167 protein-coding genes, 16 tRNA genes, 1 rRNA gene, 1 pseudogene, 2 riboswitches and 1 other annotated feature are annotated in these 175,280 nt (G+C 48.8%); of the genes and pseudogenes, 133 read left to right on the top strand and 52 right to left on the bottom strand.

What is annotated here, in order from left to right; translation table 11 throughout:
• From ICC18_RS26110 to ICC18_RS26005, 22 genes are all read left to right on the top strand, one after another.
• Positions 1-212 (top strand): 23S ribosomal RNA (locus ICC18_RS26110); the annotation flags it as partial.
• A gap of 121 nt (positions 213-333) precedes the next feature.
• Positions 334-409, top strand: a tRNA-Asn gene (locus ICC18_RS26105).
• A 3-nt stretch (positions 410-412) separates the two neighbouring features.
• Positions 413-504 (top strand) — tRNA-Ser (locus ICC18_RS26100).
• Positions 505-533: 29 nt separating this feature from the next.
• Positions 534-608 (top strand) — tRNA-Glu (locus ICC18_RS26095).
• Between the two features lie 19 nt (positions 609-627).
• Positions 628-703 (top strand) — tRNA-Val (locus tag ICC18_RS26090).
• An 80-nt stretch (positions 704-783) separates the two neighbouring features.
• Positions 784-860, top strand: a tRNA-Met gene (locus ICC18_RS26085).
• Between the two features lie 49 nt (positions 861-909).
• Positions 910-986: transfer RNA gene (locus ICC18_RS26080), tRNA-Asp, on the top strand.
• A gap of 16 nt (positions 987-1,002) precedes the next feature.
• Positions 1,003-1,078, top strand: a tRNA-Phe gene (locus tag ICC18_RS26075).
• A 15-nt stretch (positions 1,079-1,093) separates the two neighbouring features.
• Positions 1,094-1,166 (top strand) — tRNA-Thr (locus ICC18_RS26070).
• Positions 1,167-1,175: 9 nt separating this feature from the next.
• Positions 1,176-1,257, top strand: a tRNA-Tyr gene (locus ICC18_RS26065).
• 10 nt (positions 1,258-1,267) lie between these two features.
• Positions 1,268-1,341: transfer RNA gene (locus ICC18_RS26060), tRNA-Trp, on the top strand.
• Positions 1,342-1,355: 14 nt separating this feature from the next.
• A tRNA-His gene (locus tag ICC18_RS26055) sits at positions 1,356-1,431 on the top strand.
• Between the two features lie 19 nt (positions 1,432-1,450).
• A tRNA-Gln gene (locus tag ICC18_RS26050) sits at positions 1,451-1,522 on the top strand.
• A 14-nt stretch (positions 1,523-1,536) separates the two neighbouring features.
• A tRNA-Gly gene (locus ICC18_RS26045) sits at positions 1,537-1,611 on the top strand.
• 11 nt (positions 1,612-1,622) lie between these two features.
• A tRNA-Cys gene (locus ICC18_RS26040) sits at positions 1,623-1,696 on the top strand.
• A 7-nt stretch (positions 1,697-1,703) separates the two neighbouring features.
• Positions 1,704-1,792, top strand: a tRNA-Leu gene (locus ICC18_RS26035).
• A gap of 18 nt (positions 1,793-1,810) precedes the next feature.
• Positions 1,811-1,889 (top strand) — tRNA-Leu (locus tag ICC18_RS26030).
• A 233-nt stretch (positions 1,890-2,122) separates the two neighbouring features.
• Positions 2,123-3,877, top strand: coding sequence for a sensor histidine kinase (locus ICC18_RS26025; RefSeq protein WP_188177368.1), 1,755 nt, complete (start codon positions 2,123-2,125; stop codon positions 3,875-3,877).
• Complete coding sequence (locus ICC18_RS26020; RefSeq protein ID WP_188177367.1) at positions 3,867-5,165, top strand: response regulator transcription factor; 1,299 nt, start codon at positions 3,867-3,869, stop codon at positions 5,163-5,165. The genes ICC18_RS26025 and ICC18_RS26020 overlap by 11 nt, the downstream gene beginning before the upstream one ends.
• A 167-nt stretch (positions 5,166-5,332) precedes the next feature.
• Entirely contained in the window at positions 5,333-6,310 is a 978-nt protein-coding gene (locus ICC18_RS26015) for an ABC transporter permease (RefSeq protein ID WP_188177366.1), read from the top strand.
• A gap of 30 nt (positions 6,311-6,340) precedes the next feature.
• On the top strand, positions 6,341-7,231 hold the full coding sequence (locus ICC18_RS26010; protein ID WP_188177365.1) for a carbohydrate ABC transporter permease: 891 nt from the start codon (positions 6,341-6,343) through the stop codon (positions 7,229-7,231).
• A gap of 52 nt (positions 7,232-7,283) precedes the next feature.
• Positions 7,284-8,816, top strand: a complete 1,533-nt coding sequence (locus ICC18_RS26005; RefSeq protein ID WP_188177364.1) for an ABC transporter substrate-binding protein — start codon at positions 7,284-7,286, stop codon at positions 8,814-8,816.
• An 80-nt stretch (positions 8,817-8,896) separates the two neighbouring features.
• On the opposite strand, the gene ICC18_RS26000 is transcribed toward ICC18_RS26005, so the two are convergent.
• A complete protein-coding gene (locus ICC18_RS26000) occupies positions 8,897-9,007 on the bottom strand; it encodes a sporulation protein YjcZ (RefSeq protein ID WP_188177363.1) in 111 nt (36 codons plus the stop codon).
• Between the two features lie 174 nt (positions 9,008-9,181).
• Here ICC18_RS26000 and ICC18_RS25995 point away from each other — a divergent pair, with 174 nt between their 5' ends.
• Together ICC18_RS25995 and ICC18_RS25990 are read left to right on the top strand one after the other, a co-directional pair.
• Positions 9,182-9,949: a class I SAM-dependent methyltransferase gene (locus ICC18_RS25995; RefSeq protein WP_223192865.1), complete on the top strand. Its 768-nt coding sequence runs from the start codon at positions 9,182-9,184 to the stop codon at positions 9,947-9,949.
• A 76-nt stretch (positions 9,950-10,025) separates the two neighbouring features.
• Positions 10,026-11,240, top strand: coding sequence for an ROK family protein (locus ICC18_RS25990; RefSeq protein WP_188177362.1), 1,215 nt, complete (start codon positions 10,026-10,028; stop codon positions 11,238-11,240).
• On the opposite strand, the gene ICC18_RS25985 is transcribed toward ICC18_RS25990, so the two are convergent.
• Entirely contained in the window at positions 11,230-12,024 is a 795-nt protein-coding gene (locus ICC18_RS25985; RefSeq protein ID WP_312029610.1) for an alpha/beta fold hydrolase, read from the bottom strand. The two genes, ICC18_RS25990 and ICC18_RS25985, sit on opposite strands and share 11 nt — an antisense overlap.
• 262 nt (positions 12,025-12,286) lie before the next feature.
• On the opposite strand from ICC18_RS25985, the gene ICC18_RS25980 reads away from it, so the two are divergent.
• From ICC18_RS25980 to ICC18_RS25920, 13 genes are all read left to right on the top strand, one after another.
• Positions 12,287-12,667, top strand: a complete 381-nt coding sequence (locus tag ICC18_RS25980) for a hypothetical protein (protein WP_223192864.1) — start codon at positions 12,287-12,289, stop codon at positions 12,665-12,667.
• Between the two features lie 111 nt (positions 12,668-12,778).
• Positions 12,779-14,020: an MDR family MFS transporter gene (locus ICC18_RS25975; protein ID WP_188177361.1), complete on the top strand. Its 1,242-nt coding sequence runs from the start codon at positions 12,779-12,781 to the stop codon at positions 14,018-14,020.
• A gap of 115 nt (positions 14,021-14,135) precedes the next feature.
• The gene (locus tag ICC18_RS25970) at positions 14,136-14,858 is read left to right on the top strand and encodes a response regulator transcription factor (RefSeq protein ID WP_188177360.1); all 723 of its coding nucleotides are present in this window, start codon (positions 14,136-14,138) and stop codon (positions 14,856-14,858) included.
• The gene (locus ICC18_RS25965) at positions 14,855-15,913 is read left to right on the top strand and encodes a HAMP domain-containing sensor histidine kinase (protein ID WP_188177359.1); all 1,059 of its coding nucleotides are present in this window, start codon (positions 14,855-14,857) and stop codon (positions 15,911-15,913) included. The genes ICC18_RS25970 and ICC18_RS25965 overlap by 4 nt, the downstream gene beginning before the upstream one ends.
• 125 nt (positions 15,914-16,038) lie before the next feature.
• Positions 16,039-16,500 (top strand): DUF2269 family protein, encoded by a 462-nt coding sequence (locus tag ICC18_RS25960; RefSeq protein WP_188177358.1) that lies wholly within the window; start codon positions 16,039-16,041, stop codon positions 16,498-16,500.
• Positions 16,501-16,624: 124 nt separating this feature from the next.
• Positions 16,625-17,089 carry a stalk domain-containing protein gene (locus tag ICC18_RS25955; RefSeq protein ID WP_188177357.1) on the top strand — a complete coding sequence of 155 codons (465 nt, stop codon included), beginning with the start codon at positions 16,625-16,627 and terminating at the stop codon, positions 17,087-17,089.
• Positions 17,090-17,202: 113 nt separating this feature from the next.
• Positions 17,203-17,490, top strand: coding sequence for a YkgJ family cysteine cluster protein (locus ICC18_RS25950; protein ID WP_188177356.1), 288 nt, complete (start codon positions 17,203-17,205; stop codon positions 17,488-17,490).
• A gap of 75 nt (positions 17,491-17,565) precedes the next feature.
• Entirely contained in the window at positions 17,566-18,339 is a 774-nt protein-coding gene (locus ICC18_RS25945; protein WP_188177355.1) for a sporulation protein, read from the top strand.
• Between the two features lie 309 nt (positions 18,340-18,648).
• Positions 18,649-20,004 carry a molybdopterin-dependent oxidoreductase gene (locus tag ICC18_RS25940; RefSeq protein WP_188177354.1) on the top strand — a complete coding sequence of 452 codons (1,356 nt, stop codon included), beginning with the start codon at positions 18,649-18,651 and terminating at the stop codon, positions 20,002-20,004.
• Between the two features lie 109 nt (positions 20,005-20,113).
• The gene (locus ICC18_RS25935; protein WP_188177353.1) at positions 20,114-20,755 is read left to right on the top strand and encodes an MOSC domain-containing protein; all 642 of its coding nucleotides are present in this window, start codon (positions 20,114-20,116) and stop codon (positions 20,753-20,755) included.
• Positions 20,752-21,360, top strand: coding sequence for a molybdenum cofactor guanylyltransferase (mobA, locus tag ICC18_RS25930; RefSeq protein WP_188177352.1), 609 nt, complete (start codon positions 20,752-20,754; stop codon positions 21,358-21,360). Before ICC18_RS25935 ends, mobA begins: the two co-directional genes overlap by 4 nt.
• A 40-nt stretch (positions 21,361-21,400) precedes the next feature.
• Positions 21,401-22,405, top strand: a complete 1,005-nt coding sequence (gene moaA / locus ICC18_RS25925; protein ID WP_188177351.1) for a GTP 3',8-cyclase MoaA — start codon at positions 21,401-21,403, stop codon at positions 22,403-22,405.
• A gap of 29 nt (positions 22,406-22,434) precedes the next feature.
• A complete protein-coding gene (locus ICC18_RS25920; RefSeq protein WP_188177388.1) occupies positions 22,435-23,697 on the top strand; it encodes a molybdopterin molybdotransferase MoeA in 1,263 nt (420 codons plus the stop codon).
• 151 nt (positions 23,698-23,848) lie between these two features.
• On the opposite strand, the gene ICC18_RS25915 is transcribed toward ICC18_RS25920, so the two are convergent.
• A complete protein-coding gene (locus ICC18_RS25915; protein WP_188177350.1) occupies positions 23,849-23,968 on the bottom strand; it encodes a sporulation protein YjcZ in 120 nt (39 codons plus the stop codon).
• A gap of 309 nt (positions 23,969-24,277) precedes the next feature.
• Between ICC18_RS25915 and ICC18_RS25910 the strand changes: the two genes are divergently transcribed.
• Positions 24,278-25,468, top strand: coding sequence for a GNAT family N-acetyltransferase (locus ICC18_RS25910; RefSeq protein ID WP_188177349.1), 1,191 nt, complete (start codon positions 24,278-24,280; stop codon positions 25,466-25,468).
• Between the two features lie 143 nt (positions 25,469-25,611).
• Here the strand turns inward: ICC18_RS25910 and ICC18_RS25905 are convergent, their stop codons facing one another.
• Positions 25,612-26,316, bottom strand: a complete 705-nt coding sequence (locus ICC18_RS25905) for a polysaccharide deacetylase family protein (protein WP_188177348.1) — start codon at positions 26,314-26,316, stop codon at positions 25,612-25,614.
• A 186-nt stretch (positions 26,317-26,502) separates the two neighbouring features.
• Positions 26,503-27,300 (bottom strand): stalk domain-containing protein, encoded by a 798-nt coding sequence (locus tag ICC18_RS34000; protein ID WP_223192863.1) that lies wholly within the window; start codon positions 27,298-27,300, stop codon positions 26,503-26,505.
• A gap of 4 nt (positions 27,301-27,304) precedes the next feature.
• A riboswitch (cyclic di-AMP (ydaO/yuaA leader) is annotated at positions 27,305-27,456 on the bottom strand.
• Positions 27,457-27,679: 223 nt separating this feature from the next.
• Between ICC18_RS34000 and ICC18_RS25895 the strand changes: the two genes are divergently transcribed.
• From ICC18_RS25895 to ICC18_RS25870, 6 genes and pseudogenes are all read left to right on the top strand, one after another.
• Positions 27,680-28,366: a PspA/IM30 family protein gene (locus tag ICC18_RS25895; RefSeq protein WP_188177347.1), complete on the top strand. Its 687-nt coding sequence runs from the start codon at positions 27,680-27,682 to the stop codon at positions 28,364-28,366.
• A gap of 261 nt (positions 28,367-28,627) precedes the next feature.
• The gene (liaF, locus tag ICC18_RS25890; protein ID WP_188177346.1) at positions 28,628-29,290 is read left to right on the top strand and encodes a cell wall-active antibiotics response protein LiaF; all 663 of its coding nucleotides are present in this window, start codon (positions 28,628-28,630) and stop codon (positions 29,288-29,290) included.
• Between the two features lie 49 nt (positions 29,291-29,339).
• Positions 29,340-30,419, top strand: a complete 1,080-nt coding sequence (locus ICC18_RS25885; RefSeq protein ID WP_188177345.1) for a sensor histidine kinase — start codon at positions 29,340-29,342, stop codon at positions 30,417-30,419.
• Positions 30,420-30,473: 54 nt separating this feature from the next.
• Positions 30,474-31,118 (top strand): response regulator, encoded by a 645-nt coding sequence (locus tag ICC18_RS25880; RefSeq protein WP_188177344.1) that lies wholly within the window; start codon positions 30,474-30,476, stop codon positions 31,116-31,118.
• 26 nt (positions 31,119-31,144) lie between these two features.
• Positions 31,145-31,693 (top strand): signal peptidase I, encoded by a 549-nt coding sequence (gene lepB, locus ICC18_RS25875; protein ID WP_188177343.1) that lies wholly within the window; start codon positions 31,145-31,147, stop codon positions 31,691-31,693.
• A gap of 425 nt (positions 31,694-32,118) precedes the next feature.
• A pseudogene (locus tag ICC18_RS25870) lies at positions 32,119-32,328 on the top strand (cysteine synthase A); the annotation flags it as partial.
• Here ICC18_RS25870 and ICC18_RS25865 read toward each other — a convergent pair.
• Positions 32,316-32,927 carry a hypothetical protein gene (locus ICC18_RS25865; RefSeq protein ID WP_188177342.1) on the bottom strand — a complete coding sequence of 204 codons (612 nt, stop codon included), beginning with the start codon at positions 32,925-32,927 and terminating at the stop codon, positions 32,316-32,318. The pseudogene ICC18_RS25870 and the gene ICC18_RS25865 sit on opposite strands and share 13 nt — an antisense overlap.
• Positions 32,928-33,097: 170 nt before the next feature.
• Between ICC18_RS25865 and ICC18_RS25860 the strand changes: the two genes are divergently transcribed.
• On the top strand, positions 33,098-33,541 hold the full coding sequence (locus ICC18_RS25860; RefSeq protein WP_188177341.1) for a GNAT family N-acetyltransferase: 444 nt from the start codon (positions 33,098-33,100) through the stop codon (positions 33,539-33,541).
• A 45-nt stretch (positions 33,542-33,586) separates the two neighbouring features.
• Here ICC18_RS25860 and ICC18_RS25855 read toward each other — a convergent pair whose 3' ends face one another.
• Entirely contained in the window at positions 33,587-33,952 is a 366-nt protein-coding gene (locus ICC18_RS25855) for a hypothetical protein (RefSeq protein WP_188177340.1), read from the bottom strand.
• A gap of 192 nt (positions 33,953-34,144) precedes the next feature.
• Between ICC18_RS25855 and zwf the strand changes: the two genes are divergently transcribed.
• The 5 genes from zwf to ICC18_RS25830 all read left to right on the top strand — a co-directional run bounded on the left by zwf (position 34,145) and on the right by ICC18_RS25830 (position 40,638).
• Entirely contained in the window at positions 34,145-35,686 is a 1,542-nt protein-coding gene (gene zwf / locus ICC18_RS25850; protein WP_188177339.1) for a glucose-6-phosphate dehydrogenase, read from the top strand.
• 134 nt (positions 35,687-35,820) lie between these two features.
• Positions 35,821-36,885 carry a metallophosphoesterase family protein gene (locus ICC18_RS25845; RefSeq protein ID WP_188177338.1) on the top strand — a complete coding sequence of 355 codons (1,065 nt, stop codon included), beginning with the start codon at positions 35,821-35,823 and terminating at the stop codon, positions 36,883-36,885.
• 55 nt (positions 36,886-36,940) lie between these two features.
• On the top strand, positions 36,941-38,524 hold the full coding sequence (locus ICC18_RS25840; protein ID WP_188177337.1) for a peptide chain release factor 3: 1,584 nt from the start codon (positions 36,941-36,943) through the stop codon (positions 38,522-38,524).
• Between the two features lie 183 nt (positions 38,525-38,707).
• Entirely contained in the window at positions 38,708-39,838 is a 1,131-nt protein-coding gene (locus tag ICC18_RS25835; RefSeq protein ID WP_188177336.1) for a glycosyltransferase family 4 protein, read from the top strand.
• Complete coding sequence (locus tag ICC18_RS25830) at positions 39,835-40,638, top strand: YheC/YheD family protein (protein ID WP_223192862.1); 804 nt, start codon at positions 39,835-39,837, stop codon at positions 40,636-40,638. Before ICC18_RS25835 ends, ICC18_RS25830 begins: the two co-directional genes overlap by 4 nt.
• Positions 40,639-40,802: 164 nt before the next feature.
• Here ICC18_RS25830 and ICC18_RS25825 read toward each other — a convergent pair whose 3' ends face one another.
• Positions 40,803-42,152, bottom strand: a complete 1,350-nt coding sequence (locus ICC18_RS25825; RefSeq protein WP_188177335.1) for a putative bifunctional diguanylate cyclase/phosphodiesterase — start codon at positions 42,150-42,152, stop codon at positions 40,803-40,805.
• A 262-nt stretch (positions 42,153-42,414) separates the two neighbouring features.
• Here ICC18_RS25825 and ICC18_RS25820 point away from each other — a divergent pair, with 262 nt between their 5' ends.
• From ICC18_RS25820 to ICC18_RS25800, 5 genes are all read left to right on the top strand, one after another.
• On the top strand, positions 42,415-43,443 hold the full coding sequence (locus ICC18_RS25820; protein WP_223192861.1) for a LacI family DNA-binding transcriptional regulator: 1,029 nt from the start codon (positions 42,415-42,417) through the stop codon (positions 43,441-43,443).
• Between the two features lie 17 nt (positions 43,444-43,460).
• Positions 43,461-44,621: a Gfo/Idh/MocA family protein gene (locus ICC18_RS25815; RefSeq protein ID WP_188177333.1), complete on the top strand. Its 1,161-nt coding sequence runs from the start codon at positions 43,461-43,463 to the stop codon at positions 44,619-44,621.
• Between the two features lie 33 nt (positions 44,622-44,654).
• Positions 44,655-45,284, top strand: coding sequence for a ThuA domain-containing protein (locus ICC18_RS25810; RefSeq protein ID WP_188177332.1), 630 nt, complete (start codon positions 44,655-44,657; stop codon positions 45,282-45,284).
• Positions 45,285-45,302: 18 nt separating this feature from the next.
• A complete protein-coding gene (locus ICC18_RS25805; protein ID WP_188177331.1) occupies positions 45,303-46,397 on the top strand; it encodes a Gfo/Idh/MocA family protein in 1,095 nt (364 codons plus the stop codon).
• Positions 46,398-46,466: 69 nt separating this feature from the next.
• The gene (locus ICC18_RS25800) at positions 46,467-47,192 is read left to right on the top strand and encodes an MtnX-like HAD-IB family phosphatase (protein ID WP_188177330.1); all 726 of its coding nucleotides are present in this window, start codon (positions 46,467-46,469) and stop codon (positions 47,190-47,192) included.
• A 64-nt stretch (positions 47,193-47,256) separates the two neighbouring features.
• On the opposite strand, the gene sspI is transcribed toward ICC18_RS25800, so the two are convergent.
• Positions 47,257-47,457, bottom strand: coding sequence for a small acid-soluble spore protein SspI (sspI, locus tag ICC18_RS25795; protein ID WP_188177329.1), 201 nt, complete (start codon positions 47,455-47,457; stop codon positions 47,257-47,259).
• Between the two features lie 167 nt (positions 47,458-47,624).
• Here sspI and ICC18_RS25790 point away from each other — a divergent pair, with 167 nt between their 5' ends.
• From ICC18_RS25790 to ICC18_RS25755, 8 genes are all read left to right on the top strand, one after another.
• A complete protein-coding gene (locus ICC18_RS25790) occupies positions 47,625-48,284 on the top strand; it encodes a potassium channel family protein (RefSeq protein ID WP_188177328.1) in 660 nt (219 codons plus the stop codon).
• A 12-nt stretch (positions 48,285-48,296) separates the two neighbouring features.
• Positions 48,297-49,085 carry a TrmH family RNA methyltransferase gene (locus ICC18_RS25785; protein WP_188177385.1) on the top strand — a complete coding sequence of 263 codons (789 nt, stop codon included), beginning with the start codon at positions 48,297-48,299 and terminating at the stop codon, positions 49,083-49,085.
• A 120-nt stretch (positions 49,086-49,205) separates the two neighbouring features.
• Positions 49,206-49,910 carry an SDR family oxidoreductase gene (locus ICC18_RS25780; RefSeq protein WP_188177384.1) on the top strand — a complete coding sequence of 235 codons (705 nt, stop codon included), beginning with the start codon at positions 49,206-49,208 and terminating at the stop codon, positions 49,908-49,910.
• Positions 49,911-50,383: 473 nt separating this feature from the next.
• Positions 50,384-52,753, top strand: coding sequence for a glycoside hydrolase family 95 protein (locus ICC18_RS25775; RefSeq protein ID WP_188177327.1), 2,370 nt, complete (start codon positions 50,384-50,386; stop codon positions 52,751-52,753).
• Between the two features lie 240 nt (positions 52,754-52,993).
• On the top strand, positions 52,994-54,016 hold the full coding sequence (locus ICC18_RS25770; RefSeq protein ID WP_188177326.1) for an aldo/keto reductase: 1,023 nt from the start codon (positions 52,994-52,996) through the stop codon (positions 54,014-54,016).
• Positions 54,017-54,247: 231 nt separating this feature from the next.
• Complete coding sequence (locus ICC18_RS25765; protein WP_188177325.1) at positions 54,248-55,414, top strand: Fe-Mn family superoxide dismutase; 1,167 nt, start codon at positions 54,248-54,250, stop codon at positions 55,412-55,414.
• A 162-nt stretch (positions 55,415-55,576) separates the two neighbouring features.
• A complete protein-coding gene (locus ICC18_RS25760) occupies positions 55,577-56,116 on the top strand; it encodes a DM13 domain-containing protein (RefSeq protein WP_188177324.1) in 540 nt (179 codons plus the stop codon).
• A gap of 97 nt (positions 56,117-56,213) precedes the next feature.
• On the top strand, positions 56,214-57,989 hold the full coding sequence (locus ICC18_RS25755; RefSeq protein ID WP_188177323.1) for a LytS/YhcK type 5TM receptor domain-containing protein: 1,776 nt from the start codon (positions 56,214-56,216) through the stop codon (positions 57,987-57,989).
• A gap of 110 nt (positions 57,990-58,099) precedes the next feature.
• Here ICC18_RS25755 and ICC18_RS25750 read toward each other — a convergent pair whose 3' ends face one another.
• Positions 58,100-59,086 carry a FecCD family ABC transporter permease gene (locus ICC18_RS25750; protein ID WP_188177322.1) on the bottom strand — a complete coding sequence of 329 codons (987 nt, stop codon included), beginning with the start codon at positions 59,084-59,086 and terminating at the stop codon, positions 58,100-58,102.
• Positions 59,086-60,075, bottom strand: a complete 990-nt coding sequence (locus ICC18_RS25745; protein ID WP_188177321.1) for a FecCD family ABC transporter permease — start codon at positions 60,073-60,075, stop codon at positions 59,086-59,088. The genes ICC18_RS25750 and ICC18_RS25745 overlap by 1 nt, the downstream gene beginning before the upstream one ends.
• 139 nt (positions 60,076-60,214) lie before the next feature.
• Between ICC18_RS25745 and ICC18_RS25740 the strand changes: the two genes are divergently transcribed.
• From ICC18_RS25740 to ICC18_RS25690, 11 genes are all read left to right on the top strand, one after another.
• The gene (locus ICC18_RS25740; RefSeq protein ID WP_188177320.1) at positions 60,215-61,216 is read left to right on the top strand and encodes an ABC transporter substrate-binding protein; all 1,002 of its coding nucleotides are present in this window, start codon (positions 60,215-60,217) and stop codon (positions 61,214-61,216) included.
• A 69-nt stretch (positions 61,217-61,285) separates the two neighbouring features.
• Complete coding sequence (locus ICC18_RS25735; protein WP_188177319.1) at positions 61,286-61,708, top strand: response regulator transcription factor; 423 nt, start codon at positions 61,286-61,288, stop codon at positions 61,706-61,708.
• A 135-nt stretch (positions 61,709-61,843) separates the two neighbouring features.
• Positions 61,844-62,875 (top strand): 2,3-diaminopropionate biosynthesis protein SbnA, encoded by a 1,032-nt coding sequence (sbnA, locus tag ICC18_RS25730; RefSeq protein ID WP_188177318.1) that lies wholly within the window; start codon positions 61,844-61,846, stop codon positions 62,873-62,875.
• Positions 62,872-63,918 carry a 2,3-diaminopropionate biosynthesis protein SbnB gene (gene sbnB, locus ICC18_RS25725; RefSeq protein ID WP_188177317.1) on the top strand — a complete coding sequence of 349 codons (1,047 nt, stop codon included), beginning with the start codon at positions 62,872-62,874 and terminating at the stop codon, positions 63,916-63,918. The genes sbnA and sbnB overlap by 4 nt, the downstream gene beginning before the upstream one ends.
• Positions 63,911-65,185: an MFS transporter gene (locus tag ICC18_RS25720; protein WP_188177316.1), complete on the top strand. Its 1,275-nt coding sequence runs from the start codon at positions 63,911-63,913 to the stop codon at positions 65,183-65,185. The genes sbnB and ICC18_RS25720 overlap by 8 nt, the downstream gene beginning before the upstream one ends.
• Positions 65,172-66,896: an IucA/IucC family protein gene (locus tag ICC18_RS25715; protein ID WP_188177315.1), complete on the top strand. Its 1,725-nt coding sequence runs from the start codon at positions 65,172-65,174 to the stop codon at positions 66,894-66,896. The genes ICC18_RS25720 and ICC18_RS25715 overlap by 14 nt, the downstream gene beginning before the upstream one ends.
• A gap of 9 nt (positions 66,897-66,905) precedes the next feature.
• Positions 66,906-68,786, top strand: a complete 1,881-nt coding sequence (locus tag ICC18_RS25710; RefSeq protein ID WP_188177314.1) for an IucA/IucC family protein — start codon at positions 66,906-66,908, stop codon at positions 68,784-68,786.
• Positions 68,770-69,993 (top strand): type III PLP-dependent enzyme, encoded by a 1,224-nt coding sequence (locus tag ICC18_RS25705; protein ID WP_188177313.1) that lies wholly within the window; start codon positions 68,770-68,772, stop codon positions 69,991-69,993. Before ICC18_RS25710 ends, ICC18_RS25705 begins: the two co-directional genes overlap by 17 nt.
• A gap of 473 nt (positions 69,994-70,466) precedes the next feature.
• Positions 70,467-71,249 (top strand): LytR/AlgR family response regulator transcription factor, encoded by a 783-nt coding sequence (locus ICC18_RS25700; RefSeq protein WP_188177312.1) that lies wholly within the window; start codon positions 70,467-70,469, stop codon positions 71,247-71,249.
• Positions 71,250-71,413: 164 nt separating this feature from the next.
• Positions 71,414-71,746: a DUF485 domain-containing protein gene (locus ICC18_RS25695; RefSeq protein WP_188177311.1), complete on the top strand. Its 333-nt coding sequence runs from the start codon at positions 71,414-71,416 to the stop codon at positions 71,744-71,746.
• A 3-nt stretch (positions 71,747-71,749) separates the two neighbouring features.
• Positions 71,750-73,282, top strand: coding sequence for a solute symporter family protein (locus tag ICC18_RS25690; RefSeq protein ID WP_188177310.1), 1,533 nt, complete (start codon positions 71,750-71,752; stop codon positions 73,280-73,282).
• 63 nt (positions 73,283-73,345) lie between these two features.
• Here the strand turns inward: ICC18_RS25690 and ICC18_RS25685 are convergent, their stop codons facing one another.
• Together ICC18_RS25685 and ICC18_RS25680 are read right to left on the bottom strand one after the other, a co-directional pair.
• A complete protein-coding gene (locus ICC18_RS25685; protein ID WP_188177309.1) occupies positions 73,346-74,962 on the bottom strand; it encodes an extracellular solute-binding protein in 1,617 nt (538 codons plus the stop codon).
• Positions 74,963-74,997: 35 nt separating this feature from the next.
• Complete coding sequence (locus ICC18_RS25680; protein WP_188177308.1) at positions 74,998-77,313, bottom strand: helix-turn-helix domain-containing protein; 2,316 nt, start codon at positions 77,311-77,313, stop codon at positions 74,998-75,000.
• 252 nt (positions 77,314-77,565) lie between these two features.
• Between ICC18_RS25680 and ICC18_RS25675 the strand changes: the two genes are divergently transcribed.
• From ICC18_RS25675 to ICC18_RS25660, 4 genes are all read left to right on the top strand, one after another.
• Positions 77,566-80,676: an S-layer homology domain-containing protein gene (locus ICC18_RS25675; RefSeq protein ID WP_223192860.1), complete on the top strand. Its 3,111-nt coding sequence runs from the start codon at positions 77,566-77,568 to the stop codon at positions 80,674-80,676.
• Positions 80,677-80,856: 180 nt separating this feature from the next.
• Entirely contained in the window at positions 80,857-82,449 is a 1,593-nt protein-coding gene (locus ICC18_RS25670; protein ID WP_188177306.1) for a spore germination protein, read from the top strand.
• Positions 82,450-82,472: 23 nt separating this feature from the next.
• The gene (locus tag ICC18_RS25665; protein WP_188177305.1) at positions 82,473-83,690 is read left to right on the top strand and encodes a Ger(x)C family spore germination protein; all 1,218 of its coding nucleotides are present in this window, start codon (positions 82,473-82,475) and stop codon (positions 83,688-83,690) included.
• A gap of 16 nt (positions 83,691-83,706) precedes the next feature.
• Positions 83,707-84,801: a GerAB/ArcD/ProY family transporter gene (locus tag ICC18_RS25660; RefSeq protein ID WP_188177304.1), complete on the top strand. Its 1,095-nt coding sequence runs from the start codon at positions 83,707-83,709 to the stop codon at positions 84,799-84,801.
• Between the two features lie 6 nt (positions 84,802-84,807).
• Here the strand turns inward: ICC18_RS25660 and ICC18_RS25655 are convergent, their stop codons facing one another.
• On the bottom strand, positions 84,808-85,653 hold the full coding sequence (locus tag ICC18_RS25655) for an AraC family transcriptional regulator (RefSeq protein WP_188177303.1): 846 nt from the start codon (positions 85,651-85,653) through the stop codon (positions 84,808-84,810).
• Between the two features lie 132 nt (positions 85,654-85,785).
• Here ICC18_RS25655 and lacZ point away from each other — a divergent pair, with 132 nt between their 5' ends.
• Entirely contained in the window at positions 85,786-88,938 is a 3,153-nt protein-coding gene (lacZ, locus tag ICC18_RS25650; RefSeq protein ID WP_223192859.1) for a beta-galactosidase, LacZ type, read from the top strand.
• A gap of 102 nt (positions 88,939-89,040) precedes the next feature.
• On the opposite strand, the gene ICC18_RS25645 is transcribed toward lacZ, so the two are convergent.
• From ICC18_RS25645 to ICC18_RS34855, 3 genes are all read right to left on the bottom strand, one after another.
• Positions 89,041-89,907, bottom strand: a complete 867-nt coding sequence (locus ICC18_RS25645; RefSeq protein ID WP_188177302.1) for a VOC family protein — start codon at positions 89,905-89,907, stop codon at positions 89,041-89,043.
• 124 nt (positions 89,908-90,031) lie between these two features.
• Complete coding sequence (locus tag ICC18_RS25640) at positions 90,032-90,523, bottom strand: hypothetical protein (RefSeq protein ID WP_312029609.1); 492 nt, start codon at positions 90,521-90,523, stop codon at positions 90,032-90,034.
• Positions 90,477-90,977, bottom strand: coding sequence for a CBO0543 family protein (locus tag ICC18_RS34855; RefSeq protein WP_376745668.1), 501 nt, complete (start codon positions 90,975-90,977; stop codon positions 90,477-90,479). The genes ICC18_RS25640 and ICC18_RS34855 overlap by 47 nt, the downstream gene beginning before the upstream one ends.
• Before the next feature lie 160 nt (positions 90,978-91,137).
• On the opposite strand from ICC18_RS34855, the gene trxB reads away from it, so the two are divergent.
• From trxB to yunB, 6 genes are all read left to right on the top strand, one after another.
• A complete protein-coding gene (gene trxB, locus ICC18_RS25635) occupies positions 91,138-92,058 on the top strand; it encodes a thioredoxin-disulfide reductase (protein WP_188177301.1) in 921 nt (306 codons plus the stop codon).
• A gap of 245 nt (positions 92,059-92,303) precedes the next feature.
• On the top strand, positions 92,304-93,014 hold the full coding sequence (locus ICC18_RS25630) for a DsbA family oxidoreductase (protein WP_188177300.1): 711 nt from the start codon (positions 92,304-92,306) through the stop codon (positions 93,012-93,014).
• Positions 93,015-93,303: 289 nt separating this feature from the next.
• Positions 93,304-94,776: a DHA2 family efflux MFS transporter permease subunit gene (locus ICC18_RS25625; protein WP_188177299.1), complete on the top strand. Its 1,473-nt coding sequence runs from the start codon at positions 93,304-93,306 to the stop codon at positions 94,774-94,776.
• Positions 94,777-94,955: 179 nt separating this feature from the next.
• Positions 94,956-95,639: an L-serine ammonia-lyase, iron-sulfur-dependent subunit beta gene (gene sdaAB / locus ICC18_RS25620; RefSeq protein WP_188177298.1), complete on the top strand. Its 684-nt coding sequence runs from the start codon at positions 94,956-94,958 to the stop codon at positions 95,637-95,639.
• 13 nt (positions 95,640-95,652) lie between these two features.
• Positions 95,653-96,528 (top strand): L-serine ammonia-lyase, iron-sulfur-dependent, subunit alpha, encoded by an 876-nt coding sequence (gene sdaAA, locus ICC18_RS25615; RefSeq protein ID WP_188177297.1) that lies wholly within the window; start codon positions 95,653-95,655, stop codon positions 96,526-96,528.
• 421 nt (positions 96,529-96,949) lie between these two features.
• Positions 96,950-97,744 (top strand): sporulation protein YunB, encoded by a 795-nt coding sequence (gene yunB / locus ICC18_RS25610; protein WP_223192858.1) that lies wholly within the window; start codon positions 96,950-96,952, stop codon positions 97,742-97,744.
• A gap of 9 nt (positions 97,745-97,753) precedes the next feature.
• Here yunB and ICC18_RS25605 read toward each other — a convergent pair whose 3' ends face one another.
• Positions 97,754-98,806 carry a M23 family metallopeptidase gene (locus tag ICC18_RS25605; protein WP_188177296.1) on the bottom strand — a complete coding sequence of 351 codons (1,053 nt, stop codon included), beginning with the start codon at positions 98,804-98,806 and terminating at the stop codon, positions 97,754-97,756.
• 115 nt (positions 98,807-98,921) lie between these two features.
• Here ICC18_RS25605 and larC2 point away from each other — a divergent pair, with 115 nt between their 5' ends.
• Entirely contained in the window at positions 98,922-99,407 is a 486-nt protein-coding gene (larC2, locus tag ICC18_RS25600; RefSeq protein WP_188177295.1) for a nickel pincer cofactor biosynthesis protein LarC2, read from the top strand.
• A gap of 21 nt (positions 99,408-99,428) precedes the next feature.
• Here the strand turns inward: larC2 and larC are convergent, their stop codons facing one another.
• From larC to larE, 3 genes are read right to left on the bottom strand one after another with little or no spacing between them, the layout of a single operon-like run.
• Positions 99,429-100,388, bottom strand: a complete 960-nt coding sequence (gene larC, locus ICC18_RS25595) for a nickel pincer cofactor biosynthesis protein LarC (RefSeq protein ID WP_188177294.1) — start codon at positions 100,386-100,388, stop codon at positions 99,429-99,431.
• A 10-nt stretch (positions 100,389-100,398) separates the two neighbouring features.
• Positions 100,399-101,181 (bottom strand): nickel pincer cofactor biosynthesis protein LarB, encoded by a 783-nt coding sequence (gene larB, locus ICC18_RS25590; protein WP_188177293.1) that lies wholly within the window; start codon positions 101,179-101,181, stop codon positions 100,399-100,401.
• Positions 101,178-102,026, bottom strand: a complete 849-nt coding sequence (larE, locus tag ICC18_RS25585) for an ATP-dependent sacrificial sulfur transferase LarE (RefSeq protein WP_188177292.1) — start codon at positions 102,024-102,026, stop codon at positions 101,178-101,180. The genes larB and larE overlap by 4 nt, the downstream gene beginning before the upstream one ends.
• A gap of 205 nt (positions 102,027-102,231) precedes the next feature.
• Between larE and lipA the strand changes: the two genes are divergently transcribed.
• Positions 102,232-103,113, top strand: coding sequence for a lipoyl synthase (gene lipA, locus ICC18_RS25580; RefSeq protein ID WP_188177291.1), 882 nt, complete (start codon positions 102,232-102,234; stop codon positions 103,111-103,113).
• Between the two features lie 48 nt (positions 103,114-103,161).
• Entirely contained in the window at positions 103,162-103,476 is a 315-nt protein-coding gene (locus tag ICC18_RS25575; RefSeq protein WP_188177290.1) for a YutD family protein, read from the top strand.
• A 61-nt stretch (positions 103,477-103,537) separates the two neighbouring features.
• On the opposite strand, the gene ICC18_RS25570 is transcribed toward ICC18_RS25575, so the two are convergent.
• From ICC18_RS25570 to spoVV, 4 genes are all read right to left on the bottom strand, one after another.
• Positions 103,538-104,350 carry an NAD kinase gene (locus ICC18_RS25570; protein ID WP_188177289.1) on the bottom strand — a complete coding sequence of 271 codons (813 nt, stop codon included), beginning with the start codon at positions 104,348-104,350 and terminating at the stop codon, positions 103,538-103,540.
• Positions 104,347-105,033: a PilZ domain-containing protein gene (locus ICC18_RS25565; protein ID WP_188177288.1), complete on the bottom strand. Its 687-nt coding sequence runs from the start codon at positions 105,031-105,033 to the stop codon at positions 104,347-104,349. The genes ICC18_RS25570 and ICC18_RS25565 overlap by 4 nt, the downstream gene beginning before the upstream one ends.
• Before the next feature lie 143 nt (positions 105,034-105,176).
• Positions 105,177-107,732 carry an alpha-glucan family phosphorylase gene (gene glgP / locus ICC18_RS25560; protein WP_188177287.1) on the bottom strand — a complete coding sequence of 852 codons (2,556 nt, stop codon included), beginning with the start codon at positions 107,730-107,732 and terminating at the stop codon, positions 105,177-105,179.
• Between the two features lie 46 nt (positions 107,733-107,778).
• Complete coding sequence (gene spoVV / locus ICC18_RS25555; RefSeq protein WP_188177286.1) at positions 107,779-109,017, bottom strand: dipicolinic acid transporter SpoVV; 1,239 nt, start codon at positions 109,015-109,017, stop codon at positions 107,779-107,781.
• Positions 109,018-109,302: 285 nt separating this feature from the next.
• Between spoVV and ICC18_RS25550 the strand changes: the two genes are divergently transcribed.
• Positions 109,303-109,695 (top strand): globin domain-containing protein, encoded by a 393-nt coding sequence (locus ICC18_RS25550; RefSeq protein ID WP_188177285.1) that lies wholly within the window; start codon positions 109,303-109,305, stop codon positions 109,693-109,695.
• Between the two features lie 45 nt (positions 109,696-109,740).
• Entirely contained in the window at positions 109,741-110,442 is a 702-nt protein-coding gene (locus ICC18_RS25545; protein ID WP_188177284.1) for a DUF2225 domain-containing protein, read from the top strand.
• A 45-nt stretch (positions 110,443-110,487) separates the two neighbouring features.
• On the opposite strand, the gene ICC18_RS25540 is transcribed toward ICC18_RS25545, so the two are convergent.
• Genes ICC18_RS25540 through ICC18_RS25530 form a run of 3 tightly spaced genes read right to left on the bottom strand, consistent with a single transcriptional unit; the run spans position 110,488 to position 112,037 of the window.
• Positions 110,488-111,597 (bottom strand): GGDEF domain-containing protein, encoded by a 1,110-nt coding sequence (locus tag ICC18_RS25540; protein WP_188177283.1) that lies wholly within the window; start codon positions 111,595-111,597, stop codon positions 110,488-110,490.
• Between the two features lie 38 nt (positions 111,598-111,635).
• Positions 111,636-111,869: a hypothetical protein gene (locus ICC18_RS25535; protein ID WP_188177282.1), complete on the bottom strand. Its 234-nt coding sequence runs from the start codon at positions 111,867-111,869 to the stop codon at positions 111,636-111,638.
• A 3-nt stretch (positions 111,870-111,872) separates the two neighbouring features.
• Positions 111,873-112,037 (bottom strand): YycC family protein, encoded by a 165-nt coding sequence (locus tag ICC18_RS25530; protein ID WP_188177281.1) that lies wholly within the window; start codon positions 112,035-112,037, stop codon positions 111,873-111,875.
• A 158-nt stretch (positions 112,038-112,195) separates the two neighbouring features.
• Between ICC18_RS25530 and ICC18_RS25525 the strand changes: the two genes are divergently transcribed.
• On the top strand, positions 112,196-114,001 hold the full coding sequence (locus ICC18_RS25525) for a M3 family oligoendopeptidase (protein WP_188177380.1): 1,806 nt from the start codon (positions 112,196-112,198) through the stop codon (positions 113,999-114,001).
• A 64-nt stretch (positions 114,002-114,065) separates the two neighbouring features.
• Here the strand turns inward: ICC18_RS25525 and ICC18_RS25520 are convergent, their stop codons facing one another.
• Positions 114,066-115,316, bottom strand: a complete 1,251-nt coding sequence (locus ICC18_RS25520) for a methyl-accepting chemotaxis protein (protein ID WP_188177280.1) — start codon at positions 115,314-115,316, stop codon at positions 114,066-114,068.
• Positions 115,317-115,601: 285 nt separating this feature from the next.
• Here ICC18_RS25520 and ICC18_RS25515 point away from each other — a divergent pair, with 285 nt between their 5' ends.
• On the top strand, positions 115,602-115,970 hold the full coding sequence (locus ICC18_RS25515) for an O-methyltransferase (protein ID WP_188177379.1): 369 nt from the start codon (positions 115,602-115,604) through the stop codon (positions 115,968-115,970).
• Positions 115,971-116,048: 78 nt separating this feature from the next.
• Here the strand turns inward: ICC18_RS25515 and ICC18_RS25510 are convergent, their stop codons facing one another.
• Genes ICC18_RS25510 through ICC18_RS25500 form a run of 3 tightly spaced genes read right to left on the bottom strand, consistent with a single transcriptional unit; the run spans position 116,049 to position 118,944 of the window.
• Positions 116,049-116,858 (bottom strand): ABC transporter ATP-binding protein, encoded by an 810-nt coding sequence (locus tag ICC18_RS25510; protein ID WP_188177279.1) that lies wholly within the window; start codon positions 116,856-116,858, stop codon positions 116,049-116,051.
• 20 nt (positions 116,859-116,878) lie between these two features.
• Positions 116,879-117,928 carry a FecCD family ABC transporter permease gene (locus ICC18_RS25505; protein WP_188177278.1) on the bottom strand — a complete coding sequence of 350 codons (1,050 nt, stop codon included), beginning with the start codon at positions 117,926-117,928 and terminating at the stop codon, positions 116,879-116,881.
• Entirely contained in the window at positions 117,925-118,944 is a 1,020-nt protein-coding gene (locus tag ICC18_RS25500; protein ID WP_188177277.1) for a FecCD family ABC transporter permease, read from the bottom strand. Before ICC18_RS25500 ends, ICC18_RS25505 begins: the two co-directional genes overlap by 4 nt.
• Before the next feature lie 206 nt (positions 118,945-119,150).
• On the opposite strand from ICC18_RS25500, the gene ICC18_RS25495 reads away from it, so the two are divergent.
• Positions 119,151-120,143, top strand: a complete 993-nt coding sequence (locus ICC18_RS25495; protein WP_188177276.1) for an ABC transporter substrate-binding protein — start codon at positions 119,151-119,153, stop codon at positions 120,141-120,143.
• 129 nt (positions 120,144-120,272) lie between these two features.
• Here the strand turns inward: ICC18_RS25495 and ICC18_RS25490 are convergent, their stop codons facing one another.
• On the bottom strand, positions 120,273-120,500 hold the full coding sequence (locus ICC18_RS25490; RefSeq protein WP_188177275.1) for an alpha/beta-type small acid-soluble spore protein: 228 nt from the start codon (positions 120,498-120,500) through the stop codon (positions 120,273-120,275).
• Positions 120,501-120,658: 158 nt separating this feature from the next.
• On the opposite strand from ICC18_RS25490, the gene ICC18_RS25485 reads away from it, so the two are divergent.
• The 7 genes from ICC18_RS25485 to ICC18_RS25455 all read left to right on the top strand — a co-directional run bounded on the left by ICC18_RS25485 (position 120,659) and on the right by ICC18_RS25455 (position 128,441).
• Positions 120,659-121,156, top strand: coding sequence for a hypothetical protein (locus tag ICC18_RS25485; protein WP_188177274.1), 498 nt, complete (start codon positions 120,659-120,661; stop codon positions 121,154-121,156).
• Position 121,157: 1 nt separating this feature from the next.
• Entirely contained in the window at positions 121,158-121,805 is a 648-nt protein-coding gene (gene rnhA / locus ICC18_RS25480) for a ribonuclease H (protein WP_188177273.1), read from the top strand.
• A gap of 147 nt (positions 121,806-121,952) precedes the next feature.
• Positions 121,953-123,065 (top strand): sugar ABC transporter substrate-binding protein, encoded by a 1,113-nt coding sequence (locus ICC18_RS25475; protein WP_188177272.1) that lies wholly within the window; start codon positions 121,953-121,955, stop codon positions 123,063-123,065.
• 66 nt (positions 123,066-123,131) lie between these two features.
• Complete coding sequence (locus ICC18_RS25470; protein ID WP_223192857.1) at positions 123,132-124,640, top strand: sugar ABC transporter ATP-binding protein; 1,509 nt, start codon at positions 123,132-123,134, stop codon at positions 124,638-124,640.
• A 1-nt stretch (position 124,641) separates the two neighbouring features.
• Complete coding sequence (locus tag ICC18_RS25465) at positions 124,642-125,628, top strand: ABC transporter permease (protein ID WP_188177271.1); 987 nt, start codon at positions 124,642-124,644, stop codon at positions 125,626-125,628.
• A gap of 221 nt (positions 125,629-125,849) precedes the next feature.
• A complete protein-coding gene (ilvD, locus tag ICC18_RS25460; protein WP_188177270.1) occupies positions 125,850-127,535 on the top strand; it encodes a dihydroxy-acid dehydratase in 1,686 nt (561 codons plus the stop codon).
• A gap of 597 nt (positions 127,536-128,132) precedes the next feature.
• Positions 128,133-128,441 (top strand): hypothetical protein, encoded by a 309-nt coding sequence (locus tag ICC18_RS25455; RefSeq protein WP_188177269.1) that lies wholly within the window; start codon positions 128,133-128,135, stop codon positions 128,439-128,441.
• A gap of 66 nt (positions 128,442-128,507) precedes the next feature.
• Here the strand turns inward: ICC18_RS25455 and ICC18_RS25450 are convergent, their stop codons facing one another.
• Positions 128,508-129,602: a permease gene (locus ICC18_RS25450; protein WP_223192856.1), complete on the bottom strand. Its 1,095-nt coding sequence runs from the start codon at positions 129,600-129,602 to the stop codon at positions 128,508-128,510.
• Positions 129,603-129,720: 118 nt separating this feature from the next.
• Positions 129,721-129,992, top strand: a binding site (T-box leader).
• A 53-nt stretch (positions 129,993-130,045) separates the two neighbouring features.
• On the opposite strand from ICC18_RS25450, the gene trpS reads away from it, so the two are divergent.
• On the top strand, positions 130,046-131,026 hold the full coding sequence (trpS, locus tag ICC18_RS25445) for a tryptophan--tRNA ligase (protein WP_188177268.1): 981 nt from the start codon (positions 130,046-130,048) through the stop codon (positions 131,024-131,026).
• Between the two features lie 71 nt (positions 131,027-131,097).
• Here trpS and bshA read toward each other — a convergent pair whose 3' ends face one another.
• On the bottom strand, positions 131,098-132,255 hold the full coding sequence (gene bshA, locus ICC18_RS25440) for an N-acetyl-alpha-D-glucosaminyl L-malate synthase BshA (RefSeq protein WP_188177267.1): 1,158 nt from the start codon (positions 132,253-132,255) through the stop codon (positions 131,098-131,100).
• Positions 132,256-132,416: 161 nt separating this feature from the next.
• Complete coding sequence (locus tag ICC18_RS25435) at positions 132,417-132,602, bottom strand: DUF5325 family protein (protein ID WP_188177266.1); 186 nt, start codon at positions 132,600-132,602, stop codon at positions 132,417-132,419.
• 151 nt (positions 132,603-132,753) lie between these two features.
• On the opposite strand from ICC18_RS25435, the gene ICC18_RS25430 reads away from it, so the two are divergent.
• Positions 132,754-132,984: an alpha/beta-type small acid-soluble spore protein gene (locus tag ICC18_RS25430; RefSeq protein ID WP_188177265.1), complete on the top strand. Its 231-nt coding sequence runs from the start codon at positions 132,754-132,756 to the stop codon at positions 132,982-132,984.
• Between the two features lie 121 nt (positions 132,985-133,105).
• Here ICC18_RS25430 and ICC18_RS25425 read toward each other — a convergent pair whose 3' ends face one another.
• A complete protein-coding gene (locus ICC18_RS25425; RefSeq protein ID WP_188177264.1) occupies positions 133,106-134,089 on the bottom strand; it encodes a metal-dependent hydrolase in 984 nt (327 codons plus the stop codon).
• A gap of 105 nt (positions 134,090-134,194) precedes the next feature.
• Between ICC18_RS25425 and ICC18_RS25420 the strand changes: the two genes are divergently transcribed.
• Positions 134,195-134,488, top strand: coding sequence for a hypothetical protein (locus ICC18_RS25420; RefSeq protein ID WP_188177263.1), 294 nt, complete (start codon positions 134,195-134,197; stop codon positions 134,486-134,488).
• A 58-nt stretch (positions 134,489-134,546) separates the two neighbouring features.
• Here ICC18_RS25420 and gerQ read toward each other — a convergent pair whose 3' ends face one another.
• From gerQ to urtA, 7 genes are all read right to left on the bottom strand, one after another.
• The gene (gerQ, locus tag ICC18_RS25415) at positions 134,547-135,002 is read right to left on the bottom strand and encodes a spore coat protein GerQ (protein ID WP_188177262.1); all 456 of its coding nucleotides are present in this window, start codon (positions 135,000-135,002) and stop codon (positions 134,547-134,549) included.
• Positions 135,003-135,184: 182 nt separating this feature from the next.
• A complete protein-coding gene (locus tag ICC18_RS25410; protein WP_188177261.1) occupies positions 135,185-135,877 on the bottom strand; it encodes a response regulator transcription factor in 693 nt (230 codons plus the stop codon).
• Between the two features lie 376 nt (positions 135,878-136,253).
• Entirely contained in the window at positions 136,254-136,949 is a 696-nt protein-coding gene (gene urtE, locus ICC18_RS25405) for an urea ABC transporter ATP-binding subunit UrtE (RefSeq protein ID WP_188177260.1), read from the bottom strand.
• Positions 136,942-137,733 (bottom strand): urea ABC transporter ATP-binding protein UrtD, encoded by a 792-nt coding sequence (gene urtD, locus ICC18_RS25400; RefSeq protein ID WP_188177259.1) that lies wholly within the window; start codon positions 137,731-137,733, stop codon positions 136,942-136,944. Before urtD ends, urtE begins: the two co-directional genes overlap by 8 nt.
• A 48-nt stretch (positions 137,734-137,781) precedes the next feature.
• Positions 137,782-138,855 (bottom strand): urea ABC transporter permease subunit UrtC, encoded by a 1,074-nt coding sequence (urtC, locus tag ICC18_RS25395; protein WP_188177258.1) that lies wholly within the window; start codon positions 138,853-138,855, stop codon positions 137,782-137,784.
• 21 nt (positions 138,856-138,876) lie between these two features.
• Positions 138,877-139,782: an urea ABC transporter permease subunit UrtB gene (gene urtB, locus ICC18_RS25390; RefSeq protein WP_188177257.1), complete on the bottom strand. Its 906-nt coding sequence runs from the start codon at positions 139,780-139,782 to the stop codon at positions 138,877-138,879.
• Positions 139,783-139,860: 78 nt separating this feature from the next.
• Positions 139,861-141,135 carry an urea ABC transporter substrate-binding protein gene (gene urtA / locus ICC18_RS25385; protein ID WP_188177256.1) on the bottom strand — a complete coding sequence of 425 codons (1,275 nt, stop codon included), beginning with the start codon at positions 141,133-141,135 and terminating at the stop codon, positions 139,861-139,863.
• Between the two features lie 278 nt (positions 141,136-141,413).
• On the opposite strand from urtA, the gene ICC18_RS25380 reads away from it, so the two are divergent.
• From ICC18_RS25380 to ICC18_RS25345, 8 genes are all read left to right on the top strand, one after another.
• A complete protein-coding gene (locus ICC18_RS25380) occupies positions 141,414-141,716 on the top strand; it encodes an urease subunit gamma (RefSeq protein WP_188177255.1) in 303 nt (100 codons plus the stop codon).
• 65 nt (positions 141,717-141,781) lie between these two features.
• On the top strand, positions 141,782-142,165 hold the full coding sequence (locus ICC18_RS25375) for an urease subunit beta (RefSeq protein ID WP_188177376.1): 384 nt from the start codon (positions 141,782-141,784) through the stop codon (positions 142,163-142,165).
• Complete coding sequence (gene ureC, locus ICC18_RS25370; protein ID WP_188177254.1) at positions 142,146-143,861, top strand: urease subunit alpha; 1,716 nt, start codon at positions 142,146-142,148, stop codon at positions 143,859-143,861. Before ICC18_RS25375 ends, ureC begins: the two co-directional genes overlap by 20 nt.
• A gap of 400 nt (positions 143,862-144,261) precedes the next feature.
• Positions 144,262-144,960, top strand: a complete 699-nt coding sequence (locus ICC18_RS25365) for an urease accessory protein UreF (protein WP_188177253.1) — start codon at positions 144,262-144,264, stop codon at positions 144,958-144,960.
• Positions 144,961-144,992: 32 nt separating this feature from the next.
• Positions 144,993-145,652, top strand: coding sequence for an urease accessory protein UreG (gene ureG, locus ICC18_RS25360; RefSeq protein WP_188177252.1), 660 nt, complete (start codon positions 144,993-144,995; stop codon positions 145,650-145,652).
• On the top strand, positions 145,645-146,505 hold the full coding sequence (locus ICC18_RS25355; protein WP_188177251.1) for an urease accessory protein UreD: 861 nt from the start codon (positions 145,645-145,647) through the stop codon (positions 146,503-146,505). Before ureG ends, ICC18_RS25355 begins: the two co-directional genes overlap by 8 nt.
• 263 nt (positions 146,506-146,768) lie before the next feature.
• Entirely contained in the window at positions 146,769-147,701 is a 933-nt protein-coding gene (cyoE, locus tag ICC18_RS25350) for a heme o synthase (protein WP_188177375.1), read from the top strand.
• Positions 147,702-147,781: 80 nt separating this feature from the next.
• Positions 147,782-148,414 carry an SCO family protein gene (locus tag ICC18_RS25345; protein ID WP_223192853.1) on the top strand — a complete coding sequence of 211 codons (633 nt, stop codon included), beginning with the start codon at positions 147,782-147,784 and terminating at the stop codon, positions 148,412-148,414.
• 11 nt (positions 148,415-148,425) lie between these two features.
• On the opposite strand, the gene ICC18_RS25340 is transcribed toward ICC18_RS25345, so the two are convergent.
• Entirely contained in the window at positions 148,426-148,779 is a 354-nt protein-coding gene (locus ICC18_RS25340; RefSeq protein WP_188177250.1) for a toprim domain-containing protein, read from the bottom strand.
• Between the two features lie 238 nt (positions 148,780-149,017).
• On the bottom strand, positions 149,018-150,184 hold the full coding sequence (locus tag ICC18_RS25335) for an MFS transporter (RefSeq protein ID WP_188177249.1): 1,167 nt from the start codon (positions 150,182-150,184) through the stop codon (positions 149,018-149,020).
• A gap of 121 nt (positions 150,185-150,305) precedes the next feature.
• On the opposite strand from ICC18_RS25335, the gene ICC18_RS25330 reads away from it, so the two are divergent.
• From ICC18_RS25330 to ICC18_RS25285, 10 genes are all read left to right on the top strand, one after another.
• A complete protein-coding gene (locus tag ICC18_RS25330; protein ID WP_188177248.1) occupies positions 150,306-150,461 on the top strand; it encodes a hypothetical protein in 156 nt (51 codons plus the stop codon).
• A gap of 235 nt (positions 150,462-150,696) precedes the next feature.
• Entirely contained in the window at positions 150,697-151,131 is a 435-nt protein-coding gene (locus ICC18_RS25325; protein WP_188177247.1) for a hypothetical protein, read from the top strand.
• A gap of 22 nt (positions 151,132-151,153) precedes the next feature.
• Positions 151,154-152,302 (top strand): transglutaminase domain-containing protein, encoded by a 1,149-nt coding sequence (locus ICC18_RS25320; protein WP_188177246.1) that lies wholly within the window; start codon positions 151,154-151,156, stop codon positions 152,300-152,302.
• A 125-nt stretch (positions 152,303-152,427) separates the two neighbouring features.
• Entirely contained in the window at positions 152,428-153,150 is a 723-nt protein-coding gene (locus ICC18_RS25315; protein WP_188177245.1) for an HAD-IA family hydrolase, read from the top strand.
• Between the two features lie 18 nt (positions 153,151-153,168).
• A complete protein-coding gene (locus ICC18_RS25310) occupies positions 153,169-155,232 on the top strand; it encodes a peptidoglycan D,D-transpeptidase FtsI family protein (RefSeq protein WP_188177244.1) in 2,064 nt (687 codons plus the stop codon).
• 345 nt (positions 155,233-155,577) lie between these two features.
• Positions 155,578-157,452 carry an asparagine synthase (glutamine-hydrolyzing) gene (gene asnB / locus ICC18_RS25305; protein ID WP_188177243.1) on the top strand — a complete coding sequence of 625 codons (1,875 nt, stop codon included), beginning with the start codon at positions 155,578-155,580 and terminating at the stop codon, positions 157,450-157,452.
• 49 nt (positions 157,453-157,501) lie between these two features.
• Positions 157,502-158,254 carry a Cof-type HAD-IIB family hydrolase gene (locus ICC18_RS25300; protein ID WP_312029607.1) on the top strand — a complete coding sequence of 251 codons (753 nt, stop codon included), beginning with the start codon at positions 157,502-157,504 and terminating at the stop codon, positions 158,252-158,254.
• A gap of 36 nt (positions 158,255-158,290) precedes the next feature.
• Entirely contained in the window at positions 158,291-158,770 is a 480-nt protein-coding gene (locus tag ICC18_RS25295) for a DUF456 domain-containing protein (protein ID WP_188177241.1), read from the top strand.
• Positions 158,771-158,799: 29 nt separating this feature from the next.
• Complete coding sequence (locus ICC18_RS25290; protein ID WP_188177240.1) at positions 158,800-159,522, top strand: ThuA domain-containing protein; 723 nt, start codon at positions 158,800-158,802, stop codon at positions 159,520-159,522.
• A 19-nt stretch (positions 159,523-159,541) separates the two neighbouring features.
• The gene (locus tag ICC18_RS25285; RefSeq protein WP_188177239.1) at positions 159,542-161,230 is read left to right on the top strand and encodes a putative polysaccharide biosynthesis protein; all 1,689 of its coding nucleotides are present in this window, start codon (positions 159,542-159,544) and stop codon (positions 161,228-161,230) included.
• On the opposite strand, the gene ICC18_RS25280 is transcribed toward ICC18_RS25285, so the two are convergent.
• On the bottom strand, positions 161,227-162,513 hold the full coding sequence (locus ICC18_RS25280) for a DUF2515 domain-containing protein (protein WP_188177238.1): 1,287 nt from the start codon (positions 162,511-162,513) through the stop codon (positions 161,227-161,229). The genes ICC18_RS25285 and ICC18_RS25280 overlap by 4 nt on opposite strands.
• Before the next feature lie 216 nt (positions 162,514-162,729).
• On the opposite strand from ICC18_RS25280, the gene ICC18_RS25275 reads away from it, so the two are divergent.
• On the top strand, positions 162,730-163,059 hold the full coding sequence (locus ICC18_RS25275; RefSeq protein ID WP_188177237.1) for a DUF4183 domain-containing protein: 330 nt from the start codon (positions 162,730-162,732) through the stop codon (positions 163,057-163,059).
• Positions 163,060-163,081: 22 nt separating this feature from the next.
• Complete coding sequence (locus tag ICC18_RS25270; RefSeq protein WP_188177236.1) at positions 163,082-163,498, top strand: DUF4183 domain-containing protein; 417 nt, start codon at positions 163,082-163,084, stop codon at positions 163,496-163,498.
• 68 nt (positions 163,499-163,566) lie between these two features.
• On the opposite strand, the gene ICC18_RS25265 is transcribed toward ICC18_RS25270, so the two are convergent.
• Entirely contained in the window at positions 163,567-163,770 is a 204-nt protein-coding gene (locus ICC18_RS25265) for a type II toxin-antitoxin system antitoxin (RefSeq protein ID WP_188177235.1), read from the bottom strand.
• Positions 163,771-163,783: 13 nt separating this feature from the next.
• Positions 163,784-164,623 (bottom strand): SPFH domain-containing protein, encoded by an 840-nt coding sequence (locus ICC18_RS25260; protein ID WP_188177234.1) that lies wholly within the window; start codon positions 164,621-164,623, stop codon positions 163,784-163,786.
• Positions 164,624-164,799: 176 nt separating this feature from the next.
• Between ICC18_RS25260 and ICC18_RS25255 the strand changes: the two genes are divergently transcribed.
• The 7 genes from ICC18_RS25255 to ICC18_RS25225 all read left to right on the top strand — a co-directional run bounded on the left by ICC18_RS25255 (position 164,800) and on the right by ICC18_RS25225 (position 171,447).
• Positions 164,800-165,147 carry a thioredoxin family protein gene (locus ICC18_RS25255; RefSeq protein ID WP_188177233.1) on the top strand — a complete coding sequence of 116 codons (348 nt, stop codon included), beginning with the start codon at positions 164,800-164,802 and terminating at the stop codon, positions 165,145-165,147.
• A gap of 180 nt (positions 165,148-165,327) precedes the next feature.
• The gene (locus tag ICC18_RS25250) at positions 165,328-166,242 is read left to right on the top strand and encodes a COX15/CtaA family protein (protein WP_188177232.1); all 915 of its coding nucleotides are present in this window, start codon (positions 165,328-165,330) and stop codon (positions 166,240-166,242) included.
• A 163-nt stretch (positions 166,243-166,405) separates the two neighbouring features.
• Positions 166,406-168,169, top strand: coding sequence for a UbiD family decarboxylase (locus ICC18_RS25245; protein ID WP_188177231.1), 1,764 nt, complete (start codon positions 166,406-166,408; stop codon positions 168,167-168,169).
• The gene (locus tag ICC18_RS25240) at positions 168,166-169,122 is read left to right on the top strand and encodes a DMT family transporter (RefSeq protein ID WP_188177230.1); all 957 of its coding nucleotides are present in this window, start codon (positions 168,166-168,168) and stop codon (positions 169,120-169,122) included. Before ICC18_RS25245 ends, ICC18_RS25240 begins: the two co-directional genes overlap by 4 nt.
• Before the next feature lie 30 nt (positions 169,123-169,152).
• Entirely contained in the window at positions 169,153-169,863 is a 711-nt protein-coding gene (locus tag ICC18_RS25235; RefSeq protein ID WP_188177229.1) for a Cthe_2314 family HEPN domain-containing protein, read from the top strand.
• Positions 169,864-169,876: 13 nt separating this feature from the next.
• The gene (locus ICC18_RS25230; protein ID WP_188177373.1) at positions 169,877-170,662 is read left to right on the top strand and encodes an SDR family oxidoreductase; all 786 of its coding nucleotides are present in this window, start codon (positions 169,877-169,879) and stop codon (positions 170,660-170,662) included.
• 51 nt (positions 170,663-170,713) lie between these two features.
• Positions 170,714-170,796: riboswitch (ZMP/ZTP riboswitch) on the top strand.
• A gap of 57 nt (positions 170,797-170,853) precedes the next feature.
• On the top strand, positions 170,854-171,447 hold the full coding sequence (locus ICC18_RS25225; protein ID WP_188177228.1) for a DJ-1/PfpI family protein: 594 nt from the start codon (positions 170,854-170,856) through the stop codon (positions 171,445-171,447).
• A 49-nt stretch (positions 171,448-171,496) separates the two neighbouring features.
• Here ICC18_RS25225 and ICC18_RS25220 read toward each other — a convergent pair whose 3' ends face one another.
• Positions 171,497-171,742, bottom strand: coding sequence for a NifU family protein (locus ICC18_RS25220; RefSeq protein WP_188177227.1), 246 nt, complete (start codon positions 171,740-171,742; stop codon positions 171,497-171,499).
• Positions 171,743-171,831: 89 nt separating this feature from the next.
• Here ICC18_RS25220 and ICC18_RS25215 point away from each other — a divergent pair, with 89 nt between their 5' ends.
• Positions 171,832-172,086 (top strand): YuzB family protein, encoded by a 255-nt coding sequence (locus tag ICC18_RS25215; protein ID WP_188177226.1) that lies wholly within the window; start codon positions 171,832-171,834, stop codon positions 172,084-172,086.
• A 5-nt stretch (positions 172,087-172,091) separates the two neighbouring features.
• Here ICC18_RS25215 and ICC18_RS25210 read toward each other — a convergent pair whose 3' ends face one another.
• Positions 172,092-173,156 (bottom strand): NAD(P)/FAD-dependent oxidoreductase, encoded by a 1,065-nt coding sequence (locus ICC18_RS25210; RefSeq protein WP_188177225.1) that lies wholly within the window; start codon positions 173,154-173,156, stop codon positions 172,092-172,094.
• 49 nt (positions 173,157-173,205) lie between these two features.
• Entirely contained in the window at positions 173,206-174,306 is a 1,101-nt protein-coding gene (gene mqnE, locus ICC18_RS25205) for an aminofutalosine synthase MqnE (protein ID WP_188177224.1), read from the bottom strand.
• A gap of 321 nt (positions 174,307-174,627) precedes the next feature.
• Between mqnE and ICC18_RS25200 the strand changes: the two genes are divergently transcribed.
• Positions 174,628-174,804 (top strand): aspartyl-phosphate phosphatase Spo0E family protein, encoded by a 177-nt coding sequence (locus ICC18_RS25200; protein ID WP_312029605.1) that lies wholly within the window; start codon positions 174,628-174,630, stop codon positions 174,802-174,804.
• A gap of 101 nt (positions 174,805-174,905) precedes the next feature.
• On the top strand, positions 174,906-175,265 hold the full coding sequence (locus ICC18_RS25195; RefSeq protein ID WP_188177223.1) for a HesB/IscA family protein: 360 nt from the start codon (positions 174,906-174,908) through the stop codon (positions 175,263-175,265).
• Positions 175,266-175,280: the final 15 nt, after the last annotated feature.

Below are 175,280 nucleotides of genomic sequence, written 5' to 3'. Positions count from 1 at the left end.
CCGCTGGTGTACCAGTTGTCTCGCCAGAGGCATCGCTGGGTAGCTATGTACGGAGGGGATAAGCGCTGAAAGCATCTAAGCGTGAAGCCCCCCTCAAGATGAGATTTCCCAGTATGTAAGACCCCTTGTAGACGACGAGGTTGATAGGTTCGAGGTGGAAGTGCAGCAATGCATGCAGCTGACGAATACTAATCGGTCGAGGGCTTAACCAATACACCTCAATTAGAGGTAAGCATCTACGTATACATACGTAGCACTGCAATACTCACGCTTTACGCAAGTTTCGTATCTAGTTTTCAGGGCGCAAGCCTTGAATGAACTATTGTTTATTGTTCCCTGATAGCTCAGTTGGTAGAGCACTCGACTGTTAATCGAGTTGTCACAGGTTCGAGTCCTGTTCGGGGAGCCATATGGAGAGGTGTCCGAGCTGGCCGAAGGAGCACGATTGGAAATCGTGTAGGCGTCACAAGCGTCTCGAGGGTTCGAATCCCTCTCTCTCCGCCACTACTTCACACCCCATAACATAATAACAAGGCCCGTTGGTCAAGGGGTTAAGACACCTCCCTTTCACGGAGGTAACAGGGGTTCGAATCCCCTACGGGTCACCATTTAGTTTTTGTATCCCATGGAGGCTTAGCTCAGCTGGGAGAGCATCTGCCTTACAAGCAGAGGGTCGGCGGTTCGATCCCGTCAGCCTCCACCATAGATCCCAAAAAAGTGAAGCAAAGCTTTGTAGCAACGCCGATTTCTTTTTCGGGGGCCTATAGAACAATTTTTCAATGACGCGGGGTGGAGCAGCCCGGTAGCTCGTCGGGCTCATAACCCGAAGGCCGCAGGTTCAAATCCTGCCCCCGCAACCAACCTCCCAATTACTATGAAACTGTGGTATACTAAGAGGATAACTAGTGTGGAGCCGTGGTGTAGAGGCCTAACATGCCTGCCTGTCACGCAGGAGACCGCGGGTTCGAATCCCGTCGGCTCCGCCATTTTTAACAAATGTAAGGCTCGGTAGCTCAGTCGGTAGAGCAGAGGACTGAAAATCCTCGTGTCGGCGGTTCGATTCCGTCCCGAGCCACCATTGAAAGTTTCATATGCCGTTGTAGCTCAACTGGTAGAGCAACTGACTTGTAATCAGTAGGTTGGGGGTTCAAGTCCTCTCGACGGCACTGCAATATGGAGGCTTAGTGAAGTGGCTAAACACGGCAGACTGTAAATCTGCTCTCTCCGAGTTCGGTGGTTCGAATCCATCAGCCTCCATTTCATCCATAGGGGCATAGTTTAAAGGTAGAACAAAGGTCTCCAAAACCTTTGGTGTGGGTTCGATTCCTGCTGCCCCTGCCATTTATTAAACTGTGGCGGTCGTGGCGAAGGGGTTAACGCACTGGTCTGTGGCTCCAGCATTCGTGGGTTCAAGTCCCATCGATCGCCCCACTTTTCAAATCCTACATAGTGGGGATTAGCCAAGCGGTAAGGCAACGGACTTTGACTCCGTCATGCCAAGGTTCGAATCCTTGATCCCCAGTATAATTTTAATATGCGGAAGTGGCTCAGGGGTAGAGCATCGCCTTGCCAAGGCGAGGGTCGCGGGTTCGAATCCCGTCTTCCGCTCCATTTATGAATAAGGCGCCATAGCCAAGTGGTAAGGCAGAGCTCTGCAAAAGCTTTACCCCCAGTTCGAGTCTGGGTGGCGCCTCCACTAATAAGCCGGAGTGGCGGAATCGGCAGACGCACAGGACTTAAAATCCTGCGGTAGGTGACTACCGTACCAGTTCAAGTCTGGTCTTCGGCACCATATTTTTTAATTTAATATGCCGGCGTGGCGGAATGGCAGACGCGCTCGACTCAAAATCGAGTGGGAAACCGTGGAGGTTCGAGTCCTCTCGCCGGTATGACTAAATAACATAAGCTCTTAAGATTCGAATAAACGGATCTTAAGAGCTTATGTTGTTTTAGTTGGGCGGGACGAGCTTATACAATTGCCAATTTACAGTCTCTTTGCCTGATTTATTGCGTACTATTATCGGTTTAGATGTTTTTTTTACATTTATAAAGGAAAATGTAAAAACAAAGCGAAATATTTTAAGCTTCGTTTTTTCTGATGGCTCATGGAAGGGGGAAGGATATGAGAAAATCTTTACGTTTTAAATTCGTAGCTGGCTTTATGATGATCATTATACCGTTAATTGTTTTCTTGTTATTTAACAATTTATATGCCACGAATGTCGTGAGAGAGCAAGTCTCCAAAACAAACAGCAATTTACTAGCGCAGCATGTAAAGCAAATAGATCAAATATTTCTTGAAACGAATACTTATCTTTATGATTTATGGAACAATGAAGTTGACATTAATCAACTTAATGATCTTATATACGGTACGGATGATTATTTGCTTACTAAAAGACGGGTCGTTAATCGTTTCCAAACAGACCTAAATAAATTTTTTCTGATGGATACTATATTTCTTTTTAATGTGCAAACACAAGACGCGACTTTTGTAACCAAGCGAGATTATTATCAGCAAGAGCGTCTGATCACAGAAACTGTTCCAAATGAGATTGCAAGCGGGAAAGTTATCGACACACCTATATGGCAGGTTATTCATTTTGAAGATCGTACTTTCTTGATGAAAACCATGCGACTTACAAATAATCTGATTTCTGGAGCGGTTGTTAATACAGATAGCTTGGTTGAATCTTTACGATTTTTGGATATGGGGGCAACCGGTGGTGCAGTCATCATTTCCAAGAATGGGACAATTGCATCAAGTACGAAACTTGAAGAATCAAAGCTGAGCGCAGCCGTTGCTGCAGTGCCCAAGCTTAAAAATACTTACCAAATCGTTTCCGTTCCTAAAGAGGACACTAAATACCTGCTAATCGGAGTTTCTGCTGAAGTTGCTGACATAAAGTATACAGTAATGATTCCCGAAGGGAATATGCTGAAGCATCTCCCATTCTTTCAGTTAGCCGTATATATCATCCCGTTGGGTGGAATATTGATTCTGCTTTTTTACGTATATTTTCTGCGAAGTGTCTTATTGAAGCCAATGAATACTTTGATGCGCGGGATGAAGCGTATTATGCAAGGGGATTTAAACATTCGATTGAATGAAAATCATTCCAGTGAATTTTCCTTTTTGATAAGTACGTTTAACAATATGGTCACTGAAATTTCCCGTTTGAAAATAGACGTGTATGAGGAGAAGATTCGTACGCAGGAGGCTGAATTCGGTTTGCTGCAGGTGCAAATCCGACCGCATTTTTATTTAAATTCACTAAATATTATTTATAGTCTGGCAGCTATAAAAGAATATGCCTTGATCCAAAAAATGACACAGCATTTAGCTGAATATTTCCGTTTTATTATGCAGACTAAGCAAGGCACCGTCACACTTGAAGCTGAAATCAAGCATACTCAAAATTATTTGGAGATCCAGAAACTGCGATTTCCTAATCAACTCGTTTATGAGATTGAACTGCCGGATCGATATCGGAATTATATTGTTTTACCTTTAACGATACAAACTTTTGTTGAGAATAGCATCATTCACGGATTTACTGACCGCAGAGAAATGTTTACGGTTCGAATTATTGTAACTGCGGATGAGCAAGCTCCGGATGAGTTTTTATGGATCGAAGTCAGTGACAGCGGCGTTGGATTTCCCGAGACTTTGTTAAAAAAGCTGAAAGAAGGCACTTATGAGAATGAGTTGCTAATAGAAGACCATTTAGGCATCCAAAATGTAATGAAAAGGCAGCGTATCAGATATAAAGGAAGAGCGAAATTGTTGTTTAACAACAGAATAGAAAAAGGCGCTGAAATTAAATTAGGTATTCCCTTAAGCTATTCGGTAAATGAGGAGAATTATGATGTATAACTTGTTGGTCGTGGATGATGAATTATACGCTGTAAAAGGTATCACTCAAGGCATTGATTGGTCACAGGAAAACATTTCAGAAGTGTTTGAGGCGTTTAATGCAGAGGAAGCCAAAGAACGGTTTTCTTTATCCAAAGTAGATATCGTAATTTGTGACATAGAAATGCCTGCAAGCAATGGCCTAGAACTATTAGAATGGATAAAAGTAAATTATCCCCAGACGGAAACGATTTTTGTAACAGGTCATGCTGACTTTAGTTATGCAAGGACAGCCCTTCACCTAGGCAGTTTTGATTATTTGTTGAAGCCTGTTGATTTTGAAGAATTGAAGGCTGTTGTTAGTCGTGTTTTGCAAAAGCTTATTGTTGATCGGACATCCAAAAAATATTCTTCATTATTTGAATCACATAAACCACTCATGGAGGAAAGATTTTGGCAGGAATTTTTTTCAAATCGGATGTCTCTCTCGGAAATACAATTAGAACAGCTTATTACCAAATATCAATTAAACTTATCGCCTGACACTTCAATACTGCCTATTTTAGTAAGTGTTGAAATGTGGCAAAAGGAGTTAACAGTACGTGAGGGGGAGATTATGGAGTATGCGCTGCGAAACGCGGCTTCTGAGTTAATTGTAAAAGGAGATCGCGGATGTGTCATTCAAGACCGGAGAGGACATAATCTTGTGTTACTTTATAAAAGACAAGATGAATATATGGATGTAGAGGATGTTACAAATCGTTGTGAAAGCTACTTGACCGCTTGCAACCATTACTTTTACTGTCATTTGTCCTGTTACGTGGGGACAGTCGAAACGTTCCCTAATCTGCTAAAAACGTATGTATCACTTCTAGAAATGGAACGCAGCAATGTCACCCAATCCAACAAAGTGCTAGCGCAATTTAATTTGTGGTCACAGCGCATTGTTTCTCTAGGGACGGACATGATGCAAGTAGAAGATAAAGAGCAAGCATCTGTCATCCAAAAAATATACGATTACATTGACGAGCATTTGCATGAAGAGATCAGTAGAGAACAGATTGCGGAGCATGTACATTTCAATTCGGCCTATTTATCACGATTGTTTCGCAAAGAAACAAACTGTTCGTTATCGGAATACATTCTTAAGAAAAGAATGGATAAAGCGAAGCTGCTGTTAACTTCCACTAATATTAAAATAAGTGATATTTCCTCTTTGGTTGGTTATGGTGATATCCCTCATTTTAACAAAATGTTTAAACGGCATGTTGGGCTGACTCCGCAAGAATTTCGCAAAAGCAATCCATAAGTAACACTAAAAAACTCTTGGTTTTTTTAACCAAAGAGTTTTTTTATGTCACAATAACACAAGTCAAGAAGTCATCTTTGCCATTAGAACATATAAGCAAAGCGATTTATAATAGAAACATAAGAAGAAAGATGTTAAGACGTGCCGAATAATAGGGGGTTTTTTAGATGAACCAGGAGGCTGGTATAACAGTGCCTGCTAAAGCTGTAAATCGAAGCGTTCGTAAAAAGAATGATGGATTTCGTCATATTTTTCAATATAAAGCGCTTTATCTGATGTTTTTGCCAGGGGTCATATTTCTGCTCTTTAACAATTACTTACCGATGCTTGGCGTTATTATTGCATTTAAAAACGTAAATTATACCGATGGAATTTTGAATAGCCCATGGGTCGGATGGACAAATTTCAAGTTTTTATTCAGCACTTCGGATGCTTGGATTATTACCCGAAATACATTGCTTTATAACGCATTGTTTATTATTTTAAATCTCATGTTCGGAGTGGGTCTTGCTATTTTATTTAATGAAATTAAAAGCCGCTTGGCAGGGAAACTTTATCAGTCGATTATTTTCTTGCCTTACTTCTTATCGATGGTAATTGTCAGTTACATCGTACTTGCATTCTTAGGTGTGGAAAATGGATTTATCAATAAATCGATATTGGGCCCATTAGGCATTGAGCCGATTGATTGGTACTCGGAAAACAAGTACTGGCCGTATATACTCCCTCTGGTGAATACATGGAAGAGTGTGGGTTACTTTTCACTCATTTATCTCGCTGCGATTATCGGTTTTGACAGCGACTACTATGAAGCTGCAACAATCGACGGCGCTTCCCGATGGGATCAAATACGCTTTATAACAATTCCATTGCTTTATCCATTGATGATTATTACTACACTGCTTGCTATCGGCAGAATTTTCTATTCGGATTTCGGTCTTTTCTTCCAAGTCCCTTTAAATTCAGGGTCGATTTTCCCAACAACTAACGTTATTGATACCTACGTATATCGAACCTTCCAAACCAACGGAGATATCGGAATGTCTTCTGCCGCGGGGCTTTATCAAGCGATTGTCGGGATGATCCTTGTATTTACTACCAACGTAGTCGTGAGAAAATTCAGTAAGGAGAACGCGCTTTTTTAGAAGAATATGCGGGAACCTTTAGGAGGACAAATGGCAAAATATAAATTATCTCAATTATTGCTGCACCTGTTTTTTATCTGTGTATCATTAGCTTGTCTGCTTCCGGTGATTTTAGTCGTTAGCATATCATTTTCGGATGAGAACACGGTGGTTGCGAACGGTTTTAAGTTTTTTCCGGAGAAGTTCAGCTTGGATGCATACAGCTTTCTTTATAATCAGTTGTCTCAAATTATTACGGCATATGGAGTCACGATATTTGTAACTGTCGTAGGTACTATACTAAGCGTGTTATTAATCGCTCTCTATGCTTATCCGTTGTCTAGAAAAGAGCTGAGGCATAGGAACAAATTTGCGCTCTTCATTTTTATAACGATGATTTTTAACGGCGGTTTGGTCCCTTGGTATTTGGTCTATGTGAATTTATTGCATCTGAAAGACTCGGTCTGGTCACTTATTATTCCTTTGTTTCTTCAGCCATTTTTTGTGATCATTATGCGAACTTTTTTTCAAACGACAATTCCTGAATCTATTATTGAATCCGCAACCATAGACGGTGCTAGTGAATTGAAGATATTTTATAAAATCATCCTGCCGTTATCTCTACCGGTGCTCGCAACAATCGGGTTATTTAATACTTTGAACTACTGGAATGACTGGTTTCTCAGTTTGATCTTTATAACGAAAAGCAACGGAATCAGCTTGCAATATTTGATGTACAAAACGCTGCTTAACATTCAATATTTAACTACGAACGAAAACGCTGCCAGTCAATTATCGAAAATGGGCGCGGTCGTTAGTCTACCTTCGCAAACGCTGCGGATGGCGATGGCTGTGGTAGGTATGGGACCTATTATATTTGCTTATCCGTTCTTTCAAAAATATTTTGTCAAAGGACTTACGATCGGTGCTGTTAAAGGCTAATTCCGGATAAATTCCGGTTTAGTATATACAATAAAATTGGGAGGGTTTACTAGTGAAAAAGAAAATAAGTTCTATAGGTTTAATCTCGTTCGTAGCACTAGGATTGGTAGCCGCAGGTTGCGGAAAGACAAGTACGGATTCTACTCCAGCACCGGCAGCATCTACTGCAGCAACAGCAGAAGCACCAAAAGCCAAAGAACCAACGGCTGAAATCCAGCTTATGTTTCCTGGAACGCCACAAAAGGATGTTGCATTAGTTGAAGCCGAGGCAAACAAATATTTGAAAGATAAACTGAATGTCACCCTCAAAATTAACGCTGTTGACTGGGGACAATGGGATAACAAGCTGAACTTGATGATCGCTTCCGGCGAACCGTCTGACATTGTCTTCACAGCAGCATGGCAAAGATATGCGATTAACGTAGCGAAAGGCGCCTTTTTGGATCTTGGGCCGCTGATTGATAAAAATGCTCCTGAACTTAGAAAAGAACTTGACCCTGCTTTCTTTGAAGGCTCCAAAATTAATGGTAAAAACTACGGAGTGCCGACGAATAAGGAATTGGCTGCAACACGCGGCGTCGTTTACCGTCAAGATTTGGTCGATAAGTATCAGTTAGACGTATCGAAAGTAAAAACGTGGGCTGATTTGGAGCCGTTGTTAAAAGTGATTAAAGAAAAAGAGCCTGCAATTACTCCATTCTTTATGACTTCTACGAGTAATGGTGTTTTTGACGGCTTGGATTGGGATTATCTGGGTGATGGAGCCATTCCAGGTGTGATTAGTAAGACGGATAAATCCACAAAAGTATTAAATCAACTGGAAACGCCTCAATATCTAGAAATTATGAAGCTGACTCGTTCGTGGTTCAAGGCGGGTTATATCAATAAAGATGCGGCTACAAGCACGGTAACCGTTGCCGACCAGGCAAAAGCGGGTAAAGTATTTATGTGGGCTGAGGGTCTAAAGCCGGGTAAAGCTGCGGAAATGGAAGGATATGTCGGTTATAAGCTTGGACAAATCGATCTGACCGTACCTACGATTACAACCGGCGATGCTTCCGGGGCGATGCTGGCCATATCGAAGTCATCCAAAAATCCGGATAAAGCGATGAAAGTCATCGGTCTGCTTCACAGCGATAAGTATTTGAACAACTTAATCAACTTCGGTATTGAAGGCAAGCACTATGTTAAAAAATCGGATAATATGATTGATGTGGCGCCTGGAATCGATCCTAAAAACCACCCATACAACCCGGGTGCGCAATGGGAGCTTGGCAACCAATTCTTGAACTATTTGATGTCCAATGAAAATCCGAAGAAATGGGATTTGTTTAAAGAATTCAATTCCAAAGGTGTTAAATCTCCAGGTCTCGGATTCTCCTTTGATGCGGAACCGGTTAAAACCGAAATTGCCGCTGTAACTAACGTCAGCAAGCAATACGAAGCAGCAATAAGAACGGGTTCTGTGGATCCGGAAGAAAAAATTGCCGAGTATTTGGCGAAACAAAAAGCAGCCGGTGTCGATAAGATTATTGCGGAAAAACAAAAACAATTCGATGCGTTCTTGGCAGCAAACAAAAAATAATTTTGTTATAAGAGAAGGAGCTAGGTTCATAATGAAACCTAGCTCCTTTTTTTGGCGTTAAGCCCTCATATGAGACGCAATTACCAAGCGTACATTGTGCTCACGATCACAAGCAGAATGAACAGGACGAGAACAGCCGCAGCAGAAGTTCCAAAACCAACACCTACACCAGCACCAGCAGCAACACCCATTTATGTCACCCCCCATCTCAAGAAATGCTCTCTGCTCAAACAGATGAGAGACGATATTATCCTATGGGGGGGATGAGCATTTTGATTGGGTTTTTTGCCCGAAAAATATGAAGGGGAGCCTGCTATTTTCGGAATATCCGCATGTGCCCTGAACAAGAGATAGCAGCCCTCCATATGGTAGAAAATGAGGTTGATTTGCCAAATGGAGGTGCAAAGGCTATCGAGTACTTAGATATGTTGGCGAAGCTTGGGGTGGGAAATGCGCATCCCGGAGGATTTGGGGAAACAATGGAACAGCTGCGCAAGTACCCAATCAATCAGGGGCAGCGTGTACTAGAGGTTGGCTGCGGTACAGGGAGGACGGCATGCTTCTTAGCCGAGCAAGGAATTGAAGTAACTGCTATCGATATACGTCCGGATATGATAGCAAAAGCAAAGATAAGAGCAGAAAAAAGTAATGTGCAGGTACAATTCTTAGAAGGCGATGCATGTCAGCTGCCATTTGACGATAATAGTTTTGATGTTGTTATGGTTGAGTCTGTCACTAATTTTGCCGAAGCGCGAAAGGCAATGTCCGAATATTACCGGGTGCTGAAGCCGGGTGGGAAGCTATATGATCGAGAAGTTATAAAAACCAAGGAGATGAAGCCGGAAATTCACGGCGCGCTTAGTGGCTTCTATGGCGTCACGAAGCTCTATAGTATGGAGGAATGGAGGGAGCTGATGGAAAGCAGTCAGTTCACCCGAGTGGAATTCTCAGGCGCTCATCCTTTCCCCCGCACGATGTTTGAAGACAAGGTGCAGCATCCAGACCCAGTCCATCTATCGGATAGACAATCGTTCCTGGATCCGCAAATCTGGCAGATTACAGCACAGTATGATGAACTTGTGGATAAGTATCATCGCTACTTGGGCTACACATTGATGATTGGTTCGAAGTAGTGAGGCAAGTCAAGGCAGGAGTTTGCTCCTCATATGGCGAATTTTTTGTGAACATTATTTTTGGGGGCTGCTTCTCTTGGACTTAGCTGCTATAACAGAACGCATTCCGAACCGGAAGGCAAAGGAAATTTATGAACGGATATGTAGGCAAACGACGATCTCAAAGACGGAGCTGCTTGATCAGAGCGGCATGACAGTCAGTACGATGACCCGTTTATTAGATGAACTGACGAGCCAAGGACTAATATTGGAGTCTGGATTTGGCGCTTCTACAGGCGGTCGCAGACCCATTTTGTATGAGAAGAACCCGCGATATGCGTATGTGTTCGGATTGGAGATATCAAGAACATTATCGAAGCTCGTTCTCGTTGATCTCGGCATGAATAAGCTGGACTCCACCATATGGAACATGACGGCTGAGATGACGCCCGATGTTCTTATCCGTCTCATCGCAGATGAGGTTGAGCGCATGCTCAAAGCGCATAAGCTGGAGAAGAACCAGATTCTTGGGTTAGGGATTGGAGCGGTCGGACCGGTAGACCGCTTATCCGGAACGATATTGGAGCCGTCCTATTTCCTTGCAAGCGGATGGCAGAATGTTGAAATTTGCCGATTTCTCACAGAACGGCTGGGCATTCCTGCGATGCTCGATAATGGAGCCAACACAGCCATTTTAGCAGAGTCCTGGGTGCAGCGCGCACAGAGCTTCAAACATCTGCTCTATATTCATGCGGGGGTCGGTCTGCGCTCCTCTATGGTCTCGGAAGGGAAACTTCTCTATGGTGCCGTCGATATGGAAGGTTCCGTCGGGCAGATGATCATTCAGACCGATGGCGTGGTCCATCGCGATCCTTCCGGCAATTACGGAGCGCTGGAGTCGTATGCGTCCCTATATGCCATCGAGAAAGCCGCTCGCTCCGCGCTTAAGAAAGGCAGAGCGACCAACCTGGCTCATTTCGTGGAGGATCCGGAACAATTGACCTATGCGCACGTCTTGGAGGCGTTAAATAGAAATGATCCCCTAGTCGTGGAGATCATGACGGAAGCTGCGACGTATTTTGGCATCGGACTTGCCAATTTGTTAAATATTTTGCACCCCGAGAAGGTCATCCTCGGGGGTCCGCTCATTGCGGGGGGAGATCTGTTTTTTCAAACGGCTACACAAGTGGCGATTAGAAAAACGTACTATTACCCCGCGTATCAGGTCGTATTCAGCAAGGGGCAGCTGGGTGAAGAGGCACTTGCCATTGGGGCAGCCGTGATGGTCATGGACCAACTGGTCAGGCTGTAATGCTTTTAAGGAAATCCAGAAGCAGCCTATTGAAGACTTCCGGCTTCTCCAGCGGCGTCAAATGGGAGGCAGCCGGTATCACGTGATAGCTGGCGCCTTTGATTTGATCAGCCATCTTCTTCATGACGTCCGGCGGCGTAATCGGATCCTGCTCGCCGGCGATGACGAGTGTGGGCACAGCGATGGATGGGAGCAGGTCGACGGAGTCGCCGCGGAATGCCATCGCCAGGCTCGCATGAACAAGTCCCTCCGGCGGCATGGCCCCCATGACTTCGCCAAGCTCACCAGCAAGCTGCGGCTGAGCTTCTTTCGTTTGCTCCGTAATCAGCTTGGGGAGCATCGCATCTCTTGCCGCGGCAGCGCCCTTGTCGTAGATAGAGGCGGCCATATTCATCCGATTTTTGCGGCCTTCCTGGCCATCAGCTTCGGGGCGCGTATTCGCCAGCACCAAGCCGAGGAAACGTTCCGGAGCTTTGCGAAGCAGCGCAAATGCGATATAACCACCCATGGAGAAGCCGCCGAGTGCGGCTTTTTGTATGTTCAATTTATCCATGAGAGCTAGAATATCTTCGGCATACTGATCGAGCGATATATTCGACACCGGTACATCCGACTGACCCATGCCTCTCAGGTCTGGAGTAATGATTCGATAGGAGGCAGATAAGGCCTCAACCTGCAAGCGCCACATCCGATGATCTAACGGAAAACCGTGCAATAGGATGAGAGGCGTCCCCTGACCTTTGTCCACCACAAATAAATTCGTTTCATTTATGTTTACTTTCACCCAAGCCACGCTCCTTATTCATATATGGATATACTTTCATATATCCTACACCAATCAATACCTCGTTTCCATGCTACCGTCAGTATTTCATTTCCAGAGTTGAAATATTTGTAGAACATTATCGAAAAAGTTATGTCATAACAATTTCATTATGGTTAACACATACTTCCCTAACAATTGTCTGGTATTCTCAAATCATCTCGAATATTCCTTATCATTTACGGCAGTTACGTCACATACAGATATTAGAAATGGGGTTGTCATGTTGACAAAAAAACCGTGGTCTACACAAGAACTGGATAAGTTAATTCGCCTTTCAGCCGAGTGCCCGCCTGTCGTAATTGCCAGAGAGTTATCTCGCCCAGTTACATCAGTGCGCAAAAAGATGCGTGAAATCGGCGTGAGTTATGTAACCGGGGAACAGTGGAAAAAACGACAAATCCAATATTTGATCTCTGATGAAGGCGTGTCTTACAAAAATAACTTAAAGCAATCGTCACAAAAAACGGAATTTGATTCTCCGGTTCTGGATGAGTTCTGGACAACATTAGTTAAGATGGCAAGGGTAGCGAAAAAAAGAGGGAAGCGTGTCGATGTGCTCTCTTTTATCGATACTTACCGCAAGATTCGAATCGGCGGTTAATATCATAGTTCCATTTCATAAAAGGTGAAATCCATTATAATGAGATTTTACCTTTTTCTTTTAGCCGGGAGCCCCTAAAATGGAAAGATCATCAAAGCTAGGGGAGGCCATATGAGCAAAATACCATTTGTATCATTAATTCGTAAGTATGACACGGCGATTTGGGTGAGGGTGATCGGTACGATTTTAACCTCGCTAGCCGGATTCATGATGAGGCCTTACTTGGTTTATTATTTGTACGATAAACTGGATGGTTCCATTTTCTTATCTATGCTGGTAGTCGGGTTGCAGCCGCTGGTCGGTATTTTCGTTAATTTGTATGCGGGGGGGTTAAGCGACCGTTATGGGCGGAAGCCGATGATGCTCGCCGCGCTGATCATTCAGGCGTTTGCAATTGGCGGCTATATGTTCGCCAGCAATGTTTGGGAGTTCGCGGTCATCTCGATCATCAATGGCGTCGGACATGCAATGTTCATGCCGGCGGCCAATGCACAAATCTCCGACGTCGTTCCTCAGGAAAAACGGGCAGAAGTGTTCGCGCTGCTGCACACTGCTTTAAATATGGGCTCGGCGTTCGGACCGTTGATCGGGCTGTTACTTTTTACATGGAACCCAACCGTCATTTTCTTGCTTTGTTCGCTTGCTCTTTTCGGCTATGCAGGATTGGTCGTCTGGAAAGTTCCTGAAACGATTCCGATGAAGGTGAGCAAAGAACTAGCGGTTTCAAAGGAGAAGCAGAAAATCAGGTGGCTGGATCACAAGCCTTTGCTCTGGATCACATTGCTTGGTATGCCGGTTACACTCCTGTATGCACAAGTGGAATCCACGTTCCCTCTGCATTTACAAAATCATTTTGAAAATTATAAATCCGTGTTTGCCATGCTGATAACCTTTAACGGCTGTATGGTTATCGCGCTGCAACTGTGGATCGCCAAACGAACGGAGCATGTTTCAGCCTTCCTGGTCATAGCAGGGTCATATCTGCTGTTTGCCATTGTCGCAATTGGTTATGGATTTGTCCCTATTATTGCAATTCTGTTTATTGTTGAGTTTTTATTTACCATTGGTGAAATGCTGTACGGGCCTCATATGCAGAAGGTCATCTCGGTCATCGCGCCAGAAGATCAACGAGGCTGGTATTTCTCCGTGTATGGCATGAATTGGCAAGTATCACGAGCAGTTGGACCGGTTCTGGGAGGGCTGATATTCAGCCATTTCGGCGGGGAGTTTATGTTCACGGCGCTCAGTGTGGTCATTGTGATTTCAGGCATTGCGCAAACGGTGTATATCCGTAATTTGCACCAGAAACAAGATAAGCCTGCCGCTGAGGTGGCGTTGCAGGCACAAGCATAAAGGTTAAAAGCTCCTCCATGAGTTGGAGGGGCTTTTATGTTTTTGTAAGATATCTGTAAGCTTCATCCTCACATTGTGCGGTATAATAGGTCCAAAGCGCGAGGAGGTCTAGCTTATGGGTTCACTCATACTCGTCGTTGACGATGAAACGAATATTATTGATGTGTGCACCGTTTATTTGGAACGGGAAGGCTATCAGGTGCTGGCCGCCTCAAATGGCGATGAAGCCATTCGATTGTGGCGGCTGCATAGCCCGCAACTAATCGTACTGGACCTCATGATGCCGGGCAAAAACGGCTGGCAAGTATGCGAAGAAATTCGCAACGAGCAGGACGTGCCCATCATCATGCTGACGGCGAGAGGCGATGAAATGGATCGGCTTATGGGTTTAACGATAGGTGCAGACGACTACTTGACGAAGCCGTTTAGTCCCCGCGAGCTGGTGCTGCGAGCGAATGCGATATTGCGCAGACTGCAGCGAAGCCATGTAGATCCGGCCACTGTGTCGGCGGGTGCGAAGCCGGCGCATATCATGAAATTTCCGGGACTGGAGATCAATGTCCTGCAACGCAGTGTTTGGGTGGACGGGAAGACAGTTGAGCTGACCGTGAAGGAATTTGAACTGCTGCATTTGTTCGCCGGGCATCCCGAGCAGGTTTTTTCCCGGAATCAGCTATTGAACAAGATTTGGGATATCGATTACTACGGAGATACGACGACCGTAACCGTGCATATCCGCAGATTAAGGGAGAAGATCGAACCAAACCCGTCACAGCCGCGATACATCAAGACGGTATGGGGCATCGGATATAAATTTGAGGGTAGGGAGCCATCATGAAGCTTCGGGTTTATTTGCTTATCGCAAGCGGTGTGAGCACGGGAATGATTTTGCTTTCGCTGTTCATTTGTTACCAATACATGCTGCTGAAGTGGAATGACGTTGTACTGCTTACTACGGTGACATTAGTCGCCGCAGGCGTGTCGATGCTGCTTCACTTTATGATGACTCGCCCTCTGGAAAAAGCGATTCATGCGATCACTCAAGAGACGACGCATATTGCAGAGGGGCATTTTCAAGGGCAAGTTCCTATGATTGGACCGGCAGAATTTCAAAAGCTCGCCACACAGTTCAATACGATGTCGAGCAAGCTGAATGAAAGCTTTCAAAGATTAAAAACGGCAGAGGCTTCCCGCAAGGAGCTCGTAGCGAATGTTTCCCACGATTTACGGACACCGATGGCGTCCATTCAAGCATTCGTTGAAGCTTTGCAGGATGACGTCATTCAAGATAGAGACACCTTTAACCGTTATTTACAAACCATTCGTATTGAAACTGGACGTCTTGACGGGCTAATCCAAGAGTTGTTTAAGCTTTCACAATTGGATGCGGGTGGAACAGAGTTCGCTCCAGAGCTTTATCACGTGGATCATTTACTGCTGGATGGGCTTCAGAGTCTGGCTTTTCATCTGGAGGAAAAGAAGCTGCAGATCGAGGTTGATGTACCTGATCGCTTACCGCCTGTTGCCGTTATGCCGCAAGAGATGAAGCGGGTGCTGTCTAACATTCTCCATAACGCCATTCGATACTCGCCGGCCGGGGGGACGATCGGCATTAAAGCGGAACAGATCTCGGATCTCTTCATACGGCTTCAAATTGAGGATCAAGGAGAAGGTATTGAAGAACAGGACATGAATCGGATCTTCGATCGTTTTTATCGCGCAGATCCTTCCCGCAACCGCTCAAGCGGTGGAGCAGGCCTTGGGCTCGCCATCGCCAAATCCATTGTGCAGCTGCACGGAGGGAAGATTGGCGTGGAAAGTAAACCGGGTCAAGGGAGCCGATTTTGGTTTACGTTGCCGATTTACAAGGAACAGCGGCAAGAGGAATTATAGGTTTTCTTTGATACCGTTATGGTTGTGACTTTGGTCATCACCTATGCATGACCTTGCTCACCTTACACGTCTTCTCACTCAAGTTATAATAAAAGCAAGAAAAAGGATAAAGGAGTTGGGCGAGGATGCTGTTATTTTTGCATGTCTTAGGTGCGGTTTTATTTTTGGGAAATATTATTACCGCTGCATTTTGGAAAGTACGTGCCCATTATGGAAAACAAGACTTGCACAACATCCATCTCACAGTAAAAAACATTATGCTGGCCGACTATATATTTACAGTGCCGGGCATTCTGCTGCTGCTAATTCCGGGACATATCATGGCATTTCAGTTAGGCTATTCGCTGCTCACATGGAACTGGGTTTCTGTTTCTTTAATCTTGTTCTCGATCTCGGGCATCATGTGGCTGTTCATTTTACTGCCTCTTCAAAGGAAAATGATTCGATTCAGCGAGGACTCGCTCCGACTAGGTGAACAAACTGCAGCATATCGTATGGTTTCAAAAAAATGGGACATCTACGGAACGGTTGCAACGATTGTACCCCTTATTACGCTTGTATTGATGGTATGGAAGCCTGGCACGTAATGTGCCGGGCTTTTTCGTTCAAAGGATTGTAAGGGATTTGTAATCTATTCGTTAGTTTTTCTTAAGCTTCCCGAGTTAACTTAGTTAATGAGAAGAAGATCCTATACCTTGGGAGGAAATGAAGATGAGAACATGGAAAAAAATGATCGCAGTTACGATGGTGGCATGTACGCTGGCTCTTCCCGGATTGGCAAACGCAGAAGAAATGATGATGCCGAAGTTCAATTACAGCGGCATCGAGACGATGACCAAGGATGGCGTAGAACTGGTTCCTTTGCGCCAAGTGGCGGAAACGCTAGGCTTTAAGGTGACTTGGAACGGTGAGAAACGTTCTGTCACGTTGATGAAGATGAAGATGATGATGGATGATAAGAAGATGGAAGACAAAAAGATGGGCGACATGACTATGAAAGACGATTCGATGTCTATGATGGACGGCATCGCGATACATATCGACAGTAAGACGATTATGGCGGGCAATATGGAAGCCATGTTGATGTATGCTCCGACGATTATTAATGATAAAACGTATGTGTCGAAAGACTTCGTTGACATGTATCTGAATAAGGATATGATGCCGATGCAGTAAGGAATAAAATACCCGTTTGCGCAAACAGGCTGCCGTATCGGCAGCTTGTTCTTGTTGTTATGCTATGGGTTACTTCATCAACATGCTATAATTAGACTTATAGGGGGGAAATTATGGATTGCAGGGTAGGCTGCGCGGCGTGCTGCATTGTTATTTCAATTTCATCTCCGATTCCTGGAATGCCGGGTGGAAAGCCGGCAGGAATTCCTTGCGTACACCTTACGACTGATTTCAGATGCGGCTTGTTCGGTAAACGGGAACGCCCTGTCGTATGCAGCAGTTTGCGACCTTCGGAAGATATGTGCGGACATTCTAATGAGGAAGCCTTTGCCATTCTTCAAGCTCTCGAACAAGCAACGAAACCTTCTGATCCTCCCTCAAAAGTAATAGATATGGATTAACATTTCCGAGAAACCAATCGAATGTGTGCTTCGTATAAGATGATAGTTCGTTAAAATCTGAGGAGGAATTCATTTATGTCAATATTTAAAAAAATGCTCGCCACTGTCGGCATCGGTGCTGCCCAAGTCGATATGCTGATTGATGATTCATCCATTGCCGCCGGCGATCTGCTGGAGGGTGTGGTCCGGATCCAGGGTGGACGAGTTGACCAGCAGGTGGATGATGTCTACGCATACGTCATGACAACATATACGAAGGAGCAGAACGATACGAAGGTCGAGCAAGAGGCGGCGATCGCCAAGTTTCTGCTGGCCGGTAAATTTACGGTGGAAGCAGAGCAGACGTATGAGTTCCCGTTCAGCTTCAAGCTTCCGGAGACGACTCCCGTGACGATGGGCCGGACGCCGGTATGGATTCAGACGGGTCTCGATATCAAAGAAGCGTTCGATCCGAAGGATCAGGACCGTGTGAAGGTATCTCCGCATCCTCATGCGCAAATTGTAATGGACGCTGTCGAGCAGATGGGATTCCGTCTGCGGGAAGTATCGTGCCAATATGCCCCTCGCCATGGCAGAGGACTACCATTCGTGCAGGAGTTCGAGTTTGTCCCGACATCGGAATTCCGCGGCCGGCTAGATGAATTGGAGATCATATTCTATCCGGAAGAAGACGGGATTGAGCTGCTCCTCCAGATCGACCGCCGGGCGCGCGGCCTTGCCGGTTTCATCGCCGAGGCTATGGATACAGACGAGAGCTTCGTACAATGTCGCTTCAACAAGTCAGAACTTGCGCGCGGCAGGCACTCGATTGCCGGAGAGCTTTCAGACCTCATTCGTCGCTACGTATAGAGTAGTTTAGAATTAACGCTGATGTGTGCTGTGCACCGAAGATAAATTAATATATACAACAAGTACCGATGGGTCGCTCTGAACTTATAGTTGAGATGATCCATCGGTTTTTTACGCTTCGAGCACTCTCCCCATAGCTCAGGAGCAGAGAGTATGGAAGAAGAGCTGATCTAAACAATTCTGGTTTGTGGGATAGCGACTACAGGGGGGCTCATAGCATCTGGAAAGTTTAGCTGATTTGTAAGTCTTTTTTAACATTTATACGTTATGCTTAGAGAATAAAACGCGATTGAAAAAGGATGTGCCGGTATGCATTCAAAAAGAGGCTGGTTGAAGCAATCTTTGGGTAAACGATTGAATGCCATCCATAGCATTAATGCGTGGATTCTTCTATTGCTGACAATCACAGGTATTGTGCTAAGTATTGGTGCAATAAGGGGAGATTTGGGCGGCTTTCGAGTGACGCTTAAGCAGCTTCACATCTATTTGGGCGTCGTCTCGATCCTGCTCATCGTTCTATACGCACCGATGCTGCGTAAACACTGGCACCAAATTCGCGACAAGCGCAGCAGGCGCGCAAATTTGGTGTTCGTGCTCGCGCTTCTGTTCGGCTGGAGCGCGTCGGGGGTCATCTTGTGGCAGTTCCGCTATCTGCCGCCGGCATGGAACAACACGGCACTCCTCATCCATGACCTGCTCACCTGGGTCGGAGTGCCGTATGCCCTGTACCACGCCATCTCGCGCAGCCGATGGCTGAAGCGGCAGCAGCGGCTGGACCAGGCCGCTGCCGCTGCTAGGCCGCCCGCTCAGCAGGCGGCCGCAACACCCGCCGCCAGCGTCCCGGCGGCGGCGCAGCCAGAACCCGCGGCGGCTACGGACGCCGCGGCCGCGCGCTCAGCAGCGCAGGCGGTTATCGCCGCGCTGAAGGCGTCGCCGATCACACGCGCATCGTTCCTGCGGCTTGCCGCAGGGCTGCTGCTCGTGATCGCGGTCGGACCCGCCTTTTACCGCTGGGTAAAAGGCGCCTTCGATACCGGCGGCAATACAGCCGCCGAGATTGCCGCGCTGGACGGCAACCGGATGCTCCCGCCGCCGGCGCCGCTGCCCGATTCCGCCGCTGTCATCGGCGGCGGAGCGCAGGGGAATTTCCGTATCTATACCGTTACGGAAATTCCCGCATTCGCTTCGGATACGTGGCAGTTCGCCGTATCCGGGCTGGTGGATCATCCCAGCGTATGGAGCTGGGAGCAGTTCTTGAACCTGAAGCGAACCGTTCAGGTGAGCGATTTCCATTGTGTGACCGGGTGGTCGGTCTACAAATGCACATGGGAAGGCATCCCGTTGAAGGAGTTGCTGGCTGCAGCAGGTGTCCAGCCGTCTGCGAAATACGTGAAATTTTACTCAGGGGATAAGGTATATACAGATGCACTATCCCTGGATCAAGCAGAGATGGACGATGTCATGGTCGCCGTACTGCTGGACGGAAAGCCGATTCCGCAAAAGCTTGGAGGTCCTGTCCGACTTATCGTACCGAAGATGTACGCATATAAATCCGTTAAATGGCTTCAAGGCATCGAGCTGATCGATAAGGAACACATCGGATACTGGGAAGCAAGAGGCTATAGGAATGATGCTTGGGTATGGGTAGAGCAAGAGCCGGTATAATTGCTGCAATGACTGCAATGACTGCAATGACTGGAATGAAACTGACTTTCACCGCGGTTTTTGGTATAGTAAATGCTAACAATGCTGCTGGGGAAAGAGGGATTCACATATGGAAATCATATCTGTAAACGTCGGTATACCGCAAACGATTATATACAAAGGGAAGGAGCTGGATACGGGGATCTATAAATCTCCGGTCAGCTCTCCTTTGCATGTTTCGAAAGTGCAGCTGGATGGAGACGGTCAAGCGGATCTGGTCAATCATGGCGGTGCCGATAAAGCGCTGTGTGTGTATTGTGAAGAACATTACGCTTGGGATCATAAATTGGATCGGAATCTGACATGGGGAGCATTCGGTGAAAATTTAACGGTTCGCGGCCTTCTTGAGGAAGAAGTGTGTATCGGAGATACTTACCAAATCGGTGAGGCCATTGTGCAGGTTTCACAACCTCGGCAGCCTTGTCATAAGCTGGCCAAACGTCATGATGTCGCGGATTTGGCCGTTCAAGTGCAGGATACCGGCTTTACCGGCTATTATTTCAGAGTACTCCAAGAAGGCATCATCCCTGTTCAGCCGGAGGTTGCGCTTGTTGCCAAACACGAAGCGGGCGTTACGGTCGCTTTTGCCAATCAAATCATGTATCACGATCAATCGAACCTTGAGGGTATAGAGCGAATTCTGGCGGTTGAAGCTTTGTCCGCAAGCTGGAGGGAGTCATTCGCCAAACGATTGGTTAAGTTGCAAGCATGATGACGGGCGTCATCTTGGCAGGCGGGTTGAATCGCCGAATGGGAGGGCGGCTGAAGGCGCTCCTCCCGATTAGCGGAAAGCCGCTGATTCTCAGGCAGCTGGAGGAAATGGCCTCATGCTGTAAAGAGATACTCGTTGTCACTAACAACCCCGAAGTGCTATCTCCTATACTTGACACTTTTTCCGATGTAAAGGTGCGCACAATCCGCGACCGGTTTGTTCAAACTGGGCCGCTTGGAGGAATTCACGCGGCATGTCTGGAGGCTTCGGAGCCCTTACTTTGGGTCGTCGGCTGTGATATGCCCTGCCTATCTGCTGCAGCTGCTGAGGCGATGAGCATGCAATGTATGGATAAGGGCAGCGATGCTGTCGTCCCTGTCATCGACGGACGTGTACATCCGCTCCATGGTATTTATACGCGGCAAGTCGGTGCTGAGGCCGAGGCTTTGCTGGCACATGAGCAGTATCGTTTGATGGGCTTGCTGCAGCGGATTGATTGCCAGGAGGCAGAGCAAGATTTTTTCATGGAAAAAGGGATTTCCACTCGGTTCGTCTTGAACGTGAACACGCCTGAAGATTATGAGGTTGTGCTAGGTTTTTGTTAGGAAATATGCCATAATGGACGTAGAGAGAGGGTGAACTCCTATGCCAAAATTATTAGTTGATCGATTTGGACGTAAGCACGATTACTTGCGGATCTCTGTAACGGATCGCTGTAACTTGCGCTGCGTATATTGTATGCCTGAAGAGGGAATGGAATTCGAGCCTGAAGAAAGGCTGTTATCTTTTGAGGAAATTACCGAGGTTGTCCGTGTACTGGCAGGACTTGGCGTGCGTAAGCTTAGATTGACCGGCGGGGAGCCTCTGGTACGCAAAAATCTGGAGCAGCTGATTGGCATGCTCTCGCAAATCCCTGGTATTGAAGATATTGCATTAACAACCAACGGTATTTATTTTGCTTCCCGGGCTGAGAAGCTCCGCGCTGCAGGGTTAACCCGTGTGAATATAAGTCTGGATTCTTTAAAAGCGGATCGTTTCTCTCTGATTACAAGGGGCGGCGACATTCGCCGGGTGCTTGAAAGCATCGAAGCAGCCTATCGCGTAGGCATCGGCCCGATCAAGCTGAACGTGGTCCTGATGAAGGGGTTGAACGATGATGAAATCGAAGACTTCCTGCAAATGACCGTGGATCGTCCCATTCAGGTACGATTTATTGAATATATGCCGATCGGTCATCAAGACGACACCTGGAAAGGTCGTTATTTGCCGCTAACTACGGTGTTGGATCGGTGTGCAGCAAAAGGATGGAATGCTGTTCCGTCCGAATCCGTCTATGGTAATGGCCCATCGCAGAATTATCGGATTGAAGGAGCGCTAGGCTCTTTCGGTCTTATTCATCCGATCAGCGATCACTTCTGCGAAACTTGCAATCGGCTGCGCCTTACGGCGGACGGCAACGTGAAGCCTTGTTTATATTGGTCCGATGAATTCAACGTTCGAAAATATATTGGTGACGATGCGGCAGTCGAAGACCTGTTCTTCCGTGCCCTGGATATCAAACCGCAGAATCACGAGATGGCGCAAGCATTGATGAATCAAGAGCAGTCGCACACGCCGACACTGCGCCGGATGTCGCAAATTGGCGGCTAAGCAATAGGAGGAACAGAAGGCTTGTGAGCATGGATACAAATCTTAAATTCGGGCGTAAAGTGATATCCGTTGAGGAAGCGCGCGCTGCCCTTCGTGAATACGTAACATCGATGGCAATCGAAACTATACCGTTAGATTCCTCATTTGGCAGAAGGCTGGCTGCAGATGTATATGCAGACCATAATGTACCGCATTTTCGTAGATCGGGTGTGGACGGTTATGCGGTTCGCTCAATAGATATTAGCGAGGCTTCACCCGAATCCCCCATCCAGCTCAAGGTTATCGAGCGTATCCCGAGCGGCACCATACCGCAGTTCACTATTAGTACCGGCACGGCATCACGCATTATGACCGGAGCGCCTGTGCCGGATGGCGCAGATTGCGTTGTCATGCTGGAAATGACCGATTCCTTAAGGGATGAGGGAGAAGCGGCATGGGTACAAGTGAAAAAAAATGTGCAGGCAGGCAGCAATATTACCCCCATTGCCGGTGAAATTGGCCTGGGTGACTTATTGCTGCAGCACGGCAGCTTGATTGGACCGGGGGAAGCGGCAATACTTGCGACTTTTGGATACAGCGAGGTTCCAGTATATCGTAAGCCAAGAGTGGCCATCTTCTCTACGGGCTCAGAGCTGCTGAACGTACATGCTCCTCTGGAACCTGGGCGTATTCGCAACAGCAACAGCTACATGCTGGCCGCTCAAGTGGAAGCGGCGGGCGGTCTACCGATGATTATGCCGGCGCTGTCCGACGATGCGCCTCAGGTGCAGGCTGCGGTGGAACATGCGATGACGCATGTGGATCTTGTCGTCACCTCCGGCGGTGTTTCGGTAGGCGATTACGATGTGCTCGTTGATGTATTTGGACGTTGGGACGGTAAACTGCTGTTTAACAAAGTGGCCATGCGGCCCGGCACTCCGACGAGTGCAGCTATTTGGAACGGAAAGCTTTTGCTTGCGTTATCGGGGAATCCGGGCGCCTCTTATGTCGGGTTTGAACTATTTGTCAAACCGCTCATTAAAGCGATGCAGGGCTGCGCGAACCCCTACATGGAAGCGTTCACTGCCAATCTTGATGTCGATTACGGCAAAGCTTCCGCTTATCCGCGGTACGTAAGAGGGACGACACGCATAGATAACGGTTGTCTATGGGTAAGGCCCGCCGGGGTTGATAAATCCAGTATTATGGTGTCCGTCAAAGATGCGGATTGCTTGATTTGGCTGCCGGCAGGCGGACAAGGATTCCGAATAGGTGACCGGGTTGTTGTATATCCAACGAGTACAGGGAAGTAAAAGATGATGTAGATACCGAATGATTTCTATATAGAAGTCATTCTTTTTTTTGTTTTTACAAACTGACGAATAAGAAAAAAACCTGCCTTTCGCCGCTTTAAAAGAAGCGTACAAAGACAGGCCATGTTATTAAAGGATGGGAAATGTTACATTAAAAGAACGTGCGAAGTATGATAACGAGCAGGACGTAAAGAACAAGTATCGTTCCTACAGAAGTCCAAAGTCCGCCGCCTACAGGAGCTTCATGACTATAATCAGCTGCATATGACAAAAGTATTCCCTCCCTTTAATCCCTCTTTTAAGTGGTTTTACCCATTAATAAGGGAAAATACCGCGTGTGATGATGACTAACAAAATAAACAAAACAAGAATGGCACCCGCAGATGTGCCGTAACCAGCTACTCCACTCATGTGTCATCCCCCTTTCCAAACGTTCTGATATAACATATGTCCGATGGCTATTCGTTGATTGGACGAATGCCCTTGTGATGACCAAAAAGTATATAATAGGGAGGAAAGCCTGTTCTAGCCGCTATGTTGTGGCGAAAAGCTGATCTTAATAAGATGAGGTGAGGGAAGAATGAACGAAATTCGCACGTTACGACAAGAGGAGCTCCCGGAGAGTTTCTCACTGTCCGAGTTTGCTTTTCAATTTGAGCTGACCCCCGAGGAAAAGACAGAACGGATTGGCTGGACAGATCCGAATCAGGTATGGGGATATTTTGTCGATGGCGCTTTGGCAGCCAAATTAACGATTCTTCCTTTCCAAACATGGCTGGGCGGCAAAAGCTTTACGATGGGTGGCATTGCCGGTGTGGCTACATGGCCAGAGTATCGCCGCAACGGGATGGTCGGCCAGCTCCTGGTTCAATCATTGAAAACAATGAAGGAAGCGGGGCAGACGCTGTCGTTCCTGGCACCTTTTAAGTTTGAGTTTTACCGCAAGTATGGGTGGGAAATATATGTAGATTATTTGAAGTACGAGATTCCTTTGGATAAACTCCCTAAGTTCCAAGCGGCGGAGGGCAGTAAAATAGTACGCATTGCTAAAAACTGGGAACTCCTCAATCCTATTTACGAAGCGCATGCAGTCCGTTATAACGGCATGTTAATACGGGATGAGTTCTGGTGGAATCAACGATATTTCAAGTTCAAAAAGGGGACGGCAGCCATCTACTGCAATCCGCAAGGCGAACATAAAGGATACATATTCTATCAGGTTAAAGACAAAGTGGCGACGATTCATGAAATGGTGTTTTTGGATGAGGAAGCGAGACGCGGCTTATGGAAATTCATCGCAGATCATGATTCTATGATCGAAAAAGTACAATTGAACGCGCCTATCGACGATGCGCTGCCTTTCCTAACGCACGATCCGAAGTTCAAGCAGGAGAAAATCACTTATTTCTCAGCAAGAATTGTGGATGTGGAAGGATTTCTGTCTCAGTATCCTTTTGACGCACGGGAAGAAGCAGAACCTGTGTATCTACGCGTATCCGACTCCCGTGCGGATTGGAACAACGGTGTATATCTTCTGGAATTTTACGAAAATGGTACGGCAGCACATGTTACGAAGCTGGCTGAAGGTGAATTACCCTCTGACTCGGAGGCTCTTAGCTGCTCCATACAGACATTAACAGCGCTACTGATCGGTTATCAGAATGCAAGCTTTTTAGCTCAAACCGATCGGCTGCAAGGGTCTTCCGAGCTTGTTCGCAGGTTGGAAGCGGCTATTCCTGAACGGACTACATACTTGTCGGACTTTTTTTAAAATACATGAGTAAGTGATGAGATACACGTCCTGTATGGGTTCTAAAACCCATGACTGGGAAACCGATAGAGGCGGCTTTAGTGGGATATGGACCACGTGGCCGTCTTTTGGCGGTTCATTTTTGATTTGAGCGTCATCATCACTTACTTGTTCATCCTTGAAATCAAATCCGTTACAGTCAGAAATTGATAGCCCTGTTTCTTAAGCTCAGGAAGTACAATTTTCAAAGCTTCTACGGTCTGGGTACAGTCACCCTCTAAATCATGGAACAAAATAATGTCGCCATTGTGGATGTTGGAAAGGACGGATTGAACGATATTATGGACGCCTGGTTTCTTCCAATCCTTGGTGTCTTGATACCACGACCACATGACCACTGTGAAACGATCCTGTTTGGCTAACTCCAATAGCGATTGATTATAGAAGCCGCCCGGCGGGCGGAATACATGGGGCGTTTGCTCGGTAATGTCAAAAATGATCTCCTGCGTTTGTTCAATTTCTTCCTTCAATTTTTGGGGGCTAACGTTTTTGAGAAAATGATGGTCATACGTATGGTTGGCGATTTCGTGCCCTTCGTTCACTTCGCGAATCGCAATTTGAGGGTACATTTGCACGCGCTTACCCAGTACGAAAAACGTGGCTTTCGCATCAAATTGCTTAAGTACGTCAAGTACTTGCGGGGTATAGACGGGATTGGGACCGTCATCAAAGGTGAGAGCGACAAGCTTCTGGTCGGTGTCCACATTCCACACAACTTTGCTTTGAGGGACTGGCATGCCCGCGGTTGTAAAAAGGATAAGAATGGCGAATTGAAACAACGACAGAAACATAGATGCAGGTCTACGCATAGGTTCCATACCTCCTGAATCGTGCAGTTACAGGCTAGTTTCTGGATTGCCAATGGAACCTATACGATGAAGAAGGATGTTAATAATAGGAAGGAACAAATTACATCAGGGGAGATAGGCAAAATGAAAAAAGCTGTCGCTTAGAGAGTTAATCTCCAAAGCGCAGCTTTTTCTGCATACAACATTTTAGTTAGGAACCCGGTAGACCTTAATCGTTTGGATCCCAAATTTTCTCACAGATTGCTTGGAACCGGGAATGAAAATATCCATACGTTTCCCTTTAACTGCACCGCCCGTATCTGTGGCGTATGCATACATACCGCCGGTCGGCAGACCATTAAAGTTATAGCCTTCAATATAAAGCTTGGAGCCAAGCGGGATCACGGAAGGATCAACAGCAACGGTACCTAGTTTCAGAGGATTACCCATGTAGTCCATTGCTCCGTAGCCGCCGTTCTCCGAAGGATCGGCCGAATAAGCGGTTGCCTGGAACTGTTCATAGTCTGGAGCGTGGTGATTACCATCTTTGTTTAAAATAGCAATGTTGCTGCCGGCCTCCCATTGAACAGGAATATTGGAAGCTTCAGAGATAAAGCGCAGCGGCACATACACTCTGCCGTCTTGATATTCAGCGTGTGTCTCCATCTCCACAAAAGCATCGTCTATTTGCACTTCTTTTTGTCCTGAAGTCAACGTGATCGTGTGTTTCTCATTATTTAAAGTGACCTTGATCCGGTCTCCTTCTTTTTTCCATTCAAGCGCGTATCCGAGCTTCTCCGTTACAAAGCGGATTGGAACCTGCGCAGAATGATTCGTGTCCAGAAAAGGTTGTGCATCCGGAAAATGGATAAGATCATCGTTAACTTGAACTTTCACGTCCATGTCCATGTCAGACGCATGTGCTGAAAATGGGGAAATAAAGCCTCCTACCAAGACTGTGGTAAACACAGCAAGGCTTGTTAGCCCTTTAGCTACTTTATTCAATTGGTATTCCTCCTTCATGAGCCTCCGAGGTTAGTTGACGGGTTCGGGAAGAAGGTTCTCCCTAGTCTGCTTCAAGAAACAGCAAATATTCACCCCAAGTAAATCGTCCCCCGTACCGGCACTTTGTCTGTGTACCGGACTCGGCTTCAGCTATTTTAGCACTATCAACCTTGATGAAACAACGTCCAAATTGTGGAAAGAAGGAGTTGATACTGGACTTAGGTCTAGGTTGAAAAACAGTCGCGGGTCCGTTTTGAGCACTTTGGCTTTGGTGTACGATAGTAGCATGAAGACAACGAAGGACGGCAGCAAGGGTTGAACAAGGAGCAATTCCATTCGCAAGTTCGAATTGTTAATAAATGGAATATGGGGTGCGAGGATGAAAATGTTGAATCGGATCGGGAAAATGGCAGAGGCTGCTTGGAGTGAAGCGGCAGAGCGCTTGGATATGCAGGAACGCAGCGGCGGAGCTGGGGGGACTGTCTCGCCGAAGGTGGAAGCTCTGGAGCAGCGCTACCAGAACGCGCTGCAGCGAGCATTCGACCTGCGCCTGCAAAGCGTGAGCACGGGCGAGATGGCGCAGCTGCGCAGCGAGCAGGCCGAGCTGGCGATGCGCGCCGGCGACGAAGCGCTCGCGCGGCACGCGCTGCAAGAGAAGCTGCGCGAGGAAGCGGCGTGCGAGCACTACCGCGCGCAGTACGCGAGCTGCCAGGACGAAGTCCTCGCGCTCGCGGAGGAGCTGCGCCTGCTGCGCGCTTCGCTCGCAGCAGGGGAGGCGCGCGGCGGCTACGCTTCGCCGCGCGATGGCGGCATGCAGCCGCAAGGCGGGCTGCACGAGCATGGCGCTCGCGACTCGCTGCGCGAGCTGGAAGTCGCCGGCCGCGAGCTAAGCCGCGAAGCGCTGCAGGGGCTCCGCGAAGCGGGCCGCCTGTCGCGGGAAACGCTGAAGGAGGCCGGCGGCAACCTTCAGCATGAATGGCACGCGCTGCGCGGCAAGCTGCAGCACGAATGGCAGCATCGCCGCGCTAGCGACGGCGATGACGTGAACACGCGCGGCAGGAAGTAGCCGCGCACGATCCAGCGGCCGCGCAGTGCTGCAAGCTTCGCGGCCGCTCTGTCCGGTTGTCCATCAAATGTCAACCTGCAAATCATATTTTTATGCCTGCATATACATGTATAAGCCTTACGGCACAAGCATTTGCTTCTTGGAGGCTGTCCATTCTTATGGTATGCTAGGAAAGATGCAAAATGGGCTCATTTTGTTTGAACGAATGAATGGTTTCTTAGAAATCATGAAAGATAAACGGCAGCCAGAGGAGGTGCAACGATGGGAGAAGAAACCAAAAATAACCGCAACCGGAATACAGCGCTAGTGCTGATTGGAGCCGGTCTTTTTTTACTTCTGGATCATACGATTGGCTTTTTTCCCATTCTTGCGGTTGTCCTCATTCTGCTTGGCATTCATCGACTCCGCTCGCGCAAGGAACGCAAGGGCTACGTGCTGATCGGCATTGGAGCCGTTATCTTATTTGGCGATCATATTACGATTGTTTTATCCGTTGTCCTGATTTCGCTTGGTCTGTTCTTTATTCGCTCCAAGCAGGTGCATAGGGATGATACGTATATCCAAAAGCAGAAGCTGGTCGACAGCGTCCGACTTGGCAGAGAGCCTTGGATATTGCGTAACAGCAGTACTTGGTACATTATTGGTGAAACTTATATTGACTTGTCGCTGGCCATCTTGGAACAAAAGGAAACGACTGTTATCCTGCAAGGGGTCGTAGGCGACGTGGACATCAAAGTGCCGGATGATATTGGCATTTCGGTGACTTCCTCTGTAACCCTTGGTCAAATACAAATAGCCAGCGAGCGGGAAAGCGGCGTGTTGAACAAACTGATGTGGCAATCCGCTAATTATGACAATTGCGATCACCGGGTGAAACTTGTTCTTTCCTACATCGTAGGAGATATCAACGTCAAAGTGTTGTAAAAGGGAAATTTCGATTTTTTAAGGGACACTTGAGGAGGGTCATCGCGCATTGGACGGCTATAAACGGAAATTAACGAATATGATATGGCGCAGCATGGGCGAATCGATCCTTTTCAGCTTAATTGTTTTTGGCGTCATTATTTATTTTCTCAATTCACGCGGCATGATAGAGCCTTTTCGGAATTGGCAGGAGGGCGTGAAGTTCTCGCTCATGGTCATTGGCATTGTTATCGGCATTGGAGCAATCCACGGCTTCTGGAGCAGCAATCGCATCACACGCAGGCTAGAGCCACTGATGGAGACGATGATTCTGCTTGAAAAGGGTACGTTCACCCGCAGCGGCTTTCAGAACGGCGAAGACGAGATTGGACGTCTCGGGGAACAGCTTGGCCGCATCATGAAAAGGTGGGAGGAGCAGGTTACCTCCCTTCAACGATTGTCTAACGACAATGCCGAACTCGCGGAGAAAGCGAAGTTCTCGGCTGTTATTGAGGAACGCCAGCGTCTGGCGCGCGAGCTCCACGATGCGGTTAGTCAGCAGCTGTTTGCGATATCGATGACGGCGACGGCGGTCGGGCGTACGCTCGACAAAGATTTTGAGAAAGCGCAGAGGCAAATCCACCTCATTGAGGAGATGGCTTCTGTCGCGCAATCCGAGATGAGAGCGCTGCTGCTGCATTTGCGTCCGGTGCATCTGGAAGGCAAGCGGCTCTCCGAAGGCCTTGTTGAGCTTCTGAAGGAGCTGGCCGCGAAGGTGCCGATGGCGATTTCCTGGGACATGGATGATGAAATTCGTCTGCCTAAGGGAATTGAAGACCATTTGTTCCGTATTGTTCAAGAGGCGTTATCCAATGCGCTGCGTCATTCCAAAGCGAATAAGCTGGAAGTGAAGCTGCTGCATCGCCCTGATGGCATCCGCCTGGCCATTCGCGATGACGGTGTCGGCTTTGAACTTGATGCGAAAAAGCATACATCTTACGGAATTGTATCCATGAAAGAGCGCGTGAGTGAAATCGGCGGTTCTTTACATATCATTACTGCCCCGGATCGGGGTACACGCATTGAGATCCGCGTGCCTATTCTTGGCAATGATTATGCTTACGATGCAAGCTTTCCTACGGAAAGCTGAGCGCATGCTTACGATGCAAGCTTTCCTACGGAAAGCTCTTAGGAGGAGAAGCAAATGGAGTCGAATATTAAGGTGCTGCTCGTCGACGACCACGAGATGGTGCGAATTGGACTAGCGGCGGTTCTGGGGACGGAAGACGGCATCGAAGTGGTTGGCGAAGCGAGCAATGGACAAGACGGGATCCGTCTGGCCCAGGAGTATCGGCCTGATGTTGTACTCATGGATCTTGTCATGGAAGGAATGGATGGCATCGAGACGACTCGCAAGCTGCTGCAGCTTTACCCGGAATGCAAGGTCATCGTCCTCACAAGCTTTTTGGATGATGAAAAAATGTACCCCGTAATCGAAGCGGGCGCTTTCAGTTATTTGCTCAAAACATCACGCGCCTCTGAAATTGCCCAGGCAATAAGAGCTGCAGCGAAAGGCCAGTCAATTCTTGAATCGCAGGTCGCATCGAAAATCATGAATCGATTCCGTCAGCCGAAGGCAGCGGCGGCACCTCATGAAGAGCTGACGGAACGCGAGATGGAAGTCCTTCGCCTAATCGCGAAAGGCAAATCCAATCAAGAGCTCGCTGATGAGTTGTTCATCGGGGTGAAAACCGTCAAGTTTCATGTGACGAATGTACTCGCAAAACTGGGTGTGGAAGATCGCACACAAGCGGCAATTTATGCGTTCAAGCATGGTTTGGCCGAATAACATGGGACATAAAGGAGCGAGAAACGATGAATCTGCTAAAGCAAATTTGGAGCTGGATCGGGTCCATTGCCATTTCGTTTGTATTGGTTGTATTTCTAGGTGTTTTTGTATTCCAATCCACGAAGGTGATGGGACATTCTATGGATCCAACACTGCACGATCAGCAGCGAGTGTATGTATCTAAGCTGTCGCATACGTTTAAGTACGAACCCGACTACGGCGATATCGTCATCATCGACAGTCGGGTTGATCTTAAACGGACATTCAAAAACGATCTGTTGGATAGTCCGCTGCTCAGCTTGTTTACCAGAGGCGATGATAAGCATGTATGGATCAAACGGGTGATCGGCAAAGCGGGAGATGAACTGGAGCTTAAGGATCATAAAATGTATCGCAATGGCGTAGCTATCGATGAACCGTATCTCAATGAACAGATGCGAGAGTCGGCGGATGCGAAGTGGAAAGTTCCTGATGGTCACGTTTTCGTCATGGGAGATAACCGCAACAACAGCATGGACAGCAGAGTGATCGGGTACATTCCGCTCGATCATGTGCTGGGGAAAAAGCTGTTTTAATAAGCTCTGAAGATCCAAGTGTCGTGATTTTGCTTTATGAAATCCAACGAGAGAACCGTTTAATCTTGAACGGTTCTTTTGTATTGCAAATTTTTGGATAAATCGGAAGTCAGATGATCATCGCCGAGAAATATGGAACTGCGACTACTGTTCGGTTATAAAGACGTTCGCACAAATACTGAACAGCGCCCAGCGTTCGCAAATAATGACCATTGAGTCGCTAAATAGAGCCCTTCGTTCGTTGTCCGGACTGGGTTCATGTATGTGATCGAAGGGCGTAATTCGACTAGTCCTGGCATGAGATTATCATCCGAAAAGGAACAAACAGGGCGGAAATAGTCGCAGGCGACTAAGTCTTCCACTTTGGGGAGGTTACCGTTCGTTATTCAAATTATTAGTGCTGGGGAGGGGCTTCCAATGGGTTTGAGAAAGCATTCGAGGCGACACGTCAATTGGCGCGAATGGAAGGATTGCTGGTCGGGGTCTCCTCGGGGGCTGCTGTTCATGCTGCCACACAAATCGCGAGAAGACCCGAGAACAAAAGGAAGCTGATCGTTACACTGCTTCCGGATACGGGAGAAAGATATTTGTCTGCTTCACTGTTTCAAGTTGGGGAGCAGGGTTATATGCGCTGATCGAGCAGCAGGCCGTTCATGGGAACGGGCAGATAGGCTTGAAGCTGAGAACGGTATTGACCGTAAGGCTTAAGCGGTGAACGATGCATTTGAAATAAGGTTTCGGTGGGCAGCTGCTCTAATCGTCCTAATTGGCTGGACAAAGATTCAGCAAAACCGATGATGTTTCCTAGGCTTTTATTCGTAAGTCCATCACGACTCTCCATCTGTTCCTTGAGTTCATCAACCTGAACCTCAAGTGAGCTATCGTCAAGCTCGGCAATTAAGTACTCAGGGGATTCACGCAATTGATCTTGAAATGTATGATAAGCATGGATGAATGCTCGAATAGGTTCGGTAATGCTCTCGTTCAACTGTCGAGATTCTATCAACGTTTGTGCGGACTGTTTGACGCTCTGTGCGGATTGCACGATTCCTGCCAGTCCTTGAGCTGATCTTTGAGCCAGTTGTTTGTACATTAATCGATCATAAGGCAGATCAAGGGGCTGACGTGAAGTACTCGACTTGCCGCCTGTTACGCTGCGCACGCTGCTGACTCGGTAGTAGTCCTTATGTGTTTGGTAGCTGTTAATTACCGTGACCGGATAGGCGTTAATCATAGGAAACACCACCTCTTTGTTCGCTTATATATACTATACCATTCGCAGTGATTGGGGTAAATTGGTACTTGCATAGGAAGATTTCACTGGTTTTTTTGGGAACAAATGGAGTCAAGCGCGGAAACACCTACATAAGATAGCATTATTGCTTCAAGTGGAGGCGATGCCGTGTGATACGCAAACGATTAGCTTCCGTTGACGATCGGGTCATTCACCGATTAATCGTGGAACAATTAGTTCCTTTTTCAAGAAAGTTTGACGTAAGCTCGTCAGCGACTTTTACTGAAATACGCAAGCGGTTGAACCGGAATGTGACGTACGTCGCAGCTAAGGGAGTAAGACGTCCATTCGGTTTTATTACAGTCCTCCGCAAATCTCGAGTCTTATATGTGGATATGCTCGCGATTGACCCTCGGGAGCAGAGCAGAGGCTGGGGGCAGCAGCTGATGAACGTCGCGGAGGCCTACGGGAACGCTGAGCGTTGCCGGACCGTGGAGCTGCTGGTTGACGACAGTAATGAGAAGGCATTCCGGTTTTATGTAGGCAGAGGGTATTCAGTGAAGGATTATATACCGGAGATCGCCTGTTATAGGATGACGAAATCGCTTCGATGAAAAAAACGCAGGGCCGTGGAGTAAATATCCACAGCCCTGCTTTGCTTAAATAAGGAAAGCGAATAATACGGCGATCGCAGCTAATTCGATAGCTAGAGCGGCGCCATAGCCGAAGCCTCCGAAGGGAGGGAAGCCATATGGGCCGTATCCATATCCGTAAGGAACACCGAATGGCCCCCAAGCTTGGGTCGTTGCCTGATTTTGATTGGGTTTAGCCTTAGCTGCTTTGCCTTTTGGCTTTTTCTTGGACGAGCTGGACACCGCTGCCACGGTGTCGTTCAAAATAAGGCGGCCGCTTTCCACGCGACTTAACGTCCCATAGATTTCCGAACCGTCGTATAAGTAAATCAGAACCTGCTTACCGCAATGAGCTATACAGGTTTGTTCTGTTACCGGGAATATGCGCTGCATGTTTTTCCTTGCACCTCCGTGTTATAGACTACTGTCAGCCTATTCCGCTCCGGACTTTTCGGTATAGACGAATGTCTACTTTCGCATAAGAAAAAGTTATCAGACAAATTGGCCTGGAAAAGTTGAATACCTAGCTCATTTTAGGTATGCTAAGCATATTACCTAATCCAATAGAGAAAGAATGATGCATAGATGAGTGGAGCTGTGTTTTATATTTTCGGAGCAACAGGGGATCTGGCGAAAAGGAAGTTATTTCCGGCTTTTTATGCTTTATACCGGGAAGGCAAATTGGGCGAAAACTTTGCCGTGGTCGGTCTGGCTCGAAGACCACGCACGAATGAGCAGTTCCGTGAGGACGTGAAGCAGTCCATCAATGATTTTGCACGATACAAAATTACGAATGAGCCGGAATTTGCGAATTTCGCGCAGCATTTTGAATATATGTCACTGGATATCAATAACGTGGCTGGCTTCCACGAGCTGAATGCGCTGACGGCCAGACTGGACGAACAGTTTCAAACGGGCGGCAACCGGTTGTTTTACCTGGCACTGGCTCCGGAGTTGTTCGGCAATGTTTCTTACAACTTGCGGGAAGGCGGCTTGCTCGAGACGCAAGGTTGGCATCGCCTCGTGATCGAGAAGCCTTTCGGCTATGATCTGCCTTCGGCGGAGCGCTTGAACGGACAACTGCGCCAAGTATTCGAGGAAAAAGATATTTACCGCATCGACCACTACTTGGGTAAAGAAATGGTGCAGAACATCGAGTTCGTGCGGTTCGCAAACGCATTTTTCGAGCCGCTTTGGAACAACAAATACATAGCAAATATTCAAATAACGCTTAGTGAAACGGTTGGCGTTGAAGAACGCGGCGGCTATTATGACCATTCCGGCGCACTTCGCGATATGGGCCAAAACCATATGCTGCAAATGCTGATGATGATGGCGATGGAACCGCCAAGCCGCTTGCATCCGGAAGATATTCGCGATGAGAAAGTGAAGGTGCTTCGTTCCCTTCGTCTGTTCGAGAACAGCGATGATGTGAGGGCGAACGTCGTTCGCGGCCAATACACCAATGGCACATCGAAGGGCAAAGCGCTTCCGGCCTACCGCGAAGAAGAGTCCGTGAATCCGGAATCGACGACGGAGACGTATTTTGCGGCTCGCGTACACGTGGATAATTTCCGCTGGGCGGGTGTCCCTTTCTATATCCGTACTGGAAAAAGGCTTCCGCTTAAAACAACGGAGGTTGTCGTGGAGTTCAAAAATATCCCGAATAACGTATATTTGGCCAAAAAACACGATCTGCAGCCGAATCTGCTCGTGTTCCGCGTGAATCCGATGGAAGGCATCTATTTGAAAATGAATGCCAAGCAGCCGGGCTCGGAAGGAGTGATCGTTCCGGTCGCCATGGATTTCTGCCAAAGCTGCCAAATCGGCATCAATACGCCGGAAGCCTACGAGCGATTGATCTATGATGCGACGCGCGGCGATTCCACGTACTTCACCCGATGGGACGAAGTGGCGCTGGCTTGGTCCTATGTGGATCGCATCGCTGCGGCGTGGGCTGAAAGCTCCGCAGATTTGAAGTCCTATCCGGCCGGATCATGGGGACCTGAGGAAGCGACGCAGATGCTGACGCAAGACGGCTTCAAATGGTGGCCGATAAACGGTCAAAACGAAGGCGAAGTGGATTGGGAAACGGAGTCCCCGAAAGCTTCGGTGCTGACCAAATAGGTTTTACAAGAGATGCCAACGGGCTGACATGCCCGTTGGTTTTATTGTCATTATTGGGGTCTTTCTTCAATTTTGCGGGATCTGTTATAATAGTGTTTATGAGTAACGGTCATTATTGATAATTGAGGTGCAGTATGTCGCGAAGAGCTTTTATTAGATGGTTGATGTTCATCGGTGCAGCCCTGGTCGGATTAAGCGCGGTTTTTAGCCAGCTGGTCAAGAAAAAATTTCTGTCCGGGGAAGAGGCAGTTATGTCTCCTTTGAAACCGGAACCTGTTTTAGCGACGGCGGAACCAACGGCTGAACCGTTGTCAACGGAACCGCTTATGTCGTATTTTATATTAAGCGATCTCCATGTTAGCAGCGGAGACCCGACGACCGGTAAAAAGCTAAGGCAAGCATTGGATGATATTACGCATTTTAATGCACCGGTCGATGCGATCATGTTGACCGGCGATTTAACCGACACAGGCACGGAAAGCGATTATAAGGCCCTGCGTACCATAGTAAGCGAATATAAACTGCCGCCTGTTCACGCGAATATGGGCAATCACGACTACTACACGATCTGGATAAACAAAGCGAACAACTGGGATCAGGGCGCCGTTCCGAATGGGAAGACGGACGCCATGTCGAGGGAGCAGTTTAAAAAGTTTTTCGGGTATGAGAAGCTTTACAACGAATTTACAACGAAGGAGCATTCCATCCTTCTGCTGTCTCAAGAGGCCTATGTACAGGAAAAGCCGGAGGTAGGAGAAGGAGCCTGGTACTCGGATGAGCAAATGGCGTGGTTCAAAGAACGGCTCAAAGCGCTCTATAAACCGGGAAGACCGTTATTCGTCATGACCCATCAGCCGTTGCCGGCCAACGGCACGGATGGCCGCACTCATCAATTGATCCGGGCTGTTCAGTTCCGTGAAGCACTCAAGCCTTACAAGAATGTGTTCGTTTTTTGCGGACACCGCCATCAGGATTTCCAGAATGGTTCTCCGCATTATGTGAAGGAAACCTTCCATTACTTTCATAACTCCTCTGTAGGCAGGACGCTGAATCGCGCCTACCAGCAGGAAGCGAAGAATAAAGCGCAAGGACTTTATGTGCAGGTGTACGCGAATAAAGTTGTAATCCGAGGGCGAGAATTCAGCAACCGCTCCTTTATCGCGGAAGCGGAATGGAGCATTGATCTGCAAAAAGCCTAGATGGAAGAAATAAATTTAAACAACCTATTGCAAGAAGAAGGGACTAAATAAACGGATGACTACGCAATTAAACAAACAACTAGAGACGGAAGTCGCTAAACGACGAACGTTCGCGATTATTTCCCACCCGGATGCGGGTAAAACAACTTTAACCGAAAAGCTGCTCCTATTCGGGGGGGCAATTCGGTTGGCGGGTACGGTCAAAGGCCGCAAAGCCAGCAAGCATGCCACCTCCGACTGGATGGAGATTGAGAAGCAGCGTGGAATCTCGGTTACGTCCTCGGTGATGCAGTTCGATTATGAAGGGCATCGCATTAATATTTTGGATACGCCAGGTCACCAGGATTTTAGTGAAGATACGTACCGGACGCTCACAGCTGCGGATAGCGCGGTGATGCTAATCGACGTTGCCAAAGGGGTCGAGGCGCAGACGAAGAAGCTGTTCCAAGTTTGCCGCATGCGCGGTATCCCGATTTTCACCTTTATTAATAAATTGGACCGCGAAGGCCGCGATCCGTTCGAACTGCTTGAAGAACTGGAAGAGGTGCTAGGCATTCGTTCTTACCCGATGAACTGGCCGATCGGCTCCGGCAAGCAGTTCTGCGGCGTATATGATCGTGAAAAGACGCAGCTGGAGCTGTTCCAAGGCGACGATCACAAGCAAATCGAAGTGCGTAAAGTAAGCGGCGTCGATGACCCGCTCGTGAAAGAAATCGCCGGTGAGTTTCTGCATAAGCAATTAAGTCAGGATATTGAGCTGCTGGATGTAGCTGGAGATCCTTTTGATATGGAAAAAGTGCTGCAGGGCGAATTGACTCCGGTATTCTTCGGCAGCGCCGTCAACAACTTTGGGGTGCAGACATTCCTCGAGAACTTCCTGCAATTAGCGCCGAAACCGGAGCCTCGCAACAGCTCGGCGGGTCTGATCGAGCCTACGAAGGAGAAATTTTCAGGCTATGTTTTCAAAATTCAAGCGAACATGAATCCTGCCCATCGAGATCGTATTGCCTTCCTACGCATTGTTTCCGGTAAATTCGAGCGAGGTATGTCCGTTAAGCATAACCGTGCAGGCAAAGAAATTAAATTAGCACAACCGCAGCAATTCCTTGCACAGGATCGTGATATCGTGGAAGAGGCGTTCCCAGGCGATATTATCGGGCTGTTTGACCCGGGCATCTTCCGGATCGGCGATTCGTTAAGCCAAGGCGAAGAAGTTATTTTCGATGAGCTGCCAACGTTCTCGCCGGAGCTGTTCAGCAAGGTATCGATCAAGAATGCCTTGAAGCAAAAGCAATTTTTGAAAGGCATCGATCAATTGACCGAAGAAGGCATGATACAAGTATTCACAACGATCGGTTTCGAGGATATGATTCTCGGCGTCGTTGGACAGCTTCAATTCGAGGTTCTCGAGCATCGAATGAAGTCCGAATATGGGGTAGATATCCAGTTGCAGCGGCAGAATTACCAGTTTGCGCGTTGGATTGTCGATGATAAGATCGATCCGGGCAAGTTCCGCATCAACTCCCAGCTTGTTAAAGACAAAAAAGGCAACTATGTCGGTTTATTCGAAAGTGAGTACGCACTGCGTTCAGCGATAGAAAAAAATCCGACGGCGCAATTTTTAACGAGTGCACCATAAGCAAAAAAGAGGCTGTTTCCAGATGATCGAATCTGAGAAACGGCCTTTTTTTTAACGGATAAGAATTATTATCCCATTTATGCAGAGTCACTTTTGGGGGATTTGTTAGTCGCCAACATGCACGTTGCTTCATACAATAGGTACGGATTCATTATACGACTCGTAAGGAAGTGAACTCCCAGCGTGCACATCTTGATTGTCGCTCCTGAACAGATTCCGGTTCCGCCTGTACTTGGCGGTTCGGTCGAAATATGTATTTATTCCATAGCCCGCAAGTTAGCTAAGCACCATCAGGTGACGGTGATCAGCAGGCGTCATCCTGCTTACAGCCATGCTACCCGGCGAGGATCCTTAACGATCATGAGAGTCCCTGCTGGAAGTAAAAGCACGTACTTAAAAGCCGTACTCAGCGTGATCAATGGGAAATCGTTCGACTGGATTCAGGTGGATAACCGGCCGCAGTATGCATCGGGTATAAAGAAACATTTTCCAAATACACCCGTTTCATTGTTTTTACATTCGTTAACATTTGTGAAACCGCCGTATGCTTCCAGAGCGACGACTTCCCGGCACTTGTTAAATGTGGATTGGGTCATTGCCAACAGCAGTTCGCTTACGCGAGAGCTTTCGGCCCTATTTCCAAAACAACGGCATAAGATTCATACCATACATCTCGGTACGGATGTATCTCGATTTCGACCGGTTTCCGCCAAAACGAAAGAGCGCTTGAGAAAACAATATCGCTTAAGCAAGGGCTTTCATGTGCTGTACGCAGGGCGTTTGATCAAGCGTAAAGGCATTCCGCTGTTGATCAAAGCGGTTCATTTAGCTAGAAAAGAAGTGCCTGAAGTAAAATTACTTATTGCTGGAGGCGAACAACATAAGGGATTTACGTCCAATCTGAGGAAATACGCCGCCAGGCTTGGGGTGCCTGCAAGGTTCTTAGGCAATATTCCACATCGCAGCATCCATAAGGTATATGGGCTCGCAGATTGTTTTGTTTGCCCATCGCAGGGGCATGAGGCTTTCGGATTAGTTAATGTGGAGGCCATGGCCTCAGGACTTCCTGTAATTGCTTCAGCCAACGGCGGCATCAATGAAGTGATCCGGGACGGCCGCAATGGCGTTCTGATCCAGGCATATCGAAGCCCCCGTCCATTCGCTGAAAGCATCGTGGCTGTCGCCAGACGTAAAGACTGGGCAAGCAGTTTGGCCAAACAGGCCCGTATCGATGCCGAGAATCAGTTCAGCTGGCAGGCGACAGCACGATCTTTGGCCGACTTTTATAAATTTAAGTTGGGGGCAAGAAAATGAAAAAGATCCTGATGCAAAGGACCTCGAAGGGGAAGATAAATATCGGCAAAGCCCGATATGTCCAAAGCAAGTGGGGGAAAACCAAAGCGGTGGAAAGCACTCAAGCACTGCGCCAATATGTCCCCGATACAAAACGAATGACCCGCGAGACCCTCCTGCAGATGCTGCGGGAATACAGAATGGTTTACATTAAACCGAACGTCGGCATGTTTGGCAACGGGGTGATCAGGGTTGAATGGACGGAGAATGCTAAAAAGTCACCCTATTCCTATCAATACGGGGTTCGATTGAGGCATTTCGACACCTTCGAGGAGATATATGCTTCCATTCGCAAGGTGACCAACAAACGTTATTATTTGGTACAAAAAGGTATTGACTTATTAAAGTACAAAGGAAACCGATTCGATTTGAGGGTTATGGTGCAGCAAACGCCGCAACGCAGATGGGAGACGACCGGAATCATAGGAAGAGTAGCGCATCCAGATAAAATTGTGACCAATTTCCATAGCGGCGGGACCTTAAAGCCTATTGAAACACTACTGGCGAAGTACATTTCCGCTAATGAGCGGAAGAGTTATATAAACAAGCTGAGAGTAATTGGATTACAAGTAGCCAAGTCGATGGATAACCGGTACAAAGGCGTTAAGGAGATTGGCGTAGATGTCGCCCTGGATAAAGATTTGCATCCATGGATTCTTGAGGTGAATACGAGTCCAGATCCTTTTATTTTCCTGAGATTGAAGGATAAACGGGTATTCACCAAAATTAAACGATATGCCAAAGCGTACGGCCGGTTATGACCGCATAACCGGTTTTTTATCACCACAAAAGCTCGATAGAGGTTTATCTCACTACATAAGAAAGTATAAGTTTTCGGTTCCCGAAAACCGCTTTCTTATTGGCGATAAAAACTTCCACAAAACGCGGTCGCACATCTTTGAATGTACGTCGATAGACGTTTTTCTCATATATGGAAGTTCAGCAAGTTGCCGTTATTTTCCAAATCGTAAACTGAAACGGGAGGGCTTAACAGATAACCCTGAATGGTCGTGCAAGTCGTTCCTTTCAAAATTTCCAGCTGACTCATTTCTTCAACGCCCTCTGCAACTACCTGCAGATTAAGTGAATGACCGAGTTGAATGATGGCGTGTGTAATGGCCAAATCATTTTGATTGCTGTGAATGTTTTTAACGAAGGAGCGGTCGATTTTGAGACAATGGATCGGAAAATGCCTTAGATGACTTAAGGAGGAATACCCGATACCAAAATCATCGATGGAGATCGAAATCCCTATGCCGCAAAGTTTCTCTAGTATGGAAACGGTCTTATCCATGTCGTGCATAATGGAACTTTCTGTTATTTCGAACTCCAGAAAGGAAGGATCGATACCCGTTTGTTCGATAATGTGAATGACCTTTTCGGCAAAAGCCTCTTCCTGAAACTGACGGGGCGAGATATTGACCGCCACCTGATAGGCGACGATACCTGCTTCGAGCCATTTCATCTTTTGCAGACAAGCTTGACGCAGCACCCATTCGCCAAGCGGAACAATAAGGCCGCTCTCTTCGGCAAGTGGAATGAAGTTATTTGGAGTGATAATCCCATGGATCGGATGATTCCACCTGACAAGAGCTTCCAGACAAATGATGTTGCCGGTTGATAATTCGAGACGCGGCTGATAATAAAGCATCAGTTGATCCGCATTTATGGCTTGGCGCAGCTCGGTTTCCATCTGCATATGACCCGAGTAACGCTGTTCGAAAGCGGAATCGTAGGCTAGCGTTTTGTTTTTGCCGGTATGCTTGGCGGCATAAAGCGCAAGATCAGCTTGAATCAGCGCTTGCCGGGTAGTGTCAGGTTGCAGGTCTATTGTGCTAAATCCGATGCTGGCATTGATATAATACGCCTGATCATTTATATAGAACGGCTTCATAAATATGTGCTGCACTTGGTTGATACAGTCTGCAAGCTGAGCTTTGGAGCCTGCATGTAAAAGAAGGAGGAATTCATCATCACCCGATTGCACGACGAGTTTGCAATGCTCGCAGGCCGTCAATCTGGCTGCGGCTTCTTGCATAAGAAGATCTCCGGATTCATAGCCGAGCGAGAAATTGACTTGGCGAAATCGATCGATATCAAGGAAGAGAAGAGTGCTGTAAGACGCCGATTTCTTTTGATGCAAGCTTCGCATAGAAGCTATGATTAATGTTTGAAGTTCTTGACGGTGCCTGCTTCGAATGACTTTTTTACGGTTCCATAAAGCTCCTGAGGCTTTCGATGCAGCGGAGCGAAGAAAGTGCCAGACTGGTTTCAATTGCGATCACTCTTCCCACATCATAATTAGGCATACGTAGTTAATCATAAAACGGATGGCAAATTATATACAAGATTATAAATAGGCTCTTTTTACATATATTGATAGGTTTCTATGAATTTCTAGATTAAAAATCGATGAATATGCCGAAGAGAGGCGAACTTACTTTTTTCTCAATTCATATTGACAGAAACTAGAATGAAATGAGAAAATGTACGCGTGTACATTGTTGTGACTGATAGATTTTATGGAGGCTTTTAACATGGTAACAAGAAAAGAGGTTGCTGATCTGGCTGGTGTTTCTGAAGCGACGGTATCCCGCGTATTCAACGGGCTCGGGCCGATGAAACCGGCAACAAAGGAGCGCGTGCTGCAAGCGGCTAAGCAGCTGGATTATCATCCTAATGCGATTGCGCAAAGCTTCGCTCGCAGACGCAGCGGGAATCTGGGTGTGGTTCTGCCTTATATGCCGAAGGTGCATCTCTTTTCCACGTATTACTTCTCAGAGATATTAAGCGGTATCGGCGAACAAGTGCGGGAGCAGGGCTATGATATGCTGCTTACGCTGCTCACGCCGGATGAAAGTCAGGATTACAGCCGTCTTTACCGCTCGCAAAAGGTGGACGCTTGCGTCATTCTTGGCTCCAGAGATACTCCGGAGCAACGTTCTTCGCTGCAGCAGCTGCAGGAACAGCGGCTCCCATTTTGCCTCGTGAATCAGCATTTTGAAGGCATGACGCTCAGCGAAGTGGATGCGGATCATGTACAGGGCAGTTGTATGGCTGTTCGCCATCTGCAGGAAGCGGGCTGCCGCAAGATCGCGTTCCTGAACGGCTCGCCGCAGTATTCAAACAGCCGGGATCGGTTGGTCGGTTACACCGATGCGATGCGAGATGCGGGTCTGGATATGCCGTCACAGCTGCTGCTGGAAGGCAACTACAGCCGCAAAAGCGGCTATGAGGCAGCGGCGAAGCTCTGGGAGCGGCGCGATGAGGTAGAGGCTGTATTCGCCGCCAACGATCGCATGGCGATCGGGCTGATGCAGGGGCTGCGCGAACGAGGCTGGACTGCCGGGCGCGATTTCGCCGTCGTCGGCTGCGACGATTCGGATGCAGCGAAGTTGAGCGATCCTCCGCTGAGCAGCGTGAGCGTGCCCTTTTATGAGATGGGGAAGGAAGCGGCGCGAAGGGTGCTTGCCCAAGTGTTGGGCGAATCAAGCGGAGAACCTTTTCACATCAAGCTGCCTACAAGGCTAGTCGTGCGCGAGTCGTCTATAAGAAAGGAAAATTGATCAAGGAGGCAATCATTATGAAATCTTATAATGTCGGTATGATCGGCTATAAATTTATGGGTAAGGCGCATAGCCATGCTTATAGGGATTTGCATATGTTTTTCCCGCAGACAACGGTGCCAAAGATGAAACTTATCTGCGGACGCGATGAAAGCGGTGTCGCTACAGCTGCCGAACAGTTCGGCTGGGCTGCGCATGTCACCGACTGGCGCGAGCTGGTCACGCATCCGGATATCGACATCGTCGATATCAATGCGCCCAGCGATGCGCACAAGGAAATCGCGATTGCTGCGGCCAAGGCCGGCAAGCATCTATTCTGCGAGAAGCCGCTGGCGCTGACCCTTGCGGATGCAAGGGAAATGCTGGAGGCGGCTGAGGCGGCCGGGGTGAAGCACATGGTCGGCTTCAACTACAGGTTCGCTCCTGCGGTGCAGCTCGCGAAGAAGCTCGTGGCCGAGGGGCGTCTCGGCCAGATCTATCACTTCCGCGCCTGGTTCCTGCAGGATTGGATCGTTGATCCAACCTTCCCGCTCGTCTGGCGCTTGCAAAAAGAGATCGCCGGCTCCGGCTCGCACGGCGACCTGGGTGCGCATCTGATCGATCTCGCGCACTTCCTGATCGGCGAAATGACGGAAGTCATCGGCATGAGCGAGACGTTCGTGAAGGAGCGGCCGCTGCCGACTTCGATGACTGGTCTTAGCGCCAAAGGCAGCGCCGATGCGCCGCGCGGTGCGGTTACGGTCGACGACGCAACGCTGTTCATGGCACGCTTCGCGAACGGTGCGCTAGGCAGTTTCGAGGCGACTCGCTTTGCGCCGGGCCACCGCTGCACGAATTCTTTTGAAATCAATGGCAGCAAGGGCAGCGTGAAGTTTGATTTTGAACGGATGAATGAGCTTCAAGTGTATTTCACCGATGACGCCGAGGATGTGCAGGGCTTCCGCCGCGTACTGGCGACCGATCCATCTCACGCGTATATGGACGCTTGGTGGCCGCCAGGTCATACAATCGGCTATGAGCATACGTTCCTTCATGAAGTCGTGGAGCTGATGAATGCGGTTTCGGAAGATCGCCAGCCGGTTCCGAATTTCGTAGACGGCGTCAAATGCCAAGAAGTGCTGGAAGCCGTCGATCAATCGATCGCGCAGCGTCGTTGGGTGAGTATAAGCGAAGTGTAATAGAGCGAAGGGCTGGAGAGGGGAAAACTGACAATGAGTAAACAAGCATTAATCGTATGGGGCGGATGGGACGGCCATCAGCCTGAGGAAGTTGCGGGCATTTTTGCCGGTGTGCTGCGTGAAGAGAATTTTCAAGTAGAAGTATCGGATACGCTGGACAGCTTCCGCGATGCGGAGCGGCTTGCGGGCATAGATCTGATCGTACCTGTCTGGACGATGGGCAAGATTGAGAAGGAGCAGTTGGAACCGCTTTTAGCTGCGGTGAAGGAAGGCGGAACGGGCATCGCGGGGTGCCACGGCGGCATGGCGGATTCTTTCCGCAATGAAGTCGAATATCAGTATATGGTGGGCGGTCAATGGGTCGCTCATCCCGGCAATGACGGCGTCACGTACACGGTACGCATCAAGGATAATCAGGAACCGCTTACGCAAGGCATAGAAGATTTCATCGTAGTTTCTGAAAAATATTACATGCACGTCGATCCGGCGATCAAAGTCCATGCGGTGACGGATTTCGGCGATGTCGAGATGCCGGTTGTTTGGACGAAAACCTACGGTACCGGCAAAGTATATTACAACTCGCTAGGGCATCAGGCGAATATTGTTCGGATGCCGCAAACACTAGAATTGATGCGCCGCGGCATGCTATGGGCTGCCAGATAAGGACAGGGGAGTGTAGAGATGAGTACAAAGAAAATCGGTATTATCGGTTGCGGGAACATAAGCGCGATTTATATGAAAAATATCCCGAAATTTGCCCATCTGGAGCTGGTTGCTTGCGCTGACCTGGACCTGACTCGGGCTCAAGCAAGAGCGGAGGAATTCGGCATCGCGAAAGCGTATACGGTTGACCAGCTTTTGGCTGATCCGGACATTGATATTGTTATCAATCTGACGATTCCTGCTGCGCATGCCGAGGTCTGCTTACAGGTACTTGAGGCCGGTAAGCACGTCTATGTGGAAAAACCGCTTGCGGTAACCCGCGAGGAAGGCTTGCGTATCTTGGAGGTTGCTCGTCGCAATGGATTGCTGGTAGGCAGTGCACCGGATACGTTTCTTGGCGGAGGTATCCAAACGTGTTTGAAGCTGATTAACGACGGGTGGATCGGCACACCAGTTGCCGCAACGGCGTTCATGATGAGCCGAGGGCATGAGAATTGGCATCCGGATCCTGAGTTTTATTATCAAAAGGGTGGGGGACCCATGTTCGATATGGGGCCGTATTATTTAACCGCTCTTGTTGCTTTGCTTGGCCCGATCCGCAGAGTGACAGGCTCCGCAGGCATTAGCTATCCGGAACGTACGATTACGAGTGAGAAAAAGCACGGACAAAAGATTGCCGTTGAAACACCTACGCATATCGCCGGGGTATTGGATTTTCACAGTGGGGCGATTGCAACGCTGGTTACGAGCTTCGATATTAAGGGCGGGACGCAATTACCTAATATTGAAATCTACGGAAGCCACGGCTCTCTGCGCGTTCCCGATCCGAATACGTTCGGCGGTCCGATCTATATTCGCAAAACGGGTACCGAGTGGGAGCCCATTCCATTGACCCATGGGTACACGGATAACTCTCGTGGTCTCGGTGTCGCCGCTATGGCACATGCATCATTGACAGGGCAAAACGATGCACATCGTGCGAGCGGTGAGCTAGCTTATCACGTGCTTGAAGCGATGCATGGTTTCCATGACGCCTCAGATTCAGGAACGCATTACTTGATGCAAAGCAGCTGTGAGAAACCGGCGCCTCTGCCAGTTCATTTCGTGTTATAATAGGTGTTGATGAATCCTCCTCTTTAAATAAGAGGGGGATTTCATTTTAGGGGGAGGATGGATGGAGAGATGCAGAAAATAGCGATTGTGACAGATTTCGATGGGACATTGATGGAGCAGGATGTCGGCAATATACTGATGAGCGAATTGGGTGTCGATGCCGAACCAGAGGTGGTTGAGGTATCCGGGCTATATCGGGAGAAGAAGATCGGTTCTTTGGCTTGGATTGAAACCGCCTATCCGATGTTAGCGTACAAAAAGCGTGAGGTGGATGAGATTTTAGCTCGAGTTCAATTAAGAGACGGAGCGCGGGATTTCATTGCATTTTGCAAAGAACAGAGTGTGCCTGTCACAATTCTAAGCGATGGAATGCTCTATTACATACAACAAATACTAACTCAGCAGCATATAGAAGTGGAGCGTATCATTGGCAATCCCATCACATATTTGGAGGATGGTCAATTTCAATTTGGCGTTCAAAATGAAAATACCGCATGCAAATGGTGCGGGTGCTGCAAAGCAAGCGTCGTGAAGCAGCTGAAGGAAGAAGGCTGGAAAATTATCTATATTGGCGATGGCAGCAGCGATTACTATGGTTCGGGGTTTGCGGATTGGGTTTTTGCAAGATCCAGCTTGGCACGTTATTTAAGCGAGGAAGGCACGGCATTTTATCCGTTTCAAACGTTTCGTGATGTGATGGATGTTCTGGTCGCAAACTGGAATGAATTTGTAAATGGTTCGGCATCTCGACGATTAACGGGGAGAGTTCCTGCCGCATGTAAGTTTCCGGTATAAATATTGTCAGCTAAGGGCTTACGATAATCGCAGACCCCTAGCTGATCGAAATGCATGCATTATGCTAAATGTGGCCTTTGAGTGTTTCAACGAGCTCGTTTTGAATATTAGCTTCACTATGCTGCCAAATAATTTCGAACAGCACGCCAAGACCCGGGAGCACCCGTTCTTCCCCGCCGATGGAATCCTCAATGATTTCTTGGATTTCGTCATTCGATTTATTTTGGACGCGCTGGATGATAGCCTGTCTCAGGTTGATGTTCATGTGGGTTCCTCGCTTCCATTTCGTTATCCTTCCTAATATGCGCAAGATGCTTTAGCTTCATGCTGACACACTTATCCACCCGTTTGAAAAGAAATCCTTGAAAAGTGAGAAGCTAAAGTAACTGTGGTATAATTGAAGGAATTTGAAGGAACCGGAGGAGGGAACGAATGAGAAAACAATTCGCAATTATCGGCATGGGGCGATTTGGCTCCAGCGTTGCTAAAACCTTGTCGCAGTTCGACTTTGAAGTACTCGCCATCGATCAATCGGAAGAAACGGTTCAAGAGATTTCATCGATCGTGACCCATGCGGTTCAAGCGGATTCAACGGACGAAGAAGCGCTTCGTGCTTTAGGCATTCGTAATTTTGACGTCGTTGTTGTGGCGATTGGCGAAGACATTCAGGCGAGTATTCTCACCACCTTAATTCTTAAAGAAATGGGTGTTGCCACAATTGTAGTCAAAGCCGTCAACGATCTCCACGGTAAAGTACTGAAGAAGATCGGCGCCGACAAAGTCATTTTTCCCGAAAGAGATATGGGGCAACGTGTGGCCCATCATTTGATTTCATCCAATATTCTGGATCATATCGAGCTTTCTGCCGATTACAGTATCGTGGAAGTTAAAGCCTCAAGGCACATGATCGGGAAAAGCTTAAGACAACTCGATATTCGAGCCAAACACGGCTGCAATGTGATCGCCATTAAACAAGATGAGAAGCTGATTATTCCGCCAAGTGCGGAAGAACCGCTTAGTTCAGATGACATTTTGGTCATTGTCGGAAAAAATATCGATCTTCAAAATTTTGAAGTGACATTCGCGGAGTAGATAAACGTGCATATAGAAATTATGTCTGTGCAAAATAGTAGGGTCAAAGAATGGGCGCAGCTGCTGGAGCGCCGCGGAAGAGATAAGCAAGGAAAGTATATGATCGAAGGTTATCATCTCGTGGAGGAAGCGCTGCGTGCAGGTGCTTCGGTTGAAGCCATCGTATATAGCTTAGACAAAGGGATGCCGGACGGGTTGGTTGTGTTAGCGCCCGAAGAAGTGGAGTGGATCGGCGTCAGCCAAGCCGTGCTGGAGAAATGCTCCGATACGCAGACGCCGCAGGGCATCTTCGCGATCGGAGCGAAGATGAATCTTGGCACGGATGAGCTGCTGTCCGGCGCGTATGATCTGGCCGTAGTATTGGATGGGGTCCAAGACCCCGGCAATCTCGGTACGATCATCCGCAGCGCCGATGCCGTTGGCGCCAGTGCCGTGGTGCTCGGCCGCGGAACGGTCGATCTATACAATCCCAAGACGATCCGCTCGACGATGGGATCCATGTATCATCTGCCGATCGTGGAGGCAGATTTGCAGGAGCTGCTGCCGCGCGCCCGTGAGCGCGGCGTAAGGCTTGTGACCACGAGCCTGCAGGCGCAGCGCTCGTGCTACGACACGGACCTGCGGCAGCCGACGTGGCTAATCCTCGGTAACGAAGCCAAGGGCGTCTCGCCCGAGGTTGCCGCGCAGTCGGATGTGCAGGTGATCATTCCGATGCAGGGCAAAGCGGAATCGCTGAACGTTGCGATGGCTGCGACGGTGCTGCTGTTTGAGGCGTCGAGGCAGCGGTTGATGAATTTGTGATAAAGTCTGTTGTCTGTGAGTTGTAATTCAGATTGTCACCGTTTGTAATATTGTTTGTCATAGATTTGGAACGTAGTTTTGACACAAGATTATCACTCCCGATGTGGCTCTAAGCCTTGAATACATCGGGATTTTTTCGAGCGTCAGATAATCCCAGTAGGATCATTAGGCGTCAACACCATTACTGGTGAAGGGCTGACTGAAGCGCTTAGTGGCGCTCAGGTAGTCGTCGACGTGACGAACTCGCCTTCTTTTGAGGACAAGGCTGTTTTGGAATTCTTCGAGACGTCGACTCTTAATCTCCTTGCTGCTGAAGAAGCCTCTGGAGTAGGACATCATGTTGCGTTGTCGGTCGTTGGTACTGAAGGCCTTCTCCAGAGCGGTTATTTCCGTGCGAAGATGGCCCAAGAAAACCTGATCAAAGCTTCCAAAATTCCTTATACAATCATTCGCGCGACACAATTCTTCGAGTTCGTCGGCAGCATCGCCTATACGTCCACAGAAGGGCAAGACGTTCGTTTATCGTCCGCATTTGTACAGCCTATCGCTTCTGAAGACGTTGCGGCCGCTATGATTGACTTCACACTCGGTGCGCCAGTGAATGGCACTGTCGATGTGGCAGGACCAGAACGGATACGTCTCGACGAATTCGTCCGTCAATTCTTGAGAGCAACTCAGGACACTCGTCAGGCGGTCATAGACGTCAATGCCCTTTACTTTGGCGCTGAACTGAACGAGCTATCTCTCGTTCCGAAAGACAGCAATGCACGCATCACCTCGACACGCTTCGAGGATTGGCTCAGCCGCTCCGCGGTTCAAGCGTAATTCTATAAGGATTAATGATTATATTGATGAAGTAAATGGAAGCATCCTAAGTTTGGCTTACGATTTGTGAATGAAAGGAGAACCGGTTGTTTACGGGTCTCCTTTTATTTATTTCAGTGTTTTTTGAAGAAAATGCGTTAGCCAGATATATCGTGTATCAGAATCTATTTAATAATTTCTAAGAAGTCTGAAATTACGTTGTGGCGTTAGCCCAATCGTGGCACCCAAACTCAACGGAGATGACATCATTTTGCTTATAGGAGTACTTGTTGGACTATCGCTCGGTACCGCATCAATCGTATTCGCAATTAAAGTTCACGGAGAAAGCTGGCTCTATTCTGTCATTCGGTTACAATATCAAAAAACAGTATAACAATGCTGGATTACGATATATGATGAGTTCAAAAAAACGTTACAATGAAGATTGTATGGCGGAGTTAGCGGTAACATTTTTGTGAAGAGGGGCGAAGCATTTGAAGCTGAATTATACGAAACCTGCATCCAAATGGACAGAGGCGCTTCCGTTGGGAAACGGCCGTATCGGAGCGATGGTATTCGGGGGGATCGAGACCGAACGCCTGCAGCTGAATGAGGATACGCTATGGTCGGGGGAACCAAAGGACGGGACGAACCCGAACGCCATGAAGGCGCTGCCGGAAATTCGCCGTCTAATTAACGAAGGGAATTATGTGGAAGCGGACGCGCTTTGCAAAAAAGCGATGGGTCCTTATACGCAATCATATATGCCTTTGGGGGATTTGACCGTACACTTTTATCACGGCGATAATGCCACACAGTACGAACGTTTGCTGGATCTGGAGACGGCGGCCGCATCGGTTCGGTATAGGATCGGCGAAGTCACATACAAACGAACCTGCTTCATTTCTTTCCCGGATCAAACTCTAGTTATGCGGATCGAGGCGGACCGTCCCGGCATGCTGTGCTTTACGGCCAAGCTATGGAGTCCGCTCCGGCATCAAACCGGTCCCGAGGGCGAACGCATCGTGATGAGAGGCAGGGCTCCGATCCATGTCGACCCGAATTACTATCGGACCAGCAATCCGATTCGCTTTGGCGAATCCGGCACACGCTTCGATGGAAGGCTCGCTATTCGGACCGAAGATGGCCGCTCCTATGCCGATCATGACGGACTGCATGTCGAATCTGCTACAACCGCGACCATCATTTTCAGCGCAGCAACGAGCTTTCATGGTTTTGACCGCAATCCGGCAACGGAGGGTGTCGACCCTTCCCCAATCGCAGAGAGGCACTTGAACTGGGCGCTTAATAAGACCTATTCGGAGCTTTATGCCTCTCACATTGCCGATTATCGCATTTTATACGATCGCGTTACCCTTGATTTGAGGCCATCCGACATTCCTGGCGACGTACCGATAGACTTACGCGTTGCCGAATACGGAGTGAAGGACAAGAAGCTGGTGGAGATCTTGTTTCAATTCGGCAGATACCTGCTGATCGCGAGTTCCCGGCCCGGCACGCAGGCGGCGAATTTACAGGGAATATGGAATAAGGAAACACGCCCGCCCTGGAGCAGCAATTATACGTTAAATATAAACGCGGAAATGAATTATTGGCTCGCGGAGACTTGCAACCTGGCCGAATGCCATAGGCCGCTGCTCGATTTTATCGGCAATTTGGCCAAGGCGGGAGCGGAAACCGCGCGCATTAATTATGGCGCCCGCGGCTGGGTCGCGCATCACAACAGCGACATCTGGTGCCATTCCGCGCCGGTCGGCGACTATGGCAACGGGGATCCCGTTTGGGCGAGCTGGTTCATGGCCGCTCCTTGGCTCAGCCAGCATCTGTGGGAGCATTACGCATTCGGAGGAGATACTTCGTTCCTTCGCGACGAAGCGTATCCGATCATGAAGGAAGCGGCTCTCTTCTGCCTGGATTGGCTGCAAAAGGAACCGGACGGGCGGCTGGCCACATCGCCCTCCACCTCCCCCGAGCATAAGTTCGTATTGCCGGACGGCCGGATGGCTGCCGTCAGCAAAGGGGCGACGATGGATCATGCGCTGATCTGGGACTTGTTCACGAACTGCATCATGGCGGCGGAGATACTTGGAATGGACGATAGCTTCCGGGAGGAGCTGGCGGGGGCAAGGTCCAGATTGCTTCCGTATCAGATCGGCAAATACGGTCAGCTTCAGGAGTGGTTTCTTGATTTCGAGGATCAGGATGTGCAGCATCGTCACGTCTCTCATTTATTCGGCGTTTATCCCGGCTGTCAGTTGACCGCGGAGGGTACGCCGGAGCTGTTCGAAGCGGCGCAGCGCTCACTCGAACGGCGCAGCGATATCGGCACTGGCTGGAGCCTCGCATGGAAAATCAACCTGTGGGCACGATTCGGCAACGGCAACCGCACCTTGCAGCTGATCGGGAACGTGCTGGATCTCGTTCACACCGATATGGGCAGCGTCACAGGCGGCGGCGTCTATCCGAACTTGTTCGGTGCGCATCCGCCGTTTCAGATCGACGGGAATTTCGGCTTCACGGCCGGCGTAGCCGAAATGCTGATGCAGTCCCATACCGGCGTCATCCGCCTGCTGCCAGCGCTTCCCGATGCATGGGAAACCGGTTCTATCAAAGGAATTCGAGCCAGAGGGGGCTTTGAGATCGGTCTTGCCTGGGAGAATAATGTGCTCGAAAGTGCAGAGATTCGTTCGCTTCTCGGCGGACCTTGCCGTGTTGCCGCATCAGTTCCGCTGAAGGTGGAAGCGGAAGATGTACCCGTTGCGTTCGAGAGCAACGCTGACGGTTCGATCGGTTTCGACACGGAGCCAGGGATTATTTATACGGTTAAGCCTTTAAATATATAACGGAGGGAAAGTTGCCCCCGTCTGACGCGAACTTGTTGATGCAGGTTTCTCGTCATGCGGGGGCATTTCCATCAAACATAGATAAGGCGCTTCGGATACATAACTACAAGCTCATTGATATTAAAAATCGTAACGCTGACAGTGTCTTTCGACCTTCCGACTTGAGTCTCATACTATCAGTTTTCATTATTGATATACTGGATGCGTGTACCAATTTAGGGAGATCGAGGAGGAGAGAGGATGAAATACGCAATATTGGGTCAATCAGGATTGCTTGTTTCCAGACTGGCATTCGGGGCGATGACTTTCGGATCGGGGAACAATCCCAGCGTCTACAAGGTGGACCAAAGCGGAGCGCAACAGCTTATTAACCGCGCTTTAGACGCGGGCATCAATTTTTTTGATACCGCAGACGGTTATGCGGACGGGCAAAGTGAAGAGATTCTTGGACGATTGCTCGGTTCCCGGCGCAAGGAAATGGTCATCGCTACGAAGGGCGGCTTTCGCGTCGGTCCGGGGCTCATCCAAGCAGGCTTATCCCGCAAGCATCTGTTCGAAGCTTGCGAAGCTAGTCTGCGTCGCCTAAACACTGATTACATAGATCTCTACATCGTACATAAAACCGACCCATACACACCGCTAGAGGAAACCTTAGAAGCACTGAACGATCTGGTACGACAGGGGAAAGTCCGCTATATCGGGTACTCGAATTGGCCGGCCTGGCAGGCGGCGCAAGCCGTATCGATCCAGCGTGAGCGTCGGTGGGCGTCCTTTATTAACGGTCAGTTGTACTATTCCTTGGTTGGCCGTGACATTGAACATGAGACGGTTCCATTCGCGGTCCAAAATAGAATCGGATTAACCGTTTGGAGTCCGCTCGCCGGCGGCTTCTTGAGTGGAAAATATACCAAGGAGAACTGGAATGACGATCAAAACCGCTTAAGCGGGTTTGATTTTCTGCCGCATGACAAAGAATGGGGCTTCAATATTTTGGACACTGTTCGCGAAATAGCTGGAGTATATGGTGCGACACCGGCACAAGTCTCACTGGCTTGGCTTCTAGCCCAGCCCCACATCAGCAGCGTATTGGTCGGCTCCAGTAAATTAGCCCAATTGGAAGATAATCTAAGCGCGGTGGAGCTCCAGTTGAGCGCCGGAGATATTGCGAGACTGGATGAAATAACGAGGCCCGTTTCCTTATATCCGAATTGGTTTACGGCCAAGACGACTGATACGCAAATCGCGAAAGCTTTGGAGTTATAATGGGGTTGATCGGAATTGCGCTAAAAACGATAATGGAGCTGCTAAATGCGGTTTTAATATGCGGTTTTAATCCAGTCCCGATGGGCGAAAGCCTGAGTACATCGGGATTTTTTTATGGGATTTATTCAGAAAACAAAATCTGTGCGCTCCAGCCAGCAACTAAACAGACATTGGCCAACAACACATCCGAATATAATGATAAGGATGTTTATGTCAAAGGAGGTTGGCCTGATGTTATACGTATACGGCTCGCTGATGCCGCTTAGGTTGCTGGAAGAAATCCGCTTCTGGAAAATGCAGGAGAAGGAGCATACGATCGTTATCCGTGAACTCGTCCCGAATCTGGAGTCGCCGTATGTGGCGCTGCTGCAGCAATGGGAAAACGTCTTCGCGCAAACGGAGGCGGCAGCCAATCGATGGATCGAAGCTGTCATCCGCTCGAACGAAAAAGTCAGCCACGAGCTGTGGCGGAACGTGGAAGCTTTGTTGCAGACGTCAACCGCGCAATCCCGCGAATTCGTCAAACAACTGTTTTCTATGCTGGAGCAAAGCGTTGCAGTCCGCAGCGTTCCGACAGCTCCAACAGTCGTGCAGCACATCATTCGTGAATCAGAGTATTTTCTGGGCATATTACAAGCGATTCTCACCGTACAGGACGCACCTACATTCGCAACCGCTCCCGTCTCGGGCTACCGAAATGACAATACGACTGAACGAACGAGCTCATTGTTGCCGGAAGGGGTATGGAGTGATCCGTCCTCGGGCGCGAAACCCGTGCCGATCGGCGGGCATACGCTTCCGCCGCTGCCCTATGCTTACGACGCTCTGGAGCCGTATATCGATGAAGCGACGATGCGGCTTCACCATGACAAGCACCACCAAAGCTATGTTGACGGCTTGAACAAAGCAGAGAAGATGATGGAGCAGGCACGCAAATCCGGCGATTTTGATCTGATCAAGCACTGGGAGCGTGAAGCGGCTTTCAACGGTGCCGGGCATTACCTGCACACGATCTTCTGGAACGTTATGGCCCCTAAAATGGGCGGTAAGCCTACCGGACCGATCGCGGCACAAATTGATCGGGATTTTGGCGGGTTCGACGCTTTCAAGAAGCATTTCTCCGCTGCCGCCGATAAGGTCGAGGGCGGAGGCTGGGCGATTCTAGTCTGGAGCCCGCGCAGCCACAGGCTTGAAATATTGCAGGCAGAGAAGCATCAGAATTTGTCGCAGTGGGACGTTATTCCTCTCCTTGTTCTCGATGTATGGGAACATGCTTACTATCTGAAATATAAGAACGAACGCCCTAAATACATAGATGCCTGGTGGAACGTCGTCAACTGGCCGCACGTTAACGAACGCTTTATGGCCGCGCAGAAGCTGAAATGGCAGCCTTATTGAATTGAGCATAAAAATAAGTAAGGATAGACGAGCTGCTGACTAAGCGGCTAAGCTATCTTATTTTTTTTGCCATTTGTTGCACTAAAAAATGCTTTTGTAAGCCTTTCTTAAGAATTGCATTTTATAATAGGGTAAAATCAAACAAGAAAGGTGAGGATGAGGATGACGCAAAAGCAAAAAAGAAGCACGTTCAAGACAGTATTATTTAGTTTGGTTGGAATCGCTGTACTGGGTACAGTTTGGTATTTAGGATCGCCGCTTCTGCTGAATCGAACAGTGGAGGAAGCGCTGCCGGGCAGCACGCAGTCTGAGATGCAGAAGACGGACATGCCGAAGACAGAAATGTCGACGCCTGAGAAGAAAGCGGAAGCAAAACCGACGACTTTGTATACTGGAACTTTCGTAGATGGCGATAATTTTCATAAAGTTAAAGGAATAGCGAAAACGGTTGAAACCGACGGCCAACTATTTTTGCGATTAGAGGATTTGGATTCAACCAACGGGCCGGATCTATATTTATATTTGACTAAAGAGGGAATGAAAACAAGTGAAGGCATAAATCTGGGTGCGTTGAAGGGCAATAAGGGGAATCAAAACTATGAGCTTCCGAAGGACGCCGATTTGGACCAATATAATCAAGTCGTTATTTATTGTAAACAATTTAGTGTGGATTTTGGGAAAGCGGCGCTCAAAGCCATCTAGCTAATTTTTGCAACCGTCCTATTCCTCCTTTTCCTCCTGACTTCAAGTAAACTTTCCGGTTATAATGGTGATAACTGAAAGGGAACAAAGGGGAGGGATGAGGGTGGAGCAGTTAACGCTCTTGCTTATAGAGCGGATGGGCATTTTATTATTACTGACGTTCATCCTGACGAGAATCCCTCTTTTCCGGTATTTGCTTGACCGGCGGCTTGACTTACGAACGGGAGTGACGTTCTCCTTGTTCTTCGGTTTGATCAGCATCGCCGGTACTTATGCAGGTGTGGTGATTACAGAGAGCGGGCTCGACTCGACCTTTTTTGCAGCTTCACTTGGGGCTCATGAAGCGATGGCGGATTCTGCGTTGATCGGCGTCATGGTGGCGGGGCTTCTTGGAGGCGTTTTCGTAGGTACGGGGGCAGGCTTCATTTCGGGTATTCACGCTTATTGGCTGGGCGGAATTACAGGTGCCGCAGATGCGTGGTCTACCCCTATCATCGGTCTTCTTGCCGGGTTGGTAGCCCGATTTTTTGCGGAAGAACGAGTGATTGCTCCGGTGAAGGCCTTGTTTATCAGTGTGTTTGCCCCGATTCTGCAGATGGGGATGATTCTGATTATGCATGAGTCATCGCCTTCCGCGATACGCACGGTGGACTTGATCGGGGTTCCGATGGTCGTTGCCAACAGCATCGGCGTCGGCATATTTGTCGCGATGATTCTGGCGGCGATGAAAGAGGAAGAAAGGGCGGCGGCTTCAGAGACGCAGCGGGCGCTTCACATTGCGGAGATGGCGCTTCCTTATTTGAAGCAAGGTCTGACCTTTGAGACGGCCGAAGCAACGGCCAACATACTCCGCCGGGAGCTCCACGCGAATGCAGTGGCGGTCACGGATACGGAAAAAATATTGGCTCACGCGGGGCTTGGAACGATGCGGCATGTGCAGGGCGAGCTTATTGTCACGGAGCTGTCACGGCGGGCTATCCAAACCGGCGACATTCAAGTAGCGGCCAGGAAGGAACAAATTCAACCGCATCATCCTGCCATTGGCGCAGCCATCATCGTTCCGTTCCGAAGCGGGGGGCAGGTGGCGGGATTAATTAAATTGTACTATCAAAGCATACGTCAGATCCGCCCGGTTGAGGAGGCTTTTGCCAAAGGGCTAAGCAAACTGATCTCCATTCAGCTTGATATTGCGATGGCCGAGCAGTTACGGAACCTGATGAAGGATGCGGAGCTAAAAGCGCTGCAGGCACAAATTAATCCGCACTTTTTATTTAACACACTGAATGCCATCGTTACGTTGATTCGCGTGAAGCCGGAAGAAGCAAGACGAGTCACCGTACAGCTGGGAACCTACATGCGGATGAATCTGACGATGACCCAAACCCCGCTGATCCCGCTTTATAAGGAATTAGAGCATCTACAAACTTATTTGGGTATCGTCAACATTCGCTTTGAAGATCAGCTTTACGTGGATTGTAAATGCGAATCCGGATTAGAAGCTGTTGTCATACCGCCGTCTACGCTTCAACCTCTTGTGGAAAACAGCATTCATCATGGCTTTAAGGGAAGAACGGACAAGGGCAAGATTCACGTCGATCTGCGGCGCAAAGGAAATGGTGTTCAAATAACGGTTAGAGATAACGGAAACGGGTTTTCGAGTGATGTGTTGAGCGTACTAGGTCAGTCGCCGATTGTTGGCGGCGATAGTACAGGCTTAGGGGTGTTTAATGTGAATCGCCGGCTAATTACCCTGTTTGGTCCAGAAACAGCGCTGAAATTCGCCAACCCGCCGGGCGGAGGCGCACGCATCGATTTCACGATCCCATACCCGGATGGTGAAGCCCGGAATGAAAGTGATGACCGCAGAGGATGATTTTCCATGTTCCACGCTGTCCAAAAATTCATTCAGATAAAAAAGATCGCCCTCCATTTGGCCGTATAGGCCGAGTAGAGGGCGATTGCTGTTTCAGGGGTCAATCCATGCTAGCCTGACCGATCCTTCAGCAGCAAGTAGAGCAGATAGGGACCGCCGAGCAGCGCAGTAATGAGTCCGCACGGGATTTCCACAGGTGCAAGAATCGTCCGGCCGATAAAATCGGCCGCAAGCACGAGCAGTCCCCCAATCACTGCAGCTGTGGGAATGAGCAGCGCATGCTTGATACCGACTAGACGCCTGGCCAGGTGGGGCGCCATCAAGCCGACGAAGCCGATCGTGCCGGCTGTGGCGACCGAAGCGCCGGCGAGCGCAACGGCCATGCCGAGCAGCCAGGTGCGTCCGGCATTAACCCGATAGCCAAGGCCGGTAGCGGAGGGATCTCCCAGGGCGAGCAGATCGAGCTGCCTGGAGCAAGCCCAGGCGAGCGGCAGAAAGAGGACGACCCAAGGCAAGTAGGGCCAGAAATGCTCCCAGCCGCGGCTGTACAAGCTGCCGGTCATCCAAATCGCCGCCTGCTGCACTAACCGGATATTGCCGGATAAAGTAGCGATGGTGATGGCCCCTTGGCATATGGCGGCGATCCCGACGCCGACCAGCACCATTCTCGTCGGCGATATCCCCTCGCGCCACGCCAGGGCGTAGCTCAGCGCCGCCACAAGCAGCGCGCCCGCGAACGCGACCGGGGGCAGCCAAGCTAGCGGCATGTCGAGCCAGACGATGGCGGCGACGGCAGCCAGACCTGCTCCGGCGTTCAGTCCTACCACGCCCGGAGAGGCAAGCGGATTAAGCGTGATGCCCTGCAGCAGAGTACCGGCAACGGCCAAAGAAGCGCCTACGCATAAGCCGATCAGCGTGCGGGGAAGACGCAGCGTATGCACGATAAAATCATGCTCCGGCAGCCCGAAACCGAGCAGGGAGGCAAACGTGTGCCACGGTGAAATAGGATACTCTCCCGTACCGATCTGCAGGAGCAGCAGAAATCCAAGCAGCAACAGGAGAGGAAGATTGACAAGCAGCGGATGCTTCCGGAGCATTAGAGCTTCCACTCCTTTCGTCTGGCCAGTTGGATGAAGAATGGGGCCCCCAGGATGACCGTCATGACGCCGACAGGCACTTCGCCCGGATGAATGATGAGCTTTGCGGCCGAATCGGCAAGCATCATCAAGGCGGCGCCGAACAGCATCGAATGAACGATAATCCAGCGGTAATCAGGCCCGGATAGCCCACGGACGATATGCGGCACGGCAAAGCCTACAAAGGCGATAGGTCCGGCGATCGTTACACAGCTGGCGGAAAGCAAAACTACGCATAAGAATAACAGCCGTTTGGTCGTCTGCGTTTTTACTCCGATTCCGGCGGCTGATTCATCCCCAAGCTGCAAAATATTCATCCTGTTGCCTAAAAGCATAGCCCCCATTAAGCCAGCGGCAATAAACGGCAAGCCTTGCAGCAAATGAATAATAGTCCTTCCCGATACCGAGCCGGCGAGCCAAAACCGCATCTCATCGAGCGAGCGTTCATTCAGAAGCAGCACCCCTTGGGTTGCCGATCCGAGCAGTAAGGAGACGGCGGTGCCGGCTACGATGATCTTGAGCGGCGTCAGCCGCTTGGAGCCCGTTGAGCTCAAGGCGAAAATAAATGCGGCGGCCAACGCGGCCCCTGTGAAAGCAAAGGCATTGTACACCCAAAATGGCGACCCGGGTACGGCGGACAGCGCGATGACCACGGCCAAGGCGGCACCGTTGTTAATGCCAAGAAGCTCGGGCGAGGCAAGCGGGTTGCGGGTCAGCGCTTGCATGCAAGTGCCGGCCACCGCCATCCCGGTTCCCACGACAAGCGCGATGCAAGCCCTGGGAATGCGGACGGAGGCTACGATGAGATGATGATCCGAAGCGCGCTCCCCCCAAAGGGAAGCCCATACGACATCTAAGGGAATAAGAAGGGAACCCGTCGATAAGTCCGTGAAAAAAAGAATAATCACTGCTGCTATGCCGCACCCAAGCAGGGCTATTTGCCGATTCATACTTCCTCCATAGATAAGTAAAAAAAAGGATTGACAATACAGTTATGGTATATTTATACTTCTATTCAGCGACAGATAATGAGAATCATTATCACTCTGGTTGCTGGGAATATTTTACCAAAAGGGGAGTGCGGTGTCAATGAAAGGAATCATGAAAACAAGCAAGGCGGGGACGGTAATGCTGGCCTTAACTTTGTCGCTGAGCGGGCTCTTGTCGGCATGTACGACAACCGGGAAGAACGTGCAGCAAGGGGCGGAAAGCAAGCCGGCGAACGCGACTGCTACTCAAACTGCGAGTGTGCCGAAGGAGATTAGCTTGAAGCACGCGATGGGCGAAGCGAAGCTGACGGGCATACCTCAGCGGGTCGTCGTGCTCGATAACGGCGCGCTGGATAATTTGCTTGCGCTTGGCGTGAAGCCGATCGGTGCGCCGACGGTTCAACTGGATCAGCCGTATCCGAAATATTTGAAGAATCAGACCGAAGGCATCGTAAATATCGGTACAGTTGACGAGCCCAATCTTGAGAGCATCGCGAAGCAAAAGCCGGATTTGATTCTCGGGAGCAAAGATACGCATGAGAAAATATACGAAAAGCTGAAGCAGCTTGCACCTACCGTTTATGTCGAAACCCTCGGATTTACCTGGAAGGAAAATCTGAAGCTCCAAGCGCAAGCCGTCGGCAAAGAGGCTGAAGCGGCCAAGCTTTTGAAATCGTATGATGACCGGATGAAAGATTTCCGGACTCAAATGGGCGACCGCCTCTCCAACACGAATGTGTCCATCCTTCGTCCGCGCGCCGATCATGTCCGGATTTATTTGAAAAGCTCCTTTAGCGGCATTATCGTTGACGATGCAGGCCTCAAGCGTCCTGCGACTCAACAGGGAGCGGGATTGTCGGTGAATGCAACCGAAGAGCAGGTAGCGAATATGGCGGGAGACGCCATTATCTGGTTCAGCCGGGATAAGGAGCATTTGCTGAAAACGAAGCTGGTGAACAATCCGCTATGGCAAAAGCTCGATGCGGTGAAAGCGAACCGGGTATACGAAGCAGACCCGGAAACTTGGCTTAGCGGGCTCGGCTATCAGGCGGCCAATCTGGTCGTGGATGATTTGTTCAAATTTATCGTTCCTGCGAAATAACGAAAGCGGGCTGACAGCGTAAGGGCTGCCGGCCCGTTTTTGCATCATTATCCAAAAGAGGTGCGTCGAATGGACTATCGGCAGAGAATCACGATTGTATGTCAGACAAGCACGGAGCGGGAAGAACGGGTTATGGCGGAGCTGCGGCAGCTCATCATGGACAAACTTCAGAATGGCGCTGATGATGCGGCGATCCGATGTTATTGGGAACAGCAATTGGATGAAACTGCGGAAAGGTATGGTCAAAAAACGGAGGAAGACCGCATAGGCGTGGATATAACAGGGCAGAAGCTTCCGTTAAGCGAAAGACAGAGAGAAATTGTTGAGCTGCTCTGTGCGCATCATTCGGTGAAGAAGATCGCGGGACTTCTGCATATTTCGGAAAATACGGTCAAGAAGCATGTGCAAAATATTAAGCGGGAACTCGCTATTAAGGAAAGCGGTCTCGATTTTGTTTATGAGCTTCTGTCCAAGTTGAAGGGAGGGAATTGAGGCAGGAAGTACTTTGTTCGGAGTACGGAAATCATCTGATCGGATAATTTACAGCTTTTGCCTCCTCAAGGTACCATAAAAGGGGAATATAATTGATAATGATTCTCATTATTATTGATAGAGGAGGAAGGAAGGATGGGAGTAACGGAAGCGACAATAACGGCCTCACTGGCCGAAGCGTTAGCGGGGGAGGATGACAAACTGTCCGGGTACCGGGAGTCCTTGAAGGATTGCATCGGCCATACTCCGCTCGTCAGGCTCCGGAGAATGTTTCCGGATGAACGTTTCCAGGTGTTCGGCAAGCTGGAATTTATGAATCCCGGCGGCAGTATGAAGGACCGTCCGGCCCGTTACATCGTGGAGAAAGCGTTGAAGCAAGGCATTCTTCATGCGAGAAGCCATATCATTGAAAGCACCTCCGGCAACCTGGGCATCGCCCTTGCGATGATGGGCTGCATTTACGGTTTGCAAGTAACCTGCGTCGTCGATCCGAACATTAGCCGAATGAATCTGAACATTATAAAGCGGATGGGCGCCAACATTGAAATGGTGGAAGAGAAGGACGAGCACGGCGGATACTTGAATACGCGGATTGCCAAAGTCAAGGCGCTGCTGCAAAAAATTCCTCATGCCTATTGGATTAACCAATATGCGAACGAGTGGAACTGGATGGCCCATTACGAGGGGGCGGGAGACGAGATTGCGCGTCAGCTCGACCGGCTGGACATCCTCGTCGCGGGCGTAAGCACTTCGGGAAGCATTATGGGCACAAGCCGCAGGCTGCGGGAAAAATTTCCGAGGCTGCAGGTAGTCGGCGTCGATGCGGTCGGTTCGGTCATCTTCGACGGGCCGAAGGGATCGCGGAAGCTGCCCGGCATCGGGGCAAGCAGAGTGCCGGAGCTGCTGAACAAGGACGAAATTGACCGCGTAATCCACGTAGATGATTGTGAATCGGCATTGGCTTGCCGTGAATTGGTTTTAAAAGAAGGTATTTTTGCGGGAGGCTCCTCCGGTTCGGTAGTCGCTGCGATACAGAGGCTGCTCCCCGATTTGGCCGGACCCGCCCATATTGTGACGTTGCTGCCGGACCGCGGGGACCGGTATATGGACTTGGTATATGATGACGAATGGCTCGATGCGGCCAAAGAAAGGGTGAACGTCAGATGACGGTAACAGCATTACAACCATCGACCGGAACTTTGCTCTACTTGAGCAGGCAGCACATTGCAGAGGCGGGAGGCGAATCGCCGGCGCTCTACGCGGAGGTGATCGAGGAGGCGCTGAAGCTTCATGCGCAGGGACAGTACGTTCAGCCGCTTAAGCCTTACTTGCGGGTGCCGGGGGAAGGCGGCGAGCCCGGCCATATCGCGGACCGGATTATTGCGATGCCTTCTTACGTCGGAGGCGACATGAAGGTGTCCGGCCTCAAATGGATCGGGAGCAAGCACGATAATCCAGGGACGCGCGGCTTGGAAAGAGCGAGCGGCATCATTGTGCTGAACGATCCGGCCAGCAATTATCCGATCGCTTTGATGGAGGCGGCTCTGATCAGCAGCATGCGGACGGCTGCGGTGACGGCGGTCGGCGTCAAATATTTGGCGAAGCGGACGTTCGCCTCGGTTACGGTGATCGGCTGCGGCCTGATTGCCGAGAGGCAGCTGCAAGCCGTCTGTGAGCTGTTCCCGCAGGTTACGGTGGTGCACCTGTACGATACACGTCCTCAAGCGGCGTCCCGTCTGGCAGAGAGGATCGCTGCGGCCTATCAGCAGGTGTCATGCCGTGTGGAGGATTCGGCGGAACAGGCTGTCCGCTGCGGCGATGTGGTAATCCCCTGCACGGTCGCAGATCAGCCTTATATATCGTATTCATGGCTTCGCCCCGGCGCTTTCGTCAGCAATATCTCGATTATGGATTTGCACAAGGATGTATTTTTGCAGGCGGATAAAGTGGTTGTCGACGATTGGGAGCAGTCGAACCGGGAAAAGAAAATCATTCATCAGCTCGTACAGGAAGGGCTGTTCTCCAAGGACGCGCTTCATGCCGAGCTGGGAGAGATCGCGGCCGGTTTGAAGCCGGGACGGGAGCGGGACGACGAGATCATCGTCCTGAATCCGATGGGCATGGCGCTTGAGGATATCGCTTGCGCTTACCGGATTTATGAACGTGCGGTCGGACAAGGGATCGGGATACCGCTGCCTTTATATGAATAAGCGGAGGTGGCCCCTCTGGAAGCGCAATTTGGCGCTGCTCTGGGCCGGACAGTTCGCAGTTACGCTTGGTTTGACAGGGATGACGCCATTTATGGTGTTTCACATCAGAGCGATGATCGGAGAAATGGAGGGAGAAGCCCTCGCTGGGTGGACGGCGCTTGCACTGGGCGGACCGTCGGCGGCCTATATGCTGGCGACGCCGTTCTGGGGCAGACTCGGCGACCGGATCAGCCGCAAATGGATGGTGGTCAGGGCGCTCGGCGGGCTTGCCATATGCATGGCGGGAATGGCTTACGCCCCGACCGCTGCCGTGTTCGTGCTCTTCCGTTTGCTTCAGGGCGCGCTGGGCGGCATCTACGATGCGGCGACCGCGATGATCGCCGTAACGGCACCGCCTGAGCGCAAGGGAGAAGCGATCGGGCGGTATCAACAGGCCGTAACCGCAGGCATGCTGGCGGGTCCGCTGATCGGCGGCTGGTTCGTCGGCCGGATCGGAACCGATGCTTTCTTGCTGGGAGCAGCTGCGTTGACAGGGCTTTGCTGTGCGGCTGCGGCTCTGCTGCTGCGCGAGGGGGAGGCGGCCAATCGGTCTTCCCAAGATCAGCAAGCCTTTAGCGAGCTCCCTGTCAAGGGGGGCGTCTGGGCATGCTTGCAGTCGTTTTGGCGGGACCGGGAAATCAGAGCTTATATTACGGCGGCTATGCTCGCACGGTGTATGGCTTCGGCGGGTGTGACGCTGCTGCCGTTGTACCTGTTGGCCGCATATCCCGAAGAAGGGATAGGGCTGGCGAACCGCATCGGTTGGTTGGAGGCGATTGCCTCGCTCGGCGCCTTGTACGGAGCCGTATATTTTGCCAAAGCCAGCGATCGCGGAAGGTCGGACCGGCTGCTCATCATGGCGCTGCTGCTCTGCACGCTATGCGTCGGACTTCAAGCGGCGCTGCCGATGCTTGCGGCATTGCTGCTGCTCAAGCTAGGGCAAGGGTTTGCTTACAGCGCGGTACAACCGCTCGTCATGCGCGCGATTGTCCATAACTCGGGCAATGGCCGTCAAGGCGTAAGCATCGGCACCGCTAACAGCCTGCTTGTGGCCGGGCAATTGGCCGGGGCGGCGCTTCCGGCTGCGATCGCGGGTTGGACCGGCGCTTCCGGCGGACTAGCGTTAACCGCGCTGCTGCCGCTTGCAGGCGCCTTAATTATTTATCAATCGAGCTTCACGAAGAAGCTGTTCGAAAGGGGAGAGCACGCGAATCATGCGGGATCGTAGTATTTATGCGCTGCAGGCCGAACAAGCGGCTATGACCAGATTGTTGAATGCGTATATCCGGGAGGCGGCCGGGTCTAAGCTGCCGGTAGAGGATGGCATGCTGCTTAAGCTGTCACAAACGCACCGGACTTTAAAGCTATCGTTCCGGTACGTATCCGCGAGCGGACATCACCGCTATGTTTTTCCAATCATGGGGGAGGAAAGGGAATCCGCTGGGCAGCAGGCGCTGAGCTTTCAGGAAGTAACGGAATGGCTGCTGGCCGAAGTCGCTGCGGCGGATGCGGAATCGCTGGAAGCCGGGGAGCGCAAGCTTTCGCTTCAAAAGCAGATCGCGAACAGCGTAGCGAAGACCATTCGCTATTTGCAGGCTAAAGACGACATAGCGCCTCAACCGACTTCCGGCGCTGATTGTCCGTATTTGCGTTCCGAGCAGAGCCTGTTATTCGGTCATCCATTCCATCCGACGCCCAAGAGCTCGGAAGGGTTAACGGAGCAGGATTTAGTTCGATTTGCCCCGGAGCTTCACGCTTCCTATCGGCTTGATTACTGGCTCGTTCACCCTGAGCTATTCGATGAGGAATGGATTGGCGAATCACCCATGCAGTCCTATTGGTCCGAGAGGGAGCGGGAATGGCTGAAAAGAGCCGGTGTCGGACCCCGGTATGCGGGTTATCGTCTGCTGCCCTCCCATCCTTGGCAATCGGCGCATTTAAAAAGCCTTCCCGCCGTACAGCATCGGGAGCGGTCAGGGCAGCTTCTGTGGCTGGGAAGCCTCGGAGATACGGTTTATCCGACTGCATCCGTCAGAACCGTTTGGTCTCCTGAACACGGCTTATTTTTAAAGCTTCCGCTACATGTGCGAATTACGAATTTCATTCGTACGAACACGGCGGAGCAGCGTCGCCGTTCTCTGGATGCAGCCAGGATTTGGGAGGATATCGGGCGCCGGTTTCACTGGGCAGGATTCGGTGTGCTTCAGGAGCCCGGAAGCTTGTCGGTTAGCGACTCGCAGCTTGCGGAAGCCTTTACGGTATTGCTTCGCGAGGGAGATCCTGGCCTGGTTTCGCAAGATGAAGAGTGGCATGCAGCCGCCTCGATGTTTGAGGATGAGGGGAACGAGCCCTGGTGGCTGCCCGGCACGGAATTGCAAGCGCTGGAATGGACTCAGCGCTATGTATCCATCTATTTGCTACCCGTCCTGAAGCTGTTCGCCGAAGAAGGCTTTGGGCTGGAGGCACATGTGCAGAATACCCTGATCAGGCTGCAGGACCGTTCGCCTGTCCGCTGTCTCGTTCGCGATTTGGAGGGCGTCAGCGTCTGCCGGGAGACAGCGCGAGAGAAAGGATGGATCGGGACGGCCGTACCGGAAACGAGTCCCGTTCTTTACGATAGGGAGGAAGCCTGGATGCGCCTGCTCTATTACAATGTGACCAATCATTTGAGCCATATGCTCGCTGCCGTTTCGCGTTCTTCCGGAGCGGCGGAGTCATTGCTCTGGAGAAGCGCGGGAGAAGCCGCTGCCGACCAAGCGAGAATAGGATCGGTCCGATTATGGGAATGGACGGAGCGCCTGCTAATGGCCCCCACGCTTCCGGCGAAGGCCAATTTGATCAGCCGCTTTCGGCAGCGCGCCGAGCAGCCGGAATATGTACAAATTCCGAATCCGTTATACCAGCCGAGCGCGGTTTACAGTTTCGGCACGCTTCGGTAGGAGGGGACGATGGAGACAATGAGAAGTGCATGGCTAACCGCAAGACGCCGGGTAATCCGGCAACTGCTGGAATCGATGATCCATGAAGGGGTCATCGATAAGGCGGGAATAGAGACCGTGGGCAGTCTCGCGGTCGGACAAACGAGTGAGTGGCGAATCCCGGGAGCGAAACGAGACGGGCAGCCTGTCACTTACCGGTTCCAGGCAAGAACCGCTTCCGGCTTCGGGCGCATCCGCATCACGTCGCCGATAACGAGAACGGAGAAGGAGGCGAATGGGCTGCTGTCCGGGCAGTCCGGACAGCAGGAGGCGTTATCCGTAGCCGAGCTGTTATCGGAGCTTCTGTCTGATGAACAAGGAAGCGGAACGGCGGAACGGCTCGCTCTGTTTCTGAAGGAGCTGGAGCATACGACGGAGAACGATTCGTTTCATCCGAAACGTTCGGCGGCGGAATCCGTCCTTCGGGACGGACAGACGCTGTCGGATGGAGAGGCGTTAACGAGCACGGGGCATCCGTATCACCCGAGCTATAAGTCAAGGATTGGATTTACGCTCGAGGATCACGTGGATTATGCTCCGGAGTTTGCCCCCGCGTTCCCGATCTTTTGGACCGCCGTGCACCGTGCGTTTGCAGAGGCGCACACGATCAGCGAGCTCCATTATGACGCTTTAGTGGAAAATATCGTATCAAGCGAACGGAAGCAGGAATGGGAAGCTGCGATTCAGACAAGCGGCTTATCACCAGCGGACTATGTATTCATCCCCGTGCATCCTTGGCAGTGGTCAAACAAAATCCGCGTCGAGGCGGCGTCACTGATTGTCCGGAACATCGTCGTGCCTCTCGGGCCGGGAACGGATTTCTTCCAGCCGCTTCAGTCCATTCGCACGCTCGCTAACGTTACCTGCCCCAGAAAGCCGAATGTGAAACTGTCGCTTCAGATCATGAATACGTCCGCGTTGCGAATTATTGGTTCGCACCATATCCGGAATGCGGCTGTTATATCGGAGTGGCTGCATGAGATTTGGAGGAGCGATGACTTTTTGCGCGAGCAGTGCCGGGTTATCATTTTAAGGGAAATCGCCGGCGCCGCCTTAAATTATGAACAGCTGCCGCATCCTCTGAATACCTTGCTCGGCGGTTCGATGAGCGCCGTATTTCGGGAAAGCCTGGAGCCGCTGATTGATCCCGGAGATCAAGCTGTCCCTTATACATATGTAACGCATCTTACCGGGAGCGGCCTGCCTGCCATTGACAGCTGGTTGAAGGAATACGGCGCCGAAGCATGGGCTCGAAGGCTGCTGGAAGTCACTTTACAGCCGCTGCTGCATCTTCTCTATGCCTACGGTATCGGCCTCGAATCCCACGGGCAAAATATGGTGCTCATTCTCCGGAACGGCTGGCCCGTTCGGATTGCATTGCGGGATTTGCCGGGCGGCGTTCGCTGTCTGGACGATTCCGACCGTTTTCGTTTTGCCGGCAGACCTATGTTGCCGGAGCTTGCGGTCAAGCCCGGAGACGACCGGCATCCGATATTGACGGGAAATGCGCATGACGTCAGAGACTTTTGGATGGATGCGCTGATGCATATTCAACTGCATGAGGTCAGCCTGTTTATTGAGCAGTTCGGGGTTAGGGAAGAACAGTTCTGGTCCTTCGCAGCGCAGGAAGTACATGCATATCAGAAGCTTTTTCCTCTGCAGCGGGAATCGTTTGAGCTATTTGATTTGGGAGCTCCCTCGATTATGGTCGGTCAATTGACGGCGAGGAAAATTTGGGGCGACGGGCCGGAGCGGGAGCATGAAGTGCCGAATCCGCTCAGCCGCAGGCTCAAAGAGCTTGAGACAACAGCGAACAAGGAGGCGTGCAGCACGCATGGAGCATTGGGTTAGAGCGGCAAAAGAATGGATACGGAGCCGAAGCTTGCCGGATGCCCGGACAGGACAACCGGTTTGCGCCTTCGTCTATGATTTGGCGGGGCTTCGGCGTCATGCGGCGCAAACGGTGGAAGCTCTGCCTTCCTTTTGCCATATGTATTATGCCATGAAGGCGAACAGCGATAAAGAGCTGCTGCGTGTCATTCGGCCGCACGTTCGCGGCTTCGAAGCCGCCTCGATCGGCGAGGTTCGGAAGGCTTTAGCCGTAGACAGCCAAGTGCCGGTCATTTTCGGAGGGCCTGGAAAAACGGATGAGGAGCTGCGCGAGGCGCTTCAACTTGGCGTAGAACGCATCCATGTTGAAAGCCTGCATGAGCTGCGCCGTTTGAGTTACTGGTCTAAAGAATTGGGGCGGGAAATCACGGTGCTGCTTCGGGTGAACCTGAAGGTGGAGCTTCCGCAGGCTACGCTGCAGATGGGGGGGCGCGCAACGCAATTCGGCATGGAGGAAGCGGACTTGGACCAGGCAGCTGCCTTGTTGTCGGATAGTCCGCACCTGCGCATGGCCGGGTTCCATTTGCATTCGATTTCCAATCAACTGGATGCGGAAGCGCATCTTCTGCTGCTGGAGTGTTATATCGAGCGGGCGAAAGCGTGGAACAAGCTGTTCCGAATGGAGCAAATCACGATCAACGCAGGCGGAGGGATTGGGGTCAATTACAGCGATCTGGAGCGTCAATTCGATTGGCGGCTTTTCACCAACGGTCTTCGGAGGCTGGAGAAGATACATAGTCTCCCGGACGGGCCGGAGCTGCGCATTGATTTCGAATGCGGCCGCTACTTGACGGCCTTCTGCGGCGTTTATGCAACGGAGGTCATTGACGTCAAGAGCAATCACGGGAAAACCTTTGCCGTCGTTCGGGGGGGAACCCAGCATTTTCGCCTCCCGGTTTCTTGGCGTCATAACCACCCGTTCGATGTATTGCCTGTAGAATCTTGGCCATATCCGTACGAACGGCCGGAAGCGGCTAACTATTCGATCACAGTTGTCGGGCAGTTATGCACGCCGAAAGACGTCTTTGCCGAGGAAGTCTCGGTATCGCGGATCAGGAGCGGAGATATCGTGTTGTTTGCCTTGGCGGGCGCCTATGGCTGGGCGATATCGCATCATGAATTTCTAAGCCACCCTCACCCCGAAATGGTATATTGGAAGGAGTCCTGATCAATTCGAAACTATCGTTTCCCAATATATGTACTCGAAAAATCATACAGGTTTATCCTTTAAACGATAATTTCCATAGTTTTACACGAAAAATCATACACAAAAGCTCTAATTGAAGCGAAGAACCCGATTTTATATGAAATTTCACAGAATCGTTGTTTCTGTGATTAATGAACCTTCGCAGTTCCGCTCTTTTTTAAGGCCCGTTGCTTAAATAAAGAAAATCAACAACAAAGTTTAACAGAGCCATGATGAAAAACATGTTTGTAATCATGATCCGTTTAAAGCCGTGATGTTTGTTTCACGGTTTTTTTTGTTGCAACAAAAATTTGCAAGATGCCGGGTTGCAGGACTCTTATGAGCCAATCGTTTTTCATTTTGATATAATAATGAGAACTGCTTTAGTAATCCGCCTCACGGAGGCCGCATAGATTTTACGATCCCTTACCCGGATGAAAGGATTGAAGCCCAGAATGAAGGTTATGATCGCTGAAGATGAAAGGCTGGCGCGCGAAGAGCTCATCTACTTGTTGTCGCAAGAGCAGGATATCGAGCTTATGCCGTCTGCAACGAACGGCGCCATGCTGCTTGAGCTTGCGGCTGTGCATAAGCCGGAGGTTGTATTTCTTGATATCCATATGCCGGGGCTTGACGGGGTGCAGACGGCGCAGAGCTTGATGAGCTTTGATCCAAAGCCTTTCATCGTTTTTGCGACGGCATACGAACAATACGCAGTTGAAGCGTTCAGGCTGGAGGCGGCCGATTATCTGCTAAAGCCTTATGACGAAGAACGCCTTCGTCAAACCTTACATAGAATCCGCAAAATCCAGGGTTCATCCGGAGCTTCCGCGAAGCCGCCAGTCGTCCCGGCATCACGGCAGGTAGCGGAGATCATCAAAAATTCCTCGTCGACAATCAAACCGAAATTGCTGGTTGATGACGGCAGCCGGATGGTCGTTATCGAGCCGGTAAAGATCAGTTTTGCTGTCAAGGAGGAGAAGCTGACGCAGATTCATCTATCGGACGGGCAGATGCATACGACGAGACAGACGCTTCAGGAGCTGGAAGAAAAGCTTATCGGGTATTCTTTTTTTCGAACCCATCGCAGCTATTTGGTCAATGTGGATTTCATCGATGAAATCGAACCGTGGTTTAATGGCGCTTATAACGTCATCTTGAAGGATGCGGGGCGTAACCGGGTTCCATTGTCGAGAGTGGCGGCCAAGGAATTGATCAAACGGCTGGAAGGCGGGTAGACAACCATGAGCATGAACGGTTCAGGGTTGTTTTTTGAATTTTGAGGAACGATTATTGACATTTCGCGCCGGAAACCCCATGCGAAGAGATCACTCGTGATAAAATGATAAAGCGCTTACAAGATTGCGATAACGTTAAGATTCCACCATTCAGGAGGGACTATATGAAAGAGCAGCCTAAATCAAATCCTTACAGTGAAATTGTAAGATCCGAATTGTTTCAGAGGCTTATGGCAAAGAAAAAGCGATTCATTTTACCGATGTCGATTTTCTTCTTGGTATTTTATTTCATCCTTCCGGTTATGACCTCTTATACGAAAGTGCTGAATGAGAATGCGATTGGCTCGATTACTTGGGCATGGGTGTTTGCTTTTGCACAGTTTATCATGACTTGGGTATTATGCTCCCTATATACCCGCAAGGCCGCTGAGTTCGATGCATTGTCCGATCAAATTAAAGCGGAATCGGAAAAAGCAAACCTGAGAAAGGCGGGATAATCGATGAACACGGCATTTTTATTGTTTTTGGCCATCGTAGCGGGAACGCTTGTCATTACGTATTATGCGGCTAAAAAGACGAAAACCGCCAGCGAATTTTATACGGCCGGAGGCGGTTTAACCGGTTGGCAGAACGGGCTTGCGATTGCCGGCGATTATATGTCAGCCGCATCGTTCTTGGGGATCGCAGGCATGGTGGCGCTCTTTGGCTTCGACGGCTTCTTCTACAGCATCGGCTTTCTCGTCGCTTATCTCGTCGTGTTGTATTTGATCGCCGAGCCGCTGCGCAATTTGGGCAAATATACGATGGCCGATATGATTGCGGCACGCTTCGACGATAAGAAAGTGCGGGGAGTCGCCGCGCTGAATTCGATTACGATCTCGATCTTTTATATGATCGCCCAGTTGGTCGGAGCGGGAGCGCTGATTAAACTGCTTCTCGGACTGGACTATACGACCTCGGTCCTGATCGTAGGTTTGCTTATGACGGTCTATGTGGTATTCGGCGGCATGACGGCAACGAGCTGGGTGCAGATTATTAAATGTGTGCTATTGGTAGCCGGAACCTTCATCATTTCACTCATCGTCTTCGCCAAATTCGATTTCAGCATTTTGCAAATGTTTGAACAAATGCGTACGGCGACGCCGCTCAAGGAAGCATTCCTGAATCCAGGCAACAAGTTCACGAACGGTCTCGACACGATATCGCTCAATCTCGCGCTCGTTCTCGGCACGGCGGGTCTGCCGCATATCCTTATTCGCTTCTTTACCGTGAAAGACGCACAAACCGCCAGGAAATCGGTCGTCGTAGCGACTTGGATTATCGGTTTGTTTTATGTGATGACGGTGTTCCTTGGTTTTGGCGCAGCTGCGTTCGTAGGTAAAGATGTCATCGTGCAGGCCAATGCGGCCGGCAATATGGCTGCGCCGCTGCTGGCGAAATCGCTTGGCGGGGACTTCCTGTTCGCTTTCATCTCGGCTGTGGCATTTGCAACGATACTTGCCGTAGTAGCAGGACTTGTATTATCCGCTGCATCGGCGTTTGCTCATGATTTTTACAGCCATATCGTCCGCAAGGGGAAGGCGACCGAGAAGGAGCAGGTCCTTTCCGCGAAGCTGGCATCCGTAGGCGTGGCGTTGATATCTATTGTTCTTGCCTTGTTCGCTCAAAAAATGAACGTAGCCTTCCTGGTAGCGCTAGCCTTTGCCGTTGCTGCAAGCGCCAATCTGCCTGTGCTCGTTTTTACCGTGTTCTGGCGGAGATTCAATACGGCAGGTGCCGTAACAGGAATGCTGGTTGGCTTGATTAGTTCATTGGTGTTAGTCATGGTGAGTCCGAATGTATGGGATCCGGTAGCCGGTAAAGCGATTCTAGTAGGTACTCCGCTTATTTCACTAACTAATCCGGGTATTATCTCCATACCGTTAGGCTTTATAGGAGCGGTTGTAGGCACCTTGCTCTCATCAAAACGCGCTGACGCGAAATATGATGAAATCTTAGTGAAAGCGAATACGGGTTTGCAGGAAGTTCATTGATTCTACGTAATAACGGCTGCTTCGGTAGCCGTTATTTCTTTTGCCGCTTGTATCTCCCATCTCTCAATTCTTCATATGATTATGGTACCAGTCATTAGCCTCTTTTAATACCTGCTCTCCGCCTGCCTCCATAAACTCCTTTACGAAAGTATCGAAGTCATCTACAGATCTGTCCCCTGTTATGATGGATATATAAGCCTTGTTTTTCATTTTTATAAGTTCTGAACTGTTCTTTATTAAAGAAGGCGTTGATACCTCCATCATGTTATATAAGCCATTTTTGTCCAGGTCCAGGGTCGAAGCCCATTGCTCTCTACGTCCTAAAGTCTTGCTGGGGACGGTCATCCCAATATTAGCGCCGATCTGATTCGTATAATTAACCATTTTATCAAATGGAGGAAGTATTACTATATCGTCATTGGACTTCCCAACCCACTTCCAATGTTTCCCTTTCACTCCGTATAGCATTGACAAATGTTCATCCTGGTTTGGATTTGCGCTGATATAGTCTAGAATTTGTAGAATCTTTTCCATCTTCCCCGGCTCTTTTGCCGCATCGGTACCGATAGCTGTAAAATTCATCAGCATCGCATAAGCTTTAGATCCGCTTTTTCCCTGGGGGCCGGTGACAGGTTGTCCAAAGCCAATCTTTGCATGTTGGTTTTTTAATGAAAGCTCTAATGCATTGAACGTGGCTTCTACAGGAACTTCTTCACCGTGTTCATTGATTACCTTGTAATCACCGGCTTGTATCCAGTGATAATAGTTGCCCATGGAGGTCATTCCGATTTTACCGTTGATAAAGGAATGGGACAGGTGCTTGTAGCCTCCTTTATTTTCTCCGGTTATGAATTCAGGGTCAATAATACCGTCCTTATACCATTTATGGAGGTACTTGAGGGCTTCCTTCATCTCAGGTTCTAAAGCACCGATGACCAGACGCTTATCCTTAACTCCGAAGTAAAGCTGCTCGGCAAAGACAATCTGTCCGAACGCTCCGAAAACAACATTCATTCCTTCACTTGAAAGTCCGTAAGTATCTTTCTTTCCGTTTCCGTCAGGATCCTTATTGGAAAAATCATACATAGCTTTCTCGAAATCAGATAAATTCTCCGGGATCTTAAGACCAAGATGATCCAGCCAATCTTGTCTGTACACCACAGGTATTCTATAAATGTTTGTTGGACTTACCACAGGGATTCCATAATACTTCCCGCCGATTTTCCCATAATCCATATACCCGGGAGCATTCATTTTAATCGCATGGATAATGTTCGGTGCGTGCTTGATCAACATTTCCTCCGGAATCTCGGCAAGCACGCCCTGTGCCTGATATTTCAAGAGATCTTGCGGCTTTCTTATCCGAAAGAGGTCAGGGGGCTCACCTTGAGCAAGCCTGAGATCCAAGAGCCCTTCATATTTATTATTTTCGAGATTCCATATCTCCAGATCCACATTGAATTTATCCTCTATGTATCTAATCATTTCCGCATGCTCAGGAACAGGCTCGTTCTGATGCATGGTCCAGGAAATTTTATACTTTTTATCATCAGCAAATGCCGCTGCAGCATTCGATATTTGTTCATGTTTACTTTTTTCCTGTTGAGTCCCACATGCACTGGTTAGTATGACGATCCATACTAAAACCAGGGAGATTGATCGTAAATTATTTATTTTCATCACACGAACCTTCCACTGATAGTTAATATCGTTATCTATGCCTGCTTCATTAAGCTTCTCACATAGGTTTTAGGTGTACAGCCATTTATTTCCTTGAATTTTTTGATAAAATATGCTGCTGTGCCATATCCAACGGTATTGGCTATCTGTTCTATGGTCATGCTGCTTTGTGCCATAAGTTCCAAAGCTCTTTCCATCCTTTTTTTCGTTACATAATCGGTATAGTTGATTCCTGTTTCCTCTTTAAAAATCTTGCTGAGGTATTTGGGGCTTATAAAGACCTTACCGGCCACAGTGTCCAGGGAAAGCTCCTCCGAAAGGTGGCTGCTAATATAGCTCTTAACTGCCTCAATGGTTTCCATATTCCTATCTTCACTACGCTTGTCCATATGGCTAAGAAATTCTGTAATGGAATGAACGAACCACTCCCTAAAGCCGTTGATGCTATAAATGGACGTATATTGCTTGAATAAATCCATTCCGTCGCTTGTATATCGCACGCTTTTCAAATAATCCGAGTAAACGGATACCGTGTTCAATAAAATATAATGGCAATAATCCGCCGCATACACGCCTTCCTTCATATGTTCAATCAAATGGTCTATGGCTTCGACGACACCAACTAAACTCCGGGCCTGAAGCTTTTCTTTAAACTTGAGGAGAACAGATTGTGGAATTTCATGATTACTGGTTTCCCTGTTCAGCAGGTTTACATCCTTTATCATTGAAATTTCAGGCATGAAGTAACTGTATTTAATAAGGATCAGAGCTTCAGCATAACTTTTGTGCACATCTATACATTCATGTACCCAATGACCCAAAGATATTTTAAAATCCAGTCCAAAACTGTTTTTGGCTTTTGAAAGGATAAAGCCGGAAAGCGTCTCTATGAGCCAATCTTCCGGATTGTTCGTGCATACGATGACAACTATTTTTTTATCCGGAAGCTCTTCGGCTATGATATGGCTTTCATGAAAAGACGAAGCTTCCAATTGATTGATCAAGCGGTATAGGACATACTGGATGCTTTTGGAATTCAGTTCTTTAAATCCTTTGCTTGCAGGGTCTATCACCATACAGCAGAAATGAGAATACTTCATTGATACATGTAGGGATTGAAGCTGTTCTACCAGTTCTTCGGGACTATAACTGTTATTTAGCATGTTAAGCACAACGTTGTGCTTGATAACCGGATGGTTGGTCTGAAGGGTTTCTTCAAGACTGCTTACCTTGTTTGTCAGCTTATGGATGGCAGTATCGATTAACGTGTATTCATTCAATCCGTTTTCGGCTGTATGGTCGAACACACCTTTGATTTTGCCCATTAAGCGTTTTAAAGGGTTATAACTTGCGATCGTGAAAATGCCGGACAGGACAATGCCCACAATGATGGCCAACAAACAGATTAGCAGTACTATCTTTTGTAAAAATATGGATTTCTGATAGTAGTTATTTGATGGCGTGATATTGTAGATTTTCCATTCATTCGTCAAAAATTTGTGATGGGATACCACATAAGGGATATGCTCGATGGTGTCGTTGAAGCTTTCAGCAGCCGCATTGGAAGAAAGAATTGTATTGATGTATGAGTGGTTAATGGTTCTTCTTCCAAGTATTCCTTTATCCGCCGCAGAAATGATTTTTCCGTCTTTACCGATAATAAAAGTGTTTTTATAGTCGGAAGGCATAATATCCTGGATGATATGACTGACGGCAGCTTCCTTGATATCAATGGCAATCATCAGTTCACTATTTTCACCGGTGGAGTTAAAAGGATAACTATGGGCATATGTGATCAAGGGATTCATGCTGTTATTGCCGGACATACTGGTATATATATCCTGGGGCACTCTGCGTGTTTCCATCCATAAAAAGCTCTTTTCATTACTGCGCATCCTGTCTATCCAGTCCATAGCCAAGAATGCGTCTTTACTTCTATCATCATAGTAATTCAGCCCATAAACAGAAGAAATCATAACGTTTTGTTTGGTATAAAACAAATGGACAGCATAAACTAGATCCGAGTTATTCGCGACTTCATTCTTTAGTAAGTCCTGAATATCAATGATTCTGCTGTAATTTCCCTGAAGCGTATTCTTCGTATATAAATCAATGTTGGCAGATTTCCCTAGAGAAAGATCGAGGTATATTTTTTCTACTCTTTGGAAAACGGCCGTTTCAATATAATTTGCGGCATTCTCCAGAACCATTTGATTCTTAGTTCTTATTTCTTCATTGTAGTCTCTAGGAACATACATATAAAAGATAGAGCAAAGAAGAAGGACAATGACAAGAACGATCGTTACATAGGAGATAGCCAGGTTGGTAAACACTGAATTCCGTTTTTGCATTATCTTCTCACCCCCACGAAATTATACTACAGATAGTTAACAGACTTTGCGGCTTAACTAAATCTTAACACGGGGCTTCTTCTTTCATTATGAAAACGCATTCATATTGTTTTCTCACAACAAAGTACCATTTTTATATAATGTGGAATTTGTTTTATTGAAGGGCAGATACCCCAATGCTACATTCATATCGAACGAAAAATCTTATTCACGAGAGGAAGATTTTAGAGCATGGATAGGAGAGGATATGAATTGAAAAAGAGATTAAGAAGGAAGCATTTATCAGCTGCTTTAGGCCTATCATTGATTCTAAGTTCCCTGGGTGGAAGTTTTGCGAGTGCGGCAATATTACCATCAACAGTAACTCCACCAGTGGCATCTTGGGGGTACTTTGTAGATGAACAATTGAAAGGTAATGATCCGAAAATCGGGGTGCTTTCCGGATTTGGACAGCTTTGGGCTCCTGGCACTAGCTGGAATAACGGTATAAGTCTAAACGAAAGCGTGCTGAATGCCAACATTCAAAAAGTGGTTGACTTTGCAGCTAGCCGAACTTCCAGTGAGGCAGATGCGGCATATTTCGATGATCGTAGAAAACAGAGCTACAGCGTCATCGAAGGTCTGGGTTCGCTTACCGATTTCTATCGAACGAACGCAGGAGCAACGACAACGATCAACGATATCCCGGCCGATGCCACATCTAAAAAATATGATGATGGAGGAACCGATTCAGGCAGCACGAGTTCTAGTCTAGGCAACATAGTGAGGTTGGTCCAAACCATCCGCAACTACAACGCTTCAACGACCCAGGCGAAAAACTATTATAATTATCCTCGCCCGTATCGTTGGAAGAAGGAGGGCTCTTCGTTCGTTCTTCCTACCACTCCTGAAAACAACACTTCAATCATTGTTCCTACGCTGGTACCTGCAATCAGTACGACTCCGGCTACTGATGGAGGGTTTCCTAGCGGTCATACCAATGCCGGATATCTCAGCGCGATAGCGATGGCGTATGCGGTACCAGAGCGTTTTCAGGAACTGCTTACGCGAGCTTCGGAACTCGGACACAACCGTATTTTAGCCGGTCATCATTCGCCGCTTGATGTAATGGGAGGCCGCGTCCATGCAACTGCGATTACGGCAGCTGCCTTGTATGATCCAAACAATAACTTGATCAAGCAGGCTGCTTATGATGATGCTCACAGTAAATTATTAACGCAAATGGGTACAGCGCCAGATCGGTTCAGCGATTATGCGAAGAACAAAAAAGAATATACGGAACGTTTAACCTATGGATTCACGCCAATCGCTTCCACGACGGAAGCCATGGTCGTTCCTAAGGGAGCAGAAGTCCTGCTGGAAACACGCCTGCCTTACCTGGACAGCACGCAGCGTCGCTGGGTTTTGGCCACGAACGGTCTTCCATCAGGCTATCCTGTGCTGGATGATCCTGAGGGATGGGGACGGCTTAATCTTTTTGCCGCAGCGGATGGTTATGGCGCTTTTGCCACTGACGTTACAGTGACAATGGATACTTATAAAGGCGGTTTCCATGCAATGGATCGCTGGCGGAACGATATCTCCGGCACAGGAAAGCTGACCAAACAGGGAACAGGTACTTTAAAGCTGCAGGGTAACAATACTTATTCCGGAGGCACACAGATCAACGAAGGCATCCTTGAGGGTAATTCGGAGACGGCTTTCGGAAGCGGCGGCATGGTGAACAACGGGGGAACCGTCATTGAAAATGTTTATGGAAAGATGACGATCGGCGGAACTTACACACAATCTGCCAATGGTACACTTGAACTTAACCTTAACGGTAAAGATGATCTGCTCGAGATAAAGGGTGCGTTACATGCTAATGGGAAATTACGTCTGAATTTTACGGGCAATTATGTGCCTAACGGCGTCGTCACGATCATAAACCATGGTAAGGACCAACGGAATGGACAATTCTCTTCGATTGAGACTATGGGATTGCCAAGCGAGTATAAAGTTAATGTTATCTATTATTCCGATAGTATCCAGTTATTGGTAGGCACGAATGACTCAACAACTCCAAACACGGACACTCCTCAAACTCCAGGTGGAACGACAGTCAACAAGGATGCAGGGGCCAATCCTGAAACGAAACACGAAAAGTCCCCATCCGGACAAACAGTGGATCATGTTGTGGTTGACGGCGGCTGGTTAAGCAAAGCTATAAGCGCACTGAATGGAAAAGATGCCGGCAAGCAAAGCATTAAGATAGGGGTTACCGGCAACGGCGATGTCGCTAAAGTCGACTTGCCAATGAGTGTTCTTGCCGATTCGAAACAATCCATGCCTCAATCGGTCATCTCCATTCAAACTGACGACGGCACAGCGTACAATTTACCTACATCGGTCATCGATACGGCGAAGGTGGCACAAACGCTAGGGACTGACGCTAAAAACGTGCAAATTAGCGTGAACATTCAGAAGGTGACAGGAACCGTTGCCGATCAAATCATACAAAAAGCGAAACAAAATGGCGTTACCCTCCTTGGCGGCACTAATGCGCGAGTTATCGAATTTAGTATAACGGCGAACGCAGGCGGTAAGACAGTAGAAATCAACAATTTTGGAAAAACGTACGTAACTCGCAATCTTATCATTAAGCAGTCGTCAGACCCGAGCACTGCGACAGCCGTCTTATATGATCCGGCAACCGGGGAAATGACCTTTGTCCCTGCAGTCTTCCAAAACGTAGGAGGCAACACGCAAGTCACGATAAAGAACCGCAGCAACAGCATCTATACGGTTGTTCAGTCGAGCAAATCCTTTGACGATCTGAATAACCATTGGTCCAAAGCGGATGTGGGTCTGATGGCCTCCAAGCTCTTGGTAAAAGGGCGTACGGATTTTCAATTTGCTCCTGACGAAACGATCACACGCGCCGAATTCACATCGCTCCTGGTTCGTGCTTTGGGGCTGAACGATAAGGCAGCAGCTACTTTTACGGACGTGAACAGCAAGGATTGGTTCGCGGGTGCTGTAGGTGATGCGGCCAAAGCCGGTTTAATCGGCGGATTTGAGGACGGCTCCTTCCATCCGAACGATAACATCAGCCGCGAGCAAATGGCTGTGATGCTATCCAAGGCGATGGACTTGGTAGGAAAAAGCTACAACGTAAATGGAAAACAAACTGAACTGCTCGGTAAATTCACCGACAGAAGCAGCATCAGCAGCTGGGCCCAAACAGCGGTCGCACAAGCGGCGGGAGCCGGTCTAGTTGCCGGTAAAACGGACAACACGTTCGTTGCCGGCGCCAATGCAACTCGTGCAGAAGCCGTAGTGATGCTGAAGAGATTTTTGCAGGTTGCCGAATTTATTAACTAATCCAACGTTCTAAGCGGAGGGTGTCCTAAAAGCCATGAAGATGGCTGAAGGACACCCTCTTTTGTATAACAAATAAACCATTCTTGGTAAATGGAAGTGCGTGCCGTTCTAGCCATGTATAACTCTTGAAATGGCAGGTGAGAATGGAAGATATTACATGCTTCTAGGTGGATGTTATTGATGAGCAAATTCCTAAAGATATTTGTCCGAAAGTTAAAGGAGAAACTGCAACATGACGCTCAAGCAAATACTCAACAAGCAGAAGCGCTTTCAGGCAACCTTGGGCAAGATATTAACAATATCATTGCGTTAACCGGAAATAGCTCGGATATTACCAATCGAATATTTCAAGGAGCCAATGGTTTGCCTATGGCTATTGTTTATGTAAATGGTCTAACCGATACCGTTGTTATAAACGATAACATCATGAAACCGATCATGTCCGATGCAGAAGTAAACACAGCTGGGCAAAGAAAATCTTCGGACTATTTTACGGACATTAAAGATAAAATTCTTACTGTTAGCGCCACAAGTACTGTAAGTAAAATGGATGAATTGATATCCGCATTGTTCAACGGAGATACGGTTATTATTGCGGAGGGTTGGGAACAAGGCATTTCCGCAAGTTCTGCCAAATGGATGCAAAGAGGCGTAGAGGAGCCTTCGTCTCAATCCGTTATTCGAGGTCCTAAAGATGGGTTCACCGAGGATATAAGCACCAATGTTGCGTTGCTCCGGCGCAGAATCAAAAGTCCGAATCTATGGAAAATCGACCGCAAAATCGGACTCGTAACCCAAACAGACGTTAGTGTTATGTATCTAAAGGGGACCGCCAATGATTTAGTGGTGAACGAAGTTCTTCAAAGGCTCGATCGCATTGAAATAGACGGCATTCTTGAAAGCGGCTATCTGGAAGAATTTATTCAGGACCAAACCTTTACCCCGTTTCCTACAATCATTAACACGGAGCGTCCCGATAGTGTTGCGGGCTCTATCTTGGATGGACAGGTTGCGGTCTTGGTAGATGGAACACCTTTTGTTCTTGTACTGCCTATCACCTTCTTCAAGTTCTTCGTAGCCAGTGAAGACTATTATCAAAGGTTCGATATCTCTACCTTTTTGCGTATTTTGCGCTTCTTTGCATTTACCGTTTCTATGCTTCTGCCTTCCCTCTATATTGCAATCACGACTTTTCATCAAGAAATGATTCCCACGACCCTCCTGGTTAGTCTTGCGGCCCAAAGGGAAGGGATTCCCTTTCCGGCATTCTTTGAAGCTTTAATGATGGAAATCACATTCGAGATATTAAGGGAAGCAGGGGTTCGAATGCCTAGGGCTATCGGTTCTGCTATTTCCATCGTTGGAGCTCTTGTTTTGGGACAGGCAGCTGTTGAAGCTGGTCTCGTATCGGCGGCCATGGTGATCGTAGTAGCCTTTACGGCGATCTCCAACTTCGTCGTTCCGGCATTTAATATCTCGATTGCAGCACGTTTGCTTCGCTTTATATTAATGGTTCTTGCCGCAGCCTTAGGATTGTTCGGGATTATGTCGGGGCTCTTCTTTCTGTTGATTCATATGTTATCTCTTCGCTCTTTTGGCATTCCTTACTTGACCCCCCTAGCGCCTTTTGTACCAAACAACTTGAAGGATACCGTTGTCAGGGTACCTTGGTGGATGATGGTTACCAGACCGCGACTTTTCGCTAAGAACAATTATGTTCGTCAAAATGTAAATCGGCGCCCTAACCCTTCCGACAAGGACAAGATGAAGTAATGATGTAAAAAGGGGATAAGGAAATGAAGCGAAGGCTGATCTTGCTGCTGATCGCCATCATGTTGTTACTTGAAAGCGGTTGTTCGAACAAAATCGAACTTAATAGACTGGGGATCATCAGCGCAATAGCCTTTGATATGGACGAAAGCAATCAATGGGTGTTGACCTTTCAAATCATCATTCCGAAGTCATCCCAGAGTAAAGCCGGAGGAGGAGGCTCCCAATCTCCGGTTACTGTCTTTTCATCGAAAGGAAAGACCATCCTGGAGGCCATTCAAAAGAGTGAATTAGAAGCCCCGCGCCATCTCTTTTTTTCTCATACGCGCGTCATTATTATCAGCCAGCGTGTTGCTAAATACGGAGTCAACCCCATATTGGACGCTTTCTTGAGAAGTTACGAATCAAGGGAGAATACGAATGTTCTTATTTCGGAAGTAGACGCCAAGAGAGTGTTGGAAGTTCTTACGCCACTAGAGAACATTCCCGGAAATGCGCTTTCCAATTTGCTAAGCGGACAGGGAAACAGACAAACCAATTTAGTTCAATCCAAGTTACATGAATTCATATCCACAATGACAAATCCATCCGCAAGCGCCACATTGCCGGAAATCAAAATAATGGGTGAGCAGCAGGGTCAAGTCTCTTTAGATGCACTCAATGAAACTCGCAGTTCCGCCGTATTGAAATTGGATCGAGTTGCGGTATTTAAGCAAGACAAGTTTGCCGGTTGGTTAAATCGAAAGGAAAGCCTAGGCATCCCGTGGATAACGAATCGCTTAAAACAAACGACGATCGTCTTTTCCTGTGAAGGGGAGAGCAGCCGTGAACAGCTGTCCTCCTTTTTGATTGAGAAATCCCGCACCAAATTAAAACCGAGCATTTCTAACGGTAATTTGTTTATGTCTGTAGATATTAATGCGCAAGGAAACTTGATTGAAACGGCTTGCAATTTAAATCTGAAACACAAGTCTGAAGCCTTAACCAAACTTGAGAAATATATTCAAGAGCAAATTAGGAACGACGTAGAGAATTCATTTCAAGCTGTGAAAAAGATGAAAGCAGATACGCTGGGCTTTGGGGACGCATTCCATAAGTCTTTTCCGCGAGAATGGAAAACGCTGAGTCAGAACTGGGAAAACGAGTTCACGAAGATAAGAATGGACATTAATGTCAAGGTAACAATCCGACGAACCGGAATGATCGATGACTCCTTTTCCAGAATCTCCGGTAAAAAAGAATGAGAAAAGAGGCTTCTTCATGGAGCGGATCAGTAAATACCAGTTGGGTGCGATGATCATCTTATTTCAAATAGGGAGTACGCCTTTATTCGAATTAGGCATTAGAGCTAATCAAGACGCCTGGTTGGTCGTCTTTACTAGCTTTCTGCTAGGGTTACTGCTGCTTTTTCTTTTTTTGGCGATCCAACACAGGGAACCGGAAAAAAACTGGAGTCAGCTATTGATTCAATATTTCGGTTCATTCGCAGGGAAGTTCGTCTTATTGCTCTATGCTTTGTTCTTTGCTTATGAATCCATGCGAAATTTGCGGGACTTTGGGGATCTTACTCTTATGACCATTCTTCCCCGTGGTCCCATTTCCCTCATTATGCTAATTATGTTAACGATATCGATCTATGCGATTTACAAGGGAATAGAAGTCTTCTTTCGGTTAGCCGAATTTATAGTGGTTGGCGTACTGTCTTTTTATTTAATTTTGCTTATTATGCAATTTATTTCAGGAGCTGTGCATTGGAATCGTCTTTTTCCGGTCTTAGAAAATGGATTACAACCTGTATTACGGGAAAGTGTAGCACATACCGTTTGGTTTCCATTCGGCCAAATGGTGATTTTTCTGATGTTCTGGAGCTATTTAAACGAGAAAAAAGAGATGTTCAAAACGTCGATTCGCTCTTTTTTTATATCTGGCATCGTTATTCTTATCGCGAATATCATGAACCTTGTCGTTCTGGGGCCGGAATTAACTGGCATTAGTACTGTACCTCTACTGCAATCCGTTCAGTTGATTCAGATCGCTGAAATATTCGAACGTTTTGATGCACTTGTCATTTTACTTTTCTATGCGGGGATATTTATCAAGGCGACATTATGGTATTTGGCCGCTATACTTGGGCTATCTCAGTTGTTTCATACCGATTATCGAAGGTTCGCCCTTCCGGTTGGAGCCGTTATTTATATCACTTCCCTTCTTCCGCGAAGCTGGCAGTCGCATTTAGAGATCGGTGATATCATAGCGGATCAATTCCATGTCAATAAAATTTTCATTGGAATTATTCCGGCTGTTCTTTTTTTCGTTATGTTGATTAGAGGACGTTTAAAGAGACGACCGAAGTGAATGACTTCAGTAGTCTCTTTCTTTATACCGGTTTCTAAAGAAATCCGGCGTCATGCCCACCGATTTGCGAAAGGTAGAGATGAAATGCGAAGCGTCCAGGAAGCCGGTTGCTTCGGCGATCTGCTTGACCGTACTATGCGGTTCAGCGATTAGTATTTCTTTGGACTTTTGGAGCCGCAGGTGTAGTAAGTATTGGTAAGGAGAGATGCCGAACGCTTTACGGAACAGATTGTTAACGTGCTGCGGACTGACGCAGAGCAGGTCTGACATCCAGCTGAGCCCTACATCGGACTGTGCATAGCATTCTTCGAGCCGGATCAAAAGCGGCAGCAGCCGTTGGTGGCTCTGCGAGAAGGAGGCGGCGCGGTTGACGTAGCCATGCTTTTTGAGAAGCGTTAAAAACTGATACACCTCCAGCGATCCGTTCATCCCGGTAAAATCATAGCTATAGCGGTACTTTTCATAAAAATCCTCATGGATGGAGGCCAGCGGTGTATCGGGTCCCCAACTGAGCAGTGTCATCAGCGGGAGCTCCAAAGCGTGGACGATGGAGGACGCTAATACGCCGTCAAAGGTCAAATACCAGGTGGACCATACCGAACCGGAAGCCCGGTATTCGTGCCGTATGCTTGCAGGCATAAGAATGCCTTGATTCTCGTTAAGTTTAACCGTGATATTGCCCATCTGGATGTCGCCGCTGCCTTGCGTCGTCTGCAGCCAGTGAAAGCAGGGGAAGCCTTCTTCCCTCAGGGTGGGCTGCTGCTCGTTTTCAAAGCCAACCGTATCCATAATCAGCGGCAGTTTCCTGTCCGTTTCGGTAATGAGGAAAAATTTTCTGTAGTCCACAGCCATGATGAGAAACACATCTCTTTCATTTTTTAATATATGATGCGTCGTATCTTATATTTTAAAAGAAAAAGTTGTCCTGTACAATGAAGGGTGAGTTGATAAATATGATACGCATTGTAAAGTGAGGGATTGCTCTTGGCTAACAAATTTGTATATACACCGCCGCAAAACGGCTATCCGGAGTGGAATAACAACCCGGATATTTTCCAGCTGAACCGAATGGAAGCGCACGCAACACTTATGCCTTATCGAACTGTAGAGGAAGCGATAGCCGGACAAAAAACGGCATCCGATTTTTATCAATCGCTGAATGGAACATGGAAGTTCCATTTTGCCGAAAATGCGGAAGCGCGTCCAAGCGAGTTTTATCGAACGGATTACGATTGCAGGAATTGGGCGGACATGGCGGTTCCTTCCCATTGGCAGCTTCAAGGGTATGATTATCCGCAGTATACGAATATCGTATATCCTTGGGTGGGCCATGAAGACTTGCAGCCTCCTTTTGCCCCGGTGAAGTATAATCCTGTAGGCTCCTATGTTCGCAGCTTCTCAGTTCCGAAAGCTTGGGAGGGGCAGCCGGTTTATTTGAGCTTTCAAGGTGTGGAGTCGGCATTCTATGTATGGGTGAACGGGGACTTGGTCGGGTATAGCGAGGATACGTTTACCCCCGCGGAATTCGATATTACGCCATACTTAACGGAAGGCGAGAATAAGCTTGCGGTAGAGGTGTACCGCTGGTGCGATGCGAGCTGGCTGGAGGATCAGGACTTTTGGCGTTTGAGCGGTATTTTCCGCGATGTGTACTTGTATTCGACGCCTCAGACGCATATTTATGATTTCTCCATTCGGACTGAGCTGGATGACGAATATGCGAATGCTGAACTGCGCATTCAGGCGCGAGTGACGAATTATGACGCTCGCCAATATGGCGCGTATACGGTTGAAGCGATGCTTTACGATCGTGAATTACGTCCGCAGTGGGGTGAACCGCAACGCGCTAGCGCTGATGCGGGCGGTACCGCCTATGTGGAGCTGTCGGCACAAATCGAACACCCGCATAAGTGGAGCGCAGAGAAGCCATATCTCTACACGCTTGTCCTCAGCTTGAAGGATCAGGACGGGCAGCTGCTGGAAACAGAAAGTTGCAAAGTCGGCTTCCGCAAATTCGAAATCAAAGACGGTCTGATGCGCATCAATGGCGAGCGTATTGTGTTTAAAGGCGTGAACCGCCACGAATTCGACTGCGATCGGGGCCGTTCCGTCGATGAGGCCAGTATGCTTGCCGACATCTTGCTGATGAAAAAGTATAACATCAATGCCGTACGTACCTCACATTATCCGAACCACCCTATCTGGTATGAGTTGTGCGACGAATACGGGCTGTATGTGATTGACGAGACGAATTTGGAGACTCACGGCGCTTGGAACTATGGGCAGCTGGAGGAAGGGATAACGGTTCCAGGCAGCAAGCCGGAGTGGACGGGTGCGGTGCTGGACCGCTGCAATTCCATGCTGCAAAGGGATAAGAACCATCCGTCCATCGTCATCTGGTCGCTGGGGAATGAGTCGTTCGGCGGCGATAATTTTGTGAAGATGCACGACTTCCTGCGGGAGGCTGACCCGACTAGAGCGGTGCATTATGAGGGGATATTCCACTTCCGGGCATCGGATCGCGCTTCAGACATAGAAAGCCAAATGTACACGAAAATTGACAAGGTCGAGGAGTATGCGAGAAGCAACCCCCAAAAGCCGTTTATCTTATGCGAATACAGCCATGCGATGGGTAACTCGTGCGGGAATTTGTTTAAATACTGGGAGCTGTTCGAGCGGTATCCTGTGCTCCAAGGCGGATTTATTTGGGATTGGATCGATCAGTCGATTCGTACGACCGCGCCGGACGGCACTGAATATTTAGCCTATGGCGGCGATTTCGGGGATACGCCGAACGATGGGAACTTCTGTGGGAACGGGCTGATTTTTGCCGACCGGACGGTTTCTCCGAAAATTCATGAAGTGAAGAAATGCTACCAGAATGTGAAAATCGAGGCCGTTGATCTGGCACAGGGGCAAGTACGCGTGACGAACCAATATTTGTTCACCGATCTAAGCGAGTTTGACTGGACATGGACGATTGAGCGGAATGGTGTGACCCTGGTCGAGACCATGGGCGGAAGTTTCAACGTGAAGCCTGGTGAAACTGAAGTTATCACATTGCCTTATGACAGCGCAGCGGCTAAGCATTTGCTCACTGACGAGCTTGTGCTGACCATCAGTCTTTCTCTGAAAGAAGCAGCAATTTGGGCGGAAAAAGGGCATGAAGTCGCGTGGGAGCAGTTCTTGCTTCCTGAGGGCATCGCAGGGGGAGCAGCCGCATCGCTGATCACGATGGCAGAATCGGCTGCTGCCGTATCGGTGGCGGATGATGAGACTGTACATGTCGAACGAAATACCGAAGCCATCATTTTGAGCGGACGCGAATTCTCATTAAGGTTTGATATGGCGACAGGAGATATCTCATCCTACGTATATCAAGGCGTAGAGTTGTTCAAGACAGGTCCAGCTCCAAACTTCTGGCGGGCCTACACGGACAATGACCGAGGCAACCAGCATCATATTCGCTGCGCGGTCTGGCGTGAGGCTGCCAGCGGCAGGACGCTGCTCGGGCTTAGCGTGCAGCCGGCAGGCGCCGGACGTGCCGAAGTGCGCGTCCGTTACGAGTTGCCGACGGCACCTGCGTCCCGCGTGCAGATGGTGTACACGGCAGCGCCTGACGGAGCTGTCGAGGTACGAATGGAGCTCATACCGGGAGCGGGCGGATTGCCGGAAATTCCGGAAATCGGCGTGCTGTTCCAAATGGAAGCCGACTTCCGGAATCTCCAGTGGTATGGCCGCGGACCTCACGAGAACTATTGGGACCGTGCCACCGGAGCCAAGCTGGGCGTATACAGCGGTACGGTGGAAGAGCAGTTCGTGCCGTATCTGCGTCCGCAGGAGTGCGGCAACAAGACAGACGTGCGCTGGGCGACGCTCACCGACGCGAATGGCCGCGGGCTGCGGATCTCCGGACTGCCGGCCGTTGAGTTGAACGTGCTGCCGTACCTGCCTGCGGAGCTTGAGGCGCACGATCATCCTTACAAGCTTCCGCCAAGCGACAAAGTCGCGGTGCGGGTCAATTACAAGCAGATGGGCGTCGGCGGCGACGACAGTTGGGGCGCCAGAACGCATCCGGAATTCACGCTGTTCGCCAACCGCAGCTATACGTATTCATTTGCATTTAAAGGAATTTGATTATGCCGTACCGGCTACAGAAATAAAAACAAGCTTGGTCCCTGCCATTTATATAATGGTTAGAACCAAGCTTGTTTTATTTCATTTGGCTGCTGAATTTCCTTACGCCCCGCTCGCCATTTTCAAACGAATACCCGAAGGATCGATTACGACAAATGCTTCATCCTGTTCTACGGGAGAAAACCCTGCGCCCTGCAAACGCTCAATCGCCTTGCGTCTTTCATCCGCATTTGGGAAAACGATCGTGTAATAGTCAAGTCCCGTTGCGTTCGGAGCAGTTACCGGCGCGTTCTGGCCTGCCCAAAGGTTCATGCCGATATGGTGATGGTAGCCTCCGGCTGAAATAAACAAAGCTCTCATAGTCGCAGATGCATCAGCGGCGATATCGAAGCCCAGGATGTCACAATAGAAATGTTTGGACACCTGCAAATCTCTAACATGGAAGTGGATATGTCCCATTGTCGTACCCGCAGGTAAACCGCTCCACGGCATATCCGCTGCTTCGCTCAGCAATCCTTCCCAATCGATAGGATCGGAAGCCATAATATAGTTGCCTTCAGCATCGCGGCGCCAAGTATCACGCGGACGATCGCAATATATTTCAATGCCGTTGTTGTCCGGATCGGTAATATACAAAGCCTCACTAACCAAATGGTCGGCTTGACCGATGTGAATACCCGATTCAATCAGGTTCCGCAAAGAAGCGCCCAAATCTTTGCGAGTAGGTAGCAAAATAGCGAAATGATAGAGTCCGGCGGCGGATCTGCGAGCTGTAATCTGGGCATTCGGAATCTCTTCGAGCTCGAGAAAAGGATGTCGCCCGTCAACGGTTAGTTCTGCTAACGTGGAGCCGGCTTGAAGAACTTGTAAGCCAACTACTTCTTGGTAAAAACGTATAGAACGTTCCAGATTGGACACTTTCAGCTTCACTAAACCAAGCTTGATATCAGAGTGCAGAGCTACGGACATCGGAAGTTCACTCCTATATGGTTACTTATTGTAATTAAGTTTATAATAGTTATTAAGTTACGTAAAGTCATAACCAAAAAGAAGGGATTTCCCGAAAGTCTGAAGCAGACGGGAACATCCCTTTTTAGGTTATCCGTAATTTACGTAATACCAAAAACAGTGTAATGCCGATCGCATTTCCAACAAATGAAAAAATCATAGGCAGCCACACAGGACCGAAGAGAATATTGAAAGGCCTCAGCACATCGGAATAAATGATGCCAACCGTACCAAGGAAGGCTCCCAGCACAAAAGGAATATACGCAAACTCAGCGGTATCTCCCCCATCTTTATATGCATCCCATATCCCAAACATGTATAGACAAGGATAAAACATCAACCAGTTATAATCCGTATGCTGGACGGCAGCTTGAATGTTGCCCTTAAAGCTGTCAATAATGATGTCATTGAGATTTGAATTAATATTGACGATAATTTCCAGAATGATAAGCGTTAGCCCTTTCACATATTTTCTATTCAATAACTGACCAAACCCAGGTAGTGCAATACTCCATAATAATTTCTCTATTTTATCGGATTTGTTCATAGTGATGGTGTGGAGACTTGATGGCAGCAATGCTTCCTATGAGCCCAGGTGAAAAAAGATCGATATTTATTTTTGATTCAAACAGGTTCCATTCTTCTTCAACAGATGTCTGGGTGATTCTTTTCAATAAACTTACAAGTCCTCGAATCGTAAATAACGTAAAGTTAATCGATGCAAAAGTATGCAGGATTGTCCAGGATTTCCATTGGAACAAAGCTGTTTTCTTTTCTAAAAACCATTGAAGTGCTGACATGGGCACACTGAAATACAAACTTCTGGTTAACAATTCCAGCGGCTTACTCTTATAGGTATATCTTATCCAAACCACACTTAATAGAGGATAGAACAATAAATCGTACAAAATATTGGTGTCAAATATTTTTGCAAAAGGCCGAACGGGGTACGAAATCTTCCCTTTTTTAATAAAATATGAATCTAGCGAACTGGATAAGACGCACTTTGCAAAGAAAACAGTCAGATACATAAGCAGGTTTCTACGTCTCATAATGAATCCTTGATAACCCCTTTCGGTTTGCTGCATACCTTCATAGTGTGTTTAAAATAACGTCACTTATTCACGACAGAATAGTGTACGCCGCAAAGAGCAATAATAATGAAAATATTGACAGCGTCGGGAGGCTAGTATGGAATACAAAAGCATCATCATCGGGGCTGGGCTTGCAGGATTTACCGCCGCCGTTTATATGGCAAGAGCGGGTCTGAAGCCGCTCGTTATTAAAGGCCAAAGGCCAAGCTATCATTTAACGACGACGATGGAAATCGAGTATTTCCCGGGCTTTCTTCATGGGATAAGCGGGCCGGATCTGCTCGACAATATGTTCAGGCAAGCTGAGCAGTTCGGGGCGCAGGTCAAAATCGGCGATGTATATGAAGTAGACTTGTCGAAGCGCCCTTTTAAGGTTTGGCTGGAAGGCTGGGGAGAGATAAAAACCGAAACCCTGATCATCGCTACAGGTACAACGGCTAAACTTCTTGGTATACCGGGAGAAAAAGATTATCTGGGGCTTGGGGTAAGTACATGCGCCCCTTGCAGCGCATTCTTATTTCGGGACAAAAAAGTACTCGTCATTGGCGGAGGAGATTCGGCGATGGAGGAAGCGATTTATTTATCCCACTACGCATCGGAGATTACTGTTGTTAATCGAAGCGATAAATTGCGGGCCTCTTTAGCTTTGCAGGAGAGGGCGCGTGAAATAAGGAAAATCAGGTGGCTGATGAACCGGACCCCGCTCGAAGTCATTACTGGAGAGAAAGGTGTGACAGGCCTCAGAGTTACCAGTCATGAATCTGGACAAGAGGAAAGTCTGGAAGCGGATGGAGTGTTCATAGCCATCGGCAGTAAGCCCAATACGGAATTTCTCGCCAAACAGCTGCCCTTAGATGAACAAGGATACATATTGGTTAAGCCGGGAACAACAGAAACTGATATTCCCGGTGTATTTGCCTGTGGAGACGTGCAGGACCGGCGATACCGGCAAATACTGAATGCTATAGGTTCCGGGTGCATGGCCGCGTTGGATTGTCAGCGATATTATACGAGATGAGAGCTGTCCCGCGGGCAGCTCTTTTGACCACATAAGAAAGTATAAGTTTTCGGTTCCCGAAAACAGCTTTCTTATTGGCGATAAAACCTACCTCTAAACGCGGTCGCTCATCATTGAAAGGCCTCGATAGAGGTTTTCTCATTTAAGTTATTGGCAATCTTGCCTGGATGTCAATTATGGCTTATAATTTGTGAGTAACTATAATTTTTTTCATTATTATGAATAATGGGATGGGAGGAATTCACATGCAAGTTGAAATTTGGTCGGATATTGCATGTCCGTTTTGTTATATTGGTAAAAGTCGGATAGAGTCCGGGCTTGCTCAGTTTGCCCATAAGGATCAAGTGGAGATCGTATACAAGAGCTTTCAACTCGATGAGCATGCACCGTTAGATGTGGCTCATGATGTTCATGATATGCTCTCCGCCAAGTACGGGATGAGCCGTGAAGAGGCTAAGGCGATGAACGCTCAGCTAGGTAAACAGGCTGAAGCCGAGGGATTGGACTTTCATTTCGATACGCTGGTCCTGACGAATACGCTGGACGCACACCGACTCCTTCATTTCGCTGCCCAGCATGGCAAAAGTAAAGAAGTTGCGGATCTGTTATTCAAGGCTTACTTTACGGAATCCAAGCATGTAGGCCGGCATGAAACTTTGACTGCCATCGCTGCCGAAGCCGGGCTGGATCCAAATGCCGTTAGCTCGATGTTAGCAAGCGATCAGTTTGCCGATGAGGTTCGGGCTGATCAGCTTGAGGGCTCCCGCTTGGGAGTGCGCGGAGTTCCGTTCTATGTCATTAACCGAAAATACGCGATATCTGGTGCACAATCGGCTTCCGTATTTCTTGATGCGCTTGAGAAAGCTTGGGGTGAGAAGAAGCCCCTCACTGTTTTAAACGATACAACAGGCGGCTCGGGCGCTGTGTGTACAGATGGCGTCTGCAGTAATGAATAGTAATAAAAAAATGAAACAAGCCTATTTTCCGAAAAAGGGAGATAGGCTTGTTTGTTCATGCAAGGAGCAGCAGATTGCAGTACATGTCACGATGGATGAAACCACCCGGTTTAACTATCATACAGTTGTCAGTTGATACGTGGTATAGTTTCCCAGTATATAAGAAAAAATAATTTTAATAAATATTATTATAAAAACATGTGTTTGCATTTGGTTGTAAAACAATTACAATTAACATCGTGAGAAAGAATACATATAGAAACAGATCATTGGAGAGGAAGATACTATAATGAGTAAAAAGCAAGTAAAAGGTGATGGCGAAGCTTCCATTACAGCCTTACTCGGGCCGCTAATGGCCGTTATCATTGGAATGATAATGGTTATTTTGGACAGCACTGTAGTGAATGTTGCCCTTCCGGGTTTGGTCGAAGATTTTAATTCCGACCTCTCAACGCTGCAATGGACGGTGACAGGTTATACGTTAGCGCTTTCTGCCGTTATTCCGCTTGCAGGTTGGATGACGGATCGATTCGGTGCCAAACGGATTTTTTTGATTACGATTGCCCTATTTACCATTGGTTCGGCGCTTTGCTCTTTTGCGCAAACGCCGGAACAATTAATTATCTACCGTATCATTCAAGGATTAGGCGGAGGCATGGTGGCTCCCATCGGGATGGCGATGATATTCCGATTAGCCCCTCCTGATAAAATGGGCGCAGTAATGGGAATGCTCGGCGTACCGATGCTGCTAGCGCCGGCTCTAGGCCCGGTTTTATCCGGTTGGTTAGTAGAATATTCAACATGGCATTGGATTTTCCTTATTAACGTACCGATTGGGATTATAGCCATTTTGGTTGGTATACGCTACTTACCGAACATCGAGCGCAAAGCTGTTCCTTCGTTGGATATATTAGGCATTATTCTTGCGCCAATCGCATTCTCCACGCTCGCATACGCAGTGAACGAAGGCGGTGTAAGCTGGACGTCAACACAGACGGTTATAAGCCTAATTGTTGGTTTCGTTGCTCTCATCCTTTTCATTATAGTTGAGCTTCGTCAAAAACAACCGCTGCTTGAGTTACGTGTGTTCGGTTCTTCCGATTTTACCAGAGGGATCATCATTACTTGGATATCGCAAATTGCGTTATTTGGTTCCTTTGTACTGATCCCAGTGTTTTTGCAACAGGTTAAGCAATTCAGCCCGCTGACCACAGGTCTTATCCTGCTTCCTCAAGCATTGGCTTCTGCAGTATTCATGCCGCTTGGCGGCAGGTTGTTCGATAAAATAGGAGCTCGTCCGTTAGCCATTACTGGTTTAGGTATCATTACAGTGGCTTTGTTCATGCTCTCAAACGTAGCCATCGATACAAGCCTTGTATATATCATGTGCGCGCTTGCTATGATGGGTGCGGGAATGGGGCTTTCCATGATGTCCATCAATACGCACGTGCTCCAAGCGGCTCCGCGTAAACTGGTGAATCGTGTAACCCCGCTCACGACTGCCGCTCAGCAAGTCATGGTTTCCTTTGCTGTAGCAGGCTTAACAGGCTTCTTGACGAGCAAAATTACAGATCATGCTGCTGAAGTGAAAGATCCTCTTCAAGCGTCTGTATTAGCTTTTGGTGATACTTTCTTACTCACAGCATGCCTTGCGTTTGTAGGCGCATTGCTTGGATTTATTCTGCGGAGACCAAAGCCGCAGCCGGCTGAGGAGGATCCATCCGGTGAGAATCCGAATGCTGCGATGATGGTGGGGCACTAATTTCTTAATCACAAAAACGAGTTGATTCAACGGAGTCGGCTCGTTTTTGCTTAGACAAGACGAAAAAATTTACTCGCTACCGTAGATGAGCCACGACGTTTTGTCTAAAGAGGAGCAGAGACAGCCTGTAGCGAAATAGGATGGAGTAAGATTTTTTTACAGGTATGGAGGCTTCCTCTATGAGATTTAAAGATGTTTTTTCAATTATTGGTCCGGCTATGGTCGGACCTTCCAGTTCTCATACGGCAGGTGCAGTTCGGATTGGTAAAGCGGCTCGACAATTGTTCGGCGAACAGCTGGATCGGGCGCATGTACTGTTTTATGGTTCCTTTGCTGCAACGTATAAAGGCCACGGAACAGACTTGGCCATAGTCGGCGGGCTGCTGGATTGGCCAACAGACGACCCCAGAATTACACAATCGTTAGATATTGCAAAACAATGTGGTATAGAGGTCACCTTTGATCAAGGAAAGGGTTTGTTCACACATCCGAATACAGCTAAAATCGTTCTTTCCTCCGTCTCTTCCTCCAAACAATTATCGATCGTGGGAACGTCAATCGGCGGCGGAAATATTGAAATTATTGAGATCAACGGATTTAGCGTGAAGCTAACCGGTTCTTATCCGACACTCGTTATTAAACATAATGACTGGCTAGGCGTTGTTGCGGATGCCACTCAGTTACTTAAGCAGAGACAAGCGAACATTGGGCATATGTCGGTTGATCGTAAAAGCCGGAGTGGTGATGCGCTGACAGTTATGGAACTGGACGTACCTGTTTCGTCTGAGCTAATCTCTGAACTGTTGAACTTTCCAGCGATTCAATCCGTGGATGTCATTGACTTGAACAGAGATAAACGCTAGAGGAGAAATCGGAATGAATTTTACAACATTACAAGAGCTCAGACTCCTTAGTGAGCAGCGAAATATGAGTATTGGACATGTAATGCTCGAAGAGCAGTGTGCGGAATCAGGCCAGTCATCCGAGCAGGTGTTTGCCCAGATGGCCGAATACTACCAGATCATGAAAACGGCAGTCGACAAGGGGTTGCACGAAAATACAACCTCCCGCAGCGGACTGACGGGATTGGACGCTCAGCGAGTCATGACATACAGAGAGCAAGCCGAGCCGAATCTCGGTGGAGCGGCTAGTGAGGCGATGGCCTACGCACTTGCCGTCTCGGAAGTCAATGCTTCTATGGGGCGGGTAATTGCGACACCAACCGCTGGCTCATGCGGTATTATTCCTGGTGTTTTCATCAGCTGTCAGCAGCGCTTTGGTTGGTCTGACGAGCACATGGTTTATGGCTTATTCGCTGCCGGTGCGATCGGCTACGTCATCGCCAATAACTCCTTTATCTCAGGCGCGGAGGGCGGCTGTCAGGCGGAAGTCGGCTCAGCCATCGGCATGGCTGCCGGTGCTCTGGTTGAGCTTAGGGGAGGCACCCCCGAGCAAGCGATCCATGCAGTCGGTCTTGCCCTCAAAAACTCGCTCGGCCTGATCTGCGATCCCGTAGGCGGTCTCGTTGAAATACCTTGCATCGTCCGCAACGGCTTCGGAGCGGTAACAGCTCTTGCCGCCGCTGACATGGCCCTGGCCGGTGTGCGCAGCGTCATCCCTTCCGACGAAGTCGTTCAAGTGATGCTTGAAGTCGGCTCCTCGATGCCAGAGAAACATCGAGAAACCGCTGGCGGCGGCCTCGCGCAGACACCAACCGGACGCAAAATAATGAATGATTTGCGGAAAAAATAGATCGAACCAAAACGAACTAAGCCACCTTTCTAAGTGAAGGTGGCTTAGTTCGTTTTGGAGGATTGGCCGGAGATCAGAAACAGTTACTCAACTTGCCCCCCCTACCCTCATAGTAACTGTTAATACTACTCTATGGGCATTATCCCATTGACTCAGACTCAACATCAAACAATCTGAGGCTACGGGATAGTGCCCATAAGAAAGTTTCAAATGATATAAGTCAGCAAAGGGAGCATGCTCACCGGTCAGTGAGGAACATGCTCAATTGTTAGCGACTTTGGGGTGAGGAAATTAAACTATGGGCAAGTAAAAAAGCGAACTAAGCACTGGCACGCTATCTGGTTCTTATCAGTGTTGTCTTCTTTTTTGTCCTATGTATGCATAAGGTGATAGTAATGACAAGCCGGCGGGGGGGAAGGGAATGCTGCATAGACGACGGTGGAGAAGCCGGCCTGCGGGAAATGCAAGCCGCAAACGGGTATTGCTTATTGGGCTTCTCATCTTTGTCTTGTTTGCCGTTCAGTCATTCATGTTCGTAGAGCGCAATTTGCGTCCGCCGCTCATGAATTTGGCTAAAGTCCGTATCAAGCAGATCGCTACCCAAGCGATAAATAGCGCGATTGCCGATCACGTTGCAAGGAATGCCGACGCCGAGCAGCTTATCGATTGGAAAACCGATAAAAACGGCAAGATTACCGGGTTCATGCTCAATTATGCGGAGCACATGCGGATCACCTCAGATACGATCAGAACCGTACAAGGCGAACTGAACAATTTGCAAAAAATTTCCGATCATATCCCTGTGGGGCAGGCGATGAATAGCGCCATTTTGGCCTCTTTTGGACCGGATATTCCTATTAAGTTGCTGCCGGTTGGGAATGTAAAGGTTGATTTGAATACGCGTTCCCAGAATGCGGGCATTAACATGGTGCTATTCGAGGTATATGTGCGCATCATTGCTGAAGTATCTGTTATTATTCCATTTGATTCAGATACGGAAATTGTAGAGACGGAAATCCCCATCTCATACTCTTTGGTCGTCGGTGATGTGCCTACTTATTATTTTGATAATAAAGGAAATCCGGTTGGCAGCAATAAAGATGCTGTCCCGCCAAACCTGTCTATTCCAAGCTTACCGAATGTCAACACGACAGCGCCAAAAGGAGAGAGCGCAGTACCCCAGGAAAACAAGGAACAGGAAGAGCCGCCACGATAAGTGGACGGCTTATTTGTTCTTTCGCTTGTTACGGTCTTCACGCTCCCATTTCCGAAGGGATGGGTAGGGGTCAAAGCTCCATTCGGCAAGTCCGTTGTCACGATAAAGGCCAAAATGCAAATGAGGGGGAAACTTACCGGATGTCCCTTTTTTGCCATAACCTGAACTGCCTACCCAGCCGATGGTTTGGCCCGGTTCCACGATGTCACCTTCCTTAATGCCTTTTTGGTACCCCGAAAGATGTGCGTAATAGTGGTATAGGTTGTTTACATCACGGATACCAATTCGCCAGCCGCCATAAGGATTCCAGCCCTTAATTTCAATAATGCCGTAGCAAGTGCTGCGGACCGGCACTCCGTGTCGGGCAAAAAGATCCGTACCTTCATGGATACGATGCCCACCCCAACCGCGGCTGTCTCCCCATGTGCTGCGATAAGAGTAATCGGATCCGATAGGCAATGGAAACGCATGCCCATTCAAATCCAGCGTACCGAATGCCCTATAAATAGCTGCGAATTGTTTAATTCGCTCAACGCTGCGTGAATTTTGATAATAATTCCATAGGCTTATTTGCATTTGTTCATCTCGCGTCCCCAGTTTGCTCATCAAAGCAGTCATTGAAGCAAGCACATCCAAATCATTGTTACGATCTGCCACGCCATCCCCAGAACCGTCCCTTCCATAACCTTGGAACAGGGCTATGGTTTGTGGATTCGTATCCTGTTGGTCCGGATTCATCAGACCTGTCCAATCCGATTCGGCAAAATATATGCTTGTAAGTCCTTGGTGAGCAGGTCTTTTTCTAGCGATATTTATGGTTCGCTCATATTGGTCAACTGCGGCGAGGTAGGTCCATGGTATCCCGGTCAGCGTGCTTGTTTTTTCAAAAAGCTCTTTGCGTTCAGCATATAGGGCGCTTGTATTTTTAGAGGGAGCAGGTGCAGGTCCTTGCACATAAGTTACGTCATTAGATGCGGCACTGACGGATTGGATTTCCGATTCGGTTGCAGCTAGGAGTAGGCTAAGAACAAGAACCCGTTGCCAAATAGGTCTGCTTATCATCTCTATCATCCTTCCTGAAATGTTAGTTCTTAGGATGCGCTGTTCTCAGAATGTTTATCCCGTCTCTTTAGTTCGCAGCCAATTTTTGCTATGATGCCTGTAAGAGGTGGGGGCCATGAGTTTTAATCACAGAGAAGAACATGTGGATGATCAAATGCTATTAATTCAAGCCAATCTGGATGACATGAATCCCGAGTGGGTTTCTTATATTATGGACAAGCTTTTTGATCTTGGCGCCAACGATGTATTTGTGGTGCCGATTATTATGAAAAGAGCGAGACCTGGCATCATGCTGAACGTTCTATTGGCAGCCGATCTGCTCATGGAGGTTGAGGAGGTTATTTTTAGCGAAACGACGACGCTGGGTATCCGGTATATGCATGCGTCCTGTCACCGCTTGGCTAGAGAATTCGAGAAAGTACAGACACAGTGGGGGCCTCTAACCGTTAAAGTGGGCTATCACCAAGGAAAATTGGTGCAATATGCACCGGAATTCAAAGAGTGCGAACAAGTCGCTAAACAGTATCAAGTGCCGCTTAAACGGGTCTATGACGAAGTGCGAAAACAGTTTATGGAGAGACAACAAAACGCCCCTTCCTGACGAGCAGGAAGAGGCGTTTTTTCACTGGGCAACCGGGTCGGTTCCAGCGTGGTGAATGTGAGCATGCGTACCTTCATGACTGTGGTTGTGAGTATGTTTATGCTCGTGATGATCATGATGATCGTGATGATGCTCATGCGAATGTCCGTGGTGTTCGTCATGTGAATGGTGATGATGGTCATCGTGCGAATGCGTATGACCGTGTTCATGGACAAGATGCTCATGAGTTATTTGCCATTTGCCGATGAAAGGATCGACTTTACCGACAACGACTCGAAGTACATTCGGTTGGTTAGGCAAATCTCTTGTTCCAGCCCCATAGCCGATCGTGTCAACGATCATCGGCGGGAAGCTTCGAGAGAATTCGTCTACAATACCGGAAATAATGCCTGCGCCGGTTGGCGTAGTTAACTCTAAGCTGTAGTTGGTGGAAGCGATCGGCAATCCGCGCATCATTTCCAATGTTGCGGGAGCGGGTACCGGATAGATGCCGTGATCGATATGTATCGTTCCTGAGCCAAGCGGTACAGGTGAGGCATATATACGCTCGATCTGCAGCGAGTCTATGGCCAAAGCGACACCGACAATATCAACGATGGAGTCGATAGCGCCTACTTCATGGAAATGCACTTTTTCCACGGGAATGCCGTGGATTTTGGCTTCAGCGATGCCGATTTTTTCGAAAATGGCTAAGCTTAGTGCGGTAACCCGCTCATTGAATCCTGCCGATTGAATGATGCGAACAATTTCTGAGTAATGCCTGTGATGCTTCGGCGGATGGTGTGGATCCAAAAGCACATCAAGCTTGAGAGCTGAGATGCCGCGTTTGACAACACGCTTCCATTCGAGCATGTAAGGCTCAAGCTTTATTTTGGTAAGCTCTTCTTCTATGTAAGCACGATCTGCCCCGGCATCGACCAAAGCGCCGAGCGTCATGTCGCCGCTGATACCGGAGAAGCAATCCAAATACAAAATACGCATAATGAGAGTCTCACGCTCGTTTCGACATATTTTTGTTGATGAGTCCGGCGTAGTAACCGGCTCCGAAGCCGTTGTCGATGTTGACGACGGAGATGCCTGGCGAGCAGGCGTTCAGCATCGACAACAGCGGCGCGATCCCTGCAAGGTTCGCGCCGTACCCGATACTCGTCGGCACAGCGACGATAGGCTTGGCCACTAACCCGCCGACGACGCTGGCGAGCGCGCCCTCCATGCCGGCAACGACGACAATCGCGTTCGCTCCGCGAATGAGGTCGAGCCGGCGGAACAGCCGGTGAATGCCGGCTACGCCTACGTCGTATATACGTTCGACATGGCTGCCCAGGCATTCCGCTGTAAGGGCAGCCTCCTCCGCAACGGGGAGGTCGGAGGTGCCTGCGCACACGACGGCAATGTAGCCGTCGTGGACTTTGAGCATCGGGCGCTTGAACCAGGTGAGCGCCCGAGCGGTTTCGTGGTAGGTGACGCCTTCGACGGCACCTACCACGTGGGCGGCTTTGGCCGCATCTACCCGCGTGGCGAGCACGCGGTCGGTGTGCTCCATGAGCCGCCGGAAAATCGCCTCGAGCTGCTCGGCGGTCTTGCCTTCCCCGAAGATGACTTCGGGGAAGCCAGTCCGCTTCTCGCGCTCGATGTCCAGCTGGGCAAATCCAAGGTCAAGGGTGGTATTGCCGCTCGCGCCGGCAGTGCCATCCTTGATGATTTGCCGTTTCGCTTCTTCTACGTCCAGGTCGCCGGTCTGGACGAGCTTTAATATCTTTTCCAAATCCATCATAAGGATGCTTCTTTCACCTTTTCTTTGGTTTCCTCGGACAGCACTTCATTCATGCTGCCGGTTCGGTAGCCCTGCAAATCAAGCGTCACGTAGGTAAATCCAAGCTTGCTGAATTTCTCATAGATGGCGTCTCGATGCTCGACGACCTTATGAATTTCATCCGGCATCACTTCGATCCGGGCAATTTTGTCGTGGTGACGTACGCGCACTTGATATAACCCAAGCTGGGACAAGAAGTACTCGCCTTCGTCCAGCTGATCGATTTTCCATTTCTCAATCTTCGTCCCATATGGAATACGGGAAGATAAGCACGCGAAGGAAGGTTTATCCCAAGTTTTCAGTCCGAGCTCTTTGGAAAGCTGTCTGATTTCATTCTTGGTAAGGCCCGCCTCCTGAAGCGTACTTCGAACGCCTTGCTCGTTTTTGGCTTGGAGGCCCGGACGGTAGTCGCCGAGATCGTCGACATTGGATCCGTCTAGAATATAAGGGTAGCCTAATTCTTTGGCTAGCTGCTGCAAATGTGAATAAAGTCCCGTTTTACAATGGTAACAGCGGTCCGGATTGTTGGCGACGAAATTTGCATTCTCCAGCTCTTTGACCTCTGTTTTGTACAGCGGGACGCCAATTTGTTCGGCAAGTTCGACGGCTGCGTCAAACTCGCGTGACGGAAACGTTTCCGAAGCTGCGGTGACGGCTAATACTTGATCCCCAAGCTCCTGCTGTGCGCGTTTCAAGACAAATGTGCTGTCCACGCCTCCGGAGAAGGCGACTAACACACGGCCCATGCCTCTAAGGATCTCGCCTAATCGTCTGTCTTTGTCACGCGTTGTTTCTTGAATGCTCATGATTCTTCCCTCCCATACAGCTTATATGTATGCGCAGCTGCTTTGGTCTCTGGTCTATCTAGATGCGATTACCTCTTATTGTACTGATGAGAGAATCGTCATCTAACTTAGTGTATCACAACTGCCCGGCAAAGTGGATTGTTTTGTCAAGCATTCATGTTATAATAACAACATCGAGAAACCAATAAAAAGGCGGGATTTAGCGATGCCTACAAAACCTCTGGAGAGAAAACCGGAGTGGCTCAAAATTAAGCTCACCACAGGTGAGAATTTTAAAGAATTAAAATCCATGATGCGTTCTAAGACGCTGCATACCGTTTGCGAAGAAGCCAAATGCCCGAATATTCACGAATGCTGGGCGAATCGCACCGCGACATTTATGATATTAGGAGATATTTGCACAAGAGCATGCCGTTTCTGTGCTGTGAAAACTGGGCTTCCGACCGAGCTCGACCTACAAGAGCCTGAACGTGTAGCCGATGCCGCTCTGCAAATGGGGCTCCGTCATTGCGTCGTGACTTCCGTTGCCCGTGATGATTTGGAAGATGGAGGCGCGCTGATTTTCGCTGAGACGATCAAAGCGATTCGCCGCAAAATGCCGCTCTGTACCGTAGAAGTGCTCATTCCAGACTTCTTGGGACGCGAAGCGTCACTGGTTACTGTGCTGGAGGCGAAGCCGGACATTTTGAATCATAACATTGAGACTGTCGAGCGGATGTCGGACCGGGTAAGGTCCAAAGCGAAGTATCGCCGTTCGCTTGAACTGCTGGAACGCTCCAAACGGATCGCGCCGAACATTCCGACCAAATCCAGCATCATGATTGGGGTTGGCGAGGAGTGGGACGAACTGCTCCAAACGATGGATGATCTGCGCGCGATCGACTGCGATATTATGACCATTGGACAATATTTGCAGCCATCCCCTACACATTTGGATGTGAAGAAGTATTATACGCCGGAGCAGTTTGCTGTCCTGAAAGAAGAGGGCATGAAGCGAGGCTTCAAGCACGTGGAATCCGGACCGATGGTAAGAAGCTCTTATCATGCGCATGAGCAAGTTCAATCGGCAACCGCAACGAACGTTTAGCATTTCTACTTTTACACGGATCTTTAGAAAGGAGAGCTTCCTAACATCATGATCCATATCGCAAATAAAACATACGAACTAGTGACCGATCACAAAAACGGCTGGAATTTCGAAGTGTTCCGAGACCGCTTTAGTGAAGTGCTGGAGCGTTACGATTATATCGTAGGGGACTGGGGTTACAACCAACTGAGGCTGCGGGGGTTCTTCAAAGAGAATCATCCGAAAGTAACCAAAGAAAGCTCGATTGCCGCGCTTCAGGATTATTTGAATGAGTACTGCAACTTCGGCTGTGCCTACTTTATTATTGAGAAAGTAAACGCCAAGCAGAGCGCATCGGCAGAAACCAGCGTGCCCGTTTCCTGACAAACTTTACAACTAAAAGACGCCCTCAAACGCTTCATTACAGCGAGTGGGGCGTCTATTTTCATTTGACATCATAACCAATAAAGGCTTCGCGTACACGGTTCCAGAAAGGAAACGGTCGGAAACGCGCGAACTTGACCTTCGCATTCGACGCTACACGGCAGCGGATCGATACGACGTCACTGCGCTGCATGTAGAGGTGATCGAGAGACAAGAGCATGTTCTGGTGAGCCTTAGGATAAATATCGCAGTGGTGATGCTTCGGTAAAATGACCGGTGAGCCGAGCGTACGGTAGACGCGATTATTAATCGAAGCAATCTCGGCGACCTGGATCGCTTCCAGGGAAGGATGTACCATGGCGCCGCCCAAGCTTTTGTTATAAGCCGTACTGCCTGCAGGAGAGGAGATGCAAATCCCGTCGCCACGGAACATTTCGAACATCTCATCGTTAATGTGAAGCTGGGCCACAAGTGATACTTCAATACCCCGCAGCGTAAATTCATTGAGCGCCAGATGGGTTTCAACGCCGGTTCCCGTTGTGATCTCGATCTCGACCAATGGATATTGAACGATGCGCAGCTCTTCAGGCGTTGTGACGCTAAACATCAAAGCGGCCAGATTATCCAGCTCGTCTGGTTTCCAATCGGCAAAAAAACCAAGATGTCCAGTATGGATACCGACGAATGCGATTGTGTCAAGCTGCTGCACATATTTATGAAACGCCTGCAGCATCGTGCCGTCCCCGCCAATCGAGAGGACGATGTCCGGATTCTCTTCATCCCTGGGCATGCCTTGCTGAGCAGCGAGTACATGAAACCGGTCCGTTAATTGCTTGGAGATTTCATCCCCTCGCTCGATCACATTGTATTTCAATGGTCTAAACCTCCTACTTTCGAACAATATTTCTCAATCTCGTTCAGAATCGTCTCAGGTGTATGCCGGAATTCCGCGGCGACCCGATAAGCATCATGGCCGATGTTCGTGACCCGGACAATTTCGCCGTATACCGTAATGGGATGAGGGAAGTGCGGCAGAATAAAACTGAATTCCAAAAATAATCGATAAAAAAGCCGATTCGTGGTGATAAAAGAAAGGCCGCCTCCGCTAATATCAAGCAGCTGCCCGGCAAAAGCGACGCCTTTGCGTATAGATTGACCGCGTATTCCGACAATTTGGAGTGTAACCGGGGTTCTAATCGACAGCTTCGAGCGGTTGAAGCGGCGTCTTTGCCGGGTATGAATCTCATCAGGAATCGAAAGTGTAAGCAGACAGCAAGTTTTTTTCAATTCGAGTGCAATCAGGTCGACATATGTAAAATATAAAAGGCCGTGGTCTTTAAAGGAGAACTCAATAAAGGACACATGTTCAAGTTTATCAAACGGATAAAGGCCTGATAGCTCTAAAAATACAATGAAAGAAGAATCGCCAATTTGCTCAATCTTAAAATTTTCCTCGCAGCAGAATGGTTGACCATCCTTGGATTCACCGACGATAATCAGTCGACAGTCTGTTTTGGGTGCAATCAATTCTAGTTCTAGTGCTTTATTCCAATCCATAGCATCACCAAGTGGATAGATTTGCATTCATGAACCGAGAAACATAACATGACTCTTCTTTCATAATAATCAATAAAGGAAAATAAGAAAAGCCCCAACCGGGGCTTTTGTCGAAACATAGGAAATTATGCGCAGCTCATATTCTATTTCCAGGATAGCGTGCTCGTCACTAATGGAAGCTCGAAGTCATGGACAAAATTGGAGCTGACCGGCCGAACGCGTACTGAGAAGTGAGGCCCGTGAACGAGATGGCCGGGAATGGCCGCTTTATATTTTTGTGTTTGATCTGCAGGTTCTCCTGCAGGCTTCATCGGGACTACAATTTGGTTCCAGGCGCCATTGTGTTCCTCATAATAAATAATTTCAACGACGGTATCCGGCGGCCAGATGGGTCCGAATAAAACGTCCGCCGTAACTTCTTTGGTGGACTGCTCGTTAAGAACCAACGGGTTTGAGGTTGAAATCTTGGCGGAACGGTCGTCAACGCCTATGATTTTCACATGATACCAATTGCTGCTGATGAACCTTTTGTAATCGGCTACTTTGGTTGCGACCTCATAGCCATTGCCCGCAAAATGTCTGGCCCGGTCTGCCGTTGGCAAATATGTGAGCTCTGTATAGTCTTGAACCATGCGATGCGTATTATAAACAGGGCTGAGCGACTCTATCGAGCGTTTCATCCGGCTAATCCATTGATGAGGCAGCTCGCCTTGATTATAATAAAGAGGAATAATTTCCTTCTCCAGAATCTTATAAATGGCTCCGGTATTTTCTTTTTCTTGTAGGTCCCAGTCTGCGGTGCCGACAGATCCGATCGCCCATCCATTGGAACCGTTATAACCTTCCTCCCACCAACCGTCCAGTACGCTGAAATTCAGTACACCGTTCATCGCTGCCTTTTGTCCGCTAGTTCCGCTTGCTTCCAGCGGTCTGCGGGGGTTGTTCAGCCAGACATCGACCCCTTGCACTAAGTAGCGGGCCATATTCATGTCGTAATTTTCAAGGATGACGATTTTTCCAAGAAACTCTTTTTTCTGCGAGACGCGATAAATTTCACGGATAAGCTCTTGTCCGGGAAAATCGGCGGGATGCGCTTTGCCGGCAAAAATAAATTGTACCGGCCGATCGATATCGTTGATTAATTTTTTCAGGCGGTACAAATCGTTAAAAATCAGATTGGCTCGCTTGTAAGTGGCGAACCTCCTGGCAAAACCGATCGTCAGCGCTTTTGGATTCAGATAGTGCCTGACTTCCTCAATTCGCTCTTCCGATTCCCCGTTGCGTCTGCGCTGCTCTGCTAAATTACGTCGCGCGTAGCGGATCATATTCTCCTTCAGCTGCATATGAACCTTCCAGATCGAATCATCCGGTATGACCTTGACCGCTTGCCATTGATCCTTATTGGCCTGCTCCTGCCTCCAGGTACCAGGGAGAAAGCGATCCAGCAATTCTTTCCATTCCGGCGCCGTCCAGGTGTCCAGATGCACGCCGTTCGTGATGGAATCGATAGGCACTTCTCCGGCATCGATATTGCCGTGAAATTCACGGAACATCTCCCGGGATACTTGGCCGTGCAGTTTGCTGACGCCATTGCGCAGCCCTGCGGTGTTCATCGCCAGATGGGTCATATTGAATTGACCCGAATGATAGTCGAGTCCCAGGGCAATGATCTCTTGCTTGTGGCGGGATAAATCCTGCAGCAGCGGTCCCAGATAATGTTCCACCATCCCGATGGAGAATGTGTCATGTCCGGCCGGCACGGGCGTATGAGTCGTGAATACAGTGGCGGCTCGCACGGTCTCAACCGCAACGTGAAACGGAAGACCAAGGTGCAGCAGCTCCTTCAATCGTTCCAGCGTAAGGAAAGCGGCGTGCCCTTCATTGATGTGATATACATTCGGGTAATACCCGATAGCTCTAAGCGCTTTAACACCGCCGATGCCAAGCAGGATTTCCTGGGCGATACGCGTATCCTGGTTGCCGCCATAGAGCTGAGCGGTAAGCTCCCGATCCGCTTGATTGTTGGCATCATGATCGGCATCCAGCAAATAAATGGTATTTCTGCCGACCTGAACGCTCCATACTTGTAAAGAGATTGCCCGCCCCGGCATATCTATAGTTACAAGAAGCGGAAGACTATCTTTCATCACTTGCTTAATCGGCAGCTTGTTGAAATCATACTGAAGCAGTTCGGCCTGTTGGCCGCCGGAAATGTCAATTTTTTGCGTGAAGTACCCCTTTTTATATAAAAGCCCGATGCCAATGAGAGGGATACCGAGGTCGCTCGCCGATTTGCAGTGATCTCCGGCCAGAATGCCCAGCCCGCCGGAGTAAATGGGCAGCGATTCGTGAAAACCGAATTCCGCTGAGAAATATGCAATTTGTACGTAGCTTCGATCCGCATGCTTCTCTTGGAACCATGCGGTTCCACTCATATACGAATCGTACGCGGCAATCACCTGTTGATAGGCATTCATAAAATCTGTTTCTTTGCTAAGCGCTTCCAGCTGCGCATCATCCAATTCTTGAAGCAGGCGCACCGGATTATGACCGGATTGCTCCCATTTTGCTGCATCTATACGGGCAAAAAGCTTAAGCGCATCTGGATTCCAGCTGAACCAGAGATTGTATGCAAGATCCGTAAGCCGCTGAATGGCTTGCGGCAACGGTCTTATTGGTTTCGTTAAGGCAACTTGCATATCTTGGTGTCCTCTTCCTTTGTTTGGATTTTCATGAATACCCATATTATCTTGATCCACCAACCTTTTCATACATCAGTTTAAGAAAGGAGTATGCGATAAACAGGAGCACAATGACTGAAAAAGTTGAAAGTATGATTGTCCCGCTAACGGGGACCAGCAGCTTCAGAAAGCTGGAAAGGGGGGATGCGGCGTCGTATTCCGGCAAAAATGCAGTCACGCCGTCTCGAAATTGCTGCATAGGCTCCCAAATAACGAGCACAATAGCAGCGGAGAGCAGAGCATGTACGAATCGAGCCGTCACGAAAGGCAGGTAACGAAGATTCGTATGGCTCAGCAGACTGACGACCTGGGCATGAACGGACAGACCGGCCCAGGACAGGATGAAGGCGGCAATCGCAACTTTGCTGGATAAGGCTAGCGTTACGGCGGCGGAGGCGGCGGTTTTGGCGCCGAGCGTAACTTCAAAGAGGCCGTTCATCACCGCCTGCGAGAGCTCGTGCGGAAGACCGGTCATTTGCAGGGCGCTTTGGATGAGGAGATACATGAAGTTCATGACCTTAGCTGCCGTTAGTACCTCGAGCACGACGGAGAAGAAAACGACCAGTCCGCCGACGACAAAGATCAGGCTAAGCGAATGGAGGATGGATTGGCTCAGCAGAACGCCAATAGGTCTTCCATCATTCATCCGCGCGGTGTGCATCGCTTCAAAAGCGCGCTTCCACAACCAGCCCTTGCTTTTGCCTTCCAAAGGCGTGCCCATGCTCTTCCTCCCGTGAAACCGCATGAGGATACCGATCAGCACAGAGCCGCCGTAGTGGGCTACGGCAAGGATCATGGCGAGGGACACGTCATGGAAGAAGCCCACAGAAACCGCTCCGATCAGGAATATTGGATCGGAACTCGTGGTGAACGCGACCAGCCGTTCACCCTCCTCACGATTCACCAGCCGCTGTTCCCAGAGCTGGGAGGTCAATCTGGCACCGACCGGGTAACCGGCGGCGAAACCCATCGCCATGACGAAGCCGCCGATGCCGGGTATTCGAAAGACCGGACGCATCATGGGATCGAGCAGCGTACCGAAGAAATGCACGATTCCGAAGCCGAGCATAATTTCGGAGATGACGAAGAAAGGAAACAGGGCGGGAAAGAGCACGTCCCACCAAATGGAAACGCCGCGCAAGGCAGCCTTCATGCCTTCGTGAGGGAAGAAGAATAAGCAGATGATGATGGCAATGATGATGAAAACCGTCAATAACGCTATGGTGAAATTTCGTTTCTGCATCGCAAGGCACACCTCCTTCATTCCACTATATGAATAGGGGTGGACATACATGCCGTCCCAAAAAACTTGGACTTTGGTACTGTTATCCGCAAGCTTTTATGGTAAAATAGGACTAAGTAAAGTCGTATATCCTTGACAGCGGGAGTGATTCATATGACAGGTGTGATTGCTGGAATCGTCGTATGTGCTTTTGTGTTTGTCATACGAGAAACATTAATGAACTCGGCTGATGAGGATTTAGAAAACTACTGATGGCTCTACACAGATAAAGAGAGGTTAGACAGCATGACAGACAGTGATCGCCGTACATTGTATGAACTTATGGGGGGAGCGGAGACGATCCGCAAGCTCGTGGAGGCCTTTTATCCCAAAGTGCAAAATCACCCTCTGCTGGCGCCTCTGTTTCCTTCAGATCTTACACCAGTTATTGAGAAACAATACTTGTTTTTAAGCCAATTTTTCGGCGGACCATCCTTATATTCGGACCAGTATGGACATCCGATGATGCGGGCGAGGCATATGCCATTCCCCATTACGGTAGAGCGCGCGGATGCATGGCTGAGCTGTATGGCTGCGGCTATGTCGGAAATAGGCCTGCCGAACGATCTGCGGGACTTTTTGTTAGAACGGTTGAAAGGCTCTGCCTATCACTTCGTCAATTCACCCGATACCGAATAGTTCTCCACTCCTACATACTTTTTTTGAAAAAGGCGGGGTTCCACGATGATTGAACCTTTATATGACATTACGGTGAGGTGCACGTTCTGCAACCTCGCCTACAAGACGAAAAAAGTTCGTCCCAGCTTCAAAAAAGCAACGAAGACGGATACGGATTTTTGTCTTCACTATAAGGAACTGAATCCTGAATTTTATGTCGTTCGAATCTGTCCGACGTGCGGCTATGCGCATACGGAAAACTTTTCTGACAAGTGGAATCCGGCACAGCGGGATATGTTCCAAGCGAGAGTGGTACAGAACTGGACGATGCGCGACTACAGCGGTGAACGGACTTGGGATGATGCGTTGCAAGCCTACAAGCTAGCGCTGATCAGCGCACAGATTAAGAACGAAAAGTCTCGAATCGTGGCCGGACTGCTCCATCACATCGCTTGGCTGTATCGTGAACGAGGCGACTGGGAACAGGAGAAGCGGTTTCTGACCTTCGCGTTGGAAGCGTACATAAGTGTATACGAAACAGAAGGCATGGATTTGAATAACGCTCGGTTGATGTATCTGATGGGCGAGCTTAGCCGCAGGCTGAGCAACTATAACGATGCGGTGAAGTGGTTTTCGAGAGTCATTAATGATCGGAAAATTATGGATGCGAGTATGATCCGGGCAAGTCGGGAACAGTGGATCGTTACGCGTGAAGACATGCTCGCTGCACGGATGGAACTGCCGGAAGAAATGAAGCAAGCTACATGAACAAATGAACGCTTATTATTCTAGGGCTCGCTATCTTCCCTTGAATTAATAAGCGTTCATTTTGTGTTTGGCGATTTTCGCACCCGTGTAGAAGGTAAAACGATTTTTACCGCTATGTTTGGATTCATAAAGTGCATGATCGGCTTCCGAGATGATTTGCTGCAGCTCTTCCTGCGGCGCTCCGGCAATAGAGATTCCGATCGAGATTGTAATTTGCGGGTAGACGTTGTTTGACTGCTCTTGGAAGCTGCCTGCTACAGCTTCGCATAGACGCTGGGCATACGCGGCAAGGCGGATAGGGTCTGTTTCCGTGCTGATCAGAATGAATTCTTCGCCGCCGTAACGAGCGACGTAATCCTGTTCCTGAACGTAATGCCTCAGTATACTGGCAATATCCCGCAGCAGCTGATCCCCCTCCAAGTGGCCGAAGTGATCGTTATACCGCTTGAAATTATCAATGTCGATCATCATGATCGACACTTTACGCATCCTCATTGCATTCTTGGCGATAGAAATAAAACTCCGCAAATTAGGCAGCCGAGTCAGACCGTCTTGATTGGCTTGCATTTCCAATTGCCGCTGCAGCCGCCAGTTTTTATTCTCATCATTGACCATGGCGATTAAGAGTATAAACGTAGCCGTCATGATGAACTGCATGAACAACAGGTCCGCAGCATAATCGAGCGAAAAGCTGCCAGTGAGATAAGCGTGAGTCATCAAGCGTACGATAAATACGAGCGTACATATTTGCAAGCCGTGACGAATAGGAATGTCCAAGAAGCCGCTGCGATACTCTTTATTATGAAAGAAAGAACTAAGCAATGCAGGAGCTGCCAGGTCTTGGGCAATGACGAACAGGCCATGATTTTCTTGGAGAATAAAGCTGTAACCGGATGGCAGCACAGTGGAAAGGATGGCTACAGGGAGTCCATATCGCAAGCCGGCCATGAAGATTGGCAGTGAGCGTAAATCGATTAAACCAAACGCCTCCGGCAGAGGCTGCAGCATCATGATGATACTGGCTAGACCAGTCAGCAGCGGGGCAAGAAGGTGCTCATGCGACTCGATGAGCATCTTGCTGCGAAGCTTGGTTGCGATGTAGTTTAGGGTGACCAGCGTACATGCGCTTGTAAGAGGGATGAGATATTCATTCATAGGGCTAACCTACTCCTTAAGCCCGGAAGCTACGGTGATTACTTTCGTATAGCGCAATCCGCCAATAAATAATCGCGGTCTGTGTCTACGAGCGTCAGCTTATTGTGACAACAAGGAAACACAAGCAGCTTTTTCTTACCTTCGTGAATGGATTGCAGTTCGTGGATTTTGAGCGGTAACAGCACATTAGAGCTATGACAAAACGGACACTCCGCCACATAGACGTCCTTCATAATAATCTCATAGGGCCATGTGTTAGCAAAAGGGATCAAGAGTTACTTCTTTTCCGGATCGCTGCTGTCAGGCGAAGAGGCCTTAGCGAGCTCAGCCAATTTTTGAAGTAAGATATGTTGTGGCATGTGCATCAGATGTTCGAGCGGCACCTTGAGCTGTTCGGCTAATTTTTGAGCTGTTTCCGGTGAAATTTGTAACGGTTTCATAATGAACGATCACACCATCCTGTTCCGAATTGTCCTTGTGGAACTATATTTAATTGATATCATACTTTTTATCTAGAAGCAATGCTGAGATTGGGAACAATTGGCGATTACGTGTCAAGTATGATTTAATAAAAAAGAAAGGAAAGGTGATCAGCTTGCTGAAATTGCCACTTAATCAAACATGGAATTTGGACTCCTTTTTTCCTGGCGGTAGCGAGTCTCCCGCTTTCGCGACATTTTTAAAGGAGCTGCAGTCATCAATCGCCGCATTTCAAGACAAAGTGAGAAGCATGGCTTCACCGCAAAGCGCAGAGGATACGGCTTCTCTAATAGAAATTGTAGAATTATTTCAACGCAATTTGAAACACGTTCATGAAGCGGACTCATTCGTAGGTTGCCTGCTTGCCGACAATCAGAAAGATAAAAAAGCGGCCATTCTTGGCGGACAGGTCAAAAGCTTGCTCGCGGAACATCTATCGTCGCTAACCCACTTTGATCAAGTGCTGACAGGCATTCCCGATGAGGTATGGGCAGCGATCCTTGCCGGAGAGCCTTTCCGGGTAATCGCCTTCCCACTGGATGAACGCCGTACGCTGGCAAAGGAAAAGCTGTCTCCTGAAATGGAAGCCTTAATCAATGATTTAGCCGTAGACGGCTATCATGGGTGGGGAGACTTGTATAATACGACCGTTGGTCAATTCCGCATGCCGGTTGAAATTGATGGCGAGCAAGTCGACTTGTCCGCAGGTCAGGCATTCAACAAGCTTCATACGGAAAACCGTGAAGAGCGTCTGGAGCTTTTCGAAAAATGGGAAAACGCCTGGGCGGACAAAGCGGAGTATTGCGCAGAAGCTTTGAATCATTTGGCCGGATTCCGTTTACAGATCTATAAGTACAGAGGCTGGAAGAACGTACATAAAGAGCCGCTTAGTATTAACCGCATGCAAGAGAAAACGCTCAACGTCATGTGGGAAGTGATCGACCGCAATAAGTCGATTTTCGTTGATTACTTGAACCGCAAAGCGAAGCTGCTTGGCGTTGATAAGCTGGCTTGGGTCGACGTGGACGCGCCGCTTGGCGATTCCTCCAAAAAGATCTCCTACGATGACGGAGCGAAGCTGATCGTGGATCAATTCGAGCGCTTCAGTCCGAAACTTGCATCATTCTCCGAGCAAGCATTTGAGAATCGCTGGATCGAAGCCGAGGATCGTCCAGGCAAAAGACCAGGGGGCTTCTGCACGTCTTTCCCTCTGGCGGGAGAGACCCGGATCTTCATGACATATGGAGGCACGCTTAACAATGTATCCACGCTTGCTCATGAGCTCGGCCATGGCTATCACCAGCATGTGATGAACGATATGCCAGCTTTGGCGCAAGAGTATGCCATGAACGTCGCGGAAACAGCATCCACATTCGCAGAAATGATTGTAGCGGATGCCGTCGTGAAGAGTGCAGCGACCGATGAAGAGCGCATTATTTTGCTCGAGGATAAAATCCAGCGCGCTATTGCGTTCTTCATGAACATTCATGCGCGTTTCATTTTCGAGACGAACTTCTATGAGGAACGTCGTCAGGGACTGGTAAGCGCAGAGCGATTGAGCGAGCTGATGGTAGAAGCGCAGAAAGTAGCTTACAAAGATGCGCTAAGCAGCTATCACCCGCATTTCTGGGCAGCTAAGCTGCATTTTTACGCGACGGATGTTCCTTTTTATAACTTTCCGTACACGTTTGGCTATTTGTTTAGCGCAGGGATCTACGCGAGAGCGGTCCAAGAAGGTTCAGCCTTCGAAGAAAAGTATATTGCTTTGCTTCGAGATACGGGCAGCATGACTGTCGAAGAACTGGGCGAGAAGCATCTCGGCATCGATTTGACACAGCCTGATTTCTGGCAGGGCGCCGTCGATATGGCGGTTGAAGATGTAAAACAGTTCATGGCGCTTACTGAGGCTAAAGTACAGGCGTAAAAAGAAGGCTCCCTTGTTGATCGAGGGGAGCCTTCTTGTATTTTCTGTGTTTGTGGGGGATGGGTTACAGCTTGAAAATCTGAATCGTCTGCTGTAATTGCGTGACGACACGCGTCATCTCTTCGGCTTGGCTGACAATGCCTTGCACCGTAGCGATCTGCTCATTCATGGATGCAGAAACTTCTTGAGTACCGGCAGCCGACTGCTCGGTGATGGCTGAAATATTTTCCATCGCTGCGGCAATTTGCTCGGAACTGGCCAGCATTTGCTCGCTCTCTTCGGCGAAGCGGGTAATTTCCTCGGAAATGAAGCCGACACTGCCGACGATTTCGGCGAATACAATTTCCGTCTGATCGATGAGCAGTGTTTGTTTCTTAACGACATCTTCGTTAATTTGAATGCTGCGAATCGCTTCTTGAATGCCCTGCTCGATGCTTTTGACGAAACCGAATACTTCGCGGGTTAGAGAGGTCGACTCTTCAGCCAGCTTGCGTACCTCTTGTGCGACTACAGCGAAACCTTTGCCATGCTCGCCGGCACGGGCTGCTTCAATAGAGGCATTAAGCGACAGCAAGTTGGTTTGCTCTGCAATTTCCGAGATCGAATTCGTCACGTTTGTGATGCCTGCGGCTTGGCGAGCCAGCAAATCGATCGTTTCGGATACTTGTTTCGTCACTTCGACGTTTCGCTTCATTCCAGCGCCCTGGCTCTCTACCGAGGTGCGTCCTTTTTCTACAAGCGTCATCATTTGATCCGAACGTGCTTTCATTTCTTTGGCGGAGCCGGCATAGCTCTCGATTTTGATCTCAATGTCCTTAGACGTTATCGATACGCCAGACACTTCTTCGGAGATTTGCCCGGCACCGGAGGCAAGTTCATGAGCGGATACGCTGACTTGTTCCAGAACTGAGCGGAAATTTTCATTTTTCGTATAAATATCCCGGCTAGTTTGAAAAACTTGCTTTGAAATCGAGCCTGTATCCTTAAGAATTTCCCGCAGTTTATCGATCATTTTGTTAAAGGATTGTCCCAACTGACCGAGCGTATCGTCAGAAGTTACGGTTACTTTCTGGGAAAAATCTCCTTTGGCAATGTTCAGTGCGATTCTGGACAAATCAGCAACCGGTTCTGTTAGTTGCCCCTCAAACCATTTGATGAAGGGATAGCTGCCTCCAATCAGAACGACTAGGAAAATGATACCAAGTAAGCGGTTCCAATCTGTTGTGAACGTAACAATTAGCATAAAAATCGAGTTTAATCCAATCAGCGCATAACAACCGAGCTGTAATTTCTTTCTAAACGACATGCTACCCATTCCAATACCGACTCCTCTGCGAAAAATGTAAATATGTGCAGAATTCTAAGGTGTTTGTTTGAAATTATATCACTGAATCTGGAAAGATTCTACAACATTTCGACATATTTTCATCTTATTTGGCGAATAGTCGTTTTGGATATATGTAAAGATTTGATAAAGAATACATAAAATATTCAAAATATTGGCAATAGTGTATTGAATTATACGAAGGCACTGAGTATAATAGGTCTACGGTCATATGTTACATTATATGACAAAATATGATAACAAAGGAGAGAGATGATGAATTTGGATCAGATTCCATTAGCGAGACAGGTGGATTTGGTATTCAGAGAGATTAAGGAAGAGTTATTGCATGTGAGTTCGGGGACGGTGTTTATTCACATTCGCAATAATGTAATCGGGAAGTTTGGAATCAAGCATTTACCATTAGAGAGCAAAGGGGGCATTCTTCCAAACGCAAGCATCAAAGGCTTATCGGAGCTGCAGTATCAATCCTTCCGACAAATGGCGATCGAATCGCTGAAGTACAAATTGAACTGGACTCACGGAGAAATCATGTACGATTTCACGATCAAGCAGAATGTGCTGGCTGCCAGCATTCAACTGGAAAGTAATTATAACATGTCTAATTTTGCAAGAACGGTTTAGCACTTATTTCCTATACTTCTTATTTAAAAAAGCATCCCACGGTCACTCATTCATCTAGTGACCGGGATGCTTCTTTTTTCATACCAGGGACAGCATGCGTCCTTTGCCAAACGGAATGCACATTGGCGTTCCGAAGATGGGATCAAGGGAGACATTGCACTTCATATCGAATACATCCTGGAGCAGTTTCTCGTTAATAATGTCTTCAGGCTTACCTTCCGCATAGACCGAGCCATCCTTGATGGCTGCGATGTGATGGGCGTAACGGCAAGCGAGATTGATGTCGTGCAGCACCATAACGATGGTACGCTGCTCGTTCTCATTCAACTCGTACAACAAGTCGAGAACTTCGATTTGATGGGTCAAGTCCAGGTAAGTAGTAGGCTCATCCAGGAGGATGGTAGGCGTATCCTGCGCTAATGTCATGGCAATCCAGGCTCTTTGGCGCTGACCGCCGGATAAAGAGTCTACACTGCGATCGGTATAAGGCAGCATATTCGTTAAGCGAAGCGCATTCTGCACTTTAATCTCATCCTCAGCGGACCACTGCTGGAGCCAGCTCTGATAAGGATAACGGCCTTGCTTCACGAGCTGCAGCACTGTTAGTCCTTCTGGAGCAGACGGACCCTGCGGCAGGATCGCCATGCGTCTGGCTACTTCTTTGGTAGTAAGTTTGGCGATCTCGGAGCTATCGAGCAGAATGCTTCCCGATTTCGGCTTCAACAGCCTCGCCAGAGATCGCAGCAACGTTGACTTCCCGCAACCGTTGCTACCGATAAAGACGGTAATTTTGCCTTTAGGAATTTGCAGGTTCAAACTTTTGAAGATCGTGCTTTCTCCATATGTCAACTGAAGCGATTGTGCTTCCAGAGCCGTTACGTGCATCATGAATGTGCTCTCCTTTTTGTTTAAGTACGGTTTCTGCTGTGGTACAGCAGGTAGATGAAAATCGGAGCCCCAATGGCTGCTGTGAATACACCGGCTGGAATATCCAGAGGCTGAAATAAGAACCGTCCTGCCAGATCGGCTAGCAATAATAGCAGGGATCCCGTCAAAGCGGAAACCGGGACAAGGGCGCCAAAGCTGGGACCTACCAACTTGCGGGCTATATGCGGGGCCATAAGTCCTATAAAGTTGATGGCTCCGCCAAAGGCGACGGCAGCCCCGGAGAGAGCTACGCTCAGCATGATCAATAAGAACCGTTGGCGTTGAACTCTGCTGCCGACACTGCGGGCGATATCTTCACCGAGCGATTGTATCGTAACATGCCTTGAATAAAGGAAGATGATCGGAATCAGCAGACTGACCCAAGGGAGCAGCGGATAGACGGCTTTTTCCCAGGAGACTCCATAAATGCTCCCTGTCATAAAAGTTAGGGACTGATTCGCGAGTACGATCGGCCCGGAAAGCATCATGAGATAAGAAATGGAGCTCATGGCAGCGGTGAAGCCAGTTCCGATAAGCACAAGCCGAAGCGGCGTAATTCCGTTCCTCCAAGAGAGTGCGTAAACCAGCAGCGTTGCGCTGAATGCCCCGATAATGGCCACAACCGGCAGCCAGTGAATGCTGATTTTATCCGAGAAAAAGAAGAAAAAGGATACGGCCCCTAATACTGCGCCGCCTGTAGTGCCGATCGTATCCGGTGATGTGAGCGAATTGCGCACCAGACCCTGCAGGATAGCACCGGCTACGCCCAAGGAAGCACCAATTAGTACGGCAACAATGACCCTTGGTAGGCGCAAGGTTCGAACAATCATATTGTTCGAGTCAGTGCTATATCCGAAAACGGCGCGAACGACCTCAGCAGGTTTGATAGCTATGCTGCCAATTCCAGTGCTTAGAATCATCACGACGATGACGGCAATCAGCAGAAGGAGGGAAACCGCAATCGATTTTTTACTGATTAAAAAAGAGAAGCCTTTACTTCTTAATGACACATAGCGGCTTGGACGGCTCATTTCAGTAGTCCCCCTTTGCGAGCGATATAGATGAAGAAGGGAACACCGAGTATAGCCGTCGTTACGCCAACATGAACTTCTTTCGGCATGACGATAAACCGGGCCGCGATGTCGGCCCCTACAAGCAGAATTCCGCCTAAAATCGCACAGTACGGAATGACCCACCGGTAATCGATGCCAACCAGAAAGCGGACGATATGCGGGATAATAATGCCTACGAATACGATAGGACCGGCGACAGCTACAGAGCCTCCAGCCAGGATGACGATGATAACTGCTGTAATGAATTTAATGAATACGGTCCGTTGTCCAAGGCCTTTGGCGACATCATCGCCCATCGATAACACGTTAATATGAGGAGAAAGAACAATAGCTCCGATCCACGCAACGAGAATATAAGGATACACGGATTGGAGCATGGCCATTGTACGCCCTTCAATCGAGCCGACGAGCCAGTATAGAACTTGATCAAAGGCTTTGCCGTTAGCCAGCAGTATGCCTTGGGTCAGCGCACCAAAAAAAGCAGTCATGGCTGAACCGGCGAGCGTAATTTTCATCGGCGTCAATCCATCACGGCCTAATGACCCCAGTCCATAAACGAGAGATGAACTCACAGCTGCACCCAGAAAAGCGATCCAGACAAATTGCGTAAGACTTGACACATTGAAGAAGCCGACCGAGAGTACGATAGCAAAGGCTGCGCCGGAATTAATGCCGAAGATGCTTGGGGATGCTAACGGATTACGTGTAATGGCTTGCATAAGCGCTCCGGCAACCGCCAAGCTTCCTCCAACCAGTGCAGCGATCAGCGCTCTGGGGATTCTAACCGACTGGATAATAATCGCATCATTAGATTGATCGAAATGTCTAAAAGATTCAAGGATTTGATTCCACGTAAATGTATGAAGCCCGAACATGATACTAGCAATCATCAATAAGATTAAGCAGCAGCAAGCTGCGATAAGACCAATACTTCTATAGAAGTTATTCGTTCGTTCCCTGTCGGAGTATTTCATGGATAGATGCCTGCTTCCCAAGTAGTTGCTTTATTCATTTTAATAAGTAGAGTCACTGGATGTCAATGATCATGAGAATCATTATCACGAAAATGATTGACAACCTGCTTTTCAATCCAGTACTATATGAAAGATAATGATAATCGTTATCATAAATTGCACATAAGTAGTGTACATAACAACAAGACATTCATGGGGGGAACTGCATGTTAGCGCAAAGAAAATTCAAGCCGGGAAGAGGATGGGCTCTTCTGGCTGTCATGTTGGTATTAACTATGGTATTAAGTGCATGTGGAGAGAAGCCAGGCGCCCAGCCATCGGCATCCGCAGCACCTTCGGCAAAGGCTGAAGGCCCACGTACAATTAAGCACGCGATGGGTGAATCGGCCGTTCCGGCGAATCCGCAGCGCGTCGTTATTTTGACGAATGAAGGAACAGAAGCTCTGTTGGCACTAGGCATCAAGCCTGTAGGCGCTGTAGACTCTTTCACTGGGAACCCTTGGTATGATCATATTAAAGCAGACATGCAGGGTGTAACGGTGCTTGGCAAAGAAGCACAGCCTAACCTGGAAGTAATTGCGTCCCTGAAGCCGGATTTGATCATCGGCAACAAATTACGCCAGGAGAAGATTTATGAGCAGTTAAAAGCGATTGCGCCAACCGTTTTCTCGGAAACATTGCGCGGCGAATGGAAAAATAACTTTAAACTGTATGCCGAAACCGTTAATAAGAAAGCGGAAGGCGATAAAGTGATCGCTGCTTTCGATAAGCGCATTGAGGATTTCAAAAGCAAAGCCGGCGACAAGCTGAAAGAAAAAGCTGCCGTTGTCCGTTTTATGGGCGGCAAAACCAGATATTATTACGGGGATATGTTCTCAGGCGTTATCTTTAAACAGATCGGGATTGTACGTTCCGATGCAAAAAGTGATGAGAAAGCGTTCGAAGACATTACAAAAGAACGTTTGACGGAGCTGGATGCTGCGGATAAGGTATTTTACTTTACTTATGAAACCGGAGACGGCAAGGGAACGAAGCAAGAGGAAGAATGGATGAACGATCCGCTTTGGAAAAACCTTAAGGTTGTTAAAGAGAACAAGCTGATCAAAGTGAACGATGTAACATGGAATACTGCAGGGGGCGTAAAAGCGGCGAATATTATGCTGGATGACCTCTACAAAATCTATGATGTGAAACCGTAATACATGAGGATGCCCTTCCGTTTTGAAGAACGGAGGGCTTTTTTTCGCGGACTTCAAATAAGAAGAGCTTACTCCTAAGTGAAAGCAACTTAAGAGAAAGCCCTTGTGCGTAAGTATAGGGAAAAGCAATTATCTGCTGAATTTACCAGCTAGTTGCTGTTCAGCAATTTGGACGAGACGACGAGTGATGTTACCCCCGATTGCACCTGCATCGCGAGTAGCCATGAAGCCCATGTAGCCATCTTGAGGAATTTGAATACCCAATTCTTGAGCAACTTCATACTTCAATTGGTCTAAAGCTTGATTAGCTTGTGGAACCACGAGTTGGTTGCTGCCGCGGGATTGTCCTGCTGCCATCTGTTATCACCTCCAGTAATAGGTAGTATAATCTTTTCTGAAAATTCTACTCATTTCTGAAATTGGAAATTTCCACCACAAAAATAGGACGACTCAGGCAAGAAATCACAGTCTTTGCTATAATGGTTAAATCGAACATTCGGGGTGGAGGTGGGTCTATGTTTGATTTGTCTGTAACGGGTTGGTCGTTAGATAAAGATTTACAAATTATTCAAGCAGATGTGCGTTTGGCTGTAGAAGATAGCGTTATTATTGAAGAGCCGCTATGCGTCGATGTAGGACTTCCAGCGTTCCTATATAGTGCGCTAAACGATACAGAGCCAAATCGGTTCGCGCCTGCCGATCAGTGGGAGCGGATGCCGTTCTTCGTCTGCGGCTGCGGTGATCCGGAATGCAGAGGGTTTTCCTTCACGGTGAGTCATTTGAACGACGAGCAATTAGAGTTAAAGCTTGTGGAAGAACGATCGAACGGTACCTATCGTGAACTGGAAAGCCATATTGTCAGAGCGGCTGAATATCGCGGGCAATTGCTTGAACTGGGTCAAACGTATCTTCAGTTTGTTCAAGGGCTGGATTACAGACCCTATTTTGCCGATACGGTGAAAGTCGTTACCGGGCTAGTGGATCAATTACAAGAACAAGTACGGAGAGTGTAAGATGGCGCAAGCGAAATTTTATGTGGTTTGGGTAGGACATCAGCCTGGCATTTATCGTACATGGGCGGAGTGCCAAGCTCAGACAAAGGGTTATCCGCAAGCGCGGTTCAAGTCCTACGAATCTGAGGCTGAAGCCCGGAAGGCTCTGGAAAGAGGATGGCAGAAATCGCTGGATTTTTCGGGGAAAGCGAGTGCTTCAAGCACTGCACCAGGAAAGTCCGGAAGCGCAGAGGCGGCGCCGGATGTTGACTATGACAGCATTTCAGTCGATGTGGGCTGTTCGGGTAATCCGGGCATCGTTGAGTATAAAGGCGTGGATACGAGGACAGGGGAAATCATTTTTTATCAAGGTCCTATCGCTAAAGGAACGAACAATCTGGGCGAGTTCTTAGCTATTGTGCACGGACTTGCTTATCTGCAGAAGCAGGGCAGCAATAAAACGATTTATACCGACTCGGTTACGGCACTCAGCTGGATTCGTAAGAAAGAGGTTTCGACCAATCTGGTAAGAGATACCTCGACAGAAGAGATTTGGACGCTGGTGGATCGTGCGCTCAAATGGCTTAAAACCCATACGTATACGAACAAAATCGTGAAATGGGATACGAAAAAGTGGGGCGAAATTAAGGCTGATTTTGGGCGAAAGTAGAGAGAAGTCGAAAAATATAAAATCTGATTGACGGGATTGCCTTCCAGTGCTAATATACTGAATAACAATTCCTACTAAACGACTCGGAGTAATAATCCGATTGATTAGATTGGATATGAGACAAGCACTATATTGGGGAGGGTAACCATGAGAAAGAAGAGTTTAGTAAGTCTATTTATCATTTTGGCCTTAGTCGGCAGCTTGCTTGCAGCATGCGGTCAAAAAGCCAACACCGGCGCATCGGCGGCACCTGAGGCAAGCGCAAAAGCGGGAGAGGCCAGCAAGCCGGCGGACGCTGCTAAAACAACTGATTTAACCGGAAAGAAAATTGCACTCGTGATGCAGTTCAATACAGGAACATTTTCCTCTCAGTATGTAGAGGGTGTGAAAGAGCAAGTTGAAAAGCTTGGCGGTAAAGTAACGGTATTCGTTGCGGATACGGATTTGGCGAAAATGGCATCCAACCTGGATGCGGCCATTAACCAGAAGTTCGACGGTATTCTGATCGACCACGGAACGGCTGAGGCGCTGGAAGCCGGCGTGAAGAAAGCGCTGGAGAAAAAAATTCCGGTCGTTAGTTTCGACTCCATCCTGAACGTGCCGGGTGTTACATCCTTGGAACAAGGCGATCAAAAAATGGCTGAATCCACACTGGAACAGTTGGCCAAAGACGCTGGCGGCAAAGGAAACATCGTGAAAGTATGGGTAGCGGGTTTTGCTCCAATGGAACGCAGACAGCTTGCTTACCAAGCATTCCAAAAGAAATATCCGGATATTAAAGAAGTGGCCGCTTTCGGAACAGCGAAAGACCCTGCTTTAGATACGCAAACGCAAATGGAAGCCATTTTGAAGAAATACCCTAATAAAGGTGACATTACTGCGGTATGGGCAGCATGGGATGAGTTCGCTAAAGGCGCAGCTCGCGCGATCCAACAAGCAGGCCGTACAGAGATCAAAGTATATGGTATCGATCTTAGCGACGAAGACCTGCAATTGCTGCAAGATCCGAAAAGCCCATGGGTCGCTTCAGCTGCGGTAGATCCGAAAGATATCGGACGCGTGCAGGTACGTTATCTGTATCAAAAGCTGCATGGCGATCAAACGCCTGATAAAGTAGTTCTTGATCCTGTTTATGTATCCCGCGATCAATTGCCTAAGGATAAGCAAATCAATACGACTCAACTTAGCGAATACGTAAAAGGCTGGGGAGGCAGTCAACAAGGCTATACCGACTGGTTAAAAGCAGCAGAAAAAAAATAAGTTGAACGTAGAGTCCCATCGCCTTAAAGCGATGGGACTTTCAGATTGACACGAGAGGTGAAACAGATGTCGGCCGATAACGCGCCTTTGCTGCAAATGAAAGGCATCTCCAAATCATTCCCCGGCGTAAAGGCGCTGCAAGAGGTTGATTTTGAGCTGCAAAGCGGCGAAATTCATGCTTTGCTCGGTGCTAACGGAGCCGGGAAAAGTACCTTGATGAAGATACTCTCCGGCGCTTATACGAATGATGATGGCTGCATCTCGGTAAGCGGGCACACCGTGATGATACGAACACCTAAAGAAGCTATGGCGCAAGGGATTTACTGTGTGTATCAGGAAGTAGATACGGCGCTCGTTCCAGAGCTTACCGTGACGGAGAACGTCATGATGGATAAGCTCGTTCAAGGCGAAGCTTGGGTGAGCTGGCGCAAGCTGCATCGCGAAGCGGCAGCGATTCTCGCCAAGATCGGCGCCTCCTTTTCCGTACGCAGCAAGGTCGATGAACTGAGCATCTCCCAGAAGCAGCTCGTTCTAATTGCCAGAGCGATGGCGCATAAGGCGAAGATCATTATTTTCGATGAGCCGACGGCGCCGCTCAGTCTGGAGGAGTCGGAACGGCTGTTCCAGATTATGGACAGCCTGAAGCGGGAGGGAGTGGGGCTCGTCTTCATCTCCCACCGGCTCCAAGAAGTGTTCCGGATCGCCGACCGGATCACGATCATGCGCGACGGCCGCCGCGTGCTCTCGCGGGCGGCTGAAGAGTTGGACATCGCCGGGGTCATCGAGGCGATGCTGGGCAAAACCTTCACCGAGGAGTTTCCTAAAGCCGATGTGCCCATCGGCGATACCCTCCTCGAGGTGAGAGATCTGCGCCGCGGCACGAAGGTGCGCGGCGTCAGCTTTGACCTCCGCCGGGGGGAAATCCTCGGTGTGGTCGGTTTGGTCGGCGCCGGCAAGACGGAGTTGAGCCGGCTGATCTTCGGTGCCGACGCCGCAGACGGCGGCGAGGTGCGGCTCGCCGGGCGTAAGCTCGCGCTGCGCCAGCCGGAGGATGCCGTGCGCGCCGGCATCGCGCTCGTGCCCGAGGAACGCCGCAAGCAGGGCGTTCTGGTGGAAGAATCGGTGAAGCGCAATCTGTCGCTTCCGATTCTGCGCATGCTGAGCACGCTCGGCTTCGTGAAACGCGGAGCGGAGAGTGCGCATGCATCGAAACTGGTTGAGCAGCTCGGCGTGCAGCCGCGTGATCCGAATCGCGCCGTGAAACACTTGAGCGGCGGCAACCAGCAGAAGGTCGCGGTCGGCAAATGGCTGCCGACAAACGCGGACGTCTATATGTTCGACGAGCCGACTAAAGGCGTCGACGTTGGCGCGAAAAGCGACATTTTCCGCTTGATCGGGCAGCTCGCTTCGGAAGGCAAGGGCATCATTTACTTATCATGCGAGCTGAATGAAATTATCGGCATTGCGGATCGCATCCTGGTGATGAGCTACGGTTCTGTGGTGAAGGAGCTGTCCCGCGCGGAAGCGACGCAGGATCTCATTTTAACTTATGCCAGCGCGGGGGAGGCTGAATAGCTTGAAAGAAAAGAGCCTTGATTTTTCATTTAAATATGGGGCATTATTCGTTATTGCACTTGTCGTTATTGTATTTTCCATTATTAATGAGAATTTTATGACGTATGACAACATTGCCGACATCCTGAGGTCGATATCCATCGTAACATTCGTGGCGATCGGGGTGACCCTGTCGCAAATTGTAGACGGCTTTGACTTGTCTGTGGGTTCCACGGTTTCGTTATCTACGGTTGCGGCAGCCGCTTTAATGGTCTGGTACGAGCAGCCGCTCATTCTGGTATTGATTGTCCCTATTGTGATCGGAGCGCTGATCGGTCTGTTGAATGCGCTGCTGATCGTGAAGATCCGTATCCCGGATTTGCTGGCTACTCTGGCAATCATGTACATGATAGGGGGCGTGCAAAAAACGTTTACCAAAGGCTTTTCCATTTACAACAATATGAGATTCCAGGACGGTACGGTGGCCCCCGGGAAATTCTCGCCTGAGTTTCTATGGATCGGGCAGGGAAAACTGCTTGGCGTACCCGTTCCGGTTATTCTTATGATTGTCGCCGTTATTGCTGTGCATGTATTCCTGACCTATACTCGCTGGGGACGTCAGCTTTACATTACGGGCGGCAATCGGGAAGCGGCACGTCTATCCGGGATTTCCGTTAACAAAATCCGTTTAGCGGCCTATGTGTTGTCGGGCGTTTTCGCGGGGCTCGCCGGGATTCTTTACGCTTCGCGGGTCGGGTCCGGTCAAATTGACGCCGGGGCCCCTCTTTTAATGGAAGCCGTAGCTTCCGTTTTCGTTGGCTACTCCGTGCTTGGCGCAGGCAAGCCGAATGTCATTGGCACGTTTTTTGGGGCGGTGCTCATTGGCGTGCTGCTGAACGGACTTACGATGCTGAATGTGCCCTATTTCGGCTTCGACATTATCAAAGGCGGGGTGCTGGTGCTCGCGCTGGCCATTACTTTTGTACATTTGAACCGGCGGAAAGCTTAGTGTCGTGATTGGAAGCCCGCATTGACCGATTGGATTCGGCGAGATGCGGGTTTTCTAATTTTATCCGTCACATTGACGCGGGAACATACTAAAGGGAGAAAAAACATTAAAAGTGTGGTATGATAGATTCATTGTTTTGCGAAATAGCGAAAAAAATCGAAAAAAGAGAGACTTTGAGCTATGCTCAAAGATCCTACAATGAATATTAGGAGGAACAACAGATGGCTAATCCAAAAATGCGAAGCGACATGATCAAAAAAGGTTTCGACCGCGCCCCACACCGCAGTTTGCTGCGTGCAGCCGGCGTTAAAGAGGAAGATTTCGGCAAACCGTTTATTGCGGTCTGCAACTCTTATATAGACATTATTCCTGGCCACGTTCACCTGCAGGAGTTCGGTAAGCTGGTGAAGGAAGCGATCCGCGAAGCGGGCGGCGTTCCTTTCGAGTTCAACACGATTGGGGTCGACGACGGGATTGCGATGGGTCACATCGGTATGCGTTATTCCTTGCCGAGCCGTGAAATTATCGCGGATTCTTTGGAAACTGTTGTGAATGCGCATTGGTTCGACGGTCTTATCTGTATTCCCAACTGTGATAAAATTACACCGGGCATGATCATGGGTGCTCTACGCGTCAACATCCCGACGATGTTGGTAAGCGGCGGCCCGATGAAAGCCGGTAAAGATAAAAACGGTAAATCGATCTCCTTGTCCTCCGTATTCGAAGGTGTCGGCGCTTTCCAATCGGGTAAAATCGACGAAAAAGATTTGGAAGAGCTGGAGCAATACGGTTGCCCGACATGCGGATCCTGTTCCGGTATGTTCACAGCGAACTCCATGAACTGTCTGGCTGAAGGTCTTGGTCTTGCGATGCCAGGTAACGGTACAATTCTTGCTGTTGCCGAAGAACGCAAGCAATTCGTTAAAGATTGCGCGAAGCAGCTGATGGTGTTGATCGAAAAAGACATCAAGCCTCGCGATATCGTGACAATCGAAGCCATCGACAACGCGTTTGCCTTGGATATGGCGATGGGCGGATCGACAAACACGGTTCTTCACACACTCGCTATCGCTGCTGAAGCAGGCGTTGATTACCCGGTTTCCCGCATTAACGAAGTGGCGGAGCGCGTTCCTCATCTTGCGAAAATCGCGCCGGCTTCCGATTATCACATCGAAGATGTGCATTTAGCGGGCGGTGTTAGTGCGATTATTAATGAGCTTTTGAAAAAGCCGGGCGCTTTCGATGGCGATCGCATCACGGTAACCGCGAAAACGCTGCGTGAAAATGTAGCTGGCTGTGAAATTCAGAACACGGATGTTATCCGTCCATTAAGCAATCCGCATAGTGAAAGAGGCGGACTTGCGGTTCTGTTCGGTAACCTTGCTCCGGAAGGAAGTATCGTAAAGGTAGGCGCCGTTGATAAATCCGTTGGCGGCCGTCACGTAGGTCCGGCGATCTGCTTCAACTCCCAAGATGAAGCTCTGTATGGAATTGCTAACGGCCATGTTAAAGAAGGTCATGTCGTTGTAATTCGTTACGAAGGTCCGAAAGGCGGCCCGGGTATGCCGGAAATGCTTGCCCCAACATCCCAGATCGTAGGAATGGGACTCGGAGCTAAGGTTGCGCTGATTACAGACGGTCGATTCTCCGGCGCATCCCGCGGGATCTCGATCGGTCATATGTCGCCTGAGGCGGCTGAGGGCGGACCTCTTGCTTTCGTCCAAGACGGCGATATTATCGATGTCGACATGGACAACCGCAAAATTGAATTGCAAATCAGCGATGAAGAGTTTGCGAAGCGCCGTGAGAGTTGGACGGGCTTCGAGCCGAAAATCCAAACAGGCTACTTGGCGCGTTATACCAAATTGGTGACTAACGCAAGTGCCGGCGCGATTCTAAAAATCTAATTACTTTAATAAGCTTTGTTTGTAGAGCAGTGTGGTTGCTGCCTATAAACAAAGCTTTTTTATTTTTTGGCTTTGTTATTCTTCATTGTTGATTTCTAACCATGAGATAAACCTCTATCGAGGTCTTTCGAAGATGTGCGACCGCGTTCAGCGGAAGGTTTATTCGCCAATACGAATTTCGTTTTCCGACTCATCGGAAACTTATAAATTCTTATGTGGTAAGACAAACCACCTAAACAATTAGCGATCAATTCGAAACTATTGTTACCCCATATATATACTCGAAAAATCATACAGATTTATCCTTCAAACGGTAATATCCATAGTTATACACGAAAAATCATACACAAAAGCACTAATTGAAGCGAAGAGCCCGATTTTATATGAAATTTCATACAGAATCGTTGTTTCTGTGATTACTGAACATTCGCAGTTCCGCTCTTTTTTAAGGCCCGTTACTTAAATAAAGAAAATCAACAACAAAGTTTAACAGAGCCTTTTTTTTTATATTTATTCGCTAATTTTAGAAAAAACACAAAAGAAGTCGTGTTATAATAAGTCGAATTTCATCAGATTATGACTTTAGGAGGGTTCCGAATGGGCACATCAAAAATTTTGAAATGGGTTACAGGCGGACTGGAGATTTTGCTGGGTATTCCTGTTTTAGGCGGCGCTATCGTACTTGGATTGGCTTGGACACCGCTTGCCGTTATGCTCGTTTTGCATATTATTACGCTTATTTTTTCTAACAAGGAACATACCAGTAAGACGGGAAGTATTGTAGGTATTATCACATCTTGCGTTGCTTGGATTCCTTTTGTAGGTATGATCATGCATATCATAAGCGGTATTCTTTTATTGATCGCAGCCGCGAAAAAAGATCACACCAATACGTTTTCCTCCTAGTTGGTAACTATAACGGATTATTTCGCCCCTGCTGTCGGATCTATCAGACGGCAGGGGTCGTTTATTTCAAGCTAAAAAGAAATGCATAGAGAGCAGAGAGCCCGCTAATACGGTCAAGGCAACGACGATGGAAAGAATTAGCACGAAGCGGGCTTTGAAAATGGAAAGCATCATCAATGTGCTTTTTACATCAATCATGGGGCCGAACACGAGAAAAGCGAGCAGCGAACCTGATGAAAATGTCGAGGAGAAGGATGCGGCGATGAATGCGTCCGTTGTTGAACACAACGAGAGCAAGTAGGCTAAGCCCATCATGAACATATGGGAGACGAAAGGTCCTTGGCCGATGGCGGATAAGCTGTCTTTGGCTACGAAGGTTTGAATGAGTGCGGTTAGCAAAGCGCCTAGCATTAAATATTTGCTCATCTCGAGCAGTTCAGTAGTCCCGTGGCTGAGCATGGTGGTCATGCGGCCACCGTGAGCGTGGCTGTGGTCGTGTTCATGCTCATGGGAGTGGGCATGGTGATGATGGGTATGAGAGTGACCATGAGATTCGTGAGCATGAAGGTGCTCATGCCCGGCACGATTAGGCCCTGAGCCCGTTACTGCTTGAAACGTATGACGCAAGGGATTGCTCTTTAAGAAACGAGTCAGTATAAAACCGACTGTAAGCGCAACGCCGAATGTAAGTCCCATGCGGGAATAAGCCATTGCCGGCTCGTCTCGAAAAGCCATGAAAGTCGATGCAAAAACAATCGGATTCAGAATGGGTCCGACGAGGATGAAAATAACGGCGATATAGACGGGCATACCTTTTTTCATGAGCCGACGCACAAAGGGTATCATTCCGCATTCACATAGCGGGAACATGATGCCGAGCAAGCAGGCGAAAAGAATTCCCCCAAGCGGGTGACGCGGCGTCAACCGACGGATCATCGTTTCAGGAATGAAGTTTTCTACGACTGTGGAAAGGATGATACCTAGCAGCATGAACGGCAGCGCATCGAGAAAGATATCCATGAACGCAGCGAAAATGAGCTTGATTTCATGGGTAACTAAGGTAATATCCGGAAGCTGTTTGGTGGTCACGATCAAGATCAGCAAAAGCATACAGATGGCCGTGGAGATGGGAAGACTCCACCGATACAGAGTTGAAACCAAGTCGCATTACCCCTTTGTCCGAAAAATTCAATATTTTCTATCCTATGTGTAAGAGGCGACAGATAGGACAACATGCTTGGTTGACATTGCAAAGAGAGGGTGTATAATGGTATAAAATCAGTAAGCGATGACAGGAACAAGTAAGCTTGATACCCGTTTCTCAGAGAGCCGGTGGATGGTGCGAACCGGTGGAACGACCAAGTTGAATGGATCCTTGAGCTTGAGGCTGAACGCGGATGCAGGTTACCGGAACCTAGGCCGGTTGGAAGAACCTACTCTGTCCAGTATGCCAAACGGCAGCTCCCCGTTATCGGAGCCTGAAGGTCTCATGAGTCGGCTTCTTATGCTCAGAGGCAAATTAGGGTGGTACCACGGTCTCTCGTCCCTTGCGGGGAGAGGCCTTTTTGTTGTTTTTATTTTAGCTGAAAATGGAGGATATGAAGATGAAAAGAGTACTATCCGGCATGCAATCGAGCGGCCAATTGACAATCGGTAACTATATTGGCGCGCTGCGGAATTATGTAAAGCTTCAGCATTTGCATCAATGTTTTTTCATGGTCGTGGATATGCACGCCATTACGGTTCCTCAGGAGCCGGCAGCACTTCGGGAACAGACGGAAATGGCTGCCTCGCTGTACGTAGCAGCTGGGCTGGATCCTAACAAGGCATCCATCTTCCTGCAGTCACATGTGAGTGCACATGCTGAACTGGGATGGATCATGACAACGTTAACCCACATGGGCGAGCTGGAGCGTATGACGCAGTTCAAAGACAAATCCGAAGGCAAAGAGTCCGTCGGTGCAGGTTTGTTTACGTATCCTTCCCTTATGGCTGCCGATATTTTGCTGTACAATGCGGATATCATTCCGGTAGGGGATGATCAAAAGCAGCATCTGGAGCTTACGCGCGACCTGGCGAACAGGTTCAACAATCGTTTCGGTGAATATTTCACCATGCCGGAGCCTTACATGCCTGAAGTCGGGGCAAGGATCATGTCTTTGGACGATGCGTCCAAGAAGATGAGCAAGAGCAGCCCGAATCCAGGCAGCTTTATCGGTATGCTCGATGAGCCGGATGTAATTCGTAAGAAGCTGAGCCGCGCGGTGACGGATTCCGGGCGTGAAGTCAAATATGATCCGCAGAACAAACGCGAGGTCAGCAATCTGATGAGCATTTACTCGCATTTTGCGGATATGAGCATTGTCGAGATCGAGGCGAAGTACGAAGGACAAGGCTATGGACCTTTCAAAAAGGATTTGGCGGAGCATTTGGTCGCTGTCTTGGAGCCGATTCAAAAACGTTACCGCGAAATTCGCAGCACCGGCGAAATTCATGACGTCTTGAAAAAAGGTGCGCAAGAAGCTGCGGAAGTCGCAAACCAAACACTGATTGAAGTAAAGAAACGGATGGGATTCGTTCTGTAATACAAATAAAAGGGATTGATGCAGAAGATTTCTGCTCAATCCCTTTTGTTTGGCTATGAGAAGATCACAAATCATAAATTAACCGAGGACTTCATCGTCTCGTTCCTCGCCACACGGTAATAAATCTCCTCGTACTGCGCCATGACGGCAGCAGCGGAGAATTGATCGCGAGCATGCTGCATACTTGCAAGGGAAAATTCGCTCCACATCTGCGAATCGCGGAGCAGCTGTATGGCGTAGTCCGCCATTTGCTTCGTATCACCGACCGGAGCTAAGAAGCCGTCGATGCCGTGCCGGACAACTTCGGGAATGCCCCCGGCATCGGATCCGATGGTGGGGACGCCCGCAGCCATGGCTTCCAGGGCGACCAAACCGAAGCTCTCTTTCTCCGAGGGAAGGAGGAGAAGATCGGCGAGCCCAATGACTTCGGCGACGTTATTTTGCTTGCCTAGAAAGTGAACCCGGTTTGTAAAGCCGAGTTCCTTGACCCGGTTAACGGCTTTGGCAAGCTCGGGGCCTTCTCCCACGAATATGAGATGAGAAGGTATCTGTTTATGTACCGCCGCGAAAATATCAATGACGTCGGTAATACGTTTAACCGGCCGAAAATTGGACATGTGCAGCAATATTTTTTCATGAGGCAGAGCAAACCCGGCTCGGAGCTGCGGATTGGCTGGCGCGATATAATCACGTGGATCAACGAAGTTATAAACAAGCTCAATTGGCTTCTCAACGGCCAGAACCTCGTACGTTTCCGTAATCAAATCCTGCGAGACGGCCGTAACCGCATCGCTTTCATGAATCGCCATGCGGATTAAATCGCGCAGCGAAGGATCGTGACCCAGGATTGTAATGTCCGTACCGTGAAGGGTGGTGACAACTTTCAAATGATCGCCCACCATCTGCTTGGCCAGATAAGCGCATATGGCATGCGGTACGGCATAATGGACATGTAGCAGATCTAGTTCTTCTTGCTTGGCAACCTGCGCTAACTTGTTGGCTAGTGCTAAATCATAAGGCGGGTAGCGGAAGACATAGTAATCACTGACTTCGACTTCGTGATAATAAATATTGGAATGATATTGACCAAGCCGAAACGGCATCCGGTCGGTAATGAAATGAACCTCGTGGCCTTTTTCAGCAAGCATTTTGCCAAGCTCAGTAGCTACAACACCGGATCCGCCCAGTGTCGGATAGCAGGAAATACCGATTTTCAGCATCGGATTCACCTCGTGGTTTACAAATTATTAATTTATTTCAATAATAAAATATTTTCATTTCGGTAATAAATAAGATGAAAAAAAGTAGTGTAACAGGACAACTACTTTCTTTTGGGGTAATTTCTTAGGCATAGTCGTGAGAAAAGTATAGCTTTCTAGACAAGCTAATGTCAACGGTTCTGGTTGTCCCTTTTACGCAGCTTGGCTTTAACGACAAATCCATAGCCGATAAATCCTAAAGCAATGATAGCGCAGACGAGAACCATCCAAGGTTGTCTAAGAGCAATGAATAAGCTGATGCCGGCTAATAAAATGGTGCCGACAACGGCGAAGAGAAGAGCGAGCGGTTTGCTCATGAATGTCACCTGCTTTCTTTCATACAAGCTTGTTCTTTCATTTTAAACTTTTTTCATCGCTGTGCATATAATTTCATTTCCTCCACATACTATCATTGCAAGCTTGCAAATACATCAAAGATTATAGCTGACTGAAAGGAGTCTGATCCTAATGGCTGCAGGACAATCTCGAAGCAGTAACGTACTGGTAGTTCCACAAGCTAGCCAAGCTTTAGATCAATTGAAATATGAGGTTGCTCAAGAGCTGGGCATCCAAATTCCGCAAGATGGTTACATGGGTTACATGGCTACTCGCGATGCAGGTGCAATCGGTGGTAACATTACTCGCCGTTTGGTGCAAATCGCTGAGCAAACACTGGCTGGCCAAAGCAATTTCCGTTAATTTGGCTGGACTGCATAGTTGTTTAGAAGCCCGGGGGCTTATGCCTCTGGGCTTTTGTATGTTCCTAAGTGCGCATACACGTAAGAAAGACGCGTTACAAGTTAACGCGCCTTTATTTTAATTAATATAAATCAACTTTTAATTTTTTCTCCAAACGGGATTCGTTTACCCAGCCTACATAGGAATCTAGTGTTTGGTAATCGTGATCCATCAGAAGAACGGCGACGAACGGATACTGTTTGCGATGACGATATCTCACATCGGCCCATCTGACTTCGTAGCCCCAGCGGTGCTTTTTGACTTCCGCGCAGGCGAAGGAGGAGAAATAGAGCAGCGCCTGAATATTTTCATGGTTTTTGGAAGCTTCAATCGCAGGATGGTTTTCGCATTTAACGGTATCGATCCATTTCAGCTTCAAATTGCGCAGCTCGCCAAGCTGATAGGAGCCGTCTGTCCTGAGTTTAACTACGTTCCATACATACAGGTTGATGGTTACGATGAGCGTGTATTTGTCGCCCGGCTGGTATGTAGGGTCTTTGCGATACAGCCCCTTTTCCAATATATAATGGTCCAGAGAACGCCAAATGTAATAGATAGCGATCACGCTGTATAGAACCGGGAAAATAAGCGTTGGGCTTGCAATATGAAAAGACCACATGAATATGGCTGCCAGATGGCTAATAAAGATAAACGGATCAAAGATGTGTATAATGTTCCATGACACCCATTTCTGTGAAAAGGGCCTCAATGCTTGCGTTCCGTACGTATTGAACAAGTCGGTGAAAACATGAAAGCATACCGCTATGGCTACCCACATGCCCAGATGCAAGAGAGGGAGTCCGCGGAAGAAGAGAGCGAGAGCTCCAGTGATCAATAGCGTCCAAAGCAGCAAAGCCGGCAAAGAGTGAGAACGCCCGCGATGATTGCGAATATACGTGGCGTTTCCCTTAAAGCGGAGCAGCCCGTCCGCATCAGGTATCTGCGAACCGACGACGGTGCCGATGAAGACGGCTGTTGTCAAAGTTGAATCTGCTGCTATGATGGGGTCTATCTGTGATAGTCCCGCTAACCCTAAACCAATAACGAGGTGTGTGCCTGTATCCAATGGGGTTCCTCCTAAGCTAAGTTTTCTGTGAGGAAAACTTTTTACGTAAGCATAAGTTTAGTTTACCATTTTGGAGCAAAAAATAAATCAGAGGGAGATCTAAAAATGTTCAAAGTTTTTGTAGAGTATGCCATAAAACCCGAAGAGCGAGAATCCTATCTCATCTATATGCAGGAATTACGTAAGCGGGAAGGGCGTTTGGAGCTGCTCGAAGGTACCGATCAACCGGGACTTTTTGTTGAGATATGGGATGGGATTGCGTACGAGGAGTATGAATCGCTGAAGCAAGAACGTTTTCAATCGGCTGATAATGCGGAAGGACAAGCTTTGTGGGAGCAGTGGATTGAAGGAGGGATGCGGAAGCTGCATATGTGGCATTTCACGCAAGTTTCCGGGTAAGAGCAAAAAAAGCCGCGCCTCTTAGGAGAGCTTGCGGCTTTAAGTTGGGTACGGTGCCTTATCTGGTTTGTGGGCTTTTACCACCTGCGAATGGATAATAGTAATTAAGTTCTTCATCGAACGTGATGTAATCAAGGTTCACCATGAGCAATAAGAATCGCATGCCCGTAGTCGGATCGCTAATAATGATATGATCGCGGCCGGCAGCTTCCAATCTGCCTTTAAAAATTTTCGCGTTCCATTCGGAGTTGTTTTCGTAAGTCATGTAGAGGGTAGCCATTTTACCGAGGTTCAGACGAAGAATGTTCTCAATGAAGGACTCTTCCATAGGAAGCTGTCCTTGACCTGGACCAGGAATGAATGTTGCTACTCCCGTCGGCGCCGCTGCGGGTACGCCAGGTGCAGGCGTAGGTGCAGGTATAGGTGTAATTGCTGGTTGTGTTGGAGTCGGATAAGTAGGGTATGGATAACCGTACGGTACTTGCATACTTGCTCTGTAAGGGTTGTTCATCATTGTAAATCCTCCTTGAGCTTTCATTCCGAAAGCCTTCTTCGTAAAATATTTTTTATAATTCATGTACCCATCAGCGGCAATTAGCCGGTAGGCCATTTTCCATAATCATCATATTGTGCGGATGCCCATTTGGTGACTGTTTCCATTCATTTTTACGTAATTAAAAAAGCTCCCGAAGGAGCTTATACGAAGAATTTATAACCGACACCCCAGACCGTCTTAATATATTTCGGATCTTTCGGGTCGGCTTCTATTTTTTTGCGAAGGTTGGCAATATGTACATCGATGGCTCGTTCGGTCACGTAAGAGTCAAACCCGCGTACGCGGTTGAGCAGTTCTTCTCTGCTATATACACGACCTTGGTTCTGCCAAAAAAGCTTCATTATTTCAAACTCGGAGAACGTTGTATCAATAACTTTGTTATGGACGTACAGGCAGCGTTTTTCGATATCTAAATGAACGGCTTGTTCAGTCATGACGGCTGTGCCCACTGGACCCGGGACAGGTGGGTAGGTGTGTGCGCGCCTTAGCAAGGCTTGTACTCTTGCGGCCAGTTCTCTCATTGAGAAGGGCTTACATAAATAATCGTCCGCCCCCGTTTGCAGTCCGCGGACACGGTCGGATACATCGTTTTTGGCGGAAACCATGAGAATAGGTACGTTGGAAGCGTTTCGGAAAAAACTGCAAAGCTGTATGCCGTTGGCGTCCGGAAGCATAATATCGAGCACGATCACATCAGGTATAAATTCAAGAAACAGCGCTTCTCCCTGCCGGCCGTTCTCCGCACGCTTTACCTCGTATCCTTCTTCATGCAAATAAATCGACATCATTTCACCGATGCTTAGATCATCTTCAATGATCAATACTTTAGACACAATCGTCCTCCCTCCTTTTCCTTTCAAAAGGTTTGGTGCCCGGTATGCCAGATGCAGCTTTAGATGCCTATATTAACGGGGGCTCCCCCAAAAGTAATGTCTAAACTCTTATCGAAGCAATTCGGAGATGTTTGACCGCCTTGAATGGTGAGTTTAGACGCCGATTGAGCAAAGCTCAATGCGGACGGGATGTGCTTCGAAGGTTATGAGTCACTTTTGGGGGACTTTGTATTCATGTTATCACTATACATTTTGTGACGTCTAGTCTGCCAGAGGAATTCGTACCTTTTGTGAGAAAAAGAAGGAAGCCGGATATTACCTGGGTAGCAGAGCTATCATCAGGTGATCCGGCTTCCTTGGAGGATAATGGTATACATCATACGGTTAAATGTTTTTTAACCTGGTCTTCACTTAGCTGCTCGGCATTGCCTTCTGCCACAATCGTACCGCGGTCCAGTACGTAATAATAGTCGGCAATGCTTGTTGCGAACTCCAGGCTTTGTTCGACCAGCAGTACGGCAATTTCCCGGTTGCGCTTTATCGTCTCGATAATCGCTTCAATTTCCATCACTATAGACGGTTGTATCCCTTCCATGGGTTCATCCAGAAGCAGAAGCTTGGGACCCGACGCCAAGGCACGGGCGATGGCCAATTGCTGCTGCTGGCCGCCGCTAAGATCGCCGCCTTTGCGGTGAAGCATTTGCCGAAGCGCGGGGAAGGTATCAAAGAGGGTTTCGGGAAGTTTCTTTCTTCTATCTGCCGCGGCCTCAAGTCCGAGGAGCAGATTTTCCTCAACCGTCAGCTGAGGGAAAATGTCGCGGCCCTGCGGCACGTAGCCGATGCCTGATTTGGCGCGCCGATCCGGAGACAGCGAGGTCAAATCGCACTCGTTGTAAAAGACGGAGCCTGATTTGAGGCGGATCAGTCCCATGATGCTTTTCATGAGCGTTGACTTACCGACGCCGTTGCGACCCATCATGCATACGATTTGACCAGGGTTAACGCGGAGGTTCACATTGCGAATAACCATGCTTTCCCCATAGCCGGCTTCTAATCTTTGAAGGTCAAGCACCGCGCTCCACTCTCCTTCCAAGGTATACTTCCGCTACCTTCTTATCGTTCTGGATCTCCTGCATCGTTCCTTCGCGGAGCAAAGTCCCTTCATGCAGCACGGTCACGGTTCTGGCAAACTGACGAACGAATTCCATATCGTGCTCCACAACGATGATCGTTTGGTGCGTGCTGATTTGTTGCAGCAGCTCGCCGGTTTTCTCTGTCTCACTGTCGGTCATGCCGGCAGCCGGCTCATCAAGCAGCAGCAGATCGGGCTCCTGCATCAGCAGCATGCCGATCTCGAGCCACTGCTTTTCCCCGTGGGAGAGCGAGCCGGCTCGCTCCCTAGCCTTGCTCTGCAGGCCGATCATCTCCAGCCTGTGATGCAGGCGCTCCCGCTGCTCGCTGGTCGTCTTCGCCCACAGAGCACTGAGCAAGCCGCGCTGCTGCTTCATGGATAGCGCCAGATTCTCGAAGACCGTTAACGTCGAGAATACAGATGGCGCCTGGAATTTACGCCCAATACCGAGCTGGGCGATCTGGTGTTCCTGATGTTTGGTCAGGTCGATGGAATCTTTGAAAAAGACCTGACCCTGGGAAGGCTTCACTTTTCCGCAAATGACGTCGAGCAGCGTCGTTTTTCCAGCGCCGTTAGGCCCGATAAGAAATCTTAGTTCGCCATATTGCAAAGAAAAATCCAGATTGCGCAAAGCTTTAAATCCATCAAAGCTGACTTCTAATCCTTCCACGCGCAGAATTTCCCTGCCGGGCACAGGGTCTTGCATCGCTAATTGACCTAGCATGGGGATCTTCCTCCTAATGTTTAATATTTAATTGGTGTGGGGATTGTTTTATCTTGCTTCCTGCGAAGAAACCGACTTGGGAAGCACGGGTTTTTTCCAATTGGAGACGTATTGAGCAACCGTGCCGACGATACCTTTTGGCAGCAGCAAAACAACAATGATGAACATGGCCCCGAGCATAATCGGCCACCATTCCGGGTAAGCTTCGCTGAACGTTGTTTTGGCTGCGTTGGTGAGCAGCGCGCCAAGAATAGCTCCTCCTACGGTTGATCTGCCGCCGATCGCGACCCAGAGTACCATTTCGATGGAGGGAACGATGCCCATTTGCGCAGGAGAGATAATGCCTTCCTGCAGGACGAAAAGAACGCCGGCAAGTCCGGCTAACCCGGCAGATACGCAATAAATGAATACTTTATAGGTAACAGGGTTATACCCGATAAATCGCACCCGGTTTTCACCGTCGCGAATGGCAGTCAAGATGTTGCCCATTCGGCTGGAAACGAGCAAGCTGCACAGAACAAGTACGATTAGAACGAGAGCTAAAGTGATATAGAAAAATAACAATTTCGTTGAAGGCGAGCGAAGATTGAGGCCTAAGAAAGTCTCGAAGTTCGTCAGTCCGTTCGTCCCTCCGGTATATCCTTGCTGTCCGACGAACAACGTCACGGTGATAATGACCAGCGCTTGCGAAAGGATTGAGAAGAAGGCGCCTTTAATCCGGTTGCGAAACGTGAAATACCCTAGAATGAAGGCGACAATCATCGGAATGATGAGAGCCATCAGGAAAGCGACACCAGCGCTGTGAAAAGGAACCCAGAACCAGGGCAGCTTTTCGACGCCGCTCCATGACATAAAATCGGGCAGCTGATCGGGAGCCGCTGCCAATTTGAGGTGCATCGCCATGCAATAAGCGCCCAGACCGAAGTAGACGCCGTGTCCAAGGCTGAGAATGCCGGTATAGCCCCAAATCAAATCGATGCCCATCGCGATGATGGCATATGCGAGAAATTTGCCGAGAAGCGATAGTCTAAATTCGGATAGAAGCAAAGGTGCTAGTGCGAGTATGATGAAGCAAATGCTGTAGACCGTCAGCTTGATTCTGGAATGACCTGCTGCAAGCATGGGAATAGCCACATCCTTTCTTCAATCTAAGGATCTTGAGCGGATCGTCACAAGTCCCATCGGTTTCCATTGCAAGAAGGCGATTATGAGCGTAAAGACCAACACTTTGCCCAGCGTAGCGCTTGTTGAATACTCCAGAGCCGTATTGAATACCCCGATGCCCAGGGCGCCTGCAACCGTACCGATCAGCTTGCCGATACCGCCCAGGACGACAACCATGAAAGCATCAACGATATAGTAGGTTCCTATGGTAGGTCCAATCGGCCCGAGCAAGGATAAGGCGCATCCGGCGATGCCGGCCATTGCTGAGCCGAAAGCAAAGGATTGAGCGTCGACCCGGCGCGTCGATATGCCGAGACAAGCAGCCATTTCACGATTCTGCATGACAGCCCTCATCCGTCTGCCTCCTGCTGAGTGGTACAAGTACAGGTAAATAGCTGAGATACATACGATGACAAGCGCGATAATGAATAACCGCTTATAGGGCAGGATGAGATCTGCGGTTATATGCAGACCGCCTTCCAGCCACTGCGGGGCATTCACCGCAACGTTAGGTGCGCCGAAGATTGAACGAGCGACCTGCTGCAGGGCTAGACTGACACCCCAGGTTGCAAGCAGGCTGTCTAGCGGTCTGCCATACATGAAGCGGATGAGCAGTGCCTCGAGCAGCCAGCCTATCAAGAAGGCGACAATGAAAGCGAAGCCTAGAGAAACAATGAAATACCAGCCGAATAAAGCGGCAGGCAGAAATTTCTGAAACCAGTGCTGCACCAGATAAGCCATATAGGCGCCAATCATAATAAATTCGCCATGCGCCATGTTCATCACATTCATTAGGCCGAATGTAATGGCAAGACCGATTGCGATCAGGAGCAAAACGGAGCTTAAACTCAACCCGTTAAACAGTTGCAGGAGCAGCAGACTCATAACATCCCTCCGATTTCAAGGCATACAGGACTGCCGTAAGGCAGCCCTGGCTCGAACATTTGTGTTAGAAAGATGATCCTATTTCTTGGTCACTTCTGTGCCCCAAGGGTATGTTTTCAGATAAGGATCCGGTTTCAGCGGTTGGCCGGAGTTCCAGATTTCTTTTATTAAACCGTCAGCCTGAATTTGCCCTATGCGCGCAGTTTTGGAAATATGCTGGTTCTCGCCGTCAATGGTGACTTTGCCTTCCGGCGAGTTAAATTCAATGCCTTTCGCAGCGGTTTTGACCTTCTCGACATCGAACGAGCCCGCTTTTTTCACAGCTTCCGCCCAGAGGTAAACGGCCGTATATCCGGCTTCGATCGGGTCATCGGTAACGCGGTCTTTACCGTATTTGGCTTTGTAGGCTTCCACGAATTTTTTGTTCTCAGGAGTATCTGTCGTTTGATAGTAATTCCAGGCCGTATAGTGACCTTCTAAGACGGAAGCTCCGATACCCCGGACTTCTTCTTCGGCGATACTTACCGACATGGTGGTCAAATCTTTGGAGGTGATGCCGGCATCCTTCAATTGCTTGAAGAAGGCTACATTGCTGTCACCGTTCAGCGTATTGAAAATAACGTCCGGTTTCTCTTTTTTAATTTTACTGATGATTGTGTTGTAATCCGTATGTCCAAGCGGGGTATACTCTTCAGCGACGAGCGTACCGCCTTCGGCTTTCAGCTGTTCTTTAATGATTTTGTTAGCTGTTCTCGGGAAGACGTAATCGGAACCCAGGAGGTAGAACTTCTTGCCTTTGTTTTGCAGAAGCCAGGTAACTGCAGGAATAATTTGCTGGTTTGTCGTCGCGCCTACATAGAAGATGTTCGGTGATGATTCGACGCCCTCATACTGCACAGGGTACCAAAGCAGGCCCTTATTTTGTTCCACAACCGGTAATACCGCTTTGCGGCTTGCCGACGTCCAGCAGCCGAAGATCGTTACGACACTGTCTTTTTGCAGTAATTTCTTTGTCTTTTCCGCAAAAGTCGGCCAGTCCGATGCGCCGTCTTCGACGATGGGTTTGATTTTCTTACCCAAGAGTCCCCCGGCAGCATTAATCTCTTCAATCGCCATCAGTTCGGCATCCCGTACAGATACTTCACTAATGGACATGGTGCCGGTCAAGGAGTGGAGGATACCGACAGGTATTGTCTCTTCCTTTGGTTCGGCTTTGGCCTCAGCGGCCTTCGTTGCAACAGGTGCAGTTGTCGTGGATGCCGTAGGCTCGGATTTTGCGCAGCCGGCCATTACCATCATGAGTGCAATACTCATAGTGACCGTGAGCTTGCCGATATTTCTTTTCTCTCTCATTCACGTCCCACTCCCTTTACAAGATTTGGATTACATCGATTATGATAAAGTGAAAAAGAAGTTTGTGTCAATATATATAACATATGAAGTTAAATATTGTGGATCATGCACAAATTTCATCTGATTTTTTGGTTTTTTCATATATATACGAAGAAAATCTTAAAAATATGTGTATTTCATGTAAATTAAACTAACATAAAATGATTTACTTTCGCCATTTACCCGAATATAATGAGTGTAAGAGATTCCCATTATTCGGTTTTTGAAGAGGTGAGGACGTGTATTTGACGGAAAGAGAAAAAGAAAAGCTGCTCATTACGGTGGCGGCTGACTTAGCTCGTCGAAGACTGGCCCGAGGCGTGAAGCTGAATTACCCGGAAAGTGTAGCTTTACTTACATCTGAAATCATGGAAGGCGCAAGAGACGGATTAACGGTGGCTGAGCTCATGGCATTCGGCACAACGATTTTGAAAGCGGAGCAAGTCATGGAAGGCGTGCCTGAAATGATTCATGAGGTGCAGGTGGAAGCCACCTTCCCTGACGGGACGAAGTTAGTTACTGTACACCAGCCGATAACTTAGTCGAAATGAGGATACCTCCTGCGTTTTATGCGTTTAACTAACCGAGCATCGGAAGGGGTGGGATGATGGTTCCGGGAGAGTACCGAACAGGTAAAGGCTTTATTGAAATGAATGCAGGCAGACAGACTATCGAAGTTATCGTTACTAACACGGGTGACCGTCCTATTCAGGTTGGTTCCCATTTTCATTTTTTTGAAGTGAATCGAGCTTTGGATTTCCCGAGGCAGCAAGCATATGGGATGCGATTGGACATTCCGGCAGGTACTGCCGTACGTTTTGAGCCTGGTGAGCAGAAGCCTGTTCAGCTTGTCGAGTTGGGAGGGGCTAAATTGTCATATGGTCTCAATGGCTTGACGAAGGGCAAAGCGGTGCAAGGCCATATGCCCGCTGATGTTCGGGATAGATGGAAAGCATGGGAGGGCAAACCCGGTGAATCGAATCGATCGTAAAAGCTACGCGCTTATGTTTGGACCAACGACTGGTGATGCCGTTCGCTTGGCGGATACCGGGTTATGGGCACAAATTGAGCATGATTTCACCGTGTACGGTGACGAATGTAAATTTGGCGGAGGAAAAGTGATACGAGACGGCATGGGACAGTCGAGTGGGGCGACCCGCGACCAAGGCGTACTTGATACACTCATCACAAATGCCGTGATTATCGATCACTGGGGGATTGTAAAGGGTGATATCGGCATCAAGGACGGCCATATCGTCGGCATCGGCAAAGCGGGGAATCCCGATATTATGGATGGCGTTCATCCGAATATGATTGTCGGTGCGAGTACGGAGGTCATCGCGGGAGAGGGCAAAATCGTAACGGCCGGGGGCATCGACGCCCATATTCATTATATATGTCCGCAGCAGATCGAAACGGCTTTATCTTCCGGTGTTACGACCATGATCGGCGGCGGGACGGGGCCGGCAACGGGGACGAATGCGACGACGTGCACGCCTGGAGCTTGGCATATGCGCCGTATGCTGGAAGCGGCTGAAGCGTTTCCGATGAATTTGGGCTTTACGGGTAAAGGCAATGCGGCTTTTCTCGCACCTTTGACAGAACAGATCGAAGCGGGCGCCATTGGACTCAAGCTTCACGAGGATTGGGGAACAACCCCGGCCGCGATCGATGCTTGTCTGGAAGCTGCGGAGCAGTATGACGTTCAGGTAGCTATTCATACCGATACATTAAATGAAGCGGGATTTTTGGAGGACACGCTGGCAGCGATCAAAGGACGTACGATTCATACGTATCATACGGAAGGAGCGGGCGGCGGACATGCGCCGGATATCATCCGTGCAGCTGCAGAGCTCAATGTGCTGCCGTCCTCAACGAATCCGACCCGGCCGTACACGATTAATACCATCGAAGAGCATCTCGATATGCTGATGGTATGCCATCACCTGGACAGCCGCATCCCGGAGGACGTTGCGTTTGCTGATTCGCGCATTCGTCCGGAGACGATCGCTGCAGAAGATATTCTTCATGATCTCGGTGTATTCAGCATGCTGAGCTCCGATTCGCAGGCGATGGGCCGAGTTGGTGAAGTGATCATTCGTACATGGCAAACCGCTGATAAAATGAAAAAACAGCGCGGCCCGCTTGCTCCGGATACGGAGGACAGCGATAATTTCCGCATTAAACGATATATCGCCAAATACACGATCAATCCGGCTATCACGCACGGGATTTCTCATTTGGTCGGTTCGATCGAACCAGGGAAATTTGCGGATTTGGTCATCTGGAGCCCGATGTTCTTCGGCGTCAAGCCGGATCTGGTGCTCAAAGGCGGCAGTATCGCCTACGCGCAAATGGGTGATCCGAATGCATCTATTCCGACGCCGCAGCCGGTATTCGGCCGTCCGATGTTCGCTGCTTTCGGCAAATCGCTGACGCAAAGCTCGATTACGTTCGTTTCTCAAGCAGCATATGACCGAGGCATCAAAGAATCGCTAGGTTTGCACAAGCGCGTCGAACCGGTGAAGGGCTGCCGCAGCGTTTCCAAGAAAGACATGATTCACAATAGCGTTACGCCATCGATCGAAGTGAATCCGGAAACCTATGAGGTCAAAGTGGACGGGGAAGCCGTCACCTGCGAACCGGCAACTGAACTCCCGATGGCGCAGCGATATTTTCTTTTTTAAAAAGCTTTGTTATTCTTCATTGTTGATTTCTAACCATGAGATAAACCTCTATCGAGGTCTTTCGAAGATGTGCGACCGCGTTCAGCGGAAGGTTTATTCGCCAATAAGAATTTCGTTTTCCGACTCATCGGAAACTTATAAATTCTTATGTGGTAAGAAAAATCACCTAAACAATTAGCGATCAATTCGAAACTATCGTTCCCAGATATATATACTCGAAAAATCATACAGATTTATCCTTCAAACGATGATTTCCATAGTTATACACGAAAAATCATACACAAAAGCTCTAATTGAAGCGAAGAGCCCGATTTTAAGTCCAGTTACTTAAATAAAGAAAATCAACAACAAATTTTAACAGAGCCTTTTAAAAAAATCCTCGGTAGAGGAGACAGTAACTATGATTCAAACTACCAAGTTCCACTGGCTCGCTTATCAACAGCTGCTTGATTCAGCGCTTCCCATCGGCGGGTTCTCCCACTCCTTCGGGCTGGAGACATTGGTGCAGCAGGGGCGATTGCAAAGCGTCGAAGAGCTGGAAGCCTACATCCGCTCGATGCTCGCGAATAGCTGGGCATCATCGGATGCGATGGTCATCAAGGCGGCTTATACCCATATTCCCGCACAGGAATGGGAGCAGCTGTGGTTCTTAGATCGCATGATGCACGTGCAGCGGGCTTCAAGCGAAGCGAGGAGCGGCGTCCAGAAGATGGGACGCCGGCTGCTGCAGCTGACCCGCTCGATGTATCCCGAGCTGAATTGGGCGCCGCTGACGGATGCGGTGAGCACCGAGCGGTGCGGTTCGAGCCATGCGCTCATCCACGGTTGGGTGAGCTATCATCTCGGCGTGCCGCTGGATCGAGCGGCTGAAGGCTACTTGTACTGCTGTATCGTAACCTGTGTCAACAGCGCGCTGAGACTGATGTCGATGGGGCAGACGCAAGGACAGATACTGCTGGCAAAGCTCGTGCCTCTATTGGGCAGCGAATGGCAACGGGTCGCGCATTTGGATCCGCTTGATGCTTATACGAACACGCCGGCTGCGGATCTCGCCATGATGCAGCATGAAACCTTATACTCGCGATTATTTATGTCCTAACCCGATAATAAAAACTTTAAGGAGGAATCACTATGTGTCAAGGTCAAGGTCATCATCACCATCACTGGGAGAAACCATCCGTAGATCGGAGCCGCCCGATGCGTATCGGCATCGGAGGACCCGTTGGTTCCGGGAAAACAGCACTCGTTGAGCGCCTTGCGCGAAAGCTTAATAACCGCTACAGCATTGCGGTTATTACGAACGATATCTATACGAAGGAAGATGCCCGAATCCTGATCCGTTCCGAAGCGCTGCCGGAAGATCGCATTATCGGCGTAGAGACCGGCGGATGCCCGCATACTGCGATTCGCGAGGACGCCTCGATGAATTTTGAGGCGATCGAAGAGCTCGAGAAGCGCTTTGCGAATCTCGATATCATTTTCATCGAAAGCGGCGGCGATAATTTGGCTGCGGCCTTCAGCCCCGAACTGGTGGATCGCTTCATCTATATTATCGATGTCGCGCAGGGCGAGAAAATTCCGCGCAAAGGCGGACCCGGCATCATGCGTTCCGATATGCTCGTCATTAACAAGATCGATCTCGCTCCTTTTGTGGGCGCAAGCCTGGAAGTGATGGATGAGGATACGAAGAAGATGCGCGGCGAGCGCCCTTATGTTTTTTCCAACCTGATGGGCGGCATAGGTTTGGACGATATCGTCACATGGGTGGAGCAGGAGTACAGCCATGCCTAACGTGACCGGGGAGATTCATGCGGAGTTTGCGGTACGCAGCGGCTTGACGCAGCTCGTCCGCAAATATCACGCCTCCCCGCTCAAAATCGCCAAAACGTTTCGTTACGAGAACGAAACGGTGCTCCCGGACCGAGACGCCCATAGGGCCGAACAACTGGGCGTCTATATAATGGACTGCTCTCCGGGGCTCATGTCCGGGGATCATTATGAAATCAACGTGCGCCTGCAGGAGGGCGCACGTGTTTATCTAACGAACCAGTCGTTCACGAAGGTTCATCCCTCCTTTCCGGAGGGTGGGAGTACACAGCGGCAAACCATTCATCTCGAGCCGGATGCCATACTTGAATACATGCCCGAACCGCTAATGTTGTATAAGGATGCCCGTTTGGACAATGAGACGGACGTTCATCTTGCACCTGGGTCAACATTGATCCTCTCGGATGTTCTCTGTCCAGGCCGTACGCAGCGGGGAGAAATATTTCAATATGCCAGTTACCGGAATCGAATAAAAGTCTGGTATGGCCAAGAGCTAATTTATTATCAGAATCAGAAGATAGAGCCGACGTCTATGCTGCTAAATGCACCGGGCTGTTGGGAGCGGGAAACGCACCTCGGTAATTTGTATATTTTCTCCGATCGCATAGGGCAGCGGCATTTGGGGGGGATTCTGGAGCAAATGGAGAAGATCGAAGGCATTCATGTACGAGTCGGAGCCAGTTTAACCTACAAGCATGGCTTGATCGTTTCGATGATGGGAGCGCACGCCTGGGAGCTGCAGCATACCATCGCGAAAGCATGGCAAAACATCCGCAGCAGTTTGCTTTCCTTAACACCGTTGACGATTCATAAATAAATGCGGGAACAGGGAGCCTTCGGGCTTCTTTTTCTTTTGCGGCGGTTCCGGATTTACTCTGGAATCGAATGGGACAAGCAGTTTACACGCATACTGGTAGGAGAATCGACAAAATGATGACAACTGGCCCCGCTTCATTGTCAAACGGTGTTCTGGTTGATATGATGAGAATGTTTGAAAGTAGTTTGCTCGGAAGTTCGATATACAGGAGGGCAATGAATGTGGGAAACCAAATAAGCTACGATTCTGCTTCAAATGCTTCGATGCAAGCATCTGAACGATCGGAATCGTTAGAAACCAGCGCGGTTAATGCTCCGGCGGAGCCTGTGACCTTGAAAGATTATTACCGCTTGGTCAAGCCAGGCATTATTTATTCGAATTCAATGACGGCATTCGCCGGCTATTGGGTGGCGGCCCGATGGCAAGTGGATTGGCTGCATCTCCTTTTTACCATGTTAGGAACGGCTCTCATCATGGCAGGGGGAACCGTACTCAATAACTATTTGGACCGTGAGATGGATGCGAAGATGGAGCGTACACAGAACAGAGCGCTACCAAGCGGCAAAATGTCTCCAAATATCGTTCTCTGGTACGGGATTGTTCTCGGTATCATCGGTCTGGGCGTTCTTTATTTCGGAGCTAAATCGCCACTAGCAACTCTGGTTGGACTTATTGGACTGTTCCTATATGTATGGCTATATACTGCCTGGTTCAAAAGAACGTCCGTTTGGAGCACATTCGTCGGTGCTTTTTCAGGCGCTACGCCTCCTGTCATTGGATACTGTGCAGTAAGCGGGACTATTGATCTTGGTGCCATTCTGCTGTTTGCATTTCTGTTTCTGTGGCAGCCTCCTCACTTCTGGGCGCTTGGCATCCGCCGTATGGAAGAATATCGCGCTGCAGGCTTTCCATTGCTTCCGGTTGTAAGAGGTTCTTATGTGACCAAAATAAGCATGGTGCGCTACGTGGTGCTGCTCGTACCGGTTACTGTAATGATGGCGGCATTCGGCTATGTAGGCTATTTCTTCCTGTTTGGCTCTACAATCCTGGGCTTGATTTGGGTCTTTATGAGTGTCAAAGGCTTCAAAGCTACAGGTGAGGCTGAGGTGTTATGGGCTAAACGCATGTTCCTATTCTCCATTGCCTATCTGACATTTTTATCGATCCTTATGGTTATTGATACACCTAATATTTAACCGTAATTGCAAGATCCCATGGTGACATGGGATTTTCTTTTAACTACTCTTATTCATATATTAAAGTGAGGGATTTAATAATGAACACGTTTTTTGCGAAAAACTGGTTTAAGCTCGCAATCGGAGCAGTATTGATCGCCATGATTGCTTCTTTTGCCTATAAACTTTGGTTTACAAATGGAGTACAGGATGAACGCCTAAAGGCAATGAAGCAAGCACCTTCTTTTCAACTGCAGGATTTAGATGGTAAAACGGTCAGTTCCAAGGAAATGGACGGGAAGGTAAGGCTCGTATACTTCTTCTATTCTTTTTGTCCGGATGTATGTATGCCGACCTCATTCTTACTTTCTCAAGTACAGGACTCTTTGAAACAAAAAGGGTTGCTTGGCACGAAGGCCGAAATCGTATCGATTACAGTTGATCCGAAAAGGGATACGCCTGAGGTGCTGAAAGAGTTTGGAAGCCGTTTCGAATCCAAACCGGTTCCGGGGGGATGGACGTTCCTTCGTGGGGATGAAGCCAAGACGCATAAGCTGGCGGAAGAATTCGGGATCATGGTCATCAAGGAGAAGAATGGAGATTTCTCGCATTCCAATGCGATTTTACTAGTGGATTCTAAAGGGATGCTGCGCAATTATTATGATGCGGGCAATCCGGAGTTGGATGCGGATTACATCGTCAAAGATGTAGTTACTTTATCCAAAGGCAAATAAACAGCTGCAACTTAATCAAAAGCAGGGTCTGGATCAGGGTATATGATATACTCTTCCAGCCCTGCTTTTTCTAATTGCTGGATGAGATACTCCTCAGGCGTTCCCTCGACGCCGGCATACCCTCTGCGCGTATAGATTTGTTCGGCATCAGGGAAGGTGTCGCGAAGCAGACCGCGGATCCGTTTGCCGGAAGCGTCGTTGTCCGTAAACAAGTAAACGTATTTGTCTCCGACTTTCTTCTTCAAGTCATGAAGTGTTGTCGAGCTTGGCGTACCGTATGTGCAAAGGATCGTGATATCATCCTGGACAAGTCGTTTCAAGCGGCTTTTGTCGTTTTTCCCTTCAACGATAATAGCTATCGACATAGGAATCCCCCGTTTCGGTACTTTTTTGTAGTATAACCAGTTTTGACGAGTGATCCAAGTGTGAACTGTCAAATGCCCACCAAACCTTGATTCGACGATTTCCCGGGAAATGACAAACAATGACAACGAAAAAAAGGCAGTTCCCAAATGGTCTTTGACAAGACAGAGGGAAGGCCCTGTTTATTACTTCCATAAATGAGAATTCTACAACTCTGATACGTAACTGCGGGGTTAATCCTCACGTCGTGACCGGCACCTTAAATGTCCTTAGCGGGAGCAAAGAGAGCGCCAGCATGAGGATGAAAAAAGCGATGAAGTAAGACGAAATGTGATCGCGCAGCTGCCCGGCCAGCATGGGGCCGAAGAAGGCGCCTACCGAGTATGAAATCGAAAGTATAGAGAAGACCCGGCCATATCGATTGCTGCTGGTGTTGCTGGCTAAAAGGGCAGCGAGAGCAGGGAAAATGACGCCCTTGGCCATTCCGATCAAGAAAAGGGAGATGGCAAGCGGGATCGGCCACTGGATCGCCAAACCGAAGAATATGGCGGCTAGGGACAAACTTCCTGCCACTGTGCGGATGAAAGGAGAAACATGATTTAAGAACCATAAGCTGATGCTGCAAAGCGCTCCGAGACTAACTAGGGTGAAAAACACACCAGATGTCAGGATCGATCCGCGAGATGCCTGCATCAATGGAAGTTCAAAGAACAGGATGCCTTGTGAACAGGAAAGAGCTACAGGAATGAGAAAAAATAACCACGGAATCATAAAATCGCTTTTCACGTTCAATCCTTCGTTCTTTAGGGCATATCCATGGTGATCCGCAACTGTTGATTTATCCCGTGGCTGAGCTGCGATTTTATGCTCTCTGACGCCGAAAATGGCTAGAATACCTGTAATAATTAGGATCCATCCAAGCACGGAGAATGCTGTTGTGAAGCCGATCTTGGCGACCAACAAGGCACCGGCAGCAGGGGAAACGACTGAAGCCAGGGTATGTACGAGTCCATTGCCTGTCATGAGCTTGCTTTGCTCAATCCGATCGCGGGCAATTCGCGCCAGCAGCGATAAGCATGCCGGGGATAGAAAGGCCAACACGAAGCCGCTTATGGAGCGGATGTACAGCAAGTGCCAAGGATCTTGGACACCCGATTGAAAAAGAAGGATAATCCCTGCTACAATCAGGCTGAAGACGATGAAAAATTTGCTGCCGTATTTATCCACGCCATAGCCTGCAAGCAGATTGCCGGGCAGATGCGTGATGGAGTATACGCCCATGATCAAGCCGATAAACGAAGGTGCAGCCCCTAAGGATAGGGCGAATGGGGACAAGATGGGGTATTGCGCGTGCAAATCAAAAAAAGCGACAAACATAAAAAGGTACAACCAGATCGCTGTTCGCATGTTCTCACCGCCTCACTCATTTAGTCTTGTCTATCCTTAGATGTACGCGGCTCGTCCAGTGGATATGCCCTTTGCAAACAAATGACACAATTCCTCTAGTCTAACGTTAAGGAGACATCAAATGGACTCATATGTGATACTTTTGCTGGCAGCTGTCGCTGTATTTCTGGTTTTCCGGCTCCGGCAATCATTTCGAAAAACGCGGGGACAGCTTGATCGAACCGATGAAATCCGGAAAAAGCTGGCCCAATTAAGGAAAAAAAGAGATGAAGAGTAGCAAGCCCCTGTAGTATGATAGGAAAGAACTTTAAGATGAAGTTAAAAAAGTCCACTTTGATAACGAAGTTATTCAAGATGCATATCGACGTCGAATCTTGAACGAACCCGGGAAGTCCGGTACTCACGTAGCAAATCTCTACGCTCCGTTCCTCCTTCTCCGGGTATCGTCCAACCTTCTCGGTTCTGAAGAGCGGATTTTTTTAACCTAATTATTATTTTAGGAGGCGTTTCGCTTGGATCAATGGATTTCTTTTGCTCAAGAGCGTTGGTATTTAATCGTAGCAGCCATTATCGTACTCTTTATCATTGTTGGTATTGTGAAAACGGTTGTAAAATGGATACTGATCGTTGTCATCGTTGGCGCTTTAGTGTTATACGGGGCCAATTATAAGGATAAACTGCAAGATATAGGGGCCAGTGTGGCCACGCAAGTAGGCGAAGAAGTGAAAGAGAAGGCAGTGAGCGCTTTAACTTCAGAGGCGAAGGAAGCTCAGTTCAAAGCGAATCCCGACGGTTCATTCATCATCACGACGAAAAGCTTGAAAGTGGAAGGCAAAGCCGGTACGGATGAAGTGAAAGTAACGTTCCTGGGTAAAACGTTCACGATGAGCGCGAATGCGGCGGTTAACGCTTTTATCGAACAAGCCCAAAAGAATGCCAAGTCTTAAATTTAAATAGGAGTGATGAAACATGACGGATATGACGTGGGCGCAGCTATCATCAATCAACTTCATATCGATCGTGATTGTTCTCACAATCGCGGGTTCCGTCATCCAGGGATTTTTTCGCGGAGGTTCGGGATCGGCAAAGCATCTCATTTCGATGCTGGTGGAAGCTTTCATAGTCATCATCTCCATGTTTCTGGCTTGGAAAGGCGTTCAATTGATCTCGCCTTTGATCCAAACTTGGCTGAAGGGGCAAAATCTGCAGATCCCGACAGGAGAAATCGGAACGCTGAAGCAAATTTACTATACGTCCATGACGAGTATTCGCGATTTTCCGCTATTACGATTCGGCGTTTTGTTTCTCATGGGCTACATGATGATCAAGCAGGTGCTTAATTTGCTGACGGATCCTTGGATTGGGCATTTACTGGCTAGACGGAGTTCCAATCAGCCTGACAGCAAGTCATTCATCAGCTCCGTGACAGGAGGCGTGATTGGTTCGGTTGCCGGCTTTGCACGGGCGTTGATGGTCATCGCCGTACTTTTTATCTATGTGACGTTGTTCCCGCATTCCTTAGTGACTCCTTACATTCAATCTTCAGGGATGTATCAGAAGGGGGCCAAAGAAGTCATATCGCCGTTCACAGGTGATTTTATCGCCGATAAAGCTCCTGTATTTACTCGGGCTGTGGAACAGGAATTCTCGAACATTCTACAGCGCAAATACGAAGTGCTGGATGCCAAAATTCCAGGCAATATTGCAGATGCGGCCAAAGAAGTGACGGCAGACGGGAAGACGGACGAGGAGAAAGCCAAGCTGCTTTATAAGTGGGTCGGTACACGCGTCCAATATGACTGGGACAAAGTGAAGCTGTATGAAGAGCAGCGGATTTGGAAGGAGCAGACGCCGGAAGATACGTTCAACACGCGCAAGGGTGTTTGCATCGATTATTCGAGGCTTTATGCAACGATGGCGAGATCGGCCGGGCTGGATGTGAAGGTCGTGACCGGGCTGGGCTATGACGGCCAAGGCAGTTACGGTCCTCATGCCTGGAATGAGGTGTATTTGAAAGAATCCGAGCGCTGGGTGCCGCTTGACTCCACCTGGGTTGCCAGCGGCGGCAACTGGTTCAATCCGCCTAATTTTGATCAGACGCATATCAAAGAAGCTTGAGCGGAGCAAGCCAGGCATAACAGGAAGCCATTCCCTGCATTTTATGGGGGGAGGGCTTCTTTTTTCTGCCTTAGCATATGTGGTACACTTAGAGTCGGCACACTTTTGCCGATGAAGGAGAACTTATGCGTATACCCATACAGCAGTACGAGATGATTTATTTTGATGCAGGGGATACCTTGCTGACCATTCCTGCCGCACAGACTATCTTAAAGCAATATTTGCAAATGCGTGATGTGGACAGAGACGAAGCTCATATCAGTGAACTTTTTACAGAAGCCTTCCGTCTATTTTATTATGTAAATAAACAGGATTCCTTTGAAGCTTGCACACCGGAGTCAGACCGTGAATTCTGGGTGAACCTATATAAATATGTGCTCCGTAAACTGGGCGTTCATGAAGAATGGAGCGAAGAAGAAATTCACGCTTGCTGTCATGAACTTTATGACATTTATACGGCGCCGGAATATTATGAGCTGTTTGACGATGTCAAAGCGTGTTTGGAGCGATTGCGCGAAATGGGCTTCAGAATGGGAATTGTGAGCAATTTTGCTCCGACGCTCAAGCAAATTCTTTCCAGCAAGGGCATCCTGCATTATTTTGAACCGGTCATCGTGTCGACCGAGGTTGGTTTGGAGAAGCCCGATCCGGCTATATTCAAGCTGGCTTTGGATCTTGCGGGGTTTGCGCCGGAGCGCATACTGTATATCGGCGATCATGAGACGAACGATATTTGGGCGCCGAACCAAGTCGGCATCGATGCGGTACGCATTATTCGTTATTCATACCACACGGGAGAGGGCATACACTCCTTAATGGAATTGTTCGATGCACCTGCCAATGTGTGAGAAAGGATTTGAGAATCGATGAAGTCAGCCATTATGGATGATTCGAAGAAAAATGAAATGATCAAAAAGCGTCATTTTTCGTTCCGGATCAATGCATTTTTCTTTATTACATTTTTGCTCTTTTCCGTTTTGATTGTTCGGCTGGCGATTCTTCAATTCGTTCAAGCCAAGGATTTGAAAGCGGCTGAGAATACGAATACGAACAGAATTACGAAAATTGCTCCGATTCGCGGCAATATTTATGATTCTTCGAAATCGCCGCTTGCCTATACGATTCCTGTTCAATCGTTATTTTTCCGGATCGAGCCGGGACAGCAAAATAAAGATGAAGTCATCAGCCTTGCTCATAAGTTAGCGGAGGTATTCGAGAAACATGGGAAAGAGGATGGCAAAAAGCTGACGCCGGAAGAAATCGTCCTTTCCATGGATTTGGGCTATGACATTAATAAAAATAAAGTCAAAGATCCGAGCTACAACTGGATTCCTCGGCGCATTAAAGCGGACTTATCCAAGGATGAAATTGCGGTATTATTGGAGCATCGCGATGAATTCAAGTGGCTGGAAGTGAATGAGGAGAGCATTCGGACCTATGAAATGGACGATAACGACAACAAGACGACGATTGCTCCTCAGCTAATCGGATATCTCAAATCTTATTCGACCGAGAAAGCCAAAGACATTTACAAAGATAATCCGAACAGTAAGGAATATCTGGATTCGGAAAATGTCGGCTTTGACGGCATTGAGCGGATGTATCAAGATGAATTGCGGGGGAAAAACGGCTCCAAAGATTATCCGGTCAACGCCGCGATGAAAATCATCGGGAGAGCTACGGTGACAGCCCCGATTAAAGGGAATAATCTGTATCTCACAATAAATAAAGATATCCAGAAAACAGCGGAGAAAGCAATCGCGGATCAGCTTGCTTTCCTGCACAGTCCTCAAGCCAGGAACGATATGTACCTCAAGCATGGGGCTAATGCGCAGGCCGGTTATGCTGTCGCAATGGAAGTGGATACCGGTAGAGTAGTGGCGATGGCGAATTACCCGGATTACAATTCCAATGATTGGACCGGCGGTATTTCGCAGGCCACGTTGGACCAGATCGGCTCGTATATTTACAACGGATCGATCACAACGGCCTATCCGAAATATACGGATAAAGAGCGTCCGAAGCATCCTTCTTCCATTGTATTCATGGGATCGACGATCAAACCGTTATCGGTGCTGATCGGTCTGACGGAGAAGTTGTTCACGCCGTATGAAACTTACTATGATTCGGGCTCTTTTACATTCGGTAAGACAACTGCAGCAAGTACGATCCGTAACTCCGACGGTCACGCGTACGGTGCGTTGAATGCTTCAACAGCAATTGAACATTCATCCAACACGTACATGTCGGCCAAAGTCGGCATTCCTTTCTATGCGAAATATGGCGGCGAGAATAAGAATGTGACCCAAAAATGGGCCGAATATTTGGCTAAGTTCGGTCTTGGGGTCAAAACCGGAAGTGGACTGCCGGGTGAAATCGCGGGATCAAACGATTTTATCAAAAACGCCGAGAAAGACAGTTACCAATCTGCGATGGTCTATGCTTCGTGGGGGCAGAACGAAAAAACGACGACGCTTCAGCTTGCTCAATACGCAGCGACGCTTGCCAGTCGCGGTAAGAGAATGAAACCGTTGTTCGTCGATGAAATCAGAAGCTATGAAGGGGAACTTGTGAAAAAGGTGGAACCTGAAGTCATCGAGGATTCCACGAAACTTTTTTCCAAGAACGATTGGAACACGATCATCCACGGGATGAAGAGCGGTGCGGAAGGCATAGAGGAGCTTCCTTACAACGTTGCGCGAAAAACAGGTACATCCACGCAAGCCGTAGCGGGAGGAACGATCGATAATGCCGTGTTCATTGCTTTTGCTCCGGTTGAGAATCCGAAGCTAGCCGTTGCGGTTGTGGTACCAGAGGGTGGTTTTGGCCGCTATGGCGCTTCTCCGATCGCAGCGAAGATCTTCCAAGCTTACGATGCCGCCAATGACGGTATCTTAACGAAGCTAGGCGGCGGCAAAAGGCCGTGGTAAATATGAGGAAGGAGCATGCTGCGGCATGCTCCTTTTTCACGTGGTGCCATATAAAATTGCACCATTCACCCCGGTCAGGCATATGCTGAAGGAAGGGAATGAATTTTCCCTGCACTAAATGTTGCGTGAAGTCAACTTTTGTGCGCAAGGGAAAGGTGGTGGGATCATGAAAAAAAGTCGGCTATCCGCCTCGTTGAAACGACTCATCATTACTTTCATATTCTTATGAAATCGGGCGATCCCGCGCATTCATGCATTTCCTGTATCGACAGCTGGTATGGTATACTAATGTATCGACAGTAGAGCTGATCGATTGATGATGGTGCGGAGGAGTGAATTTTCACCATGTGTGGTATTGCAGGTGTGATGTATTTTGAAGATAGAGAACCGACAGTTGCGATGTTGGAACAAATGACGGATGTCATTGTTCACCGGGGACCGAACGATTCCGGTTTTTGGACAGATAATCGGATTGGACTCGGCTTTCGCAGGTTGTCGATTATCGACATCCAAGAAGGGCATCAGCCTTTGACGAACGAAGACGATTCCGTTTGGATCATTTTTAACGGGGAAATTTATAATTATAAATCACTGCGCGGAATGCTGCAGGAACGCGGGCATCAATTCCGTACGCATAGCGATACAGAGGTCATCGTTCACCTCTATGAGGAGTATGGAGAGGAATGCGTCAAACATTTGCGGGGCATGTTCGGCTTCGTCATTTGGGACAAAAAGAAGAAGCAGCTGTTCGGAGCGAGAGACCATTTCGGCATTAAGCCGTTCTATTATCATGTCACTGACCGGCAATTCCTGTTTGGTTCGGAGATTAAGAGCCTGCTCGCTGCTGACGGCATGAACCGGTTGATTCACACGGACAGCCTGCTCAATTATTTGACGTTTCAATATGTGCCGGAGCCGAATACGATGTTTCACGGCATTCAAAAGCTGCCGCCTGCCCACTATGTAAAGGTGACTTTTGACGGTGAAATGTCCATACATAAGTATTGGGATCCGATGTTTGAGCCGGAAGACCGCCCGTTTGACGAGTACGTGGAGCAAATTCGTGAAACGTTAAAAGATTCCGTGAAGCATCACATGGTGAGCGATGTGGAGCGCGGATGCTTCTTGTCCAGCGGCATCGACTCCACCGCGATTGCGACGCATATGCGAAACATTGAGCCGATCCGGACGTTCTCGGTCGGCTTCGAAGGGCCCAACAACGAAACGCCGATCGCTGCCCAAACGGCGGCCGCGCTGGGCACTGAGCATTACGATAAAATCATCACCCGCGATGACTTCTTTAACACGCTGCCGAATGCGATCTGGCACCAGGACGAGCCTGTCGCCGATCCATCGGCCATTGCTCTCTATCACGTGGCGCAGCTTGCGCGCGAGCACGTGACGGTGGTACTGTCCGGCGAAGGCGCGGACGAGCTGTTCGGCGGCTACCGTATTTACCGCGAGCCGCTGTCGCTCAGCCCGATTGAGCGGCTGCCGCATTCGGTGAAGCGGATGCTGAACCGCTTCGCACGGATGCTGCCTAGCGGCGTGTCCGGGCGTAACTACCTTCTGCGCGGCACGACGCCGCTGGAGGAGCGCTTCATCGGCAACGCCAAAATCTTCACCGAAGATATGAAGGCGGAAGTGCTGCGCCTCGACAGCGAGATGCTGCGCGCGTATAAAAACCCGCTGCAAATCGCAGGTGATTACTACGCGAAAACAAGGCATCTCGACCCGGTCAGCCGGATGCAGTATATCGACATGAACCTCTGGATGCCTGGCGACATTCTGATGAAAGCCGACAAAATGACGATGGCGCACTCTCTTGAGCTTCGCGTGCCTTTCCTCGACAAGGAGCTGTACGAAGTCGCGCGCCGCATTCCGGCGAAGTACCGTATTGCGAACGGCACGACGAAGTACATCTTCCGTAAAGCGATGGAAGGGATCATCCCGGACTTCATTTTGAACCGTCCGAAGCTTGGCTTCCCGGTACCGCTGCGCGAATGGGTGCACGGCCCGATGGGCGACATCCTGCTCGAGCAGATTAAATCGAGCGGCATTGAAGATTATATTAATACCGCGGCTGTCGAGCGCATGCTGCAGAAGCATCGCAGCGGCCAGGGCGATTACGCGCGCCGAATCTGGACGATCTATATTTTTGCCCTATGGCATATGACATATATGGAAGAATTACCTAAGAAGGTACTGGCGGCTTACTAGTAAGGGCTTGTGCAAGCTTTACTAAGATCAGGGACAGGGGATGAAGTCTGTGGGTTCGAACACGAACACGTACAAATTGATTGCGCTGGACATGGATGGGACATTGCTCACGGAGGATAAGGTCATTTCGGCCGAGAATCGCGAAGCGATCGCCGCCGCAATGGAAGCGGGTAAAACCGTGATCATGTCGACGGGACGCGGCGTACAAAGCGCCATGCCTTATGTGAACGAGCTCGGGCTTACAACGCCGATCGTTGCGGTGAATGGCGGCGAGGTATGGGAAGCGCCCGGCAAGCTGCTCAGCCGGCAGCTGCTTGCTGCGGATACGGTGCGCAGCCTTCACGCCATCGCGCAAAAGTACGACGTCTGGTGGTGGGCTTATGCGGTGGAAGGAGTTTTCAACCGCGAGAGCGAGTCGATGGATATCGACGCCAAACATTGGTTGAAATTCGGCTACTACACCGAAAATCTCGAGAAGCTGAAGCAAATTCGGGAAACGGTGGAAAGCTGGGGCACCCTTGAAATTACGAATTCCCACCCGTGCAATATTGAGCTGAATCCGAGCGGAATCAGCAAGGCGAGCGGCATAGAAGCGGTATGCAAGCTTCTGGGCATTTCTATGTCCGAAGTGATTGCGATGGGCGACAGCGAAAATGACATCACGATGATTCGGGCCGCCGGGCTTGGCGTTGCCATGGGCAATGCGCAAGAGGAAGTGAAACGGATCGCAGATATCACAACGGTCACCAATGAGGAACATGGGGTTGCCAAAGTCATTCATGAATATATGTTAAAACCGTAGTATCCATATCCGTTCAATGGAGGGAGCTGCCACAACATGGATGTGTTGGGCTGGATTTTGGTTATCCTATTATTTGTAGTGGGCATGGTTGGCGCCGTTTATCCGGTGCTGCCCGGTGTGCTCGCGATTTACGGAGCGTTTTTCCTCTATGGGTGGATGATCAGCTTTGAACCGTTTGGCGTCTGGTTTTGGCTGATTCAATCGTTAATCGTGCTGATCGTTATCGTGGCCGATTATGCGGTTAGCGCCCTCGGGGTCAAAAAATTCGGAGGCAACAGAGCTTCAGTGATCGGAAGCACGATCGGGTTAATTCTCGGTCCTTTTATAATCCCGGTATTCGGTTTGATTATCGGGCCGTTCTTAGGCGCGGTTATTGGCGAGCTGATTATCGGGACCGAGTTCAAAAAGGCGTTCAGCGTCGGGCTCGGTTCTGTGCTCGGATTTTTTGCCAGCACCGTCGTCAAAATCGTGCTGCAGCTGATCATGATCGCTATTTTCTTCATTTGGGTATTTTAAATTTGAAAAACTTAAGGAGGTGCTCCGCTATGATCCGTGTTACGGTATGGAACGAAAATTTGCACGAACAGACGCACAAAGAAGTTCAAAACATTTATCCCAAAGGGATTCATCAAGCGATCGCCGAGGGTATTGCCGGGTCTGATTTCGAGGTGCGCACTGCAACCCTCGATCAGCCGGAGCACGGTCTGACACAAGAGGTACTTGATCAAACCGATGTGCTGATTTGGTGGGGACATATCGGCCATGATAAGGTCGCGGATGAGATCGTAGACCGCGTACAGCAAAGAGTGTGGCAAGGCATGGGGCTGATTGTGCTTCATTCCGGCCATTTCTCCAAAATTTTCAAGAAATTGATGGGCACCTCCTGCGACCTGAAATGGAGAGAAGCGAATGAAAAGGAGCGCATCTGGGTTGTTGATCCTGCGCATCCGATTGCGGAAGGCTTGGGCCAGTACTTTGAGCTGGAGCATGAAGAGATGTACGGGGAGCATTTTGACATTCCGGCGCCGGATGAACTGATTTTCATCTCCTGGTTTGAAGGCGGGGAAGTATTCCGCAGCGGCGTAACGTATCATCGCGGCAACGGCAAAGTGTTCTATTTCCGCCCTGGGCATGAAACACATCCAACCTACTACAACGAAAATGTGCTCAAAGTCATTTCTAACGGGATCAAATGGGCCGCCCCTGTTCATGGCGAACGCCATTATTACGGCAATCACAAGCCGTTAGAAGAGATTAAAGCGAAATAAGAGAGAGAAGGAACGGACGTTGACGAAAGAAACGAAAGATTCTCTAGTAAAAGGGACGCTCATTCTCACCGTGGCCGCGCTTCTAGCGCGGTTTCTCGGCGTTTTCCAGCGAATTCCGCTGGTCCATCTGCTTCACGAGGAAGGAATGGGCAGTTATTCGATTGCTTTTAACTTATATTCAATTCTGCTGGTGGTCGCAACGGCCGGTATTCCAAGCGCTTTAAGTAAAATGGTTTCTGAAAAATACGCCATCGGCCGGCAAGCGGAAGCAGAACGCATTTATCGCGCCGCGATTTGGTTTGCCGTTGTGGCCGGAGTCGGCATGACGGTCCTGCTTTATGCATTTGCTCCGTTATATGCGGAAACGATTTCGCTTGGCGGTCCGGATGCAACAATGGCAACTAGAGCTATTGCACCGGCCATGCTGATGTTCCCCCTGATTGCCATCATGCGGGGGTATTTTCAAGGCAGACGGAATATGATGCCTAACGGCGTTTCGCAAGTCGTGGAACAAATATTCAGGCTCGTGACATCCATCGCATTGGCCTACTTCTTGCTTGACCTCAGTTTGGGCTGGGGAGTCGCTGGAGCGTCTTTTGGCGGCGTAATGGGCGGAGTGGCGGCGCTCGCGGTCATGCTGTATTATGCGATAAAGCTGAAGCGCAGCGATGCAAGGCCGGTCCAGCGGGGCGTCTCGCAAGCGGCCCAAGATCATCTGGCGACCGCAACAGCTGGCGATTCGACGCCGAAGCTAATAAGCTACAAGGAAATTTATCGTAGCCTTCTTAAGCTTTCGATACCGATCGTTATTTTTTCGGTAACCGTAACGCTTGTTTATGCGATCGATACCTCGATCATTATTCCCCTTCTGGAGGGTACGATCGGCAGGAACGAAGCGTTGGGGCTGGTCGGTATTATGGGGGGACGAGCCCAGTCTTTGGCAGGCATTCCGATCATTCTTGCCATTGCGCTCAGCCAATCCGTCGTCCCGATCATATCGGGAGCTTACTCCCGTAAAGATATGACGCAAGTCGGACATCAGACCACCCGGGTGCTGCAGCTGGCCATTTTATCCGGTCTTCCGGCCGTACTCGTCATCAGCATTGCAGCCCGCCCGCTGGATTTTTTCCTCTTTGGTCATGAAGATACGGCCTATGGGATGAGTCATGGCCCTCATATGATTTCACTGCTTACGTTAAGCGCGATGTTCCAAATCGTCATGCAGACTTCCGGAGCCGTACTCATGGGTATGGGGCGGATGAAACCGTTGATGGTTCATGTGGTCGTAGGCGTTACAGTGAAGCTGGCAGGAAGCTTCCTGCTGGCGCAATGGTTTGGTATTTACGGCATTATCGTTTCCACTGGACTGTGCTTCATCGCCATGTCATGGTTGAACATACGCTCTTTGCGTCAAGAAGTGGATTTCACCATACTTGGACGCCGCTTTACCGGCCTTCTGTTATCGGTAGCGGTTATAGCTATCCTTGGTTTAACGGCAGAATGGCTGACTCACAATTATGTGCAGCCCTTTCAGCTGTACCGTCTGAACGAAGGCATCAATGCCATCCTCGTTTGCTGCTTTACAGCGGCTTTGTATCCGATCATGTTGATGGCGACTCGCGTCGTGACCAAGGACGACGTCAAGAACTTTCCCGCGCCGCTGCAAAAAATCATCGCCAAGGCCGTGCGGCTGACCAAGCGCGCTTAAGAAAGCTGAATCGCCTGCTCGGCCAAAACGGCAAGCTCGATCATGTTTAACGCTGCGCAGGATTCATTCGTCAACTCAAAAGGGGAAGGAACCGCAATCGGGCACATATGAGCAAGCGGCTTCCGGACATCGACAAACCAATCCTCCGGCTCTGCAGGCTCCAGCCTTCGATCAGGCCAAGCCTGTGCCAGCGGTGGACTATACAAGGGTGCTGCCCCTTTCTTCAACACGCAGCCATTCAGCCTCTCCTGATAGCTTGTTTCAGGAGGGGCTTTTCGTATTGCCGCGAATAAGTGCGGCCAGTAATCAGCGCGAGATCCGGTATGAGGACTTGATTCGGCAAAGCGCAACACACCTTGATGTACGGCAGGCACGCCGAAAAGGATGGCATATAAGCTTTTCCCGAATTCGATGCGTTCTCCCAGATCGGCAAAATTTTCGAGAATAAGTCCGGCAAGGCGTGGTGGGGCAGAAGCGCCATGATCCGCTAGAAATGGGAAGCCCACCTGATTTAACTGAAGCCATCCCTGTGTCTTGAATAAAGGGGTACTCAGAACGGATTGTTGATACCAGTTGTTTTGGACAATGCGCTTTTCTATGTAATTTTGTTCATTGATAATCAGTGAAATTGTGAGAGCTGCAGAGTCTTGATGTGTCCAAAAGTCGTTCCAAACCGGCTCCATCCAAGCCGATACACCGAAATGAGGCAGCAAATGAAATAAGTTGCGCTTCCGTTCCTTGCTTTCCCTATACAACAGCAACTGCGGATAAGCATCGTGGAAGATCAAGCCATTGGCTCGCTCCAGAAAAGCAAACATATTCTCCGCCTGTTCATCGCTCAGCAAATGAGGGAGGAGTTCCCCGCGCAGATCGGTCATCGTCCATCCGCCATTACGTGAAACCATATGGGCGAGCAGCGCCCAGTGAAGCTCAGGATGCTCCCGGTATGCAGTCCAATATGCCTTCGTACGTATCACGTTGTTCCGATTCTCACGGTGAGTCGCTTCTTTGAGACGTTTCACGATCTGCTTCTCCTCTGCGGAGAGCTGTGTGCCGGCTGATTCAGCATGCTGCAGCTTAAGTTGCTGTTTCCACCCCTTCTCTAACCGCTGAATCGTCTCGGGAGAAACCGGAATCGTCTCCAACGAATCAGTCTTTTGGGCGGAATCTGTCATAGATGATGCTTCGTATTTCAGCAGGTGCAGTAACGCCTTCGGCAATTGTACGAGTTTGCCTAAAATACGGAGAATGCTCCTTTTTCCCCTATCTGCGGTTCCTCCCATAGGTTATCCTCCTGTTTCTGGACTGGTGCGTAGTACCAGGTATTGTTTGCTCTATCTCTTATAGGTATGTGAAGAAAATCGGCTTATGGCTGCAATCGCGTGCCTAATTGTAGGAATTAGGGCTACAACCACATATGAACATCCAATAAATACCAAGCGAATCGGCATAAAATAGAAGCAATTGGCAGGGTCGAATGTGGGGTGATTCACATCAGAATGAAAAAATGCATAAAACGCTGCTTACGGAAATGTGCCAAAAAAAAGCGAAAGATCATAAAGAAAAAGCTCTACGGAAAAACGTACTTCTTTTACGCTGTTTCCGATGGAGAGAAGAACGTCTATACCGAACAAGACAAAACCCCCGGCTACGGCATTCAGCGCATTCCAAGCCCCAAATCGGTTTCATATGCTCAAGTCTTTGTGAACGGCGTCCTGCAGCCCAAATCGTTATACCGGATCCGGGATGGCTCCATCCGCTTTACTTCGGATGATGTGCCGGAAAAAGGAGTGCCGATCATCGTCCAAAGTATTCGGATCTGCAGGTAAATTAACGAAGGGGGGTGAACGAATGGCAGCTTCACTGATTAAATTGTTTGTTACTGCTACAGCATCGACGCCTGTTGCCACAGGTGGTGTCGTTACGACAACTGTAGACCCGAACGTTACCAGATTCAATGCTACGATTACAGCTGGAATGATCACAACAGACACAACGATACCGGCGGCGAGCTTTTTGGATGATAACGGGGATGCGATTGCGAATTTACCTGCTGTACCTACAGCAGGCTATATCAATGTATATGTCAACGGCCTTTTGCAAGAAGGAGGGCTTTCGACATTAACAACGGCATCGCTGGTTCTTGCAACGACCGCAGCATTAGCCGGTACGCCGGTTGTACTCGAAGTTGTTGATTACTCCACGACCAGCTCCTCGATTACTACAGAACCAACAATATCCGCGCCAACGATTACGGTAACAACTTAACAAGATAACAAAGTGAAAAACCATCTCAACAGTTACACGGTTGGATGGTTTTTCGTGTTTTATTAAAGCTATGATTCATTCTCTTCAAGAGGAGGCGTCACTGTACTTAGACCTGTACCAGGCTTCGGAAGTCGACCCGCGCGATGAAGCGCCTCGCGAAGCAAATACTCGATGTGCCCGTTGACGCTGCGGAACTCGTCCTCGGCCCAGCGCTCCAGCGCCTCGTAGAGTTTCGGATCGAGCCGGAGCGGGAAATTTTTCTTTGGTGCCATAACAAAGATCCTGTTAGTACAGCGTACCGGTATTGATAACCGGACTCGCCGAGCGGTCAGATACAATCGCGACAAGCAGATTGTTGATCATGGCCGCTTTTTTCTCTTCATCCAGCTTTAATCCTTCAGCTTCCAGTTGAGTGATGGCCATCTGAACCATGCCGACAGCGCCTTCAACGATTTTATGGCGGGCCGAAAGGATGGCGGAAGCCTGTTGACGCTGGAGCATGGCGCTGGCAATTTCCGTCGAATAGGCGAGATGCGTCAGCCGTGATTCGATGACCTCAACGCCGGCTACTGCGAGGCGTTCCTGTAACTCCTGGCTGAGCTCTGCTGCGACTTCGTCGGCATTGCCTCGCAGGGAGTAGCCGTCTTCTTCATAGCGGTCATAAGGATATTTGCTGGCAACATGGCGTAAAGCCGTTTCGCTTTGAATCTCTACGAATTTATCATAATTATCGACTTCAAAGAGCGCTTTGTAGGTATCAACAACTTTAAATACGACCACTGAAGCAATCTCTATAGGGTTTCCTTCGATATCATTTACTTTTAATTTCGCACTGTTAAAGTTACGTACGCGAAGCGATATTTTCTTTCTGCTCGAGAAGGGAACAATGAGCCAAAGTCCGCTTTTCCGGATCGTTCCCAAGTAGCTGCCAAAGAAAGTAATGACCGAGGCTTCATTCGGCTGAACCACCGTGATCGTCGATACAAAAATGAATCCAAAGACGACCATAATGATGCCTAATGAGATAATTTGTTGAATAAGCAGGTAAATGCCGATTCCTGCACCTGCAATAAATAAGAGCAATCCTAGAAACCCATTCAGTGACCAAGCTTTCGTTTCTTTCATGTAAGCAGCACCCTTTCCAAGTAACTAAATATTGATTTGATATTTTTATGATATCACTTTTTGCTTTTTATGTAAATATAAACGGAGCACATTAATTTTTCCCGCTCGGTAATCCTTGACACTGATTTTCGGGCATGCTATAAGTTAGTAAATTCCCTTGCTGTGAGGTGCCGGCTATGCGCAAAGTATCGAAAGAACAAGACTTTCAAGAACAAATCTCGCAATCTCAAGTGACCGTGGCTGTTTTCAAGACGACATGGTGCAAAGATTGCCACTATATCGAACCTTTTATGCCGGAAATCGAAAAAGCTTATGCAGACCGTATTACTTTCATTGAATTAGACCGCGATGAAGTGCCGGATCTTTGCGAACAGCTCAATATCCTGGGCATTCCCAGCTTTATTGCTTTTCGCGAAGGCAATGAACTGGTCCGATTCGTCAGCAAGCTTCGCAAAACACGCGAAGAAATTGAGCAGTTTTTGGACAGAGCCGTCGAAGTGGCGGATGCGTTAGCGAAATCTTGAATAGCCTGATCGAGCGGCCCCTCAGGGTCGTTTTTTCGTTAGGCGAAGGACTACTACCAGTTTCGGAGCTTTGTAACATTTGCGAATGGATTTGCCTAACATTTAAAGATATAATTGAAACGGAAAGAGCATAATTCGACATCAGCTATACAGAAGTCACATATAGAAGTAGGTGCCATCATGCAAAAACTTACACAGAGATTTGCGAATCTGTCCGCTTTTGGCATGTTCCTCATTCTCGCCATGGGTGCGCTCGTAACAAAGACCGAGGCCGGCAGAGGCTGCGGAGACGACTGGCCGCTCTGTAACGGCAAATTGATCCCGGCTTATACGATTTCATCTTTTATTGAATACAGTCATCGATTGGTTGTCGGCATCGTGACATTGATCTTGGTCGTTACGTTTTATCTGGTGTTCCGCTATGTGAAGCGGGCAGATGCCAAATGGTTTATTAGCGGTACGGTCTTGATGACGCTCATTCAAGCAGGAATGGGCGCTATGGCGGTCATATGGCCGCAATCATCGCTCGTGCTGGCGCTGCATTTCGGTCTCTCGCTGCTGGCTTTCGCCTTCGCGCTGCTGCTTTCGCTCGTCTTTACGCCCTTGGGGCAATATCAGCAAGACCGCAAGATTCGCACCGGTTTTAAAGTGCTGGTATGGATCACGGCAATCTACAGCTACGTTGTCGTTTACCTCGGCGCTTTCGTACGTCATACCGTTTCCTCGGGAGGATGTTCCGGGTGGCCGCTGTGTAACGGTGAAGTGATTCCAGAGCTGAGCGGGGCAACGGGAATTGTGTTTACGCACCGTGTTGCTGCGCTGCTGCTGTTCTTCTGCATTTTGTTCCTATACCTGCAAGCCAAGCGTCAGTACCAAGCTTCAGACCGATTAGTGGCCGGCAGCAAATGGTCATTGATCCTTGTCCTGATGCAAGTGTTGAGCGGGGCTGTCGTGACCTGGTCCATGGGTAACGATGTGGCCTACTTATTTACGGGAATGATCCACGCTATTATTATCGCTTGTTTGTTTGGCTTTTTATGTTATTTATGCGTACTGACGCTGTATGACCGCAAGGGGCAGTCCCATCCGGGTTGAAAAAGACCTAGGGACGGTCTCTTTTCTTTGCTTTAACTGCAAAATATGCATGGCACAACCAATTCAGCATAGCCCAACCCAGTGCAGTCTATTCCTGCGTCTTATCCCATGCCTCATTCATTTCATGTAAACCCCATCACTCTTATCAAAGGTGGAACGCTAAATGGTACCGACTAACTTACGAGCTTTTCTTGAAATTTTACGCCGCGAAAAACAATTGATTGAAATATCCGCTCCGGTGGATCCGAATCTGGAGCTGGCCGAAATTCATCGCCGCGTCATCGACGAGCAAGGTCCGGCGCTGCTCTTCACCAACGTCAAGGGCAGTTCCTTCCCGGTTGTTACGAACTTATTCGGTACAACGCGGCGCGTTGATCTGGCATTCGGCCCGAAGCCGGAACAGTTTATGAAAGCGGTTGTTAACGCGACAAGCACGTTGATGCCGCCTACGCCCAAAGCATTGTGGGGCGAACGAGATCTTATTTTCGACCTGCTTAAGGTCGGAACGAAACGGATACAGCCGAGCCAAGCGCCGATTCTTGGCGCCATCAAGCGGGACAACCCGCTCGCCGGACTGCCTGTCCTGACAAGCTGGCAGGAGGATGGCGGCCCGTTTGTGACGCTGCCGCTCGTGTATACCGAGCATCCGGACGGAGGTCATCATAACCTGGGCATGTATCGCATGCAGGTGTATGATGACCGGACGACAGGGATGCATTGGCAAATCCATAAAGGCGGCGGCTTCCACTATCACGAAGCCGAGAAGCGCAATAAGGCGCTGCCCGTCACCGTGTTCCTGGGAGGGCCGCCTGCGCTCATCGCTTCGGCAATTGCGCCGGTGCCCGAACACCTGCCCGAGCTGATGCTCGCATCGCTCATCCTCGGGCAGAAGCTCCCCATGGTGGACAACCCCCATGGGGGGCACCGCCTCGTCGCCGAGGCGGAGTTCGCGATATGCGGTTCCGTCCCGCCGCATCTGAGACGCCCCGAAGGGCCGTTCGGCGACCACTTCGGGTATTACTCGCTCATCCATGATTTCCCTGTCTTCAACGTGAATCATGTATGGCACCGAAGAGACGCGATCTACCCGGCGACGATCGTCGGCAAACCCCGCCAGGAGGATTACTTCCTCGGCGAATTCCTGCAAAGACTGCTTGAGCCCGCTTTTCCGATGGCGATGCCGGGGGTCAAAGACCTGTGGACGTATGCAGAGACCGGGTTTCACCCGCTCGCCGCTGCCGTCGTCCGCGAAAGCTACAGCCGTGAAGCGCTGGGCACGGCGTTCCGCATACTCGGAGAAGGTCAGCTGTCGCTGACCAAGTTCCTCATCTTGACGGATCAGCCGGTCGTCTTGGCGAACTTCACGCAGCTGCTCGAAACCGTTTTGGAACGATTCGATCCGCATCGGGATTTGTTCATTTTCAACAAAACATCGCATGATACGCTTGACTATACGGGCGGCGAGCTCAATCACGGCAGCAAAGCCGTGCTGCTCGGTACGGGCAATCCCGTACGCGAGCTGCCGAGAGCGTACATCGCAGGCGAGCTGCCGGAAATTCAAGATATCGCCGTCTATTGCGGAGGATGTCTGCTTGTATCCGGCGCAGCTTATTCAGATGAGCCCGAGCTGCCCCAGCGCCTTCTGGCCAATGCGGCCAGCCGCTTGACCGATTGGCCGTTGGTCATACTCGTTGACGATGCCGGCGGCATCGCATACGATCAAACCAAATTCCTGTGGACGGTATTCACGCGTTTCAATCCTGCGACGGATATGTACGCGCTGTCGAGTGTGAATCGACACCATATCTCGTATGAACTTCCGATCGTTATTGATGCCCGCATGAAGCCGGGTTATCCGGACGAGTTGTTCCCCCGCGAAGATATCGTGGAGCTTGTCGATTCGCGCTGGAAGGAATATTTCGCATGAGCCCGGACCGTCTAAATAAGCTTTATCCGCATGCGGGTTTCGTTCTCGTCTATGTGCTCTGGGGTATCAATCTGACTTCGATGAAAATCGGGGGCACCGAATGGGACCCTCTTGTTTTTAATGGGTTGCGATTTGCGAGTATGATTCCATTGCTATGGGTCTATACTTACTTCTATTATCGTTCGAATGCGCTCAAGATCCAGATTGCTCCGCGTGATATAATCCTGGTGTGCGGCTTGGGCATACTCAACGCGGTTGGGATGGAGGCGATGCTGCAGTACGCGCTGCAGTTCTCCAACTCAGCCAACGGTGCGGTCCTAGGACGAGGCTTCATGCCTGTCATCACGGTCGTCATCGCTCTGCTCGCCCGGCAAGTTAAGCTGTCATGGCGTATCTTCGTTGGCATCCCACTCGCGCTGTTCAGCGTGATCATCATTGTTTCGGGCGGAGCAACCGGTTTTCATCTCGGCGCCGACACCATGAAAGGAGATATCCTGCTGCTCTTGCGCAGTGTGATGGGAGCGATTTATCTAATCGGGATGAACAGGCTTGTGCATCGCTACCCGCTGACGCTTCTGATTTCACTCGAGATGACGGCAGGTGCCTTATCCTTGCTGCCTTTCGTGTTATGGCGGGCGGATGCCGCATATTTTACAGCCATTTCGGCAACCGGATGGATAAGCCTCATCTATACCTCGCTTTTAGCAACAGCGCTTGGCTTCTCGATTCACAACTGGAGTCTTGCGCGTCTGGGGCCATTCAAATCATCTGCTTACGGCTATTTGCTGCCCGTTACGGCTGCCATTCCAGGGTATTTTATTTTGCATGAATCGATATCGCTTTATCAGTATATTGGAGGAGCCGGCGTTCTAACCGCTATGTATCTGGTGCAACGGGATCGCACACAAACCGTGCGGAGAACCGCATTAAGCGATCAGACGGCCAAGTTATAATCGTCATCTTCACAAAAAGGGAGTGTGCCCATGCTGCGCATCTTGTTTAACGAACCTAGACGCAAGGATAGCGGCCTTCTGCTTGAAACCGGCAATGCGGTCAAAAGCTATATCCGATTGCTGGAAGCGAACGAGCGAAGCGGCAGTACTTCGGCAATGATGAGGCACCATCGGCTCGCCATTTGGAGCAAAGGTTTTCTCGACGCCCTTGATGAGCTGGAGCAAAGCAAATATTGCTGCGAACGTTATGCGGAACATATCAGCAAAGCTTTTCTGGAAGAAATGAATCCGGCAGAGCTTGAAGACTATCATCGTTTCGTATATTTTTATAAGAATGCCTTTATCCGCCTATTTTCTATTCTCGACAAGCTCGGGGCTTTTATGAACGATTTGTTTGAAATGAAGACGGAAAGCGTTAAGGCCCGTTTTTCGTATTTCACCGTGTTGCGCCGCATGCATGAACATCGCATCCATGGCTCGCTTGAACTTCAGCTCTACAATCTCAAAATGGACTATAAAGCTGTGCTGGACCGGCTGCGCAATCAACGGAATATGGAAATTCATTATATGAATGCCGAAATGCTGGACGATCTGATGCAAAAAGAGCCCGTGCCGGGTGAACGCATTCATATCGAAAATGTAAAATCGAATGTTGCCGATCTTCAGCAGGGATTTGATATGGTATGCCGAACCTTAACAGTAGCGTTCAGTTATATGACGGCAAGCCATGCAAAGGGGTAAGAGGACCATGGATTTGAGAGGACGAACGGTTCTGATTACGGGCAGCGCCAAAGGTTTGGGGAAAATGACAGCGATTACGCTGGCGAATCAAGGCTGTCATGTTGCAGTCAATTATGTCAACAGCGAAGAGGAAGCGTCCTTGCTCGTCAAGCAACTGCAGCAGCTCGGCGTTCGAAGTATTGCCGTTCAAGGCGATGTAGCCAAGCGGGAGGACATTCTCCGGATGGTGGATGAAACGATCGCAGGTCTCGGACCGATTGATATTCTCGTGAACAATGCCGGACCTTTTTTCAGAGAAAGGCGCTTTTTTGCCGACTACCAGATGGATGAAATCGAATATTTGACACGCGGTAATTTGCTGGGCGTCATGGAGCTCGATCATTTGGTTCTGCCGATGATGAGAGCGCAGCGATGGGGGCGCATCATTCACTTTGGATTTGGGAAAGCAGCCGAAGCAAGAGGATGGACACATCGTGCTGTATATGCAGCCGCCAAGGTTGGATTGGTTTCTTTTACGAAGACGTTGGCGGAGGAAGAAGCTGCTAATGGCATTACCGTCAATATGATCTGCCCCGGGGATATCCGTGGCCGTAACAAGGAGCGTACGATGGAGGAAGCGCGTCAGGAGGCTGACGGTGAAACTCCGATTGGACGACCCGGAACGGGCGAAGATGTAGCAAGGGTGATTGGCTTTTTGTGTTTGCCTGAATCTGATTTCATCACGGGAAATATTATGGATATTTCCGGGGGCTTGGACCCGATTCAGACTTTGCCGGTGCTCAAGCAGCGCAAAGATTAATTCTTTTTTCTTGAAAATTTTGGAATAAACTATTAAAATGAAAACAATCGTTAAACGATGTGTGACTGGCGTAAACATGGAGCATAACCATGAGGGAGCGCATCGTTCATAGGCCGTACGCCTGGGCAAGCGTTTGATCATCGATCAGATGCTTTTTTTGTTTTCATAATTCCAAAGGGAGGGTGTATTTTATGAAAATGGCGTTTATCTTGTTCGATCAAATGACGACCCTGGATTTCATTGGCTTCTACGATGCGGTAACCCGGCTTAAATTTCTTGGACTGGGGAAAGATGTGAATTGGGATCTGTGCGCCACCACAGCCCAAATAACGGATGAACTAGGAGTATCCATGAACATTCAGCACATCCGTCCGGATCTCTCTGCATACGATCTAGTATTCATCCCAGGAGGCCGCGGTACCCGAACGTTACGATTCAATGAAGAATTCGTAAGCTGGATCCGAACAGCCAGAGATGTTCCCTATAAAGTTAGCGTCTGTACAGGAGCTTTGCTGTTAGGCGCTGCCGGATTTCTGGAAGGAAAACGAGCGACCACGAATCCTCCCGCTTATGAATTATTGGAGCCATATTGCAAGGAGGTCGTCAAAGCGCGCATCGTACGGGATGGCAACCTGATTACAGGCGGCGGGGTAGCTACCTCGATTGATTTGGGGCTTTATGTTCTGGAATTGTTAACCGATGCCGATACGGTTCGCGAGATTCAAGTCTCCATGGACTATCCTTATTATCGAACAGGGCAGCTGGATGCTGATTATCTGGTATAATGCAAAAAGAGCTTACCGCATGGTAGGCTCTTTTTTATGTGTAAGTCGATTAGAATACTTGAACGACTTCTTGAATGCCCTCTACTTCTTCAACCAATGCTCTCTCGATGCCAGCTTTCAACGTGATTGTTGAGCTTGGGCAGCTGCCGCATGCACCCATCAGTTTCAGCTTGACTACGCCATCTTCCACATCAACCAGATCAACGTCACCGCCATCGCGTTGGAGAAAAGGACGGAGTTTATCTAAAACCTCAAGGACTTCATCATAGATCACTTCTTTTGTTCTTTCGGACATTTGATTCATCTCCTTTCTTATTTTATTATAGTACAATACTAATCAAATGAAAATGGTTTTCAACTAATAACATAAGGTGGATTTCTATCATGAGACCTATTATTGAATTTTGTGCCAGCAATATGCACCATGGAACAGATAAAGTGATGAAAGCTCTGGAACAAAATCCGGACTATGACGTGATTGAATACGGCTGTCTCGGAAATTGCGGGCAGTGCTATATGGAACCTTACGCATTGCTAAACGGCGAGATTATTGCCGCATCGAACGCCGACAAACTCTACGAAAAAATTCTCGAAAAAATTAAGGAAATTGAAGCGATGTATGATCTTCTTGGTGACTGACAGATTTATCCGAAATGGCGTTTGGACTTCCATAACACGCCGCTTTTGATCGCGCGAGCGATTTTGCCGGTCATTAGCGTTCGTTTGCCCATGATGCCAAAGCCGGTCTTCTTGCCGAGGGAGCCAAGCGTTCCCCGGAGCTTGATTTTTCCCAGTTTCGGTATTTCATCTCTCCAGATGGAGAGCATCACTTCTGCTATTTGCTTACCTTGGGCTTGCGCGGCTTGTGCACTTGGCGAGAACGGAAGGGAAGCGCAGTCACCGACTACAAAAACCTCCGGATGCTCCGGAATTTGATGGTATTCGTTCAGTAAGATGCGGCCTTGTTTATCTTTGGGCACTTGCAGGGCTTGCACGACTGGCGTGGGTTGAATGCCTGCGGTCCAGATCGTCACATCGGTCTTAATGATTTCATCCTGATTGTACAAATCTCCGCCGTCTAGACGGACAAGGGAAACATGGGGACGAAGCTCGATATGATGTTCTATCATCCAATCACGCACAAACTGCTGCAAATTGCTCGGGAACGATGAAAGCAGGCTAGGTCCGCGGTCAATCAGCCGAATATTCAAATCCGGTCTGCTCTCGCGCAGCTCAGCCGCCATCTCAACGCCGCTCAACCCGCCGCCAACAATAGAGATTTGACCGTATGGAGCAATATCATTCACGCGCTGATACGTGTTGCGGGTTTGGGAAAGTGTTTGGATGCTGTAAGAATGTTCTTCCGCCCCAGGAATTCCATGATAATTGTCTACACAGCCGAGCCCGATGACTAACCAATCATAAGCCAGAGGCTCTTTGTCGGCAAATAGAATCTGCTTGTTAGCCAAATCTACTTCCGTAACCTCTCCATAGGCTAGTATTAATCGCGGGTCAACCGGATAAGCAACACGAATGTGCGTCTCCGCGATCGTGCCTGAAGCCAGTGCATAATATTCGGTTTTCAGTCCTTGAAACGGACTTCTATCCACGAGTACGAGCACCGTATCATCAGGCAAATCCTTCTCCAGCATGTTCAAGGCTATGGTCAGACCACCATAACCCCCTCCAAGAATGACAAACTTTTTCATTACGCCCAAAATCCCTTCTGATCTTCTTCATCTCTATGTGTTAGTATGACTAATAAACCTTGATTTCATTATAAAAGGTATCGCGTTCAACAGGGACACGGCCTGCGCCTTTGATCAGCCAAACAAGTTCGTCACGAGTCAGTCCTTCCGGAGACAAAGCTCCTGCTGCATGCGAAATGCGTTCTTTCACAATCGTTCCGTGAGCGTCTGATGCGCCGAAAGTGAATGACAACTGGGTCAGCTTCGTACCGATATTGATAAAATATGCTTTAATATGCGGGAAGTTATCCAGCATCAACCGGCTGATCGCGATGGTTTTCAATTCGTCGAACGCAGGAACCCGCTTTTTGAGACCGGCGTTTTTGCTTGCCGGCTGAATCGAATTCGGAATGAAAACTAGGAACCCGTCTGTCTCGTCCTGCAGCTCGCGAAGCAGCATCATGTGACGAATCCGTTCCTCCATCGTCTCAATCGAACCGTACAGCATGGTCGCATGTGTTTTCATACCGAGCTGATGTGCGTTCCGGTGTACGTCGAGCCATTCCTCGGACGATGCTTTTTCCACTTTCATTTTATTGCGATAGCGCTCCGTAAGAATCTCTGCGCCACCGCCTGGGAGTGTCGATAAACCGGCGTCCATGAGGGTCTTCAGCACATCCCGGAAGCTAAGTCCGCTAATGCGCGAGAAAAATTCAATCTCAGCCGCCGTATGAGCTTTAATGGTGACATCCGGATAAGCTTGCTTCAGCTGGCGGATGCAATCGACGTAATATTCGAACGGTAAATGCGGATTATGTCCCTGACTGATATGGAATTCCCGAATCTCAGGGTAATAGTTCTCAGCCACATATTCCAGCATCTGACCCGGAGTGAGCGTATAAGCGCCTTCCTCCCCCTCATCGCGGCGGAAATGGCAGAACGCGCAGCGCTCTTCGCATACGTTGGTGAAATACAAGCTCATATTTTGCACAAAATAAACCTTGTTTCCGTTCATCCGCGTATTTACTTTGTTCGCTAATTGACCAATGGTTAACAAATCGTCCGATTGATACAAAAATAGACCGTCTTCCAATGATAACCGCTGGCCATGATCAACCTTTTCGGCGATTTCAGCCATCCGTTTGTCCGGATTCGTGATCACAACGCTCATGTTTTCTACCTCCTTAGAGTTTTGCGGCAAAACTAACTGCGTAAGCATCCGCATATGTTGAATCATAATAAATGAGTACATACAAAATGGACGCATCCGGCATCGAAAGAAGCGAATGCGCTCATTTAATAAATAACGCGCAAGCAATCCATCCTATTATAAACCTACGAGTTGGGACGGGCAATATATACGTGGCGATAATCCGACAATCGACACAAATCCGTAAATCATTCATAGAATCTATTAAAACATATTCCCAATATTCCCAAATTCCTGTATACTAATCCAATGTGATAACGTGTGCAAAAAGGTGATTATATCGTGCAATCGATTTTCGTGACCGAACCTCAGGAACGATTGAATATAGAGATCGAGCAGCTTCGGGGCCAAATGGTTATATTGAGTAATGAATATGGCTTTCTTCATCCTGAAGTGCAGCAATGCAGCCAACAATTGGACGAGCTGCTCTTGCAGTACTATGCAATAAGGCGCGGGTAATTTCGAGTAGTTGCACTGCCCTTGAGCAATACGATGAATAAGAGTATACTAATTAGTAAGCGTATCGTATCGCTTGGGCTTACAATAGGAGGGATTTCCTTATGATTACCATTAGTGAATCAGCTTGCGACAAAATCAAGGAGCTACTCGCTTCTGAAGAATCACCGAACCTGTTCTTGCGTCTTGGCGTGAAGGCCGGAGGCTGCAGCGGCTTTTCCTATGGCATGGGTTTCGACGACGATCAGAAGGATGACGATAAAGTAATGACAATTCACGGCCTGAAGGTCGTAGTGGACGAAGACAGCTCCAAATACTTATATGGCGTTGAGATTGACTACTCGGATGCTGGCATGGGCGGAGGCTTCTCCATTAATAATCCGAACGCCGTAGCATCCTGCGGATGCGGTCAGTCGTTCAAACACAAGGAAGAAGAAGGTTTAGCTCAACCTTGTGAGGATTAAGAAGCGATAACATCC

The organism is Paenibacillus sedimenti, from assembly GCF_014534655.1.
GTDB lineage: Bacteria > Bacillota > Bacilli > Paenibacillales > NBRC-103111 > Paenibacillus_E > Paenibacillus_E sedimenti.
The sequence above is the reverse complement of the archived record's forward strand: the minus strand, read 5'-3'. Positions and strand labels throughout refer to the sequence as shown.

Coding starts and splice junctions, on each gene's coding strand:
- ICC18_RS25895 (WP_188177347.1), top strand. CDS start 27,680: ATGAAAATGTTGAATCGGATCGGGAAAATGGCAGAGGCTGCTTGGAGT.
- rnhA (WP_188177273.1), top strand. CDS start 121,158: ATGGCGCAAGCGAAATTTTATGTGGTTTGGGTAGGACATCAGCCTGGC.
- ICC18_RS25995 (WP_223192865.1), top strand. CDS start 9,182: ATGGTAGAAAATGAGGTTGATTTGCCAAATGGAGGTGCAAAGGCTATC.
- ICC18_RS25855 (WP_188177340.1), bottom strand. CDS start 33,952: ATGCAGCGCATATTCCCGGTAACAGAACAAACCTGTATAGCTCATTGC.
- sbnA (WP_188177318.1), top strand. CDS start 61,844: ATGGGAGTAACGGAAGCGACAATAACGGCCTCACTGGCCGAAGCGTTA.
- ICC18_RS25655 (WP_188177303.1), bottom strand. CDS start 85,653: ATGGCTGTGGACTACAGAAAATTTTTCCTCATTACCGAAACGGACAGG.
- ICC18_RS25485 (WP_188177274.1), top strand. CDS start 120,659: ATGTTTGATTTGTCTGTAACGGGTTGGTCGTTAGATAAAGATTTACAA.
- ICC18_RS25910 (WP_188177349.1), top strand. CDS start 24,278: ATGAACGAAATTCGCACGTTACGACAAGAGGAGCTCCCGGAGAGTTTC.
- ICC18_RS25235 (WP_188177229.1), top strand. CDS start 169,153: ATGCTGCGCATCTTGTTTAACGAACCTAGACGCAAGGATAGCGGCCTT.
- ICC18_RS25715 (WP_188177315.1), top strand. CDS start 65,172: ATGCGGGATCGTAGTATTTATGCGCTGCAGGCCGAACAAGCGGCTATG.
- ICC18_RS25740 (WP_188177320.1), top strand. CDS start 60,215: ATGAAAGGAATCATGAAAACAAGCAAGGCGGGGACGGTAATGCTGGCC.
- ICC18_RS25680 (WP_188177308.1), bottom strand. CDS start 77,313: ATGCAAAAACGGAATTCAGTGTTTACCAACCTGGCTATCTCCTATGTA.
- ICC18_RS25690 (WP_188177310.1), top strand. CDS start 71,750: ATGAACACGGCATTTTTATTGTTTTTGGCCATCGTAGCGGGAACGCTT.
- ICC18_RS25220 (WP_188177227.1), bottom strand. CDS start 171,742: ATGTCCGAAAGAACAAAAGAAGTGATCTATGATGAAGTCCTTGAGGTT.
- ICC18_RS25750 (WP_188177322.1), bottom strand. CDS start 59,086: ATGCTCCGGAAGCATCCGCTGCTTGTCAATCTTCCTCTCCTGTTGCTG.
- spoVV (WP_188177286.1), bottom strand. CDS start 109,017: ATGCAGAAACGAAATTTCACCATAGCGTTATTGACGGTTTTCATCATC.
- ICC18_RS25755 (WP_188177323.1), top strand. CDS start 56,214: ATGAGGGTGGAGCAGTTAACGCTCTTGCTTATAGAGCGGATGGGCATT.
- ICC18_RS25685 (WP_188177309.1), bottom strand. CDS start 74,962: ATGAAAATAAATAATTTACGATCAATCTCCCTGGTTTTAGTATGGATC.
- ICC18_RS25310 (WP_188177244.1), top strand. CDS start 153,169: ATGAAGTCAGCCATTATGGATGATTCGAAGAAAAATGAAATGATCAAA.
- ICC18_RS25845 (WP_188177338.1), top strand. CDS start 35,821: ATGTCGCGAAGAGCTTTTATTAGATGGTTGATGTTCATCGGTGCAGCC.
- ICC18_RS25375 (WP_188177376.1), top strand. CDS start 141,782: ATGGTTCCGGGAGAGTACCGAACAGGTAAAGGCTTTATTGAAATGAAT.
- sbnB (WP_188177317.1), top strand. CDS start 62,872: ATGACGGTAACAGCATTACAACCATCGACCGGAACTTTGCTCTACTTG.
- ICC18_RS25315 (WP_188177245.1), top strand. CDS start 152,428: ATGCGTATACCCATACAGCAGTACGAGATGATTTATTTTGATGCAGGG.
- ICC18_RS26025 (WP_188177368.1), top strand. CDS start 2,123: ATGAGAAAATCTTTACGTTTTAAATTCGTAGCTGGCTTTATGATGATC.
- ICC18_RS25800 (WP_188177330.1), top strand. CDS start 46,467: ATGCAGAAAATAGCGATTGTGACAGATTTCGATGGGACATTGATGGAG.
- ICC18_RS25210 (WP_188177225.1), bottom strand. CDS start 173,156: ATGAAAAAGTTTGTCATTCTTGGAGGGGGTTATGGTGGTCTGACCATA.
- ICC18_RS25265 (WP_188177235.1), bottom strand. CDS start 163,770: ATGGCACCAAAGAAAAATTTCCCGCTCCGGCTCGATCCGAAACTCTAC.
- ICC18_RS25705 (WP_188177313.1), top strand. CDS start 68,770: ATGGAGCATTGGGTTAGAGCGGCAAAAGAATGGATACGGAGCCGAAGC.
- ICC18_RS25820 (WP_223192861.1), top strand. CDS start 42,415: ATGGTAACAAGAAAAGAGGTTGCTGATCTGGCTGGTGTTTCTGAAGCG.
- ICC18_RS25955 (WP_188177357.1), top strand. CDS start 16,625: ATGAGAACATGGAAAAAAATGATCGCAGTTACGATGGTGGCATGTACG.
- ICC18_RS25660 (WP_188177304.1), top strand. CDS start 83,707: ATGGAGCGGATCAGTAAATACCAGTTGGGTGCGATGATCATCTTATTT.
- sdaAB (WP_188177298.1), top strand. CDS start 94,956: ATGAGATTTAAAGATGTTTTTTCAATTATTGGTCCGGCTATGGTCGGA.
- ICC18_RS25490 (WP_188177275.1), bottom strand. CDS start 120,500: ATGGCAGCAGGACAATCCCGCGGCAGCAACCAACTCGTGGTTCCACAA.
- ICC18_RS25670 (WP_188177306.1), top strand. CDS start 80,857: ATGAGCAAATTCCTAAAGATATTTGTCCGAAAGTTAAAGGAGAAACTG.
- lepB (WP_188177343.1), top strand. CDS start 31,145: ATGAATCTGCTAAAGCAAATTTGGAGCTGGATCGGGTCCATTGCCATT.
- cyoE (WP_188177375.1), top strand. CDS start 146,769: ATGCAAGCATCTGAACGATCGGAATCGTTAGAAACCAGCGCGGTTAAT.
- ICC18_RS25805 (WP_188177331.1), top strand. CDS start 45,303: ATGAGTACAAAGAAAATCGGTATTATCGGTTGCGGGAACATAAGCGCG.
- ICC18_RS25430 (WP_188177265.1), top strand. CDS start 132,754: ATGGCTGCAGGACAATCTCGAAGCAGTAACGTACTGGTAGTTCCACAA.
- ICC18_RS25250 (WP_188177232.1), top strand. CDS start 165,328: ATGCAAAAACTTACACAGAGATTTGCGAATCTGTCCGCTTTTGGCATG.
- mobA (WP_188177352.1), top strand. CDS start 20,752: ATGATGACGGGCGTCATCTTGGCAGGCGGGTTGAATCGCCGAATGGGA.
- ICC18_RS25195 (WP_188177223.1), top strand. CDS start 174,906: ATGATTACCATTAGTGAATCAGCTTGCGACAAAATCAAGGAGCTACTC.
- ICC18_RS26020 (WP_188177367.1), top strand. CDS start 3,867: ATGATGTATAACTTGTTGGTCGTGGATGATGAATTATACGCTGTAAAA.
- ICC18_RS25905 (WP_188177348.1), bottom strand. CDS start 26,316: ATGCGTAGACCTGCATCTATGTTTCTGTCGTTGTTTCAATTCGCCATT.
- trpS (WP_188177268.1), top strand. CDS start 130,046: ATGAAAAGAGTACTATCCGGCATGCAATCGAGCGGCCAATTGACAATC.
- ICC18_RS25950 (WP_188177356.1), top strand. CDS start 17,203: ATGGATTGCAGGGTAGGCTGCGCGGCGTGCTGCATTGTTATTTCAATT.
- ICC18_RS25270 (WP_188177236.1), top strand. CDS start 163,082: ATGGCAGCTTCACTGATTAAATTGTTTGTTACTGCTACAGCATCGACG.
- ICC18_RS25695 (WP_188177311.1), top strand. CDS start 71,414: ATGAAAGAGCAGCCTAAATCAAATCCTTACAGTGAAATTGTAAGATCC.
- ICC18_RS25840 (WP_188177337.1), top strand. CDS start 36,941: ATGACTACGCAATTAAACAAACAACTAGAGACGGAAGTCGCTAAACGA.
- ICC18_RS26000 (WP_188177363.1), bottom strand. CDS start 9,007: ATGGGTGTTGCTGCTGGTGCTGGTGTAGGTGTTGGTTTTGGAACTTCT.
- ICC18_RS25345 (WP_223192853.1), top strand. CDS start 147,782: ATGAACACGTTTTTTGCGAAAAACTGGTTTAAGCTCGCAATCGGAGCA.
- ICC18_RS25435 (WP_188177266.1), bottom strand. CDS start 132,602: ATGAGCAAACCGCTCGCTCTTCTCTTCGCCGTTGTCGGCACCATTTTA.
- ICC18_RS25260 (WP_188177234.1), bottom strand. CDS start 164,623: ATGAAAGAAACGAAAGCTTGGTCACTGAATGGGTTTCTAGGATTGCTC.
- sdaAA (WP_188177297.1), top strand. CDS start 95,653: ATGAATTTTACAACATTACAAGAGCTCAGACTCCTTAGTGAGCAGCGA.
- larE (WP_188177292.1), bottom strand. CDS start 102,026: ATGAGCATTCAAGAAACAACGCGTGACAAAGACAGACGATTAGGCGAG.
- asnB (WP_188177243.1), top strand. CDS start 155,578: ATGTGTGGTATTGCAGGTGTGATGTATTTTGAAGATAGAGAACCGACA.
- urtD (WP_188177259.1), bottom strand. CDS start 137,733: ATGCTAGGTCAATTAGCGATGCAAGACCCTGTGCCCGGCAGGGAAATT.
- lipA (WP_188177291.1), top strand. CDS start 102,232: ATGCCTACAAAACCTCTGGAGAGAAAACCGGAGTGGCTCAAAATTAAG.
- mqnE (WP_188177224.1), bottom strand. CDS start 174,306: ATGAGCGTTGTGATCACGAATCCGGACAAACGGATGGCTGAAATCGCC.
- urtC (WP_188177258.1), bottom strand. CDS start 138,855: ATGCTTGCAGCAGGTCATTCCAGAATCAAGCTGACGGTCTACAGCATT.
- ICC18_RS25545 (WP_188177284.1), top strand. CDS start 109,741: ATGATTGAACCTTTATATGACATTACGGTGAGGTGCACGTTCTGCAAC.
- ICC18_RS25330 (WP_188177248.1), top strand. CDS start 150,306: ATGGACTCATATGTGATACTTTTGCTGGCAGCTGTCGCTGTATTTCTG.
- ICC18_RS25975 (WP_188177361.1), top strand. CDS start 12,779: ATGAGCAAAATACCATTTGTATCATTAATTCGTAAGTATGACACGGCG.
- ICC18_RS25255 (WP_188177233.1), top strand. CDS start 164,800: ATGCGCAAAGTATCGAAAGAACAAGACTTTCAAGAACAAATCTCGCAA.
- ICC18_RS25735 (WP_188177319.1), top strand. CDS start 61,286: ATGGACTATCGGCAGAGAATCACGATTGTATGTCAGACAAGCACGGAG.
- ICC18_RS25745 (WP_188177321.1), bottom strand. CDS start 60,075: ATGAATCGGCAAATAGCCCTGCTTGGGTGCGGCATAGCAGCAGTGATT.
- ICC18_RS25505 (WP_188177278.1), bottom strand. CDS start 117,928: ATGAGCCGTCCAAGCCGCTATGTGTCATTAAGAAGTAAAGGCTTCTCT.
- ICC18_RS25455 (WP_188177269.1), top strand. CDS start 128,133: ATGGGCACATCAAAAATTTTGAAATGGGTTACAGGCGGACTGGAGATT.
- ICC18_RS25420 (WP_188177263.1), top strand. CDS start 134,195: ATGTTCAAAGTTTTTGTAGAGTATGCCATAAAACCCGAAGAGCGAGAA.
- gerQ (WP_188177262.1), bottom strand. CDS start 135,002: ATGATGAACAACCCTTACAGAGCAAGTATGCAAGTACCGTACGGTTAT.
- ICC18_RS25520 (WP_188177280.1), bottom strand. CDS start 115,316: ATGGGTAGCATGTCGTTTAGAAAGAAATTACAGCTCGGTTGTTATGCG.
- ICC18_RS25510 (WP_188177279.1), bottom strand. CDS start 116,858: ATGATGCACGTAACGGCTCTGGAAGCACAATCGCTTCAGTTGACATAT.
- ICC18_RS25720 (WP_188177316.1), top strand. CDS start 63,911: ATGAATAAGCGGAGGTGGCCCCTCTGGAAGCGCAATTTGGCGCTGCTC.
- ICC18_RS25280 (WP_188177238.1), bottom strand. CDS start 162,513: ATGGGAGGAACCGCAGATAGGGGAAAAAGGAGCATTCTCCGTATTTTA.
- ICC18_RS25765 (WP_188177325.1), top strand. CDS start 54,248: ATGTTATACGTATACGGCTCGCTGATGCCGCTTAGGTTGCTGGAAGAA.
- moaA (WP_188177351.1), top strand. CDS start 21,401: ATGCCAAAATTATTAGTTGATCGATTTGGACGTAAGCACGATTACTTG.
- ICC18_RS25240 (WP_188177230.1), top strand. CDS start 168,166: ATGAGCCCGGACCGTCTAAATAAGCTTTATCCGCATGCGGGTTTCGTT.
- ICC18_RS25945 (WP_188177355.1), top strand. CDS start 17,566: ATGTCAATATTTAAAAAAATGCTCGCCACTGTCGGCATCGGTGCTGCC.
- larC2 (WP_188177295.1), top strand. CDS start 98,922: ATGAGTTTTAATCACAGAGAAGAACATGTGGATGATCAAATGCTATTA.
- ICC18_RS25810 (WP_188177332.1), top strand. CDS start 44,655: ATGAGTAAACAAGCATTAATCGTATGGGGCGGATGGGACGGCCATCAG.
- ICC18_RS25830 (WP_223192862.1), top strand. CDS start 39,835: ATGAAAAAGATCCTGATGCAAAGGACCTCGAAGGGGAAGATAAATATC.
- ICC18_RS25275 (WP_188177237.1), top strand. CDS start 162,730: ATGAAAAAATGCATAAAACGCTGCTTACGGAAATGTGCCAAAAAAAAG.
- ICC18_RS25530 (WP_188177281.1), bottom strand. CDS start 112,037: ATGAAACCGTTACAAATTTCACCGGAAACAGCTCAAAAATTAGCCGAA.
- ICC18_RS25335 (WP_188177249.1), bottom strand. CDS start 150,184: ATGCGAACAGCGATCTGGTTGTACCTTTTTATGTTTGTCGCTTTTTTT.
- ICC18_RS25665 (WP_188177305.1), top strand. CDS start 82,473: ATGAAGCGAAGGCTGATCTTGCTGCTGATCGCCATCATGTTGTTACTT.
- ICC18_RS34855 (WP_376745668.1), bottom strand. CDS start 90,977: ATGTATCTGACTGTTTTCTTTGCAAAGTGCGTCTTATCCAGTTCGCTA.
- ICC18_RS25340 (WP_188177250.1), bottom strand. CDS start 148,779: ATGTCGATAGCTATTATCGTTGAAGGGAAAAACGACAAAAGCCGCTTG.
- ICC18_RS25760 (WP_188177324.1), top strand. CDS start 55,577: ATGACGCAAAAGCAAAAAAGAAGCACGTTCAAGACAGTATTATTTAGT.
- ICC18_RS25290 (WP_188177240.1), top strand. CDS start 158,800: ATGATCCGTGTTACGGTATGGAACGAAAATTTGCACGAACAGACGCAC.
- ICC18_RS25295 (WP_188177241.1), top strand. CDS start 158,291: ATGGATGTGTTGGGCTGGATTTTGGTTATCCTATTATTTGTAGTGGGC.
- larC (WP_188177294.1), bottom strand. CDS start 100,388: ATGCGTATTTTGTATTTGGATTGCTTCTCCGGTATCAGCGGCGACATG.
- ICC18_RS25880 (WP_188177344.1), top strand. CDS start 30,474: ATGGAGTCGAATATTAAGGTGCTGCTCGTCGACGACCACGAGATGGTG.
- ICC18_RS25565 (WP_188177288.1), bottom strand. CDS start 105,033: ATGGATTGGAATAAAGCACTAGAACTAGAATTGATTGCACCCAAAACA.
- glgP (WP_188177287.1), bottom strand. CDS start 107,732: ATGCAAGTTGCCTTAACGAAACCAATAAGACCGTTGCCGCAAGCCATT.
- ICC18_RS25495 (WP_188177276.1), top strand. CDS start 119,151: ATGTTAGCGCAAAGAAAATTCAAGCCGGGAAGAGGATGGGCTCTTCTG.
- ICC18_RS25965 (WP_188177359.1), top strand. CDS start 14,855: ATGAAGCTTCGGGTTTATTTGCTTATCGCAAGCGGTGTGAGCACGGGA.
- ICC18_RS25935 (WP_188177353.1), top strand. CDS start 20,114: ATGGAAATCATATCTGTAAACGTCGGTATACCGCAAACGATTATATAC.
- ICC18_RS25605 (WP_188177296.1), bottom strand. CDS start 98,806: ATGATAAGCAGACCTATTTGGCAACGGGTTCTTGTTCTTAGCCTACTC.
- zwf (WP_188177339.1), top strand. CDS start 34,145: ATGAGTGGAGCTGTGTTTTATATTTTCGGAGCAACAGGGGATCTGGCG.
- ICC18_RS25515 (WP_188177379.1), top strand. CDS start 115,602: ATGAATTTGGATCAGATTCCATTAGCGAGACAGGTGGATTTGGTATTC.
- ICC18_RS25970 (WP_188177360.1), top strand. CDS start 14,136: ATGGGTTCACTCATACTCGTCGTTGACGATGAAACGAATATTATTGAT.
- ureG (WP_188177252.1), top strand. CDS start 144,993: ATGTGTCAAGGTCAAGGTCATCATCACCATCACTGGGAGAAACCATCC.
- ICC18_RS25575 (WP_188177290.1), top strand. CDS start 103,162: ATGATCCATATCGCAAATAAAACATACGAACTAGTGACCGATCACAAA.
- ICC18_RS25475 (WP_188177272.1), top strand. CDS start 121,953: ATGAGAAAGAAGAGTTTAGTAAGTCTATTTATCATTTTGGCCTTAGTC.
- ICC18_RS25920 (WP_188177388.1), top strand. CDS start 22,435: ATGGATACAAATCTTAAATTCGGGCGTAAAGTGATATCCGTTGAGGAA.
- yunB (WP_223192858.1), top strand. CDS start 96,950: ATGCTGCATAGACGACGGTGGAGAAGCCGGCCTGCGGGAAATGCAAGC.
- ICC18_RS25940 (WP_188177354.1), top strand. CDS start 18,649: ATGCATTCAAAAAGAGGCTGGTTGAAGCAATCTTTGGGTAAACGATTG.
- larB (WP_188177293.1), bottom strand. CDS start 101,181: ATGATGGATTTGGAAAAGATATTAAAGCTCGTCCAGACCGGCGACCTG.
- ilvD (WP_188177270.1), top strand. CDS start 125,850: ATGGCTAATCCAAAAATGCGAAGCGACATGATCAAAAAAGGTTTCGAC.
- trxB (WP_188177301.1), top strand. CDS start 91,138: ATGGAATACAAAAGCATCATCATCGGGGCTGGGCTTGCAGGATTTACC.
- ICC18_RS25980 (WP_223192864.1), top strand. CDS start 12,287: ATGTTGACAAAAAAACCGTGGTCTACACAAGAACTGGATAAGTTAATT.
- ICC18_RS25470 (WP_223192857.1), top strand. CDS start 123,132: ATGTCGGCCGATAACGCGCCTTTGCTGCAAATGAAAGGCATCTCCAAA.
- ICC18_RS25215 (WP_188177226.1), top strand. CDS start 171,832: ATGAGACCTATTATTGAATTTTGTGCCAGCAATATGCACCATGGAACA.
- ICC18_RS25960 (WP_188177358.1), top strand. CDS start 16,039: ATGCTGTTATTTTTGCATGTCTTAGGTGCGGTTTTATTTTTGGGAAAT.
- ICC18_RS25700 (WP_188177312.1), top strand. CDS start 70,467: ATGAAGGTTATGATCGCTGAAGATGAAAGGCTGGCGCGCGAAGAGCTC.
- ICC18_RS25225 (WP_188177228.1), top strand. CDS start 170,854: ATGAAAATGGCGTTTATCTTGTTCGATCAAATGACGACCCTGGATTTC.
- ICC18_RS25790 (WP_188177328.1), top strand. CDS start 47,625: ATGAGAAAACAATTCGCAATTATCGGCATGGGGCGATTTGGCTCCAGC.
- ICC18_RS25355 (WP_188177251.1), top strand. CDS start 145,645: ATGCCTAACGTGACCGGGGAGATTCATGCGGAGTTTGCGGTACGCAGC.
- ICC18_RS25865 (WP_188177342.1), bottom strand. CDS start 32,927: ATGATTAACGCCTATCCGGTCACGGTAATTAACAGCTACCAAACACAT.
- ICC18_RS26010 (WP_188177365.1), top strand. CDS start 6,341: ATGGCAAAATATAAATTATCTCAATTATTGCTGCACCTGTTTTTTATC.
- ICC18_RS25550 (WP_188177285.1), top strand. CDS start 109,303: ATGACAGACAGTGATCGCCGTACATTGTATGAACTTATGGGGGGAGCG.
- ICC18_RS25540 (WP_188177283.1), bottom strand. CDS start 111,597: ATGAATGAATATCTCATCCCTCTTACAAGCGCATGTACGCTGGTCACC.
- ICC18_RS25500 (WP_188177277.1), bottom strand. CDS start 118,944: ATGAAATACTCCGACAGGGAACGAACGAATAACTTCTATAGAAGTATT.
- liaF (WP_188177346.1), top strand. CDS start 28,628: ATGGGAGAAGAAACCAAAAATAACCGCAACCGGAATACAGCGCTAGTG.
- ICC18_RS25815 (WP_188177333.1), top strand. CDS start 43,461: ATGAAATCTTATAATGTCGGTATGATCGGCTATAAATTTATGGGTAAG.
- ICC18_RS26015 (WP_188177366.1), top strand. CDS start 5,333: ATGAACCAGGAGGCTGGTATAACAGTGCCTGCTAAAGCTGTAAATCGA.
- ICC18_RS25245 (WP_188177231.1), top strand. CDS start 166,406: ATGGTACCGACTAACTTACGAGCTTTTCTTGAAATTTTACGCCGCGAA.
- ICC18_RS25625 (WP_188177299.1), top strand. CDS start 93,304: ATGAGTAAAAAGCAAGTAAAAGGTGATGGCGAAGCTTCCATTACAGCC.
- sspI (WP_188177329.1), bottom strand. CDS start 47,457: ATGAACATCAACCTGAGACAGGCTATCATCCAGCGCGTCCAAAATAAA.
- urtB (WP_188177257.1), bottom strand. CDS start 139,782: ATGAGTCTGCTGCTCCTGCAACTGTTTAACGGGTTGAGTTTAAGCTCC.
- ICC18_RS25770 (WP_188177326.1), top strand. CDS start 52,994: ATGAAATACGCAATATTGGGTCAATCAGGATTGCTTGTTTCCAGACTG.
- ICC18_RS25630 (WP_188177300.1), top strand. CDS start 92,304: ATGCAAGTTGAAATTTGGTCGGATATTGCATGTCCGTTTTGTTATATT.
- ICC18_RS25710 (WP_188177314.1), top strand. CDS start 66,906: ATGGAGACAATGAGAAGTGCATGGCTAACCGCAAGACGCCGGGTAATC.
- urtA (WP_188177256.1), bottom strand. CDS start 141,135: ATGAGAGAGAAAAGAAATATCGGCAAGCTCACGGTCACTATGAGTATT.
- ICC18_RS25320 (WP_188177246.1), top strand. CDS start 151,154: ATGACGGATATGACGTGGGCGCAGCTATCATCAATCAACTTCATATCG.
- ICC18_RS25645 (WP_188177302.1), bottom strand. CDS start 89,907: ATGTCCGTAGCTCTGCACTCTGATATCAAGCTTGGTTTAGTGAAGCTG.
- ICC18_RS25365 (WP_188177253.1), top strand. CDS start 144,262: ATGATTCAAACTACCAAGTTCCACTGGCTCGCTTATCAACAGCTGCTT.